We start from the raw sequence: 230,686 nt of genomic DNA, 5'->3' as shown, positions 1-230,686 counted from the left end.
CCATCCAGCCGAGCGCCGGCGCATGCAGGCTTTGTATGTAGAGACGGTCGGACGTTTCGGTCACGCCGGTCGTCTCCGGGTATGCGCCGCTCGGGTCCTGCAGGTCGGCGACGATTTTGCCATCTTCATCGAATGCGATCACGTGGCCATAGGCGGGCGGCACCGGCCACATCGACTTGGGCAGTCGCATGGTGATCTTGCGCAGGAAGGGCTTGCCGGCCATCTTGTCGATCGCCGCGCCGCGCGGTTTGGTGAAGCCGAGCCAGATGCGGCCTTGCATGCCGCGCATCAGATTGTCCGGATAACCGGGCAGATTGGACAGCACGAGGCGTGCCTGGGATGTTCCGCTCGCCGATGCCTTCGCACTTAATACCCGTGCATTCACGTCCACCTTCCACACGCGATATTCACCGGTCTCGGCCACGAACAGCGACTTCTCGTCGGCGGACAGCGCCAGACCGTTGGCGAAAGCCAGGTCGTTCATCACCACCTCCGTCTGATGGCTGACGGGGTCATGGACCAGCACGCGGCCGGTGGCAGCGTGTTCAATGATGTCGAGTACGCTCGCCTCGAAGGTGCCGCCCCATTCCTTTGCCCCGAAGCGGCGCGACGCGTCGGTGAAATAGATCTTGCCATCCTTCGCCACCACCACCGCATCGGCGTAACGAATCGGATCGTCGCCATCATCGAGCTTGACCTTGTCGACCAGTACTTCGGCCTTCTTGCCGGCATCGAGTCCGGCGCCGGCTTCGAGCGCCAGCACTCCGCGCATTGCATCGGCGGCGATCAGGCGGCCGCGCGCATCGAAATCGAAACCGAGCACGCGACCGCCGGTCGCGGCCCATACCTCGGGTGCGGAGCCGTCCGCGTTCATGCGCACGATCTTGCCGCCATCCACGGCCGCATACAGCTTGCCGTCGGGGCCAAGGGCGACATGCTCGGGGCCGGTAGCGCCACCCATCGCAATCATCGTGAGTCCGGCCAGGCGGGTATTCCTTGCATGCGCGCCGACATAGCCGGCGTCTTGCGGCGCGTTCCAGGCTTCGGGGGCCACCGGCACGGGCGCGAGCAGCAGATAGGCGACCATGGCCAGAAACAGGATAGCGATGACAAGCAGCGTCTTGCGTAGCATGAGGATGTCTCCCTTGTTGTTCAAATTGCCATGATGATCATGTCAAATGCACAATTAGGCAAGGGGCACGGTGCGTCATCAGTCGGACCTGCGTTGCTCGCTGTCCATGGTCTATTCATACAACGGGCAGGTGTCACTGCGCGTTCGGGTATTCCTTGACTGGATTGCTGGCGCGCGCGCCCATGTAAGCGGGCTGCCATCGAGGCGATGCCTGCCGGCGAACGGACAGGCATCGTCAGCAAACTCAATCGCCGAAATAGATGCTTGACGGGAAGTTGTTCTGATTATTCATCTGGGTTGTGCCTGGGCCGCTCATTGTTTCGCCCGCGCTGCCGGCACCGCTGGTTTGCCCCAATCCAGAGCAACTCGCAAGAAGAATGACCGCGAGGATTATCGAAAGGGCTTTCATGGTGGACCTCCACAGGACAGTACGTAAGATCTTCTCCGCCTCTCCTGCCAATTTCAATATAGCGCCCCTTGTCGAAGAGGCAATGGCGTGCGATGGATAAAAGCTGACCGGGGTCAAGCAGGCCGGATGCCTGGCGCATGTTCACGCCGACGCATGCGGACCGCTTGCGTTATGCTTCATGCGCTTATCGAATACGACAGGAAATTCAACATGAAAAAGAGCACTATGTATCGCCTCGCCCTCAGCCTCCTGCTGGCGGCCAACATTGGTCTTGCGCAGGGACAAGACATGCACAGCATCGACGTGAAGCAGGCGCAGCAGCTGAAAAGCCAGGGCGCCCTATTGCTCGATGTACGCGAAGCCGATGAATACGCCAGCGGCCATGCACCCGGAAGCACGCTGATCCCGGTCGGACAACTGGGTGCGCGATTGAAGGAAATCGATGCGTTCCGCAACAAGACCGTGGTGCTGATTTGCCGGTCAGGCCGGCGATCGGCGGTAGCGACGGAGATGCTTCGCAAGGCAGGCTTCAGCGATGCGAAAAATGTGGAAGGCGGGATGATTGCGTGGGAGAAGAACGGCCTGCCGCTGCTAAAGGGAATGAAGTAAGAGCGAACAGCAATGCACAAGGCGAAGACGCGCAGCGCTTCCGCCTTGTGCAGTCATCGAAGCATCAGCGCGTCACCGGCTTGAAGCGGACCCGCTTCGGCTTGGCACCTTCCTCGCCGAGGCGCTTCTTCTTGTCGGCTTCATACTCCTGGTAATTCCCGTCAAAGAACACCACCTGCGAATCGCCCTCGAAGGAGAGGATGTGCGTGGCGATGCGGTCGAGGAACCAGCGGTCATGCGAGATCACCATCACGCTGCCGGCGAATTCCAGCAAGGCATCTTCCAGCGCACGCAGCGTTTCCACGTCGAGGTCGTTGGATGGTTCGTCCAGCAGCAGCACGTTGCCGCCCATGAGCAGCGTCTTGGCCAGATGCAGGCGGCCGCGTTCGCCGCCCGACAGGTTGCCGACGATCTTCTGCTGATCCCCTCCCTTGAAGTTGAAGCGGCCGAGATAGGCGCGTGAGGGCATTTCGAAGCGGCCGACGGTGAGAATGTCGGCGCCGTTCGACACGTCTTCCCACACGGTCTTCTTGTTGTTCAGGTCTTCGCGCGACTGCTCGACCAGCGAGATCTTGGCGGTCGGGCCGACCACCACTTCGCCGCTGTCTGGTTGCTCCTTGCCCGCGATCATCTTGAACAGCGTCGACTTGCCGGCGCCGTTCGGACCGATGATGCCGACGATCGCGCCGGCGGGCACCTTGAAGCTCAGGTTGTCGATCAGCAGGCGGTCGCCGAAAGCCTTGCTCACGTTCTTGAACTCGATCACTTCATTGCCGAGGCGCTCCGCGACCGGGATGAAGATTTCCTGCGTCTCGTTGCGCTTCTGGTATTCGTATTCGCTCAACTCGTTGAAGCGGGCCAGACGCGCCTTGCTCTTGGCCTGGCGGCCCTTGGGATTCTGGCGTACCCATTCCAGTTCCTTCTGGATGGTTTTCTGGCGCGCGGATTCGCTCGACTCTTCCTGCTTCAGGCGGGCTTCCTTCTGCTCCAGCCAGGAGCTGTAATTGCCCTTCCACGGAATGCCGTGGCCGCGGTCGAGTTCGAGAATCCATTCGGCCGCGTTGTCGAGGAAGTAGCGATCATGGGTGATGGCAACCACGGTGCCGGGGAAGCGTTGCAGAAATTGCTCCAGCCAATCCACCGATTCCGCATCGAGGTGGTTGGTCGGCTCGTCCAGCAACAGCATGTCGGGTTTGGACAAGAGCAGGCGGCACAGCGCGACGCGGCGCTTCTCGCCGCCCGACAGCACGCCGATCTTGGCATCCCACGGCGGCAGGCGCAGCGCGTCGGCGGCCATTTCCAGTTGCTGGTTGAGCGTGTTGCCGTCGCTGGCGGCGATGATCGCTTCCAGGCGCGCCTGCTCGGCGGCGAGCGCATCGAAATCGGCATCCGGCTCGGCATAGGCCGCATACACGGCGTCGAGTTTTGCTTGCGCTTCGAATACTTCGCCCAGCGCGGATTCCACTGCCTGGCGCACCGTGTTTTCCGGATCGAGTTGCGGCTCCTGCGGCAGGTAGCCGATGTTCAGGCCGGGCATGGGCACGGCTTCGCCTTCGATCTCCTTGTCGACGCCGGCCATGATCTTGAGCAGTGTCGATTTGCCGGAGCCGTTCAGGCCGAGCACGCCGATCTTGGCGCCCGGGAAGAAGGACAGGGAAATGTCCTTGAGAATCTGTCGCTTGGGCGGGACGATTTTGCCCACGCGGTTCATGGTGTAGACGTATTGAGCCATAGGAATAATGCGATGAAGCCGATGAAAAGAAGAGTGTGCAAGGATAACCGATCGGGGTGACCAGCGGGGCGGGAAGGCAGCCCGCGGCGGCGATATATCACAAACGTCCAAAATCGCCATTGAGCGGGAATAAAGCCCTACTTCTGAAGTGGTTATTGGTTGATCTGGATCAACGATTCTGCTGCGCTGCGGGAATAAATTGCTTGGCAGTTTCATGTCCAACCAACCAAAAGGTAAATGCAATGAAGAAGTCAGCAGTCATCCTTGCCCTCGCAGCCCTTGGCCTCGCATCCCACGCATTCGCACAGCAAAGCCCGTGGCAAATCCGCGCCCGTGCGGTGCAGATCGACCCGGCGGACAAATCCGACGCAGGCGGTCCGCTCGCGCTGCCGGCCGACGCCATCACGGTCAGCAACAAGACCATTCCGGAAGTCGATATTTCCTATTTCTTCTCGCCGAACATCGCGGCCGAGCTGATCCTGACCTACCCGCAAAAGCATGATGTCTTCCTCTCCGGCACCAAGATCGGTACCTTCAAGCACCTGCCCCCGACACTGACGCTGCAATACCACTTCATGCCTGCGGCGCAAGTGAGCCCTTACCTTGGCGCCGGCGTGAATTACACCAACATCTCCAGCGTCAGCCTGCTCAACGGTGCAGGCGCGCTCGATCACCACAGCTTCGGACTCGCGTTGCAAGCCGGCGTGGATTTCAAGATCGACAAGAACTGGTCGCTCAACCTGGACGTGAAAAAAGTCCAGATCCGCAGCGATGTGATGGTGAGCGGCGCCAAGGTCAGTGCGGTCAAGGTTGATCCGCTGCTGATCGGCCTGGGTGTCGGCTATCGGTTCTGATCCGGCTGTGCACGTGCAATAAAAAGCCGCCGGGAAATCGGCGGCTTTGCTTTTCGCATTCAAGTACAAGGTGGACGGATTCGCTTCCGATTAAAACGAAATCCGTTTCAAGTCGATCACTTCAGCTACCCGCAGGGTGTGATCCTGCATGGCAAGCGAGGCGGCCGAAGTCTGTTCGACCAGAGCAGCATTTTGCTGGGTCATTTCGTCCATATGCGAGATCGCCTGATTGACCTGTTCAATGCCTTCGCTTTGTTCGAGGCTGGCGGCGGTGATTTCGCTCATGATGTCGGCCACCTGCTTGACCGAGTTGACGATCAGCGTCATGGTTTGTCCCGCTTCATCGACGAGCTTGCCGCCGGCGTCGACCTTCCCCACCGAATCTTCGATCAGGACCTTGATTTCCTTCGCGGCACTGGCGCTGCGTTGTGCAAGGTTGCGCACTTCCGAGGCGACGACGGCGAAGCCGCGTCCCTGTTCGCCGGCACGTGCGGCTTCCACGGCTGCGTTCAACGCCAGGATATTGGTCTGGAAGGCGATGCCGTCAATGACGCTGATGATGTCGACGATCTTGCGCGAACTGTCCTTGATCGAGCCCATGGTGTCGACGACTTGGGATACCAGATCGCCTCCCTTGACCGCAACCGACGAGGCGGACGAAACCAATTGGTTGGCTTGGCGCGCGTTGTCCGCATTCTGTTTGACGGTCATGGTGAGTTTTTCCATCGAACCGCAGGTTTGTTCAAGGCTGGATGACTGGGATTCGGTACGCGTCGATAAATCAGCGTTACCCTGGGCGATTTCGCGCGATGCCGTGGTGATTGCATCGATACCTGCGCGGGCTTCCTCGACGATGGTGCGCATGACGTCGAGCCGCTTGCTGGCAATTGCCCCGTTTTGCGCCTTGCCCATGTGTTCCTTTTTCAGCAAGATCGCCAGGTAGGACAAGACGGCCGCCTCCAACACCACATACGCTGCGTGCAGCAAGACCAGGCCGAAACTCGGTCTGGTAAAGCAGATGGTTCGATACCCCAATTCCTGCAAATAATTGAATGAGAGGTGATGAATCGCCGCGACAGCTGCCGCGACCACGATCACGCGCCAATCTTCATAGAACAGCAAGAACGCCATCAACACAAAGAAGCCGAAGTGGAACTCGGTCATCCCGTTTGCCTGGTGGATGTTGAGCGCGCAAAAAATCATCAAGGCCGCGGCCACCAGCGAGCGTGTGACAAGCCTGGTTGGGGCGGTGATCACGAAAAAGCTTGGTATGACGGCAGTCGCCAGCCCAACCACGAGAGCCGGTCCCCAAGTGTCGTTCCATTGTGCCAGCCCGAGTGAAAACAGAAAAAGGGCCCATAGCAGCACGAGGAAGAATCGCTGCACTTTGGCTATGTGTTGCTGCTCATAGGGTTGGTCGACGTGATTCATTTGCACTGTTCCGTCCTTGAGGGTGAAAAACCAGAATGCTTATGTCACTTGTATCCAGCAGCGAAGGCAGGCCTGCGGACGCCGTCGAACCTTGGAGCGGCGGAGCATCTTGCCTTTATGGCGTCGATTCTATACTTAATTTCCGTAGGACAACATCGGTAAGACAATTTCGGACATTGAATGTGGCTGGGCGATCGTAGCGCTATGACAAGGGAAATGCGCTGCGTGGCTTGGTCAGCTGGTGTCGGTGGCTGACATCATGGCGGGGACTTCTCGCCAGAGCGAATGGTCGCAGCCGGCCTGTAGGAGATTTGCCGTATTGGGCATTCGGCCGGCTACGCCCGGCCGAACACCGCGTCGCAGGCTACGGCGTGGCCTGTTTCATTTTCCAATTGCGCCACAACCCCTCCAGCGAGTACACGGCCAGCGCGCTCCAGATCATGGCGAAGCCGACCAGCCGCACACCACCGAAGGGTTCGTGGTAAAGCCAGACGCCGAGCAGCAGCTGCAGGGTGGGGCCGATGTATTGCAGCAGGCCGAGCAGCGAAAGCGGAATGCGGCGCGCGCCGTAGGCGAACATCAGGAGCGGTACCGCCGTGATCGGACCGGCCGCCACGAGCAGCAATTGCTGGGATACGGGCGCGCCGGCAAAACTGTTCTGCTGATGCGAGGCGAGCAGCAGCAGGCTGCCCACCGCGATCGGAAAGAGCAGCATCGTTTCCAGCGAAAAGCCTTCCAGCGCGCCGAGCGATGCTGTCTTGCGCAGCAATCCGTACAGCCCGAAGGTGGTTGCCAGCGCGAGTGCGATCCATGGGAATTGCGCCGTGTGCCAGGTCAGCCACAGCACGCCGCCGGCCGCCAGCGCGACCGCCGCCCACTGCGCCGGGCGCAGGCGTTCGCCGAGGATGAGATAACCCAGCAGCACGCTGAACAGCGGATTGATGAAATAGCCCAGACTGGAATCGACCACGCGTCCGTTGTTGACCGCCCAGATGTAGATGAACCAGTTGCCCGACAGGGCCAGCGCGCTGGCAGCGAAACCGGCCAGCACCTTCGGCTTGCGCACCACGTCCGCCAGCCATGACCACTGCTTGCGCCACGCGAGCACGATCACCACGAACACCAGCGACCAGACCATGCGGTGCAACAGGATTTCGACCGGGGGAACGGCTTGCAAGGCCTTGAAGTAGACGGGGAACACGCCCCAGATGGCATACGCGCAGGCGGCGTACAGTATTCCAGCTTGCATAGTGGATGGTCCAAGAACGATAGGGGCTTATTATCCCAGCAATTCAGAAATCGAGCGTTCGCGTCAAAGTGATGATCTGCGCGATTGCGCTGCGGACAGGGCATTGGCACAATGCCTTGTGTTTCACCTTTCATCAGCAGCATCACTTGTCGATTGCACATCATGAGCTCCCCTTCCGACCCGCTTCTCAACATGCTTCGCAATGCTGCATGGGCCAAATCGCTCACCGCCGAACAACTGGCGCGCGTGGAGGCGGATACGATCGAACGCTTCGTTCCCGCCGGCGGCTACGCCTGCCGCAAGGGCGAGTCGGTCGATTACTGGGTGGGCACGATGGACGGCTTGCTGAAGATGAGCTGCGTTTCGCCGGAGGGCAAGATCATCACCTTCACCGGCGTGCTCGCCGGTGCCTGGTTCGGCGAGGGATCGCTGCTCAAGGAGGGACCGCGCCAGTATGACGTCATCGCCTTGCGCGATTCGCGGCTTGCCTTGATGCCGCGCGCCACCTTCCATTGGATGCTCGACAACAGCATCGGTTTCAATCGCTTCGTGATGACGCTGCTGAACGAGCGCCTCGGCATGTTCATCTCGCTGGTCGAATTCGACCGCATGCTCGACACCACCGCGCGGCTGGCGCGATGCCTGGCCGCCTTGTTCAATCCGCACCTCAATCCGGGCATCAGCCTGAAATTGAAGATTTCACAAGAGGAGCTGGGCTACTTGTGCAATGCGTCGCGCCAGCGCGTCAACATCTCGCTCAAGCGGCTGGAAGAGGCAGGGCTGGTGACCGTGGAGTACGGCGGCGTCACCGTGCTCGACCTGGACGGCCTGCGCCGCTTCCAGTCCAGGTAGAAATTACAGCGACGTCGCCGAGCGCGCTGCCTGGTCGTACAGCCCGGACAGCATGCGCAGGAAGCGCGCCAGTTCGGCCAGCTCGAAACTCTCGGTGCCGTCGCCGCTCAGGCTCGATACCAGCACCTGTTCGCGGATTTCGAAATAGCGCTTGCACAGGTCGCGGCCGCGATCGTTTGTCGAGTACAGCACTTCCTTGCCGCGTCGTTCTGTCTGCACCAATCCCAGCGCCAGCAGTTTCTTCAGCGAGTAGTTGACCACGTGCGTGTCTTCGATATTGAGCGTGAAGGCGATGTCGGCCAGTTTCTTTTCACGCGCGCGATGGTTGATGTGATGCAGAACCAGTACGTCGGTGATGGTCATGTCCTTCATGCCGCACGCCATCATGCAGCGCACCGCCCAGCGGTTGAATGCGTTGCTGGCAATGATGAGGCCGAATTCGAACTCGCTCAGTTCGGTGCTTTTGCCGGAGGCGAGATGGGACGACGAGACGATGGGCACTTTGGAGGCCGGTGTGGGGGAGGTGGCGGTCGGGTTGTCCGACGGGCTCTTTTCTTTCGTCATTGCGGGACTCCGGATAATCGGTGCGGCGTGAGTGATGGCTGTCAGGTGAGCAGTATATTATCCGGGGCGCCATTGCCACAATGCCTGGATGGCGGCCTGCCGGCAGAGACATCGCCGGCAAGCCGCGCCTTTCACGCGTGAACCGCCCTTACTTCATTTTGGCGGGCAGGGCGGTGACGATGTCGGGGAAGAAGTAAACCAGCAGCACCGCCGCCACCATGAGCAGGAACATGGGGAACGCGGTTTTCGCAATGTGGCTGATTTCCCGCTTGGTCAAGCCCTGCAGCACGAACAGGTTGAAGCCGACCGGCGGCGTGATCTGCGCCATCTCGACCACCAGCACGATGAAGATGCCGAACCAGATCAGGTCGATGCCCGCTTTCTGTACCGTTGGCAGCAGCACCGAGATGGTCAGCACCACGATCGAAATGCCGTCGAGGAAGCAGCCGAGCACGACGAACAGCACCATCAATACCAGGATCAGCATGAAGGGCGACAGGTTGAGCGTGCCGACGAATTCCGCCAGGTGGCGCGGCAAGCCGATGAAGCCCATCGACAAGGTGAGGAAGGCGGCACCGGCAAGGATCAGGCCGATCATGCAATAGACGCGAGTAGCGCCGATCAAGCCGTCGGCGAAGACGGCCCAGGTCAGCGAGCCTTCCACGCGCGCCAGGATCAATGCGCCGGCCACGCCGAATGCCGCCGCTTCGGTCGCGGTGGCCACGCCCGAATAAATCGAACCCAGCACCGCGACGATCAGCGTCACGACCGGGATCAGATGGCGCGACGCATAGATCTTCTCGGCGAAGCTGGTCGATGCGCCGGCGGCCGGAATGGCGTCCGGATGCCGCAAGGCCCACAACATGACATAGCCCATGAACAGCACCGCCAGCAACAGGCCCGGCATCACCCCGGCGATGAACAGATCGGCGATCGACACATTGGCGGCGACGCCGTAGACGATCATGATGATGGACGGCGGAATCAGCAGCCCGAGCGTGCCGGCGCCGGCCAGCGTGCCGAGCGTGATGTCTTCCGGATAGCCGCGTTTCTTCAGTTCCGGCAAAGCGATCTTGCCGATGGTGGCACAGGTCGCGGCGGACGAACCGGACACCGCGGCGAAGATGGTGCAGCCGATGATGTTCACATGCAGCAGGCGGCCGGGCAGGCGTTCCAGCCACGGCGCAAGGCCCTTGAACATGTCTTCGGACAGCTTGCTGCGGAACAGGATTTCGCCCATCCACAGGAACAAGGGCAGCGCGGTCAATGTCCAGCTCGAGGTCGAGCCCCAGATGGTGAGCGCCATGCTGTCGCCGGCGGGACGGCTGGTGAGCATTTCCATCCCGAAGACGGCGACGCCGAGCAGGGACAGCCCGATCCACAGACCGGAGCCGAGGACCGCCAGCATGACGCCGATCAGCAGTACGGCAATGAAGATTTCCATGGTGTTCTCCGTTCGGTTTATTCGGTGCGGGCCATCTCGGCGCCTGGCATCAGGATGCGTTCCTGGTCCAGCAGCTTGAGCGCCAGGTCTTCGATGAAGGCGAGTGCCAGTCCGACACTGCCGAGCGCCATCGCGATCTGCGGAATCCACAGCGGCGTGGCATCGCTGCCCGGCGATACGTCATTCGTGACATACGAGAGCCACACCAGGCGCAGCGAGAAGTAGGCGAGATACAGGGCCAGGCCGGATGCAGCGATCAGGCACCAGTAGTCGGCCAGCTTGCGCGCATTGCCTTCGAGCTTGTTGAGGATCAGTGTCACGCGGATATGGTCGCCGTTGCGCAGCGTCGCCGGCATCGCGAGAAACAGTGCGGCGGCGATCGAGTAGCCGGCATAGGCATCCAGCCCCGGCACGTCAAAATTGAACTGTCGCCCGGCCACACCGAGCAGGATCACGGCCAGCGTCGCGATCATGAAGAGGGCCGCGAGATACAGCAGCGACCGATAGAATCCGTCGAGTAGACGCGTCATGTTTGTCTCCTTGAATAATGGCGGGCCGCGGCGATAGCAAACGGCCCGTGGCCTGTGCTTATTTCTGCTTGTAGGTATCGATGACCTGGCGCGCCTCGGCGCTGGCCGACTTCATCCATTCGGCGGTCATGGTTGCGCCTATCGTTTGCAGTTCCGTCTTGAACTGCGCATTCGGGCTTGCGACCTTCATGCCGTTGGCGGCGAGCTGCTTCGCGTACTCCTGGTCTTTTTCTTCGCTGATCTTCCATGCACGGGCCTCGGCGGCCTGCGCCGCTTTCAGCACGGCTTCCTGCGATGCCTTGTCGAGCGCGTCGAAGGATTTCTGGCTGACGATCACGGCATTTTTCGGCACCCAGGCATTGATGTCGTAGAAGTATTTGGTCTGCTCATACAGCTTGTTCTCGATGCCGCTCGCGGTCGATGTCAGGAAGTTGTCGACTGCGCCGGTGGCCAGCGCCTGGCCCAGCTCGGACAACTGGATGGTGGTCGGCTGCGCCTTCGCCAGTTGCGCGATGCGATTGGTGGCCGGGTTGTAGGCACGCATCTTGGTGCTGCGCAGATCGGTCAGCGAATTGACCGGCTTGATCGAGAACAGTCCCTGCGGCGGCCAGGGTGAGACGTAGAGCAGCTTTATGCCTTGCGCGGCGAGCAGTTTTTCGGTGGCCGGGCGCGCGGCGCTTGCCAGCTTCTTCGCTTCCGCATAGCTGGTGGCGAGGAAGGGAATCGAGTCCACGCCGTACAGCGGGTTTTCATTGGCCGCGCCGGACAGCAGGATTTCGCCGATCTGCGCCTGGCCGGTCTGCACCGCGCGCTTGATTTCATTGGCCTTGTACAGCGATCCGTTGGAATGGATCGTCATCTTCAGCTTGCCGCCGGTGGTCTTGTCGATCTCGTTGGCGAACTGCTGGATGTTCTCGGTATGGAAGCTGCTCGGCGGATAGGCAGTCGGGAAGTCCCATTTGCTCTCGGCGTGCGCTGCGTGCGTTGCGGCCGCCAATGCGGCGATGACGAGAAATTGGCGTAGCGGTTTCATGAAAGTTTCCTTGAAATTGGAATGAAGCTTGTTGCGAATATGTGCCGGATGGAGTGTCACCGTGCGGAGCGCTCGGTGGTGTACTTCAGCAGCACGCTCAATTCATCGTTGCCGGCTTTTTTCAGCCACTCGCGCGCGAGCGTTTCGCCGAGCCGATCGAGATAACTTCTGATGATGAAATCGATGGTCGAGACGCTGACCTTGTTGGCGGCGAGCTGGTTTTCCGCGCTCTGATTGCTTTCCTGGCTGAGCCGCCAGCCGCGCTCTTCCGCTGCGCGCGCTGCTTCGACCAGCTTTTCGCGTGTGCGGGTATCGAGACCGTCGTACAGCTTGCGGTCGATGAAGACCATGTTCTTGGGAATCCAGGCGCTGACCTTGTAGTAGTGCTTCAGCGAGGACCATGCCCTGGTATCGACGCCGGTGCTGCTGGAGGTGAGCATCAGATCCAGCCTCTCTTCCGCGATCGCCTTTTCCAGGTCGACCGCCTGGATGGTCATGGGTCTTGCGCCGATCAGTTCCGCGATGCGTTCGGTGGCCGGACCGTAACTGCGCATGCTCAGTCCCTTGAAGTCCTTCATCGTGCCGATTTCGCGCCGCGAATACAGGTTCTGCGGCGGCCAGGGCACGGCGTACAAGAGTTGCAGGCCTTGCTCATGCAGCAGCTTTTCCATGGCAGGACGCGATGCCGCCCACAGTCGGCGCGCATCCTCATAGCCGGCCACGATGAAGGGCAGGGCATCAATGCCGAACAGGACATGTTCCTTCGACAGGCTCGACATGATCACTTCCCCCGCGCCGGCTTTTCCCATGCGCACGCCGGCATAGATGTCGGTCGGCTTCAGCAGGCTGCCGCCCGCGTGGATCGCGAAATCGACTTGTCCGTTTGTCAGCTTTCTCGTGTCATCGGCGAATTGCTGCAGGTTGCGCGTGTGAAAGTTGTCGGCACCGTAGGCGGTCGCAAGATCGACATGCACGGCGCCGGCTTGCGCCACTCCCGTCGGCATTGCCAGAGTGAAAAAGAAGCCCAAAAAGAGGCCTTTTCCCAACCGGCGCATCACCCTTTGGATCGTTTTCATGCCTGTCTCCTTTGATGTGTTCCTGCTCTTTTTTCTTGAATCTTAGTATTTTAATCTGTAATATGTCAACAAATTATAAATAAATCGTCGATGAAAAGAAGATGTGTCGTCGATAAATTAAATCAATCAAGGAGTCGCCGGCCCATCGGCGGCGCACAAGGAGACAGAAGAAATGACAAAAGACCAGGCCTGCCGCAGCAGGCGCCATTCGGTCGGCAATCCGGTGGAGAGCGTTTTCAGCGGTCGCCGGCCGGCCGCAATCCATGCAATGCAGACCACCCTGAAGGAACTCGCGTCATTGCGCGAGCTGTCCGGACTCAATGTTCATGCCGCGCGCGCGGCCTCTTCCTTTTAGAAAGGCGACACCATGCATCAAGCACAGACAGGACATACGGAACAGGACAAACGCTGGCAGTTCTGGATCGACCGCGGCGGCACCTTTACCGACATCGTTGCCCGCCGTCCGGACGGCACGCTGATCACGCACAAGCTGCTGTCGGAGAACCCGGAGCAGTACAGGGACGCGGCGGTGGCCGGCATCAAGCATCTGCTCGGCCTGCGGCCGGCCGATACCATTTCGCCGGAACTGGTCGAAGCGGTGAAGATGGGCACCACCGTCGCCACCAATGCACTGCTGGAGCGCAAGGGCGATCCGACCGCGCTGCTGATCACCAGGGGTTTTCGCGATGCCTTGCGCATCGCCTACCAGAACCGCCCGCGCCTGTTCGACCGCCACATCGTGCTGCCAGAACTGCTGTACCAGGAAGTGGTCGAGATCGACGAGCGCATCGGCGCGCACGGCGAAGTCCTCACGCCGCTCGATCCGCTGCAGGTCAGGCGCGAACTGAGCGCACTGTATGCCAAGGGATTGCGCGCGGTCGCCATCGTGCTCATGCATGGCTATCGCTTTACCCTGCATGAAGAGGCGATCGAGCGCATCGCCGCCGAGATCGGCTTCACCCAGATCTCGGTATCGCACAAGGTCAGCCCGCTGATGAAACTGGTGTCGCGCGGCGACACCACCGTGGTCGATGCTTACCTGTCGCCGATCCTGCGCCGCTATGTCGATCAGGTCGCGTGCCAGATGGAGGGCGTGCGCCTGCTGTTCATGCAGAGCAACGGCGGATTGACCGACGCCCATCGCTTCCAGGGCAAGGACTCGATCCTGTCCGGGCCGGCCGGCGGCATCGTCGGCATGGCGCGCACCGCGAAGACGGCGGGCTTCGAGAAAATCATCGGCTTCGACATGGGCGGCACCTCCACCGACGTGTCGCACTATGCCGGCGAATTCGAGCGCGAATTCGAAACGCAGGTGGCCGGCGTGCGCATGCGTGCGCCGATGATGAGCATCCACACCGTCGCTGCCGGCGGCGGCTCCATCCTGCATTTCGACGGATCGCGCTACCGCGTCGGTCCCGACAGCGCCGGGGCCAATCCTGGCCCGGCCAGCTATCGTCGCGGCGGCAAGCTGGCGGTCACCGACTGCAATGTCATGCTGGGCAAGATCCAGCCGAAATATTTCCCTGCCGTGTTCGGCCCGAACGCCGACCAGACGCTGGATCGCGATGCGGTCGTGCAGAAATTCACCGAGATGGCGGAAGAGATCTACCGCGCCACCGGCAAGCGCCGCACGCCGGAAGAGGTGGCCGAAGGCTTCATCGAAATCGCGGTGGGCAACATGGCCAATGCGATCAAATTCATTTCGGTGCAGCGCGGCCATGACGTGACCGACTACACCTTGACGACCTTCGGCGGCGCCGGCGGCCAGCACGCCTGCCTGGTCGCGGATGCGCTCGGCATGACGCGCGTGTTCGCACATCCGTTTGCCGGCGTGCTGTCGGCCTACGGCATGGGCCTGGCCGATCAGACTGCGATGCGCGAGCAGGCCATCGAAACAGTTCTGTCAGCATCGGCACTTGCGAGCGTCGAAGCTGCATTGCAGCGCCTGGCCGGCGAGGGCCGCGACGACCTGATCGCGCAAGGCGTGGAGCCGGCGCGCATCCGCACCGTCGAACGCGCGCATCTGCGCTACGAAGGAACGGATTCGGTGATCGTGGTGCAGTTTGATACGATGGCGCGCATGATCGAGCAGTTCGAGACTGCATACAAGAAGCGCTACTCCTTCCTCATGCCGGACAAGGCGCTGGTGATCGAGGCCGTTTCGGTGGAAGCCATCGGCCTTGCCGAAGAAGCGTCCGCGCATATGGAAGAACTGGAACCACGCTGCGGCGCATTGCGTCCGGCGGAAATCGTGCAGCTGTTCTCCGGCGGCAAATGGCACGACACCGCGCTCTACCGGCGCGAAGACACGCGCCCCGGCGACATCATCCATGGTCCGGCCATCATCGCGGAAAAGAACGCGACCAATATCATCGAACCCGGCTGGCGCGCGGAAGTCACGCGCCTGAACCACCTGGTGTTCACACGCGTCGAAGCGCGCCAGCAGCGCAAGGCCATCGGCACCGACGCCGACCCGGTGATGCTGGAAGTCTTCAACAACCTGTTCATGTCGATCGCCGAGCAGATGGGCCTGCGGCTGCAGAACACCGCCTTCTCGGTCAACATCAAGGAGCGACTCGACTTCTCCTGCGCGCTGTTCGACGCCGACGGCAACCTGATCGCCAACGCGCCGCACATCCCTGTGCACCTCGGCTCCATGGGCGAAAGCATCAAGACGGTCATCCGCGAGAACGCAGGCAAGATGCAGCCGGGCGACGTCTTCATGCTGAACGATCCCTACCACGGCGGCACGCACCTGCCCGACGTCACCGTCATCACGCCCGCCTTCGACCGCAGCGGTACCAAGGTCCTGTTCTATGCCGCCTCGCGCGGCCACCATGCCGACATCGGCGGCATCACGCCGGGATCGATGCCGGCCGACAGCAAGGTGGTCGAAGAAGAGGGCGTGCTGATCAACAACTTCCAGCTGGTGAAAGGCGGACGCTTCCTTGAAGAAGAAACCGTCGCGCTGCTGTCATCGGGCAAATACCCCGCGCGCAACATCCGGCAGAACCTCGCCGACCTGCAGGCGCAGATCGCCGCCAACCAGAAGGGCGTGGAAGAACTGCTGAAGATGGTCGACCACTTCGGCCTCGACGTGGTGCAGGCCTACATGCGGCATGTGCAGGACAACGCGGAAGAAGCGGTGCGGCGCGTGATCAGCGCCTTGAAGGACAGCAGCTACACCTACCGGCTCGACAATGGCGCGGTGATCCAGGTCGCCATCCGCGTCGATCGCGCCAAGCGCACCGCCGACATCGACTTCAGCGGCACCTCGCCGCAACTGCCGAACAACTTCAACGCGCCCAGTGCCATCAGCATGGCTGCGGTTCTGTATGTGTTCCGCACCCTGGTCGACGACGAAATCCCGCTCAACGCCGGCTGCCTGAAACCGCTGAACGTGATCATTCCGGAAGGCTCGATGCTTAACCCGCGCTACCCGGCGGCGGTCGTGTCCGGCAATGTGGAGACATCAAGCTGCGTGACCAATGCGCTGTACGGCGCGCTGGGCGTGCTGGCCGGCGCACCCGGCACCATGAACAACTTCACCTTCGGCAATGAGGAGTACCAGTATTACGAAACCATCTCGGGCGGCTCTGGCGCGGGCGAGGGATTCAAGGGCACGGACGTCGTGCAGACGCACATGACCAACTCGCGGCTGACCGATCCGGAAGTGCTCGAATGGCGTTATCCGGTACGGCTCGACAGCTATGAAATCCGCGCGGGATCGGGCGGTCGCGGCCGCTGGCAGGGCGGCAATGGCGGCGTACGCAAGATACGCTTCCTGCAGAAGATGACGGCATCGATTCTGTCGAATAATCGCGTTGTTGCACCGTTTGGATCGGCGGGCGGTGGCGATGGGAAGTGTGGGCGGAATTATGTGATCCGGGCCGATGGACGCGTGGAGGAGCTGGGTTTCGTGTCGAGCACGGAGATGCAGCCGGGGGATGTGTTTGTCATCGAGACGCCCGGCGGCGGTGGGTATGGCGCAGTGGTCGATATGCTGAAGGACGAGGGGAGGGAGGTAAAGTCGGACGCTGATGCCTTTGCATGACGCTGGGCGTTGATGGCAGCTGTAGCGACGGCACAATTCCCGTCGCTACAGCTGTCAGTCGACCAGAAGGCACGAAAAGGAACGCGCTTGTGCCTGATGATGTCTTGATCGACGCCAGTCGCCCCTTGGCGGAAACAAATTTCGTCAGAAAGCGATCATCTAACCAGATGAACCAACGAAACAGAGGCCAACGCCAGCATCAAATTCGGCCAGCCTATTTTCGCTGATCGCGACTTAGCCGGCCTTGCAGCCAGTAAGCGCCTGGAAACGGTGATCCAGTCCGAATGCGATTAGCTTTGGATGGTGGGTGATGTACTCCCAGATTTCCTCACGGGTGTTGAGCGGGCCATGCCCGTAGATGCTGTCCAGCGATTTCAGGGTAACGACGATAAGCTGATTCTTGCAGTACTTGCGGATCACTTCAGATGAGGCGTAGCGCTCCTGCTGTAATTGACCGATGAGCCAAAGCACCGGCCGCCACCAGTCGTAGGCGAAGTCACAGTGTTTGATGACAGTTGCGGAGGACTCGCGCTGTGCAAGCATGGCAAAGAAATTGAGCATGTTGTCTAGCATGAGGCGATCGGCGCGGTCAGCATGAACCATGTCCTCTTCGCTTTTGTTCTTCTTCGCTTCGTCCAATTCGCACAGGGTGGCGGTGCTGGCAACAGGGAACGGCAGCTGCTCAACGACAAACAGGCGGCTCGCCAGGAATTCGGCGTATTCGCGATTTTTGACTGCCGCCAGAAGTGCACGGAAAGAACAATCCTTGACGTGCTGGAACTCCAGGCTGGTGAAGGTCTGAAACAGTTCGAAAATGGAGCGTTCAATCTCCTCGCGCCGGGCGACTTTCGATTCCTCGACCTGAAACAACAGGGTGCTGATCACCCCGCCAAAGGCTAGCGCGGTGAACAGGACATTGAGCCCGTTATATATCTTGTCAAATGGCTCGCTAAAAGTGGTGTCTGGCACGAGGCTCCTTGCGATTGGATAGGCCATTAGCCAGACAAGGACGATCATGATCATGATGGCGAAATGCAGTTTTGGTGATTTTGATGCCCTCATCAGAAATTCCCTTTACGTTTGGTGCCGGTGACAGGATGGATCTGCCTGGCGCTGGATAAATTGCGCGCAAAGCCGCCATGATAATGCTGACAAGGAAGAATCCGCATCAATCATTGAATGACCTTGATGCTGTCCTTTCTGAGTCGCATTTTCGAATTCTGCTTGCAGGGCACCTCCGTCCACCCTCTCAGGCATGATGCCGGGTTGGGAAGGTCAAATGCTGGAGGCTCTTACGTCACCGAGGCGCAGCTGGTGGTAACGCTCGAAGGGTCAACGAGACAGCGCGTACGAGCAGTGCCGCGCCTCGCCGCGGCACCATGCTTGCTCATTGCAGCCGCACGCGGTCTTCCACTTCGATCAGGTGATTCGTGACATCAGCGTCACATGGACGAAGCAGCGAGACGTGTATCTGCTCTTGCGTAATCTTGAAGAAAGCGGTCCCGGCATTCCCTTCGGCCGGGATCAAGACCTCTCTGCCGCCAGACAGATCGCATGGCCCGCTGATGGACGAATCCAGGAGGGACAGAACGTCTTCCGGCATGGGGTGTGACGGCATCTGCTCAAGCAGCTTTCCCAGCTTCCTGTGCCGATCGACGGATGCTTGTCGTGGACGTGCATAGTCCGCAGTGCCTGTTCTCAGCAGATGGTTGGTGTGCCAGTATTTATTGGAAATCGGCACAAGCGTGGAATCGAAGGAATCCGCTTCAATGCCAACCATCACGAATTCCCCGGCGGCAGCCAGGATGTGGTGACACGAGCCGACGCGCTCGATCTCGATGGCCAGCTCGATCGCATCTCCGAGCGAACTGGTATCGAGCACGGCGCGCGCGATGACGGCGCTCGGGATTCCGAAGCTGAATTCTCCGCCCTCGATATTGTCGACAATCTGAACAATTCCGGCACGATTCGCGGCGCACCCAAAACCCGGAAGGCAGCCGGGCATGGACAAGGCCAGAAAACCGGGTTTACCTTCCGGCCGGATGTCGAGGACTTCGCTGGCGCTGGCGAGGTCGGACTGGTCGCACAGATTTTGCGCGACCAGTCCGGCGCCCAATCGGTTGATCGCGATCGAGCTGCTGGCAATGCCGGTCGCGGCAAGAAGGTCGCATCGGCAATTCCACAAGAACACGTCCGCGGGATCCATTCCCAGACCTGCGCCCATGCCGCAAATTTCGTCCCAATATGCGGGAAAGGTTTTTTTCGTCCGGTCGATCAGCCTGCAAAGCACGCGGCCTCCGCGCCACTTCTGCAGGCGTTGCCAGTCCGCGCACTCAAGCAGTCCCTTGATGGCATGCCTACCCAATCGTCCAAGTGCTTCCCCGATTGCATAGGGCTTTCCTTCGATTATTCGAGTCATGGTGTGATCTCCTGCTTCACGCTGTGATGGAACAAGGGAATGGTTTTTGTCGCAGGCGATGCCTGTCATCGTTGCACCGCCATCAAAGGTCAAAATCGCCACAGGCTTCCGGCTGATAGAGGATAGTCAGCACCCGCATGCCAGTCAGACGGCCGCTACGTCTTCGCCAATAGATTTCCTGTCCGCGCGCAAGCCCAAGTACTGCGGCGCCGACCGGAGCAAGGACCGAAATATTGCCTGGATCGGTTGCGAGCCACGGATACGAAAGCGTAAATCCATATTCGGCCTGGCTATCGATCTCCAGCATCAGCACGCGAGAGTTCATCGTCACGACATCCGGCGGCATCGCCTCCGGCGCGAGGATACGGGCCAGTGCAAGTTTTTGATGAAGCAAAGTCGACGCATGTGATTGTTCCGGCTTTTCGGATGCCAGCAGCTTCCGAAGACGACGCCGATCGACCGCGGATATCACCACGGTACTTGAATGACTCAGCTCTTGTTGCATGGGGGCCTCCATGGTTTGAATCGCGCTTGACGGCTCGCCGCCCCAGATTACTTGCGCTCAAGAAGAGACCGGAGGCAAGACACAATGGCATCATCTCCGGTTCCGCAAGTGATAATGCGGGCAAAACCCAACGATCTGGCACTTGCCGCGATCCTGTGATGCGACACCAGCAGATACTGTTCACGCGCATCCCTTGCTCCACGCAAGCCATGAATCGTCTTCGCCATCTCCAGCAGCACGGCGACCGACTCGCCGCTCGTCATCACCCAGCAGTGACGCTGTTCGAGCAAGGCACTTAATCTCGCGATTCTTGTTGCGTCCATCTCCGGGGCAATTCTTCGATATGCCGCGATGCAGTCGACCCAGACCTGGTTCTTTGTCAGCGCCCTGGCGAGGTAATCGCGGCCCGACTCCGCTCTGACGATGAGTACCCTTCGATGACGGAGCGTTGCGAGATCCAGGCGTGCAAAAAGCGACTTCGAGTCTTGTGACTGACCCGGCCATGGGCTGACGATCTTGATGCTGTCCTCGTCCAATCCGAATTGTGCGAGCCGCATGCGGGTGCCCTCGCCGACTACCGCGCACGCCAGCCGATCCGGCCAGTGAGCAACGCGCGGAAGAAATGCGTCAACCGCATTCGCGCTGACGAAAACGACCATCGCGTAGTCATGCAGTCTGCTCGCTGCCGAATCGATCTCAAGTTCATCCGGAGCAGGGAGGATGTCAAGGAGCGGAAAGACTGTGGTCGTCAGCCCCATCGCAGCGATTCGATCGGATAGCGATTGCGCCTGCCCAATTGGCCGGGTGACCACGATTGACGCGGGCAGGGGCGTAGTGCTTGCCTGGCATTCCATTGCAGTGCTCATTCAATCGACTTGAATATCAGTGATGCGCGATGGCGGATTGCGTATTGCATCTTGATGCGTCGTCGAGAATGTTTCTCACCTTGCCCACAACAAGTTCCGCCAAGCCTGGCATCTCGTCCTTTTCTCAACGACAGGCGTACCCGTTATTTTTCCCGGCGCAGCATCACCGCTGCCGGTCGAATGACGCGGCCATTGAGTTCGTACCCCTTGCGTTCAGTCGAGGCGATCCTTTCTCTCTCGCCGATTCGGCTGCCGACCGAGACAGATCTGTGCCTTTCGGCATCGAATCTCTCTCCGGGCTGCGGGCATATCTCGAGCAAGCCGTTCCGCTGGAACGCGTTGTCCAGCTGCTTGAGACTGAGAGCAAGGCCCGCCTTCAGGGCATTTGCATCCGATGTGTCGATCTTCAGAGCCGCCTCGAGCGTGTCCTTGAATGGCAGCAACGCCTTCGCAAAGATTTCGATCGCGAACTTGTATGCATGGGCGAGATCCGATTCTGCGCGGTGCCGCGCATACTCGCTCTCGCCGAGTGCATTTCGTATTGCGCGCTGTAATTCCTCGGAACGCATTTCGATTTCCGCCAACCGGACCGCCATTCTCTGTCTGCCTACATCACGGCCGCTATCTTGCGTTGTGTCGGCCGTTTCCGGATGGCTGTTTGGCGTCGTGTTCATATCTCGCATCATTGCCTCTTCGAGTGATTGATCCCGGGGTGTCGTGTCAACCGCGCATGCCACGTTTGCTCTGCATGCCGGACGAGCGAGTTTCCTGTCCTCCGGCAGGGCGGGCAGTCGGCTCGTTCGCTACGCTTAGCCGAGGTTCGATTGCGACGATTTCGACGCGCTGTTGCTTGCCAAACGGGAGACTGACTTCCACGATGCTGCCGACAGGACGCCCGACTAGCGACATCGCGAGCGGAGCAAGAATCGAAATGCGTGCGAGCGCGGCGTTGTGGTCATGCGGGCTGACGATATGGATGGAATGCAGTTCGCCCGAACCGACTACGCGATAGGTCACTTCCGTGTAGAGCGCGACGCAGTCATTCCGCCGCGCGTTCTCGGGAAGAAGGATTGATGTCGAAACGAGCTCGACGAGATCCTCGGCAAAATTCATTCTGGCGTCCTGCGTGCGCAGCAGGTGCTCGGCCAAGGTGCTGAGGGTGCTGGCGTCGTCTTGTGACAAGAAGCGTTGATTTTTCATGGCAAAAAAGATCCCTGCGGCCGCTGCGCAGGACGCAGGGCCGACAATAGAAATGCACGGTACGAGACGCACCGAGGGCGTCAATAAACCTTCAGGATTTCGTGTGGGGGCTCGGGAGTGCTGAGAAGGCCGGGTGGCTCTCTCAGGCGCTCACCGAGCCTAAGAGAGGAAGGCGGGAACTCGGACGGAGAGCCGCGTGCCGAGGGCGCGCGATGCGGAATATCCGCGCAGCGAGGAATGAAGAGAACGTGTGGAATCGAAGGATGCAGGCATACACACATCTCCCTCGTTCAGGGATGAACAATTGCGATTCGAAAGAATGCAGGGCTTGTTCATGTGTGCTTGCGTGTATGGAGCAATTGAAGCTGAGTATATACACTTTGCTCCTGACGTCAAGCGGGGACGCCGCAGCTGCGGGCATTGATGAACGCATTGAAATAAGGGCGCACATGGAGATTCTGTACAAGCGATCTGCGTGTCATGCACTAACGTCGGCACCGACAAGTTCATGTGTTTCTGAAATGAAAAAGGCATGACTCGTCGGCTGCCTTTGACTTGTGGGTCACCCTTGCGTTGTTCCATATCCTCCGCCGCCCGGCGTTTCAATCACGAACACATCCCCCGCCTGCATCTCGGTCCGTGCCACATGCGCCAACTCCTCCACGCTGCCGTCGCGACGCACGACGATATTCCGCCCCGGTTCACCAGCTTTGCCGCCAGCCATGCCGAACGCACCATGCAAGCGATTGTTCGACAAGATGGACGCGGTCATGTTTTCGAGGAAGCGCACCTTGCGCACGCCGCCATTGCCGCCGTGCCATTTGCCCTTGCCGCCGGAACCATGGCGAATTTCGTAGCTTTCCAGCCGCACCGGGAAGCGCCATTCGAGCACTTCGGGATCGGTCAGCCGCGAGTTGGTCATGTTGGTCTGTACGACGTCGGTGCCATCGAAACCATCTCCGGCGCCGGAGCCGCCGGAGATGGTTTCATAGTACTGGTACTTGTCGTTGCCGAACGTGAAGTTGTTCATCGTGCCTTGCGAGGCCGCCATCACGCCGAGCGCGCCGTAGAGCGCGTTGGTGATGCAGGTCGAGGTTTCGACATTGCCGGACACGACGGATGCGGGGTAGTGCGGATTGAGCATCGAGCCTTCGGGAATGATGACGTGCAAGGGCTTCAGACAGCCGGCGTTCAGGGGAATGTCGTCGTTGACCAGGGTGCGGAACACATAGAGCACGGCTGCCATGCACACTGCGGACGGTGCGTTGAAGTTGTTCGTCAGTTGCGGTGAGGTGCCGGTGAAATCGATCTCGGCGGAGCGCTCGGCCTGGTTCACGCGGATTGCGACGCGGATCACTGCGCCGTTGTCGAGAACGTACTCGTACGCGCCGTCTCTCAGCGCGGTGATCACGCGGCGCACGGCTTCTTCCGCGTTGTCCTGAACATGCTGCATGTAGGCGCGGACGACATCCAGCCCGAAGTGCGCGACCATCTTGCGCAGTTCTTCCACGCCTTTCTGGTTGGCCGCGATCTGCGCGCGGAAGTCGGCCAGGTTCTGTTCCGGATTGCGCGCGGGGTAGCGGGCACCGCGCAGCATGGCCAGCGTTTCCTTGTCGCGCAGGCGGCCGGCGTCGACCAGCTTGAAGTTGTCGATCAACACGCCTTCTTCTTCAACCACGGTGGAATCCGGCGGCATCGATCCCGGCGTGGTGCCGCCGATGTCGGCGTGATGGCCGCGCGAACCGACGTAGAACAGCACCGTCGCATCGTTCTCGTCGAAGACCGGCGTGATGACGGTGACATCCGGCAGGTGCGTGCCGCCGTGGTAGGGATCGTTCAGCATGAAGACGTCGCCCGGCTGCATCTTGCCTGCATTCTCGCGAATGACCGTCTTGATGCTTTCGCCCATGGAGCCGAGATGAACCGGCATGTGCGGCGCGTTGGCGATCAGGTTGCCGTCGGCATCGAAAATCGCGCAGGAAAAATCGAGTCGCTCCTTGATGTTCACCGAATAGGCGGTGTTCTGCAGACGCAGGCCCATCTGCTCGGCGATCGACATGAACAGGTTGTTGAAGACTTCCAGCATCACCGGGTCGGCGGTGGTGCCGATCGCGCGCCGCTCGGGACGCGCTTCCACGCGCGTCAGCACGAGGTGGTAGAGCGGTGTGACCCGCGCCTGCCAGCCGGGCTCGACGACCGTGGTCGCATTCGCTTCCGCGATGATGGCCGGGCCATGGATGATGTCGCCGGGGCGCGTGTCTTCGCGCTTGTAGAGCAGGGCATCGTGCCAGCGGCCGGCGGAATACAGGCGCACCGTCTCGGCGGCGTGCAAGCTGCCTGCGCGTGGCGGCAGCACAGGCGCGCTTTCCTGCGCCTCGGCTGACTTGCCGATGACCTCGACCGACACCGCTTCCACGATCAGCGCCTTGCCGGGCATGAGGAAGGAGAACTGTTTCTTGTAGGCGGTTTCGAATTGCGCGAGCATGCCGTCGGCGCTGTCGAACAGAACGGTCAGCGCGGAGTCGGTGCCTTCATAGCGCAGATGCACGCGTTGTATGGTCTGGATGCGCTCTGCCGCGACGCCTTGCGACAGCAGGTCCGTGCGCGCTTCGTCGGCCAGTTGATCGAGTCGGGTCTGCAGTGCCGGCACGGCATCCTGATTCAGCGCGACTTCCACTGCCGATTCGCGCATCGCGGTTTGATCGGCGAGGCCCATGCCGTAAGCCGACAGCACGCCGCCGAGCGGGTGCGCGAAGACGGTGGTCATGCCGAGCGCATCCGCCACCAGGCAGGCATGCTGGCCGCCGGCGCCGCCGAAGGTGGTGAGCACGTATTCGGTCACGTCATGGCCGCGCTGCACGGAAATCTGCTTGATCGCGTTGGCCATGTTGCCGACCGCGATTTCGATGAAGCCTTCGGCCACTTCCTCGATCGCCGGGATGCGCCCGGTTGCGCGCCCGATGTCCTGCGCCATGTCGCGGAATTTCCATTCGGCGGCTTGCGCATCGAGCGGCTGGTTCGCTTGCGGGCCGAACACCGCCGGGAAATGCGCCGGTTGTATCTTGCCGAGAATGACGTTGCAATCGGTGACGGTCAGCGGACCGCCGCGGCGATAACTGGCCGGGCCGGGATTGGCGCCGGCGCTGTCGGGGCCGACGCGGTAGCGCGATCCGTCGAAATGCAGGATGGAGCCGCCGCCGGCTGCGACGGTGTGAATGCTCATCATCGGCGCACGCATACGCACGCCGGCCACCTGTGTTTCAAACGCACGCTCGAATTCGCCGGCGAAATGCGACACGTCGGTGGAGGTGCCGCCCATGTCGAAACCGATCACCTTGTCGAAGCCGGCCAACTGGCTGGTGCGCACCATGCCGACGATGCCGCCGGCGGGCCCGGAGAGGATCGAGTCCTTGCCGAAGAATCGGTGCGCGTCCGCCAGGCCGCCATTGCTCTGCATGAATTGCAGGTTCACGCCGGGCATGTCCTGCGCAACCTGATCGACATAGCGGCGCAGGATCGGCGACAGGTAGGCATCGACTACGGTGGTGTCGCCGCGCGACACCAGTTTCATCAGCGGACTGACCTTGTGTGATACCGAGATCTGGGTGAAGCCGATGGCGCGTGCGATGTCCTCGACCATCGCCTCGTGCTGCGTATGGCGGTAGCCGTGCATGAACACGATCGCCACCGAGCGTATGCCCTTGTCGTAGGCCTGTTGCAGCGCGATGCGTGCGGCATCCCGGTCGAGCGGCGTGACGACTTCGCCGTGCGCGCCGATGCGCTCATCGATCTCGACCACTTCCTGGTACAGCAGTTCGGGCAGCACGATGTGGCGGTCGAACAGGCGCGGCCGGTTCTGGTAGGCGATGCGCAATGCATCGCGAAAGCCGCGGGTGATCGCGAGCACGGTCGGGTCGCCCTTGCGCTCCAGCAGCGCGTTGGTGGCGACGGTGGTGCCCATTTTGACGGCCTCGACTTGGTCGGCGCCGATCCTGGCATCCGGTGCGAGGCCGAGCACGCGGCGGATGCCCGCCACCGCTGCATCCTTGTACTGCTCCGGATTCTCCGACAGCAGCTTGTGCGTGATCAGCGCGCCGTCCGGCCGTCTGGCAACAATATCGGTAAAGGTGCCGCCGCGGTCGATCCAGAATTGCCAACGTTGCATGTACGCCCCCGAATTGGAATAAAAACTGCCCGGCGAAAGATGTCGCTTGACATTATAGCGACAAGTTTACTAGCATTAATCAACATTTCGTTAACGTTTTGTTGATGAAATGTATGAATTGCGCAGGATTCCGGTTCTAAAACAAGGCTTGGACAAGTCGGCTGCAGGGCGCAATACGGCCGGGCCGATTTGTTGTCATAATGAAAGCCATCGCTTGTCTGTTCGCTGGCGGCCGGAAATAGTTTTGGAGTGCGTGCCGTGCAAATGCATGGCAATAGAAGACCAACTATGGAGAGGACTATCATGCGTTTGAATCGACTGGCAGTTGCACTATCCGCGTTCACCCTGGCACTCGCCGCCCATGCGCAGACCAAGTGGGACATGGCGACCGCTTATCCGGCCAATAACTTCCACACTGAAAACATCCAGCAGTTCGCCAACGAAGTGGACAAGGCCACGGGCGGCAAACTCAAGATCACCGTTCATGCCAACGCTTCGCTGTTCAAGGCGCCGGAAATCAAGCGCGCGGTGCAGGGCGGCCAGGTACAGGCAGGCGAGATCCTGCTGGTCAACTTCGAGAACGAAAACCCGCTGTACGGCCTGGACGGCATTCCCTTCCTTGCGACGTCCTACCAGCAGGCGCAAAAACTCTACAAGGCATCGAAGAAGGCGCAGGACGATTTGCTGGGCAAGCAGGGCATGATGATGCTGTTCGCGGTCGCCTGGCCGCCGCAAGGGATCTACACCAAGAAGCCGATCGAGTCGGCCTCCGATCTGCGCGGCATGAAATGGCGCGCCTACAGCCCGGCCACCAGCCGCATCGCGGAACTGGTCGGCGCGCAGCCGGTGACGGTGCAGGCATCCGAGCTGTCGCAGGCGCTGGCGACCGGCGTGGTCGAGGCATTCATGACTTCCGGCTCGACCGGTTACGACTCCAAGGTCTATGAACAGCTCAACAACTTCTACGACATCCAGGCCTGGCTGCCGAAGAATGCCATCATCGTCAACAAGAAAGCCTTCGACGCACTCGACAAGACCACCCAAGGCGCCGTCCTGAAAGCCGCCGCCGATGCCGAGACGCGCGGATGGACCATGTCCAGCACCAAGAACGACTGGTACCTGACCGAGCTGAAGAAAAAGGGCATGACCGTCCACGCGCCATCGGCGAAGATGCAGGCCGACTTCAAGCAGATCGGCAACACCATGCTGGCCGACTGGCTGAAGAAGGCCGGCCCGGAAGGCAAGGCCGTGATCGACGCCTACAGCAAGTAAAGCTGAACGACGCTCCTTCCGGCATGGCGCCGGGAGGAGTGGTGCATCACGACGGGCGCCAGGAAAGGATCACATGCGCGCATTTCTCGACAAACTCTACGACGCTGCGGGCTATGCCGCGGCGTTTTTCATGATCGGCACCTTGCTGATGGTCGTGGCCGGCATCGCCGACCGCATGTTCGGACTGGGCTGGCGCGGCACCGACATGTACGCTGGCTACAGCATGGCGGCCACCGGCTTTCTGGCGCTCGCGCACACCCTGAAACGCGGCGAACATATCCGCGTCTCGCTGCTGCTGCATGCGGTGTCGGACAAGGCGCGCCACGCGCTGGAAATCTGGTCGCTGCTGGCAGGCTGCGTCCTGTCGGGCGCCTTTGCGTTCTACGCGATACGGCTTGCCTGGCAGTCCTGGGATTTTCATGACATCTCCACCGGCAATGATGCGACGCCGCTGTGGATCCCGCAGATCCCGATGGCAATCGGCGCGGTCGTGCTGTTCATTGCGCTGGTCGATGACCTCGTGATGGAAATCCGCGGCAAGCGCGTCGTCATAGAATCGGCAGAATCGGTGCATAGTGAATAAGGCGGGACGATGGAACTCTTGACCACGATATTGCTGATTGTTGCCCTGTTTGCCATTCTCGGTTCCGGCGTCTGGGTCGGGCTCGCGCTGTCGGGCGTCGCATGGCTCGGCATGGAACTCTTCTCGGCGCGTCCGGCGGGCGATGCGATGGCGGTGACGATCTGGGGCGCGGCTTCCTCATGGACGCTGACGGCGCTGCCGCTGTTCATCTGGATGGGCGAAATCCTGTTCCGCACCAAGCTGTCGGAAGACATGTTCAAGGGACTTGCGCCCTGGCTGGAGCGGGTGCCGGGCCGGCTGCTGCACACCAATGTGATCGGCTGCGCGATCTTCGCCGCGGTGTCGGGCTCCTCCGCCGCGACCTGCGCGACCATCGGCAAGATGACGGTGCCCGAGCTGACTGCGCGTGGCTATCCGGAGGACAAGATCATCGGCACGCTGGCGGGCGCCGGCACGCTCGGCCTGCTGATTCCGCCGTCCATCATCATGATCGTGTACGGCGTGATGGCCAACGTCTCGATCGCCAAGCTGTTCATCGCCGGCGTCATCCCCGGGATTCTGCTCGCCGGCCTGTTCTCCGGCTATATCGCCATCTGGGCCTTGCTGAACCCGAACGCCTTGCCGCGCGCCACCGAAAGCTATACCTTCGCACAGAAGCTGTACGCGTCGCGTCACCTGTTGCCGGTGGTGCTGCTGATCGCGCTGGTGCTGGGTGCGGTCTATTCACCCTGGGTGACGCCGACCGAAGCCGCCGCCGTCGGCGTGATCGGCGCGCTGATTCTCTCTGCCGTGCAAGGCTCGCTCAACCGCCGCACCTTCGCCGACAGCCTGATGGGTGCGACGCGCCTGTACTGCATGATCGTGCTGATCCTGGCGGGCGCGCAATTCCTGACCATCTCGATGGGCTATCTCGGACTGCCGCGCCATCTGGCGGAATGGATAGGCTCGCTCGGACTGTCGAACTTCATGCTGATCATGGCGCTGATGGTGTTCTTCATCATTCTCGGCTGCTTCCTCGACGGCATTTCCATGGTGGTGCTGACCATGGGCGTGATCCTGCCGACGATCGAGAAGGCCGGCATCGACCTGATCTGGTTCGGCATCTTCATCGTGCTGGTGGTCGAGATGGCGCAGATCACGCCGCCGGTCGGCTTCAACCTGTTCGTGTTGCAGGGCATGACAAAGAAACAGGTGCCCTGGATCGCCAGGGCGGCGCTGCCGATGTTTTTCCTGATGGTGGCCGCCGTGACGCTGGTCTACTTTGTCCCGGACCTGGTCACCTGGCTGCCGAAATCCATGATGCGATAAGCGCTCAGGCGGCGACCAGTCGCTGGAAATAATAGGTCGCCGTCCCCAGTTCCGGCGGCGACGCGTAGCTCTGCTTGCAGTCGCGCCGGAAGGCGACCGGGTGCGCGAATCCGGGGCCGTCGTAGACGAAGGTGTGGAATTCGCCGTTTTCTCCGCAGGCATCCACGCTGGCCGGCAGGTCGGCAAGAAACGCGTCGTCGAAATCACGTCCGACGAACTCTTCCCCCAGATGGTTGCCATTCACGCACACCACGACTGCCTTGAAGCCCAGCGACAGGAATTCATCGACCAGCTTGCGGCGAGGCTCGTCCCACAAGGGCAGGACCGGCGCGATCCCGGCCCTGGCGCAGACTTTCTCTTCCCATTCGCGATGCGGCACGAGGTCGATGTCGCCGAACACCGCGTGCGTCATGCCGTCGGCATGTGCGGCATGGAGCGTCGCGATGAATCGTTCTTCGTAGTTCTTCCACGAGGTTTCATAGAAGCGCATCTCGGCGCCGAGCGCCTCGGCTTGCGCCGCGATCAGTGCGGGCGGCACGCCGTGCGAGCGTGAACTCTCGCCGGTTTCGTCGAGCGCGGTGATCAGGCGGCGAATCGCCATGCCGGATTGTCGGGCACGCCACATCGCGAGGCAGGAATCCTTGCCGCCGCTCCAGGAAACGAGGGCTTGCGGCATTGTCATATTGTTCATGGTGAAAAGGTGAGTGGATGGGAGGGGCCTGCTCGGCCAGGTGCCGACGCAATGATGCAGAGCCGCGTCGGCGACGTCAACGCCAACGCCTGCACGTCAGCCCGATTCCACTACCACTTCGGCCGAAATGATGGCATTGATTTAGCGCAATAAAATTACATCACAGTGTGATTGATTTGCGACAAGATATTAAAATAATTAATTGGGTTAATAAAGAAAACTGATAGGATAATTTCCAATAGGCAATAACAGCACAAGCCTGTTTTTCTAGGTATCCCGGACATTTTCTTGACAGAAAAGCACCGGCTAATTATTGGGGAAGACGATGCTTGCAAGACAAGCGGGACGGCTTTGCGTCCGGATTGCGGTGACCACAATCGATACAGGCGCTTGCGCGCATCCGGCATGAAGCGTCCCGCAACATCCTGGCGCCATGCGCTTGCCCCCGTCGCATTGGGAGTCGCCGGCGGCGTGGCCACCATGGCATTCGGCCGCTGGGAGCTGAGCAGCATCCTGACCGCCGTCGCGCTCGGCATCGCGGGCATCGTCATTGGCCTGCGCAGCGTTGCGGTGCGCGACCAGTTCCGCAAGCCCGTCGAAGACTACATTGCCAGCCGTCAGCAGTTCGGCGAATCGCTGGCGCCGGTCTGGTCCGCCCAGATTGCCTCATCAATGACGCAAATGGACGACGCCGTGTCCTCGCTGGCCCAGCGCTTTTCCGGCATTGTCGACAAGCTCGAGCAGGCCGTGCAGGCATCGAGCAGCGCCACCGAATCCGTCGACGACCGCCATTCCGGCCTGGTCGCCGTGTTCTCATCGAGCGAGAAGGAGCTGGGCGCGGTCATCGAATCGCTGAAGTCGGCCACCGCCAGCAAGGCCGCCATGCTGGAAAAAATCCAGGGTCTCGCACACTTCATCGCCGAACTCAAGAACATGGCCGACGAAGTCGCGCAAATCGCCGCCCAGACCAATCTGCTGGCCCTGAATGCCGCCATCGAAGCCGCGCGCGCAGGCGAGCGGGGACGCGGCTTTGCCGTCGTCGCCAAGGAAGTGCGCATGCTGTCCAACCTGTCCGGCGAAACCGGCCGCCGCATCACCGAGAAAGTCGGCCTCATCAGCAACGCCATCATCGCCACCTGCGAGGCTGCCGGGCAGTCGATGCAGCAGGAGGAAAGCTCGATGTCGGCATCGGAAGCGACCATCGGCGCGGTGCTGGCCGATTTCCGCAATGTCACCGATGCGCTGGTGCGTTCCTCCAGCCTGCTCAAGGACGAGAGCATCGGCATCAAATCGGAAGTGAGCGAGGCGCTGGTGCAATTGCAGTTCCAGGACCGCGTCAGCCAGATCATGAGCCATGTGCGGCAAAGCATCGATCGCCTTCCCGAATTCCTCGACGAGCACCGACGGCAGTTTGAACTGGAGGGCATGTTGCAGCCGCTCGATTCCCAAGCGCTGCTGGCCGACCTCGCTGGTTCCTATGCGATGGCCGAAGAACGCGCCGTGCACGGCGGTCAGCAACTCGCGAAAAAACAAGACGACGAAATCACCTTTTTCTAGAGGGAATTATGGCCAAGACAATCATGATCGTGGATGATTCGGCGTCGCTGCGGCAGGTGGTCGGCATCGCGCTCAAGGGCGCCGGCTACGATGTGCTCGAAGGCTGCGACGGTACCGATGCCTTGTCCAAGCTGACGGGGCAGAAGGTGCACCTCATCATCAGCGACGTCAACATGCCGAGGATGGACGGGATCACCTTCCTGACCGCGGTCAAGCAGCACCCGGCGTACAAGTTCACGCCGGTCATCATGCTGACCACCGAGTCCGAAGAATCGAAGAAGCGACAGGGCCAGGCAGCGGGCGCCAAGGCCTGGGTGGTCAAGCCGTTCAAGCCCGAGCTGCTGTTAAGCGCGGTGCAAAAACTGGTACTGCCATAGCGCCGCCACACATCCGCAACTAAACCATTCTCGGAGTACACCATGAACGCTGACAACAAGCGTCAGGACGGCGCTCGTCCGGAACTTTCGCTATCCCTCGAAGGCGAGATGACCATCTACCAGGCGGGCGAGCTGAAGCAGTTGCTGCTGACTTCGCTGGCGCAGTGTCAGACGCTCGAGATCGATCTGTCCGCCATCACCGAAATCGACGCTGCCGGCGTGCAGCTCCTGATCGCCGCCAAGAAAGCCGCGCTGGGAGCGCAGAAGGACATCCGGCTCGCTGCGCACAGCGCGGCCGTGACGGAAGCCTTCGAGCTGCTCGACATGAGCGCTTTCTTCGGCGACCCGATGGTCATCACCGCATAACGACCCATGACATAGCGAGGCATGACATGAATCTTGACGACGCACTGCAGACCTTCATCGCCGAAAGCCGCGAACTGCTGGAGGACATGGAAACCACGCTGCTCGCCTTTGCGGGCGAGGAGGCCGACAGCGAAATGATCCACGCGATCTTTCGCACCGCGCATACCATCAAGGGCTCGGCCGGATTGTTCAGCCTCGACCATATCGTCGCGTTCACGCACGTGCTGGAGAGCGTGCTCGACCGCGTGCGCGACGGCAAACTCGGCATCGACGACACGCTGGTCACCCTGCTGCTGTCCTGCTGCGACCATATCGGCGACCTGATCGATGGCGTGGAAGCCGGGCAGACCGGCGGCGACGAAGCCAGCGTGCAACGCGGTACGCCCCTGGCGGATCAATTGCGCACTTACCTCGACGCGCCAGGGCCGACAGCGGCACGCGCGCTTGCCGTTGTCGAGCAGAGCGAGGAAGCATTCGAGCGCATCGAGGGACTGAACGGCGGCAACAACCAGTGGCACATCTCGCTGCGCTTCGGTCCCGACGTGCTGCGTAACGGCATGGATCCGCTGTCTTTCCTGCGCTACCTCGGCAAGCTCGGACGTATTGTCGCCATCTTCACGCTGACCGACGGCGTTCCTCCTCTCGATCAGCTCGATCCGGAATCCTGCTATCTCGGCTTCGAGATCGCGTTCGAGAGCGAGGCAGACAAGGCGGCGATCGACAACGTATTCGAATTCGTGCGCGACGATTGCCGCATCAGCATTCTGCCACCGCACAGCCGCATTTCGGAATACGTCCGCCTGATCCAGGAACTGCCGGAGGAAACCGCGCGTCTCGGCGAAATCCTCGTGCGCTGCGGCAGCGTCACCGCGCACGAACTCGACGCCGCGCTCAATGCGCAACAGGACGCCGCGCCCGCCGCGCCGCCTATCGGCACCATCCTCGTCGAGCAGCATGCGGTGCAGCGCGACGTGGTAGAGGCCGCGCTGGCCAAGCAGAAGAAGATCAACGATTCCAAGACGCAGGAGAACCGCTCGATCCGCGTGGACGCCGACAAGCTCGACCACCTGATCAACTTGATCGGCGAACTGATCATTGCGGGTGCCTCGGCCAACCTGATCGCGCGGCGCGCGCAGATCGCGGAGCTGCAGGAATGTACATCCACCTTGTCCGGCCTGGTCGAGGAAGTGCGCGACAGCGCGCTGCAACTGCGCATGGTCAAGATCGGCGCTACCTTCAATCGTTTCCAGCGCGTGGTACACGATGTATCGCGCGAACTCGGCAAGGACATCGGCCTGATCGTCAGCGGCGAAGACACCGAGCTCGACAAGACCGTGGTGGAAAAAATCGCCGATCCCCTGATGCACCTGGTGCGCAATGCGATCGATCACGGCATCGAATCCGCCGAAGTACGCACTGCCGCCGGAAAGCCTGCCAATGGCAGCGTCAGGCTCAACGCGTATCACGACTCCGGCAGCATCGTCATCGAAGTCAGCGACGACGGCGGCGGACTCAAGCGCGACAAGATCCTGGCGAAGGCCGTCGAGCGCGGCCTGGTGGAAGCGGGACGCGTGCTCACCGACAGCGAAATCTATGCGCTGATTTTCGAGCCGGGATTCTCCACCGCCGAGCAGGTCACCAACCTTTCCGGGCGCGGCGTCGGCATGGACGTGGTCAAGCGCAACATCGTCGCCCTGCGCGGCAGTGTCGATATCAGCAGCGAGGAAGGCATCGGCACCACGGTGGCCGTGCGCCTGCCGCTGACGCTGGCGATCATCGACGGTTTCATGGTGGGGCTCGGCAAGACGATGTTCGTGGTCCCGCTCGACATGATCGAAGAGTGCGTCGAATTCTCCTGCGAACCGGGCCACGACTACACCAACCTGCGCGGCGAGGTGCTGCCCTTCATTCGATTGCGTGAACTGTTCGATATCGAAGGCGCGGCGGCACGACGCGAAAGCATCGTCGTCATCAAGTATGCGGGCAAGAAGGCCGGCCTCGTGGTCGATGCCTTGCACGGCGAATTCCAGACGGTCATCAAGCCAATGGGAAAGATGTTCAACCAGGTCAAGTGCATCAGCGGGTCCAGCATTCTGGGCAGCGGCGAGGTCGCGCTCATCCTCGATGTGCCGGCCTTGTTGAATGTGATCGATGGCAGGGAGAAGCAGAAACTGGCGGCATGAGAAAGCAGTAACAGCAATCAGCGAAAAAAAAGCACGCACAGCCACCATCGGGATGTGATCGATGAAGTGGCAAACGCGAATAACAAAGGCCTATTACTGAAAGGTGCAGCATGTTAAACAATATGAAAATCGGAACGCGCTTGGGCTTGTGCTTTGGCGCAGTGATCCTGCTGTTGCTTGCAACAGCCTTCATTGGAATTTCCCGCCTCGGCCACCTGGACGAGAGCACGAAAAAAATTGTCGATGACCGCTATCCCAAGGTTGTGGATGGCTACGAGATGATCGGCGAGCTCAACCAGATTGCGCGCTCCATGCGGAACGCCGTCATCTTTTCCGACCATGAAACCATCCGCAAGGAGCTGGCGACGATCGAAACCGCGAAGTCGAATATTGCCAAGCAAATCGACAAGCTGGAAAAGAGCATCACCACGCCAAAGGGCAAAGAGCAGTTGAAGGCCGTGCTCGATGCACGCGGCAAGTACAAGGTGCATCAGGAGGAGTTCATTACCCTCGTCGGCAATGGAAAGAAAGACGAAGCAAAAGGACTGTTGCTGTCGCAGCTGCGTCCCACCCAGCTCGCCTACATCGACGCAGTGGATGCGCTGATCAACTATCAGGGGGAGTTGATGCAGGAAGCCGGGCGCGAGTCGGATGCAACCTTCCATGACGCACGCAATACCATCATCATGATGACGGGGCTTGCCACCGCATTGGCGGTCGTGCTCGCAACCTGGGTCGTGTCGGGCTTGCTGCGACAGCTGGGCGGCGAGCCGGCTTACGCAACGGAAATCGCGCGCGAAGTCGCGGCGGGCAATCTGTCGCTGGAGATCAAGACCAAGGCCAAGGATGAATCCAGCCTCCTGTATGCCATGAAAACCATGGTGACCAAGCTTTCGCATGTGGTTGCCGAAGTCAACAGCGGAGCGCATGCACTGGCCAGTGCTTCGGAGGAAGTCAGCGCAACCGCGCAATCCCTGTCGCAGTCGGCAAGCGAGCAGGCCGCCGGCGTGGAAGAAACCAGCGCCTCGATCGAGCAGATGACCGCGTCGATTTCGCAGAACACCGAGAACGCCAAGGTCACCGACGGCATGGCGACCAAGGCCGCGCAGGAAGCGGCCGAAGGCGGCGAGGCCGTGCGGGAAACCGTCTCTGCCATGAATCAGATCGCGAAGAAGATCGGCATCATCGACGACATCGCCTACCAGACTAACCTGCTGGCACTGAACGCGGCGATCGAAGCCGCGCGTGCCGGCGAACACGGCAAGGGTTTTGCGGTGGTGGCGGCCGAAGTGCGCAAGCTGGCCGAGCGCAGCCAGGTGGCCGCGCAGGAAATCGGCGAAGTCGCGACCAGTAGCGTGGAGCTGGCGGAGAAGGCGGGCAAGCTGCTGGACGAGATGGTGCCGAACATCAAGAAGACCTCCGACCTGGTGCAGGAAATCACGGCGGCGTCGGAGGAACAATCCTCGGGTGTGGGGCAGATCAATGCAGCGGTGGGGCAGTTGAGCCAGACCACGCAGCAGAATGCATCGAGCTCGGAAGAGCTGGCGGCCACGGCGGAGGAAATGAGCAGCCAGGCCGAGCAACTGCAACAGTTGATGGCCTTCTTCAAACTCGACGTCGGTGACCAGGCGAAGGCCGTCCGTCCGATGCGCAAGCCCGTCGAGCAGGCCACATCCAGGCGGGGATTCGCGGGCAAGACTGTTGCGGGCAACCTGGCGCTTGCGACCGATGCGGCCCTGGACGAAGCGAATTTCACCAAGTTCTAGGAGGCGAGGATGAGCGCACTTGTTGAAGCCGGGGCCAAGGCGCCGCAGGCGCAGGCTATCTCGGATTGCGGGCAATACCTGACCTTCATGCTGGGCGGAGAGGCGTTCGCCATCGGCATTCTCGCGGTCAAGGAGATCATCGAATACGGCGGTCTGACCGAGGTGCCGATGATGCCGGAATGCATATGCGGCGTGATCAATCTGCGCGGCGCGGTGGTGCCGGTAATGGACCTGTCCTCTCGCTTCGGCAGGGTGGCGGCGGCGGTCACCAAGCGCACCTGCATTGTGATCGTGGAAGTCGACAACGGCGACGCGCAGCAAGTGGTCGGCGTGGTGGTCGACGCGGTCAATGCGGTACTGGATATCGCCGCTTCCGAGATCGAGCCGCCACCCAGTTTCGGCGCGAAGATCCGTACCGATTTCATCGAAGGAATGGGCAAGGTCAACGGCAAGTTCGTGATCCTGCTCAACATCAATCAGATTGTGTCGCTCGACGAGCTCGATGCCCTGGCGGAAGCCGCGGCGGGGCCGCCGGCCACAGCGCCAGGGCCGGGTCGATAGCAATATCGGTGGCACAACCGATGGCAGGACCGGCGAAAAGACTTCAAGCGAGGAGACGAACATGAACATCATCAAGACCGTAGCGGGCAAACTTTTGATACTGGTGACACTGCCGCTTCTGGCGCTAGTTTTTGCCACAGGCACGATTTCCAGGGATGGATGGCTTCAATACAAGAGTGCCAGCGAAACCGAAAAACTGATGAACCTCGCCACCGCCCTCGGTGAAGTCGTCCACGCGCTGCAGGTCGAGCGCGCCAACAGCGTCGGCTTCGCCCAATCCAAGGGGCAGAAGTTCGGCGATGACATGGCAAGGCGCCGCATGGCCACCGACACCAGCCAGCAGAACCTGAAGAACGTCGCCGGCACCAACGAATTTGCGCGGCAGGCGCTCGACGGCCTGGCCGGACTGGCACGGGCGCGCGAGGAAATTTCCGCCCTGCGCAAACTCGGCGACGAGACCGCCGCCTACTTCACCGACACCATCGGCGTGCTGGTGAAATCGCTGGCCGGCCTGGCCACGCAGGACGCCAACCCGGTGCTCGGGCGCAAGCTCACTTCCTATCTCAGCCTCGTCAAGGGCAAGGAATACGCCGGACAGGAGCGTGCGCTGGGCGCGCGCGTGTTTGTCGCGGATGCCATGAACGCTGCCGATTACCGCGCCTTGCTCGAGCGCGTGCACAAGCAGGACGGAGACTTTGCGACCTTCCGCACCTATGCGAGCGACAAGGACGCGAAAGCCTTTGAAGGCGTCCTGACCCGGGATTATTCGCGCGAGGTGGAAAAAATGCGTGGCGCCGCGCTGGAACGCAATACGAGCGGCAAGTTCGGCGTCCCTGGCGAAGCCTGGGTGCGGCAGACCACCGCGCGCATCGACGGCTTGCATGAAGTGGAACAGGGCCTGTCAGGCGATATTGTCAGCACCGCGCACGACATGGCCGCGAGCGCCTATCGCAACCTGATCATCTACATCACGCTCACCATCGCCTGCGTGGGTGTCACGCTGGTGATGTCCTGGCTGATCATCCGCAACCTGCTGCGCCAGCTCGGCGGCGAGCCGGAATATGCGGCGCAGGTGGCGCGCGATGTCGCCGGCGGCAATCTGCCGGCGGACGTCGTGGTCAAGGCCGGCGACCAGTCCAGCATGCTGTACGCCATGCAGAACATGGTCGCGAAACTGAAGCAGATGATCGAAGGGCAGCGCCGCATCGTGGAGGCAGCGAATCACGGCAATTTCGACGCGCGCATCGACCTGAATGGCTTGCAGGGCTTCCAGAAGGACATGGGCGAAGGGCTGAACCAGCTGGTCGTCACAACCGGCGCCAGCATCGACGACGTGGTGCGGGTCATGGGGGCGGTATCGGAAGGCGACCTGACGAAGAACATCGACAAATCCTACGAGGGCGCGTTCGGCAAGCTGAAGGACTATACCAACAACACTGTCGCAAAGCTGTCGCAGGTGGTGGCGGAAGTCAACAGCGGTGCCGAGGCGATCGCCAGCGCGTCCGAACAGGTCAACGTCACGGCGCAATCGCTGTCACAGGCAGCGAGCGAGCAGGCGGCCAGTGTCGAGGAAACCAGCGCATCCGTCGAACAGATGACCTCCTCGATCGGACAGAACACGGAAAACTCCAAGGTCACCGACGGCATGGCGACCAAGGCCGCGCAGGAAGCGACCGAAGGCGGCGAGGCGGTGAAAGCGACTGTGGCGGCAATGAACCAGATCGCGAAGAAGATCCTGATCATCGACGACATTGCCTACCAGACCAACCTGCTCGCCTTGAATGCAGCGATCGAGGCGGCGCGCGCGGGCGAACACGGCAAGGGTTTCGCCGTAGTCGCAGCGGAAGTGCGCAAGCTGGCCGAGCGCAGCCAGGTAGCCGCGCAGGAAATCGGCGAAGTCGCGACCAGCAGCGTGGAACTGGCGGAGAAGGCTGGCAAGCTGCTCGACGAGATGGTGCCGAACATTCGCAAGACATCGGACCTGGTGCAGGAAATCACCGCCGCGTCGGAGGAACAATCCTCCGGCGTCGGGCAGATCAATTCCGCCATGGCGCAACTGAGCCAGGTGACGCAGCAGAACGCGTCGAGTTCCGAAGAGCTGGCCGCAACCGCGGAGGAAATGAGCGGGCAGGCCGAACAGCTCCAGCAGACCATGAGCTTCTTCAAGCTGGACGGGGTGGCGGGTGTACGAGAAGCGGAGCCGCGCAGGCATGCGGCAAAGGCGCCGGCCAGAACGCCGGCGAGGAGGCTCGACGGCGACAGGGTGAGGCGAAGCGTGGCGCTCGCCACGGATGCCGCGCTCGAGGAGGCGCAGTTCACGCGCTTTTGAGATTTTTGTCAACGACAAACCGGGCATGACCCCGGAGGTGAACCAACCAGATCGGGACTTACTTATACGGAAGCGGGCATCGGGAAGCGCATACGCTCCCGAGCAGAGATAAATACTTGGTTGAAGAGAGAATGGAATGCTGAAACACATGAAAATCGGCACTCGCCTGGGGATGTCGTTCGGACTGGTCTGCCTGGTCCTGATTGCGGTGCTGCTGCTCGGGATTTCCCGCCTGGGCAATCTGAATGCAGGGACAGAGGTCATTGTCAACGACCGCTATCCAAAGGTGGTGTGGGCCTACGAGATGATCGGCGAGGTCAACCAGATTGCGCGGTCGATGCGAAACACGATCATCTTTACCGAGCCGGAAACGATACGGAAAGAACTTGGCACGATCGACACTGCCAAGGCAAGGATCAAGGAGAACATCGCCAGGCTGGACAAGGCGATCGCATCGCCAAAAGGAAAGGAGCTGCTGAAGGGCATCGTCGACGCTCGGGAAAAATTCCTCGTTCACGAGGAGCAGTTCACCAGGTTGATCAATGAAGGGAAAAAGGACGAAGCGAAAGGCCTGCTGCTGACGCAACTGCGGCCCGCGCAGCTTGCCTACATGGAAGCGCTGGAGGCGCTGATCAAGTACCAGGGGCAGCTTATGGAGGATTCCGGCAAGGATGCCTCCGACGAGTTCCACAGTGCGCGCACGCTGATGCTCATCATGGGCGGCCTTGCCGCGATACTGTCGGCACTGACCGCGTTCTGGATCACGCTGAGCATCACGCGCCCGCTCGGTCAGGCGGTGCAGGCCGCCAACCAGCTCAGGGATGGCGACCTCGATATCAAGATCGATGCGGTCAGCAGGGATGAAACCGGTCAGCTCCTGCATGCGATGCAGACCATGGTGGCCAAGCTGGGCCAGGTGATCGACGGCCAGAAGCGCGTGGTCGAAGCGGCCAACCGGGGCAACTTCGATATGCGCGCCGATCTCGCCGGGCTGCAGGGCTTTCAGAAAGAGATGGGCGAAGGATTGAACCAGCTCGTGACGGTCACCGGCGACAGCATTTCGGATGTGGTGCGCGTGATGGGCGCGGTGTCCGACGGCGACCTGTCGCAGAAGATCGACAAGAACTACCACGGCGCGTTCGGCCAGCTCAAGGAATACACGAACAACACGGTCGACAAGCTCACGCAAGTGATCGACGGCCAGCGCCAGGCGATTGAAGCCGCCAATCGCGGCAACTTCGACACGCGCCTCGACACGGCAGGCCTGCGCGGATTCCAGGAAGAGATGGCGGACGGCCTGAACCAGTTGATGACAACCACGGGCGCGAGCATCGACGATGTGGTGCGGGTGATGGGCGCGATGTCGGAAGGCGATCTGAGCACGAGAATCGACAAGTCCTATGAAGGCGCATTCGGCAAACTCAAGGAGTACTCGAACAACATGGTCGACAAGCTCTCGCTGGTGGTGGCAGAGGTCAACAGCGCTGCCGATGCGCTGGCCAGTGCCTCCGAGGAAGTCAGCGCCACTGCGCAATCCCTGTCGCAGGCAGCGAGCGAGCAGTCGGCCGGCGTGGAGGAAACCAGCGCCTCGATCGAACAGATGACGGCCTCGATTTCGCAGAATACCGAGAACGCCAAGGTCACCGACGGCATGGCGACCAAGGCCGCGCAGGAAGCGGCCGAAGGCGGCGAGGCCGTGCGGGAAACCGTCTCAGCCATGAACCAGATCGCGAAGAAGATCGGCATCATCGACGACATCGCGTACCAGACCAATTTGCTGGCATTGAACGCGGCGATCGAAGCCGCGCGTGCCGGCGAACACGGCAAGGGCTTTGCGGTAGTGGCGGCCGAAGTGCGCAAGCTGGCCGAGCGCAGCCAGGTGGCCGCGCAGGAGATCGGTGAAGTGGCGACCAACAGCGTCGGACTTGCCGAGAAAGCCGGCAAGCTGCTGGACGAGATGGTGCCGAACATCAAGAAGACCTCGGACCTGGTGCAGGAGATCACGGCGGCGTCGGAAGAGCAGTCGTCGGGCGTGGGGCAGATCAACGCGGCGGTGGGGCAGTTGAGCCAGACCACGCAGCAGAATGCATCCAGCTCGGAAGAGTTGGCCGCGACGGCGGAGGAGATGAGCGGCCAGGCCGAGCAACTGCAGCAGACCATGTCCTTCTTCAAGCTCAAGCATGCGCAGGCATCGACCGCCGCCGCGCCGCGCAAGCCCGCACCGAAGGCCACGGCGATGAAGCAGAACGGCGTGAAAAAGCTGCCGGACCACGCGTTCGCGGCGGCACACGAGCCGGACGAGACGCATTTCACGAAATTCTAGGAGATGTGAATGAGTTCGCTGGTAGAAGTCAAACCCGGTTCAGGGCAATTGCAGGCAAGCCACGACCATGCGCAGTATCTGACCTTCATGCTGGGCGGCGAAATGTTCGCTATCGGCATTCTGGCGATCAAGGAAATCATCGAGTACGGCGGCCTGACCGAGGTACCGATGATGCCGGAATGCATACGCGGCGTGATCAACCTGCGCGGCGCGGTGGTGCCCGTGATGGACCTGTCCTCGCGCTTCGGCAAGGCGGTCACGGCGGTGACCAAGCGCACCTGCATCGTGATCGTGGAAGTCAGTCACCACGACGCCCAGCAGGTGGTCGGCGTGGTGGTCGATGCGGTGAATGCAGTGCTGGAAATACCGTCCTCCGAGATCGAACCGGCGCCGAGCTTCGGCGCCAGGATCCGCACCGATTTCATTGCGGGCATGGGCAAGGTCAACGGCAGGTTCGTCATCCTGCTCAATGTCGACAACGTGCTGTCGACCGAGGATCTGGGTGCGCTGAGCGGCCTGGCGCTGGAGTCGGCGGGCATTTAGTGGTCTGCTTCGCATTTGATTGAACACAGAAGCGCGGCTTTTCGCGCCATGCGTCGCCTCGCCGGCCGCGTTGAACTGCTCGCGATAGTCCCACTATCGCTGCGGTTTGCGCCTGGCGTGACACGACAATCCATCGCTTCTGTTAGTTCACCCAATTACAAAGCAGACCACTAGCAGTCCGGGCGGGCCGGTCCGCCCGGGAAGAAAATCATGAATGAGTGAGAAGTTGTGGGAAATGTCATCACGATTACGGACCAGGAGTTTCTCCAGTTCCAGCGGTTCATCTACGAGACGGCGGGCATCAGCATGTCGCCCGCCAAGAAGGCGCTGGTCAGCGGGCGCCTTGCCAAGCGCGTTCAGCAGTGCCGCTTGAACAATTACGGCGAGTACTTCCGCTTGTTAACCAGCGGGAATGATGCCGCCGAAGTGCAGACGGCCATCGACCTCCTGACGACCAACGAGACCTACTTTTTCCGGGAGCCGAAGCATTTCGACCAGCTGCGCGAAGCCGCCTGCAAGCTGCGCAGGAGCGGGCAGACGTTTCGCGTGTGGAGCGCGGCGAGTTCGAGCGGCGAAGAGGCATACAGCATCGCCATGGTGCTCGCCGATACGCTGGGCGATGCGCCGTGGGAGGTGGTGGGGTCGGACATCAGTACCCGGGTGCTTGCACGCGCCCGGACCGGCCACTATCCGCTGGAGCGCACCACGCATATTCCGCCCGACTACCTGAAGCGCTACTGCCTGAAGGGCACCGGCACCCAGCAGGGCACTCTGCTGATCGAGCGCAGCCTGCGGCAGCGCGTGCAGTTCCTGCAGGTGAACCTGAACGGCACGCTGCCGCAGATCGGCACGTTTGACGTGATCTTCCTGCGCAATGTGATGATCTACTTCAATGGCGACACCAAGCAGCAGGTGGTCGCGCGCGTGCTGTCGCTGTTGAAGCCGAACGGCTGCTTCTTCATAGGGCATTCGGAAAGCCTGCATGGCGTGACCGACCAGGTGCAGCCGGTCATGCCGTCGGTGTACCGCAAGACGGCTTGATGCCATGTCGGGCAAGAAGACCTTCATCGAAATCTTCCTGCAGCCCGGCGAGTACTTCGTCGGCAACGCGGATTACCGGATCCGGACGCTGCTCGGCTCCTGCGTTTCCATCACGCTCTGGCATTCCCGCCTGCGCATCGGTGCGATGTCGCACTTCATGCTCGCAAGTCGTCCGTCAGGCGCATCGCGCGAACCGGACGGGCGCTACGGCGAGGAAGTCATGTGGCTGATGCTGCGCGAGCTTCATGCCGCCGGCGTCGTGGTCACGGAATGCGAGGGCAAGATATTCGGCGGCGGCGACATGTTCCCGGTCCACACGCGGGCGACCGGAATCCATGTCGGCAAGCGCAATGGCGAAACAGCGCGCGAACTGTTGCGCGCGCACGGCATTCCGCTGGTGTCCGAAAGCCTGTTCGGCGTCGGCCACCGGCAAATGATTTTCGATATCAGCAGCGGGCATGTCTGGTCGCGCCAGGTCAAGCCGGCTGATATTCAATAGCAACAAGAAGGCGCCCATGGAACGCATCAAGGTGTTGGTAGTGGATGATTCAGCGGTCGTGCGCCAGGTGTTGACCGGCTTGCTGGAGAACGTGCCCGGCATCCAGGTCACGCACGCGGTCGCCGATCCCATCCTGGCGATGGAACGCATGAAAATGCAATGGCCGGACGTGATCGTGCTCGATGTGGAAATGCCGCGCATGGACGGCATCACTTTCCTGCGCAAGATCATGAGCGAACGGCCGACGCCGGTCGTCATCTGTTCGACGCTGACCGAGAAGGGGGCGCAAACCACGATGGAGGCGCTGGCCGCCGGCGCGGTCGCGATCATCACCAAGCCCAGGCTGGGCCTCAAGCAATATCTGAAAGACAGTTCCGACGAGCTGATCACGGCGGTCAGGACAGCGGTGCGCGCCAACGTCAGGCGGCTGGTGCCGCAGCAGCACGCCGCACCGCCGGTCACGGCGAAGTACACCGCCGACGTGATTCTTGCGCCCGCCGAAGGGAATGCCATGACGCAGACCACCGAGCGGGTTGTCGCCATCGGCACCTCCACCGGCGGCACGCAGGCGCTGGAAGAAGTGCTGACCGCCTTGCCGCGCGTGTCGCCCGGCATCGTCATCGTGCAGCACATGCCGGAAAAATTCACCGCCGCATTTGCGGAACGCCTCAACAGCATCTGCCAGATCGCGGTCAAGGAGGCGCAGAACAATGACCGCGTCGTCCCGGGCCGCGCCTTGATCGCGCCGGGCGGCAAGCACATGCTGTTGCGGCGCAACGGCGCGCAATACTTCGTCGAAGTGATCGACGGCCCGCTGGTCAATCGTCACCGTCCGTCCGTCGATGTCTTGTTTCGTTCCGTGGCCAAGGCGGCCGGCGCCAACGCGCTCGGCGTCATCATGACCGGCATGGGAGACGACGGCGCGGCCGGCTTGCTGGAGATGCGCAAGGCCGGGGCGCATACCGTCGCGCAGGACGAGGCGAGCTGCGTCGTGTATGGGATGCCGAAAGAAGCGGTGAAGCGCGGCGCGGTCGAGAAAACCGTGGCCTTGAATGCCATTGATAAGGAGATCCTGCAGCAGCTTGCGAAGTTTTCCGGCTGATCTTCCGGTGAATGTGTTGCGCGCTGATCGACAAGTGCGACGGCACACTTGCTCAACGGATGGGCCAAGGCAATAATGATTCCGTGCATGGGCAGGGAGTCAACCGGATGTTGTTGCTGCTGCGTTGGATGCGAAAACTGATCGCCTGGACGGACTTCATCCTGTTCACTGCGCTGCTCTATCTGTTGTCATGCTTGCCATGGCGCGGCAAGCACCCCGTCGCGCGTCTGTTTCACGCCTGGTGCCGCGCGTTCGTGCGCGCGCTCGATATCGATTTGCGCCTGCACCAGAAAAACCGCCTCCGTCTGCCCGCGCGCTTCATCCTGATTGCCAATCATCCCTCCGCGCTGGAAGACATCGGCATTCCCGCCTTGTTCGACGTAGTGTCGCTGGCGAAGGTGCAGGTGCAGGACTGGTTTCTCGTGGGCCGCATCACGAAGGCAGCCGGCACGCTATACGTGGACCGTGACGATCCCGCCTCGCGTCAGCAGGCGATTCAGGCGATGGTGGAGGCGGTGAAGGACGGCCGCAACATCGCGCTTTATCCGGAGGGTGGATGCAAGGGACGCCGTCTGTTTGAAGAATTCAAGTCGGGCGCGTTTGAAGTGTCGCAGCGCACCGGCGTTCCCATCCTGCCGGTGTTCCTGCATTACGAAGCGCAGGACGATTTCGAGTGGCAGCCGCCCTACACGCTGCCCGACAAGATCCTGCACATGATGAAGACGGTGAACAATCGTGCCAATTACTACGTGTATGACCCGCTCGATCCGGCGGATTATGCGGACAAGTATGCGATGAAGGCAGCGGCGTATGCACTGTATGCGCGCTGGAATGCGCAGTATCTGGAATAGCTTTCGTGTGCGGACAAGTGCCGTTTGACGATGTCCGCGCGCAGGCGATTCAGTCATTTGGCGCATCCATGATTCCAGATCGCAGCAACTTGCGGAACCGAATGGATGTGCTGCCGGGCAGGATCTTGTTCGCAGCCGAACCCTGCCGATCCTTGCATTGACAATTTTTTAACGAAATAGGAACTGCAACAATTCGGAATTGCTTCAGAAGCCTGCGCACGAGATTCCATCAAGCCTGCAGTACAATGAATCGGTCCCGGCCGAGCCCGCCATTTCGGTCGAAAACCTGTCGCCGGAAGGAATTCCATGTTATTGATGAATCAAAGAGCCGACGCATAAGTTCACCCCTAACGTATCACGAGAGCGTTATCGTTTTTCATTTCATTGCGCACCTATGTCCCGAGAAGGCGTGAACACGAGGCAGATGCTTCAAACCTGTTGGGGACGCTGCCTCTTTGCCTTCGTCGTCGTGTCGGTTGCCGCGGCGTTGAGGGTCTGGCCGCTGCAGCCGCTTGAGTCCAGCCTCGCCTGGCTGACGTTCTATCCGGCCGTGATCGGCGTTGCTCTCTACGGCGGGCTTTCTGCGGCTCTGCTGGCAACGGTGCTGGCTTGTCTCACGGTTGCGTTTCTATGGCCGTTTCTCGTTGCTCGGCCTTTCATTGCGAGTCCCATCGATCTTCTGGGCATGGGCGTTTTCGCGCTCACCTGCATGGCGGTCTGCTATGTCATCGACACCATGCGCCGCGCCAATGCGCGCGCGACCGAGGCGCAAAAGCAGGCTGAATCGGCCGCCCTGGCGGCTGCCAGGAGCGAGCGGTTCATGAAGTCCGCCATCGAAGCGATGCCCAACATGATCGGCTACTGGGACAAGGATTTGCGCTTCGGCCTTGCCAACAATGCCTATATGGAGTGGTGGGGAAAACGTCCTGAGGACATCATCGGTACCTCCATCCGGGATTTGATGGGAGAGCGCCTGTATGCCCTGAACGAACCCCATATTCGCCGAGCCCTTGCTGGTGAAACGCAGCGTTTCCAGCGGACCCTGACCAAGGCCGACGGCAGTGCAGGCTACATCCTGGCCAACTACATTCCCGATATCGATGTCGACGGTGCGGTGAACGGAATCTTCATCCTGGCCAGCGACGTGACCGAGTTGAAGGAAGCGCAATCGCAGCTCGAACTTGCCGCCAGTGTTTTTGAAAACACGGTTGAAGGTATCGCTGTCACCAATGCACAGGGGATTTTCCTGTCGGTGAATCCCGCCTTCACCGCGATTACCGGCTATACCGCCGAGGAAGCGATAGGGCAGACGCCGCGCATTCTCCGGTCCAACCGGCACGACCACGCGTTCTATGTCGCCATGTGGCACGACATTCTGACCAACGGCCGCTGGAAAGGCGACATATGGAATCGCCGCAAGGACGGCGAAGTCTACCTGGAACGGATCACTATCACCATGATCCGCGACTCGGCCGGCAATCCCGTGCGCTATGTGTCGGTGTTCAGTGACATCACCGACCTCTGGCGCAAGGACGAATACCTGAAACATCTGGCCTTTCACGATGCCCTGACCGATCTGCCGAATCGCTCCTTGCTGATGGAAAGGCTGAACCATCGCATCTCGATGGCCGAGCGCACGCACGTTGGCCTGGCGCTATTGTTCCTCGATCTTGATCGTTTCAAATTCATCAACGACACCTACGGCCACGACGTCGGCGACGAGTTGCTGCGGGAGGTCGCGCAGAGATTGCTGGCATTGGTGCGGCAGTCGGACACCGTGGCCCGCCTGGGCGGAGACGAGTTCGTCATCAAGCTCAACAATCCGGCGAACAAGGACGAGATCGCGCATATCGCCAGACGCATTGTCGCCGTCATCAACGAGCCGATGGAACTTCGCGGCAATACGGTTCAGGTAGGAACGTCCATCGGCATTGCGATTTATCCTGCCGACGGACGAACGCCGGTTGAACTGCTCAAGCATGCCGACAGCGCGATGTATGCGGCGAAAGATGCGGGAAAGAGCACCTTCCGCTTCTTCGAGCCATCAATGACGGTCCCCGTTGAGGAGCAGCGCGACGGAAAACGAGGCGACAAGGGCGTGCAAGCATTGTCGGAATGATCATTGGCGGCGCAGGACATCAAGCGTGTGCCGCCGGCGCAAGAGGCACGTCGGTGAACAGCTTGTTGACGATGATCCATCGGCCCTCCTGACGGACAAGCGACAGGTAATCGTAATAATTGAAACCGAGCATAGGGCAATGCACCTTGGCGAACGCCATGTTGTGCGTCACCTCGACCGAGATCGGTTTCATCAGGAACGACTCTCCCAGCGCTTCGGGAGACTTGCGGTGGGCAACCACATTCAGGTATTCGTCGAGCGGCTTGTAATATGCCTCTCCGCGAATCTCGGCAAACAGCGCCGCCCTCGGATGAAACACCGTCCGCAGCCGATCGACCTCGCCGCTGAACACGCCTTTGCAGTATTCGGAAATCGCCATCAGAACTGCCTGGTGATCCTGCATTTTCATCTCCTTGCTCAGTGCCTTTTATCAGGAAATCCGCTCGGACGCTGCGCGGATGCGCTTGCCGAAGAGGACGGCAGTGCGCATGTCGCCGGAAATCATTTCGTCGGCTGATGCATCGGACGGCGTGGCCGTGGCGAGGCCGGAAAACGAGGACAGGTAATTGATGTCGTCGCGCGTTGAAGCCTTTGCATTGCTCGGCATCATTCCGGTCCCGGCCCACAGCATGCCGTGCTGCTGCGCCAGGGTAAACAGGGCGTACAAGGTGGTTTGCTTGTCGCCGGCGACGGACGCCGAATTGGTGAATGCCGCGGCGAGCTTGTCCTTCCAGCCCTGCGTGGCCCATACCTTCGAACTGGTATCAGCGAATTTCTTGAACTGCCAGCTGACGTTGCCCATGTAGGTGGGAGAGCCGAAGATGATGGCGTCGGCAGCGCCCAGTTTGCTCCAGCCCTCGCCGGGCAGGTTTCCGTCTGCATCGATGGCCAGCAGCGTGCCGCCGCTTCCCTCGGCGACGGCCTCTGCAATCCTGCGCGTGTGTCCGTATCCGCTGTGGTAGACGATGACGATGTTTTTGCTCATGAAGTTCTCCATTCGGTAGAGGTTGAAAGATGGGTATCGTTGGTGTCTCGCTTAGCGCGGTTCCCTGGCCAGCGCTTGCCGCGTGCGCAGCGCGGTCACCGTTTCGCCCGCGACGCCCCAGTTGTCGGTGTCCACTTCCTCGATGACGACGAATGTGGCGGCCGGATCCTTGTCGAGCACCTCGACCACCAGCTCGGTCGCGCCAGCAATCAGTTTTTTCTTTTGCTCCGCCGTCACGCCCTCGCGCGTGACCTGGATGTGGATGTAAGGCATGCGGATCTCCTGTGATCATTGAACAGACCAGCGCATGGTATTTGCCGCACACGAGAAGATAAATATAGAATGGCGAACAACATTGATTACATGATGTAATGAAATGAACCGAAACTTTGACGGGCTCATGCTCGGCAGCATCGAGCTCTTTTGCCGGACGGCGGAGCTGGCGAGCTTTACTGCGGCGGCCGTGCAGGCGGGTGTGACGCAGGCCGCCGTGAGTCGGTCGGTGTCGAGGCTGGAAGCGCGCCTCGGCGTGCAACTCTTCGTTCGCTCCACGCGAAGCGTCCGCCTTACCGACAAGGGGCGCGCCTACTACGAGCAATGCCGCCAGGCGCTAGGACAGCTGGTGGAAGCGGAGCGCGAGCTGACCGGCGATCAGGTCGTGCCGACCGGATTGGTGCGAATGAGTCTGCCGACTTCTTACGGCCACTTCCGTGTGTTGCCTATCCTTGCCCGATTCAAGGCAAGCTATCCGCAAATCGAGTTGGAGGTTCAACTGAGCAACCAGAATGTCGACCTGGTGGCGGACGGCATGGATCTGGCGATCCGGGCCAGGAATCCGCCCGATTCGGGGCTGATTGCGCGAAAGATAGAAGATGCGGAGCTGGTGGTCGTCGGATCGCCCGCCTATCTGAAGCGCAAGGGGCGGCCAAAGTCGCCGGACGAACTCGGCAGGCATGATTGCATCCAGTTCGAGCGGCCGCGCACCGGGCAAGCGATTCCGTGGCTGCTGCGAGCCGATGGCACGGAGGTGGAGATCGAAACCCGGGGTTCTCTGCGGATTACCGATGACGTGCTTGGGCTGTCCACCGCAGCACGCAGCGGCGCGGGCCTGGCGCAGACCTACCGGTTTATCGTGGTGGACGATCTGGCGAGTGGAAGGCTGGTGGAGGTGATGCGCCAATTCGGCGGAACGTCACGTCCCTTCTCCATCCTTTATCCCGCCCACCGCCACATGCCGCACCGGGTACGCGTGCTGATCGAGTTCTTGCTGGAGCGTTTGCGTCCCGCCGGTTCACCGCGAGTGTGACGATGTGTTCAGGTTCACGGAAGGCACGCGGATTTTTCTGTTCTTTCCGCGCCTTCCGTGGATAGGGAGTTACTACATGTTGCGTCGATACTGCCCGCCCACCTCAAACAAGGCATTGCTGATCTGCCCCAGTGAGCAGTAACGCACCGCATCCATCAGCACGGCGAACACGTTCTCATTATCGATCACCGCTTTCTGCAGTTTCTGCAGCATGGCGGGCGCCTTGTCCGCGTGACGTGACTGGAATTCGGCGAGACGCTTCAGTTGCGACTGCTTTTCGTCGTCGGTCGAACGTGCCAGTTCCAGCGTCTGCGGCGTGGCGTCGCCCTTGGGATTGCGGAAGGTGTTGACGCCGATGATGGGCAGGGTGCCGTCGTGCTTCAGGTGCTCGTAATACATCGACTCTTCCTGGATCTTGCCGCGCTGGTAACCGGTTTCCATCGCGCCCAGCACGCCGCCGCGCTCGGCAATGCGCTCGAATTCCTGCAGCACCGCTTCTTCCACCAGATCGGTCAGTTCCTCGATGATGAAGGAACCCTGGTTCGGGTTCTCGTTCTTCGCCAGTCCCCATTCGCGGTTGATGATGAGCTGGATCGCGAGCGCGCGGCGCACCGATTCATCGGTCGGCGTGGTGATCGCTTCATCGTACGCATTGGTGTGCAGCGAGTTGCAGTTGTCGTAGATCGCGATCAAGGCCTGCAAGGTGGTGCGGATATCGTTGAAATCGATTTCCTGCGCGTGCAATGAGCGACCGGAGGTCTGGATGTGGTATTTCAGTTTTTGCGAACGCTCGTTGGCGCCGTACTTGTCGCGCATCGCGACTGCCCAGATGCGGCGTGCGACGCGTCCCAGCACCGTGTACTCCGGGTCCATGCCGTTGGAGAAGAAGAAGGACAGGTTGGGCGCGAAATCGTCGATGTGCATGCCGCGCGCGAGATAGGCTTCGACGAAGGTGAAGCCGTTCGACAGCGTGAAGGCGAGTTGCGAGATCGGGTTCGCGCCGGCTTCGGCGATGTGATAGCCGGAGATCGACACCGAGTAGAAGTTGCGCACCCGGTTGTGCACGAAGAATTCCTGGATGTCGCCCATCACCTTGAGCGAGAACTCGGTGGAGAAGATGCAGGTGTTCTGGCCCTGGTCTTCCTTCAGGATGTCGGCCTGCACGGTGCCGCGCACGTTCTCCAGCACCCACTCGCGGATCTTGGCCGCTTCATCGTCGGTCGGTTCGCGCTTGTTGTCGGCGCGGAACTTGGTCAGTTGCTGGTCGATTGCGGTGTTCATGAACATCGCGAGGATGGTGGGCGCCGGGCCGTTGATGGTCATCGACACCGAGGTGTTCGGCGCGCACAGATCGAAGCCGTCGTACAGCACCTTCATGTCGTCCAGCGTGGCGATCGACACACCGGAGTTGCCGATCTTGCCGTAGATGTCGGGGCGCGGCGCCGGATCGGCGCCATACAGCGTGACCGAGTCGAAGGCGGTCGACAGGCGCTTGGCGTCCATGCCTTCGGACACCAGCTTGAAGCGACGGTTGGTGCGGAAGGCGTCGCCTTCGCCGGCAAACATGCGGGTCGGGTCTTCGTTCTCGCGCTTGAAGGCGAACACGCCGGCGGTGTAGGGGAAGGAGCCGGGCACGTTCTCCGCCATCAGGAAGCGCAGGATCTCGCCATGGTCTTCGAACTTCGGCAGCTGCACCTTGCGGATCGTGGTGCCGGACAGGGTCTTTTGCACCAGGCGCGTGCGGATTTCCTTGTCACGAATCTTCACCACATAGTCGTCGCCCGCATACGCGGCCTTCATGTCGGGCCACATCGCGAGCAGTTTCTTCGCGCTGGCGTCGAGGCTGTTGTCGCGTTCGGCAATCAGGTCGTCGAGGTCGGCGGTCTTGCTGCAGGCAGCGGCCATGCGCTTGGCTTCCTGCAATTGCTGGCGCTCGCGGGCCAGCTTGACTTGCCTGGCCGTGTTCTTGTGGTAGCCGCGTACCGTGTCGGCGATTTCGGCGAGATAGCGCGTGCGGGCCGGCGGCAGGATCGCGTTCTTGCCGGAGGAGCTGCGCACGTTCACCGGCGCGAGCTTGCCGGGCTTGGCCTTCAATCCCAGCACCGTCAGCTTCGGCAGCAGGCCCTGGTACAGCGCGGTCACGCCGTCGTCATTGAAGCGCGAGGCTTGCGTGCCGTACACCGGCATCTCTTCCGGCTTCTTGCCGAACAGCTCGCGGTTGCGCTGGTATTGCTTGGCCACGTCGCGCAGCGCATCCTGCGCGCCCTTGCGGTCGAACTTGTTGATCGCCACGAAATCGGCGAAGTCGAGCATGTCGATCTTTTCCAGTTGCGATGCAGCGCCGAATTCCGGCGTCATCACGTACATCGACAGGTCCACATGCGGCACGATGGCGGCATCGCCCTGGCCGATGCCGGAGGTTTCCACGATCACGAGGTCGAAGCCGGCCACCTTGCAGGCGGCGATGACGTCGGGCAGCGCCTGCGAGATTTCGGAACCGGCTTCGCGCGTGGCGAGCGAGCGCATGAATACACGAGACTGGTTATTCCACGGATTGATCGCATTCATGCGGATGCGATCTCCCAGCAGCGCGCCGCCGGATTTGCGACGCGACGGGTCGATCGACACCACGGCGATATTGAGTGCGTCGTCCTGGTCGAGACGGATGCGGCGGATCAGTTCGTCGGTCAGCGAGGACTTGCCCGCGCCGCCGGTGCCGGTGATGCCGAACACCGGCGTCTTGATGGTGTCGGCGGCCTTGTGCAGTTCGGTCTTGAGCTTGGCGGCGACCTTGTCGTTTTCCAGCGCGGTAATCAGTTGCGCGAGCGGGCGCTGGCGCTCGACCATGTCACCCTTGGTCAGTGCTTCCAGCTTGGTCGGTGCGTAGGGCGACAGGTCGACATCGCAGGCCTGGATCATGGACAGGATCATGCCGACGAGGCCCATGCGCTGGCCGTCTTCCGGGCTGAAAATGCGCGTCACGCCATAGGCATGCAGCTCGTCGATCTCGGCCGGGACAATCACACCGCCGCCGCCGCCGAACACCTTGATGTGCGCGCCGCCGCGCTGCTTCAGCAGGTCGATCATGTACTTGAAGTACTCGACGTGGCCGCCCTGATAGCTGGAGATCGCAATGCCTTGCGCGTCTTCCTGCAAGGCTGCAGTGACGATTTCGTCGACCGAGCGGTTGTGGCCGAGGTGGATCACTTCCGCGCCGTTGGCCATCAGGATGCGGCGCATGATGTTGATCGAGGCGTCGTGGCCGTCGAACAGCGAGGCTGCGGTGACGAAGCGCACCTTGTTGGCGGGTTTGTATTCGGTGAGTTTCTGGGCTACGGAGAGGTCGGTCATTGCTTGTCTCTTTATCTACTTTTCGGTGGCGCCGCGCATGGCGGAACTGGCGGATTACGTTTACGTTAACGTCAATCTAACACAACGTCAATCCGGTTGCCGTCATCCGGCAGACAATGTTTCCAGGAGGGTAATGCCCGGCCGTGTTGAAGGAGGGAATCGTTTCGGCGTGCACATTGCGCCGAAGTCAGGCGCGCTTTCTGGTTCGCACCTGCGGCGACGAAGCTTGCAATTGGGGGCGCGGCCCTGCTATTGCCGGTCTTCCGCTGGTTTCGGCCTGGGATGGCGGGTGATCGGACCGTGCATCTGCCCGCAGCCGAGCACGCAAATGCTGCGCCGAGTTTCCGCCCCAGGCCGGCGGCTTGCTGTGCGGTGCGGTTTGCGGCTTGGTCTCCGGTTCCGGTTCAGGCGCCGCGACATGCGCTTCGTTCGGTGCGGACATCTGCGCCTTCGGCAGCATGTCGTTCGCATGCAAACGGGCAATCGCCCCACGCATCACCTGCGCAGCCAGTGTCGGATTGGAGGCAAGCGACGCGAGGCTCTCCTCCGGATCGAAACGTCCCGCCGCAAGCTTGCGTGCCAGCCCCTTGCCGTAGGGCACCGCCGTGACGACCTTCTGTTGCGAGAACAGCCGCTTGATGCTCAGCGCCACCTGCCTGTAGGTCTCGATGCCGGTGTCCGATTTGTAGGCGTCGGTGCCGATCTTGATCCCCATGCTCAGCAGATTGCGCGCGGTTTGCGCCATATCGTTTTCCACGTACGCGGGAGCTTCTTTCCCGAGAAGCGCGTCCTGACCTTCATACACCCGGGCCGCAATGCGTTGCGCGACCTCGCTGCGGCGATCGGCCTGCAGCGCCAGGAAAGCCATCTGCAAGCCGACGAAATCCTCCAGCACCTGGCCGCGCGTGGCCATGATCTGATTGGCACGGCCGAAGCGGTATTGCCCATACTCGTCGAGTGCGGGCGTAACCGATTTCGGCGGCTTGAGCGATGCGGCATCCTCACGCTGCTGCTCGGCCTCGCGCACCAGCGCAAACAGCGCCGGACGATTGGCCAGGATCAGCAAAGGATCGCCATCGAAGTCGCCATCGAGCTTCTTCTGCTCGGCCAGCGGCATCGCAATCGTCGAACCGGGCGGGAAAATATTGGTGGTGGCCAGTATCCCGCGGGCCTCGAACAGACTGTCCTCGTTGCTGCGATGCTTGGCGTCGGTCCAGCTCGAATGCAGCTTCATGTCTTCGGCCGACATCACCAGGTCCTGCCCGCTGAACGTCTCCGGCCACAGGGCATCGGGCAGCACCACCAGAATGCCCTTGGCGCCCATCAAGGGCGCCTTGCCCTCGTCTTTGCTTGCGCCTAGCTGCTGTGCCACAAAGCTGTACTGAAACGCGGTGCAAGCGGACAGGAAGCGCGCGGTCGCGTCGTCCTGCGTGGCGACGCGCTCCTGCTCGAGAGGCCGCAGGTTCGGCTTGTCGTACGGGCTTTTGCCGATCAACAGATTCGCATGTCGATGCGCGTCGAACTCAGCGCTCTTCTGCCGTGGCAAATGCACCTTGCCGTCGGCCGAGGGCACTGCCACCGCGATGTCGCCCCGGATCAATCCGGCCGTCAATGCTCGATACAGTTCCTCTTTTTCCGGCGCCTTTCCATTGAGCGTCCGCACCATTCGCTCGATAGTTTCCTCGACCACGGCATCGTTCTGACCATAGTGCTGCAAGGCGTGCGCCGGCAGGTTGGCCGATTGCGGCTTGCCATAGGGGGAGGCCTGTTGCGCCGGCTCATACCACGCCATCTTCTGCGCCAACGATTGCTTGATGAAGCCACAGCCGTCATGCGGCTGCAGCGCGAGAGACTGTCCTTGCGCATCCCGGATGTGAAACGGATGAACGCCGGCCTGACGATCCGGCAGCATGCCGATCCTGAAATTGCCTTCGAGTACATGCCCGTCCGGCCGCGTGCTCATCCCCGGCGGCGAGGACATCATCATGCGCTGGAAATAATAGAAACTCTCCTGGTACGGGAACATCTGGGTCATCAGTCGGGCCAGATCGCTGTGCGGCGCACTGTCGGCCAGCGGTGCCGCAAACAGCTTACCGTAGCTGCGCGCGGCCGGCTTGTCGCTCTCGCTGAAGATGCGATCCAGCGTCATGCCCTCGATCTTCATCTTGCTGCCGCCGAACAGGTCGAGCCGGTATGGTACGTTGTCCACATGGACGATGCGCCCGAGCAGCAGCTTGCTCATCTGTCCTGGCAATTGGGCCAGCACCAGCGGCACCTGGCCTTGCGTCAGGCGCGCCAGAATCGAATACTGTTCCGGCGTCTCATCGCCGACGCGGCGGCCGCGCAGATTGACCTGCGGCACACGCATCAGCCCGTCTTGACCCTGCGGCAGTTGCGGCGGATGGTCCATGCTATCGAATGCCGCCTCCAGATTGAATGACGACGGCGGGTGCTTCGCCGTGATCCGTTCCAGGTGGTTCTCGACGAAGCGGTCGAGGATCTCGCTGGGCTCTTCGGCTTCAAGCTGCGCAATGGTGTTCCAGCTATAGTCGGACAGGTCGGATTCGAGCAGCGATGCGCTGCGCGCGTAGAGTGCCTTGGTCCACTCGTCCAGATTGGCGGCGGCCGGCGCGCCTACCTTGACGTCGGCCTGCACCAGCGTCCGATAGGTTGCCAGGATCTGATAGCACGACAGCGCGGGACAGCGGGTGGAACAGGCTTCCTCATGCTGGCTCTGCTGAAGAAACAGGCCGAGCTTGCGCTCGACGATGGGTTGCAGCTGATGCAGCAGTTGCGCGCATGCCTGCTTGTGCTGGCCGAGCCGCCTGTTGCGCAATAGCGGCCGCAGACCGATGCACAGCGTGCCCACGGTTTCCAGATTCACAGTCTTGAGATTGTCGGCGGCACGCAGCGATGACAGGCGCGCAAGGCAGGGCGGCGCAAGACGGTTCAGTCCGTCCTCCAGTTCGTCGCGGCGCAGCGCCTTGAGCATCTGGCCGATGTCCAGTGCGCCGAATCCGGCGACCATGTCCGGCTGCGCGGCGACATGCCGGGCAATGCGGCTGAGTCCCTGCAAGAGCGCGGGATCTTCGTCCTCGGCCTCCGGCGACAGGCACCGGCTGAATGCATTGGCCAGATTGGTCAGCTCTTGCGCCTTGAATGCCTGGAGGTTCTTGGCCGGATTCGCCACCTGCCGCGCCAGACGTGCGCACGCTGCCAGGCAATGCGCATTGCCTGGCCATTTCGCGAACGTATTGGTGAGGTTGGCCAGGTCGAGCGGCCGAAATGTATCGAGATTGACATGCGGGCCTGCGACCCACTCCGCCAGGCGTGCGCACGCGGCACGGCACTGCTCATCCTCCGGCCATTTGGCGAGTCCGTTGGCGAGATTGGACAGCTCCTGCGGCGAGAATTTCCCGAGCTCGACCTGCGGTCCGGTCGCCCATTGCCCCAGGCGTACGCAGGCTGCATGGCAATGCGCGTCGTCCGGCCATTTGACGAAGGCGTTGGCCAGATTGGACAGGGCTTGCGGGGTGAATGCGCCGAGATCGACGGCCGGGTCCGCCACGCGCTGTGCCAGGCGCACGCATGCCAGGCGGGAGCGTTCATCGTCCGGCCATTTGACGAAGGCATTGGCCAGGTTGGACAGATTTTGCGGTGTGAATTCGTGGAAATCGGCAAGCGGATTGATCAGTTGCTGCGCCACCCTTGCTTGCGCCGCACGGCAATGTGGGTTGTCCGGCCATTTGGAGAACGCGTTGGCGAGTGTGGCCAGGGATTGCGGCGCGAAGGTACCGAGATCGACCGCCGGATCCGTCACGCCTTGCGCCAGCCGCGTACACGCCGTGCGACATTTCGTTTCGCCTGGCCACTTGGAAAACGCATTGGCCAGATGGGACAAGCTCTGCGCATCGAATCGCACGCTATCCATATTCGCCACCTGCTGCGCCAGGCGCAAGCACGCTGCGCGGCAATGCGCGTCGTCCGGCCATTTGGCGAACGCGTTGGCGAGATTGGCCACGGCTTGCAGGTCGAACCTCGCCGGATCGACAGCCGGATCCGTCATCAACTGCGCAATGCGCGTGCCCGCAGCGCGGCAGTCTCCATTGTCCGCCTGCTTGCCGAACACGATCGCCAGCGTGGCCAGGCCCTGCGGTGTGAATTGCGCGAGGTCTTCCGCCGGCCGGTTCCTGATCTGCCGCGCGATGGTCGCGCATGCAGCGCGACAAATCGCATCGTCCGGCCTCGCAGAGAACGCGTTGGCCAGATTGGACAGATCTTGCGAGTTGAATGTATCGAGAGCGACCGTCTGGTTCGCCACCTGTTGCGCCAGCCGCGTGCAGGCAAGCTGGCAATGCGCATCGTCGGACCACTTGGAAAACGCATTGGCCAGGTTGGCCATATTTTGCCCGGTGAATTCGGCGGGGGCGGCCACCAATCTGCCCGTTACCTGTTGTGCCAGGCGCGCGCCGGCCCTGCGGCAGTGCGCATCCTCCGGCCATTTGGAGAAGGCATTGGCCAGATTGGCCATATGCTGCTGCGTGAATTTTCCGAGGTCCGCAGCCGATCGGCTCGTCACCTGCTGCGCGACGCGTGCGCATGCGTTGCGGCAGCGCGCATCGTCGGGCCATTTGGCGAACGCATTGGCCAGGTTGGACAGGCATTGCGAGTTGAATTGCCTGAGATTCACCGCGGGCATCGTCACATGCTCCGCCAGGCGTTCGCACGCGACGCGGCAAGACGCATCGTCAGGCCATCTGGAGAAGCCATTGGCCAGATTGGACAGATGTTGCGGCGTGAATTTTTCGAGGTCGAGCGCGGAATCCGCTACCTGACCTGCCATGCGTGCGCCGGCAGCGCGGCAGTGCGCAAGATCCGGATGCCTGGAGAAGGCGTTGACCAGGAGGGCCAGTTCCTGGGACGTCAGCCTGGCGAGATGGGCATCCGATCGGCTTGTTACCCACTGTGCCAGTCGTCCGCTGGCCTGGCGGCATTCACGCTCCTGTGGCCACTTGGCGAAGGCATTGGCCAACAGGGAGACATGCTGGGCCGACATGCCATCGAGACGACGCAAGCTTCCGGCCATGCCCGCGCACGCTGTCCGGCATTGCGCGTCCGATGGGAACTTGCTGAACGCATTGCAGAAGCCTACCCGCGCTGCGGCGTTCAATTGCGAAAAAAATCCCGTGGCGCGATCGCGCTGATTGCAATGCTGTGCAATGGACGATAGCCTGGCCAGCGTCTCGGCGCGCAATCGATCGCGCTGCGCGGCGCCTCCCAGATCGCGCGACGCCGCCCTGTCGATGTGCCCGGCCGCATTGGCCAGGAGCGTGGCGAAGGTCGACAGTTGCCGTGCATCCTGCAGCGCCGCAGGGCTGATACTCAACAATTGCTGGTATAGCCTGCCATTGCCGACATACAGAAGATCGTCTCCCCTCGACGCAAATGCCTGGTCCAGGATGCGCTGAGCGGAACCGGCCACGCGTTCGCTGCCCCCGGCGGGAGTTGGGTGATGCGTACGTGAGACCTTGCCTTGCATGGAGACGCTTTCAGTTGGTTCCAGGCTGTCCGATTTGTCATGCGTGATGCCGTCTCACGAGGCGGTTCCACCGGCAGGGAAATGGTCCCTCAACTTTTCTCGCTCGCCATTAAAAATATCGGCATCGCAGGCCTGCCGTCAGGATGACGCGCAGGCCGAAGAAGATCGAACGTGGCGAGCCCTTGATGCTTCTACTCCTTCGCCTGCGATCCACTGCCGCCCAGAAAATCCGCCACTTCTTGCGCTGCGGAGCCATCAACGGGGAAATCATCTTCAGAATCCGATTGCTCCTGCTTCAATAAACGAGCTGCCGCGCGGGCAGACAGCTTTACGCCTTTTTCGGCAAGCTTTTCTCTAAAAACGCGTATTGCGGCTGTTGGCGGACGTGGGGTCCCTTTTTTTGAATGCAGCAGAAATTCCGGCGGCACGCTTGCCGATGTGCGATGGGCCGCGTTGTAAAACGGGGAGGCGGGGTCTGTTTCCATATCGGGATCGCGCTCCAGCCGCATCCTGTCTCTATTGATAAGGGCTCTTACCAGGCCGGGAGAATTGGTGTCGCCGCTGGCAGTCGTCGCGAAATACTTCGCCAATACCTTGTTTTGGGTGAAGTAATTGAAGTTCCGCGCTGGGTCGACAAGACTTTCATCAAGAAGCTGCATGTCGGCGACAGCCTTTGTCGCGCCAGCGGTCTTGCGCCTTGTGTCCAGGCCTACTCGCTCAATTTCCTTCTTGTGTCCGGTCCCATGGTAATAGCGGTTCTCTTCATACGTTTGCTTGACGAGCGCTTTCTCATGGGCAGAGAGTTGTGAAGCGTTTTTTTGCAAGGCAAGAGGGCGTCCGGCTTCCCGTTGAATCTGAAGAGGCTTGTCGCTCGCGGATCTCGGTCTCCGTACCTGGGACGTGGCCGGGCTCGGTGCTTCCGACGCATTCAAATGCTGAACGTTCGGGACCTGATCCGCAAGCTGCGCTTTGGGCGAAGACAGAGGAATTTTGGGAGGCATGGGTCGGGGTGAGAAAGGTTTCGCCAGTGACTATGTGTGCCTGAGAAGCCAAGGCAGTTCCAGACAGGAAGAATGTGGCGTCTTGACTGTTCTCACTCCAAAAAAATGCCGGCCCTTCCTCGCAAGGAAAAGCCGGCATCGCATGCCTGCTGATACAGGGGCGCGCAGGTTGAAGCAGGTCGAGTCAGGCGGCGTGCGACAAGCCTTTTGCCGTCTCGCCAAACCGCTGCTGCAATTCGGCAAGCTCGGCATGGTAGCGATCCACCGCCTTCGCCTTGACATGCCCGAACCCGCGTACTTTCTCCGGCAGGGCGGCAATCTGCACCGCCTGCGCGTAGTTGTCGTCGGAAAGGCGATCCAGCAGCGCCAGAATGACGTCGCGGTACTCCTCGATCAGCGCCCGTTCCATCCTGCGCTCGGCCGTGTAGCCGAACACGTCCAGCTTCGTGCCGCGCAGCGTCTTCATCTTTGCCAGCAGGCGGAAGCCCTGCCACATCCACGAGCCGTATTCCGCCTTGACCAGATGCCCGTTGCCATCCTTCTTCGCGAACAAGGGCGGCGCGAGGTTGAATTTCAGGCTGAACTCGCCGTCGAACTGCTGCTTCAGCTTCTCGACGAATTCGCCATTGGTGTACAGGCGCGCGACTTCATACTCGTCCTTGTACGCCATCAGCTTGAAGTACGCCTTCGCCACCGCGCGCGCGAGCTTGTCGCCCTTGCCGAGTCCTTCTTCGGCCTTGCGCACCGTATTGACGAGAGCCTCGTAACGCGCCGCGTAGTCCGCATCCTGGTAATCGGTGAGGAAGGCGACGCGCCGTTGAACCAGTCCGCTCAGGCTTTCCGCGAGGTGCAGCGTGACCGGCTTGCCGGGCAGGGCGATGCGCTCGACGCGGGCCAGATCGACCGCCGCGCGCCGGCCCCACAGGAAACTTCTCTTGTTGGACTCGACCGCCACGCCGTTCAGTTCGATCGCGCGCAGCAGCGCCGCCTCGGACACCGGCAGCGCCCCCTTCTGCCAGGCAAAGCCGAGCATGAACAGGTTGGTCGCGATCGCGTCGCCCATCAACGCCGTGGCGAGCTTCGTTGCATCGATGTAATCGGCCCGGTTGGCGACCGACTCGTTGACCAGCGCCTGCACCTCGCCCAGCGGGAAGGCCCAGTCGGGGTTCTTCGTGAAATGCCCGGTCGGCTGCTGGTGCGTGTTGACCACCGCTCGCGTGCGGCCCGGACGCATCTTTGCAATCGCATCCTGCGCGCCGGCGGTGAGCATGTCGCAACCCAGCACCAGGTCCGCTTCGCCGGTGGCGATGCGCTGCGCGCGGATCGTGCCGGGCGTCTTGCTGATGCGGATGTGCGAAGTGACCGAACCGTTCTTCTGCGACATGCCGGTCATGTCGAGCACCGACACGCCCTTGCCTTCGAGATGCGCGGCCATGCCGATCAGCGCGCCGATGGTGATCACACCGGTGCCGCCGATGCCGTTGAGCAGGATGTTGAAGGACGCATCGCACGCCGGCAGGACCGGGTCGGGCAGCGGGCCGAAGTCGTCCTGCTTGGCCGCGCCGGTCTTCGACTTCCTGACCGTGCCGCCCTCGACCGTGACGAAGCTCGGGCAGAAGCCCTTCACGCAGGAATAATCCTTGTTGCACGAGGACTGGTCGATGGTGCGCTTGCGCCCGAACTCGGTTTCCAGCGGCATCAGCGACGTGCAGTTCGAGGCCACGCCGCAATCGCCGCAGCCTTCGCATACCGCGTCATTGATGAACAGGCGCTTGGGCGGATCGGGATATTCATTCTTCTTGCGCCGGCGGCGTTTCTCGGCTGCGCAGGTCTGGTCGTAGATCAGCACCGATACGCCCGGCACTTCGCGCAGTTCGCGCTGCACCGCGTCGAGTTCCTTGCGGTCATGCAGGGTGACGATCTGCGGCAAGGACGAACGGTCGGCGTAACGCAACAAGTCTTCGGTCACCAATGCAATCCGCTTGACGCCCTCGGCCGCCATCTGCTGCGCGATCATCGGCACCGACGTGATGCCGTCCACCGGCTGGCCGCCGGTCATCGCCACCGCATCGTTATAGAGGATCTTGTAGGTGATGTTCACATTCGCCGCCACCGCCGCGCGGATCGCCAGATAGCCGGAATGGAAATAGGTGCCGTCGCCGAGGTTCTGGAACACATGCGGCAGCTTGGAGAAGGCCGCCTGTCCGATCCAGGGCGCGCCTTCGCCGCCCATGTGCGTGGTCAGCTTGTTGTGCTCGGGATAGATCGCGGTCGCCATCACATGACAGCCGATGCCGGCCAGCGCGAGACTGCCGTCCGGCACCTTGGTCGAGGTATTGTGCGGGCAGCCGGAGCAGTACCAGGCCGGGCGGGGCGGTGTGTTGACCGCCTTGGACAGCACCTGGTCCTTCGCTTCCAGGAAGGTCAGGCGCGCCTTGATCAAATCGCTGGTGTGGAAGCGCGCGATGCGTTGCGCGATCACGCGCGCCACCTGCGCGATCGAGAAATCGGCCTTCGGGGACAGCAGCCATTCGCCGCGCGGATGCACCCATTCGCCTTTCTCGTCGAACTTGCCGATCACGCGCGGACGCACATCGTCGCGCCAGTTGTAGAGCTGCTCCTTCAACTGGTATTCGACGATCTGGCGCTTTTCTTCCACCACCAGGATTTCATCGAGGCCCTGCGCGAATTCGCGCACGCTGTCCGGCTCCAGCGGCCAGGGCATCGAGACCTTGAAGACGCGGATGCCGATATCGGCGGCCATCTTCTCGTCGATGCCGAGTTCTTCCATCGCTTCGAGCACGTCGAGGTAAGACTTGCCGGAAGCGATGATGCCCAGCCGCGCCGTCGGACTGTCGATGGTGGTGTGGTTGAGCTTGTTGGCGCGCGCATAGGCCAGTGCGGCATAGATCTTGTAATCCTGCATCAGCGCTTCCTGCTTGCGCGCCTGCACGCCCAGCGTGTCGGTCGACAGGCGCGTGTTCAGGCCGCCTTCCGGCATGATGAAGTCGGTTGGATAGGCGATCTGCAGGCGAAACGGGTCGGCATCGACCGAGGCGGTCGACTCGACGGTATCGGCCAGCGCCTTGAAGCCGACCGCGCAGCCCGCGTAGCGCGACATGGCCCAGGCGTGCAGCCCGAGGTCGAGGTATTCCTGCACATTGCAGGGATACAGCATCGGGATCATGCAGGCCGAGAAGATGTGGTCGGACTGGTTCGGCAGCGTCGAGGAATACGCGGCATGATCGTCGCCGGCCACCAGCAGCACGCCACCGTGCTTGGCGGAACCGGCATGGTTCATGTGCTTGAAGACGTCGCCGCAGCGGTCCACGCCCGGGCCCTTGCCGTACCACAGGGCGAACACGCCGTCGTATTTCGCCGGGCCGATCAAATCGACCGTTTGCGTGCCCCATACGGCGGTGGCGGCCAGTTCTTCATTGACGCCGGGCACGAACTTGATGTGGTTCTCTTCCAGCAGCTTTTGCGCCTTCCACAGGCTTTCGTCGAGGCCGCCCAGGGGTGAGCCGCGATAGCCGGAAATGAAGCCGGCGGTATGCAGCCCGGCGGCGAGATCGCGCTGGCGCTGCATCATCGGCAGGCGCACCAAAGCCTGGATGCCTGAAATGAAAATCTTGCCGCTGGTGCTGGTGTATTTGTCGTCGAGCTTGACGGAGGCGAGGGTGGTGGCGGCGCGCGAGGCGGCGTCAGGCACCCCGGCAGGGGATGCTGCTGTATCGGTGAGCATGAACTGTCTCCAAAATTGTTTTTCGGATAGCGTCTGGCAACGAGAACGCCGGGTAAGGCGCTTGGTTGCCAGATTGCAGGACCGTTGTGGCGGTCGTACCAGCAAAATCGCGTAGCGAAATTGCCATGAATGGAAGTGTAAGCCGGAGCCGCTTGCTTAGGCAAATGCGGAATGTGAATCAGGAGAAAAAAAGACACCTCGCCAACCCTTGGGTTGGACAATTGAAACAAAGACAATGTTTGCTGCCGGCCCGGATTGCTCCGGCCCGGCAGACTGCGCCAGGCTTCAGTTCGACGCGAGTTTCAGATGGGTGCCCGAGACAAGTCGAGGTGTCATTTGCGCCGGACCGGCAAGCATCCGGTCGTCGCCCAGCGTGAATCTGCCAACGGCCGCCGCAAGCTTGCCGGTCTGCTCGCGCACGGTTTCGGCTGCCGCCGTCGCTTCTTCCACCAGGCTGGCGTTTTGCTGCGTCATTTCATCCATCTGCCGCATCGCCTGATTCACCTGTTCGATGCCCGATTTCTGTTCGGCGGACTCCGCCTGGATTTCCGCCATCATTTCGGTGACATGCTTCACCGCGCCGACGATTTCGCGCATGGTGTTGCCCGCTTGTTCGACCAGCCGGGTGCCGTCGTTGACCTTGTCGACCGAGCTGCCGATCATGTCCTTGATTTCCTTCGCGGCCGCGGCGGAGCGCTGCGCCAGGTTGCGCACTTCGCTGGCGACCACGGCGAAGCCGCGGCCCTGTTCGCCGGCGCGCGCTGCTTCGACCGCGGCATTCAGCGCGAGGATATTGGTCTGGAACGCGATGCCTTCGATGACGCCGATGATCTCGACGATCTTGCGCGAGCTGTCGTTGATCGAACCCATGGTGCCGACCACTTGCTCGACCACCTCGCCACCCTTGACGGCGACTTGCGATGCCTTTTGCGCGAGTTCGTTCGCCTGGCGCGAATTGTCGGCGTTATGGCCGACGGCCACGGTCAGTTGCGCCATGCTGGACGTCGTTTCTTCCAGGCTGGCGCTCTGCTGCTCGGTGCGGCGCGACAAGTCGTTGTTGCCGTTGGCGATTTCCTCGGTGCCGCGCGCGATTTCCTGCGATGCGCGGCGCACGTCGCCGACAATCGCGATGAGCGCATGGTTCATGTCGCACAGGGCTTGCTGCAAGACGCCGATTTCATTATGGCGATCGACTTCGATGTCGTGCGAGAGGTCGCCTTGCGCGACGCGTTTGGCCGCTTCCACCGCCAGCGCGAGCGGCCTGGTGACCGCGATGACCATTTGGTGAATCACGAAGGCGAGCAGCACGAGCGTCATGCCGACCACGCCGAGCAGGATGTAACTCCTGGTGCGCGCGGCCTTGTTGTCGTCGCTGACCAGGGCCGACAGCTGCGTCTTGATGTCGCTAACCGCGCTCGCCAGCGCCGCGTCGGCACCCGCAGCATCGGGCTTGAGCGCCGCCACGGATTCCGGCGTGTTGCTCGCAGCCAGTGCCGAGCGCAGCTTGCCGAGCTTCTCGCTCGCCGCTCCGGCAGTGGAACCCGGCGCGAGCTTTGCCAGTTCGTCCGCCTTCAGCGTTGCATCGTTCAAGGCTTTCAGGGTGTCGTCGCCAAGCTTGCCGGCGCTTGCGTCGCGATACACGCCATTGAGGAAATCCTTGTAACGCGCGGACGCCTGCAACCCGACATCGTAGGTGCCGAGCGCGTGGTCTACCCGCTGCTGCAGGCTGCTGCTGAAAAAGATCTGGAAGAAGAGCACCAGGATCAGCGGCGTCACCGCGACAAAGACCCCGATATACATGCCGTACCTGAGGGAAATCCTGTTAAGCATTTCAGTCCTTTCGGGGCGCAGCGAGGAAAAGATGATTCCTTGTAATGCGGAAAGTAGTCCGTCCCGATACCGATTTCGTTGCGCTAGGTCAAAGCGCGCGAAAACAGCCTGCTAACCGAATATCAGCCGGCCTTAGCCGACCGGCTTGATCGCCTTGCGTTCGATACAGGAAGACAGGATCAGCGAGGTCGAGGTCACGCCGCAGCGTGTCAGTTCGACAATCACCTTTTCGAGCTCGCCGACCGAGGAGGCCACCACCTTGACGATACTGCAGTCGTCGCCGGTGATCGAGTGACATTCAACGATCTGAGGCACTTGCGCGGCGACCACCTCGACCGGCGTTTCATGGCTGCGCCTGGAGACGCGGATGAAGGCGGTGATGCCGTAACCGAGCGCCGCCGGATTGATGCGCGCATGGTAGCCGGTGATGACGCCGGCGGCTTCCATGCGCTTGACCCGCTCCGCAACGGCAGGTTGGCTCATGTGGATGCGGCGGCCGATTTCGGCCAGCGTGGTCCGCGCATCGCCCTGCAGGATTTCGAGGATTTTGGCGTCCATCGCGTCAAATTCGATTTTCATGGTCAAACCCATTTATTTCAATGAAAGACAAGGTTAAGGAGTGGTTTTGCCTTGCATTATCCATTCAAAATGGACATTTTGGCGCATACACTGTTCGCATACTTCTTCGAAAAACAATATGCGTACCCTCCCCAAATTCGTGCTGCTGGCCCTGATCACTGTCTACCTGGTCTGGGGCTCGACCTACCTGGCGATTCACTTCGCCTTGCATTCCTTTCCTCCGTTCCTGTTGATGGGAACGCGCTTCCTGGCGGCGGGCGGAGTGCTGTTCGCCTGGCTCAAGCTGCGCGGCGCGGCGTTTCCCACCTTCAGGCAATGGCGCGATGCAGGGATCGTCGGCATCCTCCTGCTCGGCTGCGGCATGGGCCTCACCGCGGTAGCGCAGCAATACGTCTCATCCGGCCTGACCGCGGTATTCATCGCAAGCTCGCCGCTCATGTTCGCGCTATGGTCGGGCTTGTTCGGCGACTGGCCGAGCGGACGCGAGTGGGCCGGCATCCTAGCCGGTTTTGCCGGGGCGGTCCTGCTTGCCGGGAGTGGCGACTTTGCCGCGCAGCCGATAGGCGTGCTTGCGCTGGCCGGCGCTGTCGCATGCTGGACCTTCGGCTCCGTGCTGTCGCAAAGGAAACTGGCGCTCGCGCCGGGTGCGATGGGATTTGCCAGCGAAATGCTGGTTGGTGGAAGCTTCCTGCTGTGCGTCGGCTTGCTGCGGGGCGAAGCGATCGTCACGCTCGACGAGCGCGCGCTGTTCGCGTGGGCTTACCTGGTCACGGCCGGTTCACTGGCCGGCTTCTCGGCTTACATGTATCTGTTGTCCAAGGTGCCGCCCGCGCTGGCGTCGAGCTATGCGTATGTCAATCCGGTGATTGCCGTGGTGCTGGGCGTATGGCTGGCGAATGAATCGCTGGGCACGCGCGAAACGGTGGCCATGGCGATCATTCTCGGCAGCGTGCTGCTGCTGACCACCGCCCGGGCCGCGCCGAAGCCGGCCGGCAGGTCGCTGAGGGCGAACACGTCCACGCAATGAACTGCGTGCGTGGTGCCGCCGGCGCTTAAAAGAATTCGACGGTGACGTTCGAGACTTCGGAGTGCAGTTCGCCGCTGCTGACCAGTTCGTCGTAATAACAGACGCGATTGCGGCCGTTGGCCTTGGCGTAGTACAAAGCCTGGTCGGCGTGTCCGAGAATGACCACCGGCGATTCGGTGGAAATGCTGGCAAAGCCGACGCTGACCGTGACCTTGCCGACCTGGGGGAATTCATGCTGTTCGACGTTGGCGCGGAAGCGGTCGAAGATCTTGCGCGCGTCATCCAGCGTGGTCGAGCGCAGGAGCACCACGAATTCCTCGCCGCCGAAGCGGAACACGCGGTCCTGCGAGCGGAACGAGGAGCGCAGCAGGTTCGCTACCAGGATCAGCACCTCGTCGCCGTACAGATGGCCGAACTGGTCGTTGACGCGCTTGAAATGGTCGATGTCAACCACCGCCAGCCACTGCTTGATGTTGCCGTCGTGCTGATGACGGCGCTCCTGCTGGTCCTTGGGCGTGCTTTCCAGCATTGCGCAGGACAGGAGCTTGGAAAACTTCTCGTCGAAGGTCTTGCGGTTGAGCAGGCCGGTCAGCGAGTCGCGTTCGCTGTAGTCGAGGATGTTCTGATAATTGCGATAGACGCTGAGGATGCCGTCGATCATGTGCAGCGTGTCGCTGTTGTAGGGGGTCGGGTTGCTGACCTCGATGCAGGTGCTGACCTTGTCGTTCAGCCAGACCGGCAGCCACAAGGTCTGGGAGCCGTCATCAGCCGTTTGCTCGACGCAGTTCTTGCGCTGCTTGATGCCGTCGACCAGGAATGGATAGGTGTTGATCGGCTCGCCGCTGGTTTCCATGTCCAGCGTCTCTTCCGCCGAAATCACCTTGTCGTCCTTGATCCAGACGCGCGGCCGCAGGAACAGCTCATGGCGGAAACGGAAAATCTCGTGCACCCGGACCTGCTGCGCGCCGACCAGTTCGTGCAAGGCCGTTACCACCGAGGTATCGAGCAGGACGTGGTCACGCTGGCAAGTCATGTCCACCAGATGCTTGAGCAATGCTTCCATAATCAGAATTCCGGCCCGTTCGCGTTAGCAATGTGAACCAGGTGCAGCAGAGGGCGTGCGCGAACGTGGATCAGCATGGAAGAAAAATGTCTCTAGTCGGTGTGATCGGGCTGGCTGTTTCGGCGCGGCTTGTTGCAGTGCACAGTGAAACAGCTTCGATCCTTCTGGTTATGTTGAAGGCGATCTTACAGCTATTCTATCCCGAATCGTTGCAACTTTAGAAGGCTGTCGTATTTCTGCCATGGCCCGGCAAGCCAAAAAGCTGGCGCCGGGCGGCCAGTCGCGCCGCCGGCCCATGAATCGCAACACAGCCAGCCGCTACAATGGCAGTCGGATTTTCTTTCCTCGGGGAGGTACTCATGTTCTTGCTGCTGCTCCTGGTAACCCTGCTGGTCGCGTCCGGCGTGTCCTATGCGGTGGCGAAAGCCTTTGCCGCGCCGCTCGATGCCATCCTCAAGCGCATCATCGCCGACGAGATCAGCGCCGCCTGGTTGAAGTACATGAAGTTTGCCATCCTGGTGGTCGGCATCTCGGCTGGCGTGCGCGTCTATCAGCTTGAAAAATACATTACGCCGATGCGCTGGGAGAAAGATCCGAAGATCATGGAGCTAACCTTCGAGCGCTGGGTGCTGGAGATCTACCGCACCGTGATCGAGACGCTGCAGGGGATAGCCTGGATGCTGCTGGTGTTCTTCGTGTTTGCGCTGGTGGCCTACGTCTTCGTGCGGGTGGCGGAGCTGAAGCTCGGCGAGAAGGGCAAGTGATGCGCGGTCCACGGAAGGCGCGGAAGCTTCCGCCGCGAGCAACGCGGACCTGAAACACGATTGTCTTCCGTGGACAGACGCCTCTGTCCATCAATTCACCGCAACGCGCGCTTCAGCCTACCTCTCCATCACATAGCTGCCCGGCGCATCGCCCAGCGGCGCATAGCCATTCTTGCGCGCGCCCATCTCCGGCGGCGGCGCCATGCCGCTGGCGTGCTTTTCCACCCAGCCGGCCCAGGCCGGCCACCAGGAGCCTTCGACCGGCGGATTGGACAGGAACCAGTTTTCCGCGTCGATGTAATTGGTGCCGGACGGGCTGTGCGCCATGCGATAGTGGCGGCCCTTGTGTCCCGGCTCGCTGACGATGCCGGCATTGTGCCCGCCGTTGGTGAGCAGGAAGGTGATGTCAGGGTCGGCGATCAGATTGATCTTGTAGACCGAGGTCCATGGTGCGACATGGTCGGTCTCGGTCGCCACCGCGAACAGTGGCACGCGGATGTCGCCGAGCGAGATCGGTCGGCCGTTGATCTTGTAGCGTCCGGCGAACAAATCGTTTTTCAGGAACAGCCGGTGCAGGTATTCGCTGTGCATGCGGGCCGGCATGCGCGTCGCATCGGCGTTCCACGCCATCAGGTCGGTGACCGTCTGGCGCCCGCCGAGCAGGTATTGCTGCACGACCAGCGACCAGATCAGGTCATGCGAACGCAGCAGCTGGAAGGCGCCCGCCATCTGCCGGTTGTCGAGGAAGCCCTGGTTCCACATGATGTCGTCGAGGAAGTTGAGCTGGCTGTCGTCGATGAACAGCGTCAGCTCGCCCGCTTCCGTGAAGTCCGTTTGCGCCGCAAGCAGCGTCAAGGAGTTGACGCGCTCGTCGCCGATCTGCGCCAGGTATGCGGCCGCCATCGCCAGCAGGGTGCCACCCAGGCAATAACCGACGGTATTGATCTTGCGCTGCGGCACGATGGCCTGGACTGCGTTGAGCGCTTCGAGCACGCCCAGACGCAGATAGTCTTCCATGTCGAGATCGCGATCCTGTGCGGTCGGATTGTGCCAGGACACCATGAAGACCGTATGACCGCGGCTGACCAGGTAGCGTACCAGCGAGTTATGCGGCGACAGGTCGAGGATGTAGTACTTCATGATCCAGGCCGGGATGATCAGGATCGGCTCGGCATGCACTTCCTTCGTGGTCGGGGCGTACTGGATCAGTTCGATCAGGCGGTTGCGGTAGACCACCTTGCCGGGCGTGATCGCGACGTGTTTCCCCGGCATGAAATCTTCAAAGCCGGCCGGCGGCTTGCCGGCCAGCGAACGTTCATAGTCTTCAATGAAGTTCATCGCGCCGCGCAGCAGGTTGACACCGCCTTCGCGCACGGTGGTGTCGAGCACCTCGGGATTGGTGGCGATGTAATTGACCGGCGAGATGGTGTCGAGCAACTGGCGGGCGATAAAGGAAACCACCTGTTCGTGATGCGCCGATACGCCGCCGATGCCGGTCGTCACGTTGTACCACCACTGCTGGTTCAGCAGAAAGCTCTGGTGAATCAGATTGAACGGCCAGCGGCGCCAGGCTTCGCTGCGGAAGCGGCGATCCTGCGGCAGCGGCTCGATGCAGAGATCGCAATCCCTGTCGGTTTGCGCGTGCACTGCGTACATCGCAAAGCGCGCCGCCTTGCGCATCGCTTTTTCCCCGAGCTTCTGCCACTTCCCCGGCGATTCGGAAAGATGCAGCGCCCAGTCGAGATACGCCAGCGCAAGGCTGACCGGGGAGATGCTGCCCGTGACGCGGCCCGTGGTTGCATGAATCAGGCGGTCGATCGTCGCCGGCGGTTCGACGTCGGTCACGGTCCAGGGCTGTGCGGGAAGGTGCGCTTCCTTCGGGTCGTGAACCCTCAAGGCTTGTTCCAGGTTCGATCGCGGTCTGTCCATGTGTTTCTCCAAGAAGTCAGAACACGTCCGATACGCTGGTATGTGCGTCGCCGCAAAGCGATCAGACGCGGTGGGCCGGGTGAACTGCATCGAAAACTCGGCCATCAACCTTTCTATGGACACGAAACGGCGGAGAAGGTTTGCCGCTGCGGCACAAGTTTCAGGCTCGATGTTGCAATGCACCACCCCCGGTTCTCATGTTAGGAACCGAAGCCCGTTTCATGCTTGACCGGGGTCAAGCTATTTCGAGATGCAGGCGGGAATCGGGCGGGCGAGGTCATGCGCGGGTCGTCGGAATATCGAGAGCCTGCAGCAACACCGACTCGACGAGCCAGCGTCTTGCTGCGGAAATCCCGCCACCGAAACCCCGGGCGCGTTGTGATGTCACACAAATATTTCGATACGGTAGATCAAGTTCAATGAAACTCCTGTTCCAAGAGGCAAGCCAGGCCGAGCAACTGTATCGACTGATTATCGACAATGCGGTGGATGCTTTCATCGCGACCGACCAGAACAACAGGATCATCGAGTGGAGCAAGCAGGCAGAACGCATCTTCGGCTGGTCGCGGCAAGAGGTGGCCGGGTCCTCCCTGACCGATACCCTCATTCCGCCGCGCCATCGTGCCGCGCATGAGCGCGGGCTGCAGCATTATCTTGAGGAGGGAGAAGGCAGGCCGCCCGGCAACCGGGTCGAAATGCCGCTGCAATGCAAGGATGGCCGCGAGATTCCGGTGGAATTGACGGTAACGTCCATCGTCACGCCCGACAGGACGATTTTCTTTGCTTCCTTGCGCGATATCTCCCAACGCAAAGTGCTGGAAGAAGAAGTGCACCGTCAGGCTCACCTGACGACGTCGATTCTGAACAGCATGGCGGCAGCGGTGGTCGTCGCCGACTTGTCCGGGCACCTCATAATGGTGAATCCGACTGGGCGGCGTTTGCTCAATATGGAATCGGTCGAGCCGGACATTCCGCAGTCGATCGGTGCCTTTGCTTTGCTGCAGCCGGACGGCAAGACACCCTATCTGCCCGAGCAAAGGCCGACCGCGCGCGCCCTGCGCGGCGAACATGTGGACGACCTGATCGCCTTCTTGCCTTACGATGCGTCTTCTCGGGAAGGCGTGTGGCTGAGCATTAATGCCCGTCCATTGCTCGACAGCCAGGGCGTGCTCGCGGGAGGCGTCGCCGTATTGCACGACATCACCGCGCAGCGCGAACGCGAACAGGCGCTGGCGTCGCAGGCGCGACAATTGCAGGAGCAGGCGAGCCTGCTCGACCTTGCCCACGACGCCATCCTCGCGCGCACCACGGATGATGTCATTACCTACTGGAACCGCAGCGCCGAGAAGCTGTATCAGTACAAGCGCGCCGAAGCGATCGGACAGGTCAGCCATGACTTGCTCAAGACGCGCTTTCCTCAAGCGCTCGACGAGATCCTCGCCATCGTGCGGCAGCAGCACTACTGGGAAGGCGAAGTGATTCACACCGCTCGCGACGGACGTGAACTCATCGTGTTCAGCCAGTGGGCACTGGATTTTCACGAGGGGCGCCCGTATCGCTTCCTTGAAACCAATACCGACATCACTCACCAGGTCGAAACCGAGCGCGCGCTGAAACAGTCGCAGCAGGACTTCCGCCTGCTGGTAGAGGCGTCCACCGATTATGCGATCATGACGACGGACCCGGCAGGCAACATCATGAGCTGGAATGCCGGTGCGGAAAGAATACTCGGCTTGTCGGCCACCGAGGCGATCGGCCTTCCCATCGCCAGTCTGTTCACCTCGGAGGACCGCGACATGGGCGAGCCCATGCGCGAACTGGAAGAGGCGCGCGTCGCCGGCCGCTCGGAAGACGACCGCTGGCATCTGCGGCAGGACGGCACCCGGTTCTGGGCGACCGGCGTGGTGACGCCGCTGCACAATCCCGACGGCAGTCTGCGCGGCTTCGTCAAGATCATGCGCGACCAGACGGAGCAACGGCTGGTGGCGGAACAAACCTATTTCCTTGCCAATCACGACGCCCTGACAGGACTGCCCAATCGCATCAACTTCAGCAATCAACTGCATCAGTCGATCGCCCTGTCACGTCGCAATGATGTGCCGCTGGCGCTGCTGCTGCTCGACCTCGACCGATTCAAGCACGTCAACGACACCTTCGGCCACCACGCCGGCGACCTGCTGCTCAAGGAAGTGGCGCTGCGCATCAGTTCGACCTTGCGTGAAACCGATTTCGTTGCCCGTCTCGGCGGCGACGAATTCGTGGTCATTCAGGCCGACACCTCGCAGCCGGAGGCCGCCGACACGCTGGCGCGCAAACTCATTCTCGAACTCGGCCGTCCTTATCGGCTCGATTCCCACGAAATCATCAGCGGCACCAGCATTGGCATCTGCGTCTGTCCGAAGGATGGGAAGAATTCGGTCGAACTGGTCAAGCGCGCCGACCTGGCCCTGTACCGCGCCAAGGAAGCAGGGCGGCACACCTATCAGTTCTACACCGCCGACCTGGTATCGCGCCAGACATGGAAGCGCGACCGCGAAACAGCCCTGCGCGGCGCGCTGAAGAATCACCAATTCGAGCTCTACTATCAGCCGCTGGTCGATCTGGCCAAATGGAATATCTCTTCGGTGGAAGCCTTGCTGCGCTGGAATGCCTCCGAGCTGGAAACCGTGCTGCCAGGTGAATTCCTCGAGATCATCGAACAGAGCGGCCTGATCGTCGAGGTCGGCGAATGGGCCTTGCGCGAAGCCTGTCACCAGGTGCGGCAGTGGCAGGCGAGGGGACTGTCGGACCTGCGCCTGTCGATCAATTTCTCGGCGCGACAATTCAACGAGCCCCAGTTCGTCGCGCTGATCCCCTCCATCCTGCGCGACGCCGGCATCGCGCCGGCACACCTCGAACTCGAAGTGCCGGAAGCGATGCTGGGACAGCATCCGGAAATCAAGGAGCAACTCACGGAACTGCGCGCGCTCGGCATCCGGTTGGTGATCGACAATTTCGGCACCGGCACGACCGCACTGATCGACTTCAAGGATTTCCGGATCGATGTGCTGAAGATCGATAAAGCCTTCGTGCAGCACCTGCCGCACCGGCGCGAGGACTCGGCGATCACCTCGGCCATCATCAGTCTGGCGCACGACCTCGGCATCGGCGTGAGCGCGGGCGGCGTCGAGACGGCGGAGCAATTGGCCTATCTGAAGGCGCGCAATTGCACCAGCGCGCAAGGCTTCATTTTCAGCCCGCCGCTTCCCGCCGCGCAGTTCGAGGCGATGATCATGGACGGCAGCCTGTCGCGGATCAACCGGATGCCCAACCTGGGGGATGTGGTGGGAAGCAAGGGCCTGCATTAGCGTCCGACCCGCTGTGTTCTTCGACGGCCTGCTATCTGCGCGTCGCCGCGAACTCCGCAAATTCCCGCGCCGGGACAGGGCGCGCGATCAGGTACCCCTGCGCCTGGTCGCATTCATGCACGCGCAGGAAATCGAGCTGGAAATCGGTCTCGACACCTTCCGCGACCACGCACAGCTGCAGCGCATGGCCGAGCTGGATGACGGCCTTGACGATGGCTTCGCCGTCCGGATTGTCGGCCACGTCGCGCACGAAGCTCTGGTCGATCTTCAGTTTGTCGACCGACAGCTTCTTCAGATAGGCGAGACTGGAATAACCGGTGCCGAAGTCGTCGATCGAGAGGTGCACGCCGAGTTCCTTCAGCCTGTACAGCGACTCCATCACGATGGATGTTTCCTGCAGCAGGATCGATTCCGTCAGCTCCAGTTCCAGCAATGAGGGCGGCAAGCCGGATTGCGCCAGCGCGCGCTGTACCGTGTCGACGATATCGCCGCGCCGGAACTGCTGCGCGGAGAGATTGACCGCAATCACCAGCGGCGCCATGCCGCCATTGATCCATTCCATGGTCTGGCGGCATGCCTCGTTGAGCACCCACTCGCCGATCTGCACGATCATTCCGCTTTCTTCCGCCAGCGGGATGAAGCGCCCCGGCGCGATCAGGCCTTCCTCGCCGCTGCGCCAGCGCACCAGCGCCTCGGCGCCGACGATCGCGCCGCTCGGGATATCGATCTGCGGCTGGTAATGCAGCAGGAATTCCTGGTTCTTCACCGCCTTGCGCAGATTGCTGTGCAGTTGCATGCGCGCCAGCGCGTCGATGTTCATCGTGTTGGCGAAGAAGTGATAGGTGTCGCGACCGTTGTCCTTGGCATGATAGAGCGCGGTGTCGGCATGCTTGAGCAGCGTGTCGAAATCGCGGCCGTCGCTCGGGTACATGCTGATGCCGATGCTGAACGAGGTGGTGATCGTATGCTGGCCGATTTCGAAGGGTTCGGCCACCGCGTCGAGGAGGGATTGCGCAATGCGACCGACCGCGCCGGTATCGGCGAGATCCTGCAGCAGAATCACGAACTCGTCGCCGCTCTGGCGGCTGATGGTATCGCGTTCGCCGATGCAGTGCTGCAGGCGATCGACTACGTGCAGCAGCAATTGGTCGCCGACTTCATGCCCGAGGCTGTCGTTGACGCGCTTGAAGTTGTCCAGATCGAGCACCAGCATCGCGACACTGCGCATGGAGCGCGCGGCGGCGCTCGACGCGCGCTCGAAGCGGTCGCGCAGCAGCACCCGGTTGGGAAGATGGGTGAGCGGATCGTAGTGCGCGAGGAAGGCCAGTCTCTCCTCGGCCGCTTCGCGCTGACTACGTTCGCGCAAGGTCGTGATGCCGAATGCAAGGTCGGTAGCCAGCTCTTCCAGCAGGCGTACCTCGTCTTCCGCAAAGGAACCGGCATCGGGCGAATGGATGGAGAGCGTACCGAATATGCCATGCGCGCCGATCAGCGGCAGCGCGATGCTCGAGCGGTAGCCGCGCGCCATGGCGGCATCGCGCCACAGCGCCATGGCCGGGTTGCTGTGGTAATCCGAGTTCACCTGTATTTCCCCGGTCCGCATGCAGGTTCCGGTCGTGCCCTGCCCGCGTTCCGTATCGGCCCAGGAGATGTTCGCGCTTTCGAGATAGCCCTCGTTCAGACCGAAATGGCTCACCGGACGCACCGACTTTTGCACATCCTGTTCCGGGTAGCCGACCCAGGCCATCAGGTAGCCTCCCCTGGTGACGATCAGACGACAGACTTCATCCAGCAGGCTTTGCTCGCGCTCCGCATGCACCAGCGCCATGTTGCAATCGCTCAGCAGGCGCAGGGCGCGATTGAGTTTTTTCTGGGTCTGCTCGGCGCGCTTGCGTTCGGTAATGTCGCGCACGAACATCAGTGCGCCATGTTCCTCCTCGTACACGAAGGGCACGGCCGACACTTCCACGTCGATCTGCGCGCCGTCGAGGCGCAGCAGCTGTTCGTCGCTTGGCCGAACGGTCTTTCGTTCCTGGTTGAGTACGCGGATGCGCTCTTCCATCGACTGGCCGCTGTCGGGATGCGTGCGCTCGATAATCGGGTGACCCAGCAACTGTTCGCGCGATGTCGCGCCGAACAGGCGCAAGGCCGCCGGGTTCACGTACGCAAAGCGGCCCTGCGTCTGCACGATGATCGCGTCCGGAGCGCTCTCGACCAGCTTGCGCAAGCGGCGCTCGCTCTCGCCCAGCGCGGTTTCGTAGCGCCCGCGATCCTCGACCAGCAGGTTGAAGTTGCTGATCAGCTCGCCGACTTCATCGGCGCGCACTACCGGCATCGGCACCATCGGGGCCTGGCCGCCGATCATGTGCCGCATGGCATGGCCCAGATCGTACAGCGGCGCCAGCAGGCGCTGCGTGGTCCGGCGCAGGAGCAATACGGCCAGCAGGGTCATGATGCCGGCCAGTGCGTACAGCCAGGTTTGCATGGTTTTCACCGGTCCGAACGCAATCTCGGTCGGCAAGGCTACCATCACCATCCAGTCGGCAGCGGGCACCCGCACCGCGGAATACAGTTTGGAGATGCCTTGCGAGTTGGCGGCAATGCCCGAGCCTTCGAAGCCGTCGACGAAGCGGTCGAGCATGGCGTTCGCCCCGCGCGGGGCGGATTCGGTCATCCCGCGTTGCTTGTCGCTGGCGGCAATGATCAGCTTGTCCTTGGGAGAAAAGACGAAAAGCTCGCCTTTACCCGCCATCGAGGGTTCGGAAATCATGCCGAGAAAATTGGGCGCCGTCAGGTCGGTGATGCCGGTCATGATGCCGCGCAGCTTGCCTGCGCTGTCGAAGACCGGAACCGCCATCGTGAGCACCGGGCGCTTCAGTGCACGGCCCATGATCGGCTTGTCGATATAGGGACGCCCGGTTTGCACCACCTGCCGGAAGTAGTCGCGGTCGCCGAACCAGGTGCCGCGCCGCCCGGGCGCCACCGGAAAATCGGCGATGGTCTTGCCGTCCAGGCCGATCACCGCGATGCCGCCGGAAAACACGACATGCAAGGCGCCGAATTGCGGCAGAAAGGCATCCAGCGCCTGCTCGTTCAAGTCAGGCGGCAGTTTTGCGGCGATCTTGGTCAGGCTCTCGATGCGTTCGTCGAGCTTGATGTTTAGCTCGGCAGCCAGGCGTCTGGTGGAGGCGAGCTGTTCATCGCGCAGCACTTCTTCGAGCTGGCTTTTCAGGACCGTGACGGAAAAGAAGGTGAGCATCCAGATGAAGCCGGCGAACAGTCCCACCGTGATCATGATCAGCTTGGTCTTCAGGGAAAGACGCTCGTGCCATGCCGATTGCACGGCAGATCCTGATGTCTTTTCGGTGTTTTCCATGTCGCCCATTTGAATGGAGAAGCCGCCGTATGCTGTGCCGAGCCGGACAAGCGTGAGCAACTAGTGCAATGAATGCGATGCTCGACGCCGCAAGAAGGACAGGACGTGCTGTCAAAAAAGTAATCCTGCCCGAGGCTCTACAAGCTTAGTCGAAGTCATTACGTTTTGGAAATGCTTTCTGCGACGCGATTGCGCAGCCTCATGCTCAGATTTCGACCTGCGTGCCCAGCTCGATCACGCGGTTGGCGGGCACGCGGTAGTAATCCGCCGCGTCGCGCGCGTTGCGCGACATGGTGGCGAACAATGACTCGCGCCAGAAGGCCATGCCGCTGCCCACGCGCGGAATCACCGTCTGGCGGGCGATGAAGTACGAGGTGGACATCATGTCGAAATCCAGTCCGGCCTCCTTGCACAGCGCCAGCGCGGCAGGGATGTCGCGGTCGTCCTTGAAGCCGTAATGCACATCCACCTGGTAGCACTGATGCCCGAGTGGCCGCACCTTCACGCGCTCCTTCGACGGGATGGTGGGGATATCGGCATTGAACACGGTCAGGAACACCGTTCTTTCATGCAGGACCTTGTTATGAGAAAGGTTGTGCAGCATCGCGTGCGGCACCCCGTCGCCTTCCGCGCGGAAGAAAACTGCCGTGCCCTCCACGCGTGCTGGCGGGCTGATGAACAGGGATTGCAGGAAATCGTCGATCGGTACCAGATGCTTTTTCAGATTCTCGTACACCAATTGCCGCCCGTCGCGCCAGGTCAGCATCACGGTCACGGCGATCGCACCCAGCGCGAGCGGGAACCAGCCGCCGTGCATGATCTTCAATGTGTTGGCGGAAAACAGGGTGATATCGATGGCGAGGAAGAAACCAGTAGCGGCAAGGGATAGCAACAAGTTGTAATGCCAGCCGTAGCGGATTACAAAGAAGGTCAGAACAGTTGTCATCATCATGGTTGCCGTCACTGCGATGCCATAAGCAGAGGCCAAGCCTGAAGAAGAGCCGAAGCCGGCGACAGCGAGTACCACCGCCGTTAATTGCATCCAGTTCACCAGCGGAATATAGATTTGCCCCATCTCTCGCTCGGACGTGTACACCACTTTCATGCGCGGCAGGAAGCCGAGCGCGATGGCCTGCTGCGTGATCGAAAACGTGCCGGATATGGTTGCCTGCGAGGCGATCACGGTTGCGATCGTCGACAGGACGACCAGCGGATAAACGCTCCATGCACCCAACTGCTGGTAAAACGGATTCGATACGGCCTCCGGATTGGACAGGAGTATTGCTCCCTGGCCGAAATAGTTCAGCGCCAGACCGGGAAACACCACGGCGAACCACGCGGTCTGGATCGGCGACTTGCCGAAATGCCCCATGTCGGCATACAGTGCCTCGGCCCCGGTGACCGCGAGCACGATCGCGCCGAGTGCGACGAAAGCCAGCCAGCCGTTCTGCGCAAGAAAATGGAACGCATGCAATGGATTGAGCGCAGCCAGGATCGCCGGTGTCTCGAGGATATTGACAATTCCCATTCCAGCCAGCAATGCGAACCACACCAGCATGACCGGCCCGAACCATTTTCCGATGCCTGCAGTGCCCGTGCTTTGCAGCGCGTACAGTGCAACCAGCACAATGATTGTCAATGGCACCACATACGCCTTGAACGCGGGCGTAGCCACTTCCAGTCCTTCGATGGCTGACAGCACCGAAATCGCTGGGGTAATGACGCCGTCGCCATAAAAGAGCGCCGCGCCGATCACGCCGACCATCATGAGAGGGGTAAACCAGCGGGACCTGGCAGGAATCGAGGACAAGGCCAGCGCCACCAGCGCCATGATGCCGCCTTCGCCCCGGTTGTCGGCACGCAGGATCAGCGTGACATATTTCAACGACACGATGATGGTTAGTGCCCAGAAAATCAGGGATACCACGCCAAGTATGTTGGCCGGATTCAGCGGCAGGCCATGCACCTCGGAAAACACTTCTTTCATCGTATAAAGAGGGCTGGTGCCGATATCGCCGTACACGATGCCGATGGCGGCGAGGGTGAGGGCGGCCAGACTGCTTTTTTCAGGACGAGAATGCGAAGTCAAAACAGACCCCTTTAGACATGTTGCGGTGCAAAAAGAGAAATGTTATCCCATTTGTGCATTCTGCATGTGCAATTGGATGTGATGTCTCCGTGTCGATTTTTGCTGCACCTGCGATATGTTCATTATCCGACCGTAACCTGCGCAAGCGTGTCGAGCAGTGTCTGTTCGGAGGCGCGCACCATACGCGCCTTGTGATGAGTATGCGACGACCGCTGTCAGTTCCTGTCGATATCTCGGACCCGCGAAGTGGATGGCCGACAAGCTTATCAATTCGTCATCTGCCGGTCCGGGAAAGGCTGCGGGCTTTTGCGCAAGGACAAAGTTGTCTTCTTCAAAAAAATTTGGACAAGTGTCCAAATTTAACCTAGGATGGCGAAAAAACCATCCAAACAGGAGGAGACATGCGATTCAATTTCATCACCCCGGCACGGGCTGCAGAGCCGCCCCCGCGACATCTTCAACCACTCCCCATTCCGGCTGAGCAGCGTCAAGCCCTCGTTCATTCGCGGCAGATCCGGCACCGCCTGCCTGCATCCATCCTCCGCCCTCAACCCGCTGCACGACAATAAGGAAAACTCGCCATGGCTCTCGATGAAAAAATCAACCTCGTCCCTGTTGAAATCGAACAGGCGGTCAAGGCCCTGCACGAGAAGAAGCATGTCTGGCCCAAGGTGTCCGTGGCCGAGCGCATCGCGCTGCTGGCGGAAATCAAGGAATGCCTGATGCCGGTGGCCGCCGCGTGGGCGCAAACCGCGGCGCGCAAGAAGGGCATTCCCGAGGGCTCGCCGGTGGCTGGCGAGGAATGGATCTCCGGCCCCTACGCCGTGATGGCCTACTGCAATGCGCTGATGCAGACCTTGTCGAAGGTGGAAGGGAAATTGCACCTGGAGAGCGTGCCCTTGCGCGAGTTGCCCAACGGGCAACTGGCAGCCAGGGTCGTTCCGCATTCCCTGTGGGACCGCCTCTTGCTGAGCGGTGTCAATGCCGAAGTCTGGATGGAGCCGGGCGTCACGCGCGCCAACCTCGCGCAGAATACGGCCTCGATCTACACGCCGGGCAGCGGGCACGAGGGCAAGCTGGCGCTGATTCTCGGCGCGGGCAATATCGCAGCCATCGCGCCGCTAGACGGCCTGCACAAGCTGTTCGCGGAAAACCAGGTGGCCATCATCAAGATGAATCCGGTCAACGAATACCTGACCGAGTTTCTCATCCCCGCGCTGATGCCGCTCATCAGCCGCGGCTTCCTGCGCATCGTGCATGGCGACGTCAGCGTCGGCCAGTACTTGTGCAACCATCCGCTGGTGGAAGAGATCCATATCACCGGCTCCGGCGCGGCGCATGACCAGATCGTGTGGGGCAGCGGAGAAGAGGGCGCGGCCAACAAGCGCGCCGGCACGCCGAAAAACAAGCGCCGCATCACTTCCGAGCTCGGCGCGGTGTGCCCGACCATCGTGGTCCCCGGCCCGTGGTCGAAGGCCGACATCGCCTTCCAGGCCGAACACGTGGCCACGCAAAAGCTGCACAACTCCGGTTTCAACTGTATCGCCTGCCAGGTGCTGGTGCTGCCGCAGAACTGGATGCTCAAATCGGATTTCCTGCTGAAAGTCAGGAAGACCGTCGCCGCGACGGCGCCGCGCAAGCTGTACTACCCTGGTGTCCAGAACCGCCTCGCCGGTTTCCTGCGCGCCGTCGGCAACAAGGGCGCGATGCCGTCCAGCGCCGACGAATGCGTGATCACCGCTTTCTCGCCCTCGGTCAGCTGCCCGACCGAACGCGATGAAGTGTTCGGACCGGCGCTGGCCGTGACCGAATTGCCGGCACAGGATGCGGAAAGCTTCCTCATCGCCGCCATCGACTATGCCAACAAGCATTTGTACGGCACGCTGGGCGCGAACATCCTGATTCATCCGGCCACCATGCGCGAAATCGGGCGCAAGCGCTTCGACGAGATCATTGCGGACTTGCACTACGGCTGCATCGCGGTCAATGCCTGGACCGGACTTGGCTTCCTCTCCGCGCCGACGCCGTGGGGCGCTTTCCCCGGCCATACGCTGGACGATGTGCAAAGCGGCATCGGTTCCGTGCACAACACGCTGTTGTTCGACAAGCCCCAGCGCACCGTGATCGAAGCGCCGTTCCAGCCATTCCCGCGCGGCTTGCTGCGATTGTCCTTCGCCATGCTGCCGCGTCCGCCATGGTTCGTGACCAACCGGCGCGCCGACAAGATCGGCCAGCTGCTCACCGAGTTCCAGTACCGGCCGAGCTTCGCCAAACTGCCGCGCATTTTCTTCCACGCCCTGCTGGGATGAATTCGGCCAAGGTAGAATGGAGCATCCGCTTCCATCTACCTTGCGCGCGGCGCATTGAGACTGATGACTTCCAAGGCAGCTAACATTGCAACACTTCAGCCGGCGCGACGCGCCGGTTCCGACAAACAAAACGAAAAAAAACGCGAACTGGCGCTGCACACCTTGTCCGCGCTGGCGGAAGTCGGTTTTGCCCGCATCAACCTGCGTGACATCGCGGCACGCTCCGGGGTGTCGCTGGGCACGATTCATTATTATTTCGACGACAAGACCGAACTGCTGTCCTATTGCGTCCGCCTGTACAAGGACGATTTCATCGGCCGCCTTGCAGAACGCATCGAGTCGGCCAGCACGCTCGAGGACCTGCTCGAACAGTTTTCGGATGCGCTGGTGCGCGCCGTCGATGAAGATGCCCATACCCACCGCCTGTGGTACGACATCCGCGCCCAGGCTCTGTTCGACGAAGCCTTCCGCCCGGTGGTCAATGACCTCGAAGAACAGCTCACCGCCATCGTCGGCCGCTTTGTCGAGAAAGTTGAGGCGCTGGGTGGAGGCGGAATATTTTCTCCCGCCGATCCGCTGAGCGTATACCTGATGCTGGACGGCTGGTTCCGCTATTGCCTGCAGCAGCGCGTCGCGGGCGACAAGCGTGCGCTGACTGAATGGAAAAGCCGGCTCGCCAGCCTGATACGCCCACATTAGGACGTGACCGCACGCAGTTGCATATTTTCGTCAAAGCAACATCGTCCAATGGGACGATTGCTTTTTAAATTTCCTTATGGCAACTTGAACGCGGAATCGCTGTTTCTGGCGCGATCACGCCCGTTAACGAACGGGGCCGGATTGCGGCCGCCGGGCGGAACGCTGCACAAATCCCCTTGCTCGGGAGTCTGTGCAGCGTTCCGCCTGTCGTTGTTGGCGAGGCACTGACAGAACAAAGAAGAACGAAAAGATTTGCTTATCCCCCACGTCCGGAGGTGCGGTGCGCCGGTAAGAGCCTATCCCAGTAGGATACAGCCCCGCGTTGGGGGCAAAAAGGTGCGCCAGCAAGGCGCGAGGATGCGGCATAGTGATCTATGCAAAGACGAGCAACACCGCTGGCGTGCGTTTTTGCCCCCAACCCGGAGGGCCGCTACCCATTGGGGCACATGGCGGTGTTGCGAGTCCCTTGCGTGGATCACCATGCGGCGGGCCTCGCGCCTTGCCATGTGCCCCAATGGGTAGCGGTGTGGGGCTGTATCCTACTGGGATAGGCTCTAAAGAAGGCTGGAGACCCGACCATGAATAGCTTGATTGCGCTCTGTGCGGACGCTTACTGGGAGCAGGATGCGGAATGCCGCTTCACACTGATCCAGTGCACGAGCACGCGCTCGGGCCTTGGCGTGGATGCCATCCAGTCCGCGCTCGGCAAGGCACCCTGGGACATCGCCGGCATCACCCATGAATCGGCCACCTGGAAGGATTGGCAGGACTGCTTCGCCCGCCGGCAGTCCTTCCGCGACGCCGAATGGTCGTGGCAAGGCGGGACGACGGGAACCTGCTTTCTCAAGCTGTCCGGCGAGCCTGTGTTCGACGACGCGGGACTGTTCATCGGTTATCGCGGCGTCATGCACGACGCTACCATCGAAAAGCAGCGTGAAACGGAGCTGCGCCGTTTTCGTACGGCGATCGATGTCTCGGGCGACCCGATCGTCATTGTCGATCGCGAGACCATGCGCTTCATCGACATGAACGACACCGCGTGCAAATTGACCGGCTACGCGCGCGACGAGCTGCTGGGCATGGGGCCGGAGGATGTGCTGCTGGCCGATCGCCAGACCATCGCAGCCGACTACGACGAAATGATCGTCGCGGGCGGGATCGGAAGAACCACCGAAGGCAGGGCGCGCAACCGGGCGGGGGAGCTGTTTCTGTTCGAAATCCAGCGCAAGGCGATCCGCTTCGAAGACCGCTGGATCGTGATCAGCATCGGTCGCGACATCACCCGCCGCAAGCACGCCGAGCGGGCCGCGGTGCGGCTCGGCCAGATGTACGCGGCGATCAGCGGCACCAACGAAGTCATTCTGCACGCTCGGAATCCGGAAGAGCTGTACCAGCAGGTGTGCGAGGTGGCGGTGCGCGGAGGGCAGATCGTCAATGCTTCGATCCTGCTGCCCGACACGGACGCGGAATGGGCGAAGCTGGTCGCGGTGGCCGGCATCGGTGCCGACACCTTGCGCGCGCTGCATATTTCCTTCGACGAGAACAGGCCGGAGGGCCACGGCCTGGTCGGCACCGCATTTCGCAGCCAGAAAGCCTGCGTCATCAACGACTTCCTGAACGATCCTCGTTCCGGCCCGTGGCGCGAGGCGGCCGGCAAGGAGCAGGCGGCCGCCGGCGCCGCACTTCCCCTAGTCCGGAAAGGGCAGTCGGTCGGCGTGCTGCTGCTTTATTCCAGGCACAGGGATGCGTTCGACGACGAGATTGTCCAGCTGCTGGAGCGCATCGCGCAGGACATCGTGTTCACGCTCGATAACTTCGAGCGCGAGACTGAACGTCAAAAAGCCATCGACGCCTTGCGCGCCAGCGAAGAAAAGTACCGCAGCATTCTGGAGAACATGAATGACGGCTACTTCGAGGTCGACCTGCAGGGCAATTACGCGGTAGTCAACGATGCGCTGTGCCACATGCACAGGGCGAGCAAGGAGGACTTGCTGCGCCAGAACTACCGCGACTACACCGATGCGCAGGGAGCGGCCTCGCTCTACCGCGTTTTCAATGCGGTGTTCCGCAGTGGCCAGCCGGGGGAACTCGCCGAGTACCGCCTCCTGCGGCAGGACGGCACGACGGGCATCGCCCAGGCCTCGACGCAGCTCATCGCCGACGCCGGCGGGCAGCCCGTCGGATTCCGCGGCATTTGCCGCGACATCACTGCACGCTACCAGGCCGAGGAAGCGCTGCGCGCCAGCGAAGAGAAATACCGCTCCATCCTGGAAAGCATCGAGGAAGCTTATTACGAGGTCGATCTGACCGGCACGCTGCTGCTGTGCAACGACGCGTTCTGCCGCATGTTCGGCTACACCATGGATGAAATCCTCGGGCTGAATTATTCGCAATATCACAAGCCGGAAGAAGTGGCCTATGTTTTCACCAACTTCAACGATGTCTTTCGCACCGGTATTCCGAAAAAAGGCATCGACTGGGTGCTGTTGCACAAGAACGGCGCTACCTTGCTGTGCGAAGGTTCCGTCCAGCTGATCAGGAATGACAAAGGAGAACCGGTCGGCTTTCGCGGCATGCTGCGCGACGTCACCGCGCGGCGGGAGATGGAAGCGGCGCTGCGGGCCAGCGAAGAGCGCTTCCGCGATCTGACCGAGCTGTCCTCCGACTGGTACTGGGAACAGGACAACCGCTATCGCTTCGTCCAGATCAATGGCGACGTGCTGGCCAAGACCGGCATGGCGGCGGAGGATTATCTAGGCAAGACGCTGTGGGAGCTGCCTTTCGATCATGTCTCGATGGAGCAATGGCTCGAACATCAGAGCCAGCTCGCCGAAGGCCGGCCTTTCTACGAACTGGTGCTGAAGACGCAGACCACGGAAGCAGGGCCGCGCTACCTCAGCATCAGCGGCTTGCCGATCCGCGATGGTGACGGCCGGCTGGCGGGCTATCGCGGCACCGGAAAGGACATCACCGAAAGAAAGCTGGCGGAAGAACGCATCCGCCATCTCGCCAGCCACGACATCCTGACCGGCTTGCCGAACCGGATGATGTTCAACCAGATGCTCAGCCATCAGGTGCAGCAGGCGCGCCGCTACGGCCGCAAGTTCGCGCTGATGTTCATTGACCTGGACCACTTCAAGGCCGTCAACGATACATCCGGTCACGACGCAGGCGACGTGCTGCTGAAGGAAACCGCCAAGCGTCTCAGCGAGAACGTGCGGGCCAGCGATTTTGTCGCGCGCCTGGCGGGCGATGAATTCGTCGTCATCATCCAGGAGGTCGGCGACCCCGAACAGTTGAGCGCCATCGCGCGCAAAATCGTCGCGGCGGTCCGCACGCCGGTCATGCTCGCCGGCCGGGTCCACTATGTCACCGCAAGTGCCGGGCTGTGCGTCTTTCCGGATGACGGCCAGGATGAAGATGCGCTCCTCAAGCATGCGGACGCTGCCATGTATGCGGTCAAGCACAGCACGAAGGACGATTTTCGGTTTTATCTGCCAGGCTAGACTTTCAAGTGGCATGGCCCGGCCTGTTTCCGCAGATCGTTGCTGTGGCAGCGGATTGCCAGGCCCGTTCTTGCCTTCCATTTTTTCAACATGTTGGAATTCGGCAAAATACTTGATTTAAATCAATATACAGTAAAACATAATGTTATTATCGAATCTGTCTTGCAGGAAATAACGCGCCATGTGCAGCGCCGCTTCCGCCGCGTGAAGAGCGCGTTTCTTGCAGGAGCCGCCCTGACAGGAGAAGACACTCGATGCGCAAAAACCTGCCGGTATCCGACGCTGAATACCTCCTGCGCGATGGTCTCGCGATCGTCTCCAAGACCGACATCAAGGGGAAAATCACCTACATCAATCCCTACTTCATCGAAGTCAGCGGATTCACCGAAGACGAATTACTCGGCGCGCCACACAACCTGGTTCGGCATCCCGACATGCCCCCGGAAGCCTTTGCCGACCTGTGGGAAACACTGAAGGCCGGCATCCCCTGGACAGGGCTGGTGAAGAACCGGCGCAAGAACGGTGACTTCTACTGGGTGCAGGCCAATGTCACGCCAGTGCATGAAGACGGCCGCATTGTCGGATACATGTCGGTGCGGACCAAGCCGAGCCGGCAGCAAGTCGAGGCAGCCACCGCCTTGTATGAAAAGATGCGCAGCGGACAGGCGAAGAACATGGCCTTGCGGCACGGCGTGCTGGTGCGTACCGGGCTCGCGGGCCGCATCGATAGGCTCAAGCATCTGCCCATGGGAATATCACTCGGCCTGAAGATGAGTGCGATGTGCCTGCTGCTGCTCGTGATGGGAATCCTGGGTTTCAAGGGGGCGCTGCCGCAATCGGCCAGCCTGGCGTGGACCGTCGCCGCGCTGAGCGGCGCCGGCACCTTGTTGTCGCTCTATATCTGGCATGCCTTGCATGCAGCGATCGTGCAGCCCGTGCGGGAGGCCACGAAAACCGCGCGCACCATCGCGGGCGGCGATTTGTCGGCCGGCTTCAATGCGGCGCGGCGCGGGGAGATCGGCCAGCTACTTGGCGCGCTCGAGCAGATGAACGTCAATCTGCTGGCGATCATCGGCGACGTGCGCGCCAACATCGAATCGATCACCAGCGGCACGGAAGGCATCATGGCCGGAAACATCGGCCTGTCTTCCCGCACCAAAGCGCAGGCGACCAGCCTGAAAGAGACCACCGCGAACATCGGGCAACTCGTCTCGGCGGTGAAGCAAAATGCCGAGCACGCGCTGCACGCGAACAAGCTCGGACTCTCGGCGGCGGAGGTCGCCGTCAAGGGCGGCGAGGTGGTCGAGCAAGTCGCCAGCACCATGGCTGACATCAGCACGTCGTCACGCAAGATCGTGGATATCGTCGGACTGATCGATGGCATTGCCTTCCAGACCAATATGCTGGCGCTGAATGCCGCCGTCGAAGCAGCACGCGCAGGAGAACAGGGGCGAGGCTTCGCGGTCGTCGCAGCTGACGTGCGCAACCTCGCGCAACGCTGCGCCGGGGCGGCCAAGGAAATCAAGGCGCTGATCGACACCGCGGCACAATCCGTCAAGGCCGGCAACGTGTTCGTGGCTCAGGCTGGCACGACGATGAGCGAAATACTGGATTCCGTTAAACGCGTGAGCAGCCTCATGGGCGACATCTCGGCCGCGTCGGAAGAGCAGGACGCCGGCATTGAACAAATCGATCGCGCGATCACGCAGATGAATGAAGCGACCCGGAAAAATTCTGCGCTGGTCGAACAGGCAACAGGTGCGGCTGCGTCGCTGGCGGACCAGGCGCAGCGCTTGTCGCAAGCGATTTCGGTGTTCCGGCTCGAACGAAACCGGCCGGCCTTGGCACGACTGGCGCCGGTGCCGGTTGCGCGCATCGCTGCCACCCCACGCGCGGGCCGGCACCAGGCGAAACACGCGACGACAACCTGAGTACCTGCTCATAAAAAACTGTAACTGTCTGTGGCCCAAGTCGGCGCGCTATTGCGTTGCCCGCCCCTGACAGTGCTCGCACTGCGTCGGGTCAGGCGCCTTGCATCGCATCCGACACGGACCACATCCATCTCACAGTTTTTTATGAGCTTAGTCGGGACGCACGCCGCCTGACTGGCGGGCATCCACGCCGGCCGCTCAGGCAACGCTCATGGAAAAGATGCTGCCGCGGCGCTTCTGGCTCGCGCATTGTGTCATCTCACCTCACCGCACGCGAATGTGCCTGCAGGCAGAATGGCATCTCATCCCGATACATTTGACCTGGGTCATTCACCCTGTCAGTTCATTCCTTACCATGACTTCACATGGATACGAAAAACGTATCGACACTATCGGCGTGACGCATTGCCCCGATCCGGGTTCTTGCCTCCGCGCACCCTCGCTCGCGTTTCGATCTGGAAAGCCTGGAGGCATCCAATGACCGACAGCACGCACCGCCACCACGACCATGCCGTCCTGCAAGATCCTGCCGTAACCGACCCTGCCCGGCACGCGCCGGCAGGAACCGTCTATACCTGTCCGATGCATCCCGAGATTCGCCGGACGAGTCCGGGCAGCTGCCCGATCTGCGGCATGGCGCTTGAACCTGTGATGCCCTCGCTGGAGGAAGAAGAAAATCCCGAGCTCATCGATTTCCGCCGCCGCTTCTGGTGGACGTTGCCGCTGACCCTGGTGGTGACCTCGATGGCGATGTTCGGGCACCGGCTCGTCGAAGGCGGCATACCGGCGCAGAGCTGGGTCGAGCTTGCCATCAGCACACCCGTGGTCCTGTGGGCCGGCCGGCCTTTCTTTGCGCGCTGGGGGCAATCCATCAAGAATCGCAGCCCCAACATGTGGATGCTGATCGGGACCGGCGTCGGCGCGGCCTACGGCTACAGTCTCGTCGCGACCGCTGCGCCCGGTCTGTTTCCGCCGACCTTTGTCGCGCATGGCCGCATCGGCGTCTATTACGAGGCCGCCGCAGTCATCATTTCATTGACCTTGCTGGGCCAGATACAGGAACTGAGGGCGCGCTCCCAGACTTCCGCCGCCATCAAGTCGCTGCTCGGGCTCGCGCCCAAGACGGCACGCCGCATCAACAGCGACGGCAGCGAGGAGGACGTGCCGCTCACGCATGTGCATATCGGCGACACCTTGCGCGTGCGTCCCGGAGAGAAGGTTCCGGTCGACGGCGCCGTGCTGGAAGGCGAGAGCGCAGTCGATGAATCGATGCTGACCGGCGAGCCGGTTCCCGTCACCAAGCGCGCCGGCGACAAGCTGATCGGCGCCACTATCAATAGCAGCGGCAGCCTGATCATGCGCGCCGAGAAAGTCGGTGCGCAGACCGTGCTCTCGCAGATCGTGCAGATGGTCGCCAATGCCCAGCGCTCGCGCGCGCCGATGCAGCGGCTGGCCGACGTAGTGGCCGGCTACTTCGTGGTGATCGTGGTGGGCATTGCGCTGCTCACGCTGCTCGGCTGGGGCCTGTTCGGTCCCGAACCGAGCTGGGTGTATGGCTTCGTCAATGCCGTCGCCGTCCTGATCATTGCCTGCCCCTGCGCACTGGGGCTGGCCACGCCGATGTCGATCATGGCTGCCACCGGGCGCGGCGCAACGCAAGGCATCCTGTTCCGCGACGCGGCGGCGATCGAAAGCATGCGCAAGATCGACACCCTGATCGTGGACAAGACCGGAACGCTGACCGAAGGCAAGCCCGCCTTCGACAGCGTCGCTCCGGCTCCCGGTTTCACCGAGCAGGACGTGCTGCTGATTGCCGCAAGCATCGATCAAGGCAGCGAACATCCGCTCGCCCACGCCATCGTCGCGGAGGCGCATCGTCGCGGCCTGGCGCTGGACAAGCCGGAGTCCTTCGAATCGTCGAGCGGAATCGGCGTGCGCGGAAGCCTCGCCGGTCGTCGCATCGCGCTGGGCAATACGGCACTGATGGATGCCGAGCAGGTGGACTGGCATGTGCTGGCGAGCCAGGCGGAAGCGCTGCGCAAGGAGGGGGCCAGCGTGATGTATCTTGCCGCCGACGGCAGGCTGGTCGGCCTGATCGCCGTCTCCGACCCGGTGAAGGCCACCACCCGCGAAGCGCTCCATGATTTGAAGGAGGCGGGTCTGCAGGTCGTGATGGCGACCGGCGATGGCGTCACGACCGCCAGATCGGTCGCGCGGAAGCTGGGCATCGATCAGGTCTACGGCGAGGTCAAGCCGCAGGATAAGCTGGAACTGGTCGAGCGCCTGCAGAAGGAAGGCAGGATCGTTGCCATGGCGGGCGACGGCATCAACGATGCGCCCGCACTTGCCAGATCGAACGTCGGCATCGCCATGGGCACCGGCACCGATGTAGCGATCAACAGCGGGCATGTGACGCTGGTCAAGGGCGACCTGCGTGCGATTGCGCGAGCGCGCTCGCTATCGGTCGATACGGTGCGCAACATGCGCCAGAACCTCGGCTTTGCATTCGTGTACAACGCGCTCGGCATTCCCCTGGCTGCCGGGCTGCTGTATCCCTTCACGGGACAGTTGCTGTCGCCGATGATCGCCGCGCTCGCCATGAGCCTGAGTTCGGTCTCGGTGATCACCAATGCCTTGCGGCTACGCGGAAGCACGACGACTGCAGGCGCGCTACCCGGCACCGTCTCGCGCGCCGCCGCGTTCGGTGCGATGGCCTTCGTGCTGATGCTTGGCGTGTATTTCGTCGTGCTGACGTTCGTGTCGGGATGGGCGTTCACCGTCGAACAGTTCTCGAATTTCTGGTATTTCATCCTGCCGCTGGCGGCCGGTTTCGGCATTCAGGTTGGTTTGTTCGTGAAATTGCGCGAACTGGTCAAGCGCGCGAAGCAGTCCGGTGCGGTGGTCGCCGCGTCAGGAACGACCTCCACCGCCGCCATGATCTCGTGCTGTGCGCACTATCTTGCCAATGTCGCACCGGTACTCGGCGCGACCGGGCTGGTGGCGTTTGCGGCGCAATTCCAGATCCAGCTCTTCTGGGTCGGACTGCTGTTGAATGCGGCCGGCGTTGCGTATGTCGCAAGCAAACTTCTTCACGCTTCAAGGGAGCATGCAAAATGTGTGGCCTGATCTTTCGCATCCTTGTTTTGCATCTCGCATTTCTGTTCGCGGGAGGTGTGGCGGCGCAAGAACTTTCCACTCAAACAAGCAATGAGTTCGCCGTCACCGTCAAGGTGACCCCGCGAAGCCTGCAAGGCGCGACCTGGGACTTCGAGGTCGTGTTCGACACGCATTCCCGGGAACTCAAGGACGATTTGCTGAAGGACGCGACGCTCGTCGCTCCCGACGGCAGGCAGACGCCGCCCCTTGCATGGCAGGGCGACGCGCCGGGCGGCCATCATCGCAAGGGCATGTTGCGCTTCAATGCATTGCAGCCAGCACCGGCGAGTGTGGAATTGCGCATCGCGCGTGCAGGCGAGCCGAAGCCGCGCACATTTCGGTGGAAGCTGAAATAAGCCGCTGCCAAAACAGAAAAGCCCGCAATGCGGGCTTTTTCATTTCAGCGGCTGCTGATTATTTTGCTGCGGAGGTGCTGGCCTTTTTGGCATGAGTCTTCTTTGCCACATGCTTGACATGCTTCTTGTGTGCCTTTGCCGGTGCCGGCGCTTCTGCACTGGCGGACGGCGCAGCGGCAGCAGCCGAAGCGGGTGCATTTTGAGCGTTGGCGAGGCTGGCGATACCGGCAATGGCGAACAAGGCGGCGACGATGACGATCTTTTTCATGGAGTGCTCTCTTTCAGTTTGAAGACAAAGGAGAAAATTCCCTTGTGTGCCTGAATAACGAGCGCTGTACCGGCAGCGCTGACGGCCTTTACAAATTGTTGCAACTCGGTACGGCGGAATTGCCGTGCGCGGTGCAAGGCCTGCGTCTTTGTGCGAAGTTACATTCGCTTACTCCTGATACACCGTGCTGAAATCTTCCGGCAGATCTCGGGCGTTAACATGCCTGTCAGCGCCATTCATTTTTTTCAGAGAGAGCCAACATGGAATCGAATCAATCCTCGAAACGTCTTCACCCCTTGATGGCCGGCGCGGCCGCGTCGGTCATGCTGGTCAGCCTGGTCGGCACCGCTGCCATGACGGGCATCCTGCCTTCGTCGCAGGGCACGACCGCTCCTGCCGCAAGCGTGCAGCCGGTTGCTGCAACGGCAGATGGCAAGGCGACAACAGCTCCGGTCCAGGTGCAGACGCCGGCTCCGGCTGTTGCGCAGTATGCGCCGCCGCCCAGCTACCAGCAGCCCGCGCGCACCGTGCACCGCACGCATGTCGTGCATCACACGACGACCGCTTCCGCCCAGCCGGCCACCTATGCTCCGCCGGCGCCCGCGCCGCAGCCGCCGGTTGCGCAAAACAGCCCGGTCGGTATCGGCGTCGGTGCGGTGGTCGGCGGCCTGCTCGGCAACCAGGTTGGTCGCGGCAACGGACGCACCCTTGCAACCATCGCCGGCGCGATCGGCGGTGGTTATGTTGGCAACGAAATCGCCAAGAAGAACCAGTAAGATCGCATCGTATTGACAGCCGTCCGGAGGCACCCGGCGTGGTCGACAATGACAATGGGCCTCCATGAAAAACAACACGAATGAAACCATCATGTTAAGCAAAGCAAGTTGCATCCTGTTTGCAATCGCATTGCCGCTGGCCGCATCGGCAACGGAATACCAGACGGTCGAACGTCCGCGCCAGGAGTGCTGGAACGAGCAGGTTCCGGTGCAGGCGCGCGGACAAGATTACGGCGGTGCGATCGTCGGCGGCATCGCGGGCGGCATCATCGGCAACCAGGTCGGCCGCGGCAATGGAAGGACGGTCGCCACGGCAGTCGGCGCCATGACCGGCGCGGTGGTGGGCGATCGCATGTCATCGCGCTCGTCGCCTGCGTACCCTTCATACCAGACGGTACAGCGCTGCCGTACGGTGGTCGACTATGTCCAGGTTCCGATCATGCGCCAGCGTGTCGAGGTGATTCAACAACCGATGGTGCCGGTCATCGAGCAACGTGTCTATTACGTCGAGCGCGACGGCCCGCCGTATCGGTACGGCCATTGGAAGCATCGCCATCATCACCATCACGACGACGATGATGATTGATGCCTGATCGCAGTCGAGATGCTGAATGAAAAAACCCGCATGCGCAGGCATGCGGGTTTTTCGTTTCCGGCATCGCGATGCGCCGGGAGCGAGACGCTTCAGTCGTCGTCATGCCCGGCCTTGGCCGACACCGTGGTGCCGCCGCTCAGGTCGCCACCCGACGGCGCCCCCTGCCATTGCAGCCACCAGAAGCCCAGCACTGCTACCAGCATCAGGGCGGCGACGGTGCGCCATGCGCTGCGAATGCCTTCTTCCGGCCTGCCAGGCTTGCGTCCGGTGAACATCGCACGCACCAGGTTTTCGCCATGCAGCCAGCTGCTCAGCACCACCGCGGCGACGTGCAGGCCGACGATGGCCAGCATGATGTTGGCGATCGCTTCGTGCACCTCTTCCAGCCAGTCGCCGCCGAGTTCGTTGTAGGTGGCCCAGCCGGATGCGGCCACCGCCAGCGTCAGTCCGAGCAGGGCGAGGATCGCCAGCGCGCCGGCCGGATTGTGGCCGGTATGGTGCTCCGGCTTGCCGTGCACCAGCGAGCCGAGATAGTGCGTCACGGCTTTCGGACCGCGCACGAAATTCGAGAAGCGCGCATAGCGCGTGCCCATCAGCCCCCAGAGGATGCGGAAGCCGACCAGGCCCGCCATGGTGTAGCCGAGCGTGACGTGCAGCAGGCGCCAGCGCTCGCTTTCCGCCGTGAGATAGGCGCCGGCGAAACTCAGCACCATCAGCCAGTGGAAAACCCGGACCGGAACGTCCCAGACCAGGACTTGCCGGGTTGCCGACCCGGTGGCGGCCGCATCAGCGCGGGATTCGTACATCGTGCTCATTGAATTCTCCTTTGTCCGCATGGACATGGCAGGCGATACAGTTGGCGGCGCTCTTGACGGCTGGCAGCTTCCAGGTCGACGCCGATATTTCGTCATGCTCGCGCGTGAACCAGCGCGAGCGGGTGATGCGGTCTTGCGGCGGCTCTTCACTGCCGCGCTTGCCGGTGCCGGCGTTGGCGACAAGCCAGGTGTCGAGCTGCTTCGTGGTGGCGGCATCGAGCGACGCATCGGTGCCGAAATGGCGCGGCAGATTGTTCATCAGCCTTTGCCAGGATGCGGCGGGAAGCAGGCCGGGCGGATAGGCGACGTGGCAGGCGCCGCATTCCTGCTGATAGGCGGGCAGCAGCGGAACGCGTGTGCGACCATGATCGCCGGCCGTCGCGGCGACGTTGAAACACAGCAGTGCGCCCAGGCCGATCAGGCTGCGTCGCACCGGGGAATGAGTGGGAAACGTCATGTTGGGTTCTCCGGATAGTGGGTGTGAATGCTTACGGCTTGAGCGTGAGCAGCCAGCTCAACACGTCGGCCTTTTCGGCGGCGCTGCACTCGCGGCCCAGCACGTCGTTGCAGTTGCGGCGGAACCATTTTTCCGTCTTGGCGGCATCGGTGAAGCGTTCTGGATTGAAGGCCGGTGCCATGGCATGAATTGGCTTGCCGGTCGAAGCGTGCTTGCCGGTCTGGGTGGGCACGTTGCCGTGGCAGGAGGAACAACTCCATTCATGACCGTGGCGGGAGGTAAAGAATTGCTGACCGCGGGCAGGCGAGGCCGGTGCGCCGGCCTGGGCGGTATAGCCGGACAGCAGCTCCGCCGGCGTGGCTGCCTGTGCGGCCGGAACCAGCGCGGCTGCGGCCAGTCCGATGCTTGCGCCGACACAAGCTGACAATATTCGATGAGAAGACAACAGATTCATGGAAACTCCTTTCATTCAGTGTTCCCATGATCACGAGCGGATCTTAAGGCATTCTTAAGAGCGCCTATCGCAATGCTACTGCGCAGCCCGAGATTGGATTGCGGTGCGCGGCGTTGAGTAGGCAAAACAATCGATTGTCCACGGAAAACACGAAAGACACGGAAAGAGTAGGTGGCGCATTTTTTCCGTGTCTTCCGTGTTTTCCGTGGACAGCGAGGGGGAGTTATGCAAATCGCCGCAACGCCGCTCCTCAGATTCGCTTAAGCTGCCGCGCTCACGATGCAGGCATTAACCCAGAAGAAAGGAATTGCCATGCACCCCGTACTCGCACTTTTCATCCGTCAATACCTTTATGTCGTGTGCGCCGCGATGGTGCCGGTGATTCTCACGACCTTTCTTTCCATCCCGATGAGCCTCGGCGCACACCCGGGTGAAGTCCGCAGCGCCAGCGTGACGGCGGACCGGCACATGACCTGACCGTCTGTTAACCGCCGCTCGCCGCCTCGATGTCCGGCATGAGCCGGCGAATCGCTTCAAAGGTCAGCTGGATATGCGTTTCGATGGCGGCCAGCGCCTTGTCGACATCGCGCGCGAGGGCTGCATCGAAAATTGCGGTGTGTTCGGCATGCACGTCGCGCGGTATCGAGTGATGCGAAATCGCGAGATGGCGATAGCGTTCCGACTGGCGATAGAGCAGGCCGATCAGATAGCGCAGCCAGCGCGAATCGCAGCCGGCGATCAGCGCTTCATGAAACTCGCGGTTGCGCATTTCCCATTCGCGCACCCTGGTTTGTTCGCGGTCGCCGAGTTTTTCCTCGGTCTTGGTCAGCTTGTGGAATGCGGCGACCAGCCGCGCTTCCCATTCATCGTCGCCGGCGAGTATCGACTGCCGCAAGGCTTCTCCCTCGACCAGCACACGCGTGCGCGTGATGTCTTCCAGATCGGTCAACGAGATCGGCGCGACGTGAAAGCCGCGCTGTCCTTCGCTGACCACGAGCGCGTCCGACAGCAGCAGGGAGAGCGCTTCGCGCAGCGTGCCGGCGCCGGCGTTGTAGCGGTCCTTCAGATGTTCCACGCGCAGCTTCTCGCCGGGCGGCAGCCGCCCTTCGATGATGTCGCGGCGCAGTTGAAGATAGGTGCCTTCGGTCAAGGTGTTGGGGGCGGTGTCCGCTTCGCGGAATGCGGTATTGAATTTTTGCGTGTGCAGCATGATGTTCCTACTCCCTGTCCGGAGTGTTGTCCTGGTTGCGCTTGAGGCGATAAGTGAGTTGCGGGCGGGTGAGGCCGAGCATGCGTGCCGCGCCGGCGAGGTTGCCGGAAGAGCGCTCGACCGCCTCGCGCAACAGCATGCTTTCGATCTCGTCGAGCGACATGCCGCTGGTGATGAAGGCTTCGCATAAACGCTCCTGCTCCAGCGGCCGGTTTTCCGTGAGCGCGCCTTGCTCGCTGATGCCGATGTCGCGCATCTCGGATTCGCTCAGGCTGGGGAAGAGATGATCGAGTTCTATCCAGCCGTCGGCCGGCGCAAGAATGATGCCGCGCTCGATCATGTTCTCCAGTTCGCGCACGTTGCCCGGCCATTGATAGGCCTTGAGCGCTTTCATCGCCTTGTCGGTGATGCCGGCCACGCGCTTGCCGTGCACCGCATTGAATTTTTCGACCATCGCATTGACCAGCGGCGGAATGTCGAGCGCGCGCTCGCGCAGGGGCGGGATCTCGATCGGGTACACGTTAAGGCGGTAAAACAGGTCGGCACGGAAACGGCCGTCCTTGACTGCCTGCTGCAGCTCGACGTTGGTGGCGGCGACGATGCGCACGTTGACCTTGCGCGTCTGATCGTCGCCCAGCCGTTCGATCTCGCCTTCCTGCAGCACGCGCAGGATCTTCGCCTGCGCCGCCAGCGGCAGTTCGCCGATTTCATCGAGGAAGAGCGTGCCGCCCTCGGCGCGCTCGAACTTGCCGACACGCGTTGCATGCGCGCCGGTGAAGGCGCCTTTCTCCACGCCGAACAATTCCGATTCGATCAGGTCGTGCGGAAGCGCCGCGCAGTTGACGGCGACGAAGGGCCGTTCGGCGCGCTTGCTCATGTCGTGCAGGGCGCGCGCGAAGCGTTCCTTGCCGACGCCGGTTTCGCCGGTCAGCAGCACCGTCACATTGGTTTTCGCAGCCTTGAGCACGAGGTCGTAGGCGCGCTGGAAAGCCGGCGAGCTGCCGATCATGTTGTCGACCTGGCGCTGCTGTTCGAGCGAGGAGCGCAGCGCATCGACTTGCGTCTTCAATTCGAGCAGGCGCGAGACGATGGAATCGGCTTCGTAGTACGCCATGTGTTCTGCGGCGTCCGGCCATTCCTCCGCCGGCTTGCCGACGATGTAGCAGTGCGGATCGCCGCATGCAACGCATTTCACTTCCTTGAACAGGATGAACTTGCCCATGAAGGTCGTGGTGTAGCCGGAGGCATAGCCGAGCAGCATCCAGCACACCGGATCTTTCTGCGGGCCGAATTCCTTGATATGCGATTCCGCTTCCCATGAGTTATCCCACTGGAATTCGCCGTAGAAGCGGCCGGCCGCGACATCCATGTCGATGCTGATCGGCTTGACCTTCACGCTGCCTTCGAGCATGTGCAGCTGCGGGCCGACGACGAAGGCATCGACCACGCTCTGCTCGGCGCGCAGTTTCTTGGCCAGCTCGGCATCGCGCACGCCGGACGCATAGCCCATGCGGGTGAGCACGCGGCGCGCATGCTCGAGGCCGACCGTGTTCAGCAATTCCTTGCGCAATCCGGCCAGCGCGGCGGTATGCAGCAAGACCATGCGGTGTTCCGCCAGCCAGATGGTGCCGTCCTCGGCGGAAAAGCGCACCAGCCTGCGCAGATCGAGGTCCTTCGGGTAATTGATCATGGGGGCCTGCCAACGGAAAGTGGTGGAGTGCGAACGGATCGCAGAATTTGTGCAGCCCTAATAATATCGAGATTCTACTTGAATATCGGGAATTATCGATCATTTCATCAAGCCGAATCGGGCCACTTCATCATTTGATGAGTAGACAAAGGGCAATGTCTTTGCGCTGCAATGCAGCATAAAGAGGCCAGTTTTTCGGCATTTTCCGTCTAATTCTCCAGCAAAAATCTACGGAAAAGCAGAATGCTGCACCGCATCCAAAACTCATAATATCGAGATTTTTATTTATCTCCGACATTTTGGCACGGCGGTTGCTATGTCCTTCCTGGCCAACACGGACAGCGGAAAAAATGAACAGCTCAAGCTTTGATACGACCCGCAAGTTTGTACGCGTCATCGAGACCCGGGAAAACGGCATGGTGGAGTTCGAATTCGCCATCGGCGAACCGGAATTGTTTGTGGAACTGCTGCTGCCCGGTCCGGCCTTCACCGAATTCTGCCAGGCCAATGCGGTGACCGTGCTGGATGACGAGGCGCATCCGGCCGACGGCGAAGCATCGCAGTGGGACTGGAACCTGCGGCAGGCCACGCACCAACGCTTCAAGTAACAGAGATTCAACCGGCGCCATGCACGGGGCCGGCAATTAAAACAGGAGGAGTCAGCAATGCATATTGATCTACGTACTGTCAGCATCAAACCCTTGCGCCAGACATTCGACCACGTCGCACGGCGCATCGGCGGCGACAAGCCGGCCTCGCGCTACCAGGAAGGCACGCTTGGCGCGCAGGCCGACGCCAACTTCCACTATCGCCCCTTGTGGGACCCGGATCACGAACTGTTCGACGTCACCCGCACCAGGGTGAAGATGGCGGACTGGTATGCGTTCAAGGATCCGCGCCAGCTCTACTACGGCACCTACACGCTGGCCCGCGCCCGCATGCAGGAAACCGCCGAGGGCGATTTCGAGTTCGTCGAATCGCGCGGCCTCGCGGCAGCCCTGCCGGAAGCGACCCGCAAGCTCGCGCTCGACGTGCTGCTGCCGCTGCGCCACCTGGAGTGGGGCTCCAACATGAACAATTCCTTCATCTGCGCCTACGGCTACGGCACCGCGATCACGCAGCCGTGCATCTACCAGGCGATGGACCACCTCGGCATCGCCCAGTACCTGACGCGCGTCGGTCTGCTGCTGGACGACGAAACCGCGCTCGACGCCGCCAAGGACGCGTGGCTGAAGGACGGCAAGTGGCAGGGACTGCGCCGCTATGTCGAAGACAGCTTCGTGCTGAAGGATTGGTTCGAACTGTTCGTCGCGCAAAACCTCGTGCTCGACGGCCTGCTGTATCCGCTGGTGTATCAGCACATCGACAACGCGATCTCCGCACAGGCCGGCCCGACCGTGTCGATGCTGACGCGCTTCCAGAGCGAGTGGTTCGCCGAGACGCGCAAGTGGGTGGATGCCAGCATCAAGACCGCTGCTGCCGAATCCCCGGAAAACAAGGCACTGCTGTCGCAATGGACAAAAGAGTACAGCGACAAGGCCGTGGCCGCGCTGACCCCGCTCGCCAGACACGCACTCGGCGAACAAGCCGAAGCGGTGATGGCCGAGCTGACCGAAGAATTCAAGCTCCGCGCCGGCAAGGCCGGGCTGGCGCTGTAAGGAGACATGATGTCCAACGTATTCATCGCATTCCAGACCAATGAAGAAACGCGCAGCATCATCGACGCGATCGCGGAAGACAACCCGAACGCCATCATCAACGAGCAGCCGGCCATGGTGAAGATCGACGCGCCCGGCAGCCTCACCATCAGGCGCGGCACGGTGGAAGACAAGCTCGGACGCGACTTCGACCTGCAAGAGCTGCACGTGCACCTGATCACGCTGTCCGGCCACATCAACGAGACCGACGACGAATTCACGCTGAGCTGGAAGCACTGAGCCGGCCCCAACAAGGAGACAAGATAATGGACATGAAAGCGACCAAGAAGCTCGGCCTGAAAGAGCGCTACGCGGCAATGACGCGCGGCCTCGACTGGGAAACCAGCTATCAGCCGATGGATGCGGTTTATCCGTATGACAAGTTCGAAGGCATCAAGATCCACGACTGGGACAAGTGGGAAGATCCGTTCCGCCTGACCATGGACGCCTACTGGAAATACCAGTCCGAAAAGGAGCGCAAGCTGTACGCGATCCTGGACGCCTTCAATCAGAGCAACGGCCACCTCGGCGTCACCGATGCGCGCTACATCAATGCGCTCAAGCTGTTCATGACCGGCATTTCACCGGCGGAATACGCGGCGCATCGTGGCTTCGCGCATGTCGGCCGCCAGTTCCGCGGCGCTGGTGCGCGCGTGGCCTGCCAGATGCAGTCGCTCGACGAAATCCGCCACTTCCAGACGCAGGTGCATTCGCTGTCGAACTACAACAAGCACTACAACGGTTTCCACGACTGGCGTCACATGCACGACCGCGTCTGGTACTTGTCGGTGCCGAAGTCCTTCTTCGACGACGCGATGTCAGCCGGCCCCTTCGAGTTCATGGTCGCGATCGGCTTCTCGTTCGAATATGTGCTGACCAACCTGCTGTTCGTGCCCTTCATTTCCGGTGCGGCCTACAACGGCGACATGGGCGCGATGGCCTTCGGCTTCTCCGCGCAATCGGACGAAGCGCGCCACATGACGCTGGGCCTGGAAATGATCAAGTTCATCCTCGAACAGGACCCGGACAACCTGCCGATCGTGCAGCGCTGGATCGACAAGTGGACCTGGCGCGGCGTGCGCATGCTGACCCTCGTCGCGATGATGATGGACTACATGCTGCCCAAGCGCGTGATGAGCTGGAAGGAAGCATGGGAAGTGTACTTCGAGGAATCCGGTGGCGCGCTGTTCAAGGATCTCGCGCGCTACGGCATCACCGTGCCGAAGTGCGTCGAGCAGGCCACCATCGACAAGGAACACATCTCGCACCAGGCATGGGCCACCTTCTACCAGTACGGCGCGGCGGCTGATTTCCATACCTGGATGCCGACGCCGGAAGAAATGGACTGGCTGTCCGCGAAATACCCGAACACCTTCGACAAGTACTACCGTCCGCGCTTCGAACACTGGGCGCAGCAGGCGAAGCAGGGCAAGCGCTTCTACAACAAGACGCTGCCGATGCTGTGCCAGTGCTGCCAGATCCCGATGCTGTTCACCGAGCCGAGCGACCCAACCAAGATCTGCTACCGCGAGTCCGACTACAAGGGCGAGAAGTACCACTTCTGCTCCGACGGCTGCAAGGAAATCTTCGACCACGAGCCGGAGAAGTACGTGCAGGCGTGGCTGCCGGTACACCAGATCTACCAGGGCAACTGCTTCGAACCGGATGTCAACCCGGCAGCCGAAGGCTTCGATCCGCTGATGGAAGTGCTGCGCTGGTATCACCTGAACGTCGGCCGCGACAACCTCGACTTCGAGGGCTCGGAGGACCAGAAGAATTTTGCGCAGTGGCGGCAGATGGCGACCAAGAATACCTAGATCGCCGCCGGGCGGCATCAAGCCGCCTTCGCGCCACCATTAGGCCACCATCGCGCAATGCATCGAACCAATCAAGGAGACAAACCATGTCAGTAGTAGCAGTCAAACCCTACGTCGGCGAGGTCAAGGACAGCGTCGACAAGTTCCACGGCGCCCAGCTCTTGTATGTCGGCTGGGAGGACCACCTGATGTTCTGCGCGCCCTTCGCCTTTCCCTTCGCGCCGACCATGCGCTTCGGCGACGTCGTCGAACATGCGTTTCCCGGCGCGTTCGGCGACCATCCCGAATTCGCGAAGATCGACTGGAGCAAGGTCGAGTGGTTCAAGTCCGGCCAGCCGTGGAAACCGGACGCCGACAAGTCGCTCGCCGAGAACGGTTTGAAGCACAAGGACGTGATCCGCTTCCGCACGCCCGGACTGACGGGCATCAAGGGATCCTGCAGTTAAGTTGAACGCAGGGCGCGCCGCGCGCATCCTGCGAAGGAAAGAAGTGACATGAGCTACCAGTTGACCATTGAACCGCTCGGCCAGACCATCGACGTCGAAGAGGGGCAGACCATTCTCGATGCCAGCCTGCGCGCCGGCATCTATCTGCCGCACGCCTGCTGTCACGGCCTGTGCGCCACTTGCAAGATCGAGGTGGTGGACGGCGAGATCGACCATGGCGAGGCATCCAACTTCGCGCTGATGGATTACGAACGCGAAGAAGGCAAGACGCTTGCCTGTTGCGCCACCCTGCAATCCGACGCGGTGGTCGAGGCCGAGATCGACGTCGATCCCGATGCGCAGAACATGCCGGTGAAGGATTTCCATGGCACGGTCAGCCGCATCGAGAACCTGACGCCGACCATCAAGGGCATCTGGATAAAGCTCGACGTCGAGGAGCGCATTCGCTTCCAGGCAGGCCAGTACATCAACCTGCAGATTCCGGGCGAGAGCATGTCGCGCGCATTCTCCTTGGCCAACCCGCCCTCGAAGGATGGCGAGATCGAGCTGAACATCCGCATTGTCCCGGGCGGCAAGGCGACGACCTGGATCCATGAAACGCTGCGCGAAGGCGACCAGCTCACGCTGACCGGGCCCTATGGACGTTTCTTCGTGCGCAAGTTGGCGCAATTGCCGTCGATTTTCCTTGCCGGCGGCTCCGGCCTGTCGAGCCCGCGTTCCATGATCCTCGATCTGCTGGAACAGAGTTCGACCCAGCCGATCACGCTGGTGTATGGCGCACGGACCCGCGACGAGTTGTATTACCACGACGAGTTCGAAGCGCTCGCCGCGAAGCATGCGAACTTCACCTACGTGCCGTCCCTGTCGAACGAACCGACAGACAGTGCGTGGGCGGGTTTCCGCGGCTTCGTGCACGACGCGGCGAAGAACCATTTCGACAACGATTTCCGCGGCCACAAGGCTTATCTGTGCGGGCCGCCGATGATGATCGACGCCTGCATCACGACCCTGATGCAGGGGCGCTTGTTCGAACGCGACATCTACACCGAGAAGTTCTTTTCGGCGGCGGATGCGCAGCAGGTCAGAAGCCCCTTGTTCAAGAAGATCTGACATGGCGCACTTCACCATCACCATCGAGGACACCGGCGAGACTTTCCGCTGTTCGGACAGGCAATCGCTGCTGGTGGGCATGGAAGCGCTGGGCAAGAAAGGCATTCCCGTCGGATGCCGCGGCGGCGGCTGCGGCGTATGCAAGATCGAAGTCACCGCCGGGGATTACCGCAAGCGTGCCATGAGCCGCGAGCACGTGAGCGAGGAAGACGAGGCCGAAGGACGCCTGCTCGCCTGCCGGGTGACGCCGGTGAGCGATGTGACATTGAAAGTGGTAGGGAAGATGAAGAAGAACGTGTGCCGAGAACAGGCATCCGAATCATGATTCGTTTTGTTTAATCAAAGCTGTATTGGAGGAGATCACCATGGCAATGACAGGAGTTTTGCGTCCGGGACATGCGCAGTTGCGCGTGCTGGACATGGAGGAGTCGGTCAAGTTCTACACGGAAGTGATGGGCTTGCTCGAAGTGGGGCGCGACGATTCCGGCCGCGTGTATTTCAAGTGCTGGGATGAGCGCGACCATCACAGTGTGGTGCTGCGCCAGGCCGACCGCGCAGGTCTCGATCACTTTGCCTTCAAGGTGCTGGACAAGGCCACGCTTGACAAGCTTGAGGGCGACCTGAAGGAATACGGTGTCAAGACCGAGCGCATTCCGGCCGGCGAAATGCTCAACACGGGCGAACGCGTGCGCTTCAAGATCCCGACCGGCCATACCATCGAACTGTATGCCGAGAAGAAGGACGTCGGCAACGGCATGAGCTACACCAATCCGGAAGCCTGGGTGCCGAACATTCCCGGCATCGCGCCGGTGCGCATGGACCACTGCCTGATTTACGGCGGCGATATCGACGGCAACAAGGACCTGTTCGAAAAAGTGCTCGGCTTCTCGCTGGTCGAACGCATCAAGCTGGAAGATGGAACCACCGATCTCGCCACCTGGCTGACCTGCTCCGCCAAGGCGCACGACATCGCGATGGTGCGCCATGCCGAGGACGACAAGCTGCATCACCTCTCGTTCCGCCTCGAAAGCTGGGAGCAGGTGCTGCGCGCGGCCGACCTGATGTCGATGCATCGCGTGTCGATCGATGCCGGTCCGACGCGTCACGGCGTCACGCGCGGCACGACGATCTATTTCTTCGACCCCTCGGGCAATCGCCTCGAAACCTTCTGCGGTGGCTACGACTTCTATCCGGACATGCAACCGATCACCTGGACATGGGATGAAGTGGGTGCCGGTGTGTTCTACCACGACCGCAAGCTGAACGAGCGCTTCCTGACCGTGGTGACCTGAGATGCAAGTCGCGACTGCAAGCCCGGGCATCACCTGGGAAGCAGCCAGCGCCGCCGCGCAAGCGGCGGTGCGGCACGCGGAAGCGAACGGCTGGTGCATCAACGTCGCCGTGGTCACCCGCGGCGGCAGTCTGATGGCCTTCCTGCGCATGCCGGGCGCATTCCTGCACTCGATCGACATCGCGATCGACAAGGCTTATACGGCGGCGAGCTTCGGCTTTCCGACAAGGGACTGGATGGCGGCTGTCGGCCATGACGAAGGCATGAAATTCGGCTTCTCGGCGCAGCCGCGCCTGATCGTGTTCGGCGGCGGCTTGCCGATGCGCATGGAAGGCGATGAATGGATAGGTGGCATCGGCGTGTCCGGTGCGTCTGAGGCGCAGGACGAAGAGTGCGCACGTGCCGGACTCGATGCCATCGGGCTGCACCCGTAGGAAGAACGCAGGGTGCGGCTTGCGCACCGTACCGGTGTTGGAAACGTAACGGAGAAAGTGTAAATGAAGCAGATCAACAATTTTATCAACGGCGAATTCGTCACGACCGCGAAGCTGTTCGACAAGCGCTCGCCGCTCAACAACGCGGTGATCGCCAAAGTCGCCGAGGCCGGCAAGGCCGAGGTCGATGCCGCAGTCGCTGCGGCGCGTCGCGCGCTCGTCGGGCCGTGGGGCAAGATGGCCGTCGCCGACCGGGTTGAATTGCTGTATGCCGTTGCGAATGAAATCAACCGGCGCTTCGACGAATTCCTCGACGCCGAATGCGCCGACACCGGCAAGCCGCGCAGTCTCGCGAGCCACATCGACATTCCGCGCGGCGCGGCCAACTTCAAGATCTTCGCCGACGTGATCAAGAACGTGCCGACCGAATTCTTCGAGATGGCCACGCCCGACGGCGCAGGCGCGCTCAACTATGCCACCCGCTCGCCGGTCGGCGTGGTCGGCGTGATCTGCCCGTGGAACCTGCCGCTGCTCCTGATGACGTGGAAGGTCGGCCCTGCGCTCGCCTGCGGCAACACGGTTGTCGTCAAGCCCTCGGAAGAAACACCGCAGACCGCAACGCTGCTGGGCGAGGTGATGAACGCCGTCGGCATGCCCAAGGGTGTGTACAACGTGGTGCACGGCTTCGGCCCCAACTCCGCCGGCGAGTTTCTCACTACCCATCAAGGCGTGAACGCGATCACCTTCACCGGCGAAACCCGCACCGGCGCGGCGATCATGCGGGCCGCCGCCGAGGGTGCGCGTCCGGTGTCGCTGGAGATGGGCGGCAAGAATCCGGCCATCGTGTTCGCCGACTGCAATTTCGAAGCGGCCATCGAAGGCACGCTGCGTTCCGCCTTCGCCAATTGCGGCCAGGTTTGCCTCGGCACCGAGCGCGTGTACGTAGAGCGCCCGATCTTCGACAAGTTCGTGTTTGCCATGAAGATCGGCGCCGAAGCGATGAAGATCGGCGTGCCGAACCATCCGGCCACCGGCATGGGCCCGCTGATCAGCCAGGAGCACAAGGCCAAGGTACTGTCCTACTACGAGAAGGCGGTCGAGGAAGGCGCGACCGTGGTGACCGGCGGCGGCGTGCCCGACATGCAGGGCGACTTGGCCGAGGGGGCGTGGGTGCAGCCGACCATCTGGACCGGCCTGTCCGACGATGCGGCGGTCTGCCGCGAGGAGATCTTCGGGCCGTGCTGCCACATCTTCCCCTTCGACAGCGAGGAAGAAGTGATCCGCCGCGCCAACGACACTACCTACGGTCTCGCCGCATCGATCTGGACCACCAACCTGCAGCGCGGCCATCGCGTCGCGGCGAAGATCGAAGCCGGCCTGGTGTGGGTCAACAGCTGGTTCCTGCGCGATCTGCGCACACCCTTCGGCGGCGCCAAGCAATCGGGCATCGGCCGTGAAGGCGGCGTGCATTCACTTGAGTTTTATACCGAGCTGAAGAACGTCTGCATCAAGCTTTGATCGACAACGACATGAATACCAATCCCGAAATCGCCAACAGCATCCGCGCCAACGGCATCCTGACCAACTACCATGACATTGGCAGCGGCTTTCCCGTATTGCTGATCCACGGCTCGGGACCGGGTGTTTCCGCCTGGGCCAACTGGCGCCTGACCATGCCGGAACTGGCGAAGCGCAGCCGCGTGATCGCACCCGACATGGCGGGCTTCGGCTTCACCGAGCGTCCACAAGGCATCGCCTACAACCTCGACACCTGGGTAGCGCAGGCGGTGGGTCTGCTGGACGCGCTCGACATCGCGCAGGCCGATGTGGTCGGCAATTCCTTCGGCGGCGCACTCGCGCTGGCGATGGCGATCCGGCATCCGAAGCGCGTGCGGCGCCTGGTGCTGATGGGCAGCGTCGGCGTGCCTTTCGAAATCACGCCGGGGCTCGATGCAGCATGGGGTTACGAGCCTTCGATCGAGAACATGCGCAAGCTGCTCGACATCTTCGCCTACGACCGCTCGCTGGTTACCGACGAGCTTGCGAAACTGCGCTACCAGGCCAGCATTCGCCCCGGCTTCCAGGAATCGTTTTCCGCGATGTTCCCGGCGCCGCGTCAGCGCTGGGTCAATGCGATGGCCAGCAGCGAGCAAGACATCCGTGCTCTGCCGCATGAGACGCTGGTGATCCACGGACGCGAGGACAAGGTGATTCCGCTGTCGACTTCGCTCACGCTGGCGCAATGGATCGATCGCTCGCAACTGCATGTCTTCGGCCGCTGCGGACACTGGACGCAGATTGAGCACGCACAGCGCTTCGCGCGTCTGGTCGGCGACTTCCTCGCCGAACCGGCGCAAACCTGATTTCAATTTTACGGACACACCATGGAACAGCAAACAATCATTCAGCTCGGCGACGAGCTCTACAACGCGCTGTGCAGCCGCGAGACGCTGACACCGCTGACCGAACGCCATGCGGACATCAGCATCGAGGATGCGTACCACATCCAGCAGCGCATGATTGCGCGCCGCATGGAAAAGGGCGCGCGCGTCGTCGGCAAGAAGATCGGCGTCACCAGCAAGGTGGTGATGGACATGCTCAACGTGCATCAACCCGACTTCGGCTACCTGCTCGACACCATGATCTACAACGAAGGCGAAGCGATCCCGATGAACACGCTGATCCAGCCCAAGGCGGAAGGCGAGATCGCTTTCGTGTTGAAGCACGACCTGATGGGGCCGGGTATTTCCAATGCTGATGTGCTGCGCGCGACCGAATGCGTGATGCCCTGCTTCGAGATCGTCGACTCGCGCATCCGCGACTGGAAGATCAGGATCCAGGACACCGTCGCCGACAACGCTTCCTGCGGCGTGTTCGTGCTCGGCGACCGTGCGGTTGATCCGCGCAAGGTCGATCTGTCGACCTGCGGCATGGTGCTGGAAAAGAACGGCGAGATCGCCGCTACCGGCGCGGGCGCGGCCGCACTCGGCAGCCCGGTCAACGCGATCGCATGGCTGGCCAACACACTGGGCAAGCTCGGCATCCCGCTCAAGGCTGGCGAGGTGGTGCTGTCCGGTTCGCTCGCGGCCATGCTGCCGGTGAAGGCCGGCGACAACCTGCGCGTCACGATTGGCGGCATCGGCGGTTGCTCGGTCAGATTCTATTAATGCTTCGACTACTGGTTCCCCCTGCAAAGGGGGAAGGAGCCAGTAGCCAGTTCCCGATAGAGAATCCATTGGAAAGAACACAGATGAAAAAAATCAAATGCGCATTGATCGGCCCCGGCAATATCGGCACCGATCTGCTGTACAAGTTGCAACGCAGCCCGGTGCTGGAGCCGGTCTGGATGGTCGGCATCGATCCGACTTCCGAAGGTCTCAAGCGCGCCGCCGACATGGGTCTGAAGGTGACATCCGACGGCGTCGACGGCCTGTTGCCGCACGTCGCGAACGATGAAATCCAGATCGCGTTCGACGCGACCTCCGCCTATGTGCATGCAGAAAATTCGCGCAAGCTGAATGAACTCGGCGTGATGATGATTGACCTGACGCCGGCCGCTATCGGCCCCTACTGCGTACCGCCGGTCAACTTGCTCGAACACGTCGGCAAGCGCGAGATGAACGTCAACATGGTCACCTGCGGCGGCCAGGCCACCATCCCCATGGTCGCGGCCGTGTCGCGCGTGCAGCCGGTCGCCTACGGCGAAATCGTCGCCACCGTGTCATCGCGTTCGGTCGGCCCCGGCACCCGCAAGAACATCGACGAGTTCACCCGCACCACCTCCGGCGCGGTCGAGAAGGTCGGCGGCGCGAAAAAGGGCAAGGCCATCATCGTGATCAACCCGGCCGAGCCGCCGCTGATCATGCGCGACACCATCCACTGCCTGACCGAGACCGAACCGGATCGCGACTCGATCACCGCCTCGGTGCACATGATGATCAAGGAAGTACAGAAGTACGTGCCCGGCTACAAGCTGGTCAACGGTCCGGTATTCGACGGCAAGCGCGTGTCCATCTTCATGGAAGTCGAAGGCTTGGGCGATTACCTGCCGAAGTATGCGGGCAACCTCGACATCATGACCGCCGCCGCCGCGCGCACCGCGGAGATGTTCGCCGAAGAAATCATCAGCGGCAAGCTGGTCCTGCAAGCAATCGCCGCGTAAGGAAAGAGACATGACACTCAAAGGCAAGAAAATCACCGTCCATGACATGACGCTGCGCGACGGCATGCATCCGAAGCGCCACCAGATGACACTGGAACAGATGAAAAGCATCGCGCAGGGGCTTGATAACGCGGGCATCCCGCTGATCGAAGTCACGCATGGCGACGGCCTGGGTGGTTCCTCGGTCAACTACGGCTTCCCGGCGCATACCGACGAGGAATACCTCGGCGCGGTGATCCCGCTGATGAAGCAAGCCAAGGTTTCGGCGCTGCTGTTGCCCGGCATCGGGACCGTCGACCATTTGAAGATGGCGCGCGAGCTTGGCGTCAACACCATCCGTGTCGCCACGCATTGCACCGAAGCGGACGTGTCCGAGCAGCACATCGGCATGGCGCGCAAGCTGAACATGGATACCGTCGGTTTCCTGATGATGAGCCACATGGCCTCGCCGGAGAAGATCCTCGAGCAGGCCAAGCTGATGGAAAGTTACGGCGCCAACTGTATCTACTGCACCGATTCCGCCGGCTACATGCTGCCGGAAGACGTGAAAGCCCGCATCGGCCTGCTGCGTGAAAAACTGAAGCCGGAAACCGAACTCGGCTTCCATGGCCATCACAACCTGGCGATGGGCGTCGCCAATTCGGTGGCCGCCATCGAATACGGCGCCAACCGCATCGACGCCGCGGCAGCCGGTCTGGGGGCAGGTGCCGGCAATACGCCGATGGAAGTGTTGATCGCAGTCTGCGCGCGCATGGGCATCGAGACCGGTGTGGATGTCTACAAGATCCAGGACGTGGCTGAAGACCTCGTCGTGCCGATGATGGATTTCCCGATCCGCATCGACCGCGATGCGCTCACGCTCGGCTATGCCGGTGTCTATGGCTCCTTCCTTCTGTTCGCCAAGCGCGCCGAGAAGAAATACAAGGTGCCGGCACGCGACATCCTGGTCGAAATGGGCCGGCGCGGCATGGTCGGCGGACAGGAAGACATGATCGAAGACACCGCGCTGACGATGGCACGCGAACGCGGCCTGATGTAAAGGAAAAGACAATGAAACTCGACAAGAGCACGATACAAACACTCGCGGCACATCTGGAAACCTGCGAACTGGAAGCGCGCGACACGCTGAAGATCACCGACGAATATCCCGAGATGGACTGGGACGACGCCTATGCGATCCAGGACGAAATCAAGCGCCGCAAGGTCGCGCGCGGCGCGCGCATCGTCGGCCTGAAAGCCGGCCTCACTTCGCACGCGAAGATGAAACAGATGGGCGTGGAAACGCCGGTGTTTGGCTTCCTCGCCGATTACTTCGCGGTGCCTGAAGGCGGTGAGGCGAAGATGTCCGAACTGATCCATCCCAAGGTCGAACCGGAAATTGCCTTCGTCACCAAGGCGCCATTGAAAGGCCCGGGCTGCCACATCGGTTCCGTGCTGGCGGCAACCGATTTCGTGATGCCGGCGATCGAAGTGATCGATTCGCGCTATCGCGACTTCAAGTTCGATTTGAAGAGCGTGGTGGCCGACAACTGCTCGTCCTCGCGCTTCGTGGTCGGCGGCCGCATGGCCCCGGTCGACAATCTCGACCTGCGCACGCTCGGCGTGGTGATGGAAAAGAACGGCCAGGTGGTATCGCTCGGCGCCGGCGCTGCCGTGCTCGGCCATCCGGCGGCGGCCATTGCCATGCTCGCCAACCTGCTCGGCGAGCGCGGCGAGGAAATCCCGGCCGGCACGCTGATCCTGTCCGGCGGCATCACCGAAGCGGTCGCAGTGCATGCGGGTGACAATGTCACGCTGCGCATCCAGGAGCTGGGAAGCGTCAACATGCGATTCGTTTAAGGAGACTTCACATGCCTATCTGCCAAATCCATTTGCTCGAAGGCCGCACCGTCGAGCAGAAACGCCTGCTGATCCAGAAGATCACCGAAGCCATGCACGAGGCCATCGGCGCCAAGCCCGAGAGCGTGCGCGTGATCCTGACCGAAATGCCGAAGGAGCACTTCGGCATCGGCGGCAAGACCGCCGGCGAGCTCGGGAGATAGCGCAACGTAGGAGGGCTTTCGTTCATTCATTGCCACAAAGCTTGTTCCTCCACAAATGCTTCCGTGATCCTGCATGGGAAAATATTTTCAACGGACAAGCGATCGGTTCAGGTCGCTCACTCCTGAAAATAACAAGCAAAGGGCAGGAAACCATGGAGCGAATGCGCGTTCCGTCGTCGGATACCGGCGCCGGAGTCCAATCGGTAATGGGCAATGTGCGCACCGACGTGTCGGTGAGGTTCCATGAGTGCAGTACGCCCCCGTTTGTGCAGGGCGCGCTGGAAACCCTGTACGAAAGCCCGTATTCGACGCTGGCGCAGTTCCAGTGCAAGTCCGGCGCATCGCTCGCGCATGTCCATACCTATGTTGCGGATCGGGCGGGAAAGCCCTGCGCCATCCTGTTGTTCCGGCTTGACGGCCACGTCATCAAGGTCCTCAACGAAGTGATGACGATCGGCGGTGCCGACATCGAGCGCTTCGTCAAGCACGTGTTCGAGAAATTCGCATCGGCATCGGTCATCGCGTTTCATGCGATCCGGCCCGATGGCACGCCGCGCGCGTATCTCTGTCATCGATTCGATGTGTCGGAGGATATCGTCCTGTCGCTTCCCGCCAGCGAGGAAGAATATGTGGCCGCATTGGGCAAGTCGACGCGCAGGACGATCAGATACTATTCCAACAAGCTCAAGCGGGAATTCCCGAGCTTCCGGCACCAGGTTTTTACAAGAGGCGACATCACGCGCGAGCATATGCGCGCCATCGTCGACATGAAGGCTGCGGAAATGACGAAGAAGCACCGTCGATCCATCGTTGACGAGGAGACAGTCGACCAGATGGTGCGCATGGCGCGAAGCTACGGTATCGTCGGCATCGCCACCATCGACGGCAAGATCTGCGGCGGCTGGATCGCTTACCGGGTCGGCAGCAACGATTTCATGGACATGTGCGCCTACGACCCTGGCTACGAGGAATTCAGGTTGGGGACGATTTGCTGCTATCTCGCCATCGTCGACTGCATTGCGCACGGAGGAAAGGAGTGCCACTTCCAGTGGGGACAGGACGAATACAAGTTCCGCTTCCTCGGCGTGCAGCGCAACCTCGCAGACCTGGTGATTTTCCGCTCACCGCTATCGATGCTTGTCCATGGCGGAAGATTCTGGCGCCCGGCCGCCAGACATTTGCAGCGCAAAGTCGAGAATACGGCAAAGCGCTTCAGGGGATCGTAGAGAGTCGGTTAATGGATCGCACTTAGCAGCAATTCATGCATCCGTCGCTCGCGTAATTGATAACCGCCCATGAGCAAGAAATCCTGAGTCTGTTCGGCGCGCCGAGAGAGGAAGGGCCAATCCCGAATCGGTTGACCGTTCGTCTTTTAGTGACCTTCACAGGGATTGCGAAGATCAGTCCGAATGAATAGCGCCGGCCAGTCGTGTTCGACTGCCTTGGGTCCGGAAACGGCCATTGAAGTCAGGTCGGCGCAGGCCCGTTACCGACCCGGACCGGAAGTACAGCTTTTCCCAAGGCAGACGTTCTGCACAGAGCTAACCGGCACAAAGTGCCGCGTTGAGAGGCAAATTAAGACTGAATCGATTCACTATTCTTCTTGCTAGCGGTACGTTGTACCCGTTCCTTTTCAATTCAAGTCATCGGATTTTTATAATCTTTTTTCCCAAAACTCTTGATCAAAGGATTGACCATACATTTTGACATCAACGTTCTTGGTTGAAAGTGTAAAACCATATTTTTTGTACAATTTTCGAGCAGACTTTAGGCAGCTATACGTTTCAAGGCACAACAAGCCTATGTGGTGATCTTTGCAATGTGAAATAACTTTGTCCATTAGCGTTTTTGCAGTTCCGCAGCCTCGGTATTCGGTTTTGACGAGCAAAAAATTTATAAATGCGGTTTGATCAGGTTTTACTGACACAGCTATAGAACCAATAGGTTTATTGTTTACAGTTGCCACCCAGAGCATGTTGAAGGAATTTTGTTTTTCCAAAAACGCAATAACTTTTTTGGCAATGTCCCTTTCAAAATTTGAATCAAATTCAAACTGCTCTGCATATAGTTTCCCATGTATTGATATCAGCCAACCAATATCTCCCGGGATTGGATTTCTCAGAATAATTTCCATGAAGAGTCATTCTCATATTATTGACACATAGATTCATCTAGCTTCATCGCACACCTAGATTTATACGTCACGGTCTGACTGATAAATAGGGACACCGACTAATAAAACCTATTGTGAAATCGCCCCAATATCTTATCCCGGCCAGCGGAAAAGGGTGATCAAGGAGCGTCAACCGCGCCGGGCCGCTTCGATCGTAGCGATGTCAATCTTCCCCATCTGCATCATCGCTTCGAAAGCGCGCTTGGCCGCCGCGCGATCAGGATCGGCGATCGCGGCAGTGAGGGCGCGTGGCGTGATCTGCCATGACAGGCCCCACTTGTCCTTGCACCAGCCGCATGCGCTTTCCTGGCCGCCGTTGCTGACAATCGCATTCCACAAGCGGTCGGTTTCGGCCTGGTCGTCGGTTGCAACCTGGAAGGAGAACGCCTCGTTGTGCTGGAACGCCGGGCCACCGTTCAGACCGATACAAGGAATGCCAATCACTGTGAACTCGACCATCAAGACGTCACCCTGCTTGCCAGCGGGATAGTCGCCGGGCGCGCGATGGATTGTTCCCACCGCGCTGTCCGGAAACGTCTCGGCGTAGAATTGCGCGGCTTCTACTGCCGTGCTGTTGAACCAGAGACAAATCGTGTTTTTGCTGAGCATTTTCGTTCTCCGACGGATGTTAAGAAGTACATGGCTCAAACCATGAAGACTGCCCTATTTCTTAAGCAATTGGCGTTCCTTAGGGGCGCGCACCCACGCGATCTCCGCCACGGCAACTTTTGTAAGTGGCCGGCTCTTCGGGCTTCTCTTCACTCAGAATCAAGACCTTCTTCAGGTACTTAGCACTGAGTTCTTGCCAGCGTCATTGCCACCGGCCAGGATGTTCATTGTCAAAATCAAGTTCAAGGGTCCGAAAGCGCTTGAAGTTATTTCAGGACCAGTTCCTTTATCGTTTTCATCGCATGCTCCCTCTATCGCAGGTTCGGTTAATTTCACCGAGTCCGCAGCTCATCATTTTTGGGGCCAGTTTGGCGCACTTTCCGCAGGGCCGACGTGCTATGGGGCAGCTGCCGACTAAGGTTGACGTTCGTCAACATCTTAGGATGCTGGCCAGGATGCTGTGTGCAATTTTCCTATATTTCCTCCCACGCAGCGGTCAGACGCAAGGAGGGCGCAAAGCCGGCCGGATGCAATATCCAGTAAGTGATGCCCGCTTCTGGACGGACTAAAGCCGATTCATGACCCGAGGCAGCGGCTATAAGCCGCCTTCCCGACGGTCACCATGGAGGTGCTGCATGGAACAAGCCTGCGAGGGCGTGACGCACCAGCAGTGCGGAGATCGCGAACATCGTCATGCCGATCAGAATGTCCAGCACCTGCCAGGCTCTCGGTCGCGCGAACCACGGGGCCAGCCATCGCGCCCCGAATCCCAGAAGCCCGAACCAGCACAGGCTGGCAGAGCTTGCGCCCGCGACGAACCAAACCCGGAGTGCCGCGGGGTGCTGGGCGCCGATGCTACCCACCAGCAGTACCGTATCCAGATAGACATGAGGGTTGAGCAGCGTGAATGCCGCGGCCTGAGCCAATGCAGCACCTCGGCTGAAACCCGCCCCATCTTCTGCCGCTTTCAACTGGGAGGAATGCCGGGCCCGACGCAGCGCCTGCCATCCGTACAAGGCCAGGAACACGGCGCCGGCCAGCGCCAGTGCGCGCGCAAGGCCCCGACTCTCCCCCAAGGCTTGGGCCATGCCCATGACGCCGGAAGTAATCAGCACTGCGTCCGCCGTTGCGCAGAACAGCACGACGATGCCGACATGTTCGCGGCGCAGGCCTTGGCGCAGAACGAATGCGTTCTGGGCGCCAATGGCCACGATGAGTCCCAGGCTGAGGGCCAGGCCCTGGACAAGAACGGATAAGCCGAGCGAAGAGGGGGCAGGTGAGGTAATCATGCGGAGAGCTTGCCAGCGCTTTCGAATGAAGACAAACTATCTTTTCTTCATTCAGTTTAGATAAACTTACGCGATGCTAGATTATTCCGCTCTGTCTGCGCTGGCTGCCGTGATCCGGGAAGGAAGCTTCGAGCGTGCAGCACGCGCGCTCCATGTGACGCCGTCTGCCATTTCGCAGCGCATCCGACTGTTGGAGGAACGCGTCGGCTGCGCGCTGGTGGTCCGCGAGCAACCCTGCCGCGCCACCGAAACGGGACGTCGCCTGTGCCAGCATGTCGACCATGTGCGCTTGCTTGAGCAGGAGTTGCAAGGGGCTCTGCCGGCGCTTGCACCGCAGGGGATTACACGTGTGGCGCTGCCCATTGCGGTGAACGCCGACAGCCTGGCCACATGGGCTGCGCCGGCCATCGGTGCCTTCGCTGCAGAAAACCCTGTGCTGATGGAAGTGGCGGTGGATGACCAGGATTACACTACCGAGTGGTTGCGTAGCGGCGCAGTGCTGGCCGCCGTGACCGCGACGGATCGTCCTGCCCCAGGCTGCAACAGCCGGCCGTTAGGCTCCATGCGCTATCTGGCGGCAGCCAGCCCGGCGTTCGTGCAGCGCCATTTCACACACGGTGTTCGGGCCGGCAGCCTGGCGAAGGCGCCCAGTCTCGTGTTCAACACGAAGGATGCGTTGCAGACGCGCTGGGCACGGCGCTTGTGTCGCCGGCACGTAGAGCTTCCGCGGCACATGCTGCCTTCACCCCAGGCGTTCGTGACCGCAGCCCTGGCCGGCATGGGCTGGGGCATGCACCCGCAGGCACTGATTGCCGCGCACCTGAAGAATGGGACTCTCGTCGAATTGGTGCCGAACACTCCCTTGGACGTACCGCTTCACTGGCAGCATGCTCGTGCAGCGTCAGGGATGCTCGATTCTTTGAGCCGGAGGATAGTGGCGGCCGCAAGCGCTTCACTGTTGCCGTCCTGACTTGCGCCACGCCTTATGTCTGTTCAATGAAGTTGACCTTCGAGAGCGTCGGCAGGCTCGCTCACACTTTCATTGGCAGAATCACCATTTGAAGGCCGTCAAAATGCAATCGCCGCTGAATCGCTAACGCCGCCTGGTTATGCAATAGCCGGGTAAACCAGTTGTCGTCCCTGAAAACCAGTTTGCTGGTAAAGAAAATCGAATTCGGATATTCCTTGCTGATTTCATCGCACAGTCGGGTGATTTCGACCACGGCATCGGTGCCGAAACCCAGATAAGCGGCTGACGCCATGCCATGACTATGGCAAAAATCGACGAAATAGTTCAAGGTCGCTTTCGCCTGCGCTCGCATTTTCGCGACCTCTCCTTCGCCGCCATAGGCGTGCGCATCCACCGTTCTCGCATTGACGAAGATGAAGTTCTTGAAATGCCCCGGAAACATGCGCTGCACCCATAACAGGGCGTGCAGCCCCCCGCCGCGCGAGCTGCCTACGATGAATACCGCCGTCTGGTCATTCGGATCGGGAGTCAATTCGCCGACATGGGCGCCGAATGGCTGATGAGCAAATACTTCATCCACCATGCGGATCTTTTCCTTTGTGTCCCGGTAATGAGCGCGAATATAGAGACAGGCAGCGATGACGAGGGCCGTGATCAGAAGTGTCATCCAACCGCCCTCGAAGAATTTTTCGACGATCGTGACCACCAAAATACTCGATGTCACCAGCAAACCGGTCGCGGACAACATCAGGCGCGGTTTCCAATGTCCGCCATCCTGTCGATGTTTGAACCAGTAGAGGCACAATCCTGCAAGCGACAAACTGAATGTCAAGAAGACATTGATACTGTAAAGGACCACCAGCAAATCCACCTTGCCACCGCTCCAGAACAGCAGCGCAAACGCAGCCGATCCCATCACCAACACGCCATTTTGCGTGACCAGCCGCGTGGACAGATAACGGAATTTGTGCGGCACCCACGAGTCCGCAGCCATATTTGCCAATACGGACGGTCCACCCAGAAAGCCCGTATTCGCGGCCACCAATAGCAAGCCGGCTTCAAAGGCCAAGGTGGTCGATAGCGCGACGCCCAGCGAGGCGCCGCCAAATCCCATATGGCCCAGGATTGAACTGAACACCACTGCGTTGAGCGTCTGACCCTCTACCGGTGTGGCTTGCCATAACAGATAGAGCAAAATGATGCCGCCAGCCGTGAAGGCAAGACTGAATGCCATGTACAGCATGGTCATCTTGCCGGTATGGACCCGCGGTTCCGCCAGTGAATTCACGTTATTGGAAACGGCTTCAATCCCTGTATAGGTGCCGCCGCCAAGTGAATACGCCTTGAGCAATAGCGCGATGGTGAAAATCCACGAGGTCTCTGCCGCCATCTTTCTGGTCTCGACAATCGTGTCGGGAAGTAGCGCGGGTATGGCAGAAGCATGGACTCCCACACCGTACAGAATGATCGCGATATGCGTAATCACGAAGCCCATGAAAATCGGCAGCAGGATCTTGATCGACTCCTTGGCGCCACGTAAATTCATCCACAACAGGATGACAACCGTTGTCAGTTCCAGTGTCAGTTTGTACGATTGTGCGCCGACCGGTAACAAGCTGAACAAGGCATCGACGCCGCTGGCGACCGAGATTGAGATGGTCAGCACATAATCGACAATCAGCGCCGCACCGGAGACCAGGCCGGCATGGGGTCCGATCAATACGGTCGCAATGCGGTAACCGCCGCCGCCGGTCGGAAAGAGTTCGATGATCTGGTTGTAAGCGAGCGAAATAATGAATACCGTGACGGCCGTCGCAATCGCAAGGTATAGGCCGAAATGTCCATGCGGGCCCAGTGCTTTGAAAGCTTCTTCGGGGCCATATGCAGATGAGGACAGTCCATCCGCCCCCAACCCGACCCAGGCGATGAAAGCAACGAGGGCCAATGAATGCCGGGTTTCCGTTTTCAGTGGGTCGAGCGGCTTGCCAAGCAAAATTTCGCGAATCTTTGCAGACTTCATAATGGGTTTTCGCAGCTATGCGAACGGCGTAGAACACGCTGGTGATAATAAGCCCGGCGTTCTGCGTGAAAGGCACCGCATTGAAATTTTTATATTTTCTTTACACCGTTCCGCCTTCCCGTTCGGCAAAATCAAAGTCCCTGTATGGAGTCGGATATTCTGAAGGCCCGGATCAAGCGGCCGGGTACAATCGACGGCAAAGTAGGTGCAACGAAGCGACAATTTATGTTCTCGACCGATTTTCCACGAGCTGTCTCCAACACACCGCAGCGCGATGAGGGCCAGAGCGACCCGGTAAGGAGCACGAGCTCTTCATTGCTGGTCTGCGTCGGCCCCGGATTATGGTCTGAGCATGTCGTCCGCCGGGCCGCGGAGTTGGCCAAGCAATCGAATGCGCAATGGCATGCGGCTTATATCGAAACATCGAAGTTACAGCGCCTGCCATTGGCACATCGCGAACGGATTCTGAAGACGTTAAAGCTGGCGCAAGACCTGGGAGCGACCGCGGCTGTCCTGGCCGGCAATAATATTCCGGAAGCCATTGCAGAATACGCGCGCAGCCATGCGGCATCGATCATCGTCCTGGGGCGTGGCCATTCTGCGTGGCCATGGCGCACAACACTTCTCATGCGCATTGCAGCCTATGCACCTGACGTCGACCTGGTTGAAATCAGCAAACCGGCTTTAGTCGATCCTGTTGCTCCGGAAAAGGACGGGTATGCGAATGCGATCGGAGCGGCAGAGGGCGAAGCCGCTACTGCGCCGTATCGAAGCTCGTGGCTATCGCGCTATGCATGGGCCGCAGCAGCCAGCCTGGCGACGGCGCTTGCAATAGCGCCACTGTCGCCCTATCTGGATCCAGCCAATATCGTCATGCTGTTTTTGCTGACCGTGGTGCTGACCGCAGTGCAACTCGGGCGCGGCGCGGCAATCGTTGCGACATTGGTCGGTGTCGCAGCCTTCGATTTCTTTTTTGTGGCGCCGCAATTTTCCTTCTCTGTCAGCGATCTCCAATACCTTGTGACCTTCGCAGTGATGCTTGCAGTGGGATTCATTGTCACGCACCTGACCGCGGACTTGCGCTACCAGGCACGCGTGGCTTCGCATCGCGAGTCCCGCTCGCGGGCGCTGTATGAATTTTCGCGCGAGCTATCCGGCGCGCTTCAGCCGGCTCAGGTCTTCGAGATCACGCGCAAGTTCATCCAACGCACCTTTCGAGCCAAGGCGACCTTGCTGCTGCCGAATGATGCCGGGCGATTGCAATCACCCCCACATTCCTGGCGCGACCCCGGAACAGAAACACGGATGACGGTACTCGATACCGGCATTGCGCAATGGGCGTTCGACCATGCGGAACCGGCCGGCACCGGGACCCACATACTCCCAAGCAGCGGTTTCTTTTATTTGCCGTTGGTGGCGCCCATGCGTACACGGGGCGTACTGGTCATTCAGCCGGAGAATCGGCACCGACTGCTCATTCCGGAACAACGACAGCATCTCGACACGTTTGCCACGCTCGCAGCAATCGCGCTGGAGCGCGTGCACTACATCGACGTCGCACAGGAGGCTTCGGTGCGGGTTGAATCGGAGCGCTTGCGCAATTCATTGCTTTCGGCCCTATCGCATGACCTGCGCACACCGCTTACCGCTTTGGTGGGGCTGTCTGAATCGCTGTCGAGGTCCAGGCCGACGCTGGCGCCGGTACAGCAAGAATTGGCGCAGGCGCTGCATGACGAAGCGTTGCGAATGAGTAATCTGGTGTCGAACCTGCTCGATATGGCACGGCTCCAGAGTGGCGCAGTCAAACTGAATCTGCAATGGCAACCGTTCGAAGAGGTGGTTGGGAGCGCACTGCGCGCAAGCCATTCTGAACTGACAGCGCATCGGATCCAGACCGAACTTCCGCGTGATCTGCCGCTGGTGCAATTTGACGCGGTGCTGCTTGAGCGTGTCCTCTGTAATCTGCTGGAAAATGCGGCAAAATACTCGCCGGCCGGATCATGCATCGTCATCGCCGCGCAAGTGAAAGACCAGTTCCTGGCTATCACGGTTCGCGATAACGGGCCTGGGTTGCCAGCCGGTGGCGAAGAGCTCATTTTTGAAAAATTCACCCGCGGCATCAATGAGTCGTCCACACCCGGAGTCGGACTTGGGCTGGCCATCTGCAAAGCCATTATTTCGGCGCATGCGGGCACGATCCACGCCAAGACTCCGCCGGATGGCGGCGCCTCATTCGTCTTCACGCTGCCACTTGGCCAACCACCGGCAATGCCGGATGTGCATGAGACGGATCTTCATCATTTGCGACGCGGATCATGACTGAACCAAGCCCGATTGCCCTGCTGGTCGAAGATGAGCCTCAGATCCGGCGCTTCTTGCGGACTTCACTGGAAGCCGAAGGATGGCGCATTGTTGAATCGGCGTCGATGCAACGCGGCTTGATCGATGCCGGTGCCCGCAAACCGGATCTGGTCATTCTGGATTTGGGGCTGCCGGACGGAGACGGCGTCGATTTCATCCGCAAGATGCGTGAATGGTCTTCCGTGCCGATCATTGTCTTGTCGGCGCGCACTGGCGAGGCCGACAAAATCAAGGCGCTCGACTGGGGCGCCGACGACTACCTTACCAAGCCATTCGGCGTGGGAGAACTGCTTGCGCGCATACGTGCGGCGCAGCGTCGTCGACGCCAGCCGCATGCGGATGAGCATGGGTTGGTGCAGTTCGGCGATGTCGAGATCAATTTGAGCGCGCGCTCGGTAAGCAAAGCAGGACAGGTAGTACATCTGACGCCGATCGAATTTCGCCTGTTGACAGTACTCATCGGCAATGCAGGGCGGGTCGTAACGAGCCCACAACTGTTGCGCGAAGTTTGGGGGCCGACGCATGCGGAGAGCAGTCACTATTTGCGCGTCTATATGGGACACCTTCGGCAGAAACTCGAAGATGATCCGGCACAACCCAAATATTTGCTGACCGAGACTGCGGTCGGCTATCGACTCGTTTTGCCGTGCTGATTGACCGCGAGCGACAATGGCCGCCCAATTGCCGCTATCGAGAGCGCTTCATGAACGTTGTCTATTGGCCATTCGTTGTTGATGGTCTTCACAGGGCTTTTGAAGATAGCCTTTCCTGAATAGTGCCGGCCGTTTTCAAATCTTTTTTCCGTCGCATGCTTTGTTCCCGGGCAATATGCCTCGCCCTCCCGTGCGGAAAATATTGCAGGCCGATTCCATTCCGCGTGCGGCTTTTCTGTCAGAATTCGCCGTGATCCGCGCACGCTGAGCGCCTGCCGGCGCCTGGAAAAGTGGTAACGCACCCCTCGACAAACCACGGAGAACAACAATGTCCACAGCACGCCTCAGCTTCGCCCTTTGTCTGACCATGTTCGCCGTCGCGGCGCAAGCCCAGTCGCGCGGCCCCGCTGCGCAATACTGGGTCGATCTGTCCACCAGCAATATGTCGATTCCCGGCATGCCGGAAGAGGGCGGCATGGGCGGCGGTCTGATGGGCGGCAACAACTTCGGCCGCTCGATGGGCATGGGCGAGCGCGGCAAGCTGCTGGATGCCGAGTTGTATGTGCGCGCCCATCCGTCGGGCGTCGAAGGCACGCATGCGATCCCCGGCGGCATGAACATGGGTTCCTCGTTGTTGCTGATGCCGTACCGACCGAAGCAGGAGCCGCAGGGTGCGCGCAGCGACGGGCCGGGCGAAGCCGAGAAACCGAAAGGGCGCATCCTGCTGTATTGGGGTTGTGGCGACACGATTCGTCCCGGCCAGCCGAAGGTGCTCGATCTGGGCAAGCAGGATTACGCGGAGTTTGCGCAATTCTTCTCCAGCCACGGCGCGCCGAGCAAGGGCGTGCAGGGCAGGCCGGGGCATTCCCTGTGGCCGAACGAGCGCGACAGCAAGCGCGTGCCGGACAATGCCTCGCTGGTTGGCGAGCACGCAGTGAGCGGTGACGGTGTGCCGGCCAGCCTCAAGTTCAATGTCGGCGCCGCGCATGACTTCCTGCCCAAGGCGCAGCTCAGTACCAAAGGCATGCCGAGCGAAGGCGTGCAGGTGGCATGGAATGCGATGGAGAATGCGAAGGGCTATTTCCTGCAGGCGCAGGGCGCGGCATCCGGGCCGGACGGCGCGCGGGACATGATTTTCTGGAGTTCGAGCGAGAAGCCGGAGAATGGCTGGAGCCTGATGACCTATCAGGCGCCGGCGCAGATCGCGAAGCTGCTGCAACAGAAAGTCATCCTTGCACCGTCGACCGTCAATTGCACCGTGCCGAAAGGCATTTTCGACAAGGCCGAAGGCGCGATGCTGAACATGATTGCCTACGGACCGGAACTGAACCTGTCCTATCCCGCCCGCCCCGCCAAGGCAGCGGCGGACTGGCAGCCGGAGTGGACCGCGCGGGTGCGCATCAAGTCGACCGGCATGACCATGCTCGGCATGGAGGACGGCGGTCGTCAGCCGCGCGCGGGAAGGCAGGGCGCGAGCGACGCAAGCAGCGCCGGGGAAGAGGGCCAGCAGGCACCGAACCTGCCCAATCCGGTCAAATTGCTGAAAGGCTTGTTCGGGAAGTAATCATCGTATTCACGCAGGAAATGCTTTCGGCGACGGCAACCGAAAACTTTCCTGCCTCATTGCAGAGCCGTTTATGTATCAAGACCCCATCATCATGCTCGACTTCGAAACGACCGGCCTCAGTCCGGCCGCTGGCGCACGCATCACGGAAGTGGCTGCCTTGCGCATCGAAGGCGGGCGCATCGTCGACCGTTTCGTCTCGCTGGTGAATTGCCATGTGCGCGTGCCGTCCTTCATCACCAGCCTCACCGGAATCACGCAGCAGATGGTCGATTCCGCGCCCTGCGTGTCGCGCGTGATGCCGGAACTGCTGCGCTTCATCGGCACCGATGCGCTGTCGGCACATAACGCAAGCTTCGACGAGAAGTTCCTGCGGGCAGAAAGCCGCGATCTCGGCCTGGAACCGGAACACCGCAGCCTGATCTGTTCGCTGAAACTGTCGCGGCGCGTGTTTCCCGGCTTGCCGAGTTACAAGCTCGGCACCTTGTCATCCTCGCTCGGCATCCGCTTCAAGGGCACGGCCCACCGCGCGGAGGCAGACGCCGAGGTGAGCGCGAATGTGCTGCTCCACATCGGCGAACATCTGCGCCGCACCTACGGGGTAGCGAGCATCGACACACGCCTGCTGGCGAAGGTGGGCGCGCTGAGCGCTGCCAAGGTGCCGGATTTTCTGGAGCGCGAGTTGCGCGGTCACGGATAGATCGCCAACGGGAGTGGTCTACACGGAAACGATTCCGCGAATGGTCGTCAAGCATGTCTGCTCGTCCTGTCCGTCCTGCTCTGTCCGCACTGGCGATCCTGCTTGCCGGATGCACCTCGGTGCAGATCCATCCTCACACGCCGCGCGATGTGGCCAGCTTTCCTGATCGGCCGGCAGAACCGACAGTACCCCGGCCGCCCTTGACCCGCATGCCGGCCCATGTGCCCTTGCCGCAAGTATCCACGCCGCGCATCCCGCCGCCCGCCATGCCGGGCAACGCACCGGTCGCGCCAGGCGCACCCGTCCCCGTGATCACCTGTGACCCGGGCGGATGCTGGAGCGACGGCCGCCGCTACGAAGGCGGGACCGGCGGCACCTTCCTCGACAAGAACGGCCGCCCATGTCAGAGCAACGGGAACTGGATACAGTGCTTTTGAATGTCTAGGCCGGATACAAGCCGCGTACCTTGCCGTACAGGCGCACCAGGCCGAGCAATGCATCGACTGACGGCGTCGGGATGCCGACCAGCTTGCCGATCTCGTGCACGACGGTGATCAGCGCGTCGATTTCCAGCGCCTTGCCCGCTTCCGCGTCCTGCAGCATCGAGGTCTTGAATGCGCCGAGCTTGCGCGTGACCTCCATGCGATCCGCGCCGCTCTGGCTGATCGGACAACCTATCTTCGCGCCGATCTGTGCCGCCTCCGCCATCGCCGACAGGCAGAAATCGTGGATCAGCGGATCGTCGAGAATCCTGTCGCAGGTCGCGCCGGTCAGCGCCGAGACCGGATTCATCGTCATGTTGCCCCACAGCTTGTACCAGATATCGGTGCGGATATCGGCGCTCGCTTCCGCCTCGAAACCGGCGCGCTGCAGCAGCGCGGCCAGCGCATCGACACGCGTCGAGCGGCCGCCCGCCGGTTCGCCGAGAATCAGGCGATTGCCGAAGCCCAGCCGAACCAGTCCCGGTTGCGGGCAGGAGCTCGACAGGTGCACCACGCAGCCGATGACTTGCCGGAAAGGGATGGCGCGCAGCAATGCGCCGTCCGGATCGAGCGATTGCAAGCGCGTGCCGGCATAGGGAAGCTCGTCTCCGGCAAAGAACCACCAGGGAACACCGTTCATCGCGGTGACGACAAGCGTATCCGGTCCCAGCAGTGGCGCGATGCGCGCCGCCACTTCCTGCATCGCGGTCGCCTTGACCGCGATGACGACCACATCCTGCACGCCGAGCGCCGCAGGATCGGCATGCGCGCGCAGCGGCACGCTGGTGACGGTGCCCTGTGCCTGGATACGCATGCCATGGGCATTAAGTGCGGCAAGCGTTTCGCCGCGCGCGACGGCGCTCACCTCGCAGCCGGCAACTGCCAGTCGTGCACCGATCAGGCCGCCGATAGCGCCTGCGCCATAGATCGCAATCTTCATGTTCTTCCTTGACAGCTGTTGTTCATGCGCAGGGAAGTGTAACGCCTCGCGCAATTGCTTGCGCGATGTCGGGATTCACATGTTCATGGTATGTATCGCAAGGCGAGCGTGTGGTAACTTTTGAACCTGTTTTTATGCCGGTTTCGGGGGGTATGGTGAAGAAGCTGCTCTTCATGTTGCTTGTGGCGATTTGCGGGCTTGCCTGGCGCAGCCCTGACGTCCTGCATGCCATCGGACTTGCCAGCGCCGCCCAGAAGCCGGACACGGTCGCCACCCGACGCGCTCCGCAACCGATGTCCATCGACGAGTTCGCAGAGCGCAGCAAATCCGATCCGCAGGCGTATCAGAAATTCCTTAACAGTTTTCAGACGCAGGAGCGCAGCGAAGTCGACAAGCTGATGAACCTGCTTGCACACGGAAAATACGAGTAGTTCCCCACCATCCTTGGTGCATTACTTTACGGCCGGCTTTTATAGCCGGCCTTTTTTTCGTGCATTGGTATTGGGCAGCGCGCCCGATACCTGGGCTACGGCGCGTCGGTACTGCCGGCCTCGCCTCGCTTTCCGGCTACCAGTGTGATGCTGCCATCCTGCGTCACCTTGTCGATCGCATTCGCCGAGGTGTCGGAGACAAACAGATTCCCCGCACCGTCGATCGTGATGCCGTACAGCGAATCGAACTGGTCTGTCGGGCCTGCGATGGTGCTGGTCGCGCCGGAAGAACTCACCTTGCGCACGCTGCGCCCGGCGGCGAGGTAGACGTTGCCGGAGGCATCCGCGGTAATGGCGAAGGTGTCGAGGAACAATGCCGGCCCGGTTTCGCCGTTGAAGTTGCCGGCCATGGTGCTGACCTGGCCGCTTGCCGCGATCTTGCGGATGAAGGTGCTGCCTTCCGGGATGTTCGGTGCGGGCGGGCCGTACCAATCGGTGACATACAGGCTGCCGGCCGGGTCGATCGCGATGCCTTGCGGACCGAGGAAGGTCGCGGCGTCGCGCATGCCGTTGGCGGTTCCACGCATGCCGCGCGTACCGGCATACGTCGTCACCACGCCGGCGGGCGTGATCTTGCGAATCAGATAGTTCCCGCCATCGGCCACGTACAGATTGCCGGCCGCATCCGAGGCGATTCCCCATGGCTGGTTGAAGCGCGCCGCGGCACCGCTGCCGTCAGCGTCACCGCTTGCGGCGGGCATGCCTGCCACGGTGCTTACCGCGCCGCTCGGTGCGATCTTGCGGATCGCGTTGCTGTCGACCACGTAGACATTGCCGGCCGCATCGACTGCAAGCCCCTTCAAATTGCCGAAGCGCGCTGCAGGTCCCGTGCCGTCCGCATCGCCGCTGATGCCGGGCGAACCGGCCAGCGTCGTGACCACGCCTGAAGATGCGATCTTGCGAATGGTGTAATTGCCGGAATCGGCGACATACAGGTTGCCGTTGCTGTCGCTCGCGATGCCGACCGGCTGGTTGAAGCGTGCTTTGGTCGCATCGGCCTGGCTTGTGGAAGTAGTGTTGGTGTTGCTGCCAGCGGCGGGTTCGTTTGCGGTACTACCTGCAGTCGGCTTGGTTTCGGAAACGCCGCCGACGACGGGAGCGGGCGCGCTGTTGCTGGAAGAGGGCGCCAATGGCGCGGGGGCGCTGCTTTGCTGCTGTGATGTTGTTTGGCTGGCTCCGGATTGTGCGGTATCGGCTCCGCTACCGCCGCCGCCACAGGCGGCAAGAAAAACAGAAACAAGAACTGCGCTGATTCGGCTTCGTAGATTTGCATGCAACACAGACCACCTCAAGAAAAAGAAAAGCTCCCTGATTTCTTGTGCTTTGAGCCATCATCGCTGACAGGAAACACGCCTCCTTTGATAACACTCAACGGCGCGGCAAACGGCGCACAGACTGTTACAAGTTCGCCTCATTGCGCGCCCGCTTGCCGGCGTCGCTATACTGGCGCGACACGGCAAAGGCGCTTGACTCTCACGTGGCGTGAGGCTTTATCTTTTGTTGTCATCAAGGAGAGAACCCATGCTGCTGAAAATTGGCGAGCTGGCCAAACGCACCGGGCTGACGGTGCGCACGCTGCATCATTACGATGCCATCAAGCTGCTGTGTCCGTCGGGGCGTTCCGATTCCGGTTACCGCTTGTACGACCGGCAGGACATTGAACGCCTGCATCGCATCCAGGCCTTGCGCCGGCTCGACCTGTCGCTCGCCGACATCGCCTCGCTGCTGGAAGGCGACAGCACCGACTTGCAGACCGTGATCGAACAGCAGATCGCGCTGCTCGATTTGCAGGCACGCCGCACCATCGCCTTGCGCGACCGGCTGCAGGGATTGCTGAAACACGTGGCCGGCAATGTCGAGCCCGACCTGTCGGACTGGCTGGTGACGCTGGAAATGATGTCGATGTACGACAAGTACTTCACCAGGGACGAGCTCGCGACCTTGCGTGTTCTGCGCGACGCCGCCAACAAGGAAGTCACCTCGCAGTCGAAGGCGCTGATCGTGAAGATCCGCAGCCTGATGGATCGCAATGTCCCTCCCGACAGCGCGGAAGTGCAAGCCTTGTCGCTGCCGTGGATGGCACTGGTGCATGAACGCATGGGTGGAGATCCGCGCCTGATCAGGAAGCTCGATGCGATGCATCGCAATGAATCGGCGGTGCAGGCGCTGAGCGGGGTCGATGGCACGATGATCGACTACATGGCGACCGCATCGATGACGTATCGCATGAGCATTTATCGCAAGTACCTGGGTGATATCCCGGTGCAGCCGTCGCTGGAACAGTTTGCAAAATGCCGACCGCGCTGGCTTGAACTCTCTGCCGAGCTGCGCGACATGCTTGATCAGGGCATTGATCCTCGCGGCCCGGCCGGCCAGCGCTTGTGCGCCGAGTGGCTCGCGGTAAGCTGCGCGGTATGGGGCGATGATCCCGCAGTCCATGAAAAGATCCGGCTCGCCCACGAGAGAGAGCCGCATCTGCTGATCGGCACCGGGGTCGGCAAAGAGATGATTGCCTTCCTGGAAGAGGGCATCGGACATCTGGTCGCGCAACAACAACGAAGAACAGGAACCTCCAATGGATAAACCCGCAAGCAACGAACAAGACAAGAAGCTTTTCCAGGATCGCAACTTTCGCTGGCTGGCGGCCGGCGCGATCATTTCCATGCTGGGTGACCAGTTCACCCTGATCGCCTTGCCCTGGCTGGTCCTGAAAATGACCGGCGACCCGCTGGTGCTGGGAACCGTGCTGGCGGTCATGAGCATTCCGCGCGCGCTGTTCATTCTCGTCGGCGGCGCGCTGGTCGATCGCCATTCGCCCAAGAGCGTGGCGATGCTGACCAAGTACATCAACACGCTGTTGCTTGCAGCGCTGGCCGTATCTGTATTTACCGGCGTGCTGAATGTCGGGATGGTGTATGCCTTTGCGCTGGCGATCGGGCTCTCGACCGCGTTCAGCATTCCGGCCGGCACCTCGATCATGCCGCATGTGGTGGCGCGCGAGCAGTTGCAGGCAGCCAATGGCATCTTCATGGGCATACGCCAGATGTCGATGTTCGCCGGGCCACTGCTGGCGGGCTTGCTGATCGCGCTGTTCAGCCATGGCAGCGATGTCGGCGTGGTGAAAGATGCGCGCGGCCTGGGACTGGCATTCCTGTTCGACGCCATCAGCTTTGCCGTGTCCGCATGGACCTTGGCAAAAGTCGCGATGCGGGAAGTACACGGGCGGCAGGGCGTGAATGCCGCCGCGCAACAATCCGTGAAAAAAGCCGTAGGCGAAGGTTTGCGCTATTGCTGGAAGGATGACAGCCTGCGTACCTGCTTCCTGTACTGGGCGGCGGTCGCATTCTTCATCACCGGGCCGGTCCAGGTCGCCGTCCCCGTTCTTGCCAACCATATCGGTGCCGGTGCGGCGGCCTTCGGCGCGCTTGCCGGCGCGCATGGCGCAGGGACGCTGCTCGGGATGGCGGTAACGGGAATCAAGCCGCATCTGCGCTTTGGCAGTTTCGGCAGCACGATCCTTTTGATTGACGGCATCATCGGCATCCTGTTCATGCCCATGGGACTGGTTCAGGCAACATGGCAGGGCATTGCGCTGCTGCTGGTTATCGGCACGCTTGGCGGCTTCCTGCAGGTCAATATCTACACCTGGCTGCAGCGCCACGCGGCACCCGCCATGCTAGGCCGCACCATGAGCCTGTTCATGTTCATCTTCATGGGCATCGCGCCGATGTCTTCGGCAATCACGGGCTGGCTGATGCGCAGCGTGTCCTTGGTGCAATTGTTTGCCGCCAGCGGCGCCTTGCTTGTGCTCATCGTCGGCATCGCCCTGCTCACCTCCGGCATGCGTTCGATCACCGATGCCCGCTCTGGCGCCGAAACCCAGCGCTGACCGCAGTAAATACCTACTCCGAAAAGGAAAACAGCGGGCGAACAGCGTCCGTTGTTCGCCTTTTTCTTTCTGAAGGAAACATCGGTTTCATGTTTAATCGCAACACGATAAGTCTCAATCTACCGGAAACTATGCAACGCGGAACGATGTCAAAAAAGCGCTCTCCGGGTCAATGTGGGAGCCCGATGAACCGCCCTCCTGCATCCCTATCGACCGACGCCCTGGTGTCGACGTTGAAAAATGGCTTGTTGCAACCGGGAGAGTGGCGCGACAACGCCCAACGGCAGGCATATTTCAACAAACGGAGGCCGGATCCATGGATGCGCCAGCAAGCCGCAGAAAGGAATGGGTGGCTCTGTTAAAGAGCCTCAACATTGACGACAGGGAAATTCGGGAACGCAAGGAATTTCTGGAATTCCGGAATGAAGATGAAGCCAGACTTGGCGAGGTCAACACCCTTGCCGCCGAATACGCGGAAGAAGTCATCGAGGACTTCTACCGCCACATACTGAACTTCGAAGACACCCGCGCATTTTTTTCCGATCCCAAGGTTTTGGCGCATGTAAAGAATGCGCAAAAACAATACTTCCTTCGTCTCACCCAAGGCCACTACGACGAAAATTACGTCGAAAACCGACTGAGAGTCGGTGCCGTGCATGAGCGCATATCGCTGCCCATCAAGTCCTATCTCGGCATGTACAGCTTCTACCTGCGCGCCGTCGGCATGCGTATCTTCGAGCGATACAAGGATGATCAGGCCAAGGCACACGACATCTTTTTTTCGCTGATGAAGCTGACCTTCTTCGACATGGGGCTGGCGATCGACACCTATATCGATTCCCGCGAACGGACGATCGGCCAGCAGCAGGAAGCGATCAAGGAATTATCGACACCGGTGCTGCCCTTCCGCGAAGGCATCCTGATCCTGCCTATCGTCGGCATGATCGATTCCTTCCGCGCCAGCCAGTTGACCGAGCAGTTGCTGCGCGCCATACGCGACAACCGCGCCAAAGTCGTGGTGGTCGATATCACCGGCGTGCCCTATGTCGACTCGCGCGTGGCCAGCCATCTGGTCCAGACCGTGGAAGCGGCGCGCCTGATGGGATCGAAAGTCATCATCTCCGGCGTCGCGCCGGAAATCGCGCTGACGCTGGTGACGCTGGGCATCGACCTTGGCCGTATCGAAACCGTGGGCGATATGCTGAGCGGCGTCGAGCGCGCCGAACAATTGAGCGGATACAAGGTCATCAAGGGGCCGGTTGGCGACGAGAATCAGCCTGACCAGGCTTGAAAGGCATGCCGATGCTTGTCCCCATCTTGAAACAGGAGCACTTCCTGATTGCGTCCATTCAGGGAGAACTGACCGATCAGGAGTTGCTGGCGCTGCGCGATCAACTGATAGGCAAGGTACGGCAATTCCGTTCGCGTGGCGTTCTCATCGACGTCACCGTGCTCGACATCATGGATTCCTTCGCCGCACGCACGCTGCGCAGCATAGCGCACATGACCAAGCTGCTCGGCGCGAAAACCGTGGTCGCCGGCATTCAACCCGATGTGGCAATTTCGATGGTGCAGCTCGGCCTGACGCTCGAGGACACTATTTTGGCACTGGATCTGGAGGATGGGCTTTCGATTCTACGGTCCAATGGAGCGCGAAGTGATAACGTCAATGGCCGAACATGAAACGGCGATTCCGGTCAGGTCCGATCTCGACGTGCTGAAGGCACGCCAATACGGAAAAGAACTGGCTGGATTATTAAGGTTCAGCAATACCGAGCGCACCATCGTCGCGACCGCCATTTCGGAGATTGCGCGCAATACCGTACTGTATGCGAAGTCGGGCTGTATCCACCTCAAGATCGTGGAGCAGGGCGGCAAGCGCGGCATCCTCGTCATCGTGCGCGATCAGGGGCCGGGCATTCCGGACCTTGGCCTGGCGATGCAGGACGGCTACACGACCTCGCAGGGCTTGGGCATCGGTTTGCCCGGCGCCAAGCGCTTGATGGATGAATTCGACATTGTTTCCGAAGTGGGCAAGGGGACCGTGATCACAATGAAGAAATGGGAACGGTGACCGCATGATCTCTTCCGGCAGCATGCCGTTCTTGCAGTATTGGGTTGCAGCACGGCCGATGCCGGGAGAGCGCGAGTCAGGAGATCAGTATGTGATCGCGCCGCATGCACGAGGCGTGCTGATCGCGGTCGTTGATGGCCTTGGGCATGGTGAGGATGCCTGCATCGCGGCCAAAGCCGCGGTTTCCACGCTGGCCGATCACGCCGATGAGCCACTGGCTATCCTGATCCAGCGCTGCCACCAGGAACTCAGAAAAACGCGCGGCGCGGTCCTGACTGCGGCGTCCATCAATGCGTCCGATAATACGCTGAGCTGGGTGGCGGTTGGCAATGTGGAAGGCATGCTGCTGCGTGCTGAGCCCGACGCCAAGCCGGTCTCCATCCTGCCGCGCGGCGGCATCGTCGGCGATCGTCTGCCTGCTCTGGCGCCGGCAAGCTTGCCGATCTGCCCCGGCGATTTCCTGCTGTTCGCCACCGATGGCATCTGCAGCGCATTCCTGCATGGCCTGCGGCACGTGGAACAACCGCAGCAGTTGGTGAATCAAATTTTTTACGCACATGCACGCGATACCGACGACGCATTGGTGCTGGGGGTGCAATGGACAGGCGAAAACAAGGATTCCACAGGCGTACGCAACTGACCTATTCTCTCGCGTCGCGCAACAATCCCCAGCGAGATATTGCACGGGATAACGCTCCCGACAGCGAGTACGTGGAATACCAGAATGAGTACCGGATGGCATTGCTTGAATATCTGCGGGGCGAAAGCGATGAAGCCGCCTTGCTGCATGCCTATGAGCTCGGAAGGCGCGGCGCGACCAGTCAGTTAAGCGTACTCAACCTGAATGAAATTCACCAGTCGGCATTGCTGTCGGACGAATTCCGAAAAAAATTATCGTTCGACGAGGATGGCATTCACTTGCTGGCGAAGGCGGCAGAGTTCCTGGGACAGGCGCTGGCACCGTTCGACATGATGCATCGCGGCTATGTGGAAACCATTTCACAATTGCGCACCCTCAATGAAACCTTGCGTCAGCAAAGCCAGGCGCTGCATCTGAGCGAAGAGCGCATGCGCCTGTTCATCAAGCACAATCCGGCCGCCGTCGCGATGCTCGACAAGGAGATGCGTTACGTGCTGGTGAGTCCGCGCTGGCATGTCGACTATCGCCTCGGCGACCGCGACATCACCGGCTTGTCGCACTACGAAGTGTTTCCGGAAACGCCGCCGGAATGGCGCGAGATCTATCGACGCTGCCTCGCCGGCGACGTCGACAAGCGCGATGAAGTGCAGTTCAGCCGCGCCGACGGCTCGATCGACTGGGTGCGCTGGGAAGTGCATCCCTGGTATACCGACCAGGGCGAGATCGGCGGCATCATCATGTTCACCGAGGTGATTACCGAGCGCAAGAACCAGGAACGCAAGATCGCGCGCCTGAGCCGCATCCAGGGCATCACCAGCGCCATCAATGCGGCCATCATCCGCATCAACGACCGCCAGGAACTGATGCAGGAAGTGTGCCGCGTGGCGGTTGAGCAGGGCAAGTTCAAGATGGCCTGGGTTGGTTTCGGCAAACCCGACGCGCTGGCGGTTTCCAGCCTCGCGGTGGGAAATGGTTCATGCAAGGTGACTTCCGGAGCTTCCGCGCGCGTATTGATGGAGCGCTCGGTCATCACGCGCGTCGTGGACTGCAGCAAGCCGGTGGTTTGCAACGACATCGAGCATGACCGGCGGCTGAGCTTCAAGCGCGAATTCCTGGAGATGGGCTATCACTCCCTGGTGGTCCTGCCCTTGTGCGAATCCGGGCATCCGATCGGCGTACTCTGCCTGTACGCAAGCGAAATCCGTTTCTTCGATCGCGAAGAAATGAAGCTGCTGTCCGAACTCGCGGACGATATTTCCTATGCGCTCAACCACATCATCAAGGAAGAGCAGATCAATTATCTCGCCTACTACGATGCGCTGACCAATCTTCCCAACCGCGACCTGTTCTTCGACCGCCTGCAGCGCCAGATCGAGGTCGCCCGGCATGAGAAACGCACCATGGCGGTGCTGCTGTTCGACATCGAACGCTTCTCCAACGTCAACGACAGCTTCGGGCGCCATATCGGCGACGCGCTGCTCAAGCAGGCGGCCGCGCGGCTGCAGCGCCTCGTTTCCTCGCACGATACGCTGGCGCATATTGGCGGCGACGTATTCGCAATCATGCTGGCCGATATCAAGGGCGCGGCCGATGCGGCCCACATGCTGGAACGGTTGATTGCAGGCTGTTTCAAGCCGGTGTTCGAAGTCAGCGGCTACGAGCTGTACGTCGCGGTGAAAGCCGGGATCTCCTTGTTCCCGAGCGACGGCGCGGATCGCGACACGCTCTACAAGAATGCCGAGATCGCGCTCAAGAAAGCGCAGAAGAACGGCGATACCTATCTGTTCTACCGGCGCGAGATGAATGCCAGCGTGGCGAAACGCCTGACACTGGAGAACCGTTTGTACCGCGCGCTCGAGCGCGGCGAATTCACCTTGTACTACCAGCCGAAAATCCATACCGGCAGCGATCGCGTGGTCGGGCTGGAATGCCTGCTGCGCTGGCAGCAATCGGCATCGGAGCTGATACTGCCGTCTTCCTTCATTCCGATCCTGGAAGAGACGGGCATGATCCTGCCGGTCGGCCAATGGATCATGGAAAAGGCGATTTCCGATTACAAGAGCTGGGTGTCGCAAGGGCTGACGCCGCCGCCGATCGCCGTCAATGTCTCGGTGGTGCAACTGCGGCATCGGGATTTCGTCGATTCGCTCAAGAGCATCGGCGAGCAGATCCCGGACGGCACACGCATGCTCGACCTGGAAATCACCGAAAGCATTCTGATGGAAAATATCGACCAGAATATCGAGAAGCTGCGCGCGGCCAAGGATATGGGCATGAAGATCGCGATCGATGATTTCGGCACCGGCTATTCCTCGCTCAGCTACCTCACGCGCCTGCCCATCGATCTGCTGAAGATCGACCGCTCCTTCGTGATCAACATGAACCGCAGCCCGTCAGGCCTGGCCATCGTGAGTTCGGTGATCTCGCTCGCCCATTCGCTCGAACTGAGCGTGATCGCGGAAGGGGTCGACGATGAGGAACAGGCCAAGCTGCTGAAGTTGCTGCGCTGCGATCAGTTGCAGGGCTTTTACTGCAGTGTCCCCTTGCCCAGCAGGCAGATCGGACCGATGCTGGCAGCGCAGTAAGCGCCGGCAGGAAGGCAAGGCGAGGAAAGCACGATGGCGCAATTCATCCTGATGCTGACCCGTAACGACCGGACGGTCGCGCACGCGCAGGCGGCGTACGCGGAGGTCGCGCAGACTGGCGTGCGATACGTCGGCTTCAAGGACATCGGCCTGCCGTTTGCCGAACTGGCCGCGTTGACCCGGGACATGCATCGCGATGGGCGGCAAGTGATGCTGGAAGTCGTCAGCACCACGCGCGATGCGGAGTTGCGGTCGGTGCATGCGGCGCTCGAACTCGGTGTCGATTATCTGCTGGGCGGGCACCATGCGGAAGAGGCGGCGCCATTGTTGCGCGGCAGCGGCATCCGCTATTTTCCATTCTGCGGCGAGACGGTCGGACATCCGACGCAACTTGTCGGCAGCATCGACGAAGTGGTGAATGACGCCCGCCGCCTCGCGTCGCTGCCGGGCGTGCACGGGCTCGATCTGCTCGCCTATCGTTTTTCAGGGGATGCGGAGGAACTCGCGCGCAAGGTGATCGCAGCCGTCGACCTGCCTGTCATCACCGCCGGCAGTATCGATTGCGAGCAACGCATTCAAGCCATGTGCGGCGCCGGTGCATGGGCCTTCACGATCGGCAGCGCCGTGTTCGATCGCTGTTTCCTGCCGTCGTCTGCTGCAATTGAAGATGCGCTGAAAACACAGGTCCAGGCAATCCTTGAAATGACGCAGCGCGGCTGAGTTCATGCAGCGTTTGCCGCTAGCGAACGCAGCACTTCCGCGGTCGCCGCATCGGCGGGAAAGAAAGTCTCCAGTGCCAATTCCGACAAGGTGACATCAATCGGCGTGCCGAACACCGTGGTGGTGCTGATGAAGGACAAAGTTCCGGTTTCCGTGCGCAGCTGAAACGGCACCACCACGCCGGCGTATTCCTGTCCGGCGGTATTCGCATGCGGAACGACACCGGCCGGCGCAGGATATTCCGCCAGTTCATTCATCAACTCGATCAAGACCGGATCGGCGCTGATGCCGATCTGGTGTCGCAGCCGCTCGAACAGATGCGCGCGCCATTCCCAATAGTTCGTAATGCGCGGCGCGACACCCTCCGGATGGAGGCTCAGGCGCAGCACGTTGACCGGCCCTTGCAGCAGGAAGGGTGCAACACCGGCCAACAGCGGCGGCACCGATTTGTTGGACGCGATCAGGTTCCAGTGACGATCGACCGCCAGCGCCGGATAAGGCTCGTGTCCCGCCAGCACCAGTTCCATCGCCTTGCGTGCCGGTTCCAGTGCCGGATCTTCCAGCTTCCGCTCAGGAAAGAGCGGCGCAAAACCGGCGGCAACCAGCAGCGTGTTGCGTTCCCTGAGCGGAATATCGAGGCGTTCGGCCAGGCGCAGCACCATCTCGCGGCTGGGTGTTGCGCGCCCTGTTTCCATGAAGCTCAAGTGGCGCGTCGAGATCTCGGCCTCGAGTGCGAGGTCGAGCTGGCTCAGGCGACGGCGCTGGCGCCATTCGCGCAGGAATTCTCCGACAGGACGGGTGGTTGACATGATGGCGTCGATCATAGCGCAACTCGCTCAAGCCTTCCCATTACCTCCGACGTAATCGACTTGCCGCGCATCGTGCACGAACATGCAGTCACCGTCGCAGCACACAATCGACTGCTGCAAGCGGACTTTCCAACTGCATGCATGGAGCCAGACATGAGCGAACAGACCGAATTGAACGAATTGATTGAGCGCTATATCGCGGTATGGAGCGAGACCGATGCGCCGCGCCGCCGCGCATTGATCGCGCAGGTATTCACCGAGGATGCGGATTTTCTTGATCCGCTGACGCACGCCTATGGACATGATGGCATCGACGCGATGATCGCCGCCATGCAGCAGCGTTTTCCCGCGCATCGCGTATCGCGCCATGGCGACATCGATGCCTTGCAGGATCGCGTGCGCTTCGTATGGCGGCTTGCGCCTGTCGATGCCGACGCGCCGGACGCGATGCGCGCGCAAGGCACCGATTTCGGCGTCGTGGCCGATGGCCGTTTATGCAAGCTGACCGGCTTTTTCGATCCCATGCCGGAGGCGCCGGTGCAGAAGAAGCATGGCTGGTCGGTCGACAGTTTCGCGGCGTTCTGGGCCAAGCCGAATCCCGCGCTGGTGCCGCGCGCGCTTGCGCCGGACGTGGTCGGCTACTGGCCGGGCAGCGAACCGGTGCGCGGCGTGGACGCATATACGCAGCGCATCGCCGAGCTGATCGCAATGGTGCCGGACTTTCGCCTGGAAGTGGCCGAGCATGCCGCCAACGGCGACTGTGTGTTCATCCGCTGGATTGCGCGCGGCAGCTTCGATGACGCGCCCTTCGAATTCACCGGCGTCGACCGCGTACGTGTGCGTGACGGACTGGTCGCGGAGAACCGGATCTTTTGCGACCACCCCTTGATCCAGGTGCTGGCCGCGTCGCATTCGCGTCAGCGCGCAGCCGTCTGATTTCTTCATTCACCAAGGAGCTTGCCATGTTCAATACCCAATCCTCATCCTTCCTGCGCCGCGTGCTGCTGGCCGACGCGCTGACCAGTTTCGGCACCGGCCTGCTGCTCACGCTCGATGCCGGTTTTCTTGCGCCGCTGCTCGGACTGCCGTCCGCGCTATTGCGCGAAGCCGGTTTGATCCTGCTGCCGTTTGCCGCGCTGGTCGCCTATGTCGGCACGCGCGAGCAAGTCTCGCCGCGCTGGGTCTGGGCGGTCATCCTGGGCAATGCACTGTGGGTGGTCGACAGTATCGCGCTGCTGTTGTCCGGATGGGTCACGCCCAACTTGGCGGGGACGGCCTTCGTCGCGGCGCAGGCGCTGGCTGTTGCCGTGCTGGCGGAACTGGAATATGTCGGCTTGCGCAAGAACACCGCTCTTGCCGTCTGAAAGGTTGCCGTTTCCGCTGGCAAGCCGTATGGCGGAGACGGCAGACCGGTCGAGTTCGTCGTGCCAGATCCTGAACCGGAAACGCTCACTGCGGCGCTCGGGGTTTTGTCGCCCGGTCGTCATGCACGAAGTGCGTCGGCGAAGCATGCGCATGCGCGCTGCGTTTCCGCAGGCGGATGTTGAGCATTTCCACCATCAGCGAGAAGGCCATCGCCGCATAGATATACCCCTTCGGCACATGGTGTCCGAAACCTTCCGCGATCAGCACCACCGCGACCACCACCAGGAAGGACAGAGCCAGCATCTTGATGGTCGGGTGCTCGGAAATGAAGCGACCGATCGGGCTGGCAAACAGCATCATCAGGCTGACTGAAGCGACCACGGCGGCGATCATCACGGCGATCTGGTCGACCATGCCGACGGCGGTGATGATGGAGTCGAGCGAAAACACCAGGTCGATCACCATGATTTGCAGCACGACGCCGATGAAGGTACGCCTGATTGCGGCAGCGCTTCCGCCTTCGGCGCCCTCGAAGGTTTCATGGATTTCGCCGACGCTCTTCCACAGCAGGAACAGGCCGCCGCACAGCAGCACAATGTCGCGCCCCGAAAAACCATAGCCAGCCACGGAAAACAGCGGTGCCGTCATGCCGACCAGCCAGGAAAGCGTCAGCAGCAGGCCGATACGCATGAACATCGCAAAGAACAGGCCGAGACGGCGTGTCATTTCGCGTTTGGCCGCCGGCAGTTTGTCGACCAGGATCGAAATGAAAATGATGTTGTCGATACCGAGTACCAACTCCAGCGCGGTCAACGTAAAAAACGCGATCCAGACTTGCGGATCACTGAGCAGTTCTAGCATGGTGATGTATTCCGGGGATTAAAAAAACGAGGGTGTCCAGACCGCGACACCCTCTGGCATGGCCAAGCGGCCACGCTTATTCGTTATTGGCGAAGCCGAGCAGATGCAGCAGGCTGGTGAACAGGTTGAAGATCGACACATACAGGCTCAGCGTCGCCATCACGTAGTTCGTTTCGCCGCCGCGCACGATGTTGCTGGTCTCGAACAGGATCATGCCCGACATCAGCAGGACGAACACCGCCGAGACGGCCAGCGACAGCGCCGGAACCTGGAAGAAGATCGCCGCCAGGCCAGCCAGGAACGCAACCAGCACGCCCACTGTCAGAAAACCGCCCATGAAGGTCATGTCACGCTTTGAAACCAGCGCGTAGCCCGACAGGCCGAGAAAGATCGCCGCCGTGCCGCCCATCGCCATCATCACCGTTTGCGTGCCGTTGGGCATGTTCAGGTAATGACCGATGACCGGGCCGAGCGTATAGCCCATGAAGCCGGTCAGCGCGAACACCAGCGCCACGCCGAGCCCGCGGTCGCGGTACTTGTTGACCAGGAACAGCAGGCCGAAATAGCCGACCAGCGTGATCAGCATGCCGGGATGCGGCAGGCGCAGCGCGGCCGACGCGCCGGCGGTGAGCGCGCTGAAACCCAGCGTCATCGCCAGCAGCATGTAGGTATTGCGCAGCACGCGATGTGCCGCGACGTCGATCACGGTGGTGGCGGCGCGTGCGCCGAAACCTTGCGTGCGGAGTGATTGGTAACGATCATTCATGATGCATCCTTTCGATAAAGCGTATTCAAACAGTCAAACCTTTTCGCGCACTCAGGCGCGCTCAGGAAAGTCGGGTCACATGGGACGCCTCCCGTTTCAGTTACGCAGCAAGGATAAATGCCTTGCCTTGTTTTAAAAAGCGAAGATAATATGATAAATACTTCGTAAAAACGGAAGCATGAAAAACACCAACCTGAACTTTCGGCATCTGTATTACTTCTGGGTGGTTGCCAAGGAGGGCAGCATCACGCGCGCAGCCGAGCGGCTGGATGTGGCAATCCAAACCATCAGCGCACAGCTTGCCCTGCTGGAACAATCGCTCGGCAAGGCCCTGCTCGCGCCGCAGGGGCGCCGCCTGGTCCTGACCGAGGCCGGTCGCGTCGCGCTCAGCTATGCGGATCAGATCTTCCTGCTCGGCGAACAGATGCAAGAGGTGCTGACCGAGCCGGACATCGGCCGCACCATGCGCCTGACGGTCGGCCTGTCCGATTCCCTGCCCAAGTTGACCGCGGCGCGCCTGCTGGAAGCCGCGCTGCAGCTGCCGAACAAGGTCAAGCTGGTATGCCATGAAGACGATTTTGAATCGCTGCTCGGCGAGTTGTCGGTGCACAAGCTGGACGTCATATTGACCGACCGTCCCGTGCCGTCGGGCACCACCTTGCGCGTGTTCAGCCACTTGCTGGGGGAAAGCGAATTGATGCTGTTCGGCTTGCCGGAGCTTGCCGAACGTTATCAGCCGGATTTCCCTTCACGGCTGACCGGCGCGCCGCTCTTGCTGCCCACGCGCAATCACGCGGTGCGCGGGCGCATCGACCACTGGTTTGAATCGCACGACGTGCGCCCGGACGTGGTCGGCGAGTTCGACGACAATGCCTTGCTGAACACCTTCGGCCGCAGCGGCATGGGCCTGTTTCCCGCGCCCTCTGCCCTGGCCAATGACGTCAAGGAACAGCTCGGCGCGCTGCCGGTCGGCGAGCTGACCCAGGTGCGCGAGCAGTTCTTCGCCATTTCCAATGAACGCAAGATCAAGCACCCTGCGGTCGAAGCCATTCTCAACGCCAGCCATAGCAGCGTTTTTGCAGCCTGATCCGGCGACTGCGCCATTCCTCATTGCTCTGCTGCTGCGCAGCAAAAATTAGAGTAAAGATTCACTTTATTGCCATATGGCAATAAACGCATTGCCGAGCATTGCTCCGCTGAAATATCATCGCAGGGATAGATGAAATGGCAAATACAAAAAGACCATTCCTGCAGGCTTGTCCATGACGGACCTGAAACTTGCCACTTCCCAAAGTGGGCCTCGGAGGCAAAATGAAACTCGGCAGATTGCGCATCGGTCAGCGGCTGGCGCTCGCATTCGGCGTCGTTACCGTACTGTTAATCATGCTGGCGGCTCTTTCCTATGTCCGGATCGACAGCCTCACCAGTGAAATCGCCACACTGGTCAAGGACCGCTATCCCAAGACGGTCATCGCCAATACCATCAAGTCCGAGCTCAATGAAAGCGTGCGCAGCATGCTCAATGTGCTGATCATGGCCGACGCCGGGCAGATCAAGAAGGAACTCGCCAACATCGATGCGCGCAACAAGAGCATGGACGAGGCCATTGCCCGCTTGCAGAAGAGCATCACGAACGAACAGGGACGTGCCCACCTCAAGGCGATCGTCGAGCTGCGCGACAAGTTCGTCCCGGCGCAAAACAAGTTCGTCGCCCTCGTCAACGAGGACAAGAAAGACGATGCGATGGTGAAGCTGATGTTCTCGGTGCGGCCGCTGCAGACCAAGTACTTCGAGCAGCTCGATGCCTTCATCAAATATCAGCATGGCGAGATGGAACAGGCCGGCGAAATGTCGACCGAGGCCGCGCATGGCACCGGCTACCTGATCCTGCTGCTGGCCGCGGTGGCGAGTGTGCTCAGCGTGCTGGTCGGCTTCCTGACGACGCGCAGGATCACCGCGCCGCTGACCGAAGCGGTGACGATCGCCAAGCGGGTGGCCGATGGCGACCTGACCAGCGATATCCGCATCACCACGCAGGATGAAACCGGTCAGCTCATGCAAGCGCTCAAGGACATGCATGAGAGCCTGTCGAAGATCGTCGGCGAGGTGCGGGCCGGTGCGGAGACGATGGCCTCCGCTTCGCGCGAGATGGCGAGCGGCAACATGGATTTGTCCAGTCATACCCAGGAGCAGGCCAGTGCGCTGCAGCAGACTGCGGCATCGATGGGAACGCTGACCGGCACCGTGCGGCAGAACGCCGAAAACGCGCGGCAGGCGAACCAGCTTGCCGCGTCCGCATCCGAAGTGGCGGAGAAGGGCGGCGCCGTGGTGTCGCAAGTGGTGCAAACCATGGGCTCAATCAACGCTTCCTCGCGCAAGATCGTCGACATCATTGCCGTGATCGACGGCATCGCCTTCCAGACCAACATCCTGGCACTCAACGCGGCGGTGGAAGCCGCGCGCGCCGGCGAACAGGGACGCGGCTTCGCGGTGGTGGCAAGCGAAGTGCGCAACCTCGCGCAGCGTTCGGCCTCGGCGGCAAAGGAGATCAAGACGCTCATCGGCGATTCGGTCGACAAGGTGGCAGAAGGCAGCAAGCTGGTCGGCCAGGCCGGCGCGACGATGGACGAAGTGGTGGCCAGCGTCAGGCGCGTGACCGACATCATGCATGAGATCACCGCGGCCAGCGAGGAGCAGCGCGCCGGCATCGAGCAAGTCAATCATGCGATCGTGCAGATGGACAGCGTGACGCAGGAAAACGCGGCACTGGTCGAAGAGGCCGCGGCATCGGCGGAAACCATGCAGAACCAGGCGGGCAGCCTCGCGCAACTGGTCAGCGTGTTCAAGATCGACGGCGCGCTGGCCGTCGCGGATCAGGTCGGCCGCAGCCTTGCGACCAATATCTCGGCGCCGGCGGCACAAGCGCGGGCGCAAGCGAAGGTGAAAAAACTGGCGGCGGTACCCCGCGTGCCAGCACTCGACAACAAAGACGATTGGGAGGAGTTCTGAGGTACTCAGAGCAAGCTCGATTCATATAAATAATTTCACGAAGGAGCAAGACAATGAGCAAGCGCATCAAGTGGCTGCTGGCCCTCGGGTGCCTGGTGGCAGGACTGAGTCAGAATGTGATTGCCGCGGAGGTCGCCGGCGTCAAGCTGCCCGACAGCGTACGCGTGGCGAACCAGGAGCTGAAACTGAACGGCGCCGGGGTGCGCAGCTGGGCCATCTTCAAGGTCTATGTGGCCGGCCTGTACCTGACCGAGAAAAAGAAAACCGTGCCCGACATCCTGGCGTCGAACGGTCCGCGCCGCATGCGCCTGGTGCTGGTACGCGACATCAACAGCGAAGAAATGGGGCAGGCTTTCATGGACGGTCTGAACAAGAATTCCGACAAGACGGAAAAGGCCAAATTCGTCAATCAGACCATGAAGATGGGCGAGATCTTTGCCGCCATTCCGGCCTTGAAGGCGGGCGACACCATCACCAATGACTGGGTGCCGGGGTCCGGCATGCATGTGCTGGTGAACGACAAGCCGGTCGGCGAAGTTCTTCCCGACATCGCCTTCTACAATGCCTTCCTGAAAATCTGGCTGGGCGAGAAGCCGGCCGACAGCAGCCTGAAACAGGCCTTGATCGGCGGCAATTAATCCAGTCACTGCACACCGGTGCGCCACCGCCGCGCACCGGCATTCCTTCTTCAGCCGATCCAGTTCACCTTCGGGAACTTGTCGCGAAACGCCTCTGGCATCGGAACGACTTTCTTCATCTTGTAATTGAAGAACACGAATCCCGACTTGGCCATCGCCACCAGCGCGCCATCCGCAGGGCGGGTGATGCGGAAGGTGATGTCGCCGCCGTACTTGTTGAAATCCATCACGCCGACCTCGAACAGCAAGTGGTCGCGCGCATGCGCTTCGGTCTTGTAGGTGGTGGCAAGGTCGGTCACGATGATGCCGACGCCGTCTCCACGATTTTCCTCGATGCCGAACTCGAACAGGAAGCGGGCGCGTGCCTCGGAAATCATCGAAATCATCGAGTCGTTGCCAAGGTGGTTGGCGCCGTTGATATCGGTCACACGCACCGTCAGCTGCGTGGAGTAGTAGTACTGGTGTTCAGGGAATTCTAGTTTCAGGCGGGCCATCGGGAATCTCGTTTGGAAGCGTTGCCGCGTTGCGCGACGGACGAATTCTACCTTCCTCCGAGGCATCGCGCCCGATTATCGAGGGCAAGCCGGGTATGACGAATCGACAATGTGATTGTTTCTGCAAGACGCGGCAGGTTACCGCGATGCGCGTTACACTTGGCGGAAACCCATTTTGTTTTTTGCCATGCCAGATTTTTCAGCACAGAATGACGCGCCGCCTGTCCCGCCCGAGAAACCCGGCGACGAGGAATGCTGCCGCAGCGGATGCGAACCCTGCATCTTCGATTTGTACGCACAGGAGCTCGAACGCTACCGCACCGCACTTGCCGCATGGGAGGAGAGGCAGCGGCAAGTGAAGGATACGCAAGGCTCGCACGCCTGACGGCAGCGGGCGCGCGATACATTCATTGCACGGATCATGAGCATCGTTCATCCACTCACCGTACCAGAAGACGAAGTCGAACTGACCGCAGTCAGGGCGCAGGGCGCGGGTGGCCAGAACGTCAACAAGGTCTCCAGCGCCATTCACCTGCGCTTCGATATCCAGGCTTCCTCCTTGCCCGATCCGATCAAGCATCGGCTGCTCAAGCTGCACGACCAGCGCATCACCAAGGACGGCGTGGTGATCATCAAGGCGCAAACCCATCGCAGCCAGGAGAAGAACAGGGAAGAGGCACTGCGTCGCCTGCACGACCTGGTTGCCAGCGTCACGGTATTGCCGCCGGTGCGGCAAGCAACCAAGCCCACGCGTGTGTCGCAGAAGAAGCGGCTCGAGGCGAAAACCCTGCGCGGCAGGGTCAAGGCAATGCGGGGCAAGGCCGGGATTGCGCTCGGCTGATTCAGCCAGTAGGCAAGCTAATTCTCCGACACATTTTCCTGGTTCCTACCTTCTTTCTCCAGGGCCGTTTCGCTGAGTGCCTGATTCGCCTGCAACAGGTCCTCAATCTGCGCCGGCGGTACCGGACGGCTGAAGTAGTATCCCTGGATCTGATCGCAGTGATGGCGACGCAGAAACGACAACTGCTCCTCCGTTTCCACGCCTTCCGCGATCACCCGCAGGTTCATGCTATGTGCCAGCAGGATGACTGCCTTGGCAATCGGTGCCTCGTCCTCGGGGCTCATGATGTCGCCGATGAAGGAGCGGTCGATCTTGAGGGTATGGATGGGGAAGCGATGCAGATAACTCAAGCTTGAATACCCGGTTCCGAAATCGTCGATCGACAGGCTGACGCCCATTTCGCTCAACCGGCTCAACGTTTCAACGCCGGCTTCGGCATTCTTCATGATCACGCTTTCTGTGATCTCCAGCTCCAGTGCGGCTGGACTGCACCCAGTTTCAAGCAATACCTGCGCGACGAGCTTGACGATGTCCTGCCGCCCGAACTGGCGGGCCGACAGGTTCACCGCGGTTCGGATGGCGGGCAGGCCGGCGCGTTGCCACGCCCGGCTTTGCGCGCACGCAGTGCGCAATACCCATTCGCCAATGGGAACGATCAGGCCGGTCTCTTCCGCAATCGGAATGAAATGATTCGGCGGGACCATCGGGCCGTCCTGCGGCTGCCAGCGTATTAGGGCTTCGACGCCGACGATCCTGCCGGTGGCAATATCGACTTGCGGCTGGTAATGCAGGATGAACTCGTTGTATTCGAGCGCGCGACGCAGACGCGCATCCAGTTGCAGGCGCTCCAGCACCCTTGCGTTCATCTCGTGCGCATAGAACTGGAAGCTATTGCCGCCTCGTTCCTTTGCCTGATACATCGCCATGTCGGCGTTTTGCAGCAAGGCAGGGCCGTCGCTGCCGTCCTTCGGATACAGGCTGATCCCGATACTGCCACTCGTGTAGAGCTCCTGCCCCATGACGACGACCGGTTCCGCAAGCGACAGCAGCGTCTGCTGCGCCAGGCGGGCGATATCTTCCTCATGGCCGACATCGGCCAGAATCACCACAAACTCGTCGCCGCCCAGCCGCGCCACAGTGTCGCCACGTCGAGTATTGAGGTTCAGGCGGCGGCCGCATTCGACAATCACCTGGTCGCCGACATCATGTCCCAGGCTGTCGTTGATGTTCTTGAAGCGGTCCAGGTCGATCATCATCACCGCGACATGTCGCTGCGCGCTGCGGGCATCAGCAATTGCCTGCGAAAGCCGGTCCTGCAGCAAGGCCCGGTTGGGAAGCGCGGTGAGGGCGTCGTGATAGGCAGAAAACTGCAGCTCCTGCTCCATGCGCTTGCGCAGCGAAATGTCTTCAACCGCGGCGATGAAATAACCCGGCGCGCCATCAGAATCGAACACCAGCGAGACCGACACGGTGACCCAGACATAGTTGCCGCCCTTGCGACGATAGCGTTTTTGGCAGGAGTAATTCTGCAATTCTCCGGCCAGCGTGCGCCGAATCAGCGTTCGCGACGTTTCCAGGTCATCGGGGTGGGTTATTTCGAATACTGTCAGCTTCAGAAGTTCTTCTTCGGAATAACCGGTGATCTGCAGCAGTTTTTGATTGGCGCGCGCCCAACGGCCGTCGATGCTTGCATGGGCCAACCCGACGGCAGCCTGATTGAATGTGGCGATGAAACGCTCTTCGCTCACGCGCAGGGCTTCCTCTGCCTGCAGGCGTTCGGTCATGTTCTTGATCAGTGCCACCACGATGTGACGGCCGCCCGACTGCAATGCTCTCAGATGCACCTCAACCGGCAAGTGCGAGCCATCCTTATGCCGCAGCATGCTTTTCGCGACGGCGTATTTGGTGGCGCTGAACACGATCTCGTCATAGTATTCGGCCAGCTTGTCACCGCTGGCACCGACGCGTGTGTCATGCGGAGCCAACTGCAGCATCTCGTCGCGGGTGTAACCCAGCATTTCGCAAGCGGTTGCATTGACATCGACAATCCGCATGCTGGCTCGGTCAACCACGTAGATGGCGTCGGTGGAGTGCTCCATGCCAAGCCTGAACCGTCTCCACTCCTCTTCGGCACAGACCCGCTGCGTGACATCCTGCGCGACCAGAAGCCACAAGGTTTCGTCGTCCAGCAAGGTCTCTGAAATCATGAATTCAATATGCCTTGAAGCGGCGGCGGAAGGCAGGAACAGCACGAGCTTGCGCGCCACCAGCGGCGGCGTGATGCATTCCAGCAGCTGAGGGCTCTGGATGAGAGCGTGCAAGGGCTGTCCCACCACATCGCTGTCGGCTTCCAGTCCGCATATGGCGCGCATGACGCGATTGATTGTGCGCACCCGATGTTGTGTATCGACGACCATGACGCCGGACGGCAATGCAGCGATCATCTGTTCGGCGAATTTCTTGTGCTGCGACGTCACCTGGTGATTGATTTCGAAGTAGGTTTCGATGGCCAGGCCCATGTCCAGAAACACTATCTTCAGCAGCGCATCAAAGCTTGCGAAGAATTTCACCGGATCGCAATCCAGCAACTCCCAGAGGATCGGCGCCATCGCCGCGAGGTATTTCCGGTAAGCGCCGATATACCATTTCGCGTCCAGCCCGATGTTGTTGTGCACGATGCCGACACGCACACGGTTCTGGATATACTCCTGCCCGTACTCCCCCTCGGTAAGCTGGGAAAAATAGCGATTGTGCGCCTGCCTGAGCCGGCTCATCGCCTCGATATCGGGAAGGAGTTCCTTGAGGGGCGGGAACTTCAGCAGGAAGCTGTAGAAATTTTCTGCGAGCGCATCCTGCGCCTGCACCATCGGGAGATGAAGCGTGCGCAGCTGGTCGCTGTCGTGTTGGCCGAACTCGAGAAAAGCCTTGCGCTCCGCGATGTCATCCTGCGTCAGCCCGATAAGTTCGGCGATGACCCGGACTGTTTCATCCAGCTTTCTCATGCGGCCTCCTTCGGCGGCGCTCATATTATCGGTTGACGGCAGCTGCATCTCAAATGCTTGCAGGCGGTATGGCCGGACGACTGCGCCTGTCAGTGCCGCGAGCAGGCCAGTCGACAAGCACCCTGCATTCGCAGAGCGTTGCGCTCAAGGATGAGCTAAAACTGTTCCCATTCTTCGCCGACCTGGCCACGCGGAGCCATCAGATGTTTCGTGCCCGAAGCCTTTCTCGCGTCATGACCGATCGGAGCAAGGGACGGCCTGCCCGCCAAGGAGGGCGCCGCCGCAGCATCTTGCATGCCGTTGACTTTGAACACGCTCACTACCTGCGCCAGCTTGTCGGCCTGGTCCTGCATGGCAACCGAGGCTGCTGCCGCTTCTTCGACGAGCGCCGCGTTCTGCTGGGTGACCTGATCCATTTGCGTGATCGCCTGATTGATCTGATCGATGCCGGCGGTTTGCTCCGCGCTGGCTGCCATGATTTCGCCCATGATGTCGGTCACCCGTTGAATGCTGTCGACGATCTCGCGCATGGTAGCGCCGGCCTGATCCACCAGCTTTGCGCCGGCATCGACATTTTCGACAGAATCGCCGATCAATGCCTTGATCTCCTTGGCGGCGGCAGCGGAGCGCTGTGCCAGATTGCGCACTTCGGCAGCGACCACGGCAAAGCCGCGCCCCTGTTCGCCGGCACGTGCGGCTTCCACCGCCGCGTTCAATGCCAGGATGTTGGTCTGGAAGGCGATGCCGTCGATGACGCCGATGATGTCGACGATCTTGCGCGAGGAAGCGTTGATCGAACCCATGGTGTCGACCACCTGCGAGACAACCGAACCGCCCTTGCGGGCCACTTCGGAGGCGGAGATCGCAAGCTGGTTGGCCTGGCGCGCGTTATCGGCATTCTGCTTCACGGTCGAGGTAAGCTCCTCCATCGAGGACGCGGTTTCTTCCAGCGAGCTGGCCTGTTCCTCGGTGCGCGACGACAGATCCTGGTTGCCGGCGGCAATCTGGCCGGATGCGGTGGCGATGGTGTGGGTGCCGTTTCGCACTTCGCCGACGACCTTGGCCAGGCTGGTGTTCATGTTCTTCAAGGCTTGCATCAGTCGTCCCGTCTCGTCGTTCGACCTGACCTCGATCTCGCTGCTCAAGTCTCCGGAAGCCACGGTCTGCGCGACCTCGACGGCCTTGTTCAGCGGCCGCGTGATGCTGCGCGTCACCCACCAAGAAAACCAGCTTGCCAGCAGGATCGCCATGCCCGCCAGGCTCAGCATGATGGTGGCGCCTTCGTGATACTGCGTGTCGGCATCCGCGCTGCCTTTTTCCATCAATTTCCCGCCCAGCACGACCAGGCCCTTTACTTGGCTAAAGTAGGCATCCTGCGCGGGAGAAAGGACGCCGAACAACTGAGTGGTGGCTTCCGCTTTCTTGCCTTCCGCGAACAACTTGAGGTATTCGTTTTGCGCGGCGAGATATCTATTGCGCTCTGCCAGCAAGGCCTGCAATATCTCGCGGCCTTTCTTGGTTGCCAGCAGCTTTTCGAGCTGCGCGACATTGCCGGCGATATCTTTTCGAAGCGCTTCGCTGGTGGCCAATGCCGCCTTGATCTGTTCGGGATTTTCAAGGAGCAGCAAATTGCGCAGGATGCTTGCCTGCGTATTGACGTCTTCCAGAACCTTGTTGGCGATGGCGACTCTTGGGTAATAGTTGCGTGCAATCAGATTGGTGCTGTCGTCGAGCGCGCTCAGGCGTGAAACGCCGAGTGCAGTAGCGCCGACCAGCAGCAGAATCAGTATCGCAAACCCGATGCCGAGCCGGGTACCTACCTTCAAATTCGCGAAAAACATTTTCAGACACCTTCTGTCAATATTCAATTGCCTGCCGATGCAAGCTTTCACTCCCACTTCACATGCAGGAGCGGTGTCAGGGACCGTGCGCCGGGGTGGAGTTCATTCCGCCAACTCTTCAATCAAGCCAATTTCCTTGTCGGACATCAGCCGCTCAATATCGATCAGGATCAGCATGCGCCCGTCGAGCGTGCCCAGTCCAATCAGATAATCGGTATCCAGCGCGGAGCCCATTTCCGGCACCGGCTTCACCTGCTCGGGGCTGAGGGCGATCACATCCGATACACTGTCGACCACCAGCCCCATTACACGTCGACCGATATTGAGGATGATGACGACGGTGAATTGATCGTATGCAGGCGCACCGAGGGTGAACTTGATGCGCAGGTCCACGATCGGCACGATCACGCCGCGCAAATTGATCACCCCCTTCAGAAATGCGGGGGCGTTGGCAATGTGCGTGACAGCGTCGTAACCGCGCAGCTCCTGCACCTTCTGGATGTCGACGCCGTATTCTTCGCTGCCCAAGGTAAAGGACAGGAATTCCAGTCCCGATGGCGTTGCAGCATCGACCGGCCCGGAATGGACGCTTGCATGCGGAAGGGAATTGTTTGCTTGCATCGTCACCTTTCATTGCCTGAAACAACAGTCTCGTGCTTCAGCCGTGGACGCATAACATAGAGGTTTTCTGGCAAACTTGCTATCACGCAACTATCGAAATGGTGTCGGGTTTACGCAGACAAAAGTGTGTAGTGGAAGCCCTACACGACAATTCGATGGCAAAAGTGTTTGCAGAAGAGGTTGCACGGCGCTGAAGAAAGCACCTCAAGGAGAAGCCAGCCGAGCTGGCTGGCGGGGGCGCAGGTCTATAACCTCAGGCCGTGCTCGATCGCGTAGCGTGTGAGATCGCTGTTCGACTTGGCGTGCAGCTTGACCATGATGCGCGCACGATAGGTTGTTACCGTGTTGGGACTGAGATGCAGTGAGGCCGCGATATTGACGAGACTTTGGCCTGCTGCGATCAGCTTCAAGACCTCGAGCTCCCGGTCGGACAAGGCATCGTGAGGCAGACTGCCGTCGCCTCCGACCAGGCAGGCGAGCTTCTCCGCGAGTTTGGCGCTGACATATTTTCCGCCGGAGGCAGCCTTGCGAATCGCATCGATCAGGTCCGCATCCCGGCTGTTCTTGGTCAGATAACCCGCCGCTCCCAGCTTGAGTGCGCGCACGGCATACACTTCTTCGTCGTACATGCTCAATATCAGGACAGCCAGTTTCGGGTAGGACTCCCGGATCAGGCGAAGCAGCTCCAGGCCATTCTTTCCCGGCAGTGCGATGTCAACCAGTGCGACATCGAAGGCTTGCTCAGTCAACTTGACCAGGGCATCCGGCGTCGATTCGGCCTTTGCTGCCACACGAATGTCGCCGGTCGCATCCAGAATCAGTTTCAGGCCCTTGCGGACCATGGCATGGTCATCGACCAGCAAGACCTTGATCGGATTATTGGACATGCGATGTCTCCAGCGGAAGTCTGAGTACTGCGGTCGTTCCGCGATTGGACCTTCTCGTAATCCTCAGCTCGCCGCCGCAATAGCGAGCGCGTTCGTACATGCCCATGATCCCCCAGGATTGTTCGCCAAAAATCTGTGCCGGGTCGATGCCCTTGCCATCATCCGAAACGACGATTCTCACGTGGTCCTTCATGCGCGTTGCTTCCACGTCGATGGTGAAAGCATCGGCATGCCGGATGACGTTGATCATCAGTTCCTGAACGATGCGGAACGCCGCGATACGGCTTGCGTCGCTCAAGGAACCCTCTTCCAGGAAAGGATCGATCATCACCTGGCAGCGCAGATGCGAGCGTTCCTCGATCTGGCTCGCATACGACTCGATGGCCGCCCACACACCCAACTGGTCCAGCACGCTTGGCCGCAGCGCGACGATGATGCTGCGCACGGACTCCATTGCCTGATCGGCCATTTCCATCGCTTCGACGAGCAGTTGGTCATGGGACAGAGGCCGAACGGCATCGTGTTTTAACGCCACCGACAAATGCGATCGGATGCCGTGCAACAGGCCGCCGAGATTATCGTGGATCTTGCGTGCAATCCGTTTGCGCTCCTCTTCCTTGACCTCGCGATGACGCGCCAGCAAATGCCGCAATTGTTCAGTCGATTGCAGCAGATCTTCTTCGACCTGCTTCTGGCGAGTGATGTCGCTCTGGATAATGAAATATCCGGTGTGCTTGCCATTCCCGTCCTTGAAGGGAAATACGGTGCTGTTGGCCCAATAGAAGGCGCCATCCCTGGTTTGATTCTTTATTTCCCCGGTCCAGATGCGCCGGCTCGACATGGCTCGCTTCGGACCCTCTTGAAAATCCGCGCTGCAGAGCGCGTGATTGAAATCAAGGTAGTTCTTGCCCAATAACTCATCGCGCGAGTATTGCGAGATGGCGCAATATTTGTCATTGACGAAAGTGATGTTTTCCGCGTCATCGACCATCACAACGATCGCATGCTCATTGATTGCGCGCTCCAGATTCCTGATCCGGGCGGTCGACATCGACAGTTCCAGGTCCGCTTTTTTTCTTGCGCTGATATCGCGAATAAAACAGAAGACTTCGCCGTCTTCTTCATGGTGACTGTAACTCAGCTCGACATTGATCAGCTCGCCGGACTTGACGCGCCAGACGGTTTCAAAGCGGCCATTGCCGTGTTGCGTCAGCCTTCGCTGAATTGTGCCGGTCGGGTCACTCGCGCATAACGCATCCACATCGGAAATCGTCATGCGATGGAGTTCATCGATCGAATAGCCGGTCAGCGTGGCCAGGGCGGAGTTGGACTCCAGGAACCGGCTGTCGGCACCAAGTACCGCATAACCATCGATGGTCGTATCGATCGCGGTCAGATAGCGCCGCGACGTGCGCTCAATCTCGCTCAGGTCGCGAATTACCGCGGAAAAAATAGTGCCTTCCAGGCTTTCTGGAAAAGTGAGGTTGACTTCACACTTGAACAGTTCGCCATTCTTGCGACGGCCTTGATAGCACTCCACCACGCAGCCGTTCGAAGGCAGGGAGAAGGCGCTCTCGGCAGGCTGAGCAGGATTGGCGCGACTGAACTCGGGAATCAGCATGCCAAAATCCTGTTGCACCAGATCGCCTCGTGCGTACCCGAAGATCTGATGCGCTCTCGAATTGGCGAGAATGATTCGCGAGCTCGAATCCGCGACCACGACTCCGTCCGAGGACGCCTCGAACAGGCTCTGATACCTTGCCTCGGCCTGGAGTCGCACATCCAGCATGTGATTGAAGTCGCGTGCAAGATCGGCCAGTTCCGATGGCCCGGCCACCACAATCCGGCTGCTCAAATCGCCTCCGGCGATGCGACTGACCGCGCGTGCCATCTTCTCGAGCTGAAGTGAAAAGCGGCGCCCCATGAACGCGGCCAGCATGATGCTGAGTCCGGCCAGGGCGGCCACGATAGTCAACTGCCGAAAAGCGGCCCGACGGTTTTCCTGTGCGATGTATTCCTTGGGCCGTATGCCATAGATGCGGAGTCCCGTGTCGCCAAGCGGGCTGACAGCAACCAGCCTTTCATTCGGGCCATTTCCCAGGACACCAACCACCGGACGCGCGTCGCCGCCGATTTTCAAAGCCAGTGCGTCGGAAAATGTCTTGCCAGGCGTTTCTGTTCCGTTTTCACTTTGGATGACAACAGTCCCGTGTCGGTCGACCACGGTGAGGGCAAGGCCGTTCGGCAGTGGGCCGGCACTGTGCAATAGAGGGCGATAGTCAAGATCGATGCTGTAGCCGACCAGGCCGGCGAACCGCCCATTGCTGTCACGCACAGGCTCGTTCAAGCTGATAACCCATTTGCGGGTGACGGGGCCGAAATGTGGCGGGCTGATGGTAAATGCGTTGGTCCGCTTTGCCTCTGCAAACCACATCTGATCGGTGACCGATGCCGTATTGCTGGCGGGCGTGACGGAACACACGATGCGGCCGTCGGCATTGACGACCACGACATTGGCGTAGCGGGGGAACAGCTGCTTGATTTCGCCGAGTATGGACGGGCAATGTCGCGGGTCAAGTGCCCGTATATCGGGTCGTCCCGCCAGCTTCTTGAGCACATCTCGCGATTCATTCAGCGTTCGCTCGAAGTCGCTTGCCTCGGTGGCGGTAAATCTGCTCAGTACGTAACTTGATTGTACGATTGCATGTTCGTGGTTCTTCTGGACGGAATAGACAATCAGTCCAACCATGGGCAGCGTAACAAGCGCCATGAGCAGAACCATCGACCGCCGGACCGATAGCCGGTCAACAAAACGCTTCATTGCCTGGCTATGCTTTCATCGCGGCTCGGCCATGCGTTCAAACCACAGCGGCAAAGTGGAAAACCCGCTGGCGGGATAAACCGCGTTCACCACTTCCTTGCCCGGCACCAGCGCGATGCGGCTGTTACGCGCAAGCAGCGCTTCGACAATGATGCGCAACTCCAGACGTGCCAGGGGTGCGCCCGGGCAAACATGAATGCCGGCGCCATACAGCAGGTTCTTTGACGGATCGCGATCGAGCCGGAATTCATCCGGATTGCCGAAGACCTCTTCATCCCTGTTGGCCGATGCCCACATCAGCGTGATGCGTTCGCCGGCGGCGAACTGGCGTCCCGCAATTTCCACCGGCCGGGCCGTGATTCTGCGGTTGGCAATCAGGGGCGCATGCATGCGCAGGATTTCGTCGATCGCGGCAGGGAGCAGCGATGTCTGCTGCCGCAGTTGCTGCTGAAGCTCGGGGTGCGCCGCGAGATAATGCGCCAGAATGCCGACGCTGGCGGAAATCGTGCTCAGCTCGCCGACCGTCCAGTTGCGCAGGATGCTGACAATCTCTTCATCATCAAGAGGGCGGCCCGCTATCTGTTCGTGCATCAGGCTGGTCGTTATATCGTCCGGTGCGTCGACGCCTGCCGCGCGTCGCGTCGCCAGCAAGTCGCGGATGTAGCCGTCGAATTCATAGGCGACTTCTTCCATCGCTGTTCTGTCGCGGGCCAGGGTCGCCTCGTGGTTCTTGCGCACCCAGCGCCGCAACGGCTCGTGCAAGTCGGAAGGCCAGCCGAGAAAGGCGGACTGGACCTGCAGGGAATAATCTTCGGCCAGTGCAGCCATGAATTCGGTTTCACCCGCATCCGGCAATTTGTCCACCAGCGCGGCCGCGACGGCGCGGCATACCGGCTCGAACGTGGCCATCCGCTCTGCGTTGAAATAAGGTTCGATGATCCGCCTGTACCCGGTGTGCTGCGGCGGGTCCATGCCGTTCGGCACGGCGGGATGACTGGATACTGCGCTGCTGAAGGTCTCATGATCCAGCAGTGCACGCACCACGTCCTCGTGCCGGAACAAGGACCAGTTGAGGTAGGCGCTGTGCGCCGCCGGACAGCGATGGCGCATTTCGTCATACGCCGCAATCTGATCCGTGAGTACCGCCTCGGACCGTGGATCCCAATCGTGTTTCAGTTTCTCGTCCATAAATTCTCGTGTCTGATCGCATGTCGTCCGCCGACCGCCATGCCTGGTTTGCGCGGCGTTACTGGCGTATCAATGCAGGATGTCGATCAGTATTCGGAAGCATCGCTCGCGCGATATCAGTTGTTGGATCCTTGAAGGCCGGCAGTCGGCTGGCTCGCGCCTGGCGATGCGGCATTGCTTCGCTCGACTTGGATTTCATGTGCGGCATGCAAGCTCATCAACGGGTATGGCTGTTCTTGCATGCATATGCGGATTGCAACGCACGGCGACAGTCATCTGCCGCACATCCCGCAAGCCGCTCATCGATTGTAGGACTTTAGCTTATCGATGGGCAAGGCCAACTTGTGCAGAAACACGGTCAATCGCCAATGCCCCTGACGCCTGCATGGCGATACATGTGAAGCGACGCCCACTTGCGCGGACCTTTGATGGATTGTCAGGAATGCTTCAGTGCATGCCCCTACTTGCTTCCTTGGCAAAGGTGAATTTGCCAAGGAAGTCTTTGGTCTTCAGTTCGCCGCTTGCGTGAGCTGGAGAATCACCTGCTGCCCCGGCACGACATCAAAAATGAGTTTTCCGCCGGATAGCGTGGTCGCAACCGTCGCTCCGGTGGCGGTGCGCGCCTGTATCTGGCTGGTCAGGTTCAGCTTGACCGGCACGCTGACCGTGAGCGGTGCGGTGCAGATTCCTGCCTCGAAATTGCCTTCCAGGCTTACCACCGCCTGGCTCGATGAGGAGACTGTCGCAACAGGGGTCACCTGCGGGCGGCAGCGGCGATAGCGCGCCACGTTGAGCAAGGTGTCGATCCACAACTGGGACGAATACTGGCTCGCGTAGGTCAGGTGGTCGTTCAGGAATTGCGAAGTGATGGGGCTCCATCCATCGTTGTCGATGCCGTGTCCGCCGGCGACCATCCATCCACCCATGGACACGACCTCGCTCAATGTGTTGTTCGCATTCGTGAGCGCCTGCGCCAGCGTCGCGGTGTGATCCTGGTCGAAGAATACGAAGCGATAGGCGGGATCGTCCATCACCACCTTGCGCACCGCGACATGGCTCTGTTCGGCGATGCTCAGCGCGTGGCTGGTATAAGCATGCCACGGGAATGCAAAACTGAGCGGCTTGATGCCGATATGCTGTTCGATCGCAGTCTGCGCGCCATTGATCTCCGTATTCAAGGTGGCGTCCGTCACCAGCGGGTCGGACATGTCGACCGTATGTGTCATCGAATGATTGCCGATCTCATGTCCTTTTGCCGCGAGGCCTTTCCAGAACGGCCAACCTGCCATATCCGCCGTGCTGACGATCACATAGAAGGTTGCGCGCAATCCACGGCTCTCGAAGATCGAGGCGATCGTGGAGCTGGACGGATAGCCGTCATCGAAAGTGTAGGAAGCGGCTGCCGTCTTGCCACCCTTGTATTTCGTGACGAGCGGCGACGTGAAGTCGAGACATTGATCGATGACGCCATTGCAGTCGCCGCTCGGTGGCGGTGGTGGTGGCGGAGGCGGCTCCCCGATCGTGGTCGGCGAATATTCGCAGATCTTGTCGGCACCCGGCAGCGGGTCGCCGAACACGTTATTGTTGCAAGCGATCGAGCCGGTCGCCGTGCGAGTGGCATACGTGCCATTCAAGCCATAGCGTACCTCGCGGGTCCCGGTGAACGAGCAGATGCCGTTCTCGTCAGCGCACTTGGTCCAGGTATCGCCTGTCGGTGGAGGTGGCGGCGGGGGCGGTGGAGGTGGAGGTGGCTCCACGGTCGTGGTGGACGCATATTCGCAAATCTTGTCGGCGCCCGGCAACGGGTCGCCGAACACATTGTTGTTGCAGGCGATCGCGCTGGTCGCCGTGCGGGTGGCGTACGTGCCATTGAAGCCGTAGCGCACTTCCCTGGTTCCCGTGAACGAACAGACGCCGTTCTCGTCGGCGCATTTGGTCCAGGTAACCTCGGTTGGAGGAGGCGGTGGCGGCGGGTCGGTGACGACCGTCGTGGTGAGGTACTCGCAGATCTTGTCGGCACCAGGCAACGGATCGCCGAATACGCTGTTGGAACACTGGATGGAGGTGGTCGCGGTGCGTGTGACGTAAGTGCCGCTCAATCCGTAGCGGACTTGCGTGGTTCCCGTGAATGAGCACAGCTGATTTTCATCCGCGCATTTTGTCCAGGTTTCGACGACTGTTTCGGCGAGAAGCTTGCTCGTTCCCGTCGACGGCCCTGTCTGGCTGGAGGAGGATGGTTCCCCGCTTCCTCCGCAGCCGCTGAGTCCGGCAATCAAGACCAGCACAAGCCCAAGTAACCTACTCCTCCCCGACATTTGCATTGCTCTTCTCCGGATAGGTGTTCGCCGCTCACCAACAGTCTAGTATTGCCAAACTTTTAACCGTTGAGGCTTGTCAATCGCGACCCGGATTGCGTAGGGGTAAGGCTGACAGCGAGTGCAGGAGTGGCAGCAGCCACGCAGGTGGAATGCGCACCCGCCCCGGCGACGAGATGCATCTGTCCGGAAAGTGAAATCTGGATACGGCAGGAAAAATTTACACCAAACAAGACTGTATGGTGCGGGCCATCACATCGGGTTTTGTTCGATGCGGTGAGGTGGGAAGCGGAAAGGGAAGGCGGGGGTATCGAGGCGCGCCCACCGAAGGGCGCGCCTCGGCACATTGTTACTTCACGTACACCAGATCGCGCAGGGACAGCGACAGCGGCGGGAAGTAGGTGATCAGCATCAGGCAGGCCAGCACCACCAGCACGAAGGGAATCAGGCGCGAGATGATGCGGTCCAGGGAGATCTTCGCCACGGTGCAGGCAGCGAACAGATTGACGCCGAAGGGCGGCGTGATCATGCCGAGTGCGAGATTGACGATCATGATCATGCCGAAGTGCACCGGATCGACGCCGAACTTGATCGCCACCGGCACCAGGATCGGCGCCAGCACGATGATGGATGCCGAGGTCTCGATGAACATGCCGATCACGAACAGCGCGGCATTCACGCCGAGCAGGAAGTAATGCGGGCTCTTCAGCGTGTCGGCGAGGAAGGCGCCGATCGCTTCCGGCACGCCGGCGCGGGTGATCATGAAGCTGAACAGCCCGGCGTTGGCGATGATGAACATGATCACCGCCGAGGACAGCACCGATTTCCGCACGATGCGCAGCACATCGGACAGGCGTGTCTCGCGGTAGATGAAGACGCCGAGGATGAGCGCGTAGAACACCGCAACGACCGAGGCTTCGGTCGGCGTGAAGACGCCGCCGTAAATGCCGCCGAGGATGATCACCGGCATGAGCAGCGCCAGCCAGGCCTGTTTCGCCGCGACGAAGACCGACAGCTTGCCCACGTGATCATCCTTGCCGTAGCCCTTGATGCGCGCGTAGATCACCGCGAAGGCCATCAGCGCGACGCCGATCAGGATGCCGGGGCCGAAGCCGGCGATGAACAGTTCACCGATCGATACTTCCGCAGACACGCCGTAAAGAATCATCGGAATCGATGGCGGGATGATGACGCCGAGTTCCGCCGAAGTCGCCTGCAGCGCGGCGGCATAGTTGACCGGATAACCGTGCTTGACCAGCGCAGGAATCAGGATGGAGCCGATTGCGAAGGTGGTGGCGACCGACGAACCGGATACCGCCGCAAAGATCATGCAGGTCAGCACGCAGGTTGCGGCGAGGCCGCCCTGGATGCCGCCGACGAGCGATTTGGCGAACTCCACCAGGCGCTTGGAAATGCCGCCGGTTTCCATCAGGTTGCCGGCGAGGATGAAGAACGGAATCGCAGCGAGCGGGAATTTGTTGATTGATGTGAACATCTCCTTCGCCGCGATGAGCATGTTGGCGTTGGTGACGGAAATACCGACGACGCTGGCCAGGCCGATCGATACCGCAATGGATACCGAAATGGCGAAGCACACGATCATCGTGATGAGCATGGTAAGGGACATGGCGAATTCTCTTGATCGTGTGATTACTGGGCGGTTTCAAGCTCTTCGTGCTTCGGCTCGAGGAAGTTGCCGATGACGCCGAAGATTGCGCATACGCCGCCGACCGGCAGCGCGAGATAGGCCCAGAACATGGAGATCTGCTCCAGGCCGGCCATGGTCTGCACGCTGCCGCGTTGCGCATAGTCCCAGCCGTACCAGATGATCACACCCAGCAGTGCCAGCGTGAGAATCGCGATCACGCCATCGAGCACGCGCTGGAAGGCCGGCGGCGCGAGGCGGTGCATGAGATCGATCGACACCATCGAGCCGAGCCGGAAGGCTTCCGGCAGGCCCATGAACACCATCCAGATGAGAAAGAAGCGGATCAGCACTTCGGTCCATTCGGCCGGCTGCTCGAAGACAAAGCGCGTCAGGATCTGGAACATGCCCAGGCAGGCCGACAGGACCAGCATGAGGCAGGCAATGCCCATGGATAGCGCGGTCAGGCGGCGTTCCACCGCTAAAAAAACAGATTTCATGTTGTTCTCTATCGATCAGGTCATCCGCCGCGAAGATTGCGGCGAACGGCATTATCCGATGCATGCGAAACGCCCCGTCGATGACGGGGCGCCAGGCTTGCCGAGTTTGCTGAATTACTTCACCGCCTTGATCTTGTCGAGATTGGCCTTGCCGAACTGCTTCTCGAAGTCGGCGAAGACCGGCGCCAGCGCGGCCTGGTACTTGGTCTTGTCGACCTTGTCCACCACCTGCATGCCCTTGGCGCGCAGGTCGGCAACAGCGGTCTTCTCGTCGGCGTCGACGCGATCGCGGTTGGCCTTGGCGGCGACCTTGGCGGCGTCGAGGAATGCCTGCTTGTCAGCCGGCGACAGCTTGTCGAAGGCGGCCTTGTTCATCAGGAACACGCCCGGCGAATAGACATGGCCGGTCAGGGTCAGGTACTTCTGCACCTGTTCGAACTTGTTCGCGGTGATGACCGACAGCGGATTTTCCTGGCCGTCGACGGTGCCCTGCTGCAGCGCGGTGAACACTTCGGTGAAGGCCATCGGCGTAGGGATGATGCCGAAGCCCTTGTACGCCTGGATGTGCACCGGGTTTTCCATGGTGCGCATCTTCAGGCCCTTCATGTCCTCCGGCCCGTTGATCGGACGCTTGTTGTTGGTCATGTGGCGGAAGCCGTTTTCACCCCAGGCCAGGGCCTTGATACCCTTGGATTCGAACTTCTTCAACATGTCCTGGCCGATCGGACCATCCAGCACGGCGCGTGCATGGGCATAGTCGCGGAACAGGAAAGGCACGTCGAGGATCTTTACTTCCGGCACGAAGTTCGGAATCGGACCGGTGGAGGTCCAGGTCAGTTCCTGGGTGCCGAGCTGCACTGCCTCGACCGCCTCGCGTTCCGCGCCGAGCGCGCCGGCGTAGAAGGTCTGGATCTTGTAGCGGCCGTTGGTGCGCTTCTCGACTTCCTTGGCCAGCGTGTCGATGGCAACGCCCTGATGCGAGTTCTGCGCGGTGGATACGCTGATGCGCATCACGGTCTGCGCCGAGGCGGGATGGGATGCGAAGGCCAGCGCCAGGCCGGACACTGCGATTGCGATAACGCTGGAACGGAAAGCTTTCATTGTGAGTCTCCTTGAGGCTTTGTGAAGGGAAGTGCTGAGTGCTGCGAAGGTGTTGCGGACTTGCGGGCATGCGACGGCGCAGCGGCCGTCCATGAAAGCGCGTGATTCGGATGCAATGCGATGTCTCCGTGTGTTGTTATTTGTTGTCGGCGTGCGGGTGCCGAACGCGTTGCGCAGGGTGCGCATCAGAATGCCTTCATCCAGCCAAGGCCTTCCACCGTGCCTTTCGCGGGTCGGTATTCGCAGCCCAGCCAGCCGTCATAGCCGAGCTGGTCGAGCAGGCGGAACAGATAGGCATAGTTGACCTCGCCGGTATCCGGCTCGTTGCGCTCCGGTACGCCGGCGATCTGGATGTGGCCGATGTGCGGCAGGTAGCGCCGCACCTTCATCGCGATATCGCCCTCCATGATTTGCACGTGATAGAAATCCATCTGCACCTTCAGATTGGGCGCGCCGACTTCCTCGCGGATCGCATGTGCTTCGGCCTGCGTGTTCAGGAAGTAGCCCGGGATGTCGCGCGTATTGATCGGCTCGATCAGCACCGTGATGCCGTGCTGCGCCGCTTCCGCGCAGGCGAAGCGCAGGTTGTCGATGAAAGTTGCGCGGTGCTGCGCCGCATCCGCGCCCTGCGGCAGCAGCCCGGCTATCGCATGCAGGCGCGGCGTACCGAGCGCCGTCGCATACAGGATCGCCTTGGCGACGCCTTCGCGGAATTCGGCTTCACGCCCTGGCAGCGATGCAATGCCGCGCTCGCCTGCTGCCCAGTCGCCGGGCGGCATGTTGAACAGCACGTTTTCCAGATGGTTGGCCTTGAGCTGCGCGGCGACTTCCTCGGGCGCGAAGTTGTAGGGGAAGAGGAATTCGACAGCCTTGAAGCCGGCTTGCGCGGCGGCCTGGAAGCGCTGCAGGAAAGGGACCTCGTTGAACATCATCGTGAGGTTGGCGGCGAATTTGGGCACGTGGCTTCCTTTCTTGTTTCTTAGCGTCGATCAAAATGCGTGGCGAGCAGCCCAAGCCTGGACCGGGAAGTGCAGCCGTACGTGAGGTACGGTGAGCATCGCAGGTTCAGGATCGGGTTGCGCAGTAGCATTTTGATTGGCGCTTTTATTGGTCGAGATTGAACGCCTGCTTCAGCTCGGCGAGCTGCGCGTCGTTCAGCACGCGCGGGTTGTGTCCGCGCAGGAGCAGAAACAGCTTCGCGGTTTCTTCCAGCTCTTCAGTCGCATAGGCCGCGGCTTCCAGCGTCTTGCCCGACACGACCGGCCCGTGATTGGCAAGCAGCACTGCGGCATGCTTGCCGGCGAGCCCCCGGATCACTTCGCCCAGTTGCGGGTCGCCCGGGCGGTGATAGGGAATGAGCGGCAGCTTGCCGATCTTCATCACGAAATAAGCAGTCAGCGGCGGGATGCAATCGCAGGGATCGAGGCCCGACATGCACGACACCGCGGCCGAGTGCGTGGCGTGCAGATGCACGATGGCGCCGGCCCCACTGCGCTCTTCGTACATCGCGCGGTGCAGGAAGGCTTCCTTCGATGCCGGATCGCCGGAGATCAGATTGCCTTGCCAGTCGAGCTTGGACAGGCGTGCCGGATCGAGATGGCCGAGGCAGGAGTTGGTCGGCGTCAGCAGCCAGCCGTCGTCGAGGCGCACGCTGATGTTGCCGCTGCTGCCGGTCGCCAGCCCGCGATCGTAGAGCGACTTGCCGCAGGCGCAGATCTCTTCGCGCAATGCCGATTCGTTCATGGCAGCATGCTCCAGGCCTTGGTGAAGAAATCGACCGAGCCGAAATTGCCCGACTTCAGTGCCAGCGCCAGCGGCGCATCGCCGAGGCTTTTGGTCCATGGCACGCCGGGGTCGATCTGCGGGCCGATGTGCAGGCCATCGACATCGAGCGCCCCGACCACCGCGCCGGAAGTCTCGCCGCCGGCCACAATCAGTTGTCGCACGCCGCGTTCCACCAGGCCCCATGCGATGGCCGACAGCGCCTGCTCGACCAGCGCACCGGCGCGTTCGGCACCGAGCTGCGTCTGCACCATCCTGACGTTTTCCGGGCTGGCGGTGGCATAGATCAGCGGTGCGCTGTCGCGCAGCAGCGGCGTGGCCCAGGCAAGCGCTTGCGCCACCACGTCGACACCGGCTGCGATCCTGAGCGGATCGATAGCGAAGGCGGGGCGGCCCTCGTCGATGTAGTGCGCGACCTGCGCCTGCGTCGCGGCGGAACAGCTGCCGGCGATCACCGCGCGCAAACCTTCCGGAAACTGCAACTGGTCGGCCGCCGACTGCCGATTCAGCAGGCCGGCCTTGCGGAAATTCTGCGGCAGGCCGAGCGCGATGCCCGAACCGGCAGTCACTAGCGGCAGGCCGGCACAGGCGGCGCCGATGCGCATCAGGTCCTCATTCGAGATCGCATCGACGATGGCGATCTCGACGCCTTCGCTGCGCAAGCTGTCCATGCGCGTCGCAATCGCGGTCGCGCCGGCGCTGACCGTCTCATGGCTGATGAGGCCGACCTTGCGATCGGTCTGGCGCTGCAGCACGCGCACCAGGTTGGCGTCGCGCATCGGCGTTAGCGGATGGTCGCGCATGCTGCTTTCGCTGAGCAGCACGTCGCCGACGAAGAGATAGCCCTTGAAAACGGTGCGCTTGTTTTCGGGGAAGGCGGGGCAGGCGATGGTGAAGCGCGTATTCAACGCGCGCATCAGGGCATCGGTGACCGGGCCGATATTGCCGGCATCGGTCGAATCGAAGGTGGAGCAATACTTGAAATAAACCTGCCGGCAGCCGGCCGTCTTCAGCCACTTCAGCGCGGCCAGGGATTCGTCGATGGCGTCGCCGGCGGGCGTGGTGCGCGATTTCAGCGCGATCACCACGGCGTCGATATCGGGCGGCAGCGGCGCCTGCGGCACGCCGATCATCTGCACCGTGCGCATGCCGGCGCGTACCAGCATGCCGGCCAGGTCGGTCGCGCCGGTGAAATCGTCGGCAATGCAGCCGAGTAAGAGAGTCATGTCAATTCGCTATCGTTAGTCGTGCCGGCGGGCGGCTACTTGCTGTGTTCTTTCAGGAATTCCGGATCGGCGGTGCGAATGCGCTGCGACGCCATCTCCATATGGCGGCGCGCGGCATTGCGCGCTCCTTCGATGTCCCCGGCGGCGATCGCGGCATAGAGCGCCTTGTGTTCTTCCTGCACCTGCGAGCGGGTTTCTTCGGTGCGCGCCTCCCAGGCACGCGAAATCGCCATCGAGCCTTTCAGGAACTGCCCGAGGAAGTCCCACAACGCAAGGAAATGCGGATTGGCCGTGGCGCGCGCGATGCTGCGGTGGAATTCCATGTCGGCGCTGACGCCGTCACCGCCGGCGGCCACCGCATCGTCGATGGCCTGCAGCTTGGCGCCGATGTCGGCGATCTGCTCCGGTGTGCGACGCTCGGCGGCCAACGCGGCGATCTCGGCTTCGAGGCCGCGGCGCAGTTCGGCGAGCTGCAGGACCGACTGGATCGAGTCGACTGCGGTCGGATCGATGCGAAACGGCGTGTCCGGACCGGCTTCGCGCACAAAGACGCCGCTGCCCTGGCGCGATTCCACCAGGCCTTCCGATTTCAGTCGCGATACCGCTTCGCGGATCACTGTGCGGCTGACGCCGAAGCGCTGTGCCATCTCGGCCTCGGACGGCAGGCGCGACTTGGCCGGAAAGGCGCCGCTGCGGATCAGCTCCAGTAGCGCCTGCGTGACGCGGTCCGGCATCTTCACGTTTGCGGTCAGCGGTTCAACCTGGAATGCAGGTGTATTCGTCATCCGGCGGCCTTCAATAGGGCAAATAGATATGATGTCTGCTTATCATACAACTTTGTTCTTTGTACTACAATATGCCTGACTTCGGCCACGGAGCGCGTGCTCCCAGGCCAACTTTTGCAGCGCAAAGGATTCTTGACCGCGCCGAACGGGCGCATTATTCAAAGAGGAAACCATGCAGGTATTGATCACAGGCGGCGCCGGACTGCTGGGCGCAAAACTGGCGAAGCGCCTTCTGGAACGCGGCACACTGGCCAACGCGGCGGGCCAGCAGACGCCGATCACGCGCATTACCCTGCTCGACGTGGTGCCCGCCCAAGGCTTCAGCGACCCGCGCGTGCAGGTCGTCAGCGGCGACATCGCGGATGAGAGCGTCATCAACGCGGTGCTGACGCCGGAAACGCAGTCGATATTCCATCTCGCCGCCATCGTGAGCAGCCATGCGGAAGCGGATTTCGATCTGGGCATGCGCATCAACTTCGACGCCACGCGATTGATTCTCGAACGCGCCCGCAAGAACGGCAATCGGCCACGCGTGGTCTTCACCAGCTCGGTCGCGGTCTTCGGCGGCGAACTGCCGCAGCGCGTGCCCGACAGCCAGGTGCTCACGCCGCAGAGTTCCTACGGCACGCAGAAGGTAATGGGCGAACTGCTGATCAACGACTACAGCCGCAAGGGATTCATCGACGGCCGCGCCTTGCGCATGCCGACCGTGTGCGTGCGGCCCGGCGTGCCGAACAAGGCGGCCTCCAGCTTCGCCAGCGGCATCATTCGCGAGCCGCTGAACGGCGTCGAGTCGGTCTGCCCGGTCGCGCCCGAGACGCCGATGTGGTTGCTCTCGCCGCGTTACGCCATCGACAGCCTGATCCACGGTCATGACCTCGACGGCAGCCTGTTCGGCAGCAGCCGCGCATTGAGCCTGCCGGGCCTCGCCACCACGGTGCAGGAAATGGTTGCCGCGCTTGAGCGCGTCGGCGGCCCGGAGGCGGCCGGGCGCATCCGCTGGCAGCAGGACCCGGCCATCGTTCGCATCGTCAATTCCTGGCCGGGTGATTTCGTCACCGCGCGCGCCAACGCGCTGGGCTTCAAGCACGATGCCAGCTTCGACGACATCGTGCGCTCCTATATCGAGGATGAAATGAAGTCCGCCTGAACGCTGCCGCGCATGAAAGGACGGGAGCCTGCGAGCTCCCGTTTTTTTTTGTGAGGCAAATAAATGCGGTACGCGGGAACGTGGCGCTTTCAGGCTTCATCCAATGTGGCATGACGAACAGAAACCGGCGCGGCAAGACATGTGCCGCGTGCGGCGTCATACGCCTTTTCAATCCATTTCAAGGAGCCCTGCAATGAACAAACTTTCCGTCTCTATCGCCGCCGCTTTGCTGACCCTCGCCGCCGGCGGCGCCGTGGCGCAAACGGGGGCGCCGAATGACGCGCAGATTGCCGCCATCGTCGTCGCCGCCAACAGCGTGGACGTCGATGCCGGCAAGCTGGCCGAGTCCAAGGCGCACGACAAGGAGGTGAAGGACTTCGCCAAGCGCATGGTGGCCGACCATACCGGCGTCAACAAGCAGGCCGTCGCGCTGGTCACCAAGCTGAAAGTCACGCCGGAAGAAAACGACACCAGCAAGGCATTGAAGGACGGCGGCGCGCAGAACATCAGCAAGCTGAAGGGCCTGAAAGGCGCGGCCTTCGACAAGGCTTATGTCGACAATGAAGTGACCTATCACCAGACGGTACTGGACGCGATCGACAAGACGCTGCTGCCGAATGCAAAGAATCCGGAGCTGAAGTCCTTGATCGAAAAAGTGCGGCCGGCAATCGACGCGCACCTGCAGCATGCGAAGCACATCCAGGCTTCCCTGAAATAAGGAGCCATCGTGTCTGCGACCCTGAGTGAGCGCCGCAAGCTGCGGCGCCTTGGAGGAATGGCGCTGCTGCTGTGTATTGCATTGTTCGGCAGCGGCGGTGCGGCGCTCGCCGACCGGGCGCCTGTGCGGCATGTGATCACAATCGAGGCCATGCGTTATACGCCGCAGACGCTGGAGGTCAAGGCGGGCGACACCGTGGTGTGGGAAAACAAGGACGCGTTTCCCCATACCGCCACGGCGGAAAACCGCAGCTTCGACTCCGGGGAAATTGCCTCTGACGGAACGTGGAAATTCAAGGCGGCACGCAAGGGCGTCTTCAACTACGTGTGCACCTTGCATCCCACCATGAAGGCGACGCTGGTCGTGAAATGAACCAGCATCGCCTCACCTGAAAGGTGTTAAAGCTCGCTGCTGACGCGCTTGGCCGCCTCGTGCTGATGTGACTGGATCTTTTCCTTGTGACGCACCACCTGGCGGTCGAGCTTGTCGACCAGGCCGTCGATCGCCGCGTACAGGTCGTCGGCATAATTCTCGACGTGGATCACATTCCCCTTCAGACGAACATTGACTTCGGCACGTTGCCGCTTGTCCTTCTCCGACGGCCTTTCGACACCGAGGATCACGGCAATGTCGATGATCTGGTCGAAATGGCGGATGACCCGCTCGAGTTTGTCTTCCACATAGGCGCGCAGCGCGGAGGTGATTTCAAGGTGGTGCCCAGTGATCATCAGGTTCATACGGTTGACTCCAAAATGCAAGGTGAGGAAAAGCCATGGCGCCCGGCAACGAACCGGACAGAGAGCCGATGCGGCAAGACGATGCGCCTCCGATCGAGGTTCGTCTCGGGAAACAAGTCCGGTCGGCGGCCGGCAATCATACGACGCGCGCAAGCGGTCGTTACATGCGCCAGGTCAATAAAACACGGAACTGCCCGCGCCGGGGAAACCCGACGCGCAAACGCGCTCGTAACACTGTTGCTTTTACGTCCGCGCATGCTCGGTTGTGCTGCTGGTCACATTCATTCAGGAAAGCCTTCTCTACACTGAGATCATGCAGTGGAGGTTATCATGGGAAAAACGCTTCATAACAGGATTCGGCTTGGAAGCAGGTACTACGCATGGCTGCGCCTGCGGGTGCTGTTCAGGCGCGAGCACTGATTTCAGCAAGGGCCGCAAACAAGCGCGATGACACCGGTCTTCGGCGCCATTCAATAGGCATCGTACACGGACTGGCGGCGTTCAAACAGGGGCCGCCGGCCGGAGCGATCGATTGCCCGCCGGTGCGGATATTTGCCCGCCAGGAAAAAATGCATGGGATCGCGCCGTTCCTCCGCCCGATCGGAATAGCGCCGTGATCGCAACTGAGTACGCGCCGTCGAGAGTAATGCGAGCGCTGCCAGACCGCCTGCAACCCCCGCCAGCAAAGCGACGCGCGAAATGCGCGGCGCGGAGCTTCCGGTTCCTGCGAATTGCTTTTCATTATCCATGATTGCATCCTTCTCCAGCGAAGCTCCAGCCGGCTGTTGAAATGCACCTTCGCAGGCTCCAATCCCGATCCGCCCGCTCTGTTTTTCAACAACCTGCTAGCTCATATCAGTTATGACTGTGGAGCGTGCTGTTTTGTTCTTCGCCGAATGCGAATGGTCGGCGGGCAGGACGCCATGCGCATGCGCACGGCAATACGCCTCCTGGATCATCCACAAGGCCGTATGCATTGCATACACATCGCTCAACCCGGCCGGCTCGTCCGTGCCCGCGTGCCGTTGCGCGGTCGGCGACGCCATCATGTCGAGGTAGCGCAGGTCAAGTTCGGGGTCGTGCTGCAGCAGGGAGAGGGCTTCGTCTTCGATTTCGAACATCAGGCGCCAGCTCAGCGGCACATTGCGCGAAGTGCGTCGCCGCACAATGTCGGCGATGACTTCGCGCAAGCGGGACTCGGCCGTAGCCAGCTTGTCGACTTCCGCATCCATGATTTCCTCCATAAATGCTGTATGTTTGTACAGTATAAAAGAAAAGCTGAAATGCGAAATGCTGATCTTTGGCATGAAACCCGTCTTCAGTTCCGCTTATTCAGTTCCGCTTAAGCAGTGCAGGCAAACAATGACTCCATGGCCGTATTTCCGGCCTCATCGAGACAGAAAGATTCCCGACTGAAACCGTGCGGCCCCCAGACCTTTTGCCGCCATTGCGCTAGCACGATTCTCGCTTTGGTTTTAGTGCCGGTAACCGGACGTGCCGTCATGAATTCCTTCAACCGCCGTACTGCGATCCAGATTGGCATCGCCAGCATTCTTCTCGCTGCCGTGGCGAGCCCTGCTGCCTGGTTCGTCGCACATCGGAACGCCGAACAAAGCACGGTTTCCCTTGCCATGGAAGAGTCTCGCCGGCTCTTGCATCTCCACCATTTCGATACCGAGGCCCTGAGCGGTCCGAAGGCCAGCGAGCAAGCCAGAAAGGCGTCGGATGCGCTCGCCGGCGGGCTGTTCGACATCGCGGAGATCTATGACCGGAACGGGCAGAAACTCGCGATAACGATGACGGAGGCGGGCCGCCTGGTCGAGGGACAGCTTCCCGTCCACGTGCGGCCGGAGAAGGCGGTCGCTTCGTTTGAAAGCCTGAAGCTCCATGACAAGCGCTGGGTATTGCGCGTCTTTGTCCCGCTGAAAGCGGCGGCCGAAGGCGATTCGGGGCCGATTGCCGGCTATTTCGAGGGAGTGCGGGTCGTCTCTGACTGGCAGCGCGAGCAGATGTTCGGGACCGCCCTGACAGCGGCGTTGATGGTGGGGGTCGCCTCCCTGATGTGCGGCGCGGTGATCTATCCGGTCGTCGTGCGACTGTCCGCGGAAAACGAACGGAAGACCAGCGAGATCCTGACCTCGCATATTTCGATGATGGAAGCCCTCGGGCGCGCGATCGCGAAGCGGGATTCCGATACCGGTGCGCACAATCTCCGTGTTGCCTGGATCGCCGCGCGCATCGGCGAATGCATCGGCTTGCATGGGAAGCCGATGCAGTCCCTGATCATCGGTAGTTTTCTCCACGATGTCGGCAAGGTCGGCATTCCCGACGCGATTCTTCGCAAGCCAGCCAGGCTCAGCGCGGAAGAATCGGAAATCATGCAGACGCACGTCGCGCAAGGCGAGGATATCGTCAGCAACATCGACTGGCTGGACGAGGCAAAAGCCGTGGTCGTCGCCCATCACGAAAGATGGGACGGCTCGGGCTATCCTCGCAAGCTGGCGGGCGAGGCCATTCCGCTTGCAGCAAGAATATTCGCGGTGGCCGACGTCTTTGACGCGCTCTGCTCCAGGCGGGCCTACAAGGAGCCGATGCGTTTTGAAGAGGCAATGGATATTCTCGAAGCGGAAACCGGCAGCCACTTCGACCCCAAGGTGATGGCCGCCTTCCGGCCGATTGCGCGGGAAGTATTCAACTGTCTTTCCCAGGCAAATGAAAAAGACACCCGGCAAATGCTGGAAGAGCGGATCCGGGTGCATTTCACGTCTGACCGGCTTTAAATCAATGGCGGCAGTGCAAGTTCGCGACCTATCTGCTAATTGTTTCCCGGAATCTGCAAGCCTTTTGCGACCGCGGGACGCGCGAGGAAAGTGTCCAGCGCGCGCGTCACATGCGGAAAATCCTTGATCCCCACGAGATCGCCGGCTTCGTAAAAACCGATCAGGTTGCGTACCCAGGGGAGCGTGGCGATATCGGCGATCGTATAGTCGTCGCCCATGATCCAGGTGCGTCCGGCGAGCCGCTGGTTCAGCACGCCGAGCAGGCGCTTCGACTCCGCCACATAGCGGTCGCGCGGACGCTTGTCTTCGTAGGTCTTGCCGGCAAACTTGTTGAAGAAACCGAGCTGGCCGAACATCGGGCCGATGCCGCCCATCTGGAACATCAGCCACTGGATCGTCTCGTAGCGCAGCGCCGGATCCGCCGGGAGAAACTGCCCGCTCTTGTCGGCCAGATAGAGCAGAATCGCGCCCGACTCAAACAAGGGCAGCGGCTTGCCGTTCGGCCCCTGCGGATCGATGATGGCCGGAATCTTGTTGTTCGGATTGAGCGAGAGAAATTCCGGCGACAGCTGGTCGTTCGTCTCGAAGCTCACGAGATGCGGCTCATAAGGCAGGCCGGATTCTTCCAGCATGATCGACACCTTGACGCCGTTGGGCGTGGGCAAGGAATAGAGCTGAATGCGGTCGGGATGTTGGGCGGGCCATTTCTTCGTGATGGGAAAGACGGACAAATCGGTCATGCAAATTCCTTCAAGTTCAGGTGATCGGGGCAGCCCTGGTCAGCGGGCAAGACGACCAATATAAAACGCTTTGCCATTTTCTGCTTTGCTGATCCAGGCGAAACCCACACCATGGAAAAGGGCGTATGCTTGCGGCGCGGCTATACCGGCGCATGACTTGACCGAAATCAAGGCCGATGCGAAGGCCATGATGCCGGGAGGTCGATTGAAAAAACTGCGCGACGCAGTCCGCACTGCTTCGCCATACCTGCCGGAAAAGATCGAAAGGTCACATCCTGTCATGCAACCGAAAAACCTTCGAACCGCCGCCATCGCGCTGGCTTGCCTGTCCGCCTTTGCGCTGCATTCCGCGCAAGCGGCATCCGCCCCCAGTTGTCTGATTCCGAGCGCATGGACCGCGCTGGACCGGGCGCCGTTTCGCACCGTTCCCGAAAATGAACTGCTGACCGACATGGCCAAACGCGAGGTGGTCCTTCTCGGCGAGCACCATGACGACGACGACCATCATCGCTGGCAGTTGCAGACGCTCGCGGCGCTTCACCTGCTGCGGCCGAACATGGTGATCGGCTTCGAAATGTTTCCGCGCCGCGTGCAGGCGGTGCTGGACCGCTGGGTCGCCGGCGATCTGACGGTGAAGCAATTCCTGGAGCTGGCGGAATGGAACAAGGTGTGGAACACGCCTCCCGAACTCTATCTGCCGCTCTTCGAATTCGCGCGCATCAACCGCATCCCGATGATGGCGTTGAATGTGGACTCCTCGCTCAACAAGGCGGTGCGTGAAAAGGGCTGGGACAGCGTGCCCGAAGCGCAGCGTGAGGGCGTGGGCCGCGCAGCGCCGCCGAGCGACGCCTATCGCGACTTCCTGTTCGACGTCTACCGCGTGCACGCGATGCACGCAGCGAAGGGAGCGAAGAACGAGAAAGCCAGCAAGTCGGATAGCGCGTTCCGCAATTTCGTCGAATCGCAAACCACCTGGGACCGCGCCATGGCCGAAGCCCTGGCACGCCGCGCGAATGCCGTGCAAGGCAGCGACAAGCCGCTGGTTGTCGGCATCATGGGCAGCGGACATATCCGCTTCAATTACGGCGTTCCGTTCCAGTTGCGCGATCTCGGCATCAAGAACGTGGGAACCATGATGGCGCTTTCGTCCGAGATGGATTGCAAGGAAATCCGTCCCGGCATGGTGAATGTCGCTTTCGGTTTGCCGCCGCAGGCCGAGCCCGCGCCGGAGCCGCCGCGACTGGGCGTGCGCCTGGAAGAGAACGAAGGCGCGGTGCGCATCATCGACGTTGGCGCAGGCAGCCTTGCGGAAAAATCCGGGCTGAAGAATGGCGACCGTTTGCTGGAGGTCGGTGGCGCGGCTGTCAACGCAAGCGGTGCTGTGGTTGCTGCGGTGCGCGGGCAGCCTGCGGGAACCTGGCTGCCGATGCGCATCAAGCGTGGCGACGAGACCCTGGATCTGATCATCAAGTTTCCGGTGCGCCGATGAGCCGGCTGTTTGCGCGTGCAATCTGTCAGCCGCTCCTGGTTCTGCTGTTAGTTCTCGCAGGCGCATTCGCGCAAGCCGCGACGCCCGCGCTGGAACTGCATGTCGACCTGAACACCGAAACGCGTGAATTCAAGGCACGCGCCGAGTTCGTTCCGCCTGCGCATGAATTTGTCTTTGCCTTGCATGAAACCCTGCAGGTGAGGAGTGCGACGGCTGGCGGCAAAGCCCTCACGGTGCATCCCGCCGGACGCGAAGGCGCGCTGCGCGACTGGCGCGTCGTCATGCCGTCGGGTGCCGACAAGCTGCGGCTGGAATACGGCGGCACGCTGCCGGCATTGGATCGCAGCCTCGATCATCGCGGCGTCTTGCGCAGCCTGCCGCCGATGGCCTCCAGCGAAGGCAGCTTCCTGCCGGCAGGCAGCGCCTGGTATCCGCAGCCTGCCGATCTGTTCACCTATCGATTGACGCTCTCGGTGAGCAACGGGCAGCGCGCGCTGGTGGCAGGCCGCCTGCTGTTGGAGGAGGTGCCTGCCGACGGCACGAAACCCTATCGCGCCAGCTTCGAATTCACGCAGCCTGCCGATGGCATCGATCTCATGGCCGGGCCGTGGATCGTGCGCGAGAAAATGATCGCGCGCAAAGACGCGGAACCCTTGCGCCTGCGCACCTACTTCACGCGCGAACTGGATGCGATGCCCGACATGAGCGATGGCTACCTCGACGATACGCAAGCCTACATCGCATCGTATTCCGAGCAGATCGGCGCGTATCCCTTCGCCGGCTTCTCCATCGTCGCGAGCCCCTTGCCGACAGGCTTCGGCATGCCGACCCTGACCTATATCGGCGCCGACGTGCTGAAGCTGCCTTTCATCCGCGCCACCTCTCTCGGTCACGAAGTGCTGCACAACTGGTGGGGCAATGGCGTGTATGTCGATTACGCCAGCGGCAACTGGAGCGAGGGACTGACCACCTTCATGGCCGATTACGCGTACAAGGAACGCGAATCGGCGGGCGCGGCGCGGGAAATGCGCCTGGCATGGCTGCGCGATTTCGCCGCCGTGCCGGCGGGTGACCGGCAGACCCTGAGCGGCTTTCGGTCCCGCACGCACGGCGCGGCGGCAGCCATCGGCTATGGAAAGTCGGCAATGCTGTTCGTGATGTTGCGCGACGCGATCGGCGAACAAGCCTTCGGCAAAGGCATCCGCGCGTTCTGGAACAGGCATCGCTTCCAGCAGGCGAGCTGGAACGATTTGCGCCTTGCATTCGAGCAGGCGTCAGGCAAGCCGCTGGACGAATTTTTCAAGCAATGGCTCACGCGCGCCGGCGGGCCGACGGTGACGATATCCGACGCCAGCCTGACATCCGAGGCAGGCAAATCGCGCGTGCAGCTCGCCGTCGAACAGACATCGCCTGCCTACGCATTGCACTTGCCGGTCGAACTGGTCTATGCGGGGCGTTCGGAGATGCGCTGGATCGATATTGCGCGGCCGCATGAGCGCGTCAGCCTCGACGTGGATTCCGCGCCGGAAGGCGTGCGCGTCGATCCGGATCTTCGCATCTGGCGCGTGCTCGATCATGAGCAGCTTCCACCGATACTGCGGCAATGGTTCATCGCACGTTCCGCGCGTCTTGCGATCGTCTCGCCGCAACTGCGCGAGACGGCGGAGGAACTTGCACGGCGCTTGTTCGAGCGACCTCCTCGCGTCGTATCGGTCGACGAGATTGGCTCGGGCGGTGAGCCGGTGATGCTGATCGGCTTGCATGCCGATGTGGATGCGGCCCTGGCGCGCGCCGGGCTGCCGTCGCGGCCGGCTGAGCTGAATGGAAAAGGGAGTGCGCAGGTGTGGACGGTGGTCAAGGATGGTGCGCCACTGGCGGTGGTGTCGGTGGGCGATGCTGATGCGTTGCGGGCATTGCTTCGGCCGCTGCCGCATTATGGGGCGCAGAGCTGGCTGGTGTTTGATGGGGGGCGTGCGATTGGGCGTGGGGTGTGGGCTGCGGGGGGGAGGGTGGTGAGGGTTCGGGCGGAGAGGTGATGTCGCCTTCCGGATCTGGTTTTTCTTCGGTGGTGCGATGCCTTGCTCTCTCCGTTGTGGCTCGCCGGGCCGCCCCCGGCAAGTCTCGACGAAGAACCTACAGCCCTGCATCACCGAAGAAAAAACTACTCACATCTTCCCGGCACGCGCCTTGGTAATCTCCATAATCGACTGCTGAAACCCGGTCGTCGGAATCGTCTCTCCCGTACGATCACGCAGCCGATCCTCGTTCGCCATCAACAGCTCGGCCGCATCCGGACGTTCGCCAATGAACACACCGTCCGTCAAGGTAATGTTCGAACGCGAGAACGTCCCCGCGCCAGCGCACAGCACAGTCTTGCTCGGACCATTGCGCGACACCAGATAGATCATCCCCGGCGTGACGCTTTCCGGCTTGAGCAGGGCAAGATCCTCCGGACGCATCAGGTCTTCCGTCATCCTGGTGGCTGCCGTCGGCGCCAGGCAGTTGACGCGAATGCCGTATTTCTCGCCCTCGATCGCCAGCGTCTGCATCAGTCCCACCAGCGCCATCTTGGCCGCGCCGTAATTGGCCTGGCCGAAATTGCCGAACAGACCGGAGGAGGATGTGGTCATCACGATGCGGCCGTAGTTTTGCTGCTTCATGATTTCCCACACGGCCTTGGTGCAATACACCGCGCCCATCAGGTGCACGTCGACGATGGCGCGGAAGTCGTCCAGCGTCATCTTCGAAAAGCTCTTGTCGCGCAGGAAGCCGGCGTTGTTGACCAGGATGTCGATGCGGCCCCATTCGCGCATCACCAGGCTTACCATGTCCTCCACGGCAGCGGGATCGGTGACCGACGCGGCGCTCGCCATCGCATGCCCGCCTGCTGCGCGGATCTCGGCGACCACGCGCTCGGCTGCCGATTGCGCATTGCCGGTGCCGTCGCGCGCCACGCCGAGGTCATTGACGACGACCCTGGCGCCGCGTGCGGCGAGTTGCAAGGCATGCGAGCGGCCGAGGCCGCCGCCGGCGCCGGTCACAATGGCCACCTGGCCGTCGAAGCGGATGGGAGCGGAATTCGTTTGCGAAGATGTAGTCATGGTAGTAAATTGTGTTGAGGAATATTGTCAGCGGACAATATTAATCGGAATCGGGTTTTAGTGTGCAAAACCGCTGCATGAAGCAGCCCTCCCGCCCTGATCGAGCATCATTGCGCCGGCAGCAATCCAGACGCCGCACATCGCATCTACCGAGGATGCAACTGACGCAGCGCAAAGCCACGGTGTGGCGCCATCCCAACAGATGGCCCCACTGGCTATGATGGTTTTCGCTTCCCACGACTTCCAAAGAGACGAAGCCGGTTTTCGAATTTGTTCACAAGGATTTCACTGCGATGTACTACGGAGAAAGATTCAACAGCATCAGCCACCTTGCCGGCGCTCTGCTGGCGGCATGCGGCGCAACGCTGCTGATTGTCATTGCGGCGCAGGGCGGCGATCCATGGAAGATTGTCAGTCTGAGCATCTACGGCGCGATGCTCCTGGCGCTGTATGTCATTTCCACCTTGTATCACAGCGTGCGGGGCTCGGCCAAGGAGGTGATGCGCAAGCTCGATCATTGCGCGATCTACCTGCTGATTGCCGGCACCTACACACCTTTTACGCTGGTGACCTTGCGCGGCGCGCTCGGATGGACCATGTTCGGGACGATATGGGGGCTGGCCGTGATTGGCATCGTGCAGGAGTTATGCATCGCGAAAGGCGCACGCGTGCTGTCGCTCGTGATCTATGTACTGATGGGCTGGCTCGCCGTGATCGCCATCATGCCCCTGATTGCGGCGCTGAGCTGGAGCGGCTTTGCCTGGCTTGCAGCGGGTGGTGCAGCCTACACATTCGGCATCGTGTTTTACGCATTCGATGAGCGCATTGTCCATGGTCACGGCATCTGGCATCTGTTCGTCTTGTGCGGAAGCGTCTGTCATTACCTCGCCATTCTTCTGCACGTTGTCTGACAAATGCGGTCCGGGTTGTGTCCGGATCGCGCACTCCCTCTCCATTTCACACAAGCGCGTCAATAACGCGTTTCCTTTCCTGAAAGCGGGAGCGTCCGCTTTCAAGTTCTGAGAATTCCCCTTTCCGTGCACTGATGAAAAATTCAGCAGAGCCGCGTCACGCCTGCATCTGCTACGCATGGCATGAAACATGCAATTTGGAAACCAACGCGTGACCGCAATTTGACTGGCAGTTTCTTTCTCTGCGCTACCAACGATTGTGGACATGTGTTCATCAGAGGATCCGCGACCGCATCGCATCGATGCCTATCAGCGGCCCATGCATTTCACAAAAACAGGGATGGAAATCGTAATGAAGAAGTCGTTTCTCGCACTCGCAGTACTTGCAGCATTTGCATCAATTGCCGGCAGCGCCGCCGCACAATCGAGCCTGACCGTCTATGGCGTGGTGGACGCTGGCATCGATCATCAGACCGGCGGCGTCAACGGTGCCGTCACCAAGCTCAGCAGCGGCATGCAGAACAGCAACCGCATCGGATTCAAGGGCGTCGAGGACCTCGGCGGCGGTGCGTCCGCTCTGTTCGTCCTGGAGAACGGCTTCGGCGTGGACACGGGTTCGGCATTGCAGGGCGGCGCGCTGTTCGGTCGCCAGGCATTCGTCGGCTTGAAGAGCAATCTCGGCGCACTGACCATGGGCCGCCAATACACGCCGATCTTCGGCGCATTGTGCGGCGAGCTCGATCCGTTCTCCTGCGGCCTCGCGGGTACCGCGGCCAACCTGATGTCGCAGGGCGGCACGCCGACCGGCGGCGGCAACGCGGCGCGCACCAACAACAGTGTGAAGTATGCAACACCGCTGGTCGCCGGTTTCAGCGCGGATGTCACCTACGGCTTCGGCGAAGTCGCCGGCAATACCTCCGCCGCACGCACGGTCGGCGCCCAGCTTGGTTATACCAACGGCAAACTCACCGTGCGCCTCGCGCACAACAACGTGAACGACATCACTGCAAGCACCAGCGCGAAGACTACCGTGCTCGGCGGGAAGTACAACTGCGGTGCCGCTACCGTGCACCTTGCCTATGCGATCAACAAGGGCGCCTACACAGGCAATACCAATGTGCCGCTGGCCGACTCGCGCGATGTCCTGCTTGGTGTCAGCGTGCCGTTCGGCGCCAGCACGTTCCTCGCTTCCTATATCCGCAAGTCGGACAAGACCGTGGCAAGCAACGACGCCAACCAGATCGCACTCGGCTACACCTATGCGCTGTCCAAGCGCACCAACGTGTACACGTCCTACGCGCGCATCGACAACACCGTCGCCAATAGGGCGGGCAGCGCGGGCGGGTTCTATACCGTCGGCAACGCGACAGAAGGCGGCTCCGGTGATCGCGCGTTCAACGTCGGCGTACGTCACACCTTTTAATCAAGGGAGCAGGTTCGCAGCGGCAGCATGATCCGCCTCGCCGTTGCCTGCGGCGCCCGTACACGATGCGGGCGCCGCCATTCAGGATTCAAACACGTAGAGAGGGAATCAGCATGAGCACACTTCGCAAAGCCATCTTCAGGAACGTCGTCAGCGGTCTTCTCGCCGCCGCCTCATTGAGCGCGCTGCCCGCATTGGCGGACACCGTTCCGGTCTACACCTATCACAACCATCCGCCCTTCGTCGTCGATGGCGGCAAGGGTTTGAGCTATGACTTCATCGACTTCCTGAACAAGAAGTCCAAGGGCAATCCGAGTTTCAAGATCGAAGTCGTGTCGCGCGCCCAGCTGGACAAGGCCATGGCAGCGCCCGATTTCAACGGCGTGGTGGCATGGGTCAATCCGTTGTGGTTCAAAGACAAGGACCGCACGACCTATCTGTGGTCCGGCCAGATCATGGACGATGCCAATGTGATCCTGTCGAATGCGACGAAGAAGGTCGAATACAAGGATCCGTCCTCGCTGAAGGGAAAACAGTTCGGCGGCATTCTCGGTCATAACTACGCAGGCATCGACGAACTGGTTGCCTCCGGTGCGATCAAGCGCGAGGATGCGGAGAAGGAACGCAGCAACCTGCGCAAGCTGGAAGCCGGCCGCATCGAAGTGACGCTGCTGCCGCGCTCGACCGCGAATTACCTGCTGCACGAGATGGATCTGGCGGGCAAACTCTATGTCGCGCCGACGCCGCAGAGCAGCTATACACGGCACGTCCTCGTTCCGAAAAAGAACCCCGAGTTGCTGAAACTCGTCAATGAAGCCGTCGCGGAAATGGCGAAAGACGGCGGATGGCAATCGACATTGGCGAAATACAAGTCCAAATAAGGCTGTCCTTGCGGCGGAACGCAAGCCCGGGATGCCCGTTCTGCCGCTCCATCATTTCGCATAAGCAGGGAGGATCCCATGCGCTTGAACAACTTACGGATTGGAGCACGCCTGGGAGGCGGCTTCGCCATCGTCCTGGCCTTGCTGCTGGCCACTCTCATCGCCGGCAGCGTGATCAACACGCGCAGCAGCGGCCACATGGCCGACAGCCTGACGCTGGCCAACAGCAAGATCATGCAGGCCAATACCATGCGCGGCTCGTTGCTGGCCGCCGGCATTGCCATGCGCAATATCGGCATGCTGTCGGAAGTGAGCGCGATGGAGAAGGAAAACCTCAAGGTCACGGCGCAGCAGAAGCGCTATGACGAGGCGCTCGACAAACTCACCGCTCTCGGCCTGAGCAACGAGGAGAAGGCGATCATCGCTGACGTCGCGCGGCTGGACAAGGAAATCGAGGTTCTGCTCAAGGAGGCGCTGGGGCAGGCCATTGCATTCAACACCGAAGGCGCGGGACGCACCATCACGACCAAGATCGATCCGCTCAATCAACAGGCGCTGGCGCAGATCGACAAGCTGGTGGAGAGCCAGCAGGCGGCATCCGCGCGCATTCTCGACGACACGCTCAGCGCCGGCAAGCGGCTCCAGTATGTCCTGTTCATCGTTTCCGCAATCGCGATGGGCCTGGGCGCCATGTGCGCCTGGCAGATCACGCGCAGCATCACGCAACCCCTGCGTGGCGCGGTCGCCATCGCCAAGAGGGTGGCGGCGGGCGATCTCCGCTCGCATGTGGAAGTCACCGGCGTCGACGAGATCAGCGAACTTCTTCGCTCTCTCAAGGACATGAACGACAGCCTGATCAAGACGGTCGGCGCCGTGCGGCGCAGCACGGAAACGATCACCATTGCCTCGCGCGAGATCGCCACCGGCAACGCCGATCTCTCCGCGCGCACCGAAACGCAGGCCGGCGCGCTGGAAGAAACCGCCAGCTCCATGGAAGAACTGACCGGTACCGTGAAGCAGAACGCCGACAACGCACGGCAGGCCAGCCAGCTGGTCGTGTCCGCATCGGACGTGGCGGCCAAGGGCGGCGAGGTCGTCGGACAGGTGGTCGCCACCATGGGCTCGATCAAGGAAAGCTCGGGCAAGATCGTCGACATCATCAGCGTGATCGACGGCATCGCCTTCCAGACCAACATTCTTGCGCTGAACGCTGCGGTGGAAGCCGCGCGCGCGGGCGAGCAGGGACGCGGTTTCGCGGTGGTGGCATCCGAAGTGCGCAATCTCGCGCAGCGCTCGGCGGGCGCGGCCAAGGAAATCAAGACGCTCATCGCCGACTCGGTCGACAAGGTCGATCTCGGCAGCAAGCTGGTCGACGATGCCGGAAAGACGATGGAAGAAATCGTGGCATCGGTCAAGCGCGTGGCCGACATCATGGGCGAAATTGCTGCTGCCAGCCAGGAGCAGCGCGCCGGCATCGAGGAAGTGGACCGGGCCATCGGCCAGATGGACGGCATGACGCAGCAGAATGCTGCGCTGGTCGAACAGGCTGCAGCCGCTGCCGAAAGCCTGAGCCACCAGGCGCAACAGTTGGCGGAAGCCGTCAGCGCATTCAACCTGGAAGACAGCGCGATGCTGCAGCCCGCTGCGCCTCAAACCGCGCAGAAGGAACGCGTCACGAAGTTGCCGGTGCGAACGAAGGCCGGTGCGCGCGGCCTGGCGGTATCGGGTTCGCCGGAACGCGCCAAGGCGCTCAAGGTGGCCGGCGGCGATTGGGAAGAGTTCTGATGCAATGAGGGCGGTCGCAGCGCTTCACGTTGACGCGCGGCGCCTGCCCGAGGTACCGCGCGGCTTTGCGCCTGCGGCGGACGTCGCTTGCTGCCGCTCGGCGAAATATTTCTGGAAGAATTCCACGCACACCCTGATCTTCGCCGAACCGGTCAGACGCTGCGGATAGACGGCCCAGATGTTTGCTTCCTGCTGGTATTCCGGAAGGATCCGCACCAGTTCTCCGCGTTCGATATGCGGGCCCGCATCCCACATCGAGCGCAACATGATGCCTGCGCCTTCCACCGCCCAGCGCACCACGATCTCGCCATGATTCGATGACAGCGGGCCGGTCACCTTGACGGTCTGTTCGTCGACGCCGCTGCGCAGTTTCCACACGCCGAAGGGATGGTCGCGTTCCTTGATTACGAGGCAGTCGTGATTCGACAATTCATGCAGGGTCTTCGGCGTGCCGCGTCGCGCGAGATACCTGGGCGATGCGCACAGGATGCGATAGTTCGACGCGAGGCGCTTGGCGATCAGGTGCGGCGCGATCTCATCGCCGACGCGGATGTCGAGATCGAAGCCCTCGCTCGCGATATCGATCAGGCGGTCGAAGACCTCGAACCGAACCTGCAGGGAAGGGTAGACTTCGATCAGTTGCGCGATGGCTGGCGCCACTACATTGCGGCCGAAGCCGAAGCTGCTGCAGATGCGCAGCTGCCCGCGCGGCATGCGACGCGTGGCCGACACCTCGTCGTACAGATGGTCGATGTTTTCCAGGATGGTCTGCGCGCGGGCATAGACGCGCTCGCCATCTTCGCTGACCACGACGCGCCGCGTGGTGCGATGAAACAAGCGCACGCCGAGCACGCTCTCGAGTATGCCGATGCGCTTGCTGATGTAGGCAGGCGACATGCCCAGTTCTTCCGCCGCGCCGGCAAAGCTCGCCTTGCGCGCCACCATGACGAACACCCGCAGGTCTTCGTTAGCCAGATCATTGTTCACGAAGTGTGTTTCTTCAATTCACATATCGAGGCATTGTAAACGAACTGTTCAGGTCTATGCTTGTGCAATTCCATGCTTGAACGATACGGAGAAGTTCGATGAAAAAACACAAGATTGCAGTGATCGCCGGCGACGGCATCGGCAAGGAAGTCATGCCGGAAGGTCTGCGCGCGGTCGAAGCCGCGGCGCGCAAGTTCAATATCGCGCTGGAATTCACCACTTTCGAGTGGGCCAACTGCGATTACTACCTGCAGCACGGCAAGATGATGCCGGACGACTGGTTCGAGCAACTGAGCCAGTTCGAGGCGATCTTCTTTGGCGCGGTCGGCTGGCCGGCCACCGTGCCCGACCATATTTCGCTGTGGGGCTCGCTGATCCAGTTCCGCCGCCAGTTCGACGAATACATCAACCTGCGCCCGGTGCGCCTGATGCCCGGCGTGCCTTGCCCCTTGGCCAACAAGAAGCCGGGCGACATCGACTTCTACGTGGTGCGCGAGAACACCGAGGGGGAATACTCGTCCGTCGGCGGCCGCATGTTCAGCGGCACGGACCGCGAGTTCGCGCTGCAGGAAGCCGTGTTCACCCGCCATGGTGTCGACCGCGTGCTGAAGTACGCCTTCGACCTGGCGCAACGCCGCCCGAAGAAACACCTGACGTCCGCCACCAAGTCGAACGGCATCTCGATCAGCATGCCGTTCTGGGACGAGCGCGTCGAGGCAGTGGCAAAGACGTATCCGGATGTGCAGTGGGACAAGTATCACATCGACATCCTGTGCGCCCGTTTCGTGATGAGTCCGGAGCGCTTCGACGTGGTGGTCGCTTCCAACCTGTTCGGCGACATCCTGTCCGACCTCGGCCCGGCCTGCACCGGCACCATCGGCATCGCACCCTCGGCCAACCTGAACCCCGAGCGCAAATTCCCCTCGCTGTTCGAACCGGTGCACGGTTCCGCGCCGGACATCTACGGCAGGAACATTGCCAACCCGATCGCCATGATCTGGTCGGGCGCCATGATGCTCGACTTCCTCGGCCAGGGCGATGCGAACTACACGGCGGCGCACGACGCCATCCTGAAGGCCATCGAGCAAAGCATCCTGGAAGGCGCGGTGACGCCGGACCTCGGCGGCAAGGCATCCACCACCGATGCAGGCAAGGCCATCGCAGCCGCGATTTGAAGTTCGGATCTCTCGACTGATACAGGAGATACAGAAAGCCGGGTAAATGAATTATCGGCGCAACAGGTTTCAATCCTGACAACTTGCAAGCATGGCTGTCGCCGCCCTTGTTGCGACTGTGGCTCAGTACGCCGATCCACGACGCGCCTCCCTGGCCAAGCCGGCGGAGGCGCTTGTCGTTCATGGCGATGCGGCATCAGATGCACTGATGCAATCAGCGATCAAGGCTCTACTCTTGCCAATTCAAAACACCCAGTTTCTTGTTCCTCTTTTTCCGAACCAATCCAACGAAATTATTCGCTTATTTATAGTGCGAATGAACGATACTATGTGCTTGAACCTTGCTCTCGCTCAGGTTGAAGCAAGGCAAACGCAGCGCGGTTTGAACGGAACCACTATAGTGGTACTGCTTGCTCTACTTCAAGGGCAAGAACACGACAAGCGGACGAATCGTTTCGTTATTGTCATTTAGGAATTCAGTGAACTCAAAGTATATAAAGCCGGCCATCTGGGCGGCGGTCGCATTTGCCATCTTCATCGCTCTCGTCCAATTCAACAGTCCGGCGACCTCCACCGCGTCGTCGATTCCCTACTCCGAATTTCTGGAGCAGGTAAAAGCGAAAACGATCAGGGAAGTAGTGATCGAGGGAACGAATATCGTCGCCGTGACGAATAACGGGGCCGCGCTGAAGACGACGACGACCCTGCTCGATCGCGGCCTGATCAACGACTTGATCGAAAGCGGCATCAAGTTCGATGTCAAATTCCCCGAAGGTCCTTCGTTCCTGTCGCAGATTTTCATCTCCTGGTTTCCCATGCTGCTGATGATCGGCGTCTGGATTTTTTTCATGCGCAAATCGCAAGGCGGCGGCAAGGGCGGCATATTCTCGATGGGAAAGTCGAAGGCCCGCATGCAGGACGAGCATTCCAACCAGGTGAGCTTTGCCGACGTCGCCGGCTGTGACGAGGCCAAGGAAGAAGTCGAAGAGATTGTCGAGTTCCTCCGCGACCCGCGAAAATTCCAGCAACTCGGCGGCCACATTCCGCATGGCATATTGCTGGTCGGCCCTCCCGGGACCGGCAAGACCTTGCTCGCGCGCGCCATCGCCGGCGAGGCGAAGGTGCCGTTCTTCACCATCTCCGGTTCGGACTTTGTCGAAATGTTTGTCGGTGTCGGCGCGTCGCGCGTGCGCGACATGTTTGAGACGGCCAAGAAACATGCGCCATGCATCGTGTTCATCGACGAGATCGACGCAGTCGGCCGGGCGCGCGGCAGCGGCATGGGCGGCGGCAACGATGAACGCGAGCAGACGCTGAACCAGATGCTGGTCGAGATGGATGGCTTTGAGCCGAATGCCGGCGTCATCGTCATTGCAGCGACCAACCGTGCCGATGTGCTGGACAAGGCATTGCTGCGTCCGGGCCGCTTCGACCGCCAGGTGATGGTTGGTCTGCCCGACATCCGGGGCCGTGAACAAATTCTGCTGGTCCACATGCGCAAGGTGCCGATCTCCAGGGATGTGCAGCCCAATGTGCTGGCGCGCGGAACCCCCGGCTTTTCGGGCGCGGAGCTGGCCAACCTGGTGAATGAAGCGGCATTGTTTGCCGCGCGTCGCAACAAGCAGGTCGTCGACATGCAGGATTTCGAGGACGCCAAGGACAAGATCGTCATGGGGCCGGAAAGAAAGTCCGCCGTCATGCGCGAAGAAGAACGGCGCAATACCGCATATCACGAGTCGGGCCATGCAGTGGTTGCCAAGCTGCTGCCGAAGGCGGACCCGGTGCACAAGGTGACCATCATGCCGCGCGGGTACGCGCTCGGCCTGACCTGGCAGTTGCCCGAGCATGATCGGGTCAACATGTACAAGGACAAGATGCTCGAGGACATCACGATCCTGTTTGGCGGACGGATTGCGGAAGAAATCTTCATGAACCAGAAGTCGACCGGTGCTTCGAACGACTTCGAGCGTGCCACCAAGCTGGCGCGCGCCATGGTTACCCGTTTCGGCATGTCGGAAGCCATGGGCACCATGGTGTACGCGGACGACAACCAGGGCGCAGGCTTTGGCATGTCGTCGAATCCGGTATCGGAGGAGACGCAGCAAAAAGTCGATGACGAGGTCCGCAGCATTCTGGATCGCCAGTACGCATTGGGGCGCAGCCTGCTTGAAGCCAATCGGGACAAAGTGGACGCGATGGCCAAGGCACTGCTCGAGTGGGAAACCGTCGACGCAGACCAGATCAACGACATCATGGCCGGCACCGAGCCGCGTCCGCCCAGGTATGGCACTTCCAGGACGAGTCCGCCCCGGCCGGGGCCGGTTTCGCCGAATGCGTCCGCTACAGCCTGAGCTCGTGGCGGACCATCGATCGCTCCAATTGGCGAGTGATATAATCGCCGCATGGAAATGAACGCATCAGTTCGTCAATATTGGTGGTCCGCCTGACATTGGCGGCCTGTTTCCATTCATCTTTATAAACAATGCCGCCGTTCAGGGCGGCATTTGTTTTTGCTTTGCTGTGTTGACCGGCGGATCTTGAATAAAAGGGATTCCAGATGTCATCAGCAAAACCCGTTGTCCTGACCGGCGACCGTACAACCGGCCCGCTTCATCTCGGCCATTATGTTGGCTCGCTTCGGGCGCGCGTCGAACTCCAGCACACCACGCAGCAATTCCTGCTTCTTGCCGATACCCAGGCCATGACGGATAACGTCGGCCGGCACCGGAAGGTCACCGACAACGTGATCGAAGTCGCGCTCGATTATCTTGCGGCGGGAATCGATCCAGGCTTGTCCACCATTTTCATCCAGTCGCAGGTGCCGGAGCTTGCCGAGCTGACGCAATACCTCCTCAATCTGGTGACGGTATCGCGACTTGAGCGCAATCCGACGATCAAGGATGAAATCCGATTGCGCGGTTTTGAGCGCGACATCCCTGCCGGCTTTCTGACCTATCCGGTCAGCCAGGCCGGCGACATTACCGCATTCAAGGCGACACTGGTTCCCGTCGGCGATGACCAACTGCCGATGATCGAGCAGACGAATGAACTGGTGCGCAAATTCAACAGCGCGGTCGAGCGCCAGGTTCTCGTCGAGTGCGAGGCGGTCCTGTCGCCGGTGACACGCCTGCCCGGCATCGATGGCAAGGCCAAGATGAGCAAGTCCCTGAACAACGCGATACCGCTGGGCGCCAGTGCGGACGAGATCAAGAAGGCCGTCAATCGCATGTACACCGACCCGCAGCATCTGCGCGTGGATGATCCCGGCCAGATCGAAGGCAATGTCGTGTTCACCTTTCTTGATGCGTTCGACACCGAGCCGGCGACGCTGGAGGAACTGAAGGCGCATTATCGGCGCGGCGGACTTGCGGACAGCGTGTTGAAGCGTCGGCTGAACGATCATCTGCAAGCCTTGCTGGAACCGATACGTCAGCGGCGGCAACAGTTCTCGATGGACCGCGGTGAAGTTCTGAACATCCTTCGCCAGGGGACGGAAAAGGCGCGGCAAGTGTCCGGCCAGACAATGTCGGAGGTGAAGGCAGCACTCGGCTTGAATTATTTTGGATGACCTGCGGCGCGATGCAGAACGCTTGCAGCGCCGACGTGGAAAATATCCCTATCGATTCACGGCAGCTTGCGTTGCCAGATCAACTCGCCATTGCGCCATACTTCACGGACACGATGGAAAGGCACCATATGGGTTTCGCCGTCTTCGTCCATCACGTCGAATGAAAAGTGCTGGCCAGGCGCAAGGAAGATCTCGCGGAACGGCACGCGAACGATGTTGTCGTCGACCCGATCGTAGTAGCCGATCATGAAACTGCCTTTGCCAAATTCTGCATCCCATTGGATGCGATGCAGCAGGTCTTGGATCGGAATCATGATGCAGCAATGGTGAAGTTCGAGCGCTGTCGCGGCGCCGGTGCTGTGCGGTAACGCGATATGCATAAACCAAATAATCAACCTTAAAACGATTCGTTCGTTTCTTCCAGGTGTTTCTTTAAGCTGACGACTTCAACTTATCGTCAGGGAGACGCCTCATGTTATTGAAGAAACTGCTCCAGCCCTTGCTGGCATTGGCCCTTGTTGCACCGGCGGCATGGGCGGAAGACATCAACCTGCTCAATGTATCCTACGACCCCACGCGCGAGCTCTATCAGGACGTCAACAAGGCATTTGCCGCGCAATGGAAGCCCAGGACCGGCGACAAGCTCAGCATCCGGCAGTCGCACGGCGGCTCCGGCAAGCAGGCCCGGTCCGTGATCGATGGCTTGAGCGCCGATGTCGTCACGCTGGCGCTCGCTTACGATATCGATGAAATCGCGCAGCGCGGTTTCCTTGCGAAGGATTGGCAGAAACGCCTGCCGCACAATAGCGCGCCGTACACCTCGACCATCGTGTTCCTGGTGCGCAAGGGCAATCCGAAAGGTATCAAGGACTGGAGCGATCTGGCGAAGCCGGGCGTCGCAGTCATCACGCCGAACCCGAAAACTTCCGGCGGCGCGCGCTGGAACTATCTTGCCGCCTGGGGTTATGCATTGAAACAGCCGGGTGGCTCGGAGGCGAGCGCAAAAGAGTTCATCGCCAGGATCTTCAGGAACGTGCCAGTGCTCGACTCCGGCGCGCGCGGCGCCACCACCACCTTCGTCGAACGCGGCATCGGCGATGTGCTGATCGCGTGGGAAAACGAAGCCATCCTCGCGATCAAGGAACTCGGCCCGGACAAGTTCGAAGTGGTTGCACCGACGCTCAGCATTCTCGCCGAGCCTCCCGTTGCCGTCGTCGACAAGGTGGTGGACAAGAAGGGCACGCGCAAGGTGGCGGAGGCTTATCTGCAGTATCTTTACAGCGATGATGGACAGGAAATCGCGGCAAGGAATTACTACCGCCCGATCTCCGAAAAAATCGCCAGGAAATACGCGTCGCAATTTCCGAAAGTGAAGCTGTTCACGATCGATGAGGTGTTCGGCGGATGGGCGTCGGCGCAGAAGGCGCATTTCGCCGATGGCGGATCGTTCGACCAGATCTACCAGCCGGGCCAGAAGTAATCGCTGCCTGAGCAGCAACCGAGAAATCATGCGCATCGAGCAGGAGCTGTCGCCGTGTCTTTTCCAGGACTGAAAAACTATCTCGCACGCCTTTACGGCACCACGCACGCGGGTACTCGTGTGTGGCTCGGCGCCGACGGGCGCGCAAAGGGGTGCTACTTCAACTCCACGCTGACGAGCGCGTTCCAGCCGATCCGCGAAGTTGCCACCGGCCATATCGTCGGACACGAGGGCTTTGCCCGCACCAGTTCTGGATCGGACCAGGGCCTGTGTCTGTGGAAGCTCCTGGACCATGCTGCCAATGACGACGAATCGGTCGAGCTGGATCGCTTGTGCCGCGTGCTACATGCCATCAATTTCTTTCGCCAGCCGCAGGCTGAGGGCAGCGATTTGTACTTGAGCGTGCATGCCCGGCTTCTTGCAGCGGTGGATGGCAACCACGGAACAGCGTTCAAGCGGATTCTGAATCTGCTCGATCTGCCGCAGCAACGCATCGTGCTGCAATTGCCGGTGATCGCACAACAGCAGGGATGGCTGCTGGACTTTGTGACCGACAACTACCGGCGAAATGATTTCCGCATCGCGGTCAATGCCGTCGATGCGCAGGATGCCTTGTCGCTGATCGATCGCGTGCGGCCGCAGGTGGTCAAGGTCGATACCCGGAATGGCGTGTGCGAAGAACCTGCCCTGAAGCTGATCCAGCGATGCGCCGAGCGAAATATCCAGGTCGTTTTCAAGCGCGTCGAAGGCGCGGACATGCTGGAAATGCTGATGCGCATGGTCCGCGCAAGCGGGGCGCCGATCCATGCACAAGGCTTCATCTGGGATCTTCCGCATTCCTCCATCAAGCAGGCGGAGCCGCACATGAAACTGTCGCCAATCCGGCATCGTGTCGCATCCTGCGCCGACGCGGCATGAAAATCGCGGGCTGCATGCATTGTTGCAATCAGCCTGTTTTTACTTCGCTCTGCTTCCTTATTTGAAAACGGCCTATAGAAATGCGAAAAAAGTCGTTCTCTTTATGTGTTTTGAGTGCAATTATTGCGGTTCTATAGCTGAATTAGTAATAAGTGCTCGTTTCAAGGCGATTCCATCCGTCCTGAAGGAGCGCAAGGGAGCGGACATGGCAGGCGCAATAGCAAGATCGGATATCGGAGGGGTTGCATCGAGGAAGCCGTCATCGTGCGTACTGCCCGGCTTTCACCTCTCGCTCGGGTTCACCCTGCTGTATCTCGCCCTCATCGTGCTCATTCCGCTGTCGGCAGTGTTCCTGAAGACGTTCACGATGCGCTGGGATGCGTTCCAGGCCGCGGTCACCTCCGAGCGGGTGCTGGCATCCTACCGTCTGACCTTCGGCGCGTCGCTGCTCGGGGCGGCGCTCAATGTGGTCTTTGGCGGTATCGTCGCCTGGGTGCTGGTGCGTTATCGCTTTCCCGGCAAACGACTGATCGATGCGCTGGTCGATCTGCCGTTTGCCTTGCCGACGGCAGTGGCCGGCATCGCGCTGACGACGCTGTATTCCCCGCATGGGTGGATCGGCCGTTATCTCGAACCCTTCGGCATCAAGGTCGCATTCACGCCATTGGGCATCCTGGTGGCGCTGACCTTCATCGGCTTGCCCTTCGTCGTGCGTACCGTGCAACCGGTTCTAGAAGAAGCCGAACGTGAACTGGAGGAAGCGGCCGCCAGCCTCGGCGCCAACCGTTGGCAAACCTTCGCGAGAGTGATCTTTCCGACCATCCTGCCGGCCTTGCTGACCGGTTTCGCGCTCGCCTTTGCGCGCGCTACCGGCGAATACGGCTCGGTGATCTTCATCGCCGGCAACATGCCCATGGTGTCCGAAATTACGCCGCTGTTCATCATTACCAAGCTGGAGCAATACGACTACACCGGCGCCACGGCGATCGCTGTCGTGATGCTGATGGCGTCCTTCCTGTTGCTGCTCGCGATTAACCTGCTGCAAGCCTGGACCCGCAAGGGCGGCCGGGCGGAGAAAGTCTGACATGACAGGTGCCGCCACGACCTTGCTGAATCCGGCGCAGATGCGCGAACCGGCCGGTGCGCCCGCGGCAACCGGCGAGCCGTTCTGGGTGCGCGTGCTGCTGATCGGCCTTGCGCTGGCCTTCCTCGCGCTCTTCCTGTTCCTTCCGCTGCTTGCAGTTTTTACGGAAGCGCTGAAGAAGGGCTGGGATGCCTATCTTGTGGCGCTCGGCGAGCCCGATGCGCTGGCCGCCATCAGACTGACCCTGCTCACCGCGGCCGTCGCCGTACCGCTGAACCTGGTGTTCGGCGTGGCGGCAGCGTGGTGCATCGCCAAGTTCAGCTTCCGTGGCAAGCACATCCTGCTGACCCTGATCGACCTGCCATTCTCGGTATCGCCGGTGATCGCGGGCCTGATCTATGTGCTGATCTTCGGCGCGCAGGGATGGCTGGGGCCGTGGCTGGCAGAGCACGACATCAGGATCCTGTTCGCCGTGCCCGGCATCGTACTTGCAACGACCTTTGTTACCTTCCCCTTCGTCGCGCGCGAGCTGATCCCGCTGATGCAATCGCAGGGTACGGAGGAGGAGGAAGCCGCGCTGGTGCTGGGCGCTTCCGGCTGGCGCACCTTCCGCCATGTGACGCTGCCGAATATCAAATGGGGACTGCTGTACGGCGTGATCCTGTGCAACGCGCGGGCGATGGGCGAGTTCGGCGCCGTGTCGGTCGTCTCCGGGCACATCCGCGGCGAGACCAACACCATGCCCTTGCATGTCGAGATCCTCTACAACGAATACAACTTTGTCGCGGCCTTCGCCGCCGCCTCGGTGCTGGCGCTGCTGGCACTCGTCACGCTCGCGCTCAAGTCATTGATCGAATGGCGCGCGCAGGGCACGAAACTGCAAGTACATCAGGAATAATCATGGGTATCGAAGTCAAAAACATTCAGAAACGCTTCGGCAGTTTTGCGGCGCTCGACAATGTGTCGCTGCATTTCCCTTCGGGGCAGCTGACTGCGCTGCTCGGGCCATCCGGTTGCGGTAAGACCACGCTGCTGCGCATCATCGCCGGCCTCGAACAGCCCGATTCTGGCCAGGTGTTCCTCGACGGCGAAGACGCATCTGGCCATCATGTGCGCGAGCGGCAGGTCGGCTTCGTGTTCCAGCACTATGCGCTGTTCAAGCACATGAGCGTGTTCGAGAACATCGCGTTCGGCCTGCGCGTGAAGCCGCGCAACATGCGTCCGTCGGATGCGGACATCAGGAAAAAGGTGATGTCCTTGCTGGAACTGGTGCAGCTCGACTGGCTCGCCGACCGCTATCCGCAGCAGCTTTCCGGCGGTCAGCGGCAGCGCATCGCCTTGGCACGTGCGCTCGCCGTGGAACCTCGCGTACTGCTGTTGGACGAGCCGTTCGGCGCACTCGATGCCCAGGTGCGCAAGGAACTGCGGCGCTGGCTGCGCCGCTTGCATGATGAACTGCATGTCACCAGCCTCTTCGTGACACACGATCAGGAAGAAGCACTCGAAGTATCCGACCGGATCGTGCTGATGAACAAGGGAAGAGTGGAGCAGATCGGCTCGCCGCAGGACGTGTACAACCATCCGGCATCGCCTTTCGTGTACGGCTTTCTCGGCAACGTCAACCTGTTTCATGGACGCGTGCATGAAGGCGTGCTGGATGCCGGCGGCATGGCGCTGGACGCACCCGATCATGCACAGGCACGCGACGCGCAAGGCATCGGCTACGTGCGCCCGCATGACATCGAGATCGAAGCTTATACCGCCGGCGCCGAAGGCATCATCGCCCGCTTGCGGCATGCCCACGCGATCGGACCGCTGGCGCAGCTGGAACTCGAACGCGCCGACAACGCGCAACTGATCGAGGCCGTCATTTCCACCGAACGTTACGCGCAACTGGGCCTGACCCAAGGCGAGATGCTGCTGGTGCGCCCGAAGCGCCTCCGCGTCTTCGTCGACCACGCCGCCTGAGGGGAAGCAAATGAATTTTCAACAATTGCGTTCAGTCCGTGAAGCGGCCCGGCGCGGCTACAACCTGACCGAAGTCGCCAATGTGCTGTTCACCTCGCAACCGGGCGTCAGCCGCCAGATCCGCGAGCTGGAAGAGGAACTGGGCGTCGAGATTTTCGAGCGCAACGGCAAGCGCCTCACCGGCCTCACCGATCCCGGCAGGGGCATTCTGCAGATCATCGAGCGCCTGTTGCTGGAAGCGGAAAACCTGCGCCAGGCCAGTCAGGAATATGCGGGCGAGCGCAGCGGTACGCTCGCCGTCGCCACAACGCACACGCAGGCCCGTTATGTATTGCCGCGCGTCGTGCAGTCCTTTCGCAACGCGTTCCCGGAAGTGCGCATCGCCCTGCAGCAAAGCGCGCCCGAGCATATCGCGGAATGGGTCATTTCCGGCAGGGCCGACGTCGGCATCGCGACCGAAGGCCTCAGCCAGTTCGACGAGCTGGTTTCCTTTCCGTGCTATCGCTGGAGCCACATGATCGTCGTTCCGCAAGGCCATCCGCTGAGCGATGTCGAGAAGGTGTCATTGCAGCAGCTGGCTGAGTATCCGCTCATTACCTATGACGTCGGATTCACCGGCCGCGGTCATATCGACGATGCATTTCGTGAAAGCGGCATCAGCACCGACATCGTGTTGACTGCCATGGATTCCGACGTGATCCAGCAGTACGTATCGCTCGGACTCGGCGTCGGCATCGTTGCCTCCATGGCGGCCGAGAACAATCTGGCGCCGGGCCTGTGCGCGGTCAAGGCCGCACACCTGTTCGCGCCCAACCTGACCAGGCTGGCAGTCCGCCGCGGCGCGTATTTGCGTTCCTATGTCTATGACTTCATTCTGGCGTTCGCGCCGGAGTTAAAACGTCAAGAGATCGAGACAGCGCTGAATGCTGCTGGCTAAGCAGTCACGCGTATGGATTGCCATTGCGGCATTGTCCGACGGGCTCGTTTCAATCGGCTCCCGTCCGACGTTTGCAATTTGGCGGTTCGTGTTGTTGCCGCGCGCTTTGCATCGACGCGGGAGGGCGGTATTCTAGTGTTCTGTTTCCCATTCCGCCGGCCCATGCCATGCCGGCAATGCCAAATCCGCAATGTCGATCCACGAATACCGCAACCGAATCAGCCTGGCGCTCGACGCACTGGGCATCCCTGACGAACTCATCGCACGCAAGCGCCTCCCGTTTTACGTGGAAGCCAGTGAGCTGGTGATTGCCGAAACCGATGAAAGCAACCGCGAGTACCTGCTCGTGCCCGAAGCGGCGCAGGCGTGGTGGGCGATGAAGGATGCGGCGAAAGAAGATGGCGTCGTGCTGGAAGTGGTCTCCGCATTTCGCAGCGTCGAACGGCAGATCGAGATCATTCGTGCCAAGCTTGCGCGCGACATGCCGATCGAAACCATCCTTACGCTGAGCGCGCCGCCGGGGTACAGCGAACATCACACCGGGCGCGCGGTCGATATCAACACGCCGGGCTGCGTCGCCACCGAAGAGCCTTTCGAGCACACCGACGCGTTCCGCTGGCTGTGCAGCCATGCCGATCGATTCAGCTTCACGCTGTCCTACCCGCGCGGGAACGACCTGGGGTTCATTTACGAACCATGGCACTGGTGCTATCAGACGGGACGGTAGGCTACAGTCGCACCGTCCGTTCGCCGAAGTAGCCGAGCTGCAGGCTGCCCGCGATGCGGTCGGCGATTTCCAGCATCTCGGCCGCCGCTGCATCCTCGAACAAGCGCGTCGCGGTGTCCTTGAACAGCGTCAGCCAGCGTACGAAATGCTCCTCGCGAATGCCGCTGAGCGCCATGTGCTTGCCGAACACGTTCCCCTGAAAGCTGCTGGTGCCGAGCAGCACTGTCGACCAGAACGCATACATGCGCGGCATGTGCGTGTCCCATGCGCCGTGCAGCGCTTCCTCGAACACCGGTCCGAGGACTGCATCCTTGCGCACGCCGTCGTAAAAGGTGTCGACCAGGACACGAATCGATTCTTCCGTGATTGTTTCAAATTTCATGATAGTCAAGTGCCATGCGATGCCGGGCATCGAGATAGGTGAGGGTGCGTTGGCGCCCATCGGGGTTGCCCGAGATAAGGGGTTGGCGTGTCAGCAATGTAAAGCCTGGAAAACCGCTCAGTTCATCCGCGGACCGGCAGCGCCGCAAGGGGTTTTTTTCAGGAAGCTGCGATGCATGCGCGCGAGCTGCTCGCCGGTCCGGCTGTCGGTAATGTCCGCCAGCGTATAGCCGTCCATTGCGCCGTAGAAGGCACCCAGGCCCACCTTGAGCGCCTCGCGCAGCTTGCAGCTGCGTCTCAGGCTGCAGCCGCGGCTGTCGCAGCCGACCAGCTCGGTATCGCCTTCGAGTTCGCGCAGCACGGAACCGATCTTCAGGCCGGACGCCTCGACGCAAAGGCGGATGCCGCCGTTGCGTCCCCGCGTTGCCAGCACCCAGCCGGAGCGCGCCAGGTGCCCGACGACCTTGACCAGATGGTTGACCGGAATCTCGAATTGCGTGGCGATTTCCGCAACGGTCACCGGCCTGGGTCTCTCGCCACTGCGGGCAAGATACATCAGGACACGAAGTCCGATATCGGAAAATTGGGTCAGGCGCATCGGATGGATGATTGTGCGAGGTAGGACCATTCTACCAAAGCTGCACCGTGGATATGCGTTTCAGTGCGTTCGCGCACGATTTGAAGCGGGTCGAATATTTTCCTTGACCTAGAGCGCACTCGAGCATCTTTAATGCAATCCGGTCAATCGAAAGGAGAAACATCATGACTGCACTGGAAAACAAGCAACGCATGCGGGAAATCTTCGACGAATTAGCGCAGGGCAATGGCAAACCCTTCATCGAATGCCTGCATGACGACTTCTGCTGGATCATGCAGGGGAGCACGAGCTGGTCCGGCGTCTATCGCGGCAAGCAAGCGGTGCTCGACCAATTGTTCAAACCCTTGTTCGCGCGGTTCGCCGGACAGTACACCAACACTGCGCATCGCATCATCGCGGAAGACGATTACGTGGTGGTCGAATGCCGCGGCAAGGTCGAGACGAAGACAGGCGTGCCTTATAACAATGCCTATTGCTATGTGTGCCGCATGGAACAAGGACGCATGAAGGAGCTGACCGAATATCTCGACACGCAACTGGTCGCCGCGGCGCTCGGCGACCCGGTGCCTGTGGCGGCCCGCTGACGCCAGCGGGGGGGCCGTGCTACGCTGATGTCAGAATCACCATCGGCCTCCCGTCCACTCAACAAGGGGGAAACAATGCCAGACCACTTGCGCATAGGCGAACTCGCGGAACGCACCGGAAAAAGCATCCATGCGCTGCGCTATTATGAATCGATCGGCCTGATGCCCTTCGTTACACGCGATGCCGGCGGCCGCAGGCAGTACGATGTGCAGCACGTGCAATGGCTGCTTTTCCTGGAGCGCTTGCAGCGTACCGGCATGACGCTGGCGCAGATGCAAGAGTATGCGGCACTGGTCAGTCGAGGCAAACAAAGCCTCGACGACCGCGTGGCCTTGCTTGAACGCCATCTGCGGCGCATCGACCAGCAGATGAAGGAACTCGCCGGCAACAGGAAACTGCTGATGGCGAAACTGGATTTCTATCGCGACTGGAAGACTTCCGGAAAGCGGCCGGCGCAATGGTGGGTGGACGCGCCGCGAGGTGATTGAACACCGCGTCAATGCGTCGCCCTTGCATCGGCTCACACTTCACGCGGAGCATGCATCATGACCAAGGCACTGCAATTGCTCGCCATCCTGCTCACCGCCATCGCGATGGTTGCCGGGTGGGCGCACCTGCTTGCGCTGCCCAACAAGATCGGGCTCGATCGGGATGATTACCTGATCGTGCAGCAGATTTATCGCGGCTGGGCCTTGCTCGGCATCGTGGTGATCTGCGCCCTTCTCACGACGGCGGCGCTGGCAGTGCTCCAACGCGGGAGTGGTGCTGCGTTCTACTTCACGCTGGGTGCGACCTTGTGCATCGCGCTCAGCCTCGTTGTATTCTTCTCGTTCACTTTCCCGGCGAACCAGGCGACGCAGAACTGGACGGTGTTGCCGCAAGGATGGGAGGCGCTCCGCCGCCGCGGGGAATACTCGCATGCCGCCGGGGCAATCCTGAGCTTTATCGCGCTGGCGATGCTTGCGTCCTCGCTGATCTTCGGGCGACGCTGAAACAGCAAGCGCAGCGCCGCAATTCATTCAAGGAAGAATAATGAGCATTGAAATTTCCAGGGAAGCCCACAAGGAAGCGGTTGCGTCCATCGAACGCTACTTCAAGGAAAACATGGAGGAACCCATCGGCAATATTGCGGCGAGCGGCCTTCTGTCATTCTTTCTGGAAGAGATCGGCCCGCTGGTCTACAACAAGGCCGTCGCGGATGTGCAGGAGCGCTTGCAGGCGCGCATCATGGACCTGGACTTCGAAGTGCATGAAGAGGAATTCCAGTACTGGCGCAAGTATGACCGCCAGCGCAAGGGAAAACAAAGCTAAACCTCGATCACCATGCCCGGATCGAAGGCGGGATTCTCCCATTGCAGCTGATCGGGTGACTGGGCGCTGGAGCGGTTGAGCGTGTAGCCGCGCGGATTGGCGATCACGCGCGTCTTGCCCACGCGGTAGTCGAAGCTGTCGTGCACATGGCCGTGGATCCACACATCGGCCTGTTCCACCAGCGGACCAAGGTCGGTGATGAATGCCGGATTCAGCAGGCTGCCGGCGAAGCGTGGATGAATCGAGGACGGATGCGGTGCATGATGCGTGACCACCACGGTCGGGCCGCTGAAAGCTTCCTGCAGCTTGTTCTCCAGCCATGCGCGCGCCGCATGATGCAAGGCCTCGGCGTCGCGCGCGGTGAAGAAGTTGCCGTTCATCTTGATCAGCTCATGGTCGATCAGGGTGCGTTCCGCTTCTTCCATGGCTTCGGCCTTGCGATCGCCGTACAGTCCGTAATCGGTCCAGAGGCAGCAGCCCAGGAAGCGCACGCCGCCCTGCACATGCTCGTCGCATTCGAGAAATCGAATGTTCGTGCCGGCCGAAGCCGTGCGCAGCTCTTTTACCGTATCAAGATAGTCGCGGTGGTAAGCCTCGTGATTGCCGTGGATATAGATGACCGGAATCGGCCAGTCGCGGAAGGCATTGACGGCGCCGGTTCCCTGATGAATATCGCCTGCGATGACCAGCACGTCGGCATCGGTCGGCGCGACAATCCGATATTCCGGAAAGCGGCGCGCGAAGAATTCGAGGTGCAGGTCCGAGGCGATTTGTATCTTCATGATCACGCTATATTACAACGAGCGTGAAATGATTTCCTTCATGATTTCGTTGGCGCCGCCGTAGATGCGTTGCACACGTGCATCGGCATACATTTGCGCAATCGGATACTCCATCATGTAGCCATAGCCGCCGAAGAGCTGCAGGCATTTGTCGATCGTCGTGCACTGCAGGTCGGAGATCCAGTATTTCGCCATCGACGCCAGTTCGGTATCCATGCGGCCTTCGATCATGTCGACGATGCAGCGGTCGATGAAGGTGCGCGCGACGGTGGCCTCGGTCTTGACTTCGGCCAGCAGGAAACGCGTGTTCTGCATCTCGATCAGCGCCTGTCCGAATGCCTTGCGCTCGCGCGCATGCTCGACGGTGAGGCGCAACGCGCGCTCGATGCTGGCCACGCCGGAAACGCCGATGATGGTGCGCTCGTAGGGCAGTTCATTCATCAGTTGCGCAAAGCCCTTGCCTTCGACGCCGCCCAGCACGCTGTCGAGCGGCATGCGCACGCCGTCGAAGAACAGCTCGCAGGTGTCCTGGCCTTTCTGACCGAGCTTTTCGAGGATGCGACCGACGCGAAAGCCCGGACAGTCGCGGGTTTCCAGCAGCATCAGCGACACGCCCTTGGCACCGGCTTGCGGCTCGGTCTTCGCCACCACCAGGATCAGATCGGCCATGTAACCGTTCGAAATGAAGGTCTTGGAGCCGTTCAGCACGTAGGCGTCGCCGTCTTTCAGCGCCGTGGTGCGGATGCCTTTCAGGTCCGAGCCCGCGCCCGGCTCCGTCATGGCAATGGCGGCGATCATTTCACCGCTGGCGAGTTTGGGCAGGTACTTCTTCTTCTGCGCCTCGGTACCCTGGTTCAGCAAGTAGTGAGCGACGATGGCATGCACGTGCAGCCCGAAGGCGGTATCGCCCACATAGCTGAGTTCCTCGAACACGATGCACTGATGCGCAAAGCTGCCGCCAGAGCCGCCGAAGTCCTCGGGAATATCGGCCAGCAGCATGCCCATTTCGCCGGCCTTGCTCCACACCGCGCGGTCCACGTGCTGCTGCTTTTTCCAGGTTTCCTGATGCGGCACGATTTCCGCGTTGACAAAGCGGCGCACTGCATCGCGGAAGCCTTCGAGTTCCGGTGTCATCCAGGGGGAGGTGGTGTTCATGTCGTTCCTCTCGATATGATTGTTGTTAGACGCTCTTATTGCCGGCAGCGATATCAGGAAGCCTGATACAACGTTACCACGCAGGCGCCGCCAAGGCCGAGATTGTGCTGCAGGGCCACGCGCGCGCCTTCCACCTGGCGCGCCTGCGCCGTGCCGCGCAACTGGTGCGTGAGTTCATAGCATTGCGCGAGGCCGGTCGCGCCCAGCGGATGGCCCTTTGACAACAAGCCGCCGGAGGGATTGGTCACCACCTTGCCGCCATAGGTATTGTCGCCATCGTCGATGAATTTTTCCGCGCCGCCTTCCGGGCACAGACCGAGTGCTTCATAGGTGATCAGTTCGTTTTGTGCGAAGCAGTCGTGCAGCTCGACCACGTCGAGGTCGCTTGCGCCGATGCCGGCTTCTTCATACACCTTGTTCGCTGCTTCCTTCGCCATGTCGTAGCCGACCAGTTTCATCATGTCACCGGACTCAAAGGTGCTCGGCCGGTCGGTTGTCATAGCCTGGGCGGCGATGTGCACCGACATGTTCAAGCCCTTCGCCCTGGCAAATTCTTCCGAGACCAGCACCGCCGCCGCGCCGCCGCAGGTGGGCGGGCAGGCCATCAGGCGCGTCATCACGCCGGGCCAGATCATCGGCGCGTTCATCACGTCGTCGGCTGACACCACTTGCTTGAACAGGGCGAGCGGATTGTTGGCGGCGTGACGGCTGGCTTTCGCGCGGATCTTGGCGAAGGCATCGAGCCTGGTGCCGTATTTCTTCATGTGGCTCAGGCCCGCGCCGCCGAAGTAGCGCAGCGCGAGCGGAATCTCGGGCATGCCGACCAGCTTGTCGGTCACCGCGTCGAAGGCGTCGAAGGGCGTGGGGCGATCCCGGAACACGGAGCCGAGCGCGCCGGGGCTCATCTGCTCGAAGCCGACCACCAGTACGCAGTCGGCCGCGCCGCTGGCCACCGCCTGCCGCGCGAGAAACAGCGCGGTCGAACCGGTCGAGCAGTTGTTGTTGACGTTGACGATGGGGATGCCCGTCATGCCCAGCTGGTACACCGCCTTCTGGCCGCTGGTGGAGTCGCCGTACACATAGCCGACATAGGCTTGCTGCACGTCTTCATAGCGGATTCCGGCGTCGTCCAGCGCGAGCCGTCCGGCCGCAGCGCCCATCTGGTCATAGCTGGCGCTGGCGCCCGGCTTGGCGAAGGGGATCATGCCTACGCCCGATACATATACTTTGCGGCTCATTTTGCGCTCCATCAACGTGAGGATTGACGATTATTGTTCTTATAGGTCGGATGACCTAAAGTTAAATATTATAGGTCAAGTGGCCTATTCGTCAACGCGCGTGGGATAATTTTGCGATTGATCAATAGCTGTTGATGTCAGACCCTCACCATGTCACCCACCCTCAAGACTTCGCTCAAGCGAAAAACATCGAACACGACGGAAAAGGGCTACGAGCGCGCGCACGACATCCTGCAGGCGGCACGCGAAATATTCGCGGCCGAAGGTTACGGCGGCCTGTCGATGCGCCGCGTCGCCGCGCAGGTCGGTGCGAGCCTGAGCAATGTGCAGCATTACTACGGCAGCAAGGACACACTGATCGAGGCCTTGCTGCTGGATGCGATGAACCAGCTTCAGGAAAAGATCGACAGCATCATCGCGTCGATGGAAGGCAAGTCGCGCGTCGAGCAGTTCCTGGCCACGATCGACATGTTTCTCGAAGAGCTGGGCAGCCCGGTCATGCGCGGCATGTTTTTCGAATTCTGGGCACTGGCCACGCGCAACACCTTTGCCTCCGCATTGATGGAAAAGATGCAGGCGCGCGAGAGGAAGGCGATCTTCAAGCTGATCCAGGGCATGTCGCCGCACATCTCGGATGAGGATTACATTGTGCGCGCGGCACTGATCGTGGCGCAGGTCGAGGGGCTGATGCTGTTCCGCGTACGCAATCGCCCGAGGCGGCCGGAACTCGAAGGATTGGAAAACGCGGCGCGCGAGGCGGTACTTCGCCTGGCGACGCAGCCATAAAAAAAACGAATGAACAATGCGTGATTCACCAGAAGACAGACTGCCGGCCGCACCGCGCCAGATTCCGGAACGCGACGGACAAGCCCGCTTCGGCCGCTTTGCCGGTTCGGCGGCAAGCATCGACTGGTCGCGCCTGGCCGCGCCCTACGCCCGCAGCGCGCTCTGGCGGCGTTTTCACCACAAGCGCTGGCAATACATTGCGCTCGCCACCGAAGAGCTGTTTTGCGGGCTGGCCATCGTCGATCTCGGCTGGACCAATACCGCCTTCGCGTATGCCTTCGACCGCCGCCTGCGCAAGGAAGTGGCTGCTTACTCGCAGAACGGGCTGCCGGGGCTGGGCGCACGCGTGGCGAAGCATCCGGGGCAGGGCAGTGCATTCCATTGGCTCGGCAATCACATCGTGTATGAAGTGCATGACGGACAGCGCCATCGGCTCGCCTTGCATTGCGGCGCGTTCCGGATCGAGGCGGAATTTCTGGCCGCCGGTTGCGCGCCATTGCTGCTCGCGGTCGGCCCGGTGTGCGGAGGGTCGGTGCACGCGACGCAGAAGTCTTCCGGCATGCCGCTGACGGGCAAGGTGCAAGCCGGCCAGCGTGCCTACGATTTGCAGGGTGGCGTGGCCAGTTTCGACTATTCGAACGGATTGCTGGCGCGCGAAACGGCATGGCAATGGGCGTCCGCGCATAACCTGGAACTGGGATTCAACCTGCAGTCCGGCTATTTCGGCGATCAGGAGAATGCCTTGTGGCTGGATGGCCGCCTGATTCCGCTCGGGGCAGCGCGCTTCGAGCATGACCCTGCCGATCCGCTCGCGCCCTGGCACATCCGCACCGACGACGGTTTGCTGGATCTGCGTTTCCAGCCCGAAGGCGCGCGCCGCGAAGACAAAAACCTGCTGATTGCGGCATCGCGCTACGTGCAACCGGTCGGCAGTTTCAGCGGCTGGGTCAAATCCTCCTCCGATGCGGCGCCACGGACAGTCACGCGTCTGGTCGGCGTAACCGAAGACCATTTTTCGCGCTGGTAAGACGCGTCGAAGTTTCGCTGGCAGAATAGCGCTTGGGATTCTGACATTGGCTGGCGCAGGGCATTCGCGCCAATTGCATGAATTCACGACAACTTCCTCCGCAGGTCCGGAGTTCCCTTTATCGCGCGGCGCCATTGGCGCCCGGTTGAGAAGCACGCATGAGCAACAGCAGAGATCCCTGGAAGATAATCCGCATTCTGGCCTTCACGCAGATCGTGTCCTGGGGCTCGATGTACTACGCATTCGCCATCGTGGCGCATGACATCCAGCAGGAGTTCGGCTGGCGCACCGAGTTGGTGTTCGGCGCCTATTCCTGGGGACTGCTGATCTCGGGCCTGGCCGCGACGCCGGCGGGCATGCTGATCGATCGCATTGGCGGACGTGCGGTGATGGGCATTGGTTCCGTGCTGGCCGGCATCGGCATGATCGGTGTCGCGCTTTCGCATTCGGTGGTGCTGTATTACGCCGCATGGAGCGTGATCGGCGTGGCGATGGCGATGGTCTTGTACGAAGCGGCGTTTGCCACCATCAACCGCGAATTCCTGCACAGCCCGCGCAAGGGCATATCCGTGCTGACCCTGTTCGGCGGTTTGGCCAGCACCGTGGCGTGGCCGCTGACGCTGAAGCTCAACGGCATGCTCGGCTGGCGCGATACTTTCCTGGTCTACGGCATCGTGCATCTTGCGCTGTGCGCGCCGCTGCACGCCTTGTTGCAAACCGGCCCGCGCCGCCTTCCGCCGCCCGGAGCGCATGCGGTGCGCAACTACACCCTGCATGAAGCGCTGCGCGACCCGACCTTCTGGAAGCTGGCCTTCGCCTTTTCCGCCAACATGTTCATCTTTTCGGTGCTCGCGGCGCACCTGATTCCGATGCTGCAGCGCTTTGGCCACAGCGCCGGCACGGCGGTGCTGATGTCGACACTGATCGGACCGATGCAGGTAGTGGGGCGCATCGGCGAAATGGCCTTCGAGCGGCATGTGCGGCCGCAAACGGTCGGCAAGCTGACCTTTGCCACCTTGCCTGCCGGCTTGCTGGCGCTGCTCTTCCTCGGCCAGCATCAGTATGCGGTGGCGGCGTTCTGCATCTTGTACGGCGGCAGCAATGGGGTGCTGACGATCGTGCGCGGCACCGTGCCGCAGGCCTTGTTCGGGCGCGAGAACTATGGCGCGATTTCCGGCGCGCTGGCCGGGCCGTCCATGATTGCCAAGGCGGCAGGCCCGATCGTGGCCGCCGCGTTTATCGAATTCAATTCCTCGCCGGCATGGCTGCTCGGCATCCTGCTTGCGGTTTCCCTCCTCTCGCTCACTTGCTTCGTCGCCGCGGTCAACTCGCGCCGCGCAGAAATGGCCATGGTTGCGGAATAGAACTTTGTCTACCGTGCAGGGTCAACCTGACATCGTTGCAGTCGCGAAAGGGTGTCGCGATGTCGCCGGATTCATTTTTGCCACCGGTATCGAGAACAGCGTTCCACCGTCAATGGTGGAACGCTGCGCATGGATGAGATGGAGAGATGCGGGCACGACAGACGTTGGCGCGCTCGGCTTGTGCGGCCGTGATCGCGATATTCGGATTCTTGTTGACGGAGTGCCCGAATGACGCAAGACGAGCCAATCATTCCGACGTCGGCACAAAACTCACCCTGATGCAGGTCCCGCCATCCGGCGAGGAACTCCGCAGGCTGATCGTCGCATCATGGCGGTCGGCCACTTCCTTGACAATTGCCAGGCCCAGGCCAGTCCCGGTGGGCGATCCGTCCGCAAGCCGGTAAAAGCGATCGAAGATGCGGGCATGCGCGCCTTGCGGAATGCCGGGCCCGTTGTCTTCCACCTCCATAAACGGCCGGCCGTCTCCACCGATGCCACTGCGGGCGGTTACCGTTCCTCCACGCTGGGTGTATTGGATTGCATTGTTGATCAGGTTGGCCAGCAATTCCCTCAGCAGCCATTCCGAGCCTTCGACGACGGCCGGCTCGGGTTCGAATCCGAGGTCGATGTCCTTTGCCAGGGCTGCATCGAACCAGGACGATGCACTGGCGCGCAACAGTTCCGCAAGGTCGATCTTCCGGTGCTCGTTCCCGATGTTTGCCTCGGATCCAGAGCGCGCCAATGCGAGCAGCTGATGCGTCAGATGGCCAAGTCGCCTGGTGGCGTCGCGCAAACGAACCACGCGGCTGCTGTATTCCTCGGGGAGTTCCTGGGCGGCGAGTTCAAGTTGGGTCTGCAAGCCTGACAGTGGCGTCTTCAACTGATGCGCGGCGTTTGCAAGAAATACCTGCTGCGCGGTGGCCGCGGCCCGCAGCTCCGAAATGAGGACGTTCATCGCGTTGATGAGCGGTTCCGCCTCTCCCGGCGTGTCGCGTTTCGGTATCGGGCTGGTGTCGTGCGCAGGCCGATTGGCGATCTCCTGCCCAAGGCGATTCAAGGGCGCCAGGCCTCGTCGCACGCCGAAGTACACCAGCACGAGGGTGGCAAGGACGAGCAGGACGTTGGGCAGGACCATCGTTGCCAGTATCCTGGAGCGGGCGCGGTCGCGTTTCCTGATTGTCTCTGCAAACATCACGGTAACGTCACCGAGACTGGTCGACTTCTTGTAGGTCGCTTTCCGGATTTTGAATCCGCGAAGCACTGTGTCAGAAATGAGCAGGCCGCTATCGGGCAACGCGAGATCCGGAGTCAGGTCGGCATCTCCTGCAAGGAGGCGGCCATGCGGATCGTAGACCGCCAGAAATTCCTGGTCGGTGCGATCGGCGCGCATGAGCGACTCAATGTCGTGCGGAAGATCGACAATCAATGCGCCGTCTCGAACGACGACACGTGCAGCGAGTTCGAAGGCACTCTCCGTCAGTGCATAGTCGTAGGCTTCTTCAGCGGGGCTGACCGCGAGCCGATAGTCAAATGGCATGCCCAGCAGGAGCAAGGCCGCAAGCGGCAACAACAGGGACAGGAGCAGACGTCGGCGCAGCGTCTGGCGCGCCGGTTCAGGACGGGGCGGTCTCATCGACGCGGTAACCTATTCCGCGCAAGGTGCGGACTTCGACCCCGCTGTTGCGAAGTTTGGTGCGCAGGCGGCATATGTAGATTTCAATGGCGTTCATGGTCAGCTCGTTGTCCCACTCACTCAGGCTCTCCACCAGTTTTTTCTTGGGGACGACGTTCGGGCTGGCCAGCATCAAATGCTGGAGGATGTCCCACTCGCGGCCTGTCAGTTCGATGGGTTGGTTTCTCATCGTCGCAGTGCGGCGGGCGAGGTCCAGGCTCAGGGGACCCACGCTCAGTTCGGAGGATGCGACGGAGCGGCTGCGCCGTATCAGGGCGCGCATGCGCGCCTGCAGTTCGGTAAGGTGGAAGGGTTTGACCATGTAGTCGTCCGCGCCCAGATCCAGTCCTTTCACGCGATCATCGATTCCGTCGCGCGCAGTCAGTATGAGGATGGGAACGGTGATGTTGCGGGCACGGATACGTCGAATGAATTCATGGCCGCTCATGCCGGGCAAGCCGATATCGACGATCGCAAGATCGTACTGCGTCAGTTCCATCGCGTGCTCGACCGGCTCGGCCGAGAGGCTGTGGTCCACGGCGTTACCCGACTTTTCCAACGCCTCGCGTATGCCGGAGGCCACCATGACGTCGTCTTCAATGAGCAGAATGCGCATGTTCAGCCGGGGCCGTAACGCTTGATGGCAAGCGACACATTGCTGCCGCCGAAGGCAAAGGTATTCGACAATGCTGCTTCGATCTGCATGTGCCTTGCTTCACCGAATAGGAGATTGATGCCATCCACGTCTGGTTCCTCGAGATGTGCGGTGGGCGGAAGCCGGCCATGTTCGAGCGCAAGCACGGTAATCGCCAGTTCCAGTGCTCCGGCCGCTCCCAGCGTATGCCCGTGCACGCCTTTCGTGGATGATACCGCAGGCAACGCATCCGAGCCCGAAAAGAAGTCGCGGATCGCGGCGGCTTCCGTCTGGTCCCCGATCGTTGTCGCGGTTGCATGGGCATTGATATAGCCGATCTCCGCCGGCGCCAGACCGGCATCCCGCACTGCCAGACTCATCGCCCGCCGCTGGCCGTCCGCATCGGGCCGCGCATAATGGCTGGCGTCTCCGGCATTGCCGTATCCGCACAATTCGGCATGCACCCGCGCGCCGCGCTCCAGCGCCACGCTTTCGCGTTCAAGCACGAAAGCCGAGGCGCCTTCCCCCAGCACCAGACCGCTTCGCCTGCGGTCGAAAGGTCTGCAACTCTTCTCCGGCGCGCCTTCATCCCGGCGAGCGAGCACCCGCAATGCCTCCCATGCCTGCATCTGACCTTGCATGACGGGCGCCTCCGACCCGCCGACAACGATGCGGTCGGCGCGGCCCCATCGCAGCGCGAGCATGGCCTCGCCGATGGCCGCAGCCGCCGACGCGCATGCCTGCGAAACGGAAAGCTGCGGACCTCGCAGTCCGAATTCGAGAGCGATCTGCGCCAAGGCCGCATTCTGCATCGCCAGCAGGACGGTCATGGGGCCGATCCGCTGCCCGCCATGCAGGCGTGCATAGCTGCTCTCCGTGGTCGCCGCGCTGCCCACGCCCGTTCCCCAATACACGCCCGAGCGTTCGCTCTGCGCGGAAGAAAATTCCGCCAGCCGGGCATCCGACATGGCTTCGCGCACGGCCAGCGAGGCGAGCGTGACATGCCGGTCAACATTGGTCGGCAGTCCGGGCATGGAGCGAAGCGCCATCTCGTCCGGTATGGTCGCCGCAACCCAACGGCCTTCTGCCGCAGGCCAGGGGCGAACGCCGGATGTCCCGGCCAGGGCGCCGGCAAAAAGAGGTTCGACACCGACCCCGAGGGACGATACGGCCCCGATACCTGTTATCAAAACGCGCTCGGGCTTGCTCATTGCACCGTGGATGCGCGAAGCTGGTCAACCAGGGCAGCAATATCCGACAGGCTCTTCAGGTTCGCAGCCTGTGCGTTGTCGACCTCGATGCCGAATATGTCTTCGATGCGGAAGATGAATTCCAGCAAGCCGATCGAGTCGATTCCGAGTTCGGCAATCGATGCCTCGGGCGCGATCTTCGCGGGATCGCAGCCGAATTCCTTGATGGCGAGTTCTGCGAGAATTGTTCGTGTGTCCATGTTCGGTCTCTCTTTCAGGGGCGGGTCAGGCGAAATGCCTGGTGTTGAGGACGGATTCCTCCGTCAGTTCGCGAAGGAAGCTGACGCTCGCGCGCGCCACGGCGTCGCGGTCGTTGTCGAGGGTAAGCATGTGGTAACTGTTGTCGAATATGATCTTCCGGATCATCGACGAACCAAGCCGCGCTGCAAGCAGGGCAGGTGAGCGCAGGCTGGCGACTTCATCTTCAGCCGCGTGGAGGATGAGCGTGGGCTGGCTGATGTCGGGAAGACTGTTCCGCACGCGCCGCATCAGACGGTACGCTTCGTAGATCGCGGTCAAGGGCAGGTCGCGCGCGCCTGCGGCGGAGTTGCCGGTGATTTCCATCTGACGCGCGATCCATGCGCGGATGCGTACATTCTTGACGCCGTAGGGATCCTTTTCCCGCAAGGAATAGCAGTGCTTGAGCGGCGTGCATCCTGCGACGGGAAGGAGCCACCGATACGAAGGCAGGTTCCAGCCGTCATAAAAGAGCGTTGTGGAAATGAGCAGCAGGGCCCTCACCGAATCGCCGGCACGGTGCGCCAGACGCAGCGCAAGATCTGCACCGACGCAAATGCCGCCCGTAGAGACCGGACCGTAGCTCTTCGCGAGCAACTCCAGCCGTTCCTGCGCCGTGTCCGTCCATTGCTCGCTGCCGGCAAGCGGCGTGCGGTCGCTGTCGCTTTGGCCATATCCCGGCAGGAATGGAACGCTGACAGTGTGTCCGGCAGCATGCAAACGTTGCGCTAGCAGTTGCAGCTCCATGGGGTTGCCGCGCAGGCCATGCAATAGCAGCACCGGGCTGCCGCGTCCTTCCAGGAAAATGTCTTTCATCGGGCAGGTTTTCTTGTTCGGGAAAGGCATCTTATCCGGGCCTGTCTTTCATTTGCCTGACGGAGAAAATGCAAAGCGAGCAAGAAACCAATGCCTGATGACGTCGGAACATCCGTTCGATGTCATCAGGCAAATTCGCTGCCTTGGCAAGGCTGGCGGAGGTGGCCCTTTGTACGGGCGCGAGGGATCTTAGTAGTTGTAGCCGACGTTCAGACCGGCACCCCAGTCCGGGCTGCCGTCGGAAAAGCCCTTGGTCGCATAGGCTTGCATCTTGTAGCCGCCGCCGAGCTTGCGCGAATAGAAGGCCGTGAGTTCGCGCTGGTCGAAGCCGGCATCGGTGGACTTGCTTCGATAGTCGAAGACCGCGCCGATGCTGGCCTGCTCATCCAGCTTGTAGGAGAGGCCCGCATTGGCGCTGACGACATCCTTGAGCGGCAGGGTGCTTGAGCTGCCGAGCATCCCGTAGCCCACGCCGCCGAAGTAAGTCACGTTCCCGAATTTCCGGTAAGGGTCGACCAGCACCCAGACGTCGTTTTCACCCGTGCCGAGGCCCTTGGCGCTGTCGGCGGTGCCGAACTTGATCTTCCCGGTGACGTCGACACCGAACTGCGATTTCGGATCGATCACGAGGGAATAAGTGGCGGCCGTGGTGATGTCGCCGAAGCCGGTCGAGGTGCGCACGTTGGTGGTGGTCGGTCGCACTGCACCGACGCCTGCGATGACGCTGTCGGAACCGGTGATGCGCACGTAAGGCACGGTCAGCTTGAAGGCCCAGTTGCCGGTTTCATAGTTGGCGATGAAGGGAATCGACGAAATCTCGGTGCGCGTATTGGTGCCATACGTGCCGGTGCTGTAGTCGAACCCGGTCTTCACCGTGAAATTGCTTTGGGCGAGCGCTGCCTGCGACAAGAGGGCGGCTGCTGCGGCTGCTACAAGACTCAGTTTTTTCATTCTTTCAACAATCGGTTTGTCCAATAAAAAAACCGGGCAACGCATGTTGCCCGGCTGGAAGTGGCGCTATTTAGTTGCGGCGCGTACGCTCAACTTTTTCGGGGCGCTCGACCCGTTCAATCTTTACCGGCCTTTCAATTTTTTCCACTTTGGCGATCTTCTCGAGCTTTTCGATTTTCTCGACCTTCTCGACTTTGTCTACTTTCGCCGGCCGTTCTACCTTGAGTGCCAGAGCGGCTTCATGTCGTTCTTCGGCAGCGGCCCTGCTTTCGGCGGCCCGTGCCTGTCCGGCCTGCGCTGCTGCCGGCAACACCACGGTCGCGCCGTGCTTTTTCGCTACCACGCCATCCGGCAGGGTGGCGCCACGCTTGTAGACAGTGGCGCCTTTTCTGACGGCCGCGGTAGTCGTGGTGGTAGTCGTGCCCGTCGTCGTCGTGGTCGTCGGATCAGTCGTTGCGGTGGTGGTCGTGCCCGTAGCGGTGCCCGTGCTCGTGCCGGCCGTTGTCGTGGTCGGATCGGTCGTCGCGGTCGTGGTTGTACCAGTCGTCGCCGTTGGGGCGGTCGTTGCCGTGGTGGTGTCCGTTGCGGTACCTGTGGTCGTGGTCGTCGGGGTCGTTGTCGCAGTCGTGCTTGTCGTCGCTGTTGTGTCGGTTGTCGTGGTCGTCTGCGCGATGGCGGCGCCGATGGACAGCAAGGCAGTGACAAGCGCACTCAAAACAACAGTGTGGCTCAGGGACTTTGTTTGTTTCATGGTATTTCTCCGATGACTGTTATCAAATTGATGATGCGTGGTCATCTTAGAGTTTGTGTCCCGATTCGAGAGCCACTGAAGTTGTATCAGCTGTAAGAGAATGCAACGAAGCAACGAAAAAAATGCGCGAATCTTGGCAAAGCATTATCAAGCCCATCCATGGATCGGCGATGTGCGCCTGCTCGGTGCCATTCTTTTCACATCCCGGATTGCCTGTCGTCGTCGAAACCTCGGGCCGCGGAATTTATAATCGCCGCTTTTCACTATTACTCGGAGGCGCGACATGGATGACAAGGACCAACAATTCGAAGGCGGCTTGCAGATGCGCAAACAGGTCATGGGCGAGGAATTCGTCGAGAAGGCATTTGCCAATGCCGACGCATTCACCATGCCCTTGCAGGAATTCATCACGCGCAATGCCTGGGGCACGGTCTGGTGTCGCGAGGGCCTTGACCTGAAGACGCGCAGCCTGATTACGGTATCGATGCTGACGGCGCTCGGTCGTGCGCACGAGCTGAAGGGGCATGTGCGCGGCGCGCTCAACAACGGCGCGACGCCGGAAGAAATTCGCGAAGTGCTGTTGCATGCAGCGGTGTATTGCGGAGCACCGCTGGCGGTGGATGCATTCCGGGTCGCGCAGGAAGTGGTGGCGGCCGCCGCTTGATCCTGCGCATTGGCACGCGCAGTGCATGGACCTATGATGAAGATGTGCACTGCCCGCAGGGCATTCTTCCCGAAAGGTACCTGCCATGCTCTCCGACCGCCTGCCTGCATTCCTCGCTTGTTTGCTGGGTATTGTCGCCGCCGTCATGCTTGCCGCTTGCGGCGGCAGTCCGGGCCCGAGGATACGGGTATTCACGACGACCTTGAGCAGCGCGGAGGAGGTGCCGCGCACTGCCAGCAACGCGATCGGCACGGGCCTCGTCACGGTCGACCTCGACACGATGACGATGACCGCGAGCATCGTCACATCCGGCAGCGCGGACAGCAGCGCGGCGATCCACGAGGGCGGGTTCGGCACCAATGGCCCGGTGCTGTTTCCGCTGGCCAGAATCTCGGGCAGCCCGGTGTGGACCGGCGGCGCGATGATCAGCGATGCGCAATTGCGCGCACTGCGCCGTCAGGCCTATTACTTCAATGTGCAGAGCGCCGCATTCCCGGCCGGCGAAATGCGCGGCCAGATCATCGAGCAGTTACCCTCCTCCGACGAATGGGCGCAGCTGAATCAGGCGCGCCAGCTCTCGCCGCAACTGGATCAGCAATTGTGGCTGCTGGAGCATGCGGACGATTTCCGGGATTGGCGCTTTTCCGGAATCGGATGGGGATTCACGATTGGTTTTTGATTACGGTTTCGGATACAGCTGATAAATCGCTCCCGCGTAATCATCCGAAATCAGCAGATTGCCTTTGCCATCCGGGATGATGTCGACCGGTCTGCCCCAAAACGCACGGCTTTCGGAATCGGTGACGAAGCCGGTGACCAGATCGATTTCCGCGCCAGGATTGCCGGCGTCGTCAAACGGAAAATAAACGACCTTGTAGCCGGCGCGCAGGCTGGTGCAGTTCCAGCAGCCGTGCAGGGCCACCGCAGCGCCTTTGCGATAGTCGGCCGGGATATTGCTCGCATGCAGGAAGCTGAAGCCGAGCGGCGCCGAGTGCGCGCGTATGCCCTTGGATGCGTGGTCGACCGTGGCGCAATTGAAATCGGCGCCGCCTTCATTCAGTTCGAAGTCCGGCAAGACGTCGAGATTCGACATGTTCGCATTCGGGACAGCGTTGCAGAAAGGCCAGCCATAGTTGCCGCCGTCGCGCACGAAGGTGAAGAGTTCGGGCGGGTTTTCATCGACATACGCCGGCACTATTTCTCCAAGGTCGCTCACCTTGTCGCCATTGACGTCGACATCGAGCGGGACGCGGATTTCATCGCGATTGTTGACCGCCGCCCACAGCGTGTTGGTGCCGGGAATGAAGTCCAGCCCTTCCGCATTGCGCAGCCCGCGCGCAAAGAGCCACCGGTCCTTGCCGTCGGCGCTGTACTGATAGATCGCGCCGCGCACCGGGTCGCTGACGGTATCCGACACGCACGCATTGCAGGTGGAAGCGATCGAGACGTACAGCTTGTGGTCAGCCGAGAGAGCGATGTTCTTCAACTCGTGTCCATAGCTGCCTTGCAGTTCGGGCGTGGAATCATCGGGCAGATCGGCGACGACGGTTTCGCGCGCGCCGCTCGCGGTCTCGCCGTTTTGATAGACCGAACGCGTGATGCGATTCGATTCCGCGACATACAGATAGGTGACATCGCCAATGCGATGAAACACCATGTCATGCGGATTGTGCAGGCCCGTGGCGTAATCGAAGGTCTGCGGCACGTCGTTGGCACGTTCGCGCAACAACACGATCTTGCCCGAATTCGGCACCGATACCAGGACGTCGCCGTTGGGTGCCGGCGCCATGAAGCGCGCGCCGCGCACGCGTGCCCACAGGCGGACGCCGAAGCCGGGCGGGACGGTGAGCTCGCGTTCCCGGTCAAAGGGATCGTCGGCGAGCGCTTGCGGTACTTCCAGCACGCGTGCAACGCTTGCTGCGGCAAGTCGCGTGCTGGCCGGAGCCGGGGCCGTTGCCGCACTGCTGTTCGTTGCATCACTGCTTGTTGCTCCGCCTCCACCGCCGCACGCGGTGGTTGCAATACCTGTCGCCAATGTCAGGGCGAACAGCATTCCCAGCGCGCGCAACTTGTGGTTGCGCAACGCTCCACTGATCGATGATTTCATTTCGCACCAACACCTTAATCCATTGCCCAGTGTGATGCGAAAGTGTCAATTTGGTTCAAGCTTGAGAATGATTAAGATTGCTGCTCGCTACGATTTACATAAATCAATGGCAAGCATGATCTTTTTTTGGCGCGGCATCCTGCGGAAGGAAAGTGGCAGGAATAGCGGTGCACATTGATCGAATCGATCGATGCGTGTCGTCCACCTTACAGCCAGTACTGGAACGCACGTGCGGCCCACTCGCGCATACGCTGCATGAAGCCGCGATGGCGCCACTTCTCCGGATCGATTTCCACCGAGTCCTGCAAGTCGCGTGTGAACAGGTCTTCCATGCGTTGCGCGAAATCCACGTCCAGCACCACCGCATTGATTTCATCGTTGTGCAGGAAGCTGCGGATATCGAGATTGGTCGATCCGATGGTGGACCACACGCCGTCGATCACCGCGGTTTTTGCGTGCAACACGTAAGCCTTGCGCTCATACACATGAATGCCGGCGGCCAGCAGTTCCTCATAGAAGGAGCGGCCGGCATGCAGGATGATGCCCACATCGCTCAGGCTGGGGAAGATGATGCGCACGTCCACGCCGCGCCGCGCCGCATCCGTCATCGCCTGCACCACCTGACGGTCGGGCACGAAATAGGCGGTGGTCACGTGGATCGTCTTGTCGGCATTTGCGAAGGCTGAAATGTAGGTCTTGTAGATCGCGTAATCCGCCTTGTCGGGCGTGCTGCCGATAGCGCGCACCAGTGCCTTGCCCTCGACTTTGAGCGTTGGAAAATACATGGCGTCGGGCAGGGCTTCGCCGGTTTCGCGCTGCCAGGTGGCGAGAAACAGTTTCTGGAAATCCGCCACCACCGGCCCTTCGATCTGCATGTGCGTGTCGCGCCAGGCATTTTCCTTGGCATCCTTGGGTGGTGGATTGCTGCGCTTGCTCTTGATGAGCGAGCTTTTGCCATACACCTTGCTGATGTTGACGCCGCCGGTGAATGCGACATGGCCGTCGACTACCAGCAGCTTGCGATGGTCGCGCTGGTTGATTTCCCAGTCGCCTTTGGCATTGGCCGGATTGATCGGGTTGTATTCGAGCACATGGATCCCGGCTTCGCGCATGCGGTCGAAGAATTCACGCGGCGTGCCGAGTGCGCCCACGCTGTCGTAGATCAGATTGACGGTGACGCCGGCTGCGTGCTTGCGGATCAACAGATCGGCCAGTGCGCTTCCGACTTCATCGTCTTCGAAGATGTAGGTTTCGAGATTGATGTGATGGCGCGCATTGCGGATTGCCGCCATCATGGCGCGCATGGTGATCGGTCCGTCGGCCAGCAGCGTGACCTTGTTGCCCGCCACCAGCGGCGTGCCGCTGATCGCTTCCTCCGCCGCGATGTGGCGCGACAGGATGTCGGTGGGGCCGACCCGGTTCTCCATCCGGTCGAGCAGCACTTGCTTCTTCGCATCCGGCAGCTCGCCGCGCACGCTGACAATGGTGGCATCCTGCGTGCCAAGCTGACGCTCTTGCAGATAGTGGACGTCGGGGAGGCTGGCGCATGCCGCCAGCAGCGCAACCACCACCAGTACGCGAAACCATGCGCCACGTTTCAAGCGGTTCGCGCTTTCATGCAAACGATCCATCGCTGCACCAACTTTCCATTTGTTATTGGTATCCACCATTGGAATCCGTTTGCCACGAGATAATTCCTGAAAAAATAAAACTGCACGAAAAGAGTTGCCGAACGGAGTGGCGCGCGCACGTTAAACTTGCCGGCATGAACATCATCGGTGTCGATTTCACTTCCGCGCCCCGCCGCGCCAAACCCATTACCGTCGCCCACGGCAGCAGCGAGGGCGATGTGCTGCGCATCGACAAAATCGTCGCGCATGCCGACTGGGATTCGTATGAAAACTGGCTGGCGCAGCCCGGCCCGTGGGTCGGCGCCTTCGATTTTCCATTCGGCCTGTCGCGCGAACTGGTGGAGCATCTTGGCTGGCCATTAAGCTGGGCGGAACTTGTCACGCATTGCGCCGCGATACCACGTGCAGAATTGCGCGCGCTCTTCAAGGCGTTCTGCGACGCGCGCCCGGTCGGCAACAAGTTCGCGCATCGCGTCACGGATGGGCCGGCAGGGTCGAGTCCGTCAATGAAGTGGGTCAATCCTCCGGTGGCGTATATGTTTCATGAAGGAACCCGGCGCTTGCTGCGTGCCGGCGTTACCGTGTTCGGGCTGCATGCGGGCGATCCGCAACGTATTGCGCTTGAGGGTTATCCGGGGCTGGTGGCGCGTGCGGTCACGCGTGCTTCCTACAAGAGCGACGAAAAGGCCAGGCAAACGCCGGATCGGCGCGCCGCGCGAGAGACGATCATCAAGGCATTGGAAGAGGGCACGCATCCGCTGGGCGTCACCCTGCAATTGAAGAAGTCCTTGCGGCGAACGCTGGCGGAAGATGGCACTGCCGACTGGCTGGATGCGGTCTTGTGCGCGGTGGCCGCAGCATGGGCGGCGCGCAGACCGCATTACGGCTTGCCTTTGGAGATCGATCCGGTCGAGGGGTGGACGGCGGGAGCCGCGCATGAAGGCTTGAGATAGCGATGCGCGCTATGTTGTCATTTCGATGGATGAAAGCTGGCACGGCGACCAGAGCTGGTGCCGTGCGCATGTGAGACGCCCTTCGCCGGCCGCTGGGACGGGCCGGCATGTCATCAAATATTCGGACCGATCCGAACCTTGTTATTCACACTTGATATCGCGTAACCCTTTGCAGTGATCTGCTGCAGCGCGTCGTCCGCCGACAGGCCATGCACCGGCTCGTTGTTTTCATCGAGGTCGATATTGTGCTCGGCCGTTTCCCAATCGGTATTGGTTGCTTCTTCCGGAATCGGTCGTCCTTCGGGCACTGCCAGATAAGAAAACCGGCCTCCCTGATCAGGGCGTTTGTACACATCAACTTTCATAGTGACATCCTTTTAAGAACGGGTGTGAGCTATTGACTCCTCGTCATCACAAAGGTTGCGCGTTACCGCAAATAAAGTGTAGTGCATGCCAGACATGGCGCCAGCACAATTCCTTAACGTTCGAGCAACAAGCCTGCATAAAGCTTTCGGGCATACAACAGTTTCGTAAAAAAATGTTTCCGAGTTGCATAAACGCATATTGAGTCCTGGAAAACCGGTATTTAGAATGGGCAACACTTGTGCTGCATCAAGAGTTTTGAAGCAGCACGCCGGCGGTTCGCCACGCGGGCCGGTGTGTTCAACATTCGACGTGTATCGGATCTATGACAGGCTTATTTGTACAGAAACCCCACGCGAAGAAAACCTGGACCCGATCCGTTGTTCTGGGCATTCTGATTTTCGCCTCAAGCTTGCTGGCCAGCACCACTCCCGCCGAAGCCGTCGTGCTCGACGCCGCTCTCAATGAGCAAGTCGTCATGATCCCCGTTGTTTCCGGCGGCGCGACGGTCGAACTGGAAACCACGATTTTCAAACCGCCGGGCAATGGCCCGTTCCCGCTGGTGATCATGAATCACGGCAAGGCGCTCGGCAATCCGCATGCACAACATCGTGACCGCTTCGTCGTGCTGAGCCGCGAATTCGTCAAGCGCGGTTACGCCGTTGTCGTTCCGATGCGCAAAGGCTTTTCGAAGTCGACCGGCGAGTATATCGATCCGGGCTGCGACATGACCGCGCACGGCCAAACCCAGGCCGACGATTTGCAGGGCACGCTGGAATACCTGCGTGCGCAAAGCTGGGTGGACCGCGAACACATCGTTATCGCAGGCCAGTCGTATGGCGGCTTGACTGCACTCGCTTTCGGCACACGCCAGTTTCCCGGCGTGCGCGGCCTGATCAATTTCGCGGGCGGCCTGAAGATGCACGGCGGCGATTGCCGCTGGCAGCAGTCGCTGGTGCAGGCGTTCGCGACCTATGGCGCGAAAACCACGCTGCCGAGCATCTGGTTCTATGGCGAGAACGATCATCACTTCGGCCCGGATTTGGCGGCGCGCCTTTATAGCGCCTACAACCAGGCCGGCGGACATGCCAAGCTGGTGGCCTACGGCCCCTTCAAGAAGGATGCGCACGGCATGAGCGCAAGCCGCGACGGCGTCAAGATCTGGTGGCCGGAGACGGAGAAATTCCTCAAGGAACTCGGCATGCCGACCCAGCAGGTGCTCGCACTGGATGACGAAATCAAGGTGCCCGCGCATGAGTACGCCGCCATCGACAATGTCGAGGCGATTCCCTTCCTGAAGTCCGGCGCACGCGAGCAGTATCGTGTCTTTCTCGGCAAGTCTTATCCGCGCGCCTTCGCGGTCTCGCCGACCGGTGCGTGGAGCTGGGCCGAGGATGGCGATGATCCGGTAGAGCAGGCGCTCTCCGATTGCCAGATGCACAGCAATGTCCCGTGCAAGCTGTATGCGGTCGATAACCACGTTGTGTGGACCGACGAGCAGCATCCGGTCATGGCCACTGCTGCAAGTCCGGCCGTGACCAGCGTTCCCGATCAGCCTGCTCCCGCTGCCGCTGCAATCACCGCGGCAGCGCCGACCACCGCCACGACAGCCGCTGTTGCCGGTCCCTGACTTCGCGGCATGGTCATCCTGCAGCCGCGAGGATGACCATGCTGCGCCAGTGTTTTTCACACAACTTGCCTCGATGTCGAGGCGAGCGAACCGGTCCATTCTGTTTGCCAGGAATAAAACGTCCTGTCGCAAGTACTTCCACTCGACAAGCAAAAACGCGCTGCGAGCTTACAGGATGGATCGCTTCGCAGAACCATGCAGTCAAGGAGCATTCGATGACCAAGCAATCTGATCCGATCCCGCCTACACCCAGGAAGCCGAATCTCCTGACGCTGTTCGCCAGAAATTATTCCGGACCGATCACCGGTGTTGCGCTTTCCGCGCTGAGCGCCTGGATGATTGTCACGGGCCTGAAAGGCCTCGCGGGTTTTGAAGTCACACAGCAGAGCGCGCTCGCCGATCTGCTCGGCATTGTGATCATCATCGGCGTCGCACGCTGGCTGAAGATCAGGTTCAATGTGAAATAGACTCTCTCGCGGCCTTTCCGCCGAACCGGCTTCTGTTGGATGGAATCGGGTCTACACTGACAGAGAGAGGCTGTGGAAATCCGCTCCCGCATGCGTGCTCCCGCGCAGTTCCCTGTGGCCGCAAGCGGTCGATGTCGCACGCACACGTACGGCCGTTGGCAATTCGACTGGACAAGGATATTGAAGCCGATCAATTGATACCGTCCTGCGCTGTTTGCTTTCACCGGAGGGCAACATGTCGACGATTTTTCGTAGCAGACATCTTGCGTGCGCCTTGGGCGCGCTGTTGCTGAGCGGTGCTGCCTGCGCGGCCGAACTGGTCGCGCTGACCGAAGACCTGCCGCCACTGAATTACAAGGAAGGTGGCGTCGTCACCGGTTACTCGACCGAATTGCTGAAGGCGATGGCCAGGGAGTCGGGCCTCGAACTGTCAATCACCATGCTGCCGTGGCCGCGCGCTTATCGCACCACGCTGGCGCGTCCCGACACGATTCTCTACAGCCTGGTGAGGACCGAGGAACGCGAACCGCTGTTTGCCTGGATTGGACCGATCAGCCCGCGCAAGATATTCCTGTTCCGCCTGAAGCAGCGCAAGGACGTGCACGTCGCCACGCTTGCCGATGCCCGCAAATACCGTATCGGCGCCGTCTATGAAATGGCCGCCACCAAGGCCCTCGTTCGGCGCGGGTTCAGCTTCCAGAAGGAGCTGGATGGTACGCAGAATGATGAAAGCAACGTGAAAAAGCTGTTTGCCGGACGGGTCGACCTGATCCTCGCGCTCGACTGGTCCGCGTATTTTTACGCGAAGAAGTACGGCCGCAAGCCCGCCGAGCTGGTGCCGGAAATACTGGTCGACGACAGCCACGCCTACTACTTCGGCATGCGCAAGGACAGCGATCCGGCGATTGTCAGCCGGCTCTCCGACGCGCTGGAGAAAGTGCGCGCCGATGGATTGACCGACAAGCTTAGAAAGAAGTACATGGGGAAGTGATACGGTCGGCGACGCCGTGTTCCAGCCGGCCTCCCTTCGGCAGCTTTAAGCTTGTTGCAATATTGTCATGGTTGTCATCCGCGGCACATTCAAGCGAGGGCGCAGCCGACCGCAAGCAGGTTTGCGTACTCTCAAGCGCCCGCTCGGGCGAGTCTGGTAAATCTTGCGGATCATGTCCATTTTACGCCACCTGACTGCCGCCGATCATCATGCGAACGTTCTCCCTGCTTGCGCTCTTCATGCTTGTTCCCGCCACCTTCGCCTTGGCGGAAGATGCCGACTTCAGCGGCGCGTGGGTGGCCTGGATCTGCCCCGCCGGTGTTCAGCGCGCGTCGGGAAAGTGTTCGAATTTCACGCTCGAACTGCATCAGCAAGGCAACAAGCTTTGCGGCGCGCACTTCTTTGCGACTGCAGGCGCGGCCAATATCGATGAAGGTGCTGCGCCCTCGCTCATGGGCGACATCGTGGATGGCAAGGCGAATCTGGTCGCAGTCAGCAGCCGCGCTTCGCCGCCGGTGCGGCTGCGCGTGGAAATCAGGAAGCACAACGATAGCCTGCAGTGGCAACGCTTGGATGATCCCGCCGGCAATTACCTGCTGCCGCTGCAGGCGCGGCTGACGAAGTCGAAGAGCAAGACCCTGTTCGCGCCCATCTTTGCGCATGAACTCAAGGCCGCGTGCCTGTCGGCCTTCACCATGGTCGACAACAGCCGGGCGAGGGAGCCGGAACCGCAAAAGCAGTAGATCGTCCCGGGGCTGACTGCCGCATGCCGAAAACGCAAGCGATACAAGTCCCGGCGCGGGTTCGCCGGCCGCATGCCTCGGTTTCGGACTGTTTTTCAGGCCTCGCCGCTGAATCTTCTTAGATAGAGCGCACGACTTTCCGGATTTTCTATTGCTAGAGGACTGATACATTTCTTGCGTGGTCATTTTGCCCACAGCGAGCCGACCCTGCGCACCCGCCGTGGACCGGCCCGATGCAAGATGCAGTCTCTCCTCAGTGTCTCCTGAGGTTTGGAGTGGAGATATACGGTGACAATGCAGTCTCCACTCCATTTTTTCGGCAGCGGCGCCAGGCCAACGCGCGCACGCAACGGGCGCGCCGAATGCGGCTAAAGTCGGCAGAGAGTGATACGCTTACACTTTTGTCGCCTCGCAGTAACTTTTCAACAGCACTGCTAGTGCGCGACAACGCTCTTGCCCCCTGTCAGCCCACATGCCGATCAATTATCTTGCTTCCTTAACCGCTCCCGAACGTTCCGCGCGCGCCAACCTGCACCTCGGCGTCTCGCTTGCGTTTGTGGCGGGCGCCCTCAACGCCGGCGGGTTTCTCGCCATCGGCCAGTACACCTCGCACATGACGGGGATGCTGTCCACCGCCGCCGATTTTTTCGTGCTCGGCAATCTCGAGGTGGTAGGCACGGCTTTCCTGTCCGTGCTGTCGTTCGCCGGCGGCGCGGCGTCGACCGCCATCATGGTGAATTATTCAAAGCGCAATACGGACCGCAATATCTACATGCCGCCGCTGCTGGTCGAAGCCGTACTCTTGCTCGTGTTCGGGCTGATGGGCGCGAACCTGCAGATGCACGAATTCGTCAACCTGTCGCTGACGGCGGTGCTGCTGTGCTACGTGATGGGCCTGCAGAACGCCCTGGTGACGAAGATTTCGAATGCCGAGATCCGCACCACCCATGTAACCGGACTGGTCACCGATATCGGCATCGAGCTGGGCAAGCTGTTTTACTGGAACCGGCACGACAGCGATGCCAGGGATTTCTATGTCCTGGCCAATCGCACCAAGCTGCGCGTGCATCTGATGCTGGTGACGTCCTTCTTTTGCGGCGGCGTGGTCGGCGCGATGGGCTTCAAGCATATCGGCTTTGCCGCCACCATTCCGCTCGCGATCGGGCTGGTGCTGATGTCTTCCGCACCGATGTTCAAGCCGAACGACTGAACCTCGGGGAAGGGATGTGCGGCAAGCTGGCCTGCCGCCATGCTTGCCTTTCGTGGAAATGCCTCGATGAGACCCTGTCCAGGAAGGGGTTATTCCGGCGTCGTGCTCAGCGCGTCTTCAAGCTCGACAGCATGCCAGGTCTTTTCTTCCGGGCGCTTGAATGCGCACTCCAGTATCGTGCAGTGACGATACATCTGAAAAAGCTTGCGCTCGGCGTCAGCCCGGTCACGCCCGCCGATGATGATGTTGCCCACCCGCTGGCCCATCCGGTTCTTGACCGAGAAATTGAACTTCAACATTCGCCCCCTCCCTGTACTTCTTGTAATTGTTGTCCCTTTATAGGAGACATTACAAAGCTTGTCAAAGCGGATCAGGTGGGGAAAACGGGCCTTATTCACACTTCCTTACAACTCTTACGCCCGAAGGCAGCAAATCGTTACAAGTTCAGGCCTTGCTGAGGATCGCGGCCTTCCATTTGTCGACCAGGCCGAGCGCCAGCGCGGTCGCGCACAACACGATGGCAATGCCGACGACGGTGCCGGGGGTGACCGGCTCGTTCAGGAACAGCCAGGCCCATATCGAGGCGGTGGCCGGCACCAGGAAGGTGACGGTGATCGCCTTGCTCGAGCCTTCGGTGGCGATCAGGTGGAAGAAGATCGCATACGCCAGGCCGGTGCAGAAGATGCCGAGCACGGCGACCGCCAGCAGGACCGTTCCCGTCGCCGCCGCTGCCGCATGCGGCACGCCGGGCAGGGCAAACGGCAGCAGCGCAAGACCCGCCGTCAACTGGCTGCCGGTGGCTGTCGCCAGCGAGGGCAGATCGGACGCCTTCATGCGGGTGTAGGTCGCGGCGAAGCCATAGCAGACTGCGGCCGCCATCCCGGCCAGTACGCCGAGCACCACATTGAGCGTCACGGCGGTAGGCCCCACGCCGACCAGCACTGCCACCCCGGCCAGGCCCAGCACGCAGGCGGCCACGCGTGTCGCGGTCAGGCGTTCCGCCAGCAGCAGGATGCCGAACACGCCGGTGAAGATGGGCGCCAGCGAATTCATGGTCGCCATATAGGAAGAGGGGATGTACAGCGCAGACCATGCAAACAAGGCAAACGGAATCGCGGTATTGAACAGACCGATGATCAGGTAGGTTAGGGCATTGCGCCGCCACGCGAAGTCGATGCCGCGCGAGCGGGCGAACAGATATAGCGCGGCGCCGCCCAGCAGCACGCGGCCGAGCGTGGTCAGCATGGGACCGAGTACCGGCGCGGCGATGCGCATGAGCATGAAACTCGTGCCCCAGATGGCGCCGAGCAGAAAGAGTCTTATCAGATTGGAGGTGGACATGGGATAGATGTGAGTATTGTCATCGGAGCAAGCTCTTGTCGGCGCTTGCGGAGTGACAAGAAGTGCTTTTGGCAGGCTCCATTTTATGGTGGACCGTGCAGGAAAGCTAACGACATTTATTGACATGCCCTGTTAGAAAAACTAACAATACGGCATGCGAACCGCCTCCCTCAACGCCTTGCATGCTTTCGAAGCGGCCGCGCGCCACAACAGTTATTCACTGGCGGCGGACGAACTGCATGTCACCCACAGCGCCATCAGCCAGCAGATCCGCATGCTGGAAAGCAGCTTCGGAGTCGCCCTGTTCGAACGTCAGGGTCACCAGATGCTGTTGACCAAGGAAGGCGCCTTGCTGTTCAAGCGCATTCAGCCGGCATTGCAGCAGATCAGCCGCGCTGTATCGGAAGTAGGCGTGAGCAAGCGTGGCCCATCCATCACGGTGACCACGCTGCAATCCTTTGCCAACCACTGGCTGCTGCCGCGCATGAACCGGTTCCAGAAGCTGCAGCCGGACGTGGCCGTGCATATCCAGGCATCGCCCGACCTGAAAGACCTGCAGCGCGGCGAGGCCGACATCGCGATCCGTTACGGTCGCGGGCCGTGGAAAGGATGCGATGCGGAGAAGCTGCTGGAGGAATGGGTGTTCCCCGTCTGCAGCCCGGCCTTCAACAAGGGGCGGCTGCCGAAGACGCCGGCCAGCCTGAAGCGCTACCGGATTCTGCGCGACGATTGCCCGATGGAGTGGAACACCTGGGCGAAACTGGCGCAGGTCGATCCTGCCGAGTTCGTGCATGAGGCCAGTTACAGCGACAGCAACCTGATGCTGGGCGCGGCGATCGCAGGGCAGGGCATCGCGATCGGACGTACTTCGCTGGTTTCGACCGACCTGGCCGCCGGCCGGCTGGTACGGGTGTTCGACCTGATCGCGCCGGCCGCCCATTCTTATTACCTCGTCACCGCCAGCGGGCGCACGAAGCCGTCGCACCTGCTGGCCTTCGAACAATGGCTGCAGCAGGAGGCGGCCGCCTTCATGCGCAAGGAAGCCAGGGCATTGAAGCTGGCTGCCTGAGCGCATCGTGGTGACCTCAATTCAACTCTGTTAACTTTTCCCATGCATCCCACCCGTTTAACAAGCCTCGCCGCCGGGGCGCGCGACACCTTGCCGATGCTGGTCGGCGCCGCGCCCTTCGGCATGATTTTCGGCACGCTCGTCGCCACCACCCCGCTCGCCGCCTGGCAGGGGCAATTGATGTCGATGAGCGTATTTGCCGGTTCCAGCCAGTTCATCGCCGTCGGCCTCGTCGCCGGCCATGCCGGCCTGCTGGTGATCTGGCTGACCACCTTCATCGTCAACCTGCGGCACATGCTGTATGCCGCGACCCTGTTGCCGCATGTGGCGCACCTGCCCGCGCGCTGGCGCTGGACGCTCGGTTTTCTGATGACTGACGAAACCTTCGCGGTGATGAACGGCTATTACAGCAAGCGCGGCGACGCGCGGCTCGGGCACTGGTATTTTCTCGGCTCCGGCTTGTCCATGTACGCCAACTGGCAGTTGTGGACGCTGGTGGGACTGCTGTTCGGCGCGGTGTTCCCGCAGTTGCCGTCGCTGGGGCTCGATTTCGCCATGGTGGCGACCTTCATTGCGATCGTGGTGCCGCAACTGAATCGCTTGCCGCAATTCTTCGCGGCGCTCGCGGCGGGCATCTTTGCCTATCTGTTGAAGGATGTCCCCTACAAGTTGGGCCTGATGAGCGCGGTGCTGATCGGCGTAGCGGTCGGGATGGCGCTGACAAAACAAGGGAAGAAATGATGAATTACACGCTGATGATCGTCGGCATGGCGCTGGTCACCGTCGTTATCAAGGCCGGGATTTTCATGCTGGGCGGCAGGCTGTCGCTCCCGCCGCTGCTGCAGCAGGCCCTGAGTTTTGTGCCGGTGACGGTCTTGACGGCCATTATCGTCCCGCTGGTGCTGGCGCCGCAGGGCGGCGATCTGGAGCTGAGCTGGCGCAACCCGCAACTGGTGGCGGCCATCGTCGCGATAGCGGTATGCGCGGCAACACGCCGCCAGCTGCTCACGATTACGGTGGCGCTGGGCGTGTTCTTTGGGTGGCGCTTCGGGGTGCTTCTATAAGACAGACTAGGCGTTCTGCTTGCGCTTCTTCTTCGGCGCCAGCAAGGTGCGGCGGCACTTTTCCGCGCCGCACAGGCAGCCGTAGGCACGCTTGAGCGCCGGCGTGTGACGCTCGTCCAATGTCAGGCCGTAGTCATAGTTGAGTTCCTCGCCGCGCTTGATGTCGCGCAGCGCGTAGATGAACACATGGCCATCCTCTTCCCGCGCTTCGCAATTCGGCTCGCACGCATGGTTGATCCAGCGCGCGTCGTTGCCCTTGCTGCCGCCGTCGATGATCTTGCCGCTTTCCAGGCTGAAGAAGAAGGTGTGGAAATCGTCGGCAGCCTTGGCGTTTTCCCGTTTGACCGCTTCCTTCCAGTTGATGCGTTCGCCTTCGTATTCCACGATGCGGGTGCCGGCGGGGATGTTGCGCACGGCGAATACGCCCCGGCCATGGATGCGGGAATTGCGGACCGCGAAGATGGGGCGAACGGGGGATGCGGGTTCTGTCTTGCTGATGCGACTCATTTCGATTCCGAAGAAAGTAAAACGAAAAGGCTTGTATACAACACGTATTTTGCAAAGGTTTGAAGTTTAAACAATTCTCATGTGCTTTTGGACCTTCTGGCGGCGAAGAGGCTCAAAAATGTCGGGCATGGAACCGCAAGCGCTGCCAGTGGAACCAAGAACAGGATGTTTCCTCAAATGCAAGGCAAGCCTGTGCGCCTGTAAGCGGTTATGCGGCAGGGCGCAGGCTAATTGACGAGCGGCGCGCACGGCCTATGCTGTAATTAAAGACATGTACCGGCGCCCATGGATCGTCACGACCGCCACGATTGCAAAGGGATGCGATGCGCAAGACCGCCAGGATTATTCTGATCGCCCTCGCCGCACTGATTGCGTTGCTGCTCGCGGCGGCCGGCATTATCGCGGCGACTTTCAACCCGAACGATTACAAGCCCTTGCTGATCCGGCTGGTGCAGGAGAAGAAGCAGCGCACGCTCAGCATTCCGGGCGACATCAAGCTGACCTTCTTCCCGAAACTCGGCGCCGACCTGGGCCGGGTCAGCATTTCCGAACACAACAGCAATACCGAATTCGCCGCCGTGGATAGTGCCAAGGTCTCGCTCGCGCTGATTCCGTTGCTGGCGAAGCAACTGGTGGTCGACCGTGTCCGCATCGATGGTCTGCGCACCCATATCACGCGCTTCAAGGATGGCAGCGCCAACTACGACGACCTGCTTTCCAAGGATGAGTCCGGGCAGCAGGTCAAGTTCGCCATCGACAGCGTGCATATTTCGCATGCAAATGTGATTTATGACGATCGCCAGCAAGGACGCAAGTTCGAACTCGCGAACATGGATCTGGAAACCGGCAAGATTGCCAACAATGTGCCAAGCAAACTGGACTTCGCGGCAGACGTCAAAGGGAACAAGCCGGAAGTGAATGCGCGGGTAAACTTCAAGACCGGCTTCACGCTCGACCTCGATCGGAAGCGCTATACGCTCAAGAACCTGGATGCACAGCTCAAGGGCGGTCTGCTCGGTTTCAAGGACCTGCTGCTGAGGGCGGCCGGCGACGCCGATCTGCAACCGGAGGCCAAGCGCTTCTTGCTGGATGGCGTCAAGCTGTCCGCCAACGGCAAGCAGGCGGGCAATGCGATCGACGCCAGCGTGGACATACCGAAGCTGGCGGTGACAGACGCGAAAGTCAGCGGCGGCAAGCTGAGCGGCCAGGCGAAGTTGAGCGAGGGCGGACGCACCATCAGCGCCGACTTCAGCATGCCGTCCTTCGAGGGCACGCCGCAGGCATTCAAGCTGCCGGCTCTGACGCTCGACGCCGCCATCAAGGACGCCACGCTGGATGCCAAGGCGAACATCTCCGGCGCATTGGCCGGCGACCTGGACAAGCTCCTGTTTACATCGCCGCAACTTGCCTTGCGCCTGTCGGGGCGGCAGGGCGACACCGCGCTCAACGGATCGCTGACCACGCCCTTGTCGGCCGACCTGAAAAATCAGCTGATCGAACTGTCGCGCATCGCGGCGGACTTCACCCTGCCCAATCCCGGCGGCGGAACGCTGGCGCTGAAAGCCGGCGGCAATGCGAGTGTGCATCTTGGCAAGCAAACCGCCTCGGCCGTGCTCAAGGGCAGTCTCGATCAGAGCAATTTCAATGCAAAGCTCGGGCTGAGCGATTTCTCTCCGGCTGCGTATACATTTGATATCGGCATCGACCAGCTCGACCTTGATCGCTACAAGCGCAAGGCCGCGGTGGCGGCAAACGCGCCTGCATCAAAGCCGGCGGCAGAAGAGCCCATGGATTTTTCCGCACTGCAGAAATTGCAGGCCAGCGGCAGCGTGCGCGTCGGTGCCCTGAAGGTGGCGAATCTCAAGACCTCGAACGTGCGCTTCGATGTGCACGTGTCGGGCGGCAAGCTTGACCTCAGCCCGCTCGCCGCGAACCTGTACGGGGGAAGCGTGAGCGGCGCGCTCGCCATCACTGCGGGCAAGCCGGTGCGTTTCGCGCTGCGTCAAACGCTGTCCGGCATCAATGTCGGCCCGCTGTTGAAGGATGCGATCGACAAGGAACCAATCGAAGGGCGCGGCAATGTGCAGCTCGACGTCAGCACAAGCGGTGCGACTTTCAATCAGATCAAGAAGGGCTTGAACGGCAACGCAAAACTGGAGCTGCGCGACGGCGCGATTCGCGGCGTCAATATCGCGCAAACGGTGCGACGCGCAAAAGCGCAGATCGGCGCCATCCGGGGTGATGCGCCGCCGCAAAGCGGGACTGCCTCGGCGGCGGAGAAAACCGACTTCAGCGAATTGACCGGAAGCTTCCGTATCGCCAATGGTGTCGCGCACAACGACGATCTCAATATCAAATCGCCGCTGGTGCGTGTTGGCGGTTCCGGTGATATCAATCTGGGTGAAGACCGCATCGACTATCTGGCCAGGGCAACGGTGGTGTCCACGCTGCAGGGGCAGGGCGGTCCGGAACTACAGGCGCTGAAGGGATTGACGCTACCGGTCAAGCTGTCGGGACCGTTCAGCGCGATTGGCTGGCGCATTGACTTCGCCGGCATGGCGAGCGAACTCGCCAAACAAAAGATCGATGAAAAGAAAGAAGAAGTGAAAGCCAAAATCCAGGAGCAGCTCAAGGACAAGCTGAAGGGATTTCTTGGCAGATAAATTGCCTTATTCTTTTACTATATCCGACTACAAAAACGGTGCAAGAAAAATCACGATGCGTGCATCGTGATTTTTGCATCGATGCAACGCATGATGGATGCGTTGCCCGTCAATTCTCTTCGCACAGTGCAAGGCAATCGCATGAACAGCGCGTGCTTTTGCACTCAATTCTCACGATAGATTTTGCGACATGTTTTTCGATTCTCGAAGAGTGTCGCATTTACGCAAACACGCTGCGTGTATTGCGCTGCACAGACGAACGAACAGCAGCGGCTTTCGACCATGCATGTGCAAAAAAGTTTTGCGCAATCGAAAGTTTTTCACGACAAAAGTGCGAGAAATATCGCTTTGAAAAGATGAAGTGACTACACAAATTCTCAACGATTTTCTCTGTCAGAAAAAAACGAAAAATTTTCTATGGACAATGGAAAACAACGCGTATTATTAAATTGCGGAGTGGAAATTCAAATCTGTATCCGACACCCACTGACCGGTAGATTTACAAAGGAAACCCCATGAAGATCTTTGACAACTACGCATCACGGTATGAGCGGACACGGGAAGAGGAGTACTCCCTGCAAGAATATCTGGAATTGTGCAAGCGCGATCGACTCGCCTATGCCACTGCTGCCGAGCGCATGCTCGAAGCAATCGGCGAGCCCGAACTGGTCGACACGCGCCACGATCCGCGACTCTCGCGCATCTTCGCCAACAAGGTTATCAAGATCTATCCTGCGTTCCGTGAGTTCTACGGAATGGAGGAAGTCATCGAGCAGGTCGTCTCTTATTTTCGTCATGCAGCGCAAGGCCTGGAAGAGCGCAAGCAGGTGCTCTACCTCCTTGGTCCTGTTGGCGGCGGCAAATCGTCGATCGCTGAAAAACTGAAAGCGTTGATGGAACATGTTCCGTTCTACGCGATCAAGGGTTCGCCCGTGAATGAATCGCCGCTCGGCTTGTTCGACGCGGATGAAGACGGCGCGATCCTCGAAGAAGATTACGGCATCCCGCGCCGCTATCTGAAGACCATCCCCAGCCCGTGGGCAGTGAAGCGCCTGCACGAATTCAACGGCGACATCAATCAGTTCCGCGTGGTGCGGCGCTATCCGTCCGTGCTGAAGCAGATCGCGATTTCGAAAACCGAACCGGGCGACGAAAACAACCAGGACATCTCATCGCTGGTGGGCAAGGTCGACATCCGCAAGCTGGAAGACTATTCGCAGGATGATCCGGATGCCTACAGCTACTCCGGCGGGCTGTGCCTGTCGAACCAGGGCCTGATGGAATTCGTCGAAATGTTCAAGGCCCCGATCAAGGTGCTGCACCCGTTGCTGACCGCAACGCAGGAAGGCAACTACAAGGGTACCGAAGGTTTCGGCGCGATTCCCTTCGACGGCGTGGTGCTCGCGCACTCGAACGAGTCGGAGTGGAAGGCGTTCAAGAACAACAAGAACAATGAAGCATTTCTCGATCGTATCTACATCGTGAAAGTGCCGTATTGCCTGAGAGTGTCAGAGGAAATCAAGATTTACGAAAAGCTGGTTCGCACTTCCTCGCTGTCGCATGCGCCTTGCGCTCCCGGCACGCTGAAGATGATGGCCCAGTTCGCAATCCTGTCGCGCCTGAAGGAGCCGGAGAACTCCAGCATTTTCTCCAAGATGCAGGTCTATGACGGCGACAACCTGAAGGACACCGATCCGAAGGCGAAGTCGCGCCAGGAGTATGCGGATTACGCCGGCGTGGACGAGGGCATGAACGGTTTGTCGACCCGCTTTGCGTTCAAGATCCTGTCCAAGGTCTTCAACTTCGACAACACCGAAGTCGCGGCCAACCCGGTGCACTTGCTGTACGTGCTGGAGCAGCAGGTCGAGCGCGAGCAGTTCCCGCCGGAGACCGAGCAGAAGTACATGTCGTACATCAAGGAATACCTGGCGCAGCGTTACGTGGAATTCATCGGCAAGGAGATCCAGACGGCTTACCTCGAAAGCTATTCCGAATACGGCCAGAACATCTTCGATCGTTATGTGACCTTCGCGGACTTCTGGATCCAGGATCAGGAATTCCGCGATCCGGACACCGGTGAGAGCTTCGACCGCGAATCGCTGAACAGCGAGCTGGAGAAGATTGAGAAGCCCGCGGGCATTTCGAATCCGAAGGACTTCCGCAACGAGATCGTCAACTTCGTGTTGCGTGCGCGTGCCCAGAACAACGGCAAGAACCCGGCCTGGACCAGCTACGAGAAGCTGCGCACGGTGATCGAGAAGAAGATGTTCTCGAATACCGAAGAGCTGCTGCCGGTGATCTCCTTCAACGCGAAGGCGAGCGCCGACGACGCGAACAAGCATCAGGAGTTCGTCTCGCGCATGGTGGACAAGGGTTACACCGCCAAGCAGGTACGCCTGCTGTGCGAGTGGTATCTGCGGGTCCGCAAGTCGTCTTGATGTAGATGTAGTCCTGCGCATCGCTGAAGCACTCCTTCCCCCATGCAGGGGGAGGGGGCCAGTAGCCGGTGTGCGGGACAATCCCTCGATTGCCAACATCCGAGGGATATAACAAACGCCCATACAGAGTTTCAGGAGGCATTTTGGCTTACCTCATCGACCGGCGTCTGCAAGGCAAGAACAAGTCCGCTGGCAACCGCGAGCGCTTCCTGCGGCGTTACAAGTCCCAGATCAAGGACGCCGTTACACGTGCCATCAAGGGCCGCTCGATCACTGAGGTCGAGAAAGGCGAAAAAGTATCCATTCCGGTCAAGGACATCAACGAGCCCACGTTCGGCCATGCGCATGGCGGCGTGTGGGAGACGGTACGGCCGGGCAACAAGGAATATCAGAAGGGCGACCAGATCCAGCGGCCGAAGGGCGGCAATGGCGCCGGCAAGGGCAAGGCGGGCAACAGCGAAGAGATCACCGAAGACGACTTCGTGTTCGAGCTCTCGCGCGAAGAGTTCATGAACTACTTCTTCGAAGACCTGGAGCTGCCCAACCTGGTCAAGACGCAACTGACTTCCATCACGGAATTCAAGCAGCAGCGCGCCGGCTACACCATCTCCGGCACGCCGACCAATATCCATGTGCTGCGCTCGATGCGCGGCGCGATCGGCCGCCGCATCGCCGTGGGTGCCAAGTCGCGCAAGCGCCTGAAGGAAGCCGAAGCGGAGATGGACGAACTGCTGAAGACCACCTTCGAGGACGACCACCGCATCGTGGCCCTGCGCAAGGAAATCCATCATCTGCGCGCCAAGCTGTTCGGCATTCCCTTCCTCGATCCGATCGACCTGCGTTACAGCAACCGCATCAAGGTACCGAAGCCCTCGACGCAGGCGGTGATGTTCTGCGTGATGGACGTGTCGGGTTCGATGGACCAGGCGAAGAAGGACGCGGCCAAGCGTTTCTTCATCCTGCTCTATCTGTTCCTGGAGCGCGCCTACGAGAAGATCGAGGTAGTGTTCATTCGCCACCATACGCAGGCGACCGAAGTCGACGAAAACGAATTCTTCAATTCGCGCGAATCGGGTGGTACGGTGGTGTCATCGGCGCTGCACCTGCTCGACAAGATCATCAACGAGCGCTATGCGCGCGGCGACTGGAACGTGTATGTCGCGCAGGCGTCCGACGGCGACAACTGGGACAACGACTCGGTGACCTGCCGCGAACTGTTGATCAACAAGATCATGCATCTGGTGCAGTACTACGCCTACGTCGAAATCACCGACGGCGAACCGCAGAACCTGTGGCATGAATACACGCAGATACCGGATATCCATCCGCACTTTGCGATGCAGAAAATCGAGTCGCCGGCCGATATCTATCCGGTATTCCGTGAACTCTTCAAGAAGCAAACGAAATGACGACGACTGAGCTCAAGAAACCGGCCAGGAAGTCTCGCAAGAAGGCCGTCAAAACGTTCCGGCTTCCGGAGCAATCGGAGTGGACCTTCGAGCTGCTCGAACAGGTGCATGAAGAAATCCGCCGGGTGGCCGAGAACTTCGGCCTTGATACCTATCCGAACCAGCTGGAAGTCATCACCGCCGAGCAGATGATGGATGCCTACGCATCGGTCGGCATGCCGGTGTCCTACAGCCACTGGTCCTTCGGCAAGCATTTCCTGGCGACGGAAAAGAGTTACAAGCGCGGCCACATGGGGCTGGCGTACGAGATCGTGATCAACTCGAATCCGTGCATTGCCTACCTGATGGAAGAGAACAGCCTGACCATGCAGGCGCTGGTCATCGCGCACGCCTCCTACGGCCACAATTCCTTCTTCAAGGGCAATTACCTGTTCCGCACGTGGACCGATGCGGAAGCGATCATCGACTACATGGTGTTCGCGAAGAACTACATCGCGGATTGCGAGCGGCGTTACGGCATCGAAGCGGTGGAACTGCTGCTCGATTCCTGCCACGCGCTGCAGAACTATGGCGTCGACCGCTACAAGCGCCCGACCAAGCTGTCGATGGCGGAAGAACGCGAGCGGCAGGAAGAGCGCGAGCGTTACCTGCAGTCGCAGGTGAACGATTTGTGGCGCACGCTGCCGCGCAAGGCGGAAGTGGTGCAGGAGGATGCGCCCAACCGTTTCCCGGCCGAGCCGCAGGAAAACCTCTTGTACTTCATCGAGAAGTACGCGCCGCTGCTGGAACCGTGGCAGCGCGAAATCGTGCGCATCGTGCGCAAGGTGTCGCAATACTTCTATCCGCAGCGCCAGACGCAGGTGATGAACGAGGGCTGGGCCACGTTCTGGCATTACACCATCCTCAATCAGTTGTATGACGAAGGCGTGGTCGGCAACGGCTTCATGATGGAATTCCTGCAAAGCCATACCAACGTCGTCTATCAACCGCCGGTCACCAGCAAGTACTTCAACGGCATCAATCCGTATGCGCTCGGCTTCGCGATGATGCGCGACATCCGCCGCATCTGCGAAGACCCGACGGAGGAAGACCGCCAGTGGTTTCCGGATATCGCCGGCAGCGACTGGAAGAAGACGCTCGACTTCGCGATGCGCAACTTCAAGGATGAAAGCTTCATCTCGCAATACCTGTCGCCCAAGCTGATCCGCGACTTCCATTTCTTCTCCGTGCTGGACGACGACAAGAAGGACAAGCTGAGCATTTCCGCGATCCATGACGACGATGGCTACCGCTATCTGCGCGAACAGCTCGCCGGCCAGTACAACATGCACAACCGCGAGCCGAACATCCAAGTATGGTCGGTGGACACGCATGGCCAGCGCTCGCTGACGCTGCGTCACAACCAGTACCTGCGCCGTCCGCTCAGCCAGCAGACGGAGGAAGTGCTGAAACACGTGACGCGCCTGTGGGGTTTTGATGTGATTCTGGAAACCGTCGATCCGGACGGGACTGTATTGAACACTGTCGAATGCAAGTGCGAGAAAAGACACCGTTAGGACACCGTTAGAAGACCGGTCATAAGGTTTGCGAGGACGCTGCTCGGAAAGGGGAGCGCCGCAAGGCGCAGCGGCGTCCTTCGCAACCCGCCTGCAACCGGTGCGCTTTCGCGTCTTGCAGGCGGCATTGACCGTTCTTCGTTCATGGGCGCTTGCCGGAGCAATCCGGCAAGTCTTGATGCCAAGGCGAAAGCCTTGGCATTTTTTTGCGCGTCATCTGCCGGCTCATTTCTTGATGGCCTGCACGGCGGAAAATTCGCTGTAAATATTGCATTTCCTTGTAGTCTCTTCCACATCTCCCTGACATAAATTGCCGCCTGCGCGGAACCGGGCCGCCTGTGCAATCTGGCATGCACATTGCCTGACTGTTCATGCATCG

At 60.8% G+C, this 230,686-nt stretch carries 202 protein-coding genes and 1 pseudogene (1 of these 203 only partly in view); 117 read left to right on the top strand and 86 right to left on the bottom strand.

The window, feature by feature from the left end; genetic code table 11:
* Both E6W33_RS03530 and E6W33_RS26900 read right to left on the bottom strand, forming a co-directional pair.
* A protein-coding gene (locus tag E6W33_RS03530; RefSeq protein WP_136414301.1) for an SMP-30/gluconolactonase/LRE family protein crosses the window boundary here: on the bottom strand, positions 1-1,132 show its 5' portion. The gene continues 32 nt to the left of window position 1, outside the view; 1,132 of the gene's 1,164 nt are visible here — the first part of the coding sequence; it begins with the start codon at positions 1,130-1,132; the stop codon falls past the left edge of the window.
* A gap of 244 nt (positions 1,133-1,376) precedes the next feature.
* Complete coding sequence (locus tag E6W33_RS26900; RefSeq protein WP_168798502.1) at positions 1,377-1,541, bottom strand: hypothetical protein; 165 nt, start codon at positions 1,539-1,541, stop codon at positions 1,377-1,379.
* A 210-nt stretch (positions 1,542-1,751) separates the two neighbouring features.
* Here E6W33_RS26900 and E6W33_RS03525 point away from each other — a divergent pair, with 210 nt between their 5' ends.
* Positions 1,752-2,150, top strand: coding sequence for a rhodanese-like domain-containing protein (locus tag E6W33_RS03525; RefSeq protein WP_247869493.1), 399 nt, complete (start codon positions 1,752-1,754; stop codon positions 2,148-2,150).
* 64 nt (positions 2,151-2,214) lie between these two features.
* On the opposite strand, the gene ettA is transcribed toward E6W33_RS03525, so the two are convergent.
* Positions 2,215-3,882, bottom strand: a complete 1,668-nt coding sequence (gene ettA, locus E6W33_RS03520; protein WP_136414299.1) for an energy-dependent translational throttle protein EttA — start codon at positions 3,880-3,882, stop codon at positions 2,215-2,217.
* Positions 3,883-4,124: 242 nt separating this feature from the next.
* Between ettA and E6W33_RS03515 the strand changes: the two genes are divergently transcribed.
* On the top strand, positions 4,125-4,736 hold the full coding sequence (locus tag E6W33_RS03515) for an OmpW family outer membrane protein (protein ID WP_136414297.1): 612 nt from the start codon (positions 4,125-4,127) through the stop codon (positions 4,734-4,736).
* Between the two features lie 90 nt (positions 4,737-4,826).
* Here the strand turns inward: E6W33_RS03515 and E6W33_RS27790 are convergent, their stop codons facing one another.
* Complete coding sequence (locus E6W33_RS27790; protein WP_136414294.1) at positions 4,827-6,167, bottom strand: methyl-accepting chemotaxis protein; 1,341 nt, start codon at positions 6,165-6,167, stop codon at positions 4,827-4,829.
* A gap of 364 nt (positions 6,168-6,531) precedes the next feature.
* The gene (rarD, locus tag E6W33_RS03505) at positions 6,532-7,416 is read right to left on the bottom strand and encodes an EamA family transporter RarD (RefSeq protein WP_136414292.1); all 885 of its coding nucleotides are present in this window, start codon (positions 7,414-7,416) and stop codon (positions 6,532-6,534) included.
* 162 nt (positions 7,417-7,578) lie between these two features.
* On the opposite strand from rarD, the gene E6W33_RS03500 reads away from it, so the two are divergent.
* Positions 7,579-8,268 carry a Crp/Fnr family transcriptional regulator gene (locus E6W33_RS03500; RefSeq protein WP_247869492.1) on the top strand — a complete coding sequence of 230 codons (690 nt, stop codon included), beginning with the start codon at positions 7,579-7,581 and terminating at the stop codon, positions 8,266-8,268.
* Between the two features lie 3 nt (positions 8,269-8,271).
* On the opposite strand, the gene E6W33_RS03495 is transcribed toward E6W33_RS03500, so the two are convergent.
* The 5 genes from E6W33_RS03495 to E6W33_RS03475 form a co-directional block, all read right to left on the bottom strand.
* On the bottom strand, positions 8,272-8,832 hold the full coding sequence (locus E6W33_RS03495) for a winged helix DNA-binding protein (protein ID WP_136414290.1): 561 nt from the start codon (positions 8,830-8,832) through the stop codon (positions 8,272-8,274).
* Between the two features lie 148 nt (positions 8,833-8,980).
* Positions 8,981-10,276 carry a TRAP transporter large permease subunit gene (locus E6W33_RS03490; RefSeq protein ID WP_136414288.1) on the bottom strand — a complete coding sequence of 432 codons (1,296 nt, stop codon included), beginning with the start codon at positions 10,274-10,276 and terminating at the stop codon, positions 8,981-8,983.
* Positions 10,277-10,293: 17 nt separating this feature from the next.
* On the bottom strand, positions 10,294-10,806 hold the full coding sequence (locus E6W33_RS03485) for a TRAP transporter small permease (protein WP_136414286.1): 513 nt from the start codon (positions 10,804-10,806) through the stop codon (positions 10,294-10,296).
* Positions 10,807-10,864: 58 nt separating this feature from the next.
* Positions 10,865-11,839, bottom strand: a complete 975-nt coding sequence (locus tag E6W33_RS03480) for a TRAP transporter substrate-binding protein (protein ID WP_136414284.1) — start codon at positions 11,837-11,839, stop codon at positions 10,865-10,867.
* Positions 11,840-11,895: 56 nt separating this feature from the next.
* Complete coding sequence (locus E6W33_RS03475) at positions 11,896-12,915, bottom strand: TRAP transporter substrate-binding protein (protein WP_136414282.1); 1,020 nt, start codon at positions 12,913-12,915, stop codon at positions 11,896-11,898.
* A gap of 172 nt (positions 12,916-13,087) precedes the next feature.
* Here E6W33_RS03475 and E6W33_RS03470 point away from each other — a divergent pair, with 172 nt between their 5' ends.
* Positions 13,088-13,270 (top strand): hypothetical protein, encoded by a 183-nt coding sequence (locus E6W33_RS03470; RefSeq protein ID WP_136414280.1) that lies wholly within the window; start codon positions 13,088-13,090, stop codon positions 13,268-13,270.
* A 12-nt stretch (positions 13,271-13,282) separates the two neighbouring features.
* On the top strand, positions 13,283-16,969 hold the full coding sequence (locus tag E6W33_RS03465; RefSeq protein ID WP_136414277.1) for a hydantoinase B/oxoprolinase family protein: 3,687 nt from the start codon (positions 13,283-13,285) through the stop codon (positions 16,967-16,969).
* Positions 16,970-17,203: 234 nt separating this feature from the next.
* Here E6W33_RS03465 and E6W33_RS03460 read toward each other — a convergent pair whose 3' ends face one another.
* From E6W33_RS03460 to E6W33_RS03430, 7 genes are all read right to left on the bottom strand, one after another.
* Positions 17,204-18,031 carry a hypothetical protein gene (locus tag E6W33_RS03460; RefSeq protein ID WP_211097216.1) on the bottom strand — a complete coding sequence of 276 codons (828 nt, stop codon included), beginning with the start codon at positions 18,029-18,031 and terminating at the stop codon, positions 17,204-17,206.
* A gap of 325 nt (positions 18,032-18,356) precedes the next feature.
* On the bottom strand, positions 18,357-19,388 hold the full coding sequence (locus E6W33_RS03455) for a C45 family peptidase (protein ID WP_168798501.1): 1,032 nt from the start codon (positions 19,386-19,388) through the stop codon (positions 18,357-18,359).
* Positions 19,389-19,470: 82 nt separating this feature from the next.
* Positions 19,471-19,893: a nucleoside diphosphate kinase regulator gene (gene rnk / locus E6W33_RS03450; protein ID WP_168798500.1), complete on the bottom strand. Its 423-nt coding sequence runs from the start codon at positions 19,891-19,893 to the stop codon at positions 19,471-19,473.
* Positions 19,894-19,940: 47 nt separating this feature from the next.
* Positions 19,941-20,759: a uroporphyrinogen-III synthase gene (locus E6W33_RS03445; protein WP_136414271.1), complete on the bottom strand. Its 819-nt coding sequence runs from the start codon at positions 20,757-20,759 to the stop codon at positions 19,941-19,943.
* Positions 20,760-20,902: 143 nt separating this feature from the next.
* Positions 20,903-21,433: a nucleotide exchange factor GrpE gene (gene grpE, locus E6W33_RS03440; protein ID WP_168798499.1), complete on the bottom strand. Its 531-nt coding sequence runs from the start codon at positions 21,431-21,433 to the stop codon at positions 20,903-20,905.
* Between the two features lie 46 nt (positions 21,434-21,479).
* A complete protein-coding gene (locus E6W33_RS03435) occupies positions 21,480-21,959 on the bottom strand; it encodes a GreA/GreB family elongation factor (protein WP_136414267.1) in 480 nt (159 codons plus the stop codon).
* A gap of 562 nt (positions 21,960-22,521) precedes the next feature.
* Positions 22,522-26,124, bottom strand: a complete 3,603-nt coding sequence (locus tag E6W33_RS03430; RefSeq protein ID WP_136414264.1) for a hydantoinase B/oxoprolinase family protein — start codon at positions 26,122-26,124, stop codon at positions 22,522-22,524.
* Positions 26,125-26,427: 303 nt separating this feature from the next.
* Here E6W33_RS03430 and E6W33_RS03425 point away from each other — a divergent pair, with 303 nt between their 5' ends.
* From E6W33_RS03425 to E6W33_RS03415, 3 genes are all read left to right on the top strand, one after another.
* Positions 26,428-27,396: a TRAP transporter substrate-binding protein gene (locus E6W33_RS03425; protein WP_247869491.1), complete on the top strand. Its 969-nt coding sequence runs from the start codon at positions 26,428-26,430 to the stop codon at positions 27,394-27,396.
* Between the two features lie 73 nt (positions 27,397-27,469).
* Entirely contained in the window at positions 27,470-27,979 is a 510-nt protein-coding gene (locus E6W33_RS03420; protein ID WP_136414260.1) for a TRAP transporter small permease subunit, read from the top strand.
* A gap of 9 nt (positions 27,980-27,988) precedes the next feature.
* Positions 27,989-29,287: a TRAP transporter large permease subunit gene (locus tag E6W33_RS03415; protein WP_136414258.1), complete on the top strand. Its 1,299-nt coding sequence runs from the start codon at positions 27,989-27,991 to the stop codon at positions 29,285-29,287.
* Positions 29,288-29,291: 4 nt separating this feature from the next.
* Here the strand turns inward: E6W33_RS03415 and E6W33_RS03410 are convergent, their stop codons facing one another.
* A complete protein-coding gene (locus E6W33_RS03410) occupies positions 29,292-29,978 on the bottom strand; it encodes a diphthine--ammonia ligase (RefSeq protein WP_247869490.1) in 687 nt (228 codons plus the stop codon).
* A gap of 405 nt (positions 29,979-30,383) precedes the next feature.
* Between E6W33_RS03410 and E6W33_RS03405 the strand changes: the two genes are divergently transcribed.
* From E6W33_RS03405 to E6W33_RS03340, 14 genes are all read left to right on the top strand, one after another.
* A complete protein-coding gene (locus tag E6W33_RS03405) occupies positions 30,384-31,535 on the top strand; it encodes a methyl-accepting chemotaxis protein (RefSeq protein WP_136414256.1) in 1,152 nt (383 codons plus the stop codon).
* A gap of 8 nt (positions 31,536-31,543) precedes the next feature.
* On the top strand, positions 31,544-31,912 hold the full coding sequence (locus E6W33_RS03400; protein WP_136414254.1) for a response regulator: 369 nt from the start codon (positions 31,544-31,546) through the stop codon (positions 31,910-31,912).
* Positions 31,913-31,954: 42 nt separating this feature from the next.
* Positions 31,955-32,278 carry an STAS domain-containing protein gene (locus E6W33_RS03395; protein WP_136414252.1) on the top strand — a complete coding sequence of 108 codons (324 nt, stop codon included), beginning with the start codon at positions 31,955-31,957 and terminating at the stop codon, positions 32,276-32,278.
* 26 nt (positions 32,279-32,304) lie between these two features.
* Positions 32,305-34,461, top strand: coding sequence for a chemotaxis protein CheA (locus tag E6W33_RS03390; protein ID WP_136414250.1), 2,157 nt, complete (start codon positions 32,305-32,307; stop codon positions 34,459-34,461).
* A 110-nt stretch (positions 34,462-34,571) separates the two neighbouring features.
* A complete protein-coding gene (locus E6W33_RS03385) occupies positions 34,572-36,227 on the top strand; it encodes a methyl-accepting chemotaxis protein (protein ID WP_136414248.1) in 1,656 nt (551 codons plus the stop codon).
* A gap of 9 nt (positions 36,228-36,236) precedes the next feature.
* Entirely contained in the window at positions 36,237-36,788 is a 552-nt protein-coding gene (locus E6W33_RS03380) for a chemotaxis protein CheW (RefSeq protein ID WP_136414246.1), read from the top strand.
* Between the two features lie 61 nt (positions 36,789-36,849).
* On the top strand, positions 36,850-39,117 hold the full coding sequence (locus tag E6W33_RS27785) for a nitrate- and nitrite sensing domain-containing protein (RefSeq protein WP_168798498.1): 2,268 nt from the start codon (positions 36,850-36,852) through the stop codon (positions 39,115-39,117).
* Between the two features lie 148 nt (positions 39,118-39,265).
* Positions 39,266-41,440, top strand: coding sequence for a methyl-accepting chemotaxis protein (locus E6W33_RS03370; protein ID WP_168798497.1), 2,175 nt, complete (start codon positions 39,266-39,268; stop codon positions 41,438-41,440).
* A gap of 9 nt (positions 41,441-41,449) precedes the next feature.
* A complete protein-coding gene (locus E6W33_RS03365; RefSeq protein WP_136414240.1) occupies positions 41,450-41,983 on the top strand; it encodes a chemotaxis protein CheW in 534 nt (177 codons plus the stop codon).
* A gap of 228 nt (positions 41,984-42,211) precedes the next feature.
* A complete protein-coding gene (locus tag E6W33_RS03360) occupies positions 42,212-43,024 on the top strand; it encodes a protein-glutamate O-methyltransferase CheR (protein WP_247869489.1) in 813 nt (270 codons plus the stop codon).
* Between the two features lie 4 nt (positions 43,025-43,028).
* A complete protein-coding gene (locus E6W33_RS03355) occupies positions 43,029-43,523 on the top strand; it encodes a chemotaxis protein CheD (RefSeq protein ID WP_211097215.1) in 495 nt (164 codons plus the stop codon).
* 16 nt (positions 43,524-43,539) lie between these two features.
* Complete coding sequence (locus E6W33_RS03350; protein WP_136414238.1) at positions 43,540-44,625, top strand: chemotaxis response regulator protein-glutamate methylesterase; 1,086 nt, start codon at positions 43,540-43,542, stop codon at positions 44,623-44,625.
* A 107-nt stretch (positions 44,626-44,732) separates the two neighbouring features.
* On the top strand, positions 44,733-45,476 hold the full coding sequence (locus E6W33_RS03345; protein ID WP_211097214.1) for a lysophospholipid acyltransferase family protein: 744 nt from the start codon (positions 44,733-44,735) through the stop codon (positions 45,474-45,476).
* A gap of 424 nt (positions 45,477-45,900) precedes the next feature.
* Entirely contained in the window at positions 45,901-47,595 is a 1,695-nt protein-coding gene (locus E6W33_RS03340) for a diguanylate cyclase (RefSeq protein ID WP_136414234.1), read from the top strand.
* 19 nt (positions 47,596-47,614) lie between these two features.
* Here the strand turns inward: E6W33_RS03340 and E6W33_RS03335 are convergent, their stop codons facing one another.
* The 3 genes from E6W33_RS03335 to E6W33_RS03325 are packed head-to-tail and all read right to left on the bottom strand — an operon-like array spanning position 47,615 to position 48,853.
* Positions 47,615-47,998 (bottom strand): nuclear transport factor 2 family protein, encoded by a 384-nt coding sequence (locus tag E6W33_RS03335; protein ID WP_136414232.1) that lies wholly within the window; start codon positions 47,996-47,998, stop codon positions 47,615-47,617.
* A gap of 27 nt (positions 47,999-48,025) precedes the next feature.
* Complete coding sequence (locus E6W33_RS03330; RefSeq protein ID WP_136414230.1) at positions 48,026-48,580, bottom strand: flavodoxin family protein; 555 nt, start codon at positions 48,578-48,580, stop codon at positions 48,026-48,028.
* A 51-nt stretch (positions 48,581-48,631) separates the two neighbouring features.
* Complete coding sequence (locus E6W33_RS03325; protein ID WP_136414228.1) at positions 48,632-48,853, bottom strand: 4-oxalocrotonate tautomerase family protein; 222 nt, start codon at positions 48,851-48,853, stop codon at positions 48,632-48,634.
* Between the two features lie 103 nt (positions 48,854-48,956).
* Here E6W33_RS03325 and E6W33_RS03320 point away from each other — a divergent pair, with 103 nt between their 5' ends.
* Positions 48,957-49,886, top strand: coding sequence for a LysR family transcriptional regulator (locus E6W33_RS03320; RefSeq protein WP_136414226.1), 930 nt, complete (start codon positions 48,957-48,959; stop codon positions 49,884-49,886).
* A 72-nt stretch (positions 49,887-49,958) separates the two neighbouring features.
* Here the strand turns inward: E6W33_RS03320 and icmF are convergent, their stop codons facing one another.
* From icmF to E6W33_RS03290, 6 genes are all read right to left on the bottom strand, one after another.
* Positions 49,959-53,237, bottom strand: a complete 3,279-nt coding sequence (icmF, locus tag E6W33_RS03315; protein WP_136414224.1) for a fused isobutyryl-CoA mutase/GTPase IcmF — start codon at positions 53,235-53,237, stop codon at positions 49,959-49,961.
* A gap of 187 nt (positions 53,238-53,424) precedes the next feature.
* On the bottom strand, positions 53,425-58,776 hold the full coding sequence (locus E6W33_RS03310) for a hypothetical protein (protein WP_136414222.1): 5,352 nt from the start codon (positions 58,774-58,776) through the stop codon (positions 53,425-53,427).
* Between the two features lie 191 nt (positions 58,777-58,967).
* Positions 58,968-59,600 (bottom strand): hypothetical protein, encoded by a 633-nt coding sequence (locus tag E6W33_RS03305; RefSeq protein ID WP_136414220.1) that lies wholly within the window; start codon positions 59,598-59,600, stop codon positions 58,968-58,970.
* 361 nt (positions 59,601-59,961) lie between these two features.
* Entirely contained in the window at positions 59,962-63,522 is a 3,561-nt protein-coding gene (locus tag E6W33_RS03300; RefSeq protein ID WP_136414218.1) for an indolepyruvate ferredoxin oxidoreductase family protein, read from the bottom strand.
* A gap of 285 nt (positions 63,523-63,807) precedes the next feature.
* Positions 63,808-65,352 carry a methyl-accepting chemotaxis protein gene (locus E6W33_RS03295; RefSeq protein ID WP_168798495.1) on the bottom strand — a complete coding sequence of 515 codons (1,545 nt, stop codon included), beginning with the start codon at positions 65,350-65,352 and terminating at the stop codon, positions 63,808-63,810.
* 132 nt (positions 65,353-65,484) lie between these two features.
* Positions 65,485-65,931, bottom strand: coding sequence for an Lrp/AsnC family transcriptional regulator (locus E6W33_RS03290; RefSeq protein WP_168798494.1), 447 nt, complete (start codon positions 65,929-65,931; stop codon positions 65,485-65,487).
* Positions 65,932-66,049: 118 nt separating this feature from the next.
* On the opposite strand from E6W33_RS03290, the gene yedA reads away from it, so the two are divergent.
* Positions 66,050-66,958, top strand: coding sequence for a drug/metabolite exporter YedA (gene yedA / locus E6W33_RS03285; protein WP_136414214.1), 909 nt, complete (start codon positions 66,050-66,052; stop codon positions 66,956-66,958).
* Positions 66,959-66,983: 25 nt separating this feature from the next.
* On the opposite strand, the gene E6W33_RS03280 is transcribed toward yedA, so the two are convergent.
* On the bottom strand, positions 66,984-68,021 hold the full coding sequence (locus E6W33_RS03280; RefSeq protein ID WP_136414212.1) for a GGDEF domain-containing protein: 1,038 nt from the start codon (positions 68,019-68,021) through the stop codon (positions 66,984-66,986).
* A gap of 359 nt (positions 68,022-68,380) precedes the next feature.
* On the opposite strand from E6W33_RS03280, the gene E6W33_RS03275 reads away from it, so the two are divergent.
* Positions 68,381-68,785, top strand: coding sequence for a hypothetical protein (locus E6W33_RS03275; RefSeq protein ID WP_136414210.1), 405 nt, complete (start codon positions 68,381-68,383; stop codon positions 68,783-68,785).
* 117 nt (positions 68,786-68,902) lie between these two features.
* Here the strand turns inward: E6W33_RS03275 and E6W33_RS03270 are convergent, their stop codons facing one another.
* Positions 68,903-70,714 carry an alpha/beta fold hydrolase gene (locus E6W33_RS03270; RefSeq protein WP_136414208.1) on the bottom strand — a complete coding sequence of 604 codons (1,812 nt, stop codon included), beginning with the start codon at positions 70,712-70,714 and terminating at the stop codon, positions 68,903-68,905.
* Between the two features lie 419 nt (positions 70,715-71,133).
* On the opposite strand from E6W33_RS03270, the gene E6W33_RS03265 reads away from it, so the two are divergent.
* Positions 71,134-74,061 carry a PAS domain S-box protein gene (locus E6W33_RS03265; RefSeq protein WP_168798493.1) on the top strand — a complete coding sequence of 976 codons (2,928 nt, stop codon included), beginning with the start codon at positions 71,134-71,136 and terminating at the stop codon, positions 74,059-74,061.
* Between the two features lie 31 nt (positions 74,062-74,092).
* On the opposite strand, the gene E6W33_RS03260 is transcribed toward E6W33_RS03265, so the two are convergent.
* Positions 74,093-77,437, bottom strand: a complete 3,345-nt coding sequence (locus E6W33_RS03260; protein WP_168798492.1) for an EAL domain-containing protein — start codon at positions 77,435-77,437, stop codon at positions 74,093-74,095.
* Positions 77,438-77,642: 205 nt separating this feature from the next.
* Positions 77,643-79,526 (bottom strand): potassium transporter Kup, encoded by a 1,884-nt coding sequence (locus E6W33_RS03255; RefSeq protein WP_136414202.1) that lies wholly within the window; start codon positions 79,524-79,526, stop codon positions 77,643-77,645.
* 581 nt (positions 79,527-80,107) lie between these two features.
* Here E6W33_RS03255 and E6W33_RS03250 point away from each other — a divergent pair.
* The 6 genes and pseudogenes from E6W33_RS03250 to E6W33_RS03225 all read left to right on the top strand — a co-directional run bounded on the left by E6W33_RS03250 (position 80,108) and on the right by E6W33_RS03225 (position 91,483).
* The gene (locus tag E6W33_RS03250; RefSeq protein WP_136414200.1) at positions 80,108-81,835 is read left to right on the top strand and encodes an aldehyde dehydrogenase family protein; all 1,728 of its coding nucleotides are present in this window, start codon (positions 80,108-80,110) and stop codon (positions 81,833-81,835) included.
* A gap of 63 nt (positions 81,836-81,898) precedes the next feature.
* A complete protein-coding gene (locus E6W33_RS03245) occupies positions 81,899-82,534 on the top strand; it encodes a TetR/AcrR family transcriptional regulator (RefSeq protein WP_136414198.1) in 636 nt (211 codons plus the stop codon).
* A 578-nt stretch (positions 82,535-83,112) separates the two neighbouring features.
* A complete protein-coding gene (locus E6W33_RS03240) occupies positions 83,113-86,040 on the top strand; it encodes a PAS domain S-box protein (protein WP_136414196.1) in 2,928 nt (975 codons plus the stop codon).
* Positions 86,041-86,294: 254 nt separating this feature from the next.
* A complete protein-coding gene (locus E6W33_RS03235; RefSeq protein ID WP_136414194.1) occupies positions 86,295-87,971 on the top strand; it encodes a PAS domain-containing methyl-accepting chemotaxis protein in 1,677 nt (558 codons plus the stop codon).
* A gap of 477 nt (positions 87,972-88,448) precedes the next feature.
* Positions 88,449-90,617 (top strand): annotated as a pseudogene (locus E6W33_RS03230) (copper-translocating P-type ATPase); the annotation flags it as partial.
* 467 nt (positions 90,618-91,084) lie between these two features.
* Positions 91,085-91,483: a hypothetical protein gene (locus tag E6W33_RS03225; RefSeq protein ID WP_136414192.1), complete on the top strand. Its 399-nt coding sequence runs from the start codon at positions 91,085-91,087 to the stop codon at positions 91,481-91,483.
* 58 nt (positions 91,484-91,541) lie between these two features.
* On the opposite strand, the gene E6W33_RS03220 is transcribed toward E6W33_RS03225, so the two are convergent.
* Positions 91,542-91,751, bottom strand: coding sequence for a hypothetical protein (locus E6W33_RS03220; protein WP_136414190.1), 210 nt, complete (start codon positions 91,749-91,751; stop codon positions 91,542-91,544).
* A 260-nt stretch (positions 91,752-92,011) separates the two neighbouring features.
* Between E6W33_RS03220 and E6W33_RS03215 the strand changes: the two genes are divergently transcribed.
* Entirely contained in the window at positions 92,012-92,527 is a 516-nt protein-coding gene (locus tag E6W33_RS03215; RefSeq protein WP_136414188.1) for a glycine zipper 2TM domain-containing protein, read from the top strand.
* A gap of 91 nt (positions 92,528-92,618) precedes the next feature.
* Positions 92,619-93,113, top strand: coding sequence for a glycine zipper 2TM domain-containing protein (locus tag E6W33_RS03210; protein ID WP_168798491.1), 495 nt, complete (start codon positions 92,619-92,621; stop codon positions 93,111-93,113).
* Between the two features lie 98 nt (positions 93,114-93,211).
* Here E6W33_RS03210 and E6W33_RS03205 read toward each other — a convergent pair whose 3' ends face one another.
* From E6W33_RS03205 to E6W33_RS03195, 3 genes are read right to left on the bottom strand one after another with little or no spacing between them, the layout of a single operon-like run.
* A complete protein-coding gene (locus E6W33_RS03205; RefSeq protein WP_136414184.1) occupies positions 93,212-93,937 on the bottom strand; it encodes a cytochrome b/b6 domain-containing protein in 726 nt (241 codons plus the stop codon).
* Positions 93,909-94,394 carry a diheme cytochrome c gene (locus E6W33_RS03200; RefSeq protein WP_136414182.1) on the bottom strand — a complete coding sequence of 162 codons (486 nt, stop codon included), beginning with the start codon at positions 94,392-94,394 and terminating at the stop codon, positions 93,909-93,911. Before E6W33_RS03200 ends, E6W33_RS03205 begins: the two co-directional genes overlap by 29 nt.
* Before the next feature lie 31 nt (positions 94,395-94,425).
* The gene (locus E6W33_RS03195; RefSeq protein ID WP_136414180.1) at positions 94,426-94,848 is read right to left on the bottom strand and encodes a DUF1924 domain-containing protein; all 423 of its coding nucleotides are present in this window, start codon (positions 94,846-94,848) and stop codon (positions 94,426-94,428) included.
* Between the two features lie 312 nt (positions 94,849-95,160).
* On the opposite strand from E6W33_RS03195, the gene E6W33_RS26890 reads away from it, so the two are divergent.
* Positions 95,161-95,325 carry a hypothetical protein gene (locus tag E6W33_RS26890; RefSeq protein ID WP_168798490.1) on the top strand — a complete coding sequence of 55 codons (165 nt, stop codon included), beginning with the start codon at positions 95,161-95,163 and terminating at the stop codon, positions 95,323-95,325.
* Between the two features lie 7 nt (positions 95,326-95,332).
* Here E6W33_RS26890 and E6W33_RS03190 read toward each other — a convergent pair whose 3' ends face one another.
* Positions 95,333-96,058: an FCD domain-containing protein gene (locus tag E6W33_RS03190; protein WP_136414178.1), complete on the bottom strand. Its 726-nt coding sequence runs from the start codon at positions 96,056-96,058 to the stop codon at positions 95,333-95,335.
* Between the two features lie 7 nt (positions 96,059-96,065).
* Positions 96,066-97,748: a sigma-54-dependent Fis family transcriptional regulator gene (locus tag E6W33_RS03185; protein WP_136414176.1), complete on the bottom strand. Its 1,683-nt coding sequence runs from the start codon at positions 97,746-97,748 to the stop codon at positions 96,066-96,068.
* Positions 97,749-98,098: 350 nt separating this feature from the next.
* Between E6W33_RS03185 and E6W33_RS03180 the strand changes: the two genes are divergently transcribed.
* The 17 genes from E6W33_RS03180 to E6W33_RS03100 all read left to right on the top strand — a co-directional run bounded on the left by E6W33_RS03180 (position 98,099) and on the right by E6W33_RS03100 (position 111,973).
* Positions 98,099-98,356 carry a phenol hydroxylase subunit gene (locus tag E6W33_RS03180; RefSeq protein ID WP_136414174.1) on the top strand — a complete coding sequence of 86 codons (258 nt, stop codon included), beginning with the start codon at positions 98,099-98,101 and terminating at the stop codon, positions 98,354-98,356.
* Positions 98,357-98,413: 57 nt separating this feature from the next.
* A complete protein-coding gene (locus E6W33_RS03175) occupies positions 98,414-99,406 on the top strand; it encodes an aromatic/alkene monooxygenase hydroxylase subunit beta (protein ID WP_136414172.1) in 993 nt (330 codons plus the stop codon).
* A gap of 9 nt (positions 99,407-99,415) precedes the next feature.
* Positions 99,416-99,685: an MmoB/DmpM family protein gene (locus tag E6W33_RS03170; RefSeq protein ID WP_136414396.1), complete on the top strand. Its 270-nt coding sequence runs from the start codon at positions 99,416-99,418 to the stop codon at positions 99,683-99,685.
* A 26-nt stretch (positions 99,686-99,711) separates the two neighbouring features.
* A complete protein-coding gene (locus E6W33_RS03165; RefSeq protein WP_136414170.1) occupies positions 99,712-101,262 on the top strand; it encodes an aromatic/alkene/methane monooxygenase hydroxylase/oxygenase subunit alpha in 1,551 nt (516 codons plus the stop codon).
* 86 nt (positions 101,263-101,348) lie between these two features.
* A complete protein-coding gene (locus tag E6W33_RS03160) occupies positions 101,349-101,708 on the top strand; it encodes a phenol hydroxylase subunit P4 (RefSeq protein ID WP_136414168.1) in 360 nt (119 codons plus the stop codon).
* A 48-nt stretch (positions 101,709-101,756) separates the two neighbouring features.
* Complete coding sequence (locus E6W33_RS03155; protein WP_136414166.1) at positions 101,757-102,818, top strand: phenol 2-monooxygenase domain-containing protein; 1,062 nt, start codon at positions 101,757-101,759, stop codon at positions 102,816-102,818.
* A 1-nt stretch (position 102,819) separates the two neighbouring features.
* Positions 102,820-103,143, top strand: a complete 324-nt coding sequence (locus E6W33_RS03150) for a 2Fe-2S iron-sulfur cluster binding domain-containing protein (protein ID WP_136414164.1) — start codon at positions 102,820-102,822, stop codon at positions 103,141-103,143.
* A gap of 40 nt (positions 103,144-103,183) precedes the next feature.
* Complete coding sequence (locus tag E6W33_RS03145; protein ID WP_136414162.1) at positions 103,184-104,110, top strand: catechol 2,3-dioxygenase; 927 nt, start codon at positions 103,184-103,186, stop codon at positions 104,108-104,110.
* A gap of 1 nt (position 104,111) precedes the next feature.
* Positions 104,112-104,543, top strand: coding sequence for a heme-binding protein (locus E6W33_RS03140; RefSeq protein ID WP_136414160.1), 432 nt, complete (start codon positions 104,112-104,114; stop codon positions 104,541-104,543).
* Positions 104,544-104,606: 63 nt separating this feature from the next.
* Positions 104,607-106,061 carry a 2-hydroxymuconic semialdehyde dehydrogenase gene (locus E6W33_RS03135; RefSeq protein WP_136414158.1) on the top strand — a complete coding sequence of 485 codons (1,455 nt, stop codon included), beginning with the start codon at positions 104,607-104,609 and terminating at the stop codon, positions 106,059-106,061.
* Between the two features lie 11 nt (positions 106,062-106,072).
* Complete coding sequence (locus E6W33_RS03130) at positions 106,073-106,906, top strand: alpha/beta fold hydrolase (RefSeq protein WP_136414156.1); 834 nt, start codon at positions 106,073-106,075, stop codon at positions 106,904-106,906.
* A 21-nt stretch (positions 106,907-106,927) separates the two neighbouring features.
* Positions 106,928-107,710 carry a 2-oxopent-4-enoate hydratase gene (gene dmpE / locus E6W33_RS03125; RefSeq protein WP_136414154.1) on the top strand — a complete coding sequence of 261 codons (783 nt, stop codon included), beginning with the start codon at positions 106,928-106,930 and terminating at the stop codon, positions 107,708-107,710.
* A gap of 83 nt (positions 107,711-107,793) precedes the next feature.
* Positions 107,794-108,705, top strand: coding sequence for an acetaldehyde dehydrogenase (acetylating) (locus E6W33_RS03120; protein ID WP_136414152.1), 912 nt, complete (start codon positions 107,794-107,796; stop codon positions 108,703-108,705).
* 10 nt (positions 108,706-108,715) lie between these two features.
* Positions 108,716-109,744: a 4-hydroxy-2-oxovalerate aldolase gene (gene dmpG, locus E6W33_RS03115; protein ID WP_136414150.1), complete on the top strand. Its 1,029-nt coding sequence runs from the start codon at positions 108,716-108,718 to the stop codon at positions 109,742-109,744.
* Positions 109,745-109,755: 11 nt separating this feature from the next.
* Positions 109,756-110,544 (top strand): 2-oxo-3-hexenedioate decarboxylase, encoded by a 789-nt coding sequence (gene dmpH, locus E6W33_RS03110; RefSeq protein WP_136414147.1) that lies wholly within the window; start codon positions 109,756-109,758, stop codon positions 110,542-110,544.
* Between the two features lie 11 nt (positions 110,545-110,555).
* Positions 110,556-110,747, top strand: a complete 192-nt coding sequence (locus E6W33_RS03105) for a 2-hydroxymuconate tautomerase (RefSeq protein WP_136414145.1) — start codon at positions 110,556-110,558, stop codon at positions 110,745-110,747.
* Between the two features lie 152 nt (positions 110,748-110,899).
* Positions 110,900-111,973, top strand: a complete 1,074-nt coding sequence (locus E6W33_RS03100; RefSeq protein WP_136414143.1) for a GNAT family N-acetyltransferase — start codon at positions 110,900-110,902, stop codon at positions 111,971-111,973.
* 428 nt (positions 111,974-112,401) lie between these two features.
* Here E6W33_RS03100 and E6W33_RS03095 read toward each other — a convergent pair whose 3' ends face one another.
* From E6W33_RS03095 to E6W33_RS03085, 3 genes are all read right to left on the bottom strand, one after another.
* The gene (locus tag E6W33_RS03095) at positions 112,402-112,881 is read right to left on the bottom strand and encodes a GNAT family N-acetyltransferase (protein WP_136414141.1); all 480 of its coding nucleotides are present in this window, start codon (positions 112,879-112,881) and stop codon (positions 112,402-112,404) included.
* Between the two features lie 168 nt (positions 112,882-113,049).
* Positions 113,050-113,529: a VOC family protein gene (locus E6W33_RS03090; RefSeq protein WP_136414139.1), complete on the bottom strand. Its 480-nt coding sequence runs from the start codon at positions 113,527-113,529 to the stop codon at positions 113,050-113,052.
* Between the two features lie 617 nt (positions 113,530-114,146).
* Positions 114,147-114,818 (bottom strand): LysE/ArgO family amino acid transporter, encoded by a 672-nt coding sequence (locus E6W33_RS03085; RefSeq protein ID WP_136414137.1) that lies wholly within the window; start codon positions 114,816-114,818, stop codon positions 114,147-114,149.
* 73 nt (positions 114,819-114,891) lie between these two features.
* Here E6W33_RS03085 and E6W33_RS03080 point away from each other — a divergent pair, with 73 nt between their 5' ends.
* Positions 114,892-115,788 carry a LysR family transcriptional regulator ArgP gene (locus E6W33_RS03080; RefSeq protein WP_136414135.1) on the top strand — a complete coding sequence of 299 codons (897 nt, stop codon included), beginning with the start codon at positions 114,892-114,894 and terminating at the stop codon, positions 115,786-115,788.
* A 61-nt stretch (positions 115,789-115,849) separates the two neighbouring features.
* Here E6W33_RS03080 and E6W33_RS03075 read toward each other — a convergent pair whose 3' ends face one another.
* Positions 115,850-117,808 carry an APC family permease gene (locus tag E6W33_RS03075; RefSeq protein ID WP_136414133.1) on the bottom strand — a complete coding sequence of 653 codons (1,959 nt, stop codon included), beginning with the start codon at positions 117,806-117,808 and terminating at the stop codon, positions 115,850-115,852.
* 225 nt (positions 117,809-118,033) lie between these two features.
* Here E6W33_RS03075 and E6W33_RS03070 point away from each other — a divergent pair, with 225 nt between their 5' ends.
* The 5 genes from E6W33_RS03070 (at position 118,034) to E6W33_RS03050 (ending at position 123,523) form a co-directional block, all read left to right on the top strand.
* Positions 118,034-120,127: a DUF4118 domain-containing protein gene (locus E6W33_RS03070; RefSeq protein ID WP_348983145.1), complete on the top strand. Its 2,094-nt coding sequence runs from the start codon at positions 118,034-118,036 to the stop codon at positions 120,125-120,127.
* The gene (kdpE, locus tag E6W33_RS03065; protein WP_136414129.1) at positions 120,124-120,822 is read left to right on the top strand and encodes a two-component system response regulator KdpE; all 699 of its coding nucleotides are present in this window, start codon (positions 120,124-120,126) and stop codon (positions 120,820-120,822) included. Before E6W33_RS03070 ends, kdpE begins: the two co-directional genes overlap by 4 nt.
* Positions 120,823-121,150: 328 nt before the next feature.
* Positions 121,151-122,386: a hypothetical protein gene (locus E6W33_RS03060; protein WP_136414127.1), complete on the top strand. Its 1,236-nt coding sequence runs from the start codon at positions 121,151-121,153 to the stop codon at positions 122,384-122,386.
* Between the two features lie 73 nt (positions 122,387-122,459).
* A complete protein-coding gene (locus tag E6W33_RS03055; protein ID WP_136414125.1) occupies positions 122,460-123,086 on the top strand; it encodes a 3'-5' exonuclease in 627 nt (208 codons plus the stop codon).
* A 53-nt stretch (positions 123,087-123,139) separates the two neighbouring features.
* Positions 123,140-123,523, top strand: coding sequence for a hypothetical protein (locus E6W33_RS03050; protein ID WP_136414123.1), 384 nt, complete (start codon positions 123,140-123,142; stop codon positions 123,521-123,523).
* Positions 123,524-123,527: 4 nt separating this feature from the next.
* Here the strand turns inward: E6W33_RS03050 and E6W33_RS03045 are convergent, their stop codons facing one another.
* Complete coding sequence (locus E6W33_RS03045) at positions 123,528-124,508, bottom strand: 2-dehydropantoate 2-reductase (protein WP_136414121.1); 981 nt, start codon at positions 124,506-124,508, stop codon at positions 123,528-123,530.
* A gap of 152 nt (positions 124,509-124,660) precedes the next feature.
* Between E6W33_RS03045 and E6W33_RS03040 the strand changes: the two genes are divergently transcribed.
* Complete coding sequence (locus tag E6W33_RS03040) at positions 124,661-124,939, top strand: hypothetical protein (protein ID WP_136414119.1); 279 nt, start codon at positions 124,661-124,663, stop codon at positions 124,937-124,939.
* 95 nt (positions 124,940-125,034) lie between these two features.
* On the opposite strand, the gene E6W33_RS03035 is transcribed toward E6W33_RS03040, so the two are convergent.
* Entirely contained in the window at positions 125,035-126,129 is a 1,095-nt protein-coding gene (locus E6W33_RS03035; RefSeq protein WP_136414117.1) for a hypothetical protein, read from the bottom strand.
* Between the two features lie 391 nt (positions 126,130-126,520).
* On the opposite strand from E6W33_RS03035, the gene E6W33_RS03030 reads away from it, so the two are divergent.
* The 8 genes from E6W33_RS03030 to E6W33_RS02995 all read left to right on the top strand — a co-directional run bounded on the left by E6W33_RS03030 (position 126,521) and on the right by E6W33_RS02995 (position 134,907).
* Positions 126,521-127,582, top strand: coding sequence for a MerR family transcriptional regulator (locus E6W33_RS03030; protein ID WP_136414115.1), 1,062 nt, complete (start codon positions 126,521-126,523; stop codon positions 127,580-127,582).
* Entirely contained in the window at positions 127,575-128,888 is a 1,314-nt protein-coding gene (locus E6W33_RS03025; RefSeq protein WP_136414113.1) for an MFS transporter, read from the top strand. The genes E6W33_RS03030 and E6W33_RS03025 overlap by 8 nt, the downstream gene beginning before the upstream one ends.
* Before the next feature lie 316 nt (positions 128,889-129,204).
* On the top strand, positions 129,205-130,179 hold the full coding sequence (locus tag E6W33_RS03020; RefSeq protein WP_136414111.1) for a protoglobin domain-containing protein: 975 nt from the start codon (positions 129,205-129,207) through the stop codon (positions 130,177-130,179).
* A gap of 11 nt (positions 130,180-130,190) precedes the next feature.
* A complete protein-coding gene (locus tag E6W33_RS03015) occupies positions 130,191-130,571 on the top strand; it encodes an STAS domain-containing protein (RefSeq protein ID WP_136414109.1) in 381 nt (126 codons plus the stop codon).
* The gene (locus tag E6W33_RS03010) at positions 130,558-130,962 is read left to right on the top strand and encodes an anti-sigma regulatory factor (protein ID WP_136414107.1); all 405 of its coding nucleotides are present in this window, start codon (positions 130,558-130,560) and stop codon (positions 130,960-130,962) included. Before E6W33_RS03015 ends, E6W33_RS03010 begins: the two co-directional genes overlap by 14 nt.
* 4 nt (positions 130,963-130,966) lie before the next feature.
* Entirely contained in the window at positions 130,967-131,602 is a 636-nt protein-coding gene (locus tag E6W33_RS03005; protein ID WP_136414105.1) for a SpoIIE family protein phosphatase, read from the top strand.
* The gene (locus E6W33_RS03000) at positions 131,560-134,187 is read left to right on the top strand and encodes an EAL domain-containing protein (RefSeq protein ID WP_136414103.1); all 2,628 of its coding nucleotides are present in this window, start codon (positions 131,560-131,562) and stop codon (positions 134,185-134,187) included. Before E6W33_RS03005 ends, E6W33_RS03000 begins: the two co-directional genes overlap by 43 nt.
* Positions 134,188-134,220: 33 nt before the next feature.
* The gene (locus E6W33_RS02995) at positions 134,221-134,907 is read left to right on the top strand and encodes a 4-hydroxythreonine-4-phosphate dehydrogenase (RefSeq protein WP_211097213.1); all 687 of its coding nucleotides are present in this window, start codon (positions 134,221-134,223) and stop codon (positions 134,905-134,907) included.
* Positions 134,908-134,909: 2 nt separating this feature from the next.
* On the opposite strand, the gene E6W33_RS02990 is transcribed toward E6W33_RS02995, so the two are convergent.
* Positions 134,910-135,716: a helix-turn-helix transcriptional regulator gene (locus E6W33_RS02990; protein WP_136414101.1), complete on the bottom strand. Its 807-nt coding sequence runs from the start codon at positions 135,714-135,716 to the stop codon at positions 134,910-134,912.
* Between the two features lie 153 nt (positions 135,717-135,869).
* On the opposite strand from E6W33_RS02990, the gene E6W33_RS27930 reads away from it, so the two are divergent.
* A complete protein-coding gene (locus E6W33_RS27930; protein WP_211097211.1) occupies positions 135,870-136,652 on the top strand; it encodes a nuclear transport factor 2 family protein in 783 nt (260 codons plus the stop codon).
* 26 nt (positions 136,653-136,678) lie between these two features.
* Positions 136,679-137,080: a hypothetical protein gene (locus tag E6W33_RS02975; RefSeq protein WP_136414099.1), complete on the top strand. Its 402-nt coding sequence runs from the start codon at positions 136,679-136,681 to the stop codon at positions 137,078-137,080.
* Between the two features lie 85 nt (positions 137,081-137,165).
* Here the strand turns inward: E6W33_RS02975 and E6W33_RS02970 are convergent, their stop codons facing one another.
* Positions 137,166-137,942, bottom strand: a complete 777-nt coding sequence (locus E6W33_RS02970; protein ID WP_136414097.1) for a TerC family protein — start codon at positions 137,940-137,942, stop codon at positions 137,166-137,168.
* 76 nt (positions 137,943-138,018) lie between these two features.
* Positions 138,019-138,708, bottom strand: a complete 690-nt coding sequence (locus E6W33_RS02965) for a Bax inhibitor-1/YccA family protein (protein WP_136414095.1) — start codon at positions 138,706-138,708, stop codon at positions 138,019-138,021.
* Positions 138,709-138,886: 178 nt separating this feature from the next.
* On the opposite strand from E6W33_RS02965, the gene nhaR reads away from it, so the two are divergent.
* The 3 genes from nhaR (at position 138,887) to E6W33_RS02950 (ending at position 142,355) form a co-directional block, all read left to right on the top strand.
* Positions 138,887-139,795 carry a transcriptional activator NhaR gene (gene nhaR, locus E6W33_RS02960; protein WP_136414093.1) on the top strand — a complete coding sequence of 303 codons (909 nt, stop codon included), beginning with the start codon at positions 138,887-138,889 and terminating at the stop codon, positions 139,793-139,795.
* 224 nt (positions 139,796-140,019) lie between these two features.
* A complete protein-coding gene (locus E6W33_RS27780) occupies positions 140,020-141,717 on the top strand; it encodes a methyl-accepting chemotaxis protein (RefSeq protein ID WP_136414091.1) in 1,698 nt (565 codons plus the stop codon).
* Between the two features lie 53 nt (positions 141,718-141,770).
* Positions 141,771-142,355, top strand: coding sequence for a chalcone isomerase family protein (locus tag E6W33_RS02950; protein ID WP_136414089.1), 585 nt, complete (start codon positions 141,771-141,773; stop codon positions 142,353-142,355).
* A 50-nt stretch (positions 142,356-142,405) separates the two neighbouring features.
* On the opposite strand, the gene E6W33_RS02945 is transcribed toward E6W33_RS02950, so the two are convergent.
* Positions 142,406-142,849: a thioesterase family protein gene (locus E6W33_RS02945; RefSeq protein ID WP_136414087.1), complete on the bottom strand. Its 444-nt coding sequence runs from the start codon at positions 142,847-142,849 to the stop codon at positions 142,406-142,408.
* A 187-nt stretch (positions 142,850-143,036) separates the two neighbouring features.
* Between E6W33_RS02945 and E6W33_RS02940 the strand changes: the two genes are divergently transcribed.
* Together E6W33_RS02940 and arfB are read left to right on the top strand one after the other, a co-directional pair.
* On the top strand, positions 143,037-143,234 hold the full coding sequence (locus E6W33_RS02940; protein ID WP_136414085.1) for an oxidoreductase-like domain-containing protein: 198 nt from the start codon (positions 143,037-143,039) through the stop codon (positions 143,232-143,234).
* A gap of 36 nt (positions 143,235-143,270) precedes the next feature.
* Entirely contained in the window at positions 143,271-143,690 is a 420-nt protein-coding gene (arfB, locus tag E6W33_RS02935) for an alternative ribosome rescue aminoacyl-tRNA hydrolase ArfB (protein WP_136414083.1), read from the top strand.
* Positions 143,691-143,707: 17 nt separating this feature from the next.
* Here arfB and E6W33_RS02930 read toward each other — a convergent pair whose 3' ends face one another.
* The 14 genes from E6W33_RS02930 to E6W33_RS02865 all read right to left on the bottom strand — a co-directional run bounded on the left by E6W33_RS02930 (position 143,708) and on the right by E6W33_RS02865 (position 163,404).
* A complete protein-coding gene (locus E6W33_RS02930) occupies positions 143,708-146,692 on the bottom strand; it encodes an EAL domain-containing protein (protein WP_168798489.1) in 2,985 nt (994 codons plus the stop codon).
* A 155-nt stretch (positions 146,693-146,847) separates the two neighbouring features.
* On the bottom strand, positions 146,848-148,533 hold the full coding sequence (locus tag E6W33_RS02925; protein WP_136414079.1) for a methyl-accepting chemotaxis protein: 1,686 nt from the start codon (positions 148,531-148,533) through the stop codon (positions 146,848-146,850).
* 102 nt (positions 148,534-148,635) lie between these two features.
* Positions 148,636-149,154 carry a chemotaxis protein CheW gene (locus E6W33_RS02920; RefSeq protein WP_136414077.1) on the bottom strand — a complete coding sequence of 173 codons (519 nt, stop codon included), beginning with the start codon at positions 149,152-149,154 and terminating at the stop codon, positions 148,636-148,638.
* A gap of 245 nt (positions 149,155-149,399) precedes the next feature.
* Positions 149,400-150,041, bottom strand: a complete 642-nt coding sequence (locus E6W33_RS02915; protein ID WP_136414075.1) for a response regulator transcription factor — start codon at positions 150,039-150,041, stop codon at positions 149,400-149,402.
* A complete protein-coding gene (locus tag E6W33_RS02910) occupies positions 150,031-152,862 on the bottom strand; it encodes a PAS domain S-box protein (RefSeq protein ID WP_136414073.1) in 2,832 nt (943 codons plus the stop codon). The genes E6W33_RS02915 and E6W33_RS02910 overlap by 11 nt, the downstream gene beginning before the upstream one ends.
* 15 nt (positions 152,863-152,877) lie before the next feature.
* The gene (locus E6W33_RS02905) at positions 152,878-154,050 is read right to left on the bottom strand and encodes a cytochrome P450 (protein ID WP_136414071.1); all 1,173 of its coding nucleotides are present in this window, start codon (positions 154,048-154,050) and stop codon (positions 152,878-152,880) included.
* A gap of 509 nt (positions 154,051-154,559) precedes the next feature.
* Positions 154,560-156,371, bottom strand: a complete 1,812-nt coding sequence (locus tag E6W33_RS02900; protein WP_136414068.1) for a polysaccharide deacetylase family protein — start codon at positions 156,369-156,371, stop codon at positions 154,560-154,562.
* Between the two features lie 343 nt (positions 156,372-156,714).
* On the bottom strand, positions 156,715-157,992 hold the full coding sequence (locus E6W33_RS02895; protein WP_136414066.1) for a TRAP transporter large permease: 1,278 nt from the start codon (positions 157,990-157,992) through the stop codon (positions 156,715-156,717).
* Between the two features lie 23 nt (positions 157,993-158,015).
* Positions 158,016-158,510: a TRAP transporter small permease gene (locus E6W33_RS02890; protein WP_136414064.1), complete on the bottom strand. Its 495-nt coding sequence runs from the start codon at positions 158,508-158,510 to the stop codon at positions 158,016-158,018.
* Between the two features lie 114 nt (positions 158,511-158,624).
* Entirely contained in the window at positions 158,625-159,611 is a 987-nt protein-coding gene (locus E6W33_RS02885; protein WP_136414062.1) for a TRAP transporter substrate-binding protein, read from the bottom strand.
* A 185-nt stretch (positions 159,612-159,796) separates the two neighbouring features.
* On the bottom strand, positions 159,797-160,570 hold the full coding sequence (gene otnI, locus E6W33_RS02880) for a 2-oxo-tetronate isomerase (protein WP_136414060.1): 774 nt from the start codon (positions 160,568-160,570) through the stop codon (positions 159,797-159,799).
* Positions 160,571-160,715: 145 nt separating this feature from the next.
* Entirely contained in the window at positions 160,716-161,354 is a 639-nt protein-coding gene (otnC, locus tag E6W33_RS02875; RefSeq protein WP_136414058.1) for a 3-oxo-tetronate 4-phosphate decarboxylase, read from the bottom strand.
* A complete protein-coding gene (gene otnK, locus E6W33_RS02870; RefSeq protein WP_136414056.1) occupies positions 161,351-162,619 on the bottom strand; it encodes a 3-oxo-tetronate kinase in 1,269 nt (422 codons plus the stop codon). The genes otnC and otnK overlap by 4 nt, the downstream gene beginning before the upstream one ends.
* Before the next feature lie 35 nt (positions 162,620-162,654).
* Positions 162,655-163,404: a FadR/GntR family transcriptional regulator gene (locus tag E6W33_RS02865; protein ID WP_136414054.1), complete on the bottom strand. Its 750-nt coding sequence runs from the start codon at positions 163,402-163,404 to the stop codon at positions 162,655-162,657.
* Positions 163,405-163,576: 172 nt separating this feature from the next.
* Here E6W33_RS02865 and denD point away from each other — a divergent pair, with 172 nt between their 5' ends.
* From denD to E6W33_RS02850, 3 genes are all read left to right on the top strand, one after another.
* Entirely contained in the window at positions 163,577-164,554 is a 978-nt protein-coding gene (gene denD, locus E6W33_RS02860) for a D-erythronate dehydrogenase (protein ID WP_136414052.1), read from the top strand.
* 193 nt (positions 164,555-164,747) lie between these two features.
* Positions 164,748-165,272 (top strand): DUF4142 domain-containing protein, encoded by a 525-nt coding sequence (locus E6W33_RS02855; RefSeq protein ID WP_136414050.1) that lies wholly within the window; start codon positions 164,748-164,750, stop codon positions 165,270-165,272.
* A gap of 9 nt (positions 165,273-165,281) precedes the next feature.
* Positions 165,282-165,644, top strand: coding sequence for a cupredoxin family copper-binding protein (locus E6W33_RS02850; protein WP_247869488.1), 363 nt, complete (start codon positions 165,282-165,284; stop codon positions 165,642-165,644).
* A 26-nt stretch (positions 165,645-165,670) separates the two neighbouring features.
* Here E6W33_RS02850 and raiA read toward each other — a convergent pair whose 3' ends face one another.
* The 3 genes from raiA to E6W33_RS02835 all read right to left on the bottom strand — a co-directional run bounded on the left by raiA (position 165,671) and on the right by E6W33_RS02835 (position 167,241).
* Positions 165,671-166,009 carry a ribosome-associated translation inhibitor RaiA gene (gene raiA, locus E6W33_RS02845; protein ID WP_136414048.1) on the bottom strand — a complete coding sequence of 113 codons (339 nt, stop codon included), beginning with the start codon at positions 166,007-166,009 and terminating at the stop codon, positions 165,671-165,673.
* Between the two features lie 470 nt (positions 166,010-166,479).
* A complete protein-coding gene (locus E6W33_RS02840; protein WP_136414046.1) occupies positions 166,480-166,758 on the bottom strand; it encodes a hypothetical protein in 279 nt (92 codons plus the stop codon).
* A 96-nt stretch (positions 166,759-166,854) separates the two neighbouring features.
* Positions 166,855-167,241 (bottom strand): hypothetical protein, encoded by a 387-nt coding sequence (locus E6W33_RS02835; RefSeq protein WP_136414044.1) that lies wholly within the window; start codon positions 167,239-167,241, stop codon positions 166,855-166,857.
* Between the two features lie 270 nt (positions 167,242-167,511).
* Here E6W33_RS02835 and E6W33_RS02830 point away from each other — a divergent pair, with 270 nt between their 5' ends.
* Positions 167,512-168,789 (top strand): HD-GYP domain-containing protein, encoded by a 1,278-nt coding sequence (locus tag E6W33_RS02830; protein ID WP_136414042.1) that lies wholly within the window; start codon positions 167,512-167,514, stop codon positions 168,787-168,789.
* 35 nt (positions 168,790-168,824) lie between these two features.
* On the opposite strand, the gene E6W33_RS02825 is transcribed toward E6W33_RS02830, so the two are convergent.
* Positions 168,825-169,529 carry a glutathione S-transferase N-terminal domain-containing protein gene (locus E6W33_RS02825; RefSeq protein ID WP_136414040.1) on the bottom strand — a complete coding sequence of 235 codons (705 nt, stop codon included), beginning with the start codon at positions 169,527-169,529 and terminating at the stop codon, positions 168,825-168,827.
* A gap of 157 nt (positions 169,530-169,686) precedes the next feature.
* Between E6W33_RS02825 and E6W33_RS02820 the strand changes: the two genes are divergently transcribed.
* Both E6W33_RS02820 and E6W33_RS02815 read left to right on the top strand, forming a co-directional pair.
* Positions 169,687-171,018, top strand: coding sequence for a ChaN family lipoprotein (locus tag E6W33_RS02820; RefSeq protein ID WP_211097210.1), 1,332 nt, complete (start codon positions 169,687-169,689; stop codon positions 171,016-171,018).
* Entirely contained in the window at positions 171,015-173,054 is a 2,040-nt protein-coding gene (locus E6W33_RS02815) for a M1 family aminopeptidase (protein WP_136414038.1), read from the top strand. The genes E6W33_RS02820 and E6W33_RS02815 overlap by 4 nt, the downstream gene beginning before the upstream one ends.
* A 129-nt stretch (positions 173,055-173,183) precedes the next feature.
* On the opposite strand, the gene E6W33_RS02810 is transcribed toward E6W33_RS02815, so the two are convergent.
* Positions 173,184-174,119, bottom strand: a complete 936-nt coding sequence (locus E6W33_RS02810; protein WP_136414036.1) for an SDR family NAD(P)-dependent oxidoreductase — start codon at positions 174,117-174,119, stop codon at positions 173,184-173,186.
* A gap of 293 nt (positions 174,120-174,412) precedes the next feature.
* Between E6W33_RS02810 and E6W33_RS02805 the strand changes: the two genes are divergently transcribed.
* The 4 genes from E6W33_RS02805 (at position 174,413) to E6W33_RS02790 (ending at position 179,119) form a co-directional block, all read left to right on the top strand.
* Entirely contained in the window at positions 174,413-175,030 is a 618-nt protein-coding gene (locus tag E6W33_RS02805; RefSeq protein WP_136414034.1) for a hemolysin III family protein, read from the top strand.
* A 352-nt stretch (positions 175,031-175,382) separates the two neighbouring features.
* Positions 175,383-176,453 carry a porin gene (locus tag E6W33_RS02800; protein WP_136414032.1) on the top strand — a complete coding sequence of 357 codons (1,071 nt, stop codon included), beginning with the start codon at positions 175,383-175,385 and terminating at the stop codon, positions 176,451-176,453.
* Between the two features lie 113 nt (positions 176,454-176,566).
* Entirely contained in the window at positions 176,567-177,334 is a 768-nt protein-coding gene (locus tag E6W33_RS02795) for a transporter substrate-binding domain-containing protein (RefSeq protein ID WP_168798488.1), read from the top strand.
* 78 nt (positions 177,335-177,412) lie between these two features.
* Positions 177,413-179,119: a methyl-accepting chemotaxis protein gene (locus E6W33_RS02790; RefSeq protein ID WP_136414028.1), complete on the top strand. Its 1,707-nt coding sequence runs from the start codon at positions 177,413-177,415 to the stop codon at positions 179,117-179,119.
* 24 nt (positions 179,120-179,143) lie between these two features.
* Here the strand turns inward: E6W33_RS02790 and E6W33_RS02785 are convergent, their stop codons facing one another.
* Positions 179,144-180,106 carry a LysR substrate-binding domain-containing protein gene (locus E6W33_RS02785; protein ID WP_136414026.1) on the bottom strand — a complete coding sequence of 321 codons (963 nt, stop codon included), beginning with the start codon at positions 180,104-180,106 and terminating at the stop codon, positions 179,144-179,146.
* A 98-nt stretch (positions 180,107-180,204) separates the two neighbouring features.
* Between E6W33_RS02785 and E6W33_RS02780 the strand changes: the two genes are divergently transcribed.
* From E6W33_RS02780 to trpS, 4 genes are all read left to right on the top strand, one after another.
* A complete protein-coding gene (locus E6W33_RS02780; RefSeq protein WP_136414024.1) occupies positions 180,205-181,281 on the top strand; it encodes a tartrate dehydrogenase in 1,077 nt (358 codons plus the stop codon).
* Positions 181,282-181,372: 91 nt separating this feature from the next.
* On the top strand, positions 181,373-181,753 hold the full coding sequence (locus E6W33_RS02775) for a hypothetical protein (RefSeq protein WP_136414022.1): 381 nt from the start codon (positions 181,373-181,375) through the stop codon (positions 181,751-181,753).
* Between the two features lie 7 nt (positions 181,754-181,760).
* Positions 181,761-183,632, top strand: a complete 1,872-nt coding sequence (gene ftsH, locus E6W33_RS02770) for an ATP-dependent zinc metalloprotease FtsH (protein WP_136414019.1) — start codon at positions 181,761-181,763, stop codon at positions 183,630-183,632.
* 206 nt (positions 183,633-183,838) lie between these two features.
* Positions 183,839-184,849, top strand: coding sequence for a tryptophan--tRNA ligase (gene trpS / locus E6W33_RS02765; RefSeq protein ID WP_136414017.1), 1,011 nt, complete (start codon positions 183,839-183,841; stop codon positions 184,847-184,849).
* Between the two features lie 56 nt (positions 184,850-184,905).
* Here the strand turns inward: trpS and E6W33_RS02760 are convergent, their stop codons facing one another.
* Positions 184,906-185,163, bottom strand: coding sequence for a DUF504 domain-containing protein (locus E6W33_RS02760; RefSeq protein WP_136414015.1), 258 nt, complete (start codon positions 185,161-185,163; stop codon positions 184,906-184,908).
* Positions 185,164-185,321: 158 nt separating this feature from the next.
* On the opposite strand from E6W33_RS02760, the gene E6W33_RS02755 reads away from it, so the two are divergent.
* From E6W33_RS02755 to E6W33_RS02725, 7 genes are all read left to right on the top strand, one after another.
* Entirely contained in the window at positions 185,322-186,329 is a 1,008-nt protein-coding gene (locus E6W33_RS02755) for a sulfate ABC transporter substrate-binding protein (RefSeq protein WP_136414012.1), read from the top strand.
* 54 nt (positions 186,330-186,383) lie between these two features.
* Positions 186,384-187,247: an EAL domain-containing protein gene (locus tag E6W33_RS02750; protein WP_136414010.1), complete on the top strand. Its 864-nt coding sequence runs from the start codon at positions 186,384-186,386 to the stop codon at positions 187,245-187,247.
* A gap of 205 nt (positions 187,248-187,452) precedes the next feature.
* Complete coding sequence (gene cysT / locus E6W33_RS02745) at positions 187,453-188,331, top strand: sulfate ABC transporter permease subunit CysT (protein ID WP_136414008.1); 879 nt, start codon at positions 187,453-187,455, stop codon at positions 188,329-188,331.
* A gap of 1 nt (position 188,332) precedes the next feature.
* A complete protein-coding gene (gene cysW, locus E6W33_RS02740) occupies positions 188,333-189,229 on the top strand; it encodes a sulfate ABC transporter permease subunit CysW (RefSeq protein ID WP_136414006.1) in 897 nt (298 codons plus the stop codon).
* A 2-nt stretch (positions 189,230-189,231) separates the two neighbouring features.
* Entirely contained in the window at positions 189,232-190,299 is a 1,068-nt protein-coding gene (locus tag E6W33_RS02735; RefSeq protein WP_136414004.1) for a sulfate ABC transporter ATP-binding protein, read from the top strand.
* A 10-nt stretch (positions 190,300-190,309) separates the two neighbouring features.
* Entirely contained in the window at positions 190,310-191,236 is a 927-nt protein-coding gene (locus E6W33_RS02730) for a CysB family HTH-type transcriptional regulator (RefSeq protein ID WP_136414002.1), read from the top strand.
* A 190-nt stretch (positions 191,237-191,426) separates the two neighbouring features.
* Complete coding sequence (locus E6W33_RS02725; protein WP_136414000.1) at positions 191,427-191,963, top strand: M15 family metallopeptidase; 537 nt, start codon at positions 191,427-191,429, stop codon at positions 191,961-191,963.
* 1 nt (position 191,964) lies between these two features.
* On the opposite strand, the gene E6W33_RS02720 is transcribed toward E6W33_RS02725, so the two are convergent.
* A complete protein-coding gene (locus tag E6W33_RS02720; protein WP_136413998.1) occupies positions 191,965-192,345 on the bottom strand; it encodes a group III truncated hemoglobin in 381 nt (126 codons plus the stop codon).
* Between the two features lie 117 nt (positions 192,346-192,462).
* Positions 192,463-192,972, bottom strand: coding sequence for an Rrf2 family transcriptional regulator (locus E6W33_RS02715; RefSeq protein ID WP_348983144.1), 510 nt, complete (start codon positions 192,970-192,972; stop codon positions 192,463-192,465).
* A gap of 134 nt (positions 192,973-193,106) precedes the next feature.
* Between E6W33_RS02715 and E6W33_RS02710 the strand changes: the two genes are divergently transcribed.
* From E6W33_RS02710 to E6W33_RS02695, 4 genes are all read left to right on the top strand, one after another.
* On the top strand, positions 193,107-193,526 hold the full coding sequence (locus tag E6W33_RS02710) for a nuclear transport factor 2 family protein (RefSeq protein ID WP_136413996.1): 420 nt from the start codon (positions 193,107-193,109) through the stop codon (positions 193,524-193,526).
* A 75-nt stretch (positions 193,527-193,601) separates the two neighbouring features.
* A complete protein-coding gene (locus E6W33_RS02705; protein WP_136413994.1) occupies positions 193,602-194,015 on the top strand; it encodes a MerR family transcriptional regulator in 414 nt (137 codons plus the stop codon).
* Positions 194,016-194,072: 57 nt separating this feature from the next.
* Entirely contained in the window at positions 194,073-194,519 is a 447-nt protein-coding gene (locus E6W33_RS02700; protein WP_136413992.1) for a DUF1772 domain-containing protein, read from the top strand.
* Positions 194,520-194,559: 40 nt separating this feature from the next.
* Positions 194,560-194,838, top strand: coding sequence for a DUF2164 domain-containing protein (locus E6W33_RS02695; protein WP_136413990.1), 279 nt, complete (start codon positions 194,560-194,562; stop codon positions 194,836-194,838).
* On the opposite strand, the gene E6W33_RS02690 is transcribed toward E6W33_RS02695, so the two are convergent.
* Genes E6W33_RS02690 through E6W33_RS02680 form a run of 3 tightly spaced genes read right to left on the bottom strand, consistent with a single transcriptional unit; the run spans position 194,835 to position 198,013 of the window.
* On the bottom strand, positions 194,835-195,620 hold the full coding sequence (locus tag E6W33_RS02690) for a metallophosphoesterase (protein ID WP_136413988.1): 786 nt from the start codon (positions 195,618-195,620) through the stop codon (positions 194,835-194,837). The genes E6W33_RS02695 and E6W33_RS02690 overlap by 4 nt on opposite strands.
* 12 nt (positions 195,621-195,632) lie before the next feature.
* A complete protein-coding gene (locus E6W33_RS02685) occupies positions 195,633-196,775 on the bottom strand; it encodes an acyl-CoA dehydrogenase family protein (protein ID WP_168798487.1) in 1,143 nt (380 codons plus the stop codon).
* Between the two features lie 53 nt (positions 196,776-196,828).
* Positions 196,829-198,013 carry a lipid-transfer protein gene (locus tag E6W33_RS02680; protein ID WP_136413986.1) on the bottom strand — a complete coding sequence of 395 codons (1,185 nt, stop codon included), beginning with the start codon at positions 198,011-198,013 and terminating at the stop codon, positions 196,829-196,831.
* 150 nt (positions 198,014-198,163) lie between these two features.
* Between E6W33_RS02680 and E6W33_RS02675 the strand changes: the two genes are divergently transcribed.
* The 3 genes from E6W33_RS02675 (at position 198,164) to E6W33_RS02665 (ending at position 201,190) form a co-directional block, all read left to right on the top strand.
* Entirely contained in the window at positions 198,164-198,799 is a 636-nt protein-coding gene (locus E6W33_RS02675) for a TetR/AcrR family transcriptional regulator (RefSeq protein ID WP_136413984.1), read from the top strand.
* A gap of 16 nt (positions 198,800-198,815) precedes the next feature.
* The gene (locus E6W33_RS02670) at positions 198,816-199,826 is read left to right on the top strand and encodes a DUF2804 domain-containing protein (protein WP_136413982.1); all 1,011 of its coding nucleotides are present in this window, start codon (positions 198,816-198,818) and stop codon (positions 199,824-199,826) included.
* Between the two features lie 158 nt (positions 199,827-199,984).
* On the top strand, positions 199,985-201,190 hold the full coding sequence (locus E6W33_RS02665; RefSeq protein WP_136413980.1) for an MFS transporter: 1,206 nt from the start codon (positions 199,985-199,987) through the stop codon (positions 201,188-201,190).
* A 247-nt stretch (positions 201,191-201,437) separates the two neighbouring features.
* Here the strand turns inward: E6W33_RS02665 and E6W33_RS02660 are convergent, their stop codons facing one another.
* The 7 genes from E6W33_RS02660 to E6W33_RS27250 all read right to left on the bottom strand — a co-directional run bounded on the left by E6W33_RS02660 (position 201,438) and on the right by E6W33_RS27250 (position 207,501).
* A complete protein-coding gene (locus E6W33_RS02660) occupies positions 201,438-202,823 on the bottom strand; it encodes a sensor histidine kinase (protein WP_136413978.1) in 1,386 nt (461 codons plus the stop codon).
* Positions 202,804-203,478 carry a response regulator gene (locus E6W33_RS02655; protein WP_136413976.1) on the bottom strand — a complete coding sequence of 225 codons (675 nt, stop codon included), beginning with the start codon at positions 203,476-203,478 and terminating at the stop codon, positions 202,804-202,806. Before E6W33_RS02655 ends, E6W33_RS02660 begins: the two co-directional genes overlap by 20 nt.
* 2 nt (positions 203,479-203,480) lie before the next feature.
* Complete coding sequence (locus E6W33_RS02650; RefSeq protein ID WP_136413974.1) at positions 203,481-204,707, bottom strand: beta-ketoacyl-[acyl-carrier-protein] synthase family protein; 1,227 nt, start codon at positions 204,705-204,707, stop codon at positions 203,481-203,483.
* Complete coding sequence (locus E6W33_RS02645; RefSeq protein ID WP_136413970.1) at positions 204,704-204,946, bottom strand: acyl carrier protein; 243 nt, start codon at positions 204,944-204,946, stop codon at positions 204,704-204,706. The genes E6W33_RS02650 and E6W33_RS02645 overlap by 4 nt, the downstream gene beginning before the upstream one ends.
* 25 nt (positions 204,947-204,971) lie before the next feature.
* Positions 204,972-205,799, bottom strand: a complete 828-nt coding sequence (locus E6W33_RS02640) for an alpha/beta fold hydrolase (protein WP_168798486.1) — start codon at positions 205,797-205,799, stop codon at positions 204,972-204,974.
* A gap of 189 nt (positions 205,800-205,988) precedes the next feature.
* Positions 205,989-206,750, bottom strand: coding sequence for a transporter (locus tag E6W33_RS02635; protein WP_136413966.1), 762 nt, complete (start codon positions 206,748-206,750; stop codon positions 205,989-205,991).
* A gap of 70 nt (positions 206,751-206,820) precedes the next feature.
* On the bottom strand, positions 206,821-207,501 hold the full coding sequence (locus E6W33_RS27250) for a hypothetical protein (RefSeq protein WP_211097209.1): 681 nt from the start codon (positions 207,499-207,501) through the stop codon (positions 206,821-206,823).
* Positions 207,502-207,784: 283 nt separating this feature from the next.
* Here E6W33_RS27250 and pcaC point away from each other — a divergent pair, with 283 nt between their 5' ends.
* Together pcaC and E6W33_RS02615 are read left to right on the top strand one after the other, a co-directional pair.
* Positions 207,785-208,165 carry a 4-carboxymuconolactone decarboxylase gene (gene pcaC, locus E6W33_RS02620; RefSeq protein WP_136413962.1) on the top strand — a complete coding sequence of 127 codons (381 nt, stop codon included), beginning with the start codon at positions 207,785-207,787 and terminating at the stop codon, positions 208,163-208,165.
* A gap of 85 nt (positions 208,166-208,250) precedes the next feature.
* Positions 208,251-208,844 (top strand): CHRD domain-containing protein, encoded by a 594-nt coding sequence (locus E6W33_RS02615; protein WP_136413960.1) that lies wholly within the window; start codon positions 208,251-208,253, stop codon positions 208,842-208,844.
* Here the strand turns inward: E6W33_RS02615 and E6W33_RS02610 are convergent, their stop codons facing one another.
* Together E6W33_RS02610 and cls are read right to left on the bottom strand one after the other, a co-directional pair.
* The gene (locus E6W33_RS02610) at positions 208,845-210,272 is read right to left on the bottom strand and encodes a sugar dehydrogenase (RefSeq protein ID WP_136413958.1); all 1,428 of its coding nucleotides are present in this window, start codon (positions 210,270-210,272) and stop codon (positions 208,845-208,847) included.
* A 206-nt stretch (positions 210,273-210,478) separates the two neighbouring features.
* On the bottom strand, positions 210,479-211,942 hold the full coding sequence (gene cls / locus E6W33_RS02605) for a cardiolipin synthase (RefSeq protein WP_247869487.1): 1,464 nt from the start codon (positions 211,940-211,942) through the stop codon (positions 210,479-210,481).
* A 95-nt stretch (positions 211,943-212,037) separates the two neighbouring features.
* On the opposite strand from cls, the gene E6W33_RS02600 reads away from it, so the two are divergent.
* Complete coding sequence (locus tag E6W33_RS02600) at positions 212,038-212,856, top strand: DUF429 domain-containing protein (protein WP_136413956.1); 819 nt, start codon at positions 212,038-212,040, stop codon at positions 212,854-212,856.
* Between the two features lie 113 nt (positions 212,857-212,969).
* Here E6W33_RS02600 and E6W33_RS02595 read toward each other — a convergent pair whose 3' ends face one another.
* Positions 212,970-213,221 (bottom strand): DUF6139 family protein, encoded by a 252-nt coding sequence (locus E6W33_RS02595; protein WP_136413954.1) that lies wholly within the window; start codon positions 213,219-213,221, stop codon positions 212,970-212,972.
* Between the two features lie 323 nt (positions 213,222-213,544).
* Between E6W33_RS02595 and E6W33_RS02590 the strand changes: the two genes are divergently transcribed.
* The 5 genes from E6W33_RS02590 to E6W33_RS02570 all read left to right on the top strand — a co-directional run bounded on the left by E6W33_RS02590 (position 213,545) and on the right by E6W33_RS02570 (position 218,260).
* Positions 213,545-214,849 carry a CocE/NonD family hydrolase gene (locus E6W33_RS02590; protein WP_136413952.1) on the top strand — a complete coding sequence of 435 codons (1,305 nt, stop codon included), beginning with the start codon at positions 213,545-213,547 and terminating at the stop codon, positions 214,847-214,849.
* 215 nt (positions 214,850-215,064) lie between these two features.
* Positions 215,065-215,316, top strand: a complete 252-nt coding sequence (locus tag E6W33_RS02585; protein ID WP_136413950.1) for a hypothetical protein — start codon at positions 215,065-215,067, stop codon at positions 215,314-215,316.
* Positions 215,317-215,551: 235 nt separating this feature from the next.
* Positions 215,552-216,307, top strand: a complete 756-nt coding sequence (locus tag E6W33_RS02580) for a transporter substrate-binding domain-containing protein (RefSeq protein ID WP_136413947.1) — start codon at positions 215,552-215,554, stop codon at positions 216,305-216,307.
* Between the two features lie 209 nt (positions 216,308-216,516).
* Positions 216,517-217,050 (top strand): hypothetical protein, encoded by a 534-nt coding sequence (locus E6W33_RS02575; RefSeq protein ID WP_136413945.1) that lies wholly within the window; start codon positions 216,517-216,519, stop codon positions 217,048-217,050.
* 472 nt (positions 217,051-217,522) lie between these two features.
* On the top strand, positions 217,523-218,260 hold the full coding sequence (locus E6W33_RS02570) for a YoaK family protein (protein ID WP_136413942.1): 738 nt from the start codon (positions 217,523-217,525) through the stop codon (positions 218,258-218,260).
* A gap of 89 nt (positions 218,261-218,349) precedes the next feature.
* Here the strand turns inward: E6W33_RS02570 and E6W33_RS02565 are convergent, their stop codons facing one another.
* On the bottom strand, positions 218,350-218,559 hold the full coding sequence (locus tag E6W33_RS02565) for a hypothetical protein (RefSeq protein WP_136413940.1): 210 nt from the start codon (positions 218,557-218,559) through the stop codon (positions 218,350-218,352).
* Positions 218,560-218,704: 145 nt separating this feature from the next.
* Entirely contained in the window at positions 218,705-219,601 is an 897-nt protein-coding gene (locus E6W33_RS02560) for a DMT family transporter (RefSeq protein WP_136413938.1), read from the bottom strand.
* Between the two features lie 154 nt (positions 219,602-219,755).
* On the opposite strand from E6W33_RS02560, the gene gcvA reads away from it, so the two are divergent.
* Genes gcvA through E6W33_RS02545 form a run of 3 tightly spaced genes read left to right on the top strand, consistent with a single transcriptional unit; the run spans position 219,756 to position 221,734 of the window.
* Positions 219,756-220,670 (top strand): transcriptional regulator GcvA, encoded by a 915-nt coding sequence (gene gcvA / locus E6W33_RS02555; RefSeq protein ID WP_136413936.1) that lies wholly within the window; start codon positions 219,756-219,758, stop codon positions 220,668-220,670.
* A 42-nt stretch (positions 220,671-220,712) separates the two neighbouring features.
* Positions 220,713-221,411: an AzlC family ABC transporter permease gene (locus tag E6W33_RS02550; protein WP_136413934.1), complete on the top strand. Its 699-nt coding sequence runs from the start codon at positions 220,713-220,715 to the stop codon at positions 221,409-221,411.
* Entirely contained in the window at positions 221,411-221,734 is a 324-nt protein-coding gene (locus E6W33_RS02545) for an AzlD domain-containing protein (protein WP_136414385.1), read from the top strand. The genes E6W33_RS02550 and E6W33_RS02545 overlap by 1 nt, the downstream gene beginning before the upstream one ends.
* A 6-nt stretch (positions 221,735-221,740) precedes the next feature.
* On the opposite strand, the gene E6W33_RS02540 is transcribed toward E6W33_RS02545, so the two are convergent.
* Complete coding sequence (locus tag E6W33_RS02540) at positions 221,741-222,241, bottom strand: SET domain-containing protein-lysine N-methyltransferase (RefSeq protein ID WP_136413932.1); 501 nt, start codon at positions 222,239-222,241, stop codon at positions 221,741-221,743.
* A 323-nt stretch (positions 222,242-222,564) separates the two neighbouring features.
* Between E6W33_RS02540 and E6W33_RS02535 the strand changes: the two genes are divergently transcribed.
* The 4 genes from E6W33_RS02535 (at position 222,565) to E6W33_RS02520 (ending at position 230,307) form a co-directional block, all read left to right on the top strand.
* A complete protein-coding gene (locus E6W33_RS02535; RefSeq protein WP_136413929.1) occupies positions 222,565-224,904 on the top strand; it encodes an AsmA family protein in 2,340 nt (779 codons plus the stop codon).
* A 515-nt stretch (positions 224,905-225,419) separates the two neighbouring features.
* A complete protein-coding gene (locus E6W33_RS02530; RefSeq protein ID WP_136413927.1) occupies positions 225,420-227,342 on the top strand; it encodes a PrkA family serine protein kinase in 1,923 nt (640 codons plus the stop codon).
* A gap of 143 nt (positions 227,343-227,485) precedes the next feature.
* Positions 227,486-228,751, top strand: coding sequence for a YeaH/YhbH family protein (locus tag E6W33_RS02525; protein ID WP_136413925.1), 1,266 nt, complete (start codon positions 227,486-227,488; stop codon positions 228,749-228,751).
* The gene (locus E6W33_RS02520; RefSeq protein ID WP_136413923.1) at positions 228,748-230,307 is read left to right on the top strand and encodes a SpoVR family protein; all 1,560 of its coding nucleotides are present in this window, start codon (positions 228,748-228,750) and stop codon (positions 230,305-230,307) included. The genes E6W33_RS02525 and E6W33_RS02520 overlap by 4 nt, the downstream gene beginning before the upstream one ends.
* Positions 230,308-230,686: the final 379 nt, after the last annotated feature.

The organism is Herbaspirillum sp. ST 5-3 (assembly GCF_004804275.1).
Classification (GTDB): domain Bacteria; phylum Pseudomonadota; class Gammaproteobacteria; order Burkholderiales; family Burkholderiaceae_D; genus Noviherbaspirillum.
Note: the sequence above shows the minus strand (reverse complement) of the source record. Positions and strands in the feature narration are given on the sequence as shown.

Bases quoted from the DNA above. Each gene is read 5' to 3' on its own strand.
- E6W33_RS26900 (WP_168798502.1), bottom strand. From the start codon at position 1,541: ATGAAAGCCCTTTCGATAATCCTCGCGGTCATTCTTCTTGCGAGTTGC.
- E6W33_RS03525 (WP_247869493.1), top strand. From the start codon at position 1,752: ATGAAAAAGAGCACTATGTATCGCCTCGCCCTCAGCCTCCTGCTGGCG.
- ettA (WP_136414299.1), bottom strand. From the start codon at position 3,882: ATGGCTCAATACGTCTACACCATGAACCGCGTGGGCAAAATCGTCCCG.
- E6W33_RS03515 (WP_136414297.1), top strand. From the start codon at position 4,125: ATGAAGAAGTCAGCAGTCATCCTTGCCCTCGCAGCCCTTGGCCTCGCA.
- E6W33_RS27790 (WP_136414294.1), bottom strand. From the start codon at position 6,167: ATGAATCACGTCGACCAACCCTATGAGCAGCAACACATAGCCAAAGTG.
- rarD (WP_136414292.1), bottom strand. From the start codon at position 7,416: ATGCAAGCTGGAATACTGTACGCCGCCTGCGCGTATGCCATCTGGGGC.
- E6W33_RS03500 (WP_247869492.1), top strand. From the start codon at position 7,579: ATGAGCTCCCCTTCCGACCCGCTTCTCAACATGCTTCGCAATGCTGCA.
- E6W33_RS03495 (WP_136414290.1), bottom strand. From the start codon at position 8,832: ATGACGAAAGAAAAGAGCCCGTCGGACAACCCGACCGCCACCTCCCCC.
- E6W33_RS03490 (WP_136414288.1), bottom strand. From the start codon at position 10,276: ATGGAAATCTTCATTGCCGTACTGCTGATCGGCGTCATGCTGGCGGTC.
- E6W33_RS03485 (WP_136414286.1), bottom strand. From the start codon at position 10,806: ATGACGCGTCTACTCGACGGATTCTATCGGTCGCTGCTGTATCTCGCG.
- E6W33_RS03480 (WP_136414284.1), bottom strand. From the start codon at position 11,839: ATGAAACCGCTACGCCAATTTCTCGTCATCGCCGCATTGGCGGCCGCA.
- E6W33_RS03475 (WP_136414282.1), bottom strand. From the start codon at position 12,915: ATGAAAACGATCCAAAGGGTGATGCGCCGGTTGGGAAAAGGCCTCTTT.
- E6W33_RS03470 (WP_136414280.1), top strand. From the start codon at position 13,088: ATGACAAAAGACCAGGCCTGCCGCAGCAGGCGCCATTCGGTCGGCAAT.
- E6W33_RS03465 (WP_136414277.1), top strand. From the start codon at position 13,283: ATGCATCAAGCACAGACAGGACATACGGAACAGGACAAACGCTGGCAG.
- E6W33_RS03460 (WP_211097216.1), bottom strand. From the start codon at position 18,031: ATGAGGGCATCAAAATCACCAAAACTGCATTTCGCCATCATGATCATG.
- E6W33_RS03455 (WP_168798501.1), bottom strand. From the start codon at position 19,388: ATGACTCGAATAATCGAAGGAAAGCCCTATGCAATCGGGGAAGCACTT.
- rnk (WP_168798500.1), bottom strand. From the start codon at position 19,893: ATGCAACAAGAGCTGAGTCATTCAAGTACCGTGGTGATATCCGCGGTC.
- E6W33_RS03445 (WP_136414271.1), bottom strand. From the start codon at position 20,759: ATGAGCACTGCAATGGAATGCCAGGCAAGCACTACGCCCCTGCCCGCG.
- grpE (WP_168798499.1), bottom strand. From the start codon at position 21,433: ATGAACACGACGCCAAACAGCCATCCGGAAACGGCCGACACAACGCAA.
- E6W33_RS03435 (WP_136414267.1), bottom strand. From the start codon at position 21,959: ATGAAAAATCAACGCTTCTTGTCACAAGACGACGCCAGCACCCTCAGC.
- E6W33_RS03430 (WP_136414264.1), bottom strand. From the start codon at position 26,124: ATGCAACGTTGGCAATTCTGGATCGACCGCGGCGGCACCTTTACCGAT.
- E6W33_RS03425 (WP_247869491.1), top strand. From the start codon at position 26,428: ATGCGTTTGAATCGACTGGCAGTTGCACTATCCGCGTTCACCCTGGCA.
- E6W33_RS03420 (WP_136414260.1), top strand. From the start codon at position 27,470: ATGCGCGCATTTCTCGACAAACTCTACGACGCTGCGGGCTATGCCGCG.
- E6W33_RS03415 (WP_136414258.1), top strand. From the start codon at position 27,989: ATGGAACTCTTGACCACGATATTGCTGATTGTTGCCCTGTTTGCCATT.
- E6W33_RS03410 (WP_247869490.1), bottom strand. From the start codon at position 29,978: ATGAACAATATGACAATGCCGCAAGCCCTCGTTTCCTGGAGCGGCGGC.
- E6W33_RS03405 (WP_136414256.1), top strand. From the start codon at position 30,384: ATGAAGCGTCCCGCAACATCCTGGCGCCATGCGCTTGCCCCCGTCGCA.
- E6W33_RS03400 (WP_136414254.1), top strand. From the start codon at position 31,544: ATGGCCAAGACAATCATGATCGTGGATGATTCGGCGTCGCTGCGGCAG.
- E6W33_RS03395 (WP_136414252.1), top strand. From the start codon at position 31,955: ATGAACGCTGACAACAAGCGTCAGGACGGCGCTCGTCCGGAACTTTCG.
- E6W33_RS03390 (WP_136414250.1), top strand. From the start codon at position 32,305: ATGAATCTTGACGACGCACTGCAGACCTTCATCGCCGAAAGCCGCGAA.
- E6W33_RS03385 (WP_136414248.1), top strand. From the start codon at position 34,572: ATGTTAAACAATATGAAAATCGGAACGCGCTTGGGCTTGTGCTTTGGC.
- E6W33_RS03380 (WP_136414246.1), top strand. From the start codon at position 36,237: ATGAGCGCACTTGTTGAAGCCGGGGCCAAGGCGCCGCAGGCGCAGGCT.
- E6W33_RS27785 (WP_168798498.1), top strand. From the start codon at position 36,850: ATGAACATCATCAAGACCGTAGCGGGCAAACTTTTGATACTGGTGACA.
- E6W33_RS03370 (WP_168798497.1), top strand. From the start codon at position 39,266: ATGAAAATCGGCACTCGCCTGGGGATGTCGTTCGGACTGGTCTGCCTG.
- E6W33_RS03365 (WP_136414240.1), top strand. From the start codon at position 41,450: ATGAGTTCGCTGGTAGAAGTCAAACCCGGTTCAGGGCAATTGCAGGCA.
- E6W33_RS03355 (WP_211097215.1), top strand. From the start codon at position 43,029: ATGTCGGGCAAGAAGACCTTCATCGAAATCTTCCTGCAGCCCGGCGAG.
- E6W33_RS03350 (WP_136414238.1), top strand. From the start codon at position 43,540: ATGGAACGCATCAAGGTGTTGGTAGTGGATGATTCAGCGGTCGTGCGC.
- E6W33_RS03345 (WP_211097214.1), top strand. From the start codon at position 44,733: ATGTTGTTGCTGCTGCGTTGGATGCGAAAACTGATCGCCTGGACGGAC.
- E6W33_RS03340 (WP_136414234.1), top strand. From the start codon at position 45,901: ATGCTTCAAACCTGTTGGGGACGCTGCCTCTTTGCCTTCGTCGTCGTG.
- E6W33_RS03335 (WP_136414232.1), bottom strand. From the start codon at position 47,998: ATGCAGGATCACCAGGCAGTTCTGATGGCGATTTCCGAATACTGCAAA.
- E6W33_RS03330 (WP_136414230.1), bottom strand. From the start codon at position 48,580: ATGAGCAAAAACATCGTCATCGTCTACCACAGCGGATACGGACACACG.
- E6W33_RS03325 (WP_136414228.1), bottom strand. From the start codon at position 48,853: ATGCCTTACATCCACATCCAGGTCACGCGCGAGGGCGTGACGGCGGAG.
- E6W33_RS03320 (WP_136414226.1), top strand. From the start codon at position 48,957: ATGAACCGAAACTTTGACGGGCTCATGCTCGGCAGCATCGAGCTCTTT.
- icmF (WP_136414224.1), bottom strand. From the start codon at position 53,237: ATGACCGACCTCTCCGTAGCCCAGAAACTCACCGAATACAAACCCGCC.
- E6W33_RS03310 (WP_136414222.1), bottom strand. From the start codon at position 58,776: ATGCAAGGCAAGGTCTCACGTACGCATCACCCAACTCCCGCCGGGGGC.
- E6W33_RS03300 (WP_136414218.1), bottom strand. From the start codon at position 63,522: ATGCTCACCGATACAGCAGCATCCCCTGCCGGGGTGCCTGACGCCGCC.
- E6W33_RS03295 (WP_168798495.1), bottom strand. From the start codon at position 65,352: ATGCTTAACAGGATTTCCCTCAGGTACGGCATGTATATCGGGGTCTTT.
- E6W33_RS03290 (WP_168798494.1), bottom strand. From the start codon at position 65,931: ATGAAAATCGAATTTGACGCGATGGACGCCAAAATCCTCGAAATCCTG.
- yedA (WP_136414214.1), top strand. From the start codon at position 66,050: ATGCGTACCCTCCCCAAATTCGTGCTGCTGGCCCTGATCACTGTCTAC.
- E6W33_RS03280 (WP_136414212.1), bottom strand. From the start codon at position 68,021: ATGGAAGCATTGCTCAAGCATCTGGTGGACATGACTTGCCAGCGTGAC.
- E6W33_RS03275 (WP_136414210.1), top strand. From the start codon at position 68,381: ATGTTCTTGCTGCTGCTCCTGGTAACCCTGCTGGTCGCGTCCGGCGTG.
- E6W33_RS03270 (WP_136414208.1), bottom strand. From the start codon at position 70,714: ATGGACAGACCGCGATCGAACCTGGAACAAGCCTTGAGGGTTCACGAC.
- E6W33_RS03265 (WP_168798493.1), top strand. From the start codon at position 71,134: ATGAAACTCCTGTTCCAAGAGGCAAGCCAGGCCGAGCAACTGTATCGA.
- E6W33_RS03260 (WP_168798492.1), bottom strand. From the start codon at position 77,437: ATGGAAAACACCGAAAAGACATCAGGATCTGCCGTGCAATCGGCATGG.
- E6W33_RS03250 (WP_136414200.1), top strand. From the start codon at position 80,108: ATGGCTCTCGATGAAAAAATCAACCTCGTCCCTGTTGAAATCGAACAG.
- E6W33_RS03245 (WP_136414198.1), top strand. From the start codon at position 81,899: ATGACTTCCAAGGCAGCTAACATTGCAACACTTCAGCCGGCGCGACGC.
- E6W33_RS03240 (WP_136414196.1), top strand. From the start codon at position 83,113: ATGAATAGCTTGATTGCGCTCTGTGCGGACGCTTACTGGGAGCAGGAT.
- E6W33_RS03235 (WP_136414194.1), top strand. From the start codon at position 86,295: ATGCGCAAAAACCTGCCGGTATCCGACGCTGAATACCTCCTGCGCGAT.
- E6W33_RS03225 (WP_136414192.1), top strand. From the start codon at position 91,085: ATGTGTGGCCTGATCTTTCGCATCCTTGTTTTGCATCTCGCATTTCTG.
- E6W33_RS03220 (WP_136414190.1), bottom strand. From the start codon at position 91,751: ATGAAAAAGATCGTCATCGTCGCCGCCTTGTTCGCCATTGCCGGTATC.
- E6W33_RS03215 (WP_136414188.1), top strand. From the start codon at position 92,012: ATGGAATCGAATCAATCCTCGAAACGTCTTCACCCCTTGATGGCCGGC.
- E6W33_RS03210 (WP_168798491.1), top strand. From the start codon at position 92,619: ATGTTAAGCAAAGCAAGTTGCATCCTGTTTGCAATCGCATTGCCGCTG.
- E6W33_RS03205 (WP_136414184.1), bottom strand. From the start codon at position 93,937: ATGAGCACGATGTACGAATCCCGCGCTGATGCGGCCGCCACCGGGTCG.
- E6W33_RS03200 (WP_136414182.1), bottom strand. From the start codon at position 94,394: ATGACGTTTCCCACTCATTCCCCGGTGCGACGCAGCCTGATCGGCCTG.
- E6W33_RS03195 (WP_136414180.1), bottom strand. From the start codon at position 94,848: ATGAATCTGTTGTCTTCTCATCGAATATTGTCAGCTTGTGTCGGCGCA.
- E6W33_RS26890 (WP_168798490.1), top strand. From the start codon at position 95,161: ATGCACCCCGTACTCGCACTTTTCATCCGTCAATACCTTTATGTCGTG.
- E6W33_RS03190 (WP_136414178.1), bottom strand. From the start codon at position 96,058: ATGCTGCACACGCAAAAATTCAATACCGCATTCCGCGAAGCGGACACC.
- E6W33_RS03185 (WP_136414176.1), bottom strand. From the start codon at position 97,748: ATGATCAATTACCCGAAGGACCTCGATCTGCGCAGGCTGGTGCGCTTT.
- E6W33_RS03180 (WP_136414174.1), top strand. From the start codon at position 98,099: ATGAACAGCTCAAGCTTTGATACGACCCGCAAGTTTGTACGCGTCATC.
- E6W33_RS03175 (WP_136414172.1), top strand. From the start codon at position 98,414: ATGCATATTGATCTACGTACTGTCAGCATCAAACCCTTGCGCCAGACA.
- E6W33_RS03170 (WP_136414396.1), top strand. From the start codon at position 99,416: ATGTCCAACGTATTCATCGCATTCCAGACCAATGAAGAAACGCGCAGC.
- E6W33_RS03165 (WP_136414170.1), top strand. From the start codon at position 99,712: ATGGACATGAAAGCGACCAAGAAGCTCGGCCTGAAAGAGCGCTACGCG.
- E6W33_RS03160 (WP_136414168.1), top strand. From the start codon at position 101,349: ATGTCAGTAGTAGCAGTCAAACCCTACGTCGGCGAGGTCAAGGACAGC.
- E6W33_RS03155 (WP_136414166.1), top strand. From the start codon at position 101,757: ATGAGCTACCAGTTGACCATTGAACCGCTCGGCCAGACCATCGACGTC.
- E6W33_RS03150 (WP_136414164.1), top strand. From the start codon at position 102,820: ATGGCGCACTTCACCATCACCATCGAGGACACCGGCGAGACTTTCCGC.
- E6W33_RS03145 (WP_136414162.1), top strand. From the start codon at position 103,184: ATGGCAATGACAGGAGTTTTGCGTCCGGGACATGCGCAGTTGCGCGTG.
- E6W33_RS03140 (WP_136414160.1), top strand. From the start codon at position 104,112: ATGCAAGTCGCGACTGCAAGCCCGGGCATCACCTGGGAAGCAGCCAGC.
- E6W33_RS03135 (WP_136414158.1), top strand. From the start codon at position 104,607: ATGAAGCAGATCAACAATTTTATCAACGGCGAATTCGTCACGACCGCG.
- E6W33_RS03130 (WP_136414156.1), top strand. From the start codon at position 106,073: ATGAATACCAATCCCGAAATCGCCAACAGCATCCGCGCCAACGGCATC.
- dmpE (WP_136414154.1), top strand. From the start codon at position 106,928: ATGGAACAGCAAACAATCATTCAGCTCGGCGACGAGCTCTACAACGCG.
- E6W33_RS03120 (WP_136414152.1), top strand. From the start codon at position 107,794: ATGAAAAAAATCAAATGCGCATTGATCGGCCCCGGCAATATCGGCACC.
- dmpG (WP_136414150.1), top strand. From the start codon at position 108,716: ATGACACTCAAAGGCAAGAAAATCACCGTCCATGACATGACGCTGCGC.
- dmpH (WP_136414147.1), top strand. From the start codon at position 109,756: ATGAAACTCGACAAGAGCACGATACAAACACTCGCGGCACATCTGGAA.
- E6W33_RS03105 (WP_136414145.1), top strand. From the start codon at position 110,556: ATGCCTATCTGCCAAATCCATTTGCTCGAAGGCCGCACCGTCGAGCAG.
- E6W33_RS03100 (WP_136414143.1), top strand. From the start codon at position 110,900: ATGGAGCGAATGCGCGTTCCGTCGTCGGATACCGGCGCCGGAGTCCAA.
- E6W33_RS03095 (WP_136414141.1), bottom strand. From the start codon at position 112,881: ATGGAAATTATTCTGAGAAATCCAATCCCGGGAGATATTGGTTGGCTG.
- E6W33_RS03090 (WP_136414139.1), bottom strand. From the start codon at position 113,529: ATGCTCAGCAAAAACACGATTTGTCTCTGGTTCAACAGCACGGCAGTA.
- E6W33_RS03085 (WP_136414137.1), bottom strand. From the start codon at position 114,818: ATGATTACCTCACCTGCCCCCTCTTCGCTCGGCTTATCCGTTCTTGTC.
- E6W33_RS03080 (WP_136414135.1), top strand. From the start codon at position 114,892: ATGCTAGATTATTCCGCTCTGTCTGCGCTGGCTGCCGTGATCCGGGAA.
- E6W33_RS03075 (WP_136414133.1), bottom strand. From the start codon at position 117,808: ATGAAGTCTGCAAAGATTCGCGAAATTTTGCTTGGCAAGCCGCTCGAC.
- E6W33_RS03070 (WP_348983145.1), top strand. From the start codon at position 118,034: ATGTTCTCGACCGATTTTCCACGAGCTGTCTCCAACACACCGCAGCGC.
- kdpE (WP_136414129.1), top strand. From the start codon at position 120,124: ATGACTGAACCAAGCCCGATTGCCCTGCTGGTCGAAGATGAGCCTCAG.
- E6W33_RS03060 (WP_136414127.1), top strand. From the start codon at position 121,151: ATGTCCACAGCACGCCTCAGCTTCGCCCTTTGTCTGACCATGTTCGCC.
- E6W33_RS03055 (WP_136414125.1), top strand. From the start codon at position 122,460: ATGTATCAAGACCCCATCATCATGCTCGACTTCGAAACGACCGGCCTC.
- E6W33_RS03050 (WP_136414123.1), top strand. From the start codon at position 123,140: ATGTCTGCTCGTCCTGTCCGTCCTGCTCTGTCCGCACTGGCGATCCTG.
- E6W33_RS03045 (WP_136414121.1), bottom strand. From the start codon at position 124,508: ATGAAGATTGCGATCTATGGCGCAGGCGCTATCGGCGGCCTGATCGGT.
- E6W33_RS03040 (WP_136414119.1), top strand. From the start codon at position 124,661: ATGGTGAAGAAGCTGCTCTTCATGTTGCTTGTGGCGATTTGCGGGCTT.
- E6W33_RS03030 (WP_136414115.1), top strand. From the start codon at position 126,521: ATGCTGCTGAAAATTGGCGAGCTGGCCAAACGCACCGGGCTGACGGTG.
- E6W33_RS03025 (WP_136414113.1), top strand. From the start codon at position 127,575: ATGGATAAACCCGCAAGCAACGAACAAGACAAGAAGCTTTTCCAGGAT.
- E6W33_RS03020 (WP_136414111.1), top strand. From the start codon at position 129,205: ATGGATGCGCCAGCAAGCCGCAGAAAGGAATGGGTGGCTCTGTTAAAG.
- E6W33_RS03015 (WP_136414109.1), top strand. From the start codon at position 130,191: ATGCTTGTCCCCATCTTGAAACAGGAGCACTTCCTGATTGCGTCCATT.
- E6W33_RS03010 (WP_136414107.1), top strand. From the start codon at position 130,558: ATGGCCGAACATGAAACGGCGATTCCGGTCAGGTCCGATCTCGACGTG.
- E6W33_RS03005 (WP_136414105.1), top strand. From the start codon at position 130,967: ATGATCTCTTCCGGCAGCATGCCGTTCTTGCAGTATTGGGTTGCAGCA.
- E6W33_RS03000 (WP_136414103.1), top strand. From the start codon at position 131,560: ATGGACAGGCGAAAACAAGGATTCCACAGGCGTACGCAACTGACCTAT.
- E6W33_RS02995 (WP_211097213.1), top strand. From the start codon at position 134,221: ATGGCGCAATTCATCCTGATGCTGACCCGTAACGACCGGACGGTCGCG.
- E6W33_RS02990 (WP_136414101.1), bottom strand. From the start codon at position 135,716: ATGTCAACCACCCGTCCTGTCGGAGAATTCCTGCGCGAATGGCGCCAG.
- E6W33_RS27930 (WP_211097211.1), top strand. From the start codon at position 135,870: ATGAGCGAACAGACCGAATTGAACGAATTGATTGAGCGCTATATCGCG.
- E6W33_RS02975 (WP_136414099.1), top strand. From the start codon at position 136,679: ATGTTCAATACCCAATCCTCATCCTTCCTGCGCCGCGTGCTGCTGGCC.
- E6W33_RS02970 (WP_136414097.1), bottom strand. From the start codon at position 137,942: ATGCTAGAACTGCTCAGTGATCCGCAAGTCTGGATCGCGTTTTTTACG.
- E6W33_RS02965 (WP_136414095.1), bottom strand. From the start codon at position 138,708: ATGAATGATCGTTACCAATCACTCCGCACGCAAGGTTTCGGCGCACGC.
- nhaR (WP_136414093.1), top strand. From the start codon at position 138,887: ATGAAAAACACCAACCTGAACTTTCGGCATCTGTATTACTTCTGGGTG.
- E6W33_RS27780 (WP_136414091.1), top strand. From the start codon at position 140,020: ATGAAACTCGGCAGATTGCGCATCGGTCAGCGGCTGGCGCTCGCATTC.
- E6W33_RS02950 (WP_136414089.1), top strand. From the start codon at position 141,771: ATGAGCAAGCGCATCAAGTGGCTGCTGGCCCTCGGGTGCCTGGTGGCA.
- E6W33_RS02945 (WP_136414087.1), bottom strand. From the start codon at position 142,849: ATGGCCCGCCTGAAACTAGAATTCCCTGAACACCAGTACTACTACTCC.
- E6W33_RS02940 (WP_136414085.1), top strand. From the start codon at position 143,037: ATGCCAGATTTTTCAGCACAGAATGACGCGCCGCCTGTCCCGCCCGAG.
- arfB (WP_136414083.1), top strand. From the start codon at position 143,271: ATGAGCATCGTTCATCCACTCACCGTACCAGAAGACGAAGTCGAACTG.
- E6W33_RS02930 (WP_168798489.1), bottom strand. From the start codon at position 146,692: ATGAGAAAGCTGGATGAAACAGTCCGGGTCATCGCCGAACTTATCGGG.
- E6W33_RS02925 (WP_136414079.1), bottom strand. From the start codon at position 148,533: ATGTTTTTCGCGAATTTGAAGGTAGGTACCCGGCTCGGCATCGGGTTT.
- E6W33_RS02920 (WP_136414077.1), bottom strand. From the start codon at position 149,154: ATGCAAGCAAACAATTCCCTTCCGCATGCAAGCGTCCATTCCGGGCCG.
- E6W33_RS02915 (WP_136414075.1), bottom strand. From the start codon at position 150,041: ATGTCCAATAATCCGATCAAGGTCTTGCTGGTCGATGACCATGCCATG.
- E6W33_RS02910 (WP_136414073.1), bottom strand. From the start codon at position 152,862: ATGAAGCGTTTTGTTGACCGGCTATCGGTCCGGCGGTCGATGGTTCTG.
- E6W33_RS02905 (WP_136414071.1), bottom strand. From the start codon at position 154,050: ATGGACGAGAAACTGAAACACGATTGGGATCCACGGTCCGAGGCGGTA.
- E6W33_RS02900 (WP_136414068.1), bottom strand. From the start codon at position 156,371: ATGCAAATGTCGGGGAGGAGTAGGTTACTTGGGCTTGTGCTGGTCTTG.
- E6W33_RS02895 (WP_136414066.1), bottom strand. From the start codon at position 157,992: ATGTCCCTTACCATGCTCATCACGATGATCGTGTGCTTCGCCATTTCG.
- E6W33_RS02890 (WP_136414064.1), bottom strand. From the start codon at position 158,510: ATGAAATCTGTTTTTTTAGCGGTGGAACGCCGCCTGACCGCGCTATCC.
- E6W33_RS02885 (WP_136414062.1), bottom strand. From the start codon at position 159,611: ATGAAAGCTTTCCGTTCCAGCGTTATCGCAATCGCAGTGTCCGGCCTG.
- otnC (WP_136414058.1), bottom strand. From the start codon at position 161,354: ATGAACGAATCGGCATTGCGCGAAGAGATCTGCGCCTGCGGCAAGTCG.
- otnK (WP_136414056.1), bottom strand. From the start codon at position 162,619: ATGACTCTCTTACTCGGCTGCATTGCCGACGATTTCACCGGCGCGACC.
- E6W33_RS02865 (WP_136414054.1), bottom strand. From the start codon at position 163,404: ATGACGAATACACCTGCATTCCAGGTTGAACCGCTGACCGCAAACGTG.
- denD (WP_136414052.1), top strand. From the start codon at position 163,577: ATGCAGGTATTGATCACAGGCGGCGCCGGACTGCTGGGCGCAAAACTG.
- E6W33_RS02855 (WP_136414050.1), top strand. From the start codon at position 164,748: ATGAACAAACTTTCCGTCTCTATCGCCGCCGCTTTGCTGACCCTCGCC.
- raiA (WP_136414048.1), bottom strand. From the start codon at position 166,009: ATGAACCTGATGATCACTGGGCACCACCTTGAAATCACCTCCGCGCTG.
- E6W33_RS02840 (WP_136414046.1), bottom strand. From the start codon at position 166,758: ATGGATAATGAAAAGCAATTCGCAGGAACCGGAAGCTCCGCGCCGCGC.
- E6W33_RS02835 (WP_136414044.1), bottom strand. From the start codon at position 167,241: ATGGATGCGGAAGTCGACAAGCTGGCTACGGCCGAGTCCCGCTTGCGC.
- E6W33_RS02830 (WP_136414042.1), top strand. From the start codon at position 167,512: ATGAATTCCTTCAACCGCCGTACTGCGATCCAGATTGGCATCGCCAGC.
- E6W33_RS02825 (WP_136414040.1), bottom strand. From the start codon at position 169,529: ATGACCGATTTGTCCGTCTTTCCCATCACGAAGAAATGGCCCGCCCAA.
- E6W33_RS02815 (WP_136414038.1), top strand. From the start codon at position 171,015: ATGAGCCGGCTGTTTGCGCGTGCAATCTGTCAGCCGCTCCTGGTTCTG.
- E6W33_RS02810 (WP_136414036.1), bottom strand. From the start codon at position 174,119: ATGACTACATCTTCGCAAACGAATTCCGCTCCCATCCGCTTCGACGGC.
- E6W33_RS02805 (WP_136414034.1), top strand. From the start codon at position 174,413: ATGTACTACGGAGAAAGATTCAACAGCATCAGCCACCTTGCCGGCGCT.
- E6W33_RS02800 (WP_136414032.1), top strand. From the start codon at position 175,383: ATGAAGAAGTCGTTTCTCGCACTCGCAGTACTTGCAGCATTTGCATCA.
- E6W33_RS02795 (WP_168798488.1), top strand. From the start codon at position 176,567: ATGAGCACACTTCGCAAAGCCATCTTCAGGAACGTCGTCAGCGGTCTT.
- E6W33_RS02790 (WP_136414028.1), top strand. From the start codon at position 177,413: ATGCGCTTGAACAACTTACGGATTGGAGCACGCCTGGGAGGCGGCTTC.
- E6W33_RS02780 (WP_136414024.1), top strand. From the start codon at position 180,205: ATGAAAAAACACAAGATTGCAGTGATCGCCGGCGACGGCATCGGCAAG.
- E6W33_RS02775 (WP_136414022.1), top strand. From the start codon at position 181,373: ATGGCTGTCGCCGCCCTTGTTGCGACTGTGGCTCAGTACGCCGATCCA.
- trpS (WP_136414017.1), top strand. From the start codon at position 183,839: ATGTCATCAGCAAAACCCGTTGTCCTGACCGGCGACCGTACAACCGGC.
- E6W33_RS02760 (WP_136414015.1), bottom strand. From the start codon at position 185,163: ATGATTCCGATCCAAGACCTGCTGCATCGCATCCAATGGGATGCAGAA.
- E6W33_RS02755 (WP_136414012.1), top strand. From the start codon at position 185,322: ATGTTATTGAAGAAACTGCTCCAGCCCTTGCTGGCATTGGCCCTTGTT.
- cysT (WP_136414008.1), top strand. From the start codon at position 187,453: ATGGCAGGCGCAATAGCAAGATCGGATATCGGAGGGGTTGCATCGAGG.
- cysW (WP_136414006.1), top strand. From the start codon at position 188,333: ATGACAGGTGCCGCCACGACCTTGCTGAATCCGGCGCAGATGCGCGAA.
- E6W33_RS02735 (WP_136414004.1), top strand. From the start codon at position 189,232: ATGGGTATCGAAGTCAAAAACATTCAGAAACGCTTCGGCAGTTTTGCG.
- E6W33_RS02730 (WP_136414002.1), top strand. From the start codon at position 190,310: ATGAATTTTCAACAATTGCGTTCAGTCCGTGAAGCGGCCCGGCGCGGC.
- E6W33_RS02725 (WP_136414000.1), top strand. From the start codon at position 191,427: ATGTCGATCCACGAATACCGCAACCGAATCAGCCTGGCGCTCGACGCA.
- E6W33_RS02720 (WP_136413998.1), bottom strand. From the start codon at position 192,345: ATGAAATTTGAAACAATCACGGAAGAATCGATTCGTGTCCTGGTCGAC.
- E6W33_RS02715 (WP_348983144.1), bottom strand. From the start codon at position 192,972: ATGGTCCTACCTCGCACAATCATCCATCCGATGCGCCTGACCCAATTT.
- E6W33_RS02710 (WP_136413996.1), top strand. From the start codon at position 193,107: ATGACTGCACTGGAAAACAAGCAACGCATGCGGGAAATCTTCGACGAA.
- E6W33_RS02705 (WP_136413994.1), top strand. From the start codon at position 193,602: ATGCCAGACCACTTGCGCATAGGCGAACTCGCGGAACGCACCGGAAAA.
- E6W33_RS02700 (WP_136413992.1), top strand. From the start codon at position 194,073: ATGACCAAGGCACTGCAATTGCTCGCCATCCTGCTCACCGCCATCGCG.
- E6W33_RS02695 (WP_136413990.1), top strand. From the start codon at position 194,560: ATGAGCATTGAAATTTCCAGGGAAGCCCACAAGGAAGCGGTTGCGTCC.
- E6W33_RS02690 (WP_136413988.1), bottom strand. From the start codon at position 195,620: ATGAAGATACAAATCGCCTCGGACCTGCACCTCGAATTCTTCGCGCGC.
- E6W33_RS02685 (WP_168798487.1), bottom strand. From the start codon at position 196,775: ATGAACACCACCTCCCCCTGGATGACACCGGAACTCGAAGGCTTCCGC.
- E6W33_RS02680 (WP_136413986.1), bottom strand. From the start codon at position 198,013: ATGAGCCGCAAAGTATATGTATCGGGCGTAGGCATGATCCCCTTCGCC.
- E6W33_RS02675 (WP_136413984.1), top strand. From the start codon at position 198,164: ATGTCACCCACCCTCAAGACTTCGCTCAAGCGAAAAACATCGAACACG.
- E6W33_RS02670 (WP_136413982.1), top strand. From the start codon at position 198,816: ATGCGTGATTCACCAGAAGACAGACTGCCGGCCGCACCGCGCCAGATT.
- E6W33_RS02665 (WP_136413980.1), top strand. From the start codon at position 199,985: ATGAGCAACAGCAGAGATCCCTGGAAGATAATCCGCATTCTGGCCTTC.
- E6W33_RS02660 (WP_136413978.1), bottom strand. From the start codon at position 202,823: ATGAGACCGCCCCGTCCTGAACCGGCGCGCCAGACGCTGCGCCGACGT.
- E6W33_RS02655 (WP_136413976.1), bottom strand. From the start codon at position 203,478: ATGCGCATTCTGCTCATTGAAGACGACGTCATGGTGGCCTCCGGCATA.
- E6W33_RS02650 (WP_136413974.1), bottom strand. From the start codon at position 204,707: ATGAGCAAGCCCGAGCGCGTTTTGATAACAGGTATCGGGGCCGTATCG.
- E6W33_RS02645 (WP_136413970.1), bottom strand. From the start codon at position 204,946: ATGGACACACGAACAATTCTCGCAGAACTCGCCATCAAGGAATTCGGC.
- E6W33_RS02640 (WP_168798486.1), bottom strand. From the start codon at position 205,799: ATGAAAGACATTTTCCTGGAAGGACGCGGCAGCCCGGTGCTGCTATTG.
- E6W33_RS02635 (WP_136413966.1), bottom strand. From the start codon at position 206,750: ATGAAAAAACTGAGTCTTGTAGCAGCCGCAGCAGCCGCCCTCTTGTCG.
- E6W33_RS27250 (WP_211097209.1), bottom strand. From the start codon at position 207,501: ATGAAACAAACAAAGTCCCTGAGCCACACTGTTGTTTTGAGTGCGCTT.
- pcaC (WP_136413962.1), top strand. From the start codon at position 207,785: ATGGATGACAAGGACCAACAATTCGAAGGCGGCTTGCAGATGCGCAAA.
- E6W33_RS02615 (WP_136413960.1), top strand. From the start codon at position 208,251: ATGCTCTCCGACCGCCTGCCTGCATTCCTCGCTTGTTTGCTGGGTATT.
- E6W33_RS02610 (WP_136413958.1), bottom strand. From the start codon at position 210,272: ATGAAATCATCGATCAGTGGAGCGTTGCGCAACCACAAGTTGCGCGCG.
- cls (WP_247869487.1), bottom strand. From the start codon at position 211,942: ATGGTGGATACCAATAACAAATGGAAAGTTGGTGCAGCGATGGATCGT.
- E6W33_RS02600 (WP_136413956.1), top strand. From the start codon at position 212,038: ATGAACATCATCGGTGTCGATTTCACTTCCGCGCCCCGCCGCGCCAAA.
- E6W33_RS02595 (WP_136413954.1), bottom strand. From the start codon at position 213,221: ATGAAAGTTGATGTGTACAAACGCCCTGATCAGGGAGGCCGGTTTTCT.
- E6W33_RS02590 (WP_136413952.1), top strand. From the start codon at position 213,545: ATGACAGGCTTATTTGTACAGAAACCCCACGCGAAGAAAACCTGGACC.
- E6W33_RS02585 (WP_136413950.1), top strand. From the start codon at position 215,065: ATGACCAAGCAATCTGATCCGATCCCGCCTACACCCAGGAAGCCGAAT.
- E6W33_RS02580 (WP_136413947.1), top strand. From the start codon at position 215,552: ATGTCGACGATTTTTCGTAGCAGACATCTTGCGTGCGCCTTGGGCGCG.
- E6W33_RS02575 (WP_136413945.1), top strand. From the start codon at position 216,517: ATGCGAACGTTCTCCCTGCTTGCGCTCTTCATGCTTGTTCCCGCCACC.
- E6W33_RS02570 (WP_136413942.1), top strand. From the start codon at position 217,523: ATGCCGATCAATTATCTTGCTTCCTTAACCGCTCCCGAACGTTCCGCG.
- E6W33_RS02565 (WP_136413940.1), bottom strand. From the start codon at position 218,559: ATGTTGAAGTTCAATTTCTCGGTCAAGAACCGGATGGGCCAGCGGGTG.
- E6W33_RS02560 (WP_136413938.1), bottom strand. From the start codon at position 219,601: ATGTCCACCTCCAATCTGATAAGACTCTTTCTGCTCGGCGCCATCTGG.
- gcvA (WP_136413936.1), top strand. From the start codon at position 219,756: ATGCGAACCGCCTCCCTCAACGCCTTGCATGCTTTCGAAGCGGCCGCG.
- E6W33_RS02550 (WP_136413934.1), top strand. From the start codon at position 220,713: ATGCATCCCACCCGTTTAACAAGCCTCGCCGCCGGGGCGCGCGACACC.
- E6W33_RS02545 (WP_136414385.1), top strand. From the start codon at position 221,411: ATGAATTACACGCTGATGATCGTCGGCATGGCGCTGGTCACCGTCGTT.
- E6W33_RS02540 (WP_136413932.1), bottom strand. From the start codon at position 222,241: ATGAGTCGCATCAGCAAGACAGAACCCGCATCCCCCGTTCGCCCCATC.
- E6W33_RS02535 (WP_136413929.1), top strand. From the start codon at position 222,565: ATGCGCAAGACCGCCAGGATTATTCTGATCGCCCTCGCCGCACTGATT.
- E6W33_RS02530 (WP_136413927.1), top strand. From the start codon at position 225,420: ATGAAGATCTTTGACAACTACGCATCACGGTATGAGCGGACACGGGAA.
- E6W33_RS02520 (WP_136413923.1), top strand. From the start codon at position 228,748: ATGACGACGACTGAGCTCAAGAAACCGGCCAGGAAGTCTCGCAAGAAG.